The organism is Vibrio sp. 10N.261.46.A3, from assembly GCF_041472995.1.
GTDB classification, from domain to species: domain Bacteria; phylum Pseudomonadota; class Gammaproteobacteria; order Enterobacterales; family Vibrionaceae; genus Vibrio; species Vibrio coralliirubri.
In genome coordinates, this window is the sequence record NZ_JBFRRH010000003.1 from 1 (window position 1) to 179,708 (window position 179,708).

144 protein-coding genes, 1 tRNA gene, 1 other RNA gene, 1 pseudogene and 1 other annotated feature are annotated in these 179,708 nt (G+C 45.3%); of the genes and pseudogenes, 54 read left to right on the forward strand and 93 right to left on the reverse strand.

Annotation, left to right across the window (positions count from 1 at the left end; translation table 11 throughout):
• Positions 1–103 precede the first annotated feature (103 nt).
• Entirely contained in the window at positions 104–397 is a 294-nt protein-coding gene (locus AB4484_RS00345; RefSeq protein ID WP_004735028.1) for a metalloregulator ArsR/SmtB family transcription factor, read from the reverse strand.
• Between the two features lie 100 nt (positions 398–497).
• A complete protein-coding gene (gene nhaR, locus AB4484_RS00350; protein WP_017062869.1) occupies positions 498–1,388 on the reverse strand; it encodes a transcriptional activator NhaR in 891 nt (296 codons plus the stop codon).
• Between the two features lie 389 nt (positions 1,389–1,777).
• Between nhaR and AB4484_RS00355 the strand changes: the two genes are divergently transcribed.
• Positions 1,778–2,923, forward strand: a complete 1,146-nt coding sequence (locus AB4484_RS00355) for a Na/Pi symporter (RefSeq protein ID WP_048606795.1) — start codon at positions 1,778–1,780, stop codon at positions 2,921–2,923.
• 248 nt (positions 2,924–3,171) lie between these two features.
• Here the strand turns inward: AB4484_RS00355 and AB4484_RS00360 are convergent, their stop codons facing one another.
• From AB4484_RS00360 to rppH, 7 genes are all read right to left on the reverse strand, one after another.
• Complete coding sequence (locus AB4484_RS00360; protein ID WP_372076085.1) at positions 3,172–3,648, reverse strand: hypothetical protein; 477 nt, start codon at positions 3,646–3,648, stop codon at positions 3,172–3,174.
• 217 nt (positions 3,649–3,865) lie between these two features.
• Positions 3,866–5,266 (reverse strand): transcriptional regulator, encoded by a 1,401-nt coding sequence (locus tag AB4484_RS00365; protein ID WP_372075928.1) that lies wholly within the window; start codon positions 5,264–5,266, stop codon positions 3,866–3,868.
• 124 nt (positions 5,267–5,390) lie between these two features.
• Complete coding sequence (locus tag AB4484_RS00370) at positions 5,391–6,242, reverse strand: thymidylate synthase (protein WP_372075930.1); 852 nt, start codon at positions 6,240–6,242, stop codon at positions 5,391–5,393.
• A gap of 9 nt (positions 6,243–6,251) precedes the next feature.
• Positions 6,252–7,073, reverse strand: coding sequence for a prolipoprotein diacylglyceryl transferase (lgt, locus tag AB4484_RS00375; RefSeq protein ID WP_017059338.1), 822 nt, complete (start codon positions 7,071–7,073; stop codon positions 6,252–6,254).
• 57 nt (positions 7,074–7,130) lie between these two features.
• Positions 7,131–7,922: a sulfite exporter TauE/SafE family protein gene (locus AB4484_RS00380; protein ID WP_017059337.1), complete on the reverse strand. Its 792-nt coding sequence runs from the start codon at positions 7,920–7,922 to the stop codon at positions 7,131–7,133.
• An 8-nt stretch (positions 7,923–7,930) separates the two neighbouring features.
• A complete protein-coding gene (gene ptsP / locus AB4484_RS00385; protein ID WP_048615014.1) occupies positions 7,931–10,180 on the reverse strand; it encodes a phosphoenolpyruvate--protein phosphotransferase in 2,250 nt (749 codons plus the stop codon).
• 2 nt (positions 10,181–10,182) lie between these two features.
• Complete coding sequence (rppH, locus tag AB4484_RS00390; protein WP_017059335.1) at positions 10,183–10,701, reverse strand: RNA pyrophosphohydrolase; 519 nt, start codon at positions 10,699–10,701, stop codon at positions 10,183–10,185.
• Between the two features lie 616 nt (positions 10,702–11,317).
• Here rppH and mutH point away from each other — a divergent pair.
• Positions 11,318–11,983 carry a DNA mismatch repair endonuclease MutH gene (gene mutH / locus AB4484_RS00395; protein ID WP_048606845.1) on the forward strand — a complete coding sequence of 222 codons (666 nt, stop codon included), beginning with the start codon at positions 11,318–11,320 and terminating at the stop codon, positions 11,981–11,983.
• Positions 11,984–12,071: 88 nt separating this feature from the next.
• On the opposite strand, the gene AB4484_RS00400 is transcribed toward mutH, so the two are convergent.
• The 8 genes from AB4484_RS00400 to xerD form a co-directional block, all read right to left on the reverse strand.
• Positions 12,072–12,383, reverse strand: a complete 312-nt coding sequence (locus AB4484_RS00400) for a DUF6482 family protein (protein WP_004735016.1) — start codon at positions 12,381–12,383, stop codon at positions 12,072–12,074.
• A gap of 214 nt (positions 12,384–12,597) precedes the next feature.
• A complete protein-coding gene (locus tag AB4484_RS00405; protein ID WP_017059332.1) occupies positions 12,598–12,849 on the reverse strand; it encodes a hypothetical protein in 252 nt (83 codons plus the stop codon).
• 568 nt (positions 12,850–13,417) lie between these two features.
• Complete coding sequence (gene vpsR, locus AB4484_RS00410; protein ID WP_372075933.1) at positions 13,418–14,752, reverse strand: cyclic-di-GMP-binding transcriptional regulator VpsR; 1,335 nt, start codon at positions 14,750–14,752, stop codon at positions 13,418–13,420.
• 271 nt (positions 14,753–15,023) lie between these two features.
• Complete coding sequence (gene lysS / locus AB4484_RS00415; protein WP_017059330.1) at positions 15,024–16,556, reverse strand: lysine--tRNA ligase; 1,533 nt, start codon at positions 16,554–16,556, stop codon at positions 15,024–15,026.
• Between the two features lie 98 nt (positions 16,557–16,654).
• A protein-coding gene (prfB, locus tag AB4484_RS00420) for a peptide chain release factor 2 (RefSeq protein ID WP_100208942.1) occupies positions 16,655–17,753 on the reverse strand; the annotation gives its coding sequence in 2 pieces (ribosomal slippage) (positions 16,655–17,677 and positions 17,679–17,753; 1,098 coding nt in all).
• Positions 17,754–17,988: 235 nt separating this feature from the next.
• Positions 17,989–19,725: a single-stranded-DNA-specific exonuclease RecJ gene (gene recJ, locus AB4484_RS00425; protein ID WP_017059329.1), complete on the reverse strand. Its 1,737-nt coding sequence runs from the start codon at positions 19,723–19,725 to the stop codon at positions 17,989–17,991.
• A 79-nt stretch (positions 19,726–19,804) separates the two neighbouring features.
• The gene (locus AB4484_RS00430) at positions 19,805–20,584 is read right to left on the reverse strand and encodes a thioredoxin fold domain-containing protein (RefSeq protein WP_017062874.1); all 780 of its coding nucleotides are present in this window, start codon (positions 20,582–20,584) and stop codon (positions 19,805–19,807) included.
• A gap of 26 nt (positions 20,585–20,610) precedes the next feature.
• A complete protein-coding gene (xerD, locus tag AB4484_RS00435) occupies positions 20,611–21,525 on the reverse strand; it encodes a site-specific tyrosine recombinase XerD (protein WP_017059327.1) in 915 nt (304 codons plus the stop codon).
• A 150-nt stretch (positions 21,526–21,675) separates the two neighbouring features.
• Between xerD and fldB the strand changes: the two genes are divergently transcribed.
• Positions 21,676–22,197: a flavodoxin FldB gene (gene fldB / locus AB4484_RS00440; RefSeq protein ID WP_048606779.1), complete on the forward strand. Its 522-nt coding sequence runs from the start codon at positions 21,676–21,678 to the stop codon at positions 22,195–22,197.
• Positions 22,198–22,334: 137 nt separating this feature from the next.
• Here the strand turns inward: fldB and brnQ are convergent, their stop codons facing one another.
• The gene (gene brnQ / locus AB4484_RS00445; RefSeq protein ID WP_019820574.1) at positions 22,335–23,648 is read right to left on the reverse strand and encodes a branched-chain amino acid transport system II carrier protein; all 1,314 of its coding nucleotides are present in this window, start codon (positions 23,646–23,648) and stop codon (positions 22,335–22,337) included.
• Positions 23,649–23,962: 314 nt separating this feature from the next.
• Between brnQ and AB4484_RS00450 the strand changes: the two genes are divergently transcribed.
• The gene (locus AB4484_RS00450; protein WP_372075935.1) at positions 23,963–24,691 is read left to right on the forward strand and encodes a tRNA1(Val) (adenine(37)-N6)-methyltransferase; all 729 of its coding nucleotides are present in this window, start codon (positions 23,963–23,965) and stop codon (positions 24,689–24,691) included.
• Between the two features lie 107 nt (positions 24,692–24,798).
• Complete coding sequence (srmB, locus tag AB4484_RS00455) at positions 24,799–26,064, forward strand: ATP-dependent RNA helicase SrmB (RefSeq protein ID WP_017059323.1); 1,266 nt, start codon at positions 24,799–24,801, stop codon at positions 26,062–26,064.
• A 115-nt stretch (positions 26,065–26,179) separates the two neighbouring features.
• Here srmB and yaaA read toward each other — a convergent pair whose 3' ends face one another.
• Both yaaA and AB4484_RS00465 read right to left on the reverse strand, forming a co-directional pair.
• A complete protein-coding gene (gene yaaA, locus AB4484_RS00460) occupies positions 26,180–26,956 on the reverse strand; it encodes a peroxide stress protein YaaA (RefSeq protein WP_048606773.1) in 777 nt (258 codons plus the stop codon).
• A gap of 208 nt (positions 26,957–27,164) precedes the next feature.
• Positions 27,165–28,592 (reverse strand): sodium:alanine symporter family protein, encoded by a 1,428-nt coding sequence (locus AB4484_RS00465; protein WP_032545312.1) that lies wholly within the window; start codon positions 28,590–28,592, stop codon positions 27,165–27,167.
• Positions 28,593–29,300: 708 nt separating this feature from the next.
• Between AB4484_RS00465 and AB4484_RS00470 the strand changes: the two genes are divergently transcribed.
• On the forward strand, positions 29,301–29,489 hold the full coding sequence (locus AB4484_RS00470; protein ID WP_017059319.1) for a DUF3545 family protein: 189 nt from the start codon (positions 29,301–29,303) through the stop codon (positions 29,487–29,489).
• Between the two features lie 151 nt (positions 29,490–29,640).
• Here the strand turns inward: AB4484_RS00470 and AB4484_RS00475 are convergent, their stop codons facing one another.
• The 3 genes from AB4484_RS00475 to nfo all read right to left on the reverse strand — a co-directional run bounded on the left by AB4484_RS00475 (position 29,641) and on the right by nfo (position 32,265).
• Complete coding sequence (locus tag AB4484_RS00475; protein WP_081231013.1) at positions 29,641–30,192, reverse strand: hemerythrin domain-containing protein; 552 nt, start codon at positions 30,190–30,192, stop codon at positions 29,641–29,643.
• Positions 30,193–30,278: 86 nt separating this feature from the next.
• Positions 30,279–30,959: a uracil-DNA glycosylase gene (gene ung, locus AB4484_RS00480; RefSeq protein ID WP_050651914.1), complete on the reverse strand. Its 681-nt coding sequence runs from the start codon at positions 30,957–30,959 to the stop codon at positions 30,279–30,281.
• 397 nt (positions 30,960–31,356) lie between these two features.
• Complete coding sequence (gene nfo / locus AB4484_RS00485) at positions 31,357–32,265, reverse strand: deoxyribonuclease IV (RefSeq protein ID WP_372075938.1); 909 nt, start codon at positions 32,263–32,265, stop codon at positions 31,357–31,359.
• A gap of 326 nt (positions 32,266–32,591) precedes the next feature.
• Between nfo and grcA the strand changes: the two genes are divergently transcribed.
• On the forward strand, positions 32,592–32,969 hold the full coding sequence (gene grcA, locus AB4484_RS00490) for an autonomous glycyl radical cofactor GrcA (RefSeq protein WP_017059315.1): 378 nt from the start codon (positions 32,592–32,594) through the stop codon (positions 32,967–32,969).
• Positions 32,970–33,122: 153 nt separating this feature from the next.
• Here grcA and AB4484_RS00495 read toward each other — a convergent pair whose 3' ends face one another.
• The 4 genes from AB4484_RS00495 to thrA form a co-directional block, all read right to left on the reverse strand.
• A complete protein-coding gene (locus AB4484_RS00495) occupies positions 33,123–33,782 on the reverse strand; it encodes an NADPH-dependent FMN reductase (protein WP_372075940.1) in 660 nt (219 codons plus the stop codon).
• Positions 33,783–33,958: 176 nt separating this feature from the next.
• Entirely contained in the window at positions 33,959–35,245 is a 1,287-nt protein-coding gene (thrC, locus tag AB4484_RS00500) for a threonine synthase (RefSeq protein WP_372075942.1), read from the reverse strand.
• Positions 35,242–36,198: a homoserine kinase gene (gene thrB, locus AB4484_RS00505; RefSeq protein WP_032545653.1), complete on the reverse strand. Its 957-nt coding sequence runs from the start codon at positions 36,196–36,198 to the stop codon at positions 35,242–35,244. Before thrB ends, thrC begins: the two co-directional genes overlap by 4 nt.
• Before the next feature lie 17 nt (positions 36,199–36,215).
• Complete coding sequence (gene thrA, locus AB4484_RS00510) at positions 36,216–38,675, reverse strand: bifunctional aspartate kinase/homoserine dehydrogenase I (protein WP_372075943.1); 2,460 nt, start codon at positions 38,673–38,675, stop codon at positions 36,216–36,218.
• A 29-nt stretch (positions 38,676–38,704) separates the two neighbouring features.
• Positions 38,705–38,823: a sequence feature (Thr leader region), on the reverse strand.
• A gap of 317 nt (positions 38,824–39,140) precedes the next feature.
• On the opposite strand from thrA, the gene AB4484_RS00515 reads away from it, so the two are divergent.
• Positions 39,141–39,599, forward strand: coding sequence for a ribonuclease regulator (locus AB4484_RS00515; RefSeq protein WP_372075945.1), 459 nt, complete (start codon positions 39,141–39,143; stop codon positions 39,597–39,599).
• A 108-nt stretch (positions 39,600–39,707) separates the two neighbouring features.
• On the opposite strand, the gene AB4484_RS00520 is transcribed toward AB4484_RS00515, so the two are convergent.
• Positions 39,708–40,193: a putative 4-hydroxy-4-methyl-2-oxoglutarate aldolase gene (locus tag AB4484_RS00520; protein WP_017059310.1), complete on the reverse strand. Its 486-nt coding sequence runs from the start codon at positions 40,191–40,193 to the stop codon at positions 39,708–39,710.
• Positions 40,194–40,240: 47 nt separating this feature from the next.
• Here AB4484_RS00520 and AB4484_RS00525 point away from each other — a divergent pair.
• Positions 40,241–40,342: pseudogene (locus AB4484_RS00525) on the forward strand (ribonuclease activity regulator protein RraA); the annotation flags it as partial.
• Positions 40,343–40,771: 429 nt separating this feature from the next.
• Positions 40,772–41,488 carry a two-component system response regulator ArcA gene (arcA, locus tag AB4484_RS00530; RefSeq protein WP_004741534.1) on the forward strand — a complete coding sequence of 239 codons (717 nt, stop codon included), beginning with the start codon at positions 40,772–40,774 and terminating at the stop codon, positions 41,486–41,488.
• Between the two features lie 136 nt (positions 41,489–41,624).
• On the opposite strand, the gene AB4484_RS00535 is transcribed toward arcA, so the two are convergent.
• The 4 genes from AB4484_RS00535 to AB4484_RS00550 all read right to left on the reverse strand — a co-directional run bounded on the left by AB4484_RS00535 (position 41,625) and on the right by AB4484_RS00550 (position 47,416).
• A complete protein-coding gene (locus AB4484_RS00535) occupies positions 41,625–42,068 on the reverse strand; it encodes a hypothetical protein (protein ID WP_017062884.1) in 444 nt (147 codons plus the stop codon).
• Between the two features lie 7 nt (positions 42,069–42,075).
• The gene (gene arcB, locus AB4484_RS00540) at positions 42,076–44,445 is read right to left on the reverse strand and encodes an aerobic respiration two-component sensor histidine kinase ArcB (protein WP_050654356.1); all 2,370 of its coding nucleotides are present in this window, start codon (positions 44,443–44,445) and stop codon (positions 42,076–42,078) included.
• A gap of 174 nt (positions 44,446–44,619) precedes the next feature.
• A complete protein-coding gene (locus AB4484_RS00545) occupies positions 44,620–46,371 on the reverse strand; it encodes a diguanylate cyclase domain-containing protein (RefSeq protein ID WP_372075947.1) in 1,752 nt (583 codons plus the stop codon).
• A gap of 91 nt (positions 46,372–46,462) precedes the next feature.
• Positions 46,463–47,416 carry a TIGR01212 family radical SAM protein gene (locus AB4484_RS00550; protein ID WP_372075949.1) on the reverse strand — a complete coding sequence of 318 codons (954 nt, stop codon included), beginning with the start codon at positions 47,414–47,416 and terminating at the stop codon, positions 46,463–46,465.
• Between the two features lie 530 nt (positions 47,417–47,946).
• Here AB4484_RS00550 and gltB (AB4484_RS00555) point away from each other — a divergent pair.
• From gltB (AB4484_RS00555) to AB4484_RS00605, 11 genes are all read left to right on the forward strand, one after another.
• The gene (gene gltB, locus AB4484_RS00555) at positions 47,947–52,494 is read left to right on the forward strand and encodes a glutamate synthase large subunit (RefSeq protein ID WP_372075951.1); all 4,548 of its coding nucleotides are present in this window, start codon (positions 47,947–47,949) and stop codon (positions 52,492–52,494) included.
• Complete coding sequence (locus AB4484_RS00560; protein ID WP_048618248.1) at positions 52,494–53,963, forward strand: glutamate synthase subunit beta; 1,470 nt, start codon at positions 52,494–52,496, stop codon at positions 53,961–53,963. Before gltB (AB4484_RS00555) ends, AB4484_RS00560 begins: the two co-directional genes overlap by 1 nt.
• A gap of 428 nt (positions 53,964–54,391) precedes the next feature.
• Positions 54,392–58,855, forward strand: a complete 4,464-nt coding sequence (gene gltB, locus AB4484_RS00565; RefSeq protein ID WP_372075953.1) for a glutamate synthase large subunit — start codon at positions 54,392–54,394, stop codon at positions 58,853–58,855.
• A gap of 16 nt (positions 58,856–58,871) precedes the next feature.
• Positions 58,872–60,284 carry an FAD-dependent oxidoreductase gene (locus AB4484_RS00570; RefSeq protein ID WP_050053102.1) on the forward strand — a complete coding sequence of 471 codons (1,413 nt, stop codon included), beginning with the start codon at positions 58,872–58,874 and terminating at the stop codon, positions 60,282–60,284.
• Positions 60,285–60,463: 179 nt separating this feature from the next.
• Positions 60,464–60,892, forward strand: coding sequence for a DUF1499 domain-containing protein (locus AB4484_RS00575; RefSeq protein WP_017070085.1), 429 nt, complete (start codon positions 60,464–60,466; stop codon positions 60,890–60,892).
• 126 nt (positions 60,893–61,018) lie between these two features.
• Positions 61,019–61,714 carry a 5'-methylthioadenosine/S-adenosylhomocysteine nucleosidase gene (gene mtnN, locus AB4484_RS00580; protein WP_372075955.1) on the forward strand — a complete coding sequence of 232 codons (696 nt, stop codon included), beginning with the start codon at positions 61,019–61,021 and terminating at the stop codon, positions 61,712–61,714.
• A 10-nt stretch (positions 61,715–61,724) separates the two neighbouring features.
• Entirely contained in the window at positions 61,725–62,678 is a 954-nt protein-coding gene (locus AB4484_RS00585; RefSeq protein ID WP_372075957.1) for a cobalamin biosynthesis family protein, read from the forward strand.
• 1 nt (position 62,679) lies between these two features.
• Positions 62,680–63,549 carry a vitamin B12 ABC transporter substrate-binding protein BtuF gene (btuF, locus tag AB4484_RS00590; RefSeq protein ID WP_372075959.1) on the forward strand — a complete coding sequence of 290 codons (870 nt, stop codon included), beginning with the start codon at positions 62,680–62,682 and terminating at the stop codon, positions 63,547–63,549.
• Positions 63,550–63,623: 74 nt separating this feature from the next.
• Entirely contained in the window at positions 63,624–64,241 is a 618-nt protein-coding gene (locus AB4484_RS00595) for a TRIC cation channel family protein (protein ID WP_050649519.1), read from the forward strand.
• A 242-nt stretch (positions 64,242–64,483) separates the two neighbouring features.
• Complete coding sequence (locus tag AB4484_RS00600; RefSeq protein ID WP_372075961.1) at positions 64,484–65,065, forward strand: flavodoxin family protein; 582 nt, start codon at positions 64,484–64,486, stop codon at positions 65,063–65,065.
• A gap of 127 nt (positions 65,066–65,192) precedes the next feature.
• Entirely contained in the window at positions 65,193–66,038 is an 846-nt protein-coding gene (locus AB4484_RS00605; protein WP_372075963.1) for a LysR family transcriptional regulator, read from the forward strand.
• Here AB4484_RS00605 and AB4484_RS00610 read toward each other — a convergent pair.
• The 22 genes from AB4484_RS00610 to rsmI form a co-directional block, all read right to left on the reverse strand.
• Positions 65,989–66,768, reverse strand: coding sequence for a TSUP family transporter (locus tag AB4484_RS00610; protein ID WP_012603222.1), 780 nt, complete (start codon positions 66,766–66,768; stop codon positions 65,989–65,991). The two genes, AB4484_RS00605 and AB4484_RS00610, sit on opposite strands and share 50 nt — an antisense overlap.
• 195 nt (positions 66,769–66,963) lie before the next feature.
• Positions 66,964–70,194, reverse strand: coding sequence for a carbamoyl-phosphate synthase large subunit (gene carB, locus AB4484_RS00615; protein WP_017059294.1), 3,231 nt, complete (start codon positions 70,192–70,194; stop codon positions 66,964–66,966).
• 16 nt (positions 70,195–70,210) lie between these two features.
• Positions 70,211–71,350, reverse strand: a complete 1,140-nt coding sequence (carA, locus tag AB4484_RS00620) for a glutamine-hydrolyzing carbamoyl-phosphate synthase small subunit (RefSeq protein ID WP_372075965.1) — start codon at positions 71,348–71,350, stop codon at positions 70,211–70,213.
• 503 nt (positions 71,351–71,853) lie between these two features.
• Positions 71,854–72,678 (reverse strand): 4-hydroxy-tetrahydrodipicolinate reductase, encoded by an 825-nt coding sequence (dapB, locus tag AB4484_RS00625; protein ID WP_020628676.1) that lies wholly within the window; start codon positions 72,676–72,678, stop codon positions 71,854–71,856.
• Positions 72,679–72,770: 92 nt separating this feature from the next.
• A complete protein-coding gene (gene mutT / locus AB4484_RS00630; RefSeq protein ID WP_048618233.1) occupies positions 72,771–73,169 on the reverse strand; it encodes an 8-oxo-dGTP diphosphatase MutT in 399 nt (132 codons plus the stop codon).
• A gap of 307 nt (positions 73,170–73,476) precedes the next feature.
• Positions 73,477–76,203: a preprotein translocase subunit SecA gene (gene secA / locus AB4484_RS00635; RefSeq protein WP_372075967.1), complete on the reverse strand. Its 2,727-nt coding sequence runs from the start codon at positions 76,201–76,203 to the stop codon at positions 73,477–73,479.
• A 390-nt stretch (positions 76,204–76,593) separates the two neighbouring features.
• On the reverse strand, positions 76,594–77,511 hold the full coding sequence (gene lpxC, locus AB4484_RS00640; RefSeq protein ID WP_010434751.1) for a UDP-3-O-acyl-N-acetylglucosamine deacetylase: 918 nt from the start codon (positions 77,509–77,511) through the stop codon (positions 76,594–76,596).
• 96 nt (positions 77,512–77,607) lie between these two features.
• Positions 77,608–78,837 carry a cell division protein FtsZ gene (ftsZ, locus tag AB4484_RS00645; protein ID WP_017059291.1) on the reverse strand — a complete coding sequence of 410 codons (1,230 nt, stop codon included), beginning with the start codon at positions 78,835–78,837 and terminating at the stop codon, positions 77,608–77,610.
• Between the two features lie 31 nt (positions 78,838–78,868).
• Positions 78,869–80,137 (reverse strand): cell division protein FtsA, encoded by a 1,269-nt coding sequence (ftsA, locus tag AB4484_RS00650; RefSeq protein ID WP_010434747.1) that lies wholly within the window; start codon positions 80,135–80,137, stop codon positions 78,869–78,871.
• The gene (locus tag AB4484_RS00655) at positions 80,130–80,822 is read right to left on the reverse strand and encodes a cell division protein FtsQ/DivIB (RefSeq protein ID WP_017059290.1); all 693 of its coding nucleotides are present in this window, start codon (positions 80,820–80,822) and stop codon (positions 80,130–80,132) included. The genes ftsA and AB4484_RS00655 overlap by 8 nt, the downstream gene beginning before the upstream one ends.
• Before the next feature lie 278 nt (positions 80,823–81,100).
• Positions 81,101–82,561 carry a UDP-N-acetylmuramate--L-alanine ligase gene (gene murC / locus AB4484_RS00660; protein WP_017059288.1) on the reverse strand — a complete coding sequence of 487 codons (1,461 nt, stop codon included), beginning with the start codon at positions 82,559–82,561 and terminating at the stop codon, positions 81,101–81,103.
• 13 nt (positions 82,562–82,574) lie between these two features.
• Positions 82,575–83,636, reverse strand: coding sequence for an undecaprenyldiphospho-muramoylpentapeptide beta-N-acetylglucosaminyltransferase (gene murG / locus AB4484_RS00665; protein ID WP_372075969.1), 1,062 nt, complete (start codon positions 83,634–83,636; stop codon positions 82,575–82,577).
• A 12-nt stretch (positions 83,637–83,648) separates the two neighbouring features.
• Positions 83,649–84,845: a cell division protein FtsW gene (gene ftsW / locus AB4484_RS00670; RefSeq protein ID WP_048609688.1), complete on the reverse strand. Its 1,197-nt coding sequence runs from the start codon at positions 84,843–84,845 to the stop codon at positions 83,649–83,651.
• A 22-nt stretch (positions 84,846–84,867) separates the two neighbouring features.
• Complete coding sequence (gene murD / locus AB4484_RS00675; protein ID WP_372075971.1) at positions 84,868–86,184, reverse strand: UDP-N-acetylmuramoyl-L-alanine--D-glutamate ligase; 1,317 nt, start codon at positions 86,182–86,184, stop codon at positions 84,868–84,870.
• Between the two features lie 57 nt (positions 86,185–86,241).
• Complete coding sequence (gene mraY, locus AB4484_RS00680; RefSeq protein ID WP_019824581.1) at positions 86,242–87,324, reverse strand: phospho-N-acetylmuramoyl-pentapeptide-transferase; 1,083 nt, start codon at positions 87,322–87,324, stop codon at positions 86,242–86,244.
• Positions 87,321–88,694, reverse strand: coding sequence for a UDP-N-acetylmuramoyl-tripeptide--D-alanyl-D-alanine ligase (gene murF, locus AB4484_RS00685; RefSeq protein WP_372075973.1), 1,374 nt, complete (start codon positions 88,692–88,694; stop codon positions 87,321–87,323). Before murF ends, mraY begins: the two co-directional genes overlap by 4 nt.
• A complete protein-coding gene (gene murE / locus AB4484_RS00690) occupies positions 88,694–90,178 on the reverse strand; it encodes a UDP-N-acetylmuramoyl-L-alanyl-D-glutamate--2,6-diaminopimelate ligase (RefSeq protein ID WP_372075974.1) in 1,485 nt (494 codons plus the stop codon). The genes murF and murE overlap by 1 nt, the downstream gene beginning before the upstream one ends.
• A gap of 18 nt (positions 90,179–90,196) precedes the next feature.
• Positions 90,197–91,954 carry a penicillin-binding transpeptidase domain-containing protein gene (locus AB4484_RS00695; protein ID WP_132762223.1) on the reverse strand — a complete coding sequence of 586 codons (1,758 nt, stop codon included), beginning with the start codon at positions 91,952–91,954 and terminating at the stop codon, positions 90,197–90,199.
• Complete coding sequence (gene ftsL / locus AB4484_RS00700) at positions 91,951–92,268, reverse strand: cell division protein FtsL (protein WP_019824585.1); 318 nt, start codon at positions 92,266–92,268, stop codon at positions 91,951–91,953. The genes AB4484_RS00695 and ftsL overlap by 4 nt, the downstream gene beginning before the upstream one ends.
• Positions 92,269–92,271: 3 nt before the next feature.
• Entirely contained in the window at positions 92,272–93,222 is a 951-nt protein-coding gene (rsmH, locus tag AB4484_RS00705) for a 16S rRNA (cytosine(1402)-N(4))-methyltransferase RsmH (RefSeq protein WP_017066240.1), read from the reverse strand.
• 228 nt (positions 93,223–93,450) lie between these two features.
• Positions 93,451–93,890: RNase P RNA component class A (gene rnpB / locus AB4484_RS00710), an RNA gene on the reverse strand.
• 176 nt (positions 93,891–94,066) lie between these two features.
• Positions 94,067–94,933 (reverse strand): 16S rRNA (cytidine(1402)-2'-O)-methyltransferase, encoded by an 867-nt coding sequence (gene rsmI / locus AB4484_RS00715; protein ID WP_372075976.1) that lies wholly within the window; start codon positions 94,931–94,933, stop codon positions 94,067–94,069.
• 61 nt (positions 94,934–94,994) lie between these two features.
• Between rsmI and AB4484_RS00720 the strand changes: the two genes are divergently transcribed.
• The 4 genes from AB4484_RS00720 to AB4484_RS00735 are packed head-to-tail and all read left to right on the forward strand — an operon-like array spanning position 94,995 to position 98,412.
• Positions 94,995–96,812: a penicillin-binding protein activator gene (locus tag AB4484_RS00720; protein WP_372075978.1), complete on the forward strand. Its 1,818-nt coding sequence runs from the start codon at positions 94,995–94,997 to the stop codon at positions 96,810–96,812.
• Positions 96,799–97,197, forward strand: coding sequence for a YraN family protein (locus tag AB4484_RS00725; protein ID WP_050622288.1), 399 nt, complete (start codon positions 96,799–96,801; stop codon positions 97,195–97,197). Before AB4484_RS00720 ends, AB4484_RS00725 begins: the two co-directional genes overlap by 14 nt.
• Before the next feature lie 2 nt (positions 97,198–97,199).
• Positions 97,200–97,790: a phosphoheptose isomerase gene (locus AB4484_RS00730; RefSeq protein ID WP_004729817.1), complete on the forward strand. Its 591-nt coding sequence runs from the start codon at positions 97,200–97,202 to the stop codon at positions 97,788–97,790.
• Positions 97,791–97,806: 16 nt separating this feature from the next.
• Positions 97,807–98,412 (forward strand): BON domain-containing protein, encoded by a 606-nt coding sequence (locus AB4484_RS00735; protein ID WP_050649509.1) that lies wholly within the window; start codon positions 97,807–97,809, stop codon positions 98,410–98,412.
• Positions 98,413–98,503: 91 nt separating this feature from the next.
• Here AB4484_RS00735 and sspB read toward each other — a convergent pair whose 3' ends face one another.
• The 8 genes from sspB to zapE all read right to left on the reverse strand — a co-directional run bounded on the left by sspB (position 98,504) and on the right by zapE (position 104,844).
• Positions 98,504–98,998, reverse strand: coding sequence for a ClpXP protease specificity-enhancing factor (gene sspB / locus AB4484_RS00740; RefSeq protein ID WP_372075980.1), 495 nt, complete (start codon positions 98,996–98,998; stop codon positions 98,504–98,506).
• 6 nt (positions 98,999–99,004) lie between these two features.
• Positions 99,005–99,640 (reverse strand): stringent starvation protein SspA, encoded by a 636-nt coding sequence (gene sspA, locus AB4484_RS00745; RefSeq protein WP_009848943.1) that lies wholly within the window; start codon positions 99,638–99,640, stop codon positions 99,005–99,007.
• Positions 99,641–99,737: 97 nt separating this feature from the next.
• Positions 99,738–100,475, reverse strand: coding sequence for a cytochrome c1 (locus AB4484_RS00750; RefSeq protein WP_048614931.1), 738 nt, complete (start codon positions 100,473–100,475; stop codon positions 99,738–99,740).
• On the reverse strand, positions 100,472–101,737 hold the full coding sequence (locus tag AB4484_RS00755; RefSeq protein ID WP_017061435.1) for a cytochrome bc complex cytochrome b subunit: 1,266 nt from the start codon (positions 101,735–101,737) through the stop codon (positions 100,472–100,474). The genes AB4484_RS00750 and AB4484_RS00755 overlap by 4 nt, the downstream gene beginning before the upstream one ends.
• The gene (petA, locus tag AB4484_RS00760; protein WP_010434692.1) at positions 101,737–102,327 is read right to left on the reverse strand and encodes a ubiquinol-cytochrome c reductase iron-sulfur subunit; all 591 of its coding nucleotides are present in this window, start codon (positions 102,325–102,327) and stop codon (positions 101,737–101,739) included. The genes AB4484_RS00755 and petA overlap by 1 nt, the downstream gene beginning before the upstream one ends.
• Positions 102,328–102,658: 331 nt before the next feature.
• Entirely contained in the window at positions 102,659–103,051 is a 393-nt protein-coding gene (gene rpsI / locus AB4484_RS00765; protein WP_004740758.1) for a 30S ribosomal protein S9, read from the reverse strand.
• Positions 103,052–103,064: 13 nt separating this feature from the next.
• On the reverse strand, positions 103,065–103,493 hold the full coding sequence (gene rplM, locus AB4484_RS00770; protein ID WP_010434689.1) for a 50S ribosomal protein L13: 429 nt from the start codon (positions 103,491–103,493) through the stop codon (positions 103,065–103,067).
• A gap of 247 nt (positions 103,494–103,740) precedes the next feature.
• The gene (zapE, locus tag AB4484_RS00775; protein ID WP_050635033.1) at positions 103,741–104,844 is read right to left on the reverse strand and encodes a cell division protein ZapE; all 1,104 of its coding nucleotides are present in this window, start codon (positions 104,842–104,844) and stop codon (positions 103,741–103,743) included.
• A 219-nt stretch (positions 104,845–105,063) separates the two neighbouring features.
• Between zapE and zapG the strand changes: the two genes are divergently transcribed.
• The 3 genes from zapG (at position 105,064) to degS (ending at position 108,224) form a co-directional block, all read left to right on the forward strand.
• Entirely contained in the window at positions 105,064–105,519 is a 456-nt protein-coding gene (gene zapG / locus AB4484_RS00780) for a Z-ring associated protein ZapG (RefSeq protein ID WP_048618218.1), read from the forward strand.
• A gap of 126 nt (positions 105,520–105,645) precedes the next feature.
• Positions 105,646–107,001 carry a Do family serine endopeptidase gene (locus AB4484_RS00785; RefSeq protein ID WP_048609680.1) on the forward strand — a complete coding sequence of 452 codons (1,356 nt, stop codon included), beginning with the start codon at positions 105,646–105,648 and terminating at the stop codon, positions 106,999–107,001.
• A 158-nt stretch (positions 107,002–107,159) separates the two neighbouring features.
• Positions 107,160–108,224: an outer membrane-stress sensor serine endopeptidase DegS gene (degS, locus tag AB4484_RS00790; protein ID WP_081230859.1), complete on the forward strand. Its 1,065-nt coding sequence runs from the start codon at positions 107,160–107,162 to the stop codon at positions 108,222–108,224.
• 102 nt (positions 108,225–108,326) lie between these two features.
• Here degS and parC read toward each other — a convergent pair whose 3' ends face one another.
• The 6 genes from parC to nudF form a co-directional block, all read right to left on the reverse strand.
• Positions 108,327–110,585, reverse strand: coding sequence for a DNA topoisomerase IV subunit A (gene parC, locus AB4484_RS00795; RefSeq protein WP_017067236.1), 2,259 nt, complete (start codon positions 110,583–110,585; stop codon positions 108,327–108,329).
• Positions 110,586–110,588: 3 nt separating this feature from the next.
• The gene (gene parE, locus AB4484_RS00800; RefSeq protein WP_017061428.1) at positions 110,589–112,469 is read right to left on the reverse strand and encodes a DNA topoisomerase IV subunit B; all 1,881 of its coding nucleotides are present in this window, start codon (positions 112,467–112,469) and stop codon (positions 110,589–110,591) included.
• Positions 112,470–112,708: 239 nt separating this feature from the next.
• Positions 112,709–113,314, reverse strand: coding sequence for an esterase YqiA (yqiA, locus tag AB4484_RS00805; RefSeq protein ID WP_372075983.1), 606 nt, complete (start codon positions 113,312–113,314; stop codon positions 112,709–112,711).
• Between the two features lie 15 nt (positions 113,315–113,329).
• The gene (cpdA, locus tag AB4484_RS00810; RefSeq protein WP_372075985.1) at positions 113,330–114,154 is read right to left on the reverse strand and encodes a 3',5'-cyclic-AMP phosphodiesterase; all 825 of its coding nucleotides are present in this window, start codon (positions 114,152–114,154) and stop codon (positions 113,330–113,332) included.
• 59 nt (positions 114,155–114,213) lie between these two features.
• Complete coding sequence (locus tag AB4484_RS00815; RefSeq protein ID WP_008222561.1) at positions 114,214–114,654, reverse strand: DUF1249 family protein; 441 nt, start codon at positions 114,652–114,654, stop codon at positions 114,214–114,216.
• A gap of 4 nt (positions 114,655–114,658) precedes the next feature.
• Complete coding sequence (nudF, locus tag AB4484_RS00820; protein WP_017061425.1) at positions 114,659–115,288, reverse strand: ADP-ribose diphosphatase; 630 nt, start codon at positions 115,286–115,288, stop codon at positions 114,659–114,661.
• A gap of 227 nt (positions 115,289–115,515) precedes the next feature.
• Between nudF and tolC the strand changes: the two genes are divergently transcribed.
• Positions 115,516–116,835 carry an outer membrane channel protein TolC gene (gene tolC, locus AB4484_RS00825; protein ID WP_050635030.1) on the forward strand — a complete coding sequence of 440 codons (1,320 nt, stop codon included), beginning with the start codon at positions 115,516–115,518 and terminating at the stop codon, positions 116,833–116,835.
• 130 nt (positions 116,836–116,965) lie between these two features.
• On the opposite strand, the gene hldE is transcribed toward tolC, so the two are convergent.
• The 3 genes from hldE to AB4484_RS00840 all read right to left on the reverse strand — a co-directional run bounded on the left by hldE (position 116,966) and on the right by AB4484_RS00840 (position 122,849).
• A complete protein-coding gene (hldE, locus tag AB4484_RS00830) occupies positions 116,966–118,396 on the reverse strand; it encodes a bifunctional D-glycero-beta-D-manno-heptose-7-phosphate kinase/D-glycero-beta-D-manno-heptose 1-phosphate adenylyltransferase HldE (protein ID WP_372075987.1) in 1,431 nt (476 codons plus the stop codon).
• Positions 118,397–118,517: 121 nt separating this feature from the next.
• Positions 118,518–121,367 carry a bifunctional [glutamate--ammonia ligase]-adenylyl-L-tyrosine phosphorylase/[glutamate--ammonia-ligase] adenylyltransferase gene (gene glnE, locus AB4484_RS00835; RefSeq protein WP_372075989.1) on the reverse strand — a complete coding sequence of 950 codons (2,850 nt, stop codon included), beginning with the start codon at positions 121,365–121,367 and terminating at the stop codon, positions 118,518–118,520.
• A 225-nt stretch (positions 121,368–121,592) separates the two neighbouring features.
• Positions 121,593–122,849, reverse strand: a complete 1,257-nt coding sequence (locus AB4484_RS00840) for a methyl-accepting chemotaxis protein (protein WP_052880123.1) — start codon at positions 122,847–122,849, stop codon at positions 121,593–121,595.
• Positions 122,850–122,946: 97 nt separating this feature from the next.
• Here AB4484_RS00840 and AB4484_RS00845 point away from each other — a divergent pair, with 97 nt between their 5' ends.
• Positions 122,947–123,696, forward strand: coding sequence for an ion transporter (locus AB4484_RS00845; RefSeq protein ID WP_333007649.1), 750 nt, complete (start codon positions 122,947–122,949; stop codon positions 123,694–123,696).
• Between the two features lie 51 nt (positions 123,697–123,747).
• On the opposite strand, the gene AB4484_RS00850 is transcribed toward AB4484_RS00845, so the two are convergent.
• Entirely contained in the window at positions 123,748–125,265 is a 1,518-nt protein-coding gene (locus AB4484_RS00850; protein ID WP_248402368.1) for an inorganic triphosphatase, read from the reverse strand.
• 207 nt (positions 125,266–125,472) lie between these two features.
• Between AB4484_RS00850 and AB4484_RS00855 the strand changes: the two genes are divergently transcribed.
• The 3 genes from AB4484_RS00855 (at position 125,473) to AB4484_RS00865 (ending at position 128,361) form a co-directional block, all read left to right on the forward strand.
• Positions 125,473–126,153, forward strand: a complete 681-nt coding sequence (locus AB4484_RS00855; RefSeq protein WP_010434644.1) for a TIGR00153 family protein — start codon at positions 125,473–125,475, stop codon at positions 126,151–126,153.
• A 128-nt stretch (positions 126,154–126,281) separates the two neighbouring features.
• On the forward strand, positions 126,282–127,544 hold the full coding sequence (locus tag AB4484_RS00860; protein WP_017061418.1) for an inorganic phosphate transporter: 1,263 nt from the start codon (positions 126,282–126,284) through the stop codon (positions 127,542–127,544).
• 205 nt (positions 127,545–127,749) lie between these two features.
• Positions 127,750–128,361 carry a TIGR04211 family SH3 domain-containing protein gene (locus AB4484_RS00865; protein ID WP_017062917.1) on the forward strand — a complete coding sequence of 204 codons (612 nt, stop codon included), beginning with the start codon at positions 127,750–127,752 and terminating at the stop codon, positions 128,359–128,361.
• A gap of 105 nt (positions 128,362–128,466) precedes the next feature.
• Here AB4484_RS00865 and AB4484_RS00870 read toward each other — a convergent pair whose 3' ends face one another.
• Both AB4484_RS00870 and AB4484_RS00875 read right to left on the reverse strand, forming a co-directional pair.
• Positions 128,467–129,471, reverse strand: a complete 1,005-nt coding sequence (locus AB4484_RS00870; protein ID WP_372075992.1) for a general secretion pathway protein GspB — start codon at positions 129,469–129,471, stop codon at positions 128,467–128,469.
• Positions 129,471–131,141 carry an AAA family ATPase gene (locus AB4484_RS00875; protein WP_372075994.1) on the reverse strand — a complete coding sequence of 557 codons (1,671 nt, stop codon included), beginning with the start codon at positions 131,139–131,141 and terminating at the stop codon, positions 129,471–129,473. Before AB4484_RS00875 ends, AB4484_RS00870 begins: the two co-directional genes overlap by 1 nt.
• Positions 131,142–131,177: 36 nt before the next feature.
• Between AB4484_RS00875 and AB4484_RS00880 the strand changes: the two genes are divergently transcribed.
• Positions 131,178–132,494 carry a multifunctional CCA addition/repair protein gene (locus AB4484_RS00880; protein WP_372075996.1) on the forward strand — a complete coding sequence of 439 codons (1,317 nt, stop codon included), beginning with the start codon at positions 131,178–131,180 and terminating at the stop codon, positions 132,492–132,494.
• 92 nt (positions 132,495–132,586) lie between these two features.
• Here AB4484_RS00880 and AB4484_RS00885 read toward each other — a convergent pair whose 3' ends face one another.
• From AB4484_RS00885 to folB, 3 genes are read right to left on the reverse strand one after another with little or no spacing between them, the layout of a single operon-like run.
• On the reverse strand, positions 132,587–133,390 hold the full coding sequence (locus AB4484_RS00885; RefSeq protein WP_010434624.1) for an undecaprenyl-diphosphate phosphatase: 804 nt from the start codon (positions 133,388–133,390) through the stop codon (positions 132,587–132,589).
• Between the two features lie 15 nt (positions 133,391–133,405).
• Positions 133,406–133,888, reverse strand: a complete 483-nt coding sequence (folK, locus tag AB4484_RS00890; RefSeq protein ID WP_372075998.1) for a 2-amino-4-hydroxy-6-hydroxymethyldihydropteridine diphosphokinase — start codon at positions 133,886–133,888, stop codon at positions 133,406–133,408.
• Positions 133,885–134,244 (reverse strand): dihydroneopterin aldolase, encoded by a 360-nt coding sequence (folB, locus tag AB4484_RS00895; protein ID WP_004735969.1) that lies wholly within the window; start codon positions 134,242–134,244, stop codon positions 133,885–133,887. The genes folK and folB overlap by 4 nt, the downstream gene beginning before the upstream one ends.
• A gap of 138 nt (positions 134,245–134,382) precedes the next feature.
• Between folB and plsY the strand changes: the two genes are divergently transcribed.
• Positions 134,383–134,979, forward strand: a complete 597-nt coding sequence (gene plsY / locus AB4484_RS00900; protein WP_009847793.1) for a glycerol-3-phosphate 1-O-acyltransferase PlsY — start codon at positions 134,383–134,385, stop codon at positions 134,977–134,979.
• A 43-nt stretch (positions 134,980–135,022) separates the two neighbouring features.
• Here plsY and AB4484_RS00905 read toward each other — a convergent pair whose 3' ends face one another.
• Positions 135,023–135,838 (reverse strand): alpha/beta fold hydrolase, encoded by an 816-nt coding sequence (locus tag AB4484_RS00905; RefSeq protein ID WP_193840834.1) that lies wholly within the window; start codon positions 135,836–135,838, stop codon positions 135,023–135,025.
• A 106-nt stretch (positions 135,839–135,944) separates the two neighbouring features.
• Positions 135,945–136,961, reverse strand: a complete 1,017-nt coding sequence (gene tsaD, locus AB4484_RS00910) for a tRNA (adenosine(37)-N6)-threonylcarbamoyltransferase complex transferase subunit TsaD (protein WP_017061410.1) — start codon at positions 136,959–136,961, stop codon at positions 135,945–135,947.
• A gap of 258 nt (positions 136,962–137,219) precedes the next feature.
• Between tsaD and rpsU the strand changes: the two genes are divergently transcribed.
• From rpsU to AB4484_RS00940, 6 genes are all read left to right on the forward strand, one after another.
• Entirely contained in the window at positions 137,220–137,435 is a 216-nt protein-coding gene (gene rpsU / locus AB4484_RS00915; RefSeq protein WP_004396009.1) for a 30S ribosomal protein S21, read from the forward strand.
• 25 nt (positions 137,436–137,460) lie between these two features.
• Positions 137,461–137,904, forward strand: coding sequence for a GatB/YqeY domain-containing protein (locus AB4484_RS00920; RefSeq protein WP_017069475.1), 444 nt, complete (start codon positions 137,461–137,463; stop codon positions 137,902–137,904).
• Between the two features lie 119 nt (positions 137,905–138,023).
• Complete coding sequence (dnaG, locus tag AB4484_RS00925) at positions 138,024–139,775, forward strand: DNA primase (protein ID WP_017069474.1); 1,752 nt, start codon at positions 138,024–138,026, stop codon at positions 139,773–139,775.
• Between the two features lie 99 nt (positions 139,776–139,874).
• Positions 139,875–141,719, forward strand: coding sequence for an RNA polymerase sigma factor RpoD (rpoD, locus tag AB4484_RS00930; protein WP_048614894.1), 1,845 nt, complete (start codon positions 139,875–139,877; stop codon positions 141,717–141,719).
• A 163-nt stretch (positions 141,720–141,882) separates the two neighbouring features.
• A tRNA-Ile gene (locus AB4484_RS00935) sits at positions 141,883–141,958 on the forward strand.
• 204 nt (positions 141,959–142,162) lie between these two features.
• On the forward strand, positions 142,163–143,431 hold the full coding sequence (locus AB4484_RS00940) for an O-acetylhomoserine aminocarboxypropyltransferase/cysteine synthase family protein (RefSeq protein ID WP_372076000.1): 1,269 nt from the start codon (positions 142,163–142,165) through the stop codon (positions 143,429–143,431).
• Between the two features lie 102 nt (positions 143,432–143,533).
• Here AB4484_RS00940 and glmS read toward each other — a convergent pair whose 3' ends face one another.
• Positions 143,534–145,366 carry a glutamine--fructose-6-phosphate transaminase (isomerizing) gene (gene glmS, locus AB4484_RS00945; protein ID WP_050643142.1) on the reverse strand — a complete coding sequence of 611 codons (1,833 nt, stop codon included), beginning with the start codon at positions 145,364–145,366 and terminating at the stop codon, positions 143,534–143,536.
• Between the two features lie 107 nt (positions 145,367–145,473).
• The gene (locus tag AB4484_RS00950) at positions 145,474–146,244 is read right to left on the reverse strand and encodes a DeoR/GlpR family DNA-binding transcription regulator (RefSeq protein ID WP_372076002.1); all 771 of its coding nucleotides are present in this window, start codon (positions 146,242–146,244) and stop codon (positions 145,474–145,476) included.
• Between the two features lie 429 nt (positions 146,245–146,673).
• Between AB4484_RS00950 and pykF the strand changes: the two genes are divergently transcribed.
• Together pykF and AB4484_RS00960 are read left to right on the forward strand one after the other, a co-directional pair.
• Positions 146,674–148,086 carry a pyruvate kinase PykF gene (gene pykF / locus AB4484_RS00955; RefSeq protein WP_017061403.1) on the forward strand — a complete coding sequence of 471 codons (1,413 nt, stop codon included), beginning with the start codon at positions 146,674–146,676 and terminating at the stop codon, positions 148,084–148,086.
• A 176-nt stretch (positions 148,087–148,262) separates the two neighbouring features.
• Positions 148,263–148,934: a GntR family transcriptional regulator gene (locus tag AB4484_RS00960; protein ID WP_372076004.1), complete on the forward strand. Its 672-nt coding sequence runs from the start codon at positions 148,263–148,265 to the stop codon at positions 148,932–148,934.
• 583 nt (positions 148,935–149,517) lie between these two features.
• On the opposite strand, the gene AB4484_RS00965 is transcribed toward AB4484_RS00960, so the two are convergent.
• The 10 genes from AB4484_RS00965 to AB4484_RS01010 form a co-directional block, all read right to left on the reverse strand.
• Positions 149,518–151,401 carry a diguanylate cyclase gene (locus tag AB4484_RS00965; RefSeq protein WP_372076006.1) on the reverse strand — a complete coding sequence of 628 codons (1,884 nt, stop codon included), beginning with the start codon at positions 151,399–151,401 and terminating at the stop codon, positions 149,518–149,520.
• A 113-nt stretch (positions 151,402–151,514) separates the two neighbouring features.
• Entirely contained in the window at positions 151,515–152,009 is a 495-nt protein-coding gene (ilvN, locus tag AB4484_RS00970) for an acetolactate synthase small subunit (RefSeq protein WP_008219984.1), read from the reverse strand.
• A gap of 1 nt (position 152,010) precedes the next feature.
• Positions 152,011–153,750 carry an acetolactate synthase 3 large subunit gene (locus tag AB4484_RS00975; protein WP_372076008.1) on the reverse strand — a complete coding sequence of 580 codons (1,740 nt, stop codon included), beginning with the start codon at positions 153,748–153,750 and terminating at the stop codon, positions 152,011–152,013.
• 460 nt (positions 153,751–154,210) lie between these two features.
• The gene (locus tag AB4484_RS00980) at positions 154,211–156,019 is read right to left on the reverse strand and encodes a long-chain fatty acid--CoA ligase (protein WP_017062927.1); all 1,809 of its coding nucleotides are present in this window, start codon (positions 156,017–156,019) and stop codon (positions 154,211–154,213) included.
• Positions 156,020–156,220: 201 nt separating this feature from the next.
• Positions 156,221–157,180: a transcriptional regulator LeuO gene (gene leuO / locus AB4484_RS00985; protein WP_019826889.1), complete on the reverse strand. Its 960-nt coding sequence runs from the start codon at positions 157,178–157,180 to the stop codon at positions 156,221–156,223.
• A gap of 346 nt (positions 157,181–157,526) precedes the next feature.
• On the reverse strand, positions 157,527–158,582 hold the full coding sequence (locus tag AB4484_RS00990) for an MJ1255/VC2487 family glycosyltransferase (protein WP_372076010.1): 1,056 nt from the start codon (positions 158,580–158,582) through the stop codon (positions 157,527–157,529).
• Between the two features lie 58 nt (positions 158,583–158,640).
• A complete protein-coding gene (locus tag AB4484_RS00995) occupies positions 158,641–159,165 on the reverse strand; it encodes a phosphatase PAP2 family protein (protein ID WP_017068816.1) in 525 nt (174 codons plus the stop codon).
• A gap of 294 nt (positions 159,166–159,459) precedes the next feature.
• The gene (locus tag AB4484_RS01000) at positions 159,460–162,567 is read right to left on the reverse strand and encodes an efflux RND transporter permease subunit (RefSeq protein WP_372076012.1); all 3,108 of its coding nucleotides are present in this window, start codon (positions 162,565–162,567) and stop codon (positions 159,460–159,462) included.
• Positions 162,564–163,901, reverse strand: a complete 1,338-nt coding sequence (locus AB4484_RS01005) for an efflux RND transporter periplasmic adaptor subunit (protein WP_372076013.1) — start codon at positions 163,899–163,901, stop codon at positions 162,564–162,566. Before AB4484_RS01005 ends, AB4484_RS01000 begins: the two co-directional genes overlap by 4 nt.
• Positions 163,901–164,560 carry a TetR/AcrR family transcriptional regulator gene (locus tag AB4484_RS01010; RefSeq protein ID WP_372076015.1) on the reverse strand — a complete coding sequence of 220 codons (660 nt, stop codon included), beginning with the start codon at positions 164,558–164,560 and terminating at the stop codon, positions 163,901–163,903. Before AB4484_RS01010 ends, AB4484_RS01005 begins: the two co-directional genes overlap by 1 nt.
• 568 nt (positions 164,561–165,128) lie before the next feature.
• On the opposite strand from AB4484_RS01010, the gene leuA reads away from it, so the two are divergent.
• The 5 genes from leuA (at position 165,129) to AB4484_RS01035 (ending at position 170,951) form a co-directional block, all read left to right on the forward strand.
• Entirely contained in the window at positions 165,129–166,676 is a 1,548-nt protein-coding gene (gene leuA, locus AB4484_RS01015) for a 2-isopropylmalate synthase (RefSeq protein ID WP_019826902.1), read from the forward strand.
• A gap of 97 nt (positions 166,677–166,773) precedes the next feature.
• Positions 166,774–167,865 (forward strand): 3-isopropylmalate dehydrogenase, encoded by a 1,092-nt coding sequence (gene leuB / locus AB4484_RS01020; RefSeq protein ID WP_372076017.1) that lies wholly within the window; start codon positions 166,774–166,776, stop codon positions 167,863–167,865.
• 117 nt (positions 167,866–167,982) lie between these two features.
• Positions 167,983–169,395 carry a 3-isopropylmalate dehydratase large subunit gene (leuC, locus tag AB4484_RS01025; protein WP_372076019.1) on the forward strand — a complete coding sequence of 471 codons (1,413 nt, stop codon included), beginning with the start codon at positions 167,983–167,985 and terminating at the stop codon, positions 169,393–169,395.
• 14 nt (positions 169,396–169,409) lie between these two features.
• Positions 169,410–170,012, forward strand: coding sequence for a 3-isopropylmalate dehydratase small subunit (gene leuD, locus AB4484_RS01030; RefSeq protein WP_372076021.1), 603 nt, complete (start codon positions 169,410–169,412; stop codon positions 170,010–170,012).
• Positions 170,013–170,168: 156 nt separating this feature from the next.
• Positions 170,169–170,951 carry a DUF547 domain-containing protein gene (locus tag AB4484_RS01035; protein WP_372076023.1) on the forward strand — a complete coding sequence of 261 codons (783 nt, stop codon included), beginning with the start codon at positions 170,169–170,171 and terminating at the stop codon, positions 170,949–170,951.
• Between the two features lie 363 nt (positions 170,952–171,314).
• Here AB4484_RS01035 and AB4484_RS01040 read toward each other — a convergent pair whose 3' ends face one another.
• Both AB4484_RS01040 and djlA read right to left on the reverse strand, forming a co-directional pair.
• Positions 171,315–171,860 (reverse strand): DUF924 family protein, encoded by a 546-nt coding sequence (locus tag AB4484_RS01040; protein WP_372076025.1) that lies wholly within the window; start codon positions 171,858–171,860, stop codon positions 171,315–171,317.
• A gap of 57 nt (positions 171,861–171,917) precedes the next feature.
• Positions 171,918–172,772 carry a co-chaperone DjlA gene (djlA, locus tag AB4484_RS01045; protein WP_372076027.1) on the reverse strand — a complete coding sequence of 285 codons (855 nt, stop codon included), beginning with the start codon at positions 172,770–172,772 and terminating at the stop codon, positions 171,918–171,920.
• Positions 172,773–172,921: 149 nt separating this feature from the next.
• On the opposite strand from djlA, the gene lptD reads away from it, so the two are divergent.
• The 6 genes from lptD to AB4484_RS01075 all read left to right on the forward strand — a co-directional run bounded on the left by lptD (position 172,922) and on the right by AB4484_RS01075 (position 179,689).
• Positions 172,922–175,255, forward strand: a complete 2,334-nt coding sequence (lptD, locus tag AB4484_RS01050; RefSeq protein WP_372076029.1) for an LPS assembly protein LptD — start codon at positions 172,922–172,924, stop codon at positions 175,253–175,255.
• A 42-nt stretch (positions 175,256–175,297) separates the two neighbouring features.
• Entirely contained in the window at positions 175,298–176,596 is a 1,299-nt protein-coding gene (gene surA / locus AB4484_RS01055; RefSeq protein WP_048609649.1) for a peptidylprolyl isomerase SurA, read from the forward strand.
• Complete coding sequence (gene pdxA, locus AB4484_RS01060; protein ID WP_372076031.1) at positions 176,583–177,575, forward strand: 4-hydroxythreonine-4-phosphate dehydrogenase PdxA; 993 nt, start codon at positions 176,583–176,585, stop codon at positions 177,573–177,575. Before surA ends, pdxA begins: the two co-directional genes overlap by 14 nt.
• A complete protein-coding gene (rsmA, locus tag AB4484_RS01065) occupies positions 177,572–178,387 on the forward strand; it encodes a 16S rRNA (adenine(1518)-N(6)/adenine(1519)-N(6))-dimethyltransferase RsmA (protein ID WP_017062942.1) in 816 nt (271 codons plus the stop codon). The genes pdxA and rsmA overlap by 4 nt, the downstream gene beginning before the upstream one ends.
• Before the next feature lie 88 nt (positions 178,388–178,475).
• On the forward strand, positions 178,476–178,856 hold the full coding sequence (apaG, locus tag AB4484_RS01070; RefSeq protein WP_004735899.1) for a Co2+/Mg2+ efflux protein ApaG: 381 nt from the start codon (positions 178,476–178,478) through the stop codon (positions 178,854–178,856).
• A 29-nt stretch (positions 178,857–178,885) separates the two neighbouring features.
• Positions 178,886–179,689 carry a symmetrical bis(5'-nucleosyl)-tetraphosphatase gene (locus tag AB4484_RS01075; RefSeq protein WP_372076033.1) on the forward strand — a complete coding sequence of 268 codons (804 nt, stop codon included), beginning with the start codon at positions 178,886–178,888 and terminating at the stop codon, positions 179,687–179,689.
• Positions 179,690–179,708 lie beyond the last annotated feature (19 nt).

Sequence of the window (179,708 nt, forward strand, 5' to 3'; positions counted from 1 at the left end):
ATAAGTAGATAAGTAGATAAACATTAACGTTCAATGTGAAATGCTAACACTTCCTTGTGTCATTCTATCGCTGATAAGAAATCCCCCTCCCACCAGCAATAAGCTACTTGCAGTAAATACCATGCAGTAGGTTAATCATCGCTTTTACTTCTTCACTACTCAATGTGTAATACACAGTTTGAGCTTCTTTGCGAGTTTCGACCAAACCATCTCTTCTCAACCAAGCAAGATGTTGAGATAAAGCAGACTGACTCAGTTCCAACTTGCCACACAGCTCCCCAACCGACAGTTCAGTACCATGTAATAGGCACAAAATCTGTAAGCGACGCTCGTTTGCCATGGCTTTAAGTAGAATCACAGCTTGTGCTGAGTTCTTCTCCATCTCTTTTAAGTTCATAGTTTGGCTCCCTACAACCTTTACGCCAACTACGGGCTATCAGTATTTCCGGCATATGGTAGAGCTATGATAATCGATATCAATTCATTAACAAACTAACTCATTCGAACAATTTGCTAAAATCTGCGTCACATACGTTTTTTACTGCTGGATGTTGGATCATCCTCTCAGCAAATATGACGTAGTACTCCTCTTTTAACTCTTCAATACCACCTAATAGTTGCAGTGATGTGTCGTCTTCCACTTCAGACATATAAAGCGTCGGTGCCAAGAATATTGCGTCATGATGGTAACGAGCAAAAGCCTTCATCAATGCGGCATCATCAAACTCACCTAAAATATCTGGCTTAAGCCCTTGTCTATCAAACCATTGCAGCACTTTACGCCCCATTGAGGTTCGGCTACCAGGGATCAAAAGCTTTCTTTGCTCCAATACAGCAGGGAAATTAACACCTTCAACCTGACCTGAACTAAAAAAGCTCATTCCACTCTCACCCAACTTTTTACTAAACAGGCCCGGGCTTTGACTAGAGTCCACCGGACAGTCAGACAAAATCATATCAAGCTTATGTTGAGAGAGTTGCTCAAGTAGCATTTCATGGGTCGATTCAAAACAGCGTAAATGAATGCTGTTATCTGGAGGGATGGTCGACATCAGTATCTTACTGACGAGTCTTTTAGAGAGCGCATCCGCGACGCCAACATCAAACAGAATATTGGAGTGCTGGCTGTAATTCACGATATCCAGCATCTCGTAACTCAGGCCAAACATACGATCGGCATATTTAAAGACCAGCTGCCCAAGCTCTGTAGGCTCAACACTGCGGCCATTACGCTTGGTCAACTTGCCATCCATGCGCTCTTCCAAGGCTTTTATCTGCCCCGTTACCGTTTGTGGTGTTAGAAATAGGGCTTCTGCAGCTTTAGTAACAGAGCCTTGCTTGCAAACCATCCAGAAGTAATAAAGATGGTTGTAGTTGAGATGCGACATAGATGTGCCGTAATAAAAGAGTAGATACCCTTTTATATCAAATATGACACCGCCACTCAACAAACTCGGAAAAACCTAACTAAATGTAACTTTACTACCTATTTTTCCGAAGTGTTTGATTTCATAATGTAATATTTCATCGATTATTTTCAATTTTTTTCTAACTTTTAAGATCTATATCACCTATAGAACCACCATTAAAAATCAAATAAAAACAACAAGTTAAAATAACCACATTAGCTATGGGAATATTTAAATAGTAAATCATCACAAAAAAGTCCGACCTAAACCAAAATGTAATATTACTGAAATATTTCCCCTCTAACATCACGCTCAGATTAAACAAACAGACCAAACACAGACTTAAACGGTCCAATGGAGAAAACATTATGAACCAAGCTACTACTGCAGCAGCGCCTATCTCGAGCACTACTCGTTGGCTACGCTGGGCTAACTTGGCATTCATGCTTTACCTACTATTACTTTCAGTTTCAATGGTTGGTACAGGCTTCAAATGGGCAACAGGCGAGCAAGCAAAGGTTCTTTTCGAATTTGCTTCACACCCAGTTGCAGGCTTAATGATTGGTTTAGTAGCAACAGCGCTTATTCAATCATCAAGTACAGTTACTTCAATTATCGTTGGCCTTGTGGCAGGTGGTTTACCTGTTGAGCTAGCTATTCCTATGATCATGGGTGCTAACATTGGTACTACGGTAACCAATACGTTAGTTAGCCTTGGTCACGTTCGTTGTAAAGAAGAGTTCAAACGTGCATTCGCAAGTGCGACAATCCACGACTTCTTTAACCTATTAGCCGTTGCTATCTTCCTTCCACTAGAGATGGCGTTTGGTATTCTAGAGAAGATTTCTCACTGGTTGGTATCTCCGATGCTAGCAACAGGTGATATGAGCATGGGTGGTCTTAACTTCATCAAGCCAATCACTAAACCAGTAGTAAGTGCGATTAAAGAGCCTCTATCAACATTTGGCGACACTGTTGGCGGCATCATGCTTATCGCTCTAGGTATCGCAACTATCTTCGTAGCTATCACTGTAATGGGTAAGCTGATGAAGAGCCTAATGGTTGGTCGTGCTCGTGAGATTCTAAAGAACGCAATCGGTCGTGGTCCAATCCACGGTATCGCTTCTGGCTCTATCGTTACTATCCTTGTTCAGTCTTCTTCTACGACAACAAGCTTGATGGTTCCACTAGTAGGTTCAGGTGTTCTTAAAGTACGTGACGTTTACCCATTCACTCTGGGTGCAAACATCGGTACATGTATTACGGCTCTACTTGCAGCTACAGCAGTATCTGGTGAGTTCGCAGTATTCGCACTACAAATTGCTCTAGTACACTTGGTGTTCAACATCATGGCAACGGTATTCATCTTCGGTATCCCGTTCCTACGTGAACTACCTGTTAAAGCCGCTGACTTGATTTCAGACATGGCTGTGAAGAACAAAGCTGTAGTGGCTGGTTACCTTGTTGCGGTATTCCTTGTACTGCCTGGTAGCGTGTTAGCTCTTACTGCTTAATAGCAAAATAAACATCGCTTATAGCAAAGCCCGTAACCTCCTAGGTTGCGGGCTTTTTCTTTTTAAGAGCAGATACGGGATGCGAGTGAACGAGTAACGAAGAGCAAAAGCAGATACGAGATTCGGGTAAACGAGTAACGAAAAGAGACTTCCTCTCATTAGCTGCGTTTTGATATATCGTATCTTACTGACTCAAATCTAAAAACGCTCTTCGTATCTCGCATCTCGTGTACTCGCATCTAGCTACCCTACTTACCTTGCTCATTACGCAAGTACATTATGGCAACCATGCCAAAGCCGATAAATTGCCATAGATACTGGCCGTCGCTTGCGCCAGTGATGGTTTGAGTGAAAGCCATACAAGCGGTCACAAACAGAGAAGCGAATGCGGCATAGAGCAACCACGGACGCTCTTTACCCACCATGAACTCACCTGCAAGTACCGAACGAATAACCAATAAAAACGGCACACATTGCAAAGCAATCAGAATAGGGAACATAAAATCGAACGTTGGGCTCAGCAGAGCATGACCGATTTGGCTCTTATCCCAAGTGCCAACAATGTAGCCTTTCCAGCCAGTCCAAGTGTCTCCCGCATAAGCAGTATCGGGTGTAACGAAGCCAAGTAGCACGCCCATCACTTTATCGATAAAGCCATTTTTGAACCAAAAGACGAATAAGAAGATCTGAATTGGAATGATCTGAAAAGCAAACTTCTTCAACATGTGTGTACCCCAAATAATGAATGATTTGGTGATCAGTATGTGGAAGTCGGTATTTTTACGCTTGATGCAAGGCAATCGAGCCTGAGTCCAAACAATAATCAAACATGTTGAGAAGCCTGTTGGTACAAGGACACCTTGCAGAAGTGCCGTTGCCATCAGCCCTCACGAAACACCTTCGCTTGAAAACGCATTTCGTGGTTTAGGAAAGGTTTATTTTTTATAAAGATTCAATAAGATCAAACAGTTGACCGTCATTCTCTTTTTGCACTTCGGTATAGCGTTGATAGTTGTATTGCGAACCTTTTGGGTTGTCCGACAGCTTGTCAGCCACACTGAGCAGATAAAAACTGATTGGGCTCGGTGTACTTTCGGCCGCATAAAAAAGGTAAGGGAAAGCTTGATTGGCGTGTTGGTTGATTAACAGTGCAAGACCCAAGGTAAGGTTAGCGATGTCACAACGTGGGTTCATCTCGAAGGCTTGCTTTGCCAATTGCAGTGCATGTTCGCGATCTTCTTGCTCATGAGTTTGTAAATAAGCCAAAGATTCCGAATACGACAGTAACGCATTGACCAGATAATTATCTCGCCCTTGTTGTTGAATCGAATCCAACTGAAGTGCTATTTCCTCAAATGGCTGACCACCTTTACCTTGGTAGAACAACGATATCCCCTCAGAGATAACACTCCAATCATCGTAGTTATCAATAGAAGTCACTCGATGACTTGCCACGCCGTATTTGGAGCTCATTGGAGCAATAATAGCTTTGATCTCGAGAATCACATCCCCAATGGCATCGAAGAAATTACCTTGGCTAAAGGTCTTTTCCACTTTCTGACTTTGATTGGGTTGGCGGTTGTTTTGTACAAGCACGCTCAACACATAGTCACCACCCTTTTTCTTAAGCCAACCTTTGAGCTCGACACCATTGTTGGCCAATGATTGCTTGCCCTGTTTCGATAGCTGAGAAAAGTGGTAACCCGATAAGTTTTTTACCGAGTTCAGCCCGTAGAAAAGGTAGTTATAAACGCTTTCTGACATCTCATAATCGTTCGCAGAATCGAGTGTTATGTCATGGATATAAACAGGAATTACATCACTTTGATGAGCAGAAATAATAGCTGTGTCATTGGTTGGGACATCGGTTTGCCACGCCCAAGTTGCTATTAAGCCAACAGAGAATACTGCGGTTGTAATCAGGGCGATGGTTCTCTTTTTGGATTTAGCAACAAAAGGTTTAGGTTCAGATTCAGGCAGAGAGGTGTCATCAACGGAAGTTGGTTCGACGCTTGGCTGAGTCACCTCAACATCGAACAGGTAACCTTGCTTAGGAATGGTCTGAATAATCCGATACGGACGTGATTTATCCTGAAGCTGACTGCGCAGTAAGCTGATGACCTGTCTGACCAAGTTGTCAGACACTTGAGTTCTTTGCCACACATCCGCTGCTATCTGCTGAGTGCTTACCACTTGCCCGCGATTTTCGATGAAATAGCTGAGCAACTTTGCTTGCAGTGGCTCTAAATGAATCGCTTCGCTATCCACTACCAACTGATTTTTATCAGGGTAGAAAGCAATCGGAAAGTCGTGTTGCAATACAAAGCAATGCGAGCGAGTCATAGTAGTTCTGTAGTTAGAAAAGACCACTCAAGATTATTGGTTTTACAAATAGTAAGCAAGCCAAGCATAACAAATAAAAAAGGCTGCACAGAGGCAGCCTTTCAATCAAACAAAGCGAATGAGATTAAACCGAGAATGGGTACTTAATCGCTTCGTGGCATTCGTAACCTTCCACCCAGAAGTCATCCATCGTTACCCATGTTTCCAAATCTTCTAGAGACTTAATCTCAGGATTGATATGGAATGTTGGGCCAGCTAACGGCTCACGCTTTAACTGAATATCACGCATGGGTGCAAGTTGATCTTCGTAGATATGAGCATTCACAAGCTTATGGTAAGCCACGCCAGCTTTCTTACCCGTGATTTGCGCCATGATAGCTAGGAAGACATACACTTGAACCATGTTGAAGTTCAGGCCTAGTGGTACATCACAAGAGCGCTGAGTGCTGTTTAGGTACAGAGTATCACCAAGTAGAGAGAAGTGATGGCTGTACATACACGGACGCAAACAACCCATGTGGAACTCACCTGGGTTATAGAAGTTTAAGATCTCGCCACGGTCATCAATACCGTTCGTTAGATCATCAACAATCTTCTTCAGTTGGTCGATATGACCGCCGTCAGGTTTTGCCCATGCACGTCCTTGAACGCCATAAACACGGCCCATGTCATCTTCACCCTTGCGGTAAGGATTATTCAGCCATGCTTCGTTCAGGTTCGCGTTCGCATCCCAAGTCTTAGTCCCTAGCTTACGAAAATCTTCAGCATTGTCGTAACCACGGATATAGCCAAGCAGTTCAGCAACTGCGGCTTTCCAAAAGCTCTTACGCGTTGTTACCAGTGGGAATTGGTTATTACCAACATCATATTCAAGGTCAGCATTGATCACGGTTAGGCAGCGCTTGCCCGTGCGTTCATTTTCAATCCAAGTACCGTCATCAACGATACGCTGACAGAGATCTAAATACTGTTTCACACCAATTCCTTACTTCGTTTGTTGTGGTAATTCGTCTTTGTAGTGACCACGTTTGTATGCCCACACCATCATCAGCACACCGATGATAACCATTGGCAGTGACAAAATTTGTCCCATAGAGATAAATCCACCGAACAAACCTAGGTGAGCATCAGGTTCACGTACGTATTCTACTAAGAAGCGGAATGTACCATATCCAGCTAAGAATAACCCTGATACAGAACCAAGAGGACGCGGCTTTTTGATAAACCAGTTCAAGATGAAGAACAGCACAATACCTTCAAGCGCCATCTCGTAAAGTTGAGATGGGTGACGAGGAAGTGGACCACCGTTAGGGAACACAATCGCCCATGGCACATCAGTCACACGGCCCCAAAGCTCGCTGTTCATGAAGTTACCTAAGCGTCCCATGCCTAAACCAAATGGCACCAATGGTGCAATCATGTCTGCCACACCAAAGAAGGTTCGACCGTTCTTTTTGGCATACCAAAACATGGCAGTAATAACACCAAGCAAGCCACCGTGGAAAGACATACCGCCAGTCCATACCTTAAATAGGTACAGTGGGTCTGCTAGGAAAAGATCAAAGTTGTAGAAAAGTACGTAGCCAATACGACCACCCAGCACCACACCTAGAAAGCCAGCAAACAGTAAGTCTGATACTTGCTCTCGAGTCCAACCGCTACCCGGTTGATCAGCTCGGCGATTTGCTAACCAAAGAGCAAACATAAAACCGACAAGGTACATTAGGCCGTACCAACGAACTGAGATTGGTCCTAGTTCAATAAGAACAGGATCGATATTTGGGAATTCGATAAAACCCTGAGACATACTTGGCTCTCTATCTAAATTGATTAACAGTTAGCTCAATGGCTAACAGAAAAGACACTACAGCAGCATTGTGGCTGCTATAAACATTAAAAATACCGCAAAGAATTTCTTCAGCACAGGGGTTGGCAATTGAGTGGCCAGTTTCGCACCCACTCGAGTGGTCAAAACTGAGGTACAAGATATCGCGATCAAAGCCGGTAGATAAACATAACCCAAGCTATACGCAGGAAGATCATCGACTGAAGATCCATGCCAAATGAAACCTAGCATTCCCGAAATCGCGATAACACAACCGCATACCGAAGATGAGCCGACGGCTTTACGCATTTCCACACCGTGATGGTTAAGGAAAGGTACCGATAAAGACCCACCGCCAATGCCCGCTAAGCTTGATACCAAACCAATCCCGCCACCACACAGTACGGTTTTAGCTGAACCCGGCATCGATTTTTGGCTCTTAGAGCGAATCGACAACAGCATTTGCAACGCCAATACCAAGACAATCACACCAAAGACTTTTGGCAGGTATTGAGCTGGAATCACATCGGCCACGAAAGAGCCGAGGAAGCCACCTATCACCACACCAGGCATCAACCACTTAACGACAAACATCTCTACATTACCCAACTTTAGATGGTTAATCGCAGACGATCCTGACGTAACGATGATGGTTGATAGCGAAGTAGCCAATGCCATTTGCATCGCAAATTCTTGAGGGATACCCGCTTTAGGAAGCAAAAACAGTAAGGCAGGAACCACCAGCAAACCACCACCAATGCCTAGCAAGCCAGCTAAAACACCAACAATAGCACCAAGGCCTGCTAACAAGCCTATCAGTTCATATGACACGTTAAATCCTATTTTTTACCTGCTCGAATGAAGCCTGTAAATTCACGCTCTTCGAAATAGTTCAGCATCATACTATAGATGTCACTACCATACGGTTTTGAAAGTGCCTTATTTGCCAAATCCTGTAATTCAGCCAAGTTCGATTGACGAATCAAATATTTGGTTCTTGCGACATTCGAGGTATTCATACTTAACGTCTCATACCCCAATCCAATCAATAGCAGCGCGCCCATCGGGTCACCGGCTAACTCGCCACAAATACACACAGGTAATTGATATTGCTTACAAGTATCATGAATTTGTTTTAATGCCATGATCACCGCAGGGTGCATTGATTCATAGACATCGGATACTCGTGAATTGTTCCGATCAACCGCTAATAAATATTGGGTTAAATCGTTGGTACCCACTGAAACGAAGTCGACCTTATGCGCAATCAGCGGCAATATGTACAGCATAGATGGCACTTCAATCATGATACCAACGCGAGGCATGCGCACTCGGTTATCAAGCTCATGCACTTCGTCATACGCTTGTTCAATCAGCTGTAGCGCGTCATCCAATTCCTGAGCACCAGAGATCATCGGCAGCAAAATACTCAAGTTATGGCTTTCACAACTCGCACGTAGCATGGCACGTAACTGAATAATAAAGATGTCAGGATGATCGAGCGTAAAACGAATACCACGCCAACCAAGGAATGGATTGTCCTCTTCGATAGGAAAATACGGTAAGGCCTTATCACCACCGATATCGAGTGTACGCATCACCACTTGTTTCTCTGGGTAGCTTGCCAGCACAGAACGATACTGCTTGAATTGTTCGTCCTCTGACGGGAATCTTTGCTGCAACAAGAAGGAGATTTCAGTTCGATACAGCCCTACTCCATCAACACCCTGGTTGATAGCGATGTTAGTGTCTGCACTCAAGCCCGCATTAAGCAGGATCTCGACTTGCTTGTCGTCTTGGGTTTTTGCCGGAAGGTACAGCTCTCGATTGACCATAGATGAGAGCTCACTCTCTTCTAGAATCAGCCCTCGATACTCTTTGAGCAGGCTTTTAGTCGGCTCAATAAAGATCTCACCGCTATACCCATCAACAATCGCTCGCTTACCATTAGCTTGAGCTAAGTTAAGGTTTACCCCCATGACTGAAGGTATGCCAAGCGCTCGAGATAAAATAGCTGCGTGCGAGTTCGCTGCCCCTTCCAAAGAAATAACCGCCAAGAGCTTTTCTTTTGGAATAGACGCTAACACCGAAGCGGTTAACTCACGAACCACTAGGATAATCGGCTTATCTAACGTGCGAAGTTCATGTTCAGAGTTGTGGAGGAAATAGAGCAGCCTTTGTCCGAGCTCTCGGATGTCTTGTGCTCTCTCACGAAGATATACATCGGACATACGAGCAAAGCGGTTCGAATAGCTCTCAACCACTTGTCTTAATGCCCAATCGGCTTTATCGCCTTTCTGGATTTGGCTTTTTAGATCCTTACGCAACATAGGATCGTTGAGTAAGTGAGTAAACAGGTCAAAGATCGCCAACGCGTCTTTATTGATTTCGCTATCTAAGCGCTTTCGCATACGCTTAAAGTCATTGAGGGCGTTTTCAACCGCTACCGCCAACAACTCATGCTCTCTCTCTACATTGAGCGTCGAAGCAGGATAAACATCGGTGAGTTCAGGCTGAGTGTTGTCCCACCATAAGTCACCAATCGCCACGCCCGATGAAGCTGCAATACCTTTAGTCGCAGGTAGCTTCTGTTGCTCTAACAGCCAATGGCCTTGAGTTTGGGCGTGCGCCACAATAACGGCAAGTTGCGCTGATAGCGTGACAAGGAAGGATTCTTCCATCTCACTGAATAAACGCGGGGTCTTCTGTTGAATGACCAATACACCAAGCACTTGCTTGCGGTGGATAATCGGAGTACCGAGAAAAGAGTGATAGACGTTTTCTCCAAGCTCTGGAAAAAACTTATAAGCAGGGTGAGCAGACGCTTGTGCAAGGTTGATAGGTTCAGCACTTCTTTTAACAAGGCCAACCAGACCTTCGTCAAAACCAATGTGAATGCTATTGCCTTTAAAGATCAGGCCTTGAGTTGCCATCAACTCAAGGCGCTGCATATCATTATTTGCCAAATACACGGTGCAACATTCCGTCTGCATCGCACTGCATGTCTCTTTAACCAAAATATCAAGAGCCGTCGACACATCTTCAACTCTTGATACGTGTTCAACTATTTCCCTTAGTTGACTGAGCATGCTTAACCTCTACGCAATTTGCGCTTTCCTTTTATTTTTCGCTCTTTAAACGGCATTGCTAAAGATGCGAACTCTTTCATCGCTCGACGGTAAACATCTCGCTTGAAAGAAACAACTTGTCGAACTGGGTACCAGTAACTCACCCAACGCCAACCATCAAACTCAGGTGTACTTCCACGCTGCATATTGATATGCGATTCATCGCAATCTAAACGTAAAAGGAACCACTTCTGTTTTTGTCCAATACAGACAGGTTTAGAATCCCACCGAACCAGTCGTTTGGGTAGCTTGTAGCGTAACCAATGACGACTTGTCGCGACGATCTTTACATCCTTTTTAGTAAGGCCAACCTCTTCATACAACTCGCGGTACATTGCCTGTTCCGGAGTCTCACCTTCATCTATTCCCCCTTGAGGGAATTGCCATGAATGTTGCCCGTATCGTTTAGCCCAGAAGACCTGACCATGGTTGTTACAGATTACAATACCAACATTTAATCGGTAACCATCGCCATCTATCACTGGCCAACCTCTATCTAAATTTTTAATTACTCTGATTTTTCCACATATCCCCAATCGGAGCAAACTTAGTGACGTGATAAGCGCTATATTTATGAATAATAACTAGGAATATGGATAAGTTTTGCTCAAATTCTAGTTACCCACACAATAGTGAGACATAGACCACATTTATTCACCTTTTCTGTGAATAACTATGTGAAGAATTACCCGCAATCGTTTTTTTTAATCCATAGATTCATCAACACCAAAAACGACAAATCAATTAAAACTAATTTATCTTCATATAAATCAAATAATTAAAATAATATTTTGGTTTTAAAAAACATTAGAAATGTAAAAGATCTTTCAGAAATCTGACATGGTTAAAGATCAACCACTCCGATGTTTATCCACACTACCAAGTGAAAGATTCATTTTGAACCCCATTTGGCAAGCATTTTATCCACCATAAACCCCTGTTTATTTATCCACTAAATTAATATTTCAATTAATTACCTTTATGTCCTGTGGATAACCCTGAGTTTGATCCCTTTTATCGCAAGGAGATCATTTCTTAACCAGTCGGCATTTGGTGATAACTTCTGATAAAATCGTTTTTTTGATCATGCCTTTTATTATGAAACCAGAACCACAAACACAACAAGAGCTGTTAGAGCGCGCGTATGCCATCGCAGGAATGACCTTTAAAGAGCTCGCCGACGAAGCCGAGATGGTGATGCCAAACGACCTTAAGCGTGATAAAGGCTGGGTTGGGCAGCTATTGGAATGGCACTTGGGTGCGCCTGCAGGCAGTAAGCCAGAACAAGATTTTGCCAAGCTCGGGATAGAACTAAAAAGCATTCCGATTGGCTACTCTGGCAAGCCACTCGAAACCACCTTTGTGTGTGTTGCGCCTTTGATGGGCGTGCAAGGCATAACTTGGGAAACCAGCCACGTTCGAAACAAGCTGTCCAAGGTTTTGTGGATCCCTGTCGAGGGAGAAAGAGAGATCCCGCTAGCGGAGAGGCATGTAGGATCCCCATTATTATGGACACCTAGCCAAGCTGAAGACGAACTCTTGAAAAGAGATTGGGAAGAGCTGATGGAGTTGATCGTTTTAGGCAATGTTGAACAGATAACAGCAAGACACGGTGAAGCACTGCATTTACGTCCAAAAGCAGCCAACAGTCGCGTGTTAACGGAAGCTTACGGTGCAAGTGGAAAACCTATCAAAACTAAACCACGTGGTTTCTATCTGCGAACTCAATTCACCCATAAATTACTGACAACACATTACGCATAGTTCGTTTAATCGAGCCTCGATAGCCAAAACTATCAGTGCATTACAAACAGTCTGGAATTAGAATCAATATCTCGCTACCACCCCCCTCTTAATGAGGTTTGAGCGCCAGTTCAATATCACAGTAGCTTTGGCTTGGCTCATTACCAAACTCATCATAGGCGTTGTGTAGGCGAAGATACGCCTTTTCAAAGCCGAGCCGGAGTAACTCCTCTTTCACTTGATCCAAGGATCCAAAGTGAAGCGGCTCGCCGTCTTGCTTTACCGGTTCTAGCTTGTGTTTGTATTCCACCGCCAATAGATATTCTGAAATATCAGAACAACCAATAACGTACACTTTGGGTGTTTGATAAGAGTCTTTATGCTCTCCATGTAACCACATGTCTAATTGATGCTTTTGCATAGCCAGCCTCCCTTGCTCTATAAAGCTTAGTAGAACTCTTTTCCTTTACTAGATAACGACTTAAAAAAGCACAGATAACGGCTTAAAAAAGCAAAAAAGAGAAGCAAGCGCTTCTCTTTTTTGGCCAGTTCTAGTTCAAAAGTTTGCACTTTCGACGCCATAACTATCACTGTGAATTATCTTAGGGGTTGAAAGGTGCTATCAACCCCGCAGATTACGTCGGTATTCGCGCACTTAAGACACGACGAAGGTGACGTACTCGACGTTCAATAGTGACGACTTCTGGTTCAGAAAAACCAATCGGTCGACCGTCAGCTTCAAGACCAATATCTCTTAATAAGTGAGTATTGTTCCATGGCAGCTCATATGAACTACGACGAACTTTTCGTTGCCATTCACGCTCTTCACGACGAAGATCGGCACGGATAAGGACTGTTGCTAATTTTAAATATACTGAGTGACGCATAATAACTCTCCAGTTGTTGAATCAACTGAGGAAAAATAGCGTGTTAGATAGTATGAGGGCTTCTCACTTAGCTGCTATTTTTCCGCAGCCAAATAAGGGTACGGATCTATTAGTTAGGTTTATCTTGGGTGTTTCGATCGGCCATGGCTGATGAGAGTGACATATCAGTCACCATGTCAGTACACGGATCAAACGACGCGCAAATATGCTGTATAAAATCGAAATGTTTCATTTGCGCCTCCAAGCTAACTAAAAAATCCAAAAAGAAATGGGGAAATAAAAGCAGACAAGTCTTTGTTAAATCGTTGCTTTCACGGTTAAAGTCTAACCAAGTGAGTATATTATTCAACCGCTAATTGATTAACATTTTTAAAACAATGCATTCGCCTAAAATATCAGTTGCATATTCATTCACATATAACATATTCACTATGATTATATAAAATCACAGCATATCTCTCTTAGTGCTGAGCTAGAAAACAACGGACTATCCCTCAGAAACAAAAAAGCCACGTAGATACGTGGCGTTTAATTTACGGTGACTGAATAAATCTACTTAGAAAAGAGTCTAAACAACCCCTTCAGAGATTAGGCTGTGTTTATTCAGCAAGCGGTACATCGTCGCTCGTGATACACCGAGCTCCTTAGCTGCCAACGAAACCTGACCACCGTAAGATTCCAAAACAATTAACAACGCATCGCGCTCTGAGCGCTCTCGAATGCTCTTCAAGCTTCGGCGTTCATCATTCTGTTTCGGTAAATCCAGTTGGTGATCCTCAATGATCATGGCATCAGACATCAACACAACACGCTTAATCTGGTTCATCAACTCACGCACATTTCCAGGCCAATGGTAGCGATTCATCGAACGGATAGCATCGTCTGAGAAGCTCTTCGCTTGAGCATTAAACTCTTTCGAGTACTCACGCAGAAAATGATTCGCTAGCACAGAAATATCGCTCACACGTTCTTTTAAGCTCGGAACATGAATACGCAGAACATTGATGTAGTGATAAAGCTCTTCATTGAAATCGCCCTCGATCAACGCCTTCTCGATATCAGAGGAGTTCGCGGCCAGAATACGCACATCGACAGATTTCGGTCCATTCGCGGTTTCAATCTTACCTTCTTGCAGAAAGCGCAGCAGATTCAGTTGTTGATTGCGGGGCATCGCTAAAACATCATTAAGCAAGATGGTTCCGCCATCGGCTTCTTCCAACATACAAGGCGCAGTCGCTGTCTGTGCTGAGATACCAAACACCTCGGCCTCTATTCTCATTTCAGACAAGGCACGACAGTTAACCGTTAAAAATGGTTTCTGTGCTCGCGACGAGTTTTGGTGAATAGAGCGTGCAATCGTCTCTTTACCAGCCCCACTCTCGCCATAAATCAAGATACTGACATCAGTCGGCCCAATACGCTTCACTTGGTCTCTCAAGCGCTTCACGGCCACAGAATCGCCTAGCAGTCCCATGTTGTTATTGATGCCGTAGTTTGGCCATACCTTCTGCTCAAGCTTAAGCATACCCAGTTGGTGACCAATGGTACTCAGCAATTGAGCATCTGGGATTGGCGCCGTGAAAAAGTCGATACAGAAGTTGACGATAAACTGGCAGATCGTATCAGAGCTTAATTGAGACTCACGGATAAAGGCGAGCCATCTCACTTGCTTGTTATTGCTCACAAGGTTAGCAATACCGTTGAGACTGAACTCATCATGACTAAGATCGACAATGCCAATACATGGGCCAATATCAGCAATCAAGGCATCGGCTTTTCGTAAATCTGCACACTGGGTACACTGCCAACCCACTTGTTCTAACACTGATAACCAGGGTTCGTACGCACCACCAACGACGATAAGAGAACCTGGTAAGGAATCCATCTTAAATTGAGTTCCCATCCTTCTTCCTTATTCTATTTTTATTTAAATCAGACTAATACGAGTCACTGCTTCATCGTTCGACAAAATGCCGCGAGATCGTATTCATCGCAGAGACGTATAGTAGTGAGACTATCTTAGATTTTATGTCTCAATAGTAAGACTATGTCAGAAATAACGATTTTTCGAATCAAGAGTGCGGTACAGGCTAGGTTTTGAAGCCCAAAAACAGAAAAAGCCACCCGAAGGTGGCTCTTTAATTACATAGGCTGTTACGCCCTATAAGCGAGAATTACGCTTGTGGACGCATTGCCGGGAACAAGATCACGTCACGGATTGTGTGCGTGTTTGTAAATAGCATTGCTAGACGGTCGATACCGATACCTTGACCCGCTGTTGGCGGTAGGCCGTGCTCTAGTGCAGTAATATAGTCTGCATCGTAGTACATCGCTTCGTCATCACCCGCGTCTTTCGCGTTAACTTGCGCTTTGAAACGCTCGTCTTGGTCTTGTGCATCGTTAAGCTCAGAGAAACCATTCGCTACTTCACGGCCACCGATGAAGAACTCAAAACGGTCTGTGAAGAATGGGTTGTCATCGCTACGACGTGCTAGAGGAGAAATGTCCGCTGGGTAGCCAGTGATGAACGTTGGTTGAATTAGCTGAGGCTCAGCCGTTTCACCAAAGATCTCTTCTAGAAGCTGACCACATGTCCAGAACGTTTCTACGTCTACGTGTACAGATTTTGCGATAGCAACCATCTTCTCACGGTCTTGTAGATCTGCTTCTGTTAGCGCTTGAATCTCAGCGTGCTCAGGGTTGTAGTGTTTGATTGCATCGAACATGCTCATGCGAGCGTAAGTGCCACCGAACTCAACCGTTTCGTCACCGTAAGGCATAGAAGTAGAACCAAGAACGTCCATTGCTGCCGTGCTTAGCATCTCTTCTGTCAGATCCATAAGGTCTTTGTAATCAGAGTACGCTTGGTAGAATTCCATCATTGTGAATTCTGGGTTGTGACGTGGAGATAGACCTTCGTTACGGAAGTTACGGTTGATCTCGAATACACGATCAAAACCACCAACCACTAGACGCTTAAGGTAAAGCTCTGGTGCAACACGTAGGTACATGTCGATGTCTAGTGCATTGTGATGAGTGATGAATGGACGTGCAGTTGCGCCACCCGGGATCACATGCATCATTGGCGTTTCAACTTCTAGGTAGCCTTTCGCGCTCATGAAGTTACGGATTGAAGATACAAGCTTAGAACGCACGATGAATGCATTGCGAGAATCTTCGTTCACGATTAGGTCAACGTAACGCTGACGGTAACGCATCTCTTGGTCTGTTAGACCGTGGAACTTCTCTGGTAGAGGGCGAAGTGCTTTAGTCAGCAATTCAAACTCTTCCATGTTTACGTAAAGGTCGCCTTTACCTGATTTGTGAAGCGCACCTTTAACACCGATGATGTCACCGATATCTAGGCCTTGGTACTTCTCTTTCAGTACTTTTTGTACGTCTTTCGCTGCGTATGCTTGGATACGACCAGAAGTTTCTTGAATCGCAAGGAATGGACCACGCTTCGCCATAACACGACCAGCGATCGCAACGATGTGATTAAGCTCTTCTAGCTCTTCCTTAGTCTTCTCACCGAATTCCGCTTGAAGATCGCCAGCTAGGTGCTCACGACGGAAGTCATTTGGGTGACCGTTAGCTTTGCAGTTTTGGCGGATGTGATCCAGCTTGCTGCGGCGCTCAGCGATTAGTTTGTTCTCTTCAGGTGAAGAAGCTTCTTGTGCGTTTTCGTTTTGAACAGCATCAGTCATTAGAGATGTACCCTGCTTTTAAAATTTGGACCGCTATATTTTTGCAAATATAGGCATTTTTACCAATATTATTGGTAAAGCTTAATAGTTGATAAAGCTTACAGACCTGATTTCAGGCTAGCTTCAATAAACTTGTCTAAGTCACCGTCAAGAACCGCTTGAGTATTACGGTTTTCGATACCAGTGCGTAAATCTTTGATACGAGAATCATCCAGTACGTAAGAGCGGATCTGACTGCCCCAACCGATGTCTGATTTCGTTTCTTCGCTCGCTTGTTTTTCAGCATTTTGTTTTTGAATCTCAAGTTCAAAAAGCTTAGCACGTAGCTGCTTCATCGCTTGATCTTTGTTCTTATGCTGCGAACGGTCATTCTGACACTGAACCACGGTGTTAGTCGGAACGTGAGTAATACGTACCGCTGATTCCGTGGTGTTTACGTGTTGACCACCAGCGCCAGAGGCACGGTATACGTCAATACGTAAGTCAGAAGGATTAATGTCGATCGTAATGTTGTCATCAATCTCAGGATAGATAAACGCAGATGCAAATGAAGTATGACGACGACCACTTGAATCAAATGGTGACTTACGAACTAGACGGTGAACACCAGTCTCTGTGCGTAACCAACCGTAAGCATACTCACCAGAAATACGTACCGTTGCGCCTTTAAGGCCAGCAACATCGCCATCAGACACTTCGATAACTTCAGTCTTGAAGCCTTTCGAATCTGCCCAACGTAAGTACATACGCAACATCATTGAAGTCCAGTCTTGAGCTTCTGTACCGCCTGAGCCTGACTGTAAATCGATGTAGCAATCTGATGCATCGTGATCACCAGAGAACATACGACGGAATTCCAGCTTCTCTAGCTTAGCTTCAAGCTCGGCCAGTTCTGGTTCAATTTCATCGAACGTTTCTTGATCTTCTTCTTCAACCGCAAGCTCTAATAGGCCATCAACATCCTCAACACCTTGGTCAAGTTGGTCGATCGTTTCTACTACCGCTTCCAATGCAGAACGTTCTTTACCTAGCGCTTGAGCACGCTCAGGTTCGTTCCATACATCCGGTTGTTCTAATTCTGCGTTTACTTCTTCTAGACGCTCTTTCTTAGCGTCATAGTCAAAGATACCCCCTCAGGATATTTGTGCGCTCAGACACATCCTGCAGACGGTTTTTTATAGGATTGATTTCAAACATTTTAGCTCATCATTTATGAGTAGAATTTAACCGAAGAATTGTACTCAAAAGTGTGACGGAGATACAGAATTTTTTAGAGTGGTGAACCAAGATTCAACAACTTAATAGGATATAAAATTGACAGGCAGAAAAAACACGTAAAATTTGTAAGGGCAGGAAGGAAAACAAGCCCTGTTTTTGAACAGAGCTTGTTGAATTGGGCACTATATAATGAGCATTATTGAGCCCAAAATAACTATTTGGCTTCGATATGATCAATCATCAGCTGCAACGATTGGTTGCCGCGAAATTCGTTGATATCGAGCTTAAATGCAAGATGAACGGTTTTCACCGAGGCATCAGGCCAGCGACGTAGGTCGACGTTAAAGGCAATACCATCAATCATCACATTGGTAGGGTGACCTTTGTAGAGCGGCTCGAGCATCAGCTTAAGGTGTTTTTCACCCACCAGCTTTTGGTGCAGAACTTTAAACTCACCATCGAAGATTGGCTCGGGGAAAGCTTGTCCCCACGGGCCACCTGAACGCAGTGTTTCAGCGGTGTGCATCGAGAACTCTTCTGGTAATAGCTCACCATCAGACAAGATAATGCCCTTCAGTGCTGTTTCTCCAAGTTCATTCTTCACAACATCATTGAACAACTTGCTGAAGCGTTCAAAGTCCTTTTCCATGATGGTTAAGCCAGCCGCCATTGCGTGGCCACCAAACTTAAGAATCAAGCCTGGATTTTGTGTATCAATTCGGTCCAATGCATCACGCATGTGCAGACCCGGAATTGAACGACATGAACCTTTGATACTGCCTTCGCCGCCATCTGCAAACGCAATCACTGGGCGGTGGTATTTGTCTTTGATACGCGAAGCCAAGATACCAATCACACCTTGGTGCCAATCACGTTGGAACAGGGCTAAGCCAGAAGGTAGGTCGTCTTTACCAAATTCAAGGCGCTCACAAAAAGCCATCGCTTCTTGCTTCATTCCCTCTTCGATCTCTTTACGTGTTTGGTTCAAACCATCCAGTTCACTTGCCATTCGACGAGCCGCATGGATGTTGTTGCTCATTAGCAGCTCAACACCAAAAGACATGTCGTCTAATCGACCCGCAGCATTGATACGAGGGCCAAGAGCAAAGCCAAAGTCAGATGCCACCAAACGTTTAGCGTCTCGCTTAGCAATTTCGATCAAGGCTTGAATGCCCGGACGAGCTTTACCCGCACGAATGCGTTGCAAACCTTGATGGACCAAGATTCGATTGTTTTCATCGAGTGGAACCACGTCGGCAACCGTACCCAGCGCCACAAGGTCAATCAGTTCCATCAACTTAGGTTCTGTCATGCCGCGCTCTGCAAACCAACCCAACTTACGCATGTGAACACACAGTGCCATCATCAGATAGAAAGCCACACCTACACCCGCTAAGGCTTTCGAAGGAAAAGCACAACTCTCAAGGTTTGGGTTAACCATCGCATCGACCATTGGCAGTTCATTGCCCGGCAAGTGATGATCGGTAACCAGAACCTCTAGCCCCTTCTCTTTAGCAAAGCGAACACCTTCAATTGAAGATACACCGTTGTCGACCGTCATGATCACTTCAGCACCAAGCTCGATTGCCTGTTCGACAACCTCCGGGCTCAAGCCATAACCATCTTCAAAACGGTTTGGTACTAGATAATCGACGTTAGAGCTACCGAGCATACGTAACGCTAAAACAGACAGCGCCGAACTGGTCGCGCCATCGGCATCAAAATCACCAACAATGATGATGCGTTTTTGCTGCTGAATCGCTTTGAACAACAACTCAACCGCAGCATCAATGCCGCCCAATTTTTGATAAGAGTGCAAGCCTTTCGCTGCTGTCTCTAGTTGGTCGGCACTGTCGATTCCACGACTCACATAAATGCGCTTTAACAAGTCAGGTAAGTGGGCAGGTAAGACTGAAATGTCGACCTCAGGACGGCGTTGGATCTCTATCATATAAAAATGGGCCCGATATCAATCAGGCCACTCCTTAAATCAAAAACATGGGGGATAAATTGGCAATACAGAAACGAAATTATTGCTCTAAACGTTGAAGAAGTTGCGCTGGCGGTAAGTAACCACTCACCAACTCACCACTTGCTAGCACGATAGCCGGTGTGCCATTGATGCCAAGCTCACGACCCAATTGGTACTGTTTAGCAATGATCTGCTTTTGCTCTGCTAGGTCTTTACCAGACGCTGGCATTTGACGGTTTACTTTAGCGTCATGCATCGCTGTTTTTGGATCATCTGAAGCCCAGATTGCCGCCATTTGATCGGCAACTTGCCCTGTCGCACCTTGACGTGGGTAAGCCATGTAACGAACAGTGATACCCAGATCGTTGTAGCCTTGCATTTGGCTGTGCAGACGAACACAGTAGCCACACGTAATGTCAGTAAATACCGTCACAACATACTTTTCGTTATCGGCTTTGTATTCGATAACCGTATCCGACATCGCTGCGACTTTTTCAGCATTCAGCGGAGCTTGACGCTCAGCCAAAACATCACTGAACTTTCCGTTTTCATCCAAAGAGTAAAGTGTACCGGCTAGAAAGTGATCGCCCTCTGGGGAAGAAAAGATAATGCCGCTGTTGGTTTGAACTTCTAACAGACCATCGATATCCGAAGGAACAATCTTATCGACCTTAATACCGATTTTTTCAAAACGCTTAGTTAACGCAGCTGTATCAATAGCTTGAGCTGGAGCAGCTTCTACGGCTGTTGATGTTGTTTCTACTTTCGCTTCTGATGCATTACATGCAGTAATCATAAGAGGAAGCGCTAGTAGAGGAAGACGGCGTAATACGCTCATTAAGTTCACCTTAAAAATAAATGGATTTAAGCACGTGGGTGATGCTGCGCGTGAATTTGCTTCAGCCTTTCAGTCGCCACGTGAGTATAAATTTGGGTTGTCGATAAGTCACTATGCCCAAGTAACATCTGTACGACCCTGAGATCTGCGCCATAGTTCAGTAAATGCGTCGCAAAAGCGTGTCTCAATACGTGGGGTGACAACAATTCTGTGTCGATCCCAGCGACTACCGAGTAGTGCTTGATACGATACCAGAACGTCTGACGGGTCATTTGCTTGGCGCGTTTACTCGGGAAAACCACATCAGAACTGTTTTCGCCAAGTAAATGTGGACGACCTTGTTCAATAAAAGTCTCTATCCAATCCACTGCATTTTCGCCCATGGGTACTAAGCGCTCTTTGCCACCCTTACCAATAACACGCACCACGCCTTGTCTTAGGCTGATGTTTTCCATCGTCAAGCTAACCAGCTCTGTCACACGCAAACCGGTTGCATAGAGTAACTCAAGCATCGCCTTATCGCGAAGCTCAATCGGATCGTTCGGATCTGGCGCATCGAGCAAAGCATCAACCTGCTCTTCGCTCAAATCTTTCGGCAAGCGTTGTGGCAGCTTCGGGCTGATCAACAAGGCACTTGGATCATCGCCTCTGATTTTCTCGCGGTGTAAGTATTGGAACAAGCGACGAATCGCCGACAACATACGGGCACGAGAGGTCTGCTTAAAATCGGCGTCGGCTAACCAGCCTTGATAATCCTGTAAACCTGAAAGGCTAATGAAGTCGAGGCGGTAATTGTTCTTTTCCATCCACGCTAATAACTTGGATAAATCGGTACGGTACGAGACAAGCGTATTCTCCGATAATCCTCGCTCCATCCACATAGCATCTAAAAACTGCTCAACGAGACCGTGGTCTGCGCTCTGCCCTTGAGGCGACTGCATAGTGTTACTCACAATATTGGAAACTGTTTTGAGAGTATGCCAGAGCAAATATGAATGCCATAAAAATTACGACTTGAGCGGATAATCGCTGCAATCGAAGTCGATTTATGGTTAGAATTCGCCATCTGAAATTAAAATCGAACGTTTGCTATGAAAATTGGATTATTTTACGGCTCAACCACCTGCTACACAGAAATGGCAGCAGAGAAAATTCGCGGCATTATTGGTGAAGACCTAGTTGATATCCATAACGTGAAAGAAACCCCTCTTTCATTGATGGCGGACTACGACCTTTTATTGCTAGGCATCTCAACTTGGGACTTCGGTGAAATCCAAGAAGATTGGAATGAACTGTGGGAAGACATCGCAACCACGCCAATGAAAGGCAAGGTTGTGGCTCTGTTTGGTTTAGGTGACCAAGAAGGCTACGGCGAATGGTTCCTAGATGCGATGGGTCTATTGCATGATGAACTGAAAACCGCGGGTGCAGAGTTTGTTGGCTTCTGGCCAAACGATGATAGCTACGAGTTCGAAGCGTCTAAAGCGTTAACGGAAGACAAATCTCAATTCGTTGGTTTGGCGCTTGATGAAGATTCACAATACGAGCTTAGCGACGACCGTATCGCAAGCTGGGTTGAGCAAGTACTGGTTGAGTACAGCGAAAAGCTATAACCAAACAGAAATGCCCCGGCTGAGTAGCTAAGTAGCGGAATATAAAAAGACCACAGAATACAAAAAGGCCTCATTACTGCGAAGTAATGAGGCCTTTTCTATTTCATCTCGAAGGACAATCGAATCTCAACGGAAGATTAAACAGTCTCTTCAGCCATCTCTTGTTCTGTTGATTTACCAACGAAGAACATACAGATGATTGCAGCCGTTGTTGGAAGCAACCAACCCATACCGATCTCAAACAGTGGCAGCATCTTAAGTGCAGACACGTCTACACCCGCTACTTTAGCGCCATCAATAAGAGCAAACAGCAGTGACACTAATACCACTACGCGGTAAGCCGCTTTTGGATTAGGGAAACGGCTACGCAAGAATGTCAGAGCAACCAACGCGATAGCGACTGGGTACAGTGCAAACAGTACTGGAACAGACAGAGAAATCAGTTGAGAAAGGCCAACGTTCGCAACAGTTGCACAAGCCACACCGTTGATGATTACCCAAGTCTTGTAAGACAGAGGCGTTAGCGAGCTGAAGTAATCAGAACATGCTGATACAAGGCCAATCGCCGTAGTTAGACACGCTAATAGTACGATCACAGAAAGCACTAGCTGACCAGAAGGACCAAACAACGATTGAACGTATAGGCTTAAGATAGCGCCGCCATTGTCTGCACCCGCTGCGACTGTTGCACTTGTTGCGCCTAGGAAGAATAGAGAGATGTAAACAAACGCTAGACCCGCTGCGGCAATACAACCCGCGCTAATTAGGTACTTAGTCGTCGCTGCACGGTCAGTAATGCCCTTGCTACGAATCGCATCAACAATCAGCATACCAAACATCAAAGAAGCAAAAGTATCCATGGTGTTGTAGCCTTCAAGGAAACCTTTGGTCAGTGGTTGAGTGATGTACTCACCGTGAGCCGCAAGAATATCGCCTTGAGGGTTAACGAATACAGCAATCGCCAGCACAACCAAACCAACGAACAGTGCAGGTGTTAGCACCTTACCAATGACGTCAATAAGCTTACCTTGCGACCATGAGAAGAACATCGCTACTACAAAAAATGCAATCGAAAAGAGAGTTAGGTGAGCTTGAGAGGCATCGATGAAGAACGGTTTCACCGCCATCTCATAGGCAACAAGGCCGGTACGCGGTGCAGCAAATGCAGGACCGATAATGATAAAGATCAGCACAGCCATGATGGTTGCAGCTTTCTTAGGAAGATCTTTAGTTAAGTGACCCCAAGAGCCACCAGCCACTGCGACCGCGACGATAGTGATTAACGGCAGACCAACGGCAGTCAGCAGAAAACCAGACATCGCTGGAAGGAAGTGGTCACCGGCTAATTGGCCAGCTAGAGGTGGGAAGATGATGTTACCCGCACCCAAGAAAAACGCAAAAAGCATAAAGCCCAATGCCATTATATCTGTTAGTTTTAGACTCTGTTTCACAGATAATCCTTAATTATATTTATGAATTTATGTTGTGCTTACATGAATGTTACAGCTCAAAGCTGCCAATCAATCTATAAAATAGTCGCGCATAATGACGAAACAACTGGCTAGCTGCAAGTCACCACACAAAAACACCATATAAATTTGCATATGAGAACAAAAAGCAGTGGATTACACTAGCTATAGAAAAATAGCCACAATTATAAACTAACCATAATTCACAACAATAGTTCCTCAATCAGAACATTGATTCATACAAGCGATTAACATCAGAGCTAATCACTTAAAATATCTCGATACTCAGAACATTAATGAAAGACAAAACAGTGCAAACTAAAAGCTTCAATTTTAAGCAATTCTCAATTTACGGCGGGAAAAGCGGTATGCCAGTCAGTACCGATGGCGTATTACTTGGCGCGTGGGTAAGCCTGCCACAAAGATCATGTGTACTCGATATTGGAACCGGAACAGGTCTGCTGGCTTTGATGGCTGCGCAGCGTTTTGAAGATGCTTCAATCTCTGCGATAGATATTGATCAACACGCTATTGATGCTGCCACTGTCAATATTGAGCAGTCGCCTTGGCAAAATCGTATCTCCCTTGATCACGGCAGCGTGTTAACAGCCGACTTTCCACAAAGGTTTGATGCGATCATCTGTAACCCGCCCTACTTCAACTCTGGAGAACAGGCGCAGCAAAGCCAAAGAGCCACCGCCAGGCACACCGACAGCTTAGATCACCTAGCGCTTGCCCAGCGTTGTTTCGAGATAACAACCGACGCCGCGACTGCCAGTTTCATCCTACCGACGCCTGAGGGGGAAGGTTTTATCAAGCTTGCCGAGCAATGTGGTTGGTATCTAGCAAAACGCATTGATGTGAAAACAACAGATAAAAAGCCGGCTAGCCGAATTCTATTTGAGTTATCTAAAGATCCTGCTTGCGAGCAAGATTTGCAGCGCGAATCGCTTACAATTCACCATCAGGGTGGTTATAGCGAAGCATTTATTGCGCTCACTAAAGATTTTTATCTCAAGATGTAGCAAATACCATGTGATCCTAATCACTAATGCTTCTATAATGTCCGACTACTCTTTTTTATCGTCTGCTTTTTGAGGCAGAAACATTTATTGCTTGTGGAGAAACAACAGTGATCAGAACCTTTGCAGAACTCGATCTAAACCAAGAGCTGCTTAAAGCAATTGACGAAATGGGCTACGAACGTCCAACACAGATACAAGCTGAAGCAATCCCACAAGCGTTAGATGGAAGAGACGTTTTGGCTTCTGCGCCAACAGGTACTGGTAAAACAGCATCATTTGTATTGCCAGCACTGCAATACCTACTGGATTTCCCACGTAAGAAATCTGGCCCTGCGCGTATGCTTATTCTGACGCCAACGCGTGAGCTAGCAATGCAGATCACCGAACAAGCACGTGAGCTTGCTAAATACACCAGCCTAAATATCTTCACGATCACGGGCGGTGTGATGTACCAAGAGCACGCAGATATCTTAAGTACAACTCAAGATATCGTAGTAGCAACACCTGGCCGTTTGATGGAATACATTGAAGGCGAGCGTTTTGACTGTCGTGCGATTGAATGGCTGGTTCTAGATGAAGCCGACCGTATGCTAGACATGGGCTTTGGCCCTGTTGTTGACCGTCTGTCTGCAGAGTGTCGCTGGCGTAAACAAACTTTACTGTTCTCAGCAACGCTAGAAGGTAAAGGTATTGAAGGTTTCACTGAAGATCTACTGAAAAACCCAGCGGAGATCGATGCGAAATCATCACTTCGTGAGCGTAAGAAGATCACTCAGTGGTACCACCGTGCAGACACAGCAGAGCACAAGCTGAACATCCTAAAGCACGTCATCACAGAGCAAGCTGAGCGCAGCATCGTGTTCTTGAAGACGCGTGATCGTCTAGGTGATCTACGAGCTCAACTTGAAAGCGCGCAAATCCCATGTGCATGGATCCAAGGTGAAATGCCTCAAGATCGTCGTAACAACGCAATTGCTCGTTTCCGTGACGGTTCTGTAAACGTACTACTAGCGACTGACGTTGCTGCTCGTGGTATCGACCTTCCAGACGTAAGCCACGTAATCAACTACGACATGCCACGTACGGCTGACGTATACCTACACCGTATTGGCCGTACTGCTCGTGCTGGTAAAAAAGGTAACGCGGTTTCTATCATTGAAGCGCACGATCAACTAATGATTGAGCGTGTGGCTCGTTACACAGACGAACCAATCAAAGAACGCTTCATCGAAGGCATGCGCCCTACGCATAAGAAAGCGGCCGTGACTAAGAAGAAGAAGCCAAAGAAAGAAGATAAGAAAGCGGTAGAGAAACAAAAAATCGCGAAGAAGAAAAAAATCGCCAAGAAAAAGAAAGCAGCAAAGAAGAAGTAATCTAACAGCTTCAACGATTCAATAAAAAAGCCCCATGCAGTTCGCTGCATGGGGCTTTTCTCTATCTGGTCTGTTATCAGGCTAAAACCGAGAGTAACTCATTAGCCAAGGACTACTAGTTTTGCTCTTCGCGCTTAAAGACAAGCTCTTTCGCGTTCGACTCTTCTTCAACGAAGTAGTAACCCGCCGTATCAAACTGGGTCAGCGCCTCAACCGAGTCGATCTTGTTCTCGATGATGTAGCGAGCCATCATGCCACGCGCTTTCTTCGCGTAGAAACTGATCACCTTGTACTGACCGTTCTTGCAGTCTTTGAATACAGGGGTAATCACTTGGCCATCCAAGTTCTTCGGCTTCACGGCTTTAAAGTATTCGTTCGATGCTAGGTTGATCAACACGTTGTCGCCTTGAGCATTTAATGCTTCATTCAGCTTGTCTGTGATGATGTTGCCCCAGAATTGGTACAAGTTAGTACCACGAGCATTCGCCAAGCGTGTCCCCATCTCTAGGCGGTACGGCTGCATCAAATCTAATGGCTTAAGCAAGCCATATAACCCAGAAAGCATACGTAGGTGGTTTTGTGCGTAGTCAAAATCTTCATCCGATAGTGTTTCAGCGTCTAGACCTGTATATACATCGCCCTTAAAAGCTAGGATTGCTTGGCGTGCGTTGTCTTGGGTAAAGGTCTCGCTCCACTGCTCAAATCGCGCTACGTTCAACCCTGCGATCTTATCGCTGACTTTCATCAGTGCAGAAATATCTACTGGCGTCAGTTTGCGGCACTCTTCAATCAGCTCAGCAGAGTGTTCAACAAACTCAGGCTGACTAAAGCGTTCCGTCGCTAATGGTGATTCGTAATCAAGTGTTTTGGCTGGAGAAACGACAACTAACATAACTTTACCCTAATCGGTTATCTAACTGGATGCTGCTAGAGTATAGAAAAAACATCAACTTGTCTTTATGACTCTTCCTATTACTTCGATAGGGAGAATGAGCTTCAATAGACAGAATGAGACAAATGACAGGCAAAGAAAAAGGCTAAGGTCGAAACCTTAGCCTTTCTAATCACTTTAGGATGAGCCGTTTATCGCTCCAACAAGATTACTTCTTGTTGTTGTCCCAAATACCGTCTTCCAGCTGAGACTTAAGCTCTGGGAAGTCATTCGAATCGAATGTTGGTACTTTACCCGCGTCTAGTTGGCGGTTGTAATCTTTCGCTAGCTTAATCACGATGCCTGATAGCAGAATAATCGCCACCAAGTTAACAATCGCCATTAGGCCCATCGATACGTCAGCCAGTGCCCATACCGTTGGTAACGTCGCTAGAGAACCGAACATAACCATACCCAGTACAACAATACGGAACAGCACTAGGCCTTTCTTGTTGTTGTGCTCTAGGAAGATAAGGTTCGTTTCAGCGTACGAGTAGTTTGCAATGATTGAAGTGAAAGCGAAGAAGAAAATCGCTACCGCTACAAAGATGCCGCCCCATTCGCCAACTTGTGCTGTTAGTGCACGTTGCGTTAGTTCGATACCCGTTACTTCACCGTGTGGTACATACTCACCAGACATCAGGATGATTGCGACTGTTGCTGAACAGATAACAATGGTATCCATGAACACGCCTAGCATTTGCACGTAACCTTGCGATGCTGGGTGCGGTGGGTAAGGCGTAGCAGAAGCTGCTGCGTTTGGCGCAGAACCCATACCCGCTTCGTTCGAGAACAAACCACGTTTGATGCCGTTAATCATCGCTTGTGCGATTGCGTAACCTAGGCCACCCGCTGCTGCTTCTTGCAGACCGAATGCACTCTTGAAGATAAGAGCCAGTACTTCAGGCACTTTCTCGATGTTCGCGAACATTACGTACATAGCAATCGCTAGGTAAGCCAATGCCATGATTGGAACGATGATTTCTGCTGTACGTGCAATCTTACGGATACCACCGAAGATAACGAATGCAGAGATGATTACGATACCAACACCAACGTAGCTACGCTCAAGGTCGAATGCTGTGTTCATTGCGCTTGCAATCGCGTTCGCTTGAACCGCGTTGAATACAAGACCAAATGCAATGATTAGGAAGATAGAGAATAGAACCCCCATCCAACGCATGCCTAGGCCTTTCTCCATGTAGTATGCAGGGCCGCCGCGGTAGTTACCGTCGTTATCACGCGTTTTGTATAGCTGTGCCAGTGTGCTTTCTGCAAACGATGTTGCCATACCTAGCATTGCGATTAGCCACATCCAGAAGATAGCACCAGGGCCACCAGCGGTTAGTGCTACTGCAACACCTGCCATGTTACCCGTACCAACACGAGCAGCGAGACTAGTACAAAGAGCTTGGAAAGAAGAGATACCAGCACTGTCTGCTTTACGGCTGTTTCTAAGAACAGAGAACATGTGGCCGAAATGGCGGAATTGAATGAAGCCTAGTCGTACAGTGAAGTAGATACCCACACCAACCAGTAAGTAAACTAAGATAGATCCCCAAAGGAGATCGTTCATCAAATTGATTAAGTCTGTCACGTGAACCTCGTAATTGAGTTTAAGCACCGATCATGCTTCCTAGCCTTCCTCTTAATCGCCTATGCCTCTGTCAATGTTGTGTCGGCACTCTTGTTATATTCTTGCGGCGATTGAGACTGTAAATGTCGCTTCATGCATCCATTTTACGTATCAGTGTATTTTTTGACGGGCGGATAATGCAGCGAGACGGCCTAAAAATCAATATGCAAATGCACTTATATTAAAGTGACATTTCACTAATAACACACCTTTTGTTAACACAACTTTCAACAATGCAGCCTAATAAAAGTCACATTATCGGGACATAATATCAACAACAGCCACGGCACTACCCCAACAAGAACATCATCCTATAAAAATGACGTCAGCCTAGGTTTTACAAGGTATAGTGAAGATCTTCGTTTTTTTCTAGGCCAATGAGATCGCTATACCGCATGGCACCATGTGCACTTCAATGCATTGTAGCCAAAACGCTATTCCATTCGCACAATGAATTAACATTCAATAACCCCCAATTTAATCGTTTACTTAAGTTGTTTGCTTGTTTTTTATACATAATAATTCTCACAATGTGTGAGCATGCATAAGAAAATAGAACAAAAGCTTCATGGATTTGAAACAAATGAGAAACAAATCAAAGTTATTGTGAACCTAAATATGATATTTATTGGTTCGTAAGAACTAGTCCCACGGAAGGAGATATGGCTTATGGATAGCTTTCAATTCGATGAAGTATCAGAACTAGAAATGCCTCGTGTAACTCAAAAATCACGCTCGAAACCACTCAAGCGTAAGTGGCGTGAAATCGAAGCCATCAACGATCGTAGGCAGCTTGAGAAAGAGCTGAGAGAGATGAATCTAGGTCTTGATTTTAGCCTTGACGATATAAAGCTTTAATCAGCACGATAAGAAATCAGATAGCAAAAGGCACCTATATAGGTGCCTTTTTATTTTTCGAGGTAGTTAATCCGCTCAAAGCGCCATTTGGAAACCAACCCTCTAATATAGAGGACACCTAAAAATAGGGGCGTTTCAACATTAAAACAGACTAAACGCACTCTTGTTCATTTTGTCGAACCCGAGCCGCGAGTTGACGATATTGATCGGCGATGGTCTCTCCAAAGACAGGGTCATCTTCCGGTTGAAGCCATTGAGACTCCACTTCTTGCCAATCTTTCACCGTGAACGCCTCAACAATCATGGGTAACACATGCTTCTCTTCATATTCCATGTGTTTTCGCTGGGCCTTAACAAACGCTTCAAGTTGCTCAATAAAAACTTGTTGAGGGACCACCGCATCTTGAAGGATCATATCGAGCAAACCTAAAAAGTCTGCCGTTTTCTCAGAAAGCAATTGATGCTCTAGTTCCAAGTCTTCAATCGCTTGCTCGCTGCCATATTGCTTAAGATAGTAGCGATAAATGACGTCTTCTTTAGGGTGATGCACTTTGTCTGAATGGTTCATCAAGTAATGAACCACCTCTGCGATCAGGCTATAGTTTATTTCTCGCTCCTGTTTCAGAAACTCTAACTTACTGTTGAGTATCGCGAGTAAACGAGCCATATAGCCATGCTCTCGTCTTATCCTTTCAATCATCATAGTATTGCACTCCATTACACCTACTATTTATAAGTGTATACGAATATGCTGATTTATGATTTGACCCTGCTCAGAAAACCACCAACCTACACTTCTGTTGGTAAACGCCAGTCAATAGGTTGTTGATCCATAGAAGAAAGCAGCTTGTTGGTTGTAGAGAAGTGCTGACAACCGAAGAAGCCACGGCGTGCCGATAATGGCGATGGGTGAGGTGCAACCAACACATGATGCTTGTCGTCATCAATCGCTTGGCCTTTCTTCTGGGCGTGTGCGCCCCACAACAAAAAGATGATCGGTTCAGAGCGCTGATTGAGCTCAGCAATAATGGCATCGGTAAAGGTTTCCCAGCCACACTTAGCATGTGAGTGTGCTTTTGCCTCTTCTACTGTAAGGACTGTGTTCAACATCAACACCCCTTGCGATGCCCAAGAATCGAGATAACCATGACTAGGAATCTCAAAGCCCTCTATATCTTGTGCAAGCTCTTTGTACATATTGCGTAGAGAAGGTGGGATTTTCACACCAGGAAGCACTGAGAATGCTAAGCCGTGAGCTTGGTTAGCACCGTGATAAGGATCTTGCCCTAAGATAACCACTCGCACGGATTCGAAAGGCGTCATATCAAAGGCACTGAACACCTGATCTTGTGGCGGGTAGACGGTTTTGCCACTATCACGTTGCTGTTCAACAAACGCGAGGACACTCTGAAAGTACTCTTTATCACGTTCATCATTAATAATGGATTCCCAAGTCTTTGGTGCGCTCATCGTTTTACTTCCCAATCATCAAGGTTTCTAGCGGCTTTCGCCAGACAAAAAAATAGCTGTATCGGCTAACTGTCCTAAATAAGGCTCTAGTTATACCTCATACAGCTATCAATAAACATGATGTGTAGGGTTCACTTGTTGATGAATCATAATAATCAGTTCAAGTTGTGTTTATCTCGATTAACCACTTTTCTGCTGTGTACGATGGTGGCCGTGGTTATGCACGTGACGGTTTGGTGTAGGTAAACGGCGTGCGGCAGCAATAGTTGAAGTTTGGGTGATTGAATACATAAAGGCACCTCCTCTAAGACATCGTGAACTACATATTCACTTTAATACTATGAAAGAAAGGTGCCAATTTTTAGAAATAGACGGAAATAAATTTTCCCCTCTATTATTACGCTTCTTCGCTGACTACCGTTGCTGAGCGATGAAATATTCTAAGTTGTTGAATTTCCTCTTTCCAGATGGTCGAATCAATGGTTTCCAAGATAAGAGGGATACCATTAAAGCGAGAATCAGAGGCAATATACTCAAAACAATCCCAGCCAATTTCGCCTTTTCCTAAAGAATGGTGTCGGTCGACTCGGCTCGCGAACTCAGCTTTTGAATCATTGATGTGCATTGCTCTTAGATAGTGCATACCCACGATGCGGTCGAACTCAGCAAAAGTATGCTCACACGCCGCTTTTGTTCGTAAGTCATAGCCAGCAGTAAACGTATGGCAGGTGTCTAAGCACACACCAACACGTGACTTATCTTCTACCTGTTCGATAATCTCTGCTAGATGTTCAAACTTCCAACCCAGATTAGTGCCCTGCCCAGACGTATTCTCGATCACTGCGATTACTTCAGGTACCGCTTGATGAGCTAGGTTGATCGATTCAGCGATCTTCGCCAAACATTCGCTTTCTGAGATTTTCTTTAAATGACTCCCAGGATGAAAATTCAAGAGCGTTAATCCAAGTTGATTACAACGCTCCATTTCATCAATAAAAGCCGCACGTGATTTCTCTAGCTTCTCTTCTTCTGGCGCTCCTAGGTTAATCAGGTAGGAGTCATGAGGAAGAATGTGCTCAGCACCGAAGCCCAACATTTTGCAATTGGCTTTAAAGGCACTAATGGTTTTCGCTTCTAGCGGTTTTGCCGCCCACTGCCTCTGGTTCTTGGTAAACAGTGCAAATGCATTAGCACCGATTTCACGTGCACGCATAGGCGCTTGATCAACACCACCAGCAGCCGACACATGAGCGCCAATAAACTTAATATTTGTTTCCGGTTTTGAGGATGAATTATTGTTTGTCATTAAATCACTTTACACTTTCAGAATGCTTAATAAATAAAGGGTCGTATCGGTTGCAGTTCAATAAAAACACAACAAATGTAGTAAACTTACAACAAATACGACTGTTAAATATTTTTTATACTTTAAAATATTTTGTAATTACTTTGTTTTCAAAGGTTTTATTGATTTACCTCAATATAATCACCTTTGTAAAAATATGGTTTTTGGTTGTTTTTTGACTTAAATCAATGTTAACCTTACTAATATTAGGTATATATTACCCAGCTCAATAAAAATCGAAAGTTAACACCATAATCAAACCACATTCAGTGGACTAGGAGATAGTTATGATCCAAGGTATTCAAATTACTAAAGCAGCAAACGATGACCTACTAAACTCAATCTGGCTACTAGATAGCGAGAAGAATGAAGCTCGTTGTGTTGTTGCTACTGCAGGTTTCGAAGCTGACCAAGTTATCTCAGCTGCAGACCTAGGCGAGTACGAAAGCCGTGAAGTTGCAATCGAAGCAGCACCACGCATCGAAGGTGGCCAACACCTAAACGTTAACGTTCTTAAGCGTGAAACGCTAGAAGACGCAGTTGCTCACCCAGAGAACTACCCACAGCTAACTATCCGTGTATCGGGTTACGCTGTACGTTTCAACTCTCTAACAACTGAACAGCAACGTGACGTTATCGCACGTACGTTCACTGAGTCTCTATAATCTCAGTAAACTAGAGTGTTAAAGATTTAAAAAGCTTGGTCAGAAATGGCCAAGCTTTTTTAGTTTTTGTCCTAGCAACTTCTTATCGTTTATTGTTCCAACTCGAACCCACTCACCTAAAATCAAACAAGCACTGTCACCGTTCAAATCTGGTTATGGCGCGTTTCGTTGAGAAGGATCTTTAGTAAAGGCTTTCGCCAGAGCCGTAGGATCAACATTGTCTCTTTGCAACGCAGCACCTTGTGCCCACCACATCAACTGATGGAATGTTCGATTCATGTATTCATCCCATTGTGCTTGCTCAGACTCTTGAACAACACCGCCCTCTTCATCAAACACTTCTTGCGCTTTCGGCAGATGAATCATCGCAGAAACAGGCAAGCAACCTAGCTCTGACAAGAAGGTTCTCATTGAAACGGATGCTCTTGCCCCGCCCCACTGACCGGCAGAATAGGTCACAATCGCACTCGGTTTATATGAAAATAGCGAGCTACCAAAGTGATTGAGAATATTAGCTAGCGCTGGGCTCATCGAATGATTGTATTCCGGGCTAACCATCACATAGCCATCAGCCTTAGCGATCTTGTCGGCTAACTCCGCTAAATGCGCGGGTACTTTTGAACGATGATACGAAAACTCAGGCTTGAACACATCGCCAAAGTCATAATTCAATGGGTCGATAATCTCAACCGTATGCTCTGAATGTTGGTTCGCAAGCAGCTTTTCACACGCCTTGCTGACTCTCATCCCTAATCGCGCAGGTCTTGGCGGTGTGCTCTCACGTACAGAGCCAAGAAAAATCAAAAAATTCATATTATCCCTTTCCGTTTTGATCGGGTTAAAGCAATACACTTACTTAAAGCCATTTAAGCGTAAGAAAACCCTTAAATAAAGCTTACTTTAAAAACACTCAGACAATAAAAAAGGTGAATGATTGCTCATTCACCTTTTCTGATCGATCTAAGTTCTACGTTTACGTTTTTGAAAAATTACGCAGGTTGAACTCGACGAAGCACTGCTTTTAGCGCTTCAAAATCGTTATCAAGATCTTCAGACAACAATTCCATCGCCGCGTGTTTTGCTAGCGGACCAGGCAGTTCGATATCAGAACCTAGGATGTCATCAACCACTTCTTTGAATTTAGCTGGGTGTGCTGTACACAGGAACAAGCCAGTTTCGTTCTCTTGCAGTTGCTCTTCCAGTAGACGGTAAGCAATCGCACCATGTGGTTCACACAGGTAACCTTGCGCTTTTAGGTCGCGAACTGACTCAGCGCTCTGCTCGTCAGATACTTTACCTTTGCCTAGTGTATCTAAGCCCCAGCCTTTCAGTTGGCAAAGCTCTTCGATACGAGGCCAGTTATTTGGTTGGCTTACATCCATCGCGTTCGATGTTGTCGCAACGGTCGGTTTTGGAGCCCACTCGCCTGTTTCTAGGTAACGAGGAACCGTGTCATTTTCGTTGGTTGCTGCGATGAAACGCTTAACAGGTAGACCTAGCGCTTTAGCTAATAGACCAGCCGTTAGGTTACCAAAGTTACCACTTGGTACGGAGATAACAAGGTTTTCACGTTGCTCTTTAGTCAGCTGAGAAGCCGCCTCAAAGTAGTAACAGATCTGAGCCATTAAACGGCTGATGTTGATAGAGTTTGCTGAGTTCAAGCCAATCTCTTTACGCAGTTCGGCGTCATCAAATGAGTCTTTAACTAGAGCTTGACACGCGTCAAAGTCGCCATCAATCGCCACAGTGTGGATGTTCTTACCAAGCGTACAGAACAGCTTCTCTTGCAGTGGGCTGATCTTGCCTTTCGGGTAAAGAATCACAACATTGATGTCTTCCATACCGTAGAAAGCATGTGCAACTGCCGCACCTGTATCACCTGATGTTGCGGTTAAGATAGTGATTTGGCCACCATCAGAAACAGCAGCTAAAGATTGAGCCATAAAGCGGCCACCGAAATCTTTAAATGCCAGTGTTGGACCGTGGAAAAGCTCAAGCGCGTAAACGCCGTCTTTTACTTGGTTGATTGGTGCAGGGAATTGGAACGCTGCATCCACCATTTGGTCGATCTGCTCTTTTGGTAGTTCATCACCAATCAATGCTGACAGAATCTTTGAGCTACGAGGGACAAAGTCCTCTGCTAGCAGCGCATCGATATCATCAAACTTTGGCAGTTCAGATGGGAAAAATAGACCTTGATTACGGCCTAAACCTTGACGAACGGCTTGGCCAAAAGAGACTTGTTCATCATTTTCTTTGATGTTGTACAGTTTCATAACTCACTTCCTGTAACGATCGAACCTTGCTTATCTAGGCGACAAACGTGAACGAATCCTTCTTCATTTTGTACGTAATTTTGTTCTAACCAGCGTGCAACACGCTCGGCGACATCTTGTTCTTTGCAAATGCTAAATAGAGTTGGACCACTACCAGAAATACCAGTAGCCAGTGCCCCAGCCGACAGCGCGTATTTACGAGCATCAGCAAACCCTGGAAGCAGTTTCTCACGATATGGTTCAGCGATCACGTCTTTGATCATCTTCGCAGCCAGTTCAGGTTGACCTGAATGACACGCGTGGATAAAGCCCGCTAAGTGACGACCATGAGCAATGATATCCTGACGACGATATTGAGATGGTAGGATCTCTCTCGCTTCAGCCGTTGAAACCTTAATACCCGGATAAGCCATTACCCAGTACCAGTCGTCAAAACACGGTACTTCTTGGCTGATGATGCCTAGCTCTTCAAGCATGAGCTGCACGCCACCAAGGTAACATGGCGCAACGTTATCGTAGTGGATACCGCCTGAAATCTTGCCTTCCATTTCGCCCATCAGAGCAAGCAGTTCAGTTTCATTCAGTGGCTGACCGTGAAATCGGTTTAACGCATCAAGCGCCGCGACAATTGAACATGCACTAGAGCCCAAACCTGAACCGATAGGCATGTTCTTTTCTAGCGTCATTTCCAAAGGCTTTAGCGTAACGCCTTTTTTATCAAGCTCTCTCGAGAACACCACCCAGCAGTCGTAGACGATGTTTTCTTTTGCTTCAGTTGGCAGCTTAGAAACAAAGCTGCCTGCTGTTTTAAGTGAGAATGGTTCATCACCTGCTTTAACCATAACTCGGTCACCCAGCAGTGTGCCATCCACTGGAGACACAGCGGCCCCCAGCACATCAAACCCTACACTGACATTACCGATTGATGCAGGAGCATAAACGACAACATCCATATCACTTGAACTCATTCCTAAACTCCTAATTTCCAACCAAGAGTACGCATCACATCAGAGAATACGCCAGCTGCTGTTACTTCAGTACCCGCGCCGTAGCCACGCAGTACTAGAGGGATTGGTTGGTAATAACGGCTGTAGAATGCTAATGCGTTCTCGCCATCTTTAATCTTGAACATTGGGTCGTCGCCATCAACAGCTGCGATACGAACCTTACACTTACCTTCAGCGATTTCACCCACATAACGAAGTACTTTGCCTTCTTCTGCTGCGATAGCTGACTGCTCTTTGAAGTAAGCATCCGCTTCTGGCAAGCGAGTCATGAACTCTTCAACCGTACCTGAATCATCAAAACCCGGTGGCAGAGCTTGGTCTACTTCAACATCTTCCAGCTCAAGCGCCATGCCTGCTTCACGAGCAAGAATAAGCAGCTTACGCGCCACATCCATACCAGATAGATCATCACGAGGATCCGGTTCTGTGAAACCGTTATCTTTTGCAATGTTGGTTGCTTGGCTCAGTGTCATACCTTCATCAAGCTTGCCGAAGATGTAAGACAGTGAACCTGAAAGAATACCGTTGAATTTCTCAAGTTCATCACCTGCAGAGATTAGGTTCTGAAGGTTTTCGATGACCGGTAGGCCAGCCCCTACTGTTGTTTCGTACATCAACTTACGACGTGAGTTACGTGCAACTTCACGAAGCTGATGGTAGTAAGCCATGCTTGCTGTGTTTGCTTTCTTGTTTGGTGTTACCACGTGGAAACCAGCCGCTAGGAAATCAGCGTACTGCGCCGCAATACCTTCGCTAGACGTACAGTCAACCAATACTGGGTTGATGATGTGGTTACGTTGAACCAAAGCCGCTAAACGCGCTAGGCTGAACTCTTCAGTCGCACTCGACATACGGTCACGCCACTGCTCTAGCGGTAGACCATCGCTGTCTAGCAACAAGCCTTTACTGTTTGCTAAACCACATACGCGAATCACGATGCCTTTTTCAGCCAGTTTGCCTTGCTGACGCTGGATTTGGTCAACAAGCTCACCACCAACACCGCCAACACCCACAACGAATACGTCAAGGAAGTGCTTAGAGTTAAATAGGTTCTCGTGACACGCTTTGATGGCTTCAGAGATTTTATCTTCAGGGATAACCGCTGAGATAGCGCGCTCTGAAGAACCTTGAGCAATAGCAACAATGTTGACGTTCACTTCAGCTAAAGAAGAGAAGAACTGAGAAGCCACGCCACGTGAAGTGCGCATACCGTCACCCACCAGCGTTACAATCGCAACGTCATCCATGAACTCAACCGGCTCTAACAGGCCATCTTTAAGTTCAAGTTCAAACGCGTCTGACAACACTTGTTTCGCTTTCACCTTATCAGCCGATTCAATACAGAAGCTGATGCTGTACTCAGAAGAAGATTGAGTAATAAGGACAATAGAAACGCCAGCAGAAGACATCGCGCCGAATACACGACTCGCCATGCCTACCATACCCTTCATACCAGGACCTGATACGTTAACCATTGTTAGGTCGCTTAGCGTCGTAATACCTTTGATTGCTAGGTTATCTTCGCCAGTGTCTTGGCCAATCAAAGTACCTGCACCCTGTGGGTTAAAGCTGTTTTTGATCAGACAAGGAATATGGAATTGTGCGATAGGCGCGATAGTTTTCGGGTGTAGAACCGAAGCGCCAAAGTAAGAAAGCTCCATCGCTTCTTGGTAGCTTAATGACTTAAGAAGACGAGCATCATCCACTAAACGCGGGTCACAGTTGTAAACGCCGTCTACATCTGTCCAGATCTCACAGCAATCAGCACGTAGACACGCCGCTAGCACTGCTGCTGAGTAGTCAGATCCGTTACGGCCAAGTGTGACTAGCTCACCTTTATCGTTACCAGCCGTAAAGCCCGGCATGATATTTACGTGACCTTTAGGCAGTGGCGACTGACGGAAGTTCTGAGTTGAAACGTCCACATCGACCATAGCTTCAAGGTGATCACCTTTAGCGTATAGGTATTGAACTGGGTCAATCAGGCTTGCTGGTTGGCCTTTCGCTTCAAGCACCGCTTTCATCAACTGGATTGAGATTCGCTCACCTTTACTGATGATGCGAGCATTAACATGGTTCGGGCACATGCCCAGCAGGTTAATGCCGTTTACGAACTGTTTTAGTTGAGCAAGAGAAGTATCAACCTGCTCTTGGAACGCAGAACCATCAATAGAAGGAACAACGGCTTGAATATCTGCAAACAGTGCAGCGAATGAGGATTCGATCTCTGTAATCTGTGCGTCTGCTTCACCATTTTTAAGTGCAGCTTCAATTACAGCGACCAACTTATTGGTTGTTTTTCCTGGAGCCGATAGTACAACGGCTAGCTCTTCTTGCTGGGCATTATTAGCGATGATATCTGCCGCTCGTAAAAAACGATCTGCATCAGCTAATGATGAACCTCCAAACTTTAAAACGCGCATCCCTTTCTCCATAAGTCATAAAAATGGTACAAAAAAAGGCCTGTATCTTGTTGGATACAGGCCTTTTTTTTAAAATCCGTTACTTAGCAGCCTGCCCCAACAATGTTAATGTCGGTAATAATAATGGTTGTGGTCATTACTAGGTGGCTTACGTGCTGCATATCAAATTCTCTGCTTGTGCTTTACTCTACGTGTATCAATTTTTACCACTGGACGTCAATGAAAAGTTGCGTTTTTTTTACATTCGCACCGTTTTTCAGAGCAAACCGTCATTTAAGGGATAAAACGCCCTGTATAAACCTTCACTTAAGATACTGGATTTACTCATTGAACAGGCAAGAGTAATCAATTGCATATATAGTCATAACAAAATGCTATATCGATTGTGCAGCGAACGTACAAGTTCTGTGCTTTAATTGAACGATAACGTTCGAAGAACAATAATAATGACATCAGGAGTGGGAAATGAAGAGATTACTTATTCTTTTATCTTTTGCTATGCCTGTTGTTTGTTCAGCGAATAGCTTGCCTCTGCTACCCAGCCAGATCGATCGTTCTTCTCATAAATTCTTTATCTCCACACAAAACGCGTCGAGTGAAAGCTTCGATACTTGGAAGATAGACAGTGGCTACTCTTATAGCTTGTTTTCAGATGTGGATCTTTACGTCGGTACACGTATCAATAGTGCGGCACTGAAACAGGAAAGTGGATTCTTAAGCGGTGTCAGTTATCAGTTATCAGAAAGAGTCTCTTTCAACAGTTCTCTGCACACCTATAAAGACGAAACCGAAGACAATGAGAAATCGGTAGCCGCAGAGGTTTCCAGCCGAGTGCAACTGACAGATAACCTAGATTTGCATGCCACCCTTGATTATGAAGAGTGGCAGCAAGGTGTTGAAGTGGGATTAGGGTTTCGCTTTTAGTCTCTTTAGCTTGTTCTTTATTTACTAACTCGGATTGAACTACAAGCATTCAGCACATCACAAACCATTCCCCGCTCTAATCTATTAACGGCATTAAATTTGAGTCAGTTACGATTCAATTAACAACTCAGATGAAATTAACACACCATTCCAATCGGCATAAATATAGTCACCAGGCTGAATCAGTTGATTATGTATAGAGAGCGTCACATTCACTTGGCCGACACCGCGTTTCTCTGTTTTGAATGGCGATGCACCTAACGCCTGAACGCCAAGGTCCATTTGCGACATCATGCCTACATCACGCACCGCACCGTTTACAATCACGCCTTCCCAACCGTTTTCTATCGCGAGAATAGCGAGTTGATCGCCAAGCAGCGCCTTCTGGCATGAGCCATTTCCGTCAACGACAAGCACTTTGCCGCAGCCGTCGGTCTCTAAAACCTCGCGAACCTTGGAATTATCGTGATAACAACGAACTGTTACAATTTTTCCAAAGAACGCACCACGTTGACCGAAGTTCTGCAATGGCATGTTCAGTAGGGTGACTTCGCTTTCAAACTCATCACACAAGTCGGGTGTTATATCGTGCATATATCCTCCGTGAGTAAGGCGTTACCGGTTATGTCAGGCTAGCCTCTATGCTTTTATATGTTATTAAAATTAATCCTTTGTTTTCATTGTTCTATGCTCAATTTATTACTCAATAAAAGTTGATTGAGCATATTTATCTACTAGACTCTTAAGACAGCTTTCAGCTTCCTTGGTTCATAATCTGGTCTTTAGCAGGCAAGATGTGCGAAGCATCTCGAATAATCATTCTTGTTTTGGTGCTAAATAGTCACCATAACATTGGTTAAGTTGTAGCCATACTATTAAAGTTTGTTGCGATACGGCAATTGATGTAAATCAACAAAGTGAATGGAATTAACATTCTCGCGTTGTTAGCATGCTGTTAACATTATAGAATCCACTCCAATCACTAAAAGAATGATTGAAAGGCGTACTGGATCTACGTTATTGGGCAATACTTCAAGGAAGGCAGATAGCTGGAAGTAAGTGTTTTTTTGAAAACTTTAAGTTATCATCAAAAATACATTACCTGTATGTTATGTTTTTGCCTAGAATTTATTCTATTAGCACAGTTTCGTCACAAATTTAGGTACCGCCAAATGCAAACCCCGCAGATTCTTATCGTTGAAGATGAGCAAGTAACTCGTAACACTCTAAAGAGTATTTTTGAAGCAGAGGGATATGCTGTTTTTGAGGCTAGCGACGGTGAAGAGATGCACCAAGTGCTATCTGACAACCAAGTTAACCTTGTAATTATGGACATCAACCTTCCAGGTAAGAATGGCCTACTACTTGCGCGTGAACTACGTGAACAAGCAAACGTAGCGCTTATGTTCTTAACTGGTCGTGATAATGAAGTTGATAAGATCCTTGGCCTAGAGATCGGCGCTGATGACTACATCACTAAGCCTTTCAACCCTCGTGAATTGACTATCCGTGCACGCAACCTTCTGAACCGTTCAATGAGCACAAGCTCTGTTCAAGAAGAGAAGCGTAGCGTTGAGAAGTACGAGTTCAACGGTTGGGTACTAGATATCAACAGTCGTTCTCTGGTTAGCCCAGATGGCGAAGGCTACAAGCTACCTCGTTCAGAGTTCCGTGCTCTACTTCACTTCTGTGAGAACCCAGGTAAGATCCAAACACGTGCTGACCTTCTTAAGAAGATGACTGGCCGTGAGCTTAAGCCACACGATCGTACTGTAGACGTAACAATCCGTCGTATTCGTAAGCACTTTGAATCTGTTTCTGGTACGCCAGAAATCATTGCAACGATTCACGGTGAAGGCTACCGCTTTTGTGGTGACCTAGAAGACTAATTCGATTCGCGCTTCTTACCGTTAAGCACTGCTCACCAGTAAGTGTTATTAACAATAGAAGCGTCATCAATAGTTATTAAAAAGGGAGAATGCCAACGCATTCTCCCTTTTTTATTGTTCTTAATTGGATAAGGTTTTAGTAAACCGTATCTACCTTAACGTCTTTCTCTACTAGCCACTTCACGGTTTCGCCATCTTTAAGTTCCACCGCCACATCAACAGGCTTGTCACTGTCGATCTCTAGCTGCCATACAAACGCGACTTCCCATTGAGTTTCACTGTGTGTTCTTAAATCAAGATCGTCAGCCGTTACCAACAAGGTGTCTGCACCCTGTTTAACCGTAACACTCTCAACCGCAAGCGTTGCTGGCAGTTGTGAGTCTGACTCTAGGTAGATAGCACCATGTAGGGTCTTATCTTGAGTCTCGCCAATCGTTGGCATCTTGTTGTGCCAAAGGTTGCTTTTCATGGTAACTGTTGCTGCAGATACTTCGACTTGATTATCTTGTTGCCATTCTACTTGTGGCGCAGAACAACCCGCTAATGCCACTACACATGCGGCGAATGCTAATTTTTTCATTATTCTTCTACCTTTGATTTAACCAACTCTTTAAGACTTCAATGTCATTCTGGTATTCGTTATTTATCTCATCAACCCAATCTGAAATGTTCTCCCACCACGCAGGCAAATCTGGAGATTGGGCTTTCTGAGCAACTTGTTGGATGCGTTTCAGGCCAATAGAACCTGCAGCACCTTTAATCTTATGTGCTTCAGAAACGATACTGGCTTTATCTTTCGCGACCATGTTGGAGTTCAATATTTCCATATACTCCGGCATCATATCTTCGAACATCGCGATGCTATCCAAAACCGGTTTCGATCCAACAATATCAACATAAGACTCTAGCATATCAATATCAAGCAAAGTGGTATCAATTGCTGAAAGAACAGGCTTACTCGCGTCGACTTTATCAATGCTCTCAATCTTATCCGTGCCCGCTACCTTCTCAATTACCTCTGGTGCATCTTCGATAAGTTCACTGATGACATCTTGGATAGCTCGAACCGACAAAGGTTTACTGATCGCTTCGTCCATGCCTTTCTGGAAGTACTCTTGCTTGTTGTTTAGCACGTTCGCAGTTAATGCCACCAAAGGCGGTAGCTGGCTGTATTTCTCGCGGTAGTATTGCGCAATATCGAAACCCGTCATGTCTGGCAGTTGGATATCCAATAACACCAAATCATAGTCTTCAGGGTTGAAAGCAATTTGCGCCTCTTTACCCGTCATCACGACTGTCACTTCATGGCCAAGGCTTTCAAGTAGAGAGCGAGCCACTGTGATATTGAGTTCAATATCTTCGACCATAAAGATCTTAAGATTCGACTGCTTTCTTGGTGTTTTGATTAGTGCCTGAGTATCGTGATTCACTGGAACTCGAATCGAAACTGTAAAGGTACTACCAAAACCCTCTTCACTGGTGACTTCAATGTGGCCATCCATCATATTGATCAGCTGTTGAGAGACCGCAAGACCAATACCTGTGCCGACAGCGTGCAAGTTGTCCGTGCCCGATTTCACCTGATAGTACATCGCGAAGATCTTCTCGATTTCACTTTCAGGGATACCAATGCCAGTATCTTCCACTTCCATCGTAATGTTGGCAAAATCACCATCAATGTCGGCGCTGACAGTCATCACCACACCACCATCTTTGGTGAACTTCATCGCGTTACTAACAAGGTTCCACAGTACCTGTCTAAGACGAGTACCATCCACCTCAACAGCAGCAGGAAGATCAGACAACCTTTCTAGATCGAATCTCAATCCTTTCTGCTCGGCCATCAATGCCGAGATACTTTCGATCTCGACAACGAAATCTTCAAAGTTGATAGGCGTTGGGAAGAGCTCAAGCTTACGGCGGTCGAACTTATCCATGTCGATAATATCGTTAAAGATATTACCCAGTGTCACCGCGCTCACCTTGATGGTTTGCATCTGCTTGCGCTGTTCGGTGGTCAGTTGGCTATCGAGCAACATGCGACTCAAACCAATGATGCCGTTGAGCGGCGTTCTTAACTCGTGGCTAATGGTAGAGATAAAGGTGGTCTTATCACGGCTGGCTTTTTCTAGTGACTCTTGATGCTCTTTGCGCTCAGTGATATCGCGGCCAAAACCAACCAAGCCCAAGTGACGGCCATCTTTGCTGTAGAAAGGGACTTTACGCAGTTCGAAGTAACTCTTACGTCCGTCAGGGTATTCAAGCCATTGGTCATAAGTCAGTGCTTGGTTGTCAGCAAATACTTTCTTATCGGTTTCAACAACTTGCTGAGCGACCTCTTTACTGTAAACATCCCAAGGCGTTAAACCAACTAGCTCTTTTTCTGTTTTACCAGTGAGCTCTTCAACCGCACGGTTACAACCAGAGAACACACCATCTTCATTACGGTAGTAAATAAGGTCAGGCGAGGCATCGATAAACGAGCGTAACAGTGCAGTTCGTTCTGCGAGTTCAAGCTGAGTACGCTCGCGCTGGAACACCTCGTTTTCGAGATCTTGCATTGCTTCTGCGCGCGCTTCTTCCGCTTTTTCACGCTCTTCAATTTCTTGATTAAGCTTCTCGATATTGAGCTGCATTTTATTGTTGAGTTCTTGGTCTCGCTCACGCATGTCGCCAAGCTTAGAGACCAATTTCGCTAACCTTTGACGTGATTCTTCCAACTGGTCCACGACCACTGACAGAAAATAAACCGCCCAAGGCGTGATCACTAAACCGAAGAAAACTGAACGGACAATGTCGATGTCATCAACATTGCCTTTGAGTGCGAGGGTGATACCGACTTGCACAACAACAGCGAGGGCAACAAGCGCTAGGGCGAGTAAGATAGAAAAGCGGACAATCCCCAGTTTTACGAGTAGATCCACGTAATACTGGGCAAGATTTTTCATGGGTTTCATTTAGCGCTCCATGCGATAAGACTAGCAACATTCTACCCTGTTTGAAGATAGGAGGTAAGCTAGCTACATCACACACAGCAAGTGTTCAGCGGTAATTTCGAAGGTTAATTAACCAATACAAATACTAACTAAGCAAAAATAGCCGGGGATAATCAAATTGCCAATTTTATAGAGTTAGCGAATTGAGTATGGATGCACCATTGAACGGTTGCGACCGTCTGATTTCGCTTGATACAGCGCACTATCAGCCAAGGCAACAGCCGATTCCATTTCATCATCAGGTGTAGGAATGTAAGAGATAATACCAATACTCACCGTGATGAATTCAGAGACTGTCGACTTCTCATGCGCAAGTTCCAATTTTAGGACTTCGTCATGAATACGCTGCGCCACCAGCTGAGCACCTTCGGTTGTCGTGTTTGGCAGAATAAAGCCGAACTCTTCACCACCATAACGAGCCACACAATCAGATGAACGATTCAACACCAGCTTAAATGCTTGAGAAACCTGAATCAAAGCATCATCGCCTTGTTGGTGTCCGTAAAAATCGTTGTAGCCTTTAAAGAAGTCGATATCACACAACATGATCGTCAGTGGCAACTTCTCACGCACATGATAATGCCACAGTGTCGAGAGCTGTTCGTCGAAACGACGTCGGTTAGAAACCTGGGTCAGGCTGTCCATAAAGCTGAGACGTTCAAGCTCAAGGTTGGCTTCTTCAAGCTTCTGCTCTGCAAGGTAACGCTCGGTGATATCACGCGCCATGATCAACACACCATTAGTACTGGATGCTGGATCTCTAAACGGTGATTTCACGACATCGTACCAAGTGTATTCGCCATCACTGGAAACGACCTTATCGATATAGCGTAACGATTTACCATGATGAAGCACTTGATGATCAGTGTCTGAGATACGCATATACATACTATTAGGCACGACATCTTGCAGGCGCTTACCTACTAGGTCACTGACCTCAGAGATACCAAGCGCTGCTACAAATGGCTTATTACACGCTTGATAAACCATGTTTTCGTTGAAGATACCAATCGAGTCTGGGCTCGCTTCCAAGATGTTTTGCAAGATGGTGTCACGCTGCGCAAGTGCCACTTCGGTATCTTTACGCTTCTCCATTTCGCCACGCAGTTTCTGCTGCATGTCATGCCAATCAGTCACATCATGACTAATAGAGAGCGTGCCGATGGTTTCTCCATCTTGCGAGAGTAATACACTTTGATAGGTTTCGAGCAAACACCCTTTGCCGTCCTGATCGGTTGTCCACGAACGCTCACTAACACGGCCTTTCAATGCGCCACCAGAAACACTCAAGGTGCCCTCTTCCGGGCGACCGTGCCAAAATTTTTTAAACGAGCGATTACTCGCGACCAACTCACCCTTTTGATCTTTCACGTAGATCAGCTCAGACAAAGAATCCAACGCGGTACGAGCAACATTCAGTTCTCGAACTTCTTGGGACAGTTCTTCGTTAGTGTTTTTATAAGGTGAAGCGTGAATCATCCAAGCCTGCTTATTTCTAAAATGGGTCTTACGACCGACCAAGTTGATCTTGAACGACTCAAATTCAGAAAGCGCCCACAGGGAGACCTGCTCGAAGGCTCGAGAGTTAATGTGATTGGTTAAGTAGTGACGAAAGCTGTTCTCACTTTCCACAGTAGGAAAGCGAAAATTAACACCGATTTGGCGGATACCAAGCAACTGCATGGCTTGGCGATTGGCATAGAGTATTTCGCCACTTCGAACATCAACAAAGTAGAGTGGCGACGGGGTAGCAAGTAGAAGCGTTTCGATATGCGACTGATAACGAGAATAGAGATGCCAGCAGATGAGAGCAATCAGCAATACAACAACGATATAAATACCGTAGCCATACGCCCTGTCCCACAACCAAGTCATTACCAGTTCCATTTACTCTCAATCTATACCATAAAATCTGTGAGGGAAATGTTACCACTATTTATTGGTTTTATCTGCTGTTACCTACAGTCACCCATTTCTATTAATTGGCTGCGTTTAAAACAGGCAATGTGTACTCGAATGCAGAGCCCGTTTTGATGCCTTGAGCACCGGTTTTATCGAGCGAACGGCCTATTTCAGTCATCGCTAACCAGCGGTTCTCACACCATAAAGGAGAGAGTAACGTTGGGCGTCTCGCCGCTGAAGAAACACGGTGATAAACCACGTCCGCAGGCGTGCGTTGAATGATCTCACTCGCGATATCAATGTACTCTTCAAGGCTTGGTGCTTCTAGCTTTCCTGCCTTCCACGCCTTAGCCATGGTACTGCCCTCTACTATATGAAGGCCGTGCAGCTTAATACCATCGGTGCCAACGGCTAATACCTTGTCTAAGGTTTCAAGGGTATCCGCTTTAGTTTCTTTTGGTAGGCCAACAATCAGGTGAGTACACACCTTGATACCTAAAGCGCGTGCGCGTTGGGTGATCGTTTCATACACTGCAAAATCGTGGCCGCGGTTAATTCGCTTGAGGGTTTTATCATTGGCGGTTTGCAGGCCGAGCTCGAGCCAAATCTCATAGCCTTGTTTAACGTAGCCCGCTAACAGATCCAACACCGCTTCAGGCACGCAGTCTGGTCGCGTACCAACACAAAGACCAACGATCTCTGCACCGGGTGCTTTTAGCGCCTCTTCATACATATTCTTGAGCACTTGCACCTCAGCATAAGTGCTGGTGTACGCCTGAAAGTAAGCCAGATACTTCTTGGCACGAGCAATCTCACCCGCACGATCTTTTAGCTGGTCAGCAATACTTTGAATTTGAGTTTGTTCATCGGCAAAGGAAGCCACGTTACAAAACGTGCAACCTCCACGGCCAATTGTCCCGTCTCGGTTTGGGCAGCTGAAACCACCATGAAGCGTCAGCTTGTGAACCTTCTCGCCATAACGGCGTTGAAGGTCTTGGCCGATAGTATTGACCAACTCGTGTAATTGCATATTTTCAAAGCACTCAAGTAAATAAGAATGAATATCAGTCTTTTTTTGAAAAAAAATTACATCCCTGCAAAATTCGACCAATTAGTTTACTCAAGGCTTTTTGCGATCAACCTAACAAATATCAATAAACATGCAAAAAATCGGCTCTATTTGCCTAATGTTGCACATTTGTTAGGCATTAAATTCAAAATAAAACGAAAAAAATGGTCTACATGGGTCAACTTTCATTGCAATTCGCCTAGACAAAATTGTAGGATACTTACACATATTGGCTATTTTTGAGTATTTACTTACAACGAAAACTTGCTAATAAGTCGGTGATATCTAACTCCCACCTATATAAACCACTAGTTTGTGGTTAAAAATAAACAGGTATCACTAAGGATTGTTTTTCTCGCAATACTTTTCCTGCGAGATACGGAAAGGATTCAAACCGCCAGCATAGGCAGGTTTAGACCCATAAATATAAAAGGACAAGGCTGACTTTATACAAATAAGTTGCGCCTAGATTTAACTGGAAGGATGTATCTATGGTAGATCAAGAGCAGAACTCACAGGGTCTGTATACTCCTGAATTGGAGCATGACGCTTGTGGTATCGGTTTTGTTGCGCATCTAAAGAATCGCAAATCTCATGATGTAGTAACTCAAGCACTCGATATGCTTGCACGTATGGAACACCGTGGCGGCCAAGGCTGCGATCCGTGTTCTGGTGATGGTGCAGGTATCCTGCTACAGAAGCCGCACGAATTCTTATTAGAAGAAGCCGTAAAGCTTGGAATTAAGCTGCCATCTTTTGAAAAATATGGTGTTGGTGTTGTACTTTTCCCTAAAGATGAACACAAACGTGCACAGTGTCGCGACATTCTAGAACGCAATGCACAACGCCTTGAGTTAGAAGTTATCGGTTACCGTGAACTTCCAACTGACAATTCAATGATTGGTGCTGACCCACTAAGCACTGAACCTCAATTTGAACACGTATTTATTTCTGGCGGCCCTGGTATCACACCAGAAGAGCTTGAGCGTAAACTGTATGTTCTTCGTAACTACACGGTTCGTGTATGCCTAGAAAGCGTTTCAAATATCGGTGATGACTTCTACATCAACTCTATGTCTTACAAGACATTGGTGTACAAAGGTCAGCTAACAACTGAACAAGTTCCTCAGTACTTCCTAGACCTACAAAACCCAACCATGGTGACAGCTCTAGCACTGGTACACTCTCGCTTCTCTACCAATACATTCCCACGTTGGCGTCTAGCTCAGCCTTTCCGTTACATCGCGCATAATGGCGAAATCAATACGGTTCGCGGCAACCTGAACTGGATGAAAGCACGTGAAGCAATCCTAGAATCGGATCTGTTTACACAAGCTGAAATCGACATGCTACTGCCTATCTGTCAGGAAGGTAGTTCGGATTCATCAAACTTCGATATGGCACTTGAGCTACTTGTTCTTTCAGGTCGTACTCTGCCACACGCGTTGATGATGATGATCCCAGAAGCATGGCAAGAAAACAAAAACATGGATCCAACTCGTCGTGCGTTCTACCAGTACCACGCGAACGTAATGGAACCATGGGATGGTCCAGCATCAGTATGTTTCACCGATGGTGTTCAAGTAGGTGCAACACTTGACCGTAACGGTCTGCGTCCTTCTCGCTACACAGTAACTAAAGACGACTTCCTAGTAATGGCGTCTGAATCTGGTGTGGTTGAGATTGCACCTGAAAACGTTGAGTACCGTGGTCGTCTACAACCAGGTCGTATCTTTGTTGCTGACCTTGAGCAAGGCCGCATCATTTCTGATGAAGAAGTGAAAGACAGCATTGCTAAAGCACAACCTTACGAAAAGTGGGTTGAAGAGAACCTTCTGAGCTTGAAAAAGCTACCAGATGCGAGCAACGAATTTAGCCAACCTTCTCCAGAGAAACTACTACACAAACAACAATCGTTTGGCGTGAGCTCTGAAGAAGTAAACGAAATCATTCTACCTCTTGCGAAAACAGGCTACGAGCCACTTTCTGCAATGGGTGCTGACTGGCCGCTAGCGATTCTTTCTCACCAATCGCAGCACCTTTCAAACTACTTCAAACAGTTGTTTGCACAAGTAACCAACCCGCCGATCGACCCAATTCGTGAGCGTATGGTTATGTCTCTGAACACTTATCTAGGTAAAGATCAGAACCTACTTGCTGAAACACCTGAGCACTGTCAAAAAGTAGAACTTGAGTCACCAGTACTGTCTAACTCAGAGTTAGAAAAACTGCGTGCAATCGATAACGAGCACCTTCAAGCGAAGACGCTGGATATCGTATTCCAAGCAAATGGCGACCAAGGTAAGTTAGAGCGCGCACTTAAGCGTATCTGCCAATACGCAGAAGACGCAGTGATTGATGGCTACTCTATCATCCTACTGACAGACCGTGCGGTTAACTCTAACCATGCTGCTATTCCAGCAATGCTGGCGGTTGGCGCGGTTCACCACCACCTAATCCGTAAAGGTCTACGTGCTAAGTGTGACATCGTGGTTGAAACGGGCGACGCTCGTGAGACACACCACTTTGCAACGCTTATCGGTTACGGTGCGAACGCAGTTAACCCATACCTAGTTATTGAAACGATTGTTGAACTGCAACGTACGAAGAAGCTAGATTCAAACGTACACCCACGTGAGTTATTCGATAACTACCGTAAAGGTGTTAACGGCGGTCTACTTAAGATCTTCTCTAAGATGGGTATCTCTACGCTGCAGTCTTACCACGGTGCACAAATCTTTGAAGCACTTGGTGTTAGCAAATCAGTGGTTGAAAAATACTTCACAGGTACTGTTTCTCGTATTCAAGGTCTAACGATCGACGATATCGCGCGAGAAGTACTGGTTCGTCACCGTGTTGGCTACCCAGCTCGTGAAATCCCAGCTCAGATCCTTGATGTTGGTGGTGTTTACCAGTGGAAACAACGTGGCGAGAAGCACCTATTCAACCCTGAAACGATTTCTCTACTTCAAGAATCGACGCGTAACAAAGATTACGGTCAGTTCAAGAAGTACGCAAAAGCAGTTGATGACCAAGGCGACAACGCAGCAACGCTACGTAGCCAACTGGACTTAATCAAGAACCCTGCAGGCTCTATTCCTCTAGCAGAAGTAGAACCAATCGAGAACATCCTTAAGCGTTTCGCAACCGGCGCAATGAGCTTTGGTTCAATCTCGCATGAGGCTCACTCAACACTGGCTGTTGCGATGAACCGCATTGGCGCGAAATCAAACTCAGGTGAAGGTGGTGAAGATCCAGCACGTTTCGAACGTAAAGAAAACGGCGACTGGGAACGTTCAGCAATCAAACAGGTGGCTTCTGGTCGCTTTGGTGTAACGTCTTACTACCTATCTAACGCTGATGAGCTACAAATCAAGATGGCTCAAGGTGCGAAACCGGGCGAAGGTGGTCAACTACCTGGTGATAAGGTTGATGATTGGATCGGCGCAACGCGTCACTCGACTCCGGGCGTAGGTCTTATCTCTCCACCGCCACACCACGATATCTACTCAATCGAAGATTTGGCTCAGCTAATCTACGATCTGAAAAACGCGAACCGTAACGGCCGTGTCAACGTGAAGCTAGTATCAGAAGCTGGCGTAGGTACGATTGCATCGGGTGTAGCGAAAGCAAAAGCTGACGTAGTACTTATCGCAGGTTTTGATGGTGGTACGGGTGCATCTCCGATGTCTTCTATCCGTCACACAGGTCTGCCTTGGGAGCTGGGTCTAGCGGAAACGCACCAGACACTGCTGAAAAACGGCCTACGTAACCGTATCGTTGTTCAGTCTGATGGTCAGATGAAAACACCACGTGACCTTGCAGTCGCAACGTTACTTGGTGCTGAAGAATGGGGCGTAGCAACAGCAGCTCTAGTGGTTGAAGGCTGTATCATGATGCGTAAGTGTCACAAGAATACATGTCCTGTTGGTATCGCAACACAGAACAAGACTCTGCGTGAGCGTTTCGACGGCCGCGTAGAAGACGTAGTCACTTTCTTCCAATACATGGCTGAAGGTCTGCGTGAAGTAATGGCTGAACTTGGCTTCCGCTCTATCGATGAGATGGTGGGTCAATCGCACAAACTTAAAGTTCGTGATGACATCGGTCACTGGAAGTACAAGAACCTAGATCTAACACCTGTACTGCACATCGAGCAGGCGCGTGAAGAAGATGGTATCTACAACCAGACACAACAAAACCACAATCTAGAAGACGTTCTAGACCGCAAGTTGATTCAAGCTGCGATTCCAGCGCTTGAGAAAGGCGAAGCCGTGAATGCGAGCTTCCCTATCATCAACACGGACCGCTCTGCTGGTACCATGCTGTCGAACGAAATCTCGAAGGTTTACAAAGACCAAGGTTTACCACAACCAATGAACGTTAAGTTCCACGGTAGTGCTGGCCAATCTTTCGGTGCGTTCCTAGCGAAAGGCGTTAAGTTCGAAGTAGAAGGCGACGCGAACGATTACTGGGGTAAAGGTCTGTCTGGCGGTACTTTGGTACTGTACCCAGATGCGAAATCGACTATCGTTGCTGAAGACAACATCGTGGTAGGTAACGTATGTTTCTACGGCGCGACTTCAGGTGAATCTTTCATTCGCGGTATGGCTGGCGAACGTTTCTGTGTTCGTAACTCTGGTGCGAAGGTTGTTGTTGAAGGCGTTGGCGACCACGGTTGTGAATACATGACTGGCGGTGTCGCAATTATCCTTGGCTCAACAGGTCGTAACTTTGCTGCTGGTATGAGTGGCGGTGTGGCTTATGTTTGGGATAAAGCGGGTGATTTCGAAACCAGACTTAACTCTGAACTTGTAGACCTAGATCCAATTGAACAAGAAGATAAAGATCTTCTACTAGATATGCTAACGAAGCATGTTGAATTCACAGGAAGTGAAGTTGCTCAGTCTTTCCTAGACAACTTTGAAGCAAGTGTTGCATCGCTAGTTAAAGTAATGCCACGCGACTACAAAGCAGTTCTTGAAAAGCGTAAAGCTGAAGCACAACAGGCACAAACGGAAGAAGTGGAGGCAGTATAATGGGTAAGCCTACTGGATTTTTAGAACACGGTCGTGAGCTTCCAAAGAAGCTCGACCCGTCAGTTCGAATTGAAGACAACAAAGAGTTCGTACTTAACGAAGAGTTTGGTAAAAAGATCAATACTCAAGCCTCTCGTTGTATGGACTGTGGCGTACCTTTCTGTCACAACGGCTGTCCGATTGGTAACATCATCCCAGAATTCAATGATGCGGTTTACCGCGACAGCTGGGAAGAGGCTTGGAACATTCTTAGCTCTACCAATAACTTTCCTGAGTTTACAGGTCGTGTTTGTCCTGCTCCTTGTGAAAGTGCCTGTGTTCTTGGTATCAACCAAGACCCAATCACTATCTGTAATATCGAGAAAACGATTGTAGAAACTGCGTACCGTGAAGGGTACGCAAAGCCTAAAACACCACGCTCTCGCACAGGTAAAACTGTCGCAGTTATCGGTTCAGGCCCTGCTGGCCTAGCCGCAGCTGAGCAGCTAAACAGCGCTGGTCACTCGGTAACGGTATTTGAACGTGACGAGAAAGTCGGTGGTCTACTTCGCTTCGGTATCCCAGATTTCAAACTGGGTATGGACGTGATTGATCGTAAGATCAACCTAATGGCTGAAGCTGGCGTTGAGTTTAAAGTTAACCAGCACATCGGTGTTGATGTTAATGCTCAACAGCTACGCCAAGAGTTTGATGTAGTATTGCTAACGGGTGGTTCTACGGTTCCACGTGATTTACCAATCCCAGGTCGTGAGCTGGAAGGCGTTCACTTTGCCATGGAATTCCTAGGTCAAAACAACCGCCGTGCTAACGACTTAGACCTTAAGACAGAAGAGATTCACGCTAAAGATAAGCACATTGTGGTTATCGGTGGTGGTGATACTGGTTCTGACTGTGTGGGCACATCAAACCGTCATAAAGCAGCGAGCATTACTCAGGTTGAGATCATGCCAATCCCACCAGAGAAGCGCCCTGCAAATATGCCTTGGCCTCAATACCCAATGATCATGAAAACCACCACTTCTCACGAAGAAGGTTGTGAACGTCACTGGAACATCTTAACCAAAGAGTTCATCGGCAACGAGCAAGGTCAAGTGACGGGTCTACGTATTGCTGACATCGTTTGGCAAGATGCGAAACCAGGTGAGCGTCCAGGTTTTGATGAAGTCGCGAACTCTGAACGTGTTATTCCTTGTGACATGGCATTCCTAGCAATGGGCTTCTTACACCCAGAGCCAACCGGTGTGCTTGCTCAACTAGACATTAAACTGGACGAGCGCGGTAATGTTGCTTCTGAAGGTTTTGCAACGAACCAGAAAGGTGTTTTCGCTGCTGGCGATATGCGTACTGGTCAATCTCTAGTTGTACGTTGTATTAATGAAGGTCGTGAATGTGCAATTGCCATTGATGACTTCTTAATGGGTAACTCAAACTTAGAAGCGAAAGCTGATTCACTCATGCTTTCCGCATAATATTTCTCAGGCTAGCGTCGATGACGTTAGCCTAGAGGAAAAGCAACACCCTTCCTAACTTTTATATTTGGCTAGCACTCGATGCTAGCCTTTTTTCTATCTGGCATTTGTCGTTTTCAAAATCACCCTGTTGTATATGTTAAATCTCATTAACATCCACCTTGTATATCTCATTGATATCCATCGACTATTTTAGATTATTAAGTGGCTAATCGCGTTTATGCATGATAATTAACCATGAACTTGACCTTAAACACAATTAGCTATACGTTGTAAAGCTGATGAAAATAAAATCAATCGGTTTTGTTAACACAACCAATAACGTTTTAACTGGCTAAAGCGAACTATCAGTTTATAAAAAACAACAAGTATATGAATAGTTAGTCATTTACTGTCTGGATGACAGAGAAGCAAAAGGGAGAATTGCAATGGCTCTATATGATCCTAGTCTTGAAAAAGACAACTGTGGATTTGGTTTAATAGCGCAAATGGAAGGCCAACCGAGTCATAAGTTGGTACGAACTGCTATTTCAGCCCTCGATCGCATGACACACCGTGGCGGTATTGCTGCGGATGGTAAAACAGGAGATGGCTGTGGCTTATTGCTACAGAAGCCAGACTCTTATCTCAGAATTATTGCAGAAGAGAATAACTTCAAGCTCGGCAAGCAATACGCTGTTGGCATGATTTTCTTCAGCCAAGATCCAATCAAAGCGCAAACCGCGCAAGACATCGTCAATAAAGAGCTCGCTCAAGAGACCTTAACGGTTGCAGGTTGGCGTGTCGTGCCGACCAACACCGACGTATTAGGTCCGATTGCCAAAGATTCCGTTCCCAATATTCAGCAAGTCTTTATCTCAGCCCCTGCTGGTTGGCGTGAACGCGATATTGAACGACGCCTTTATATCGCTCGTCGTAGAATTGAAAAGCAGATCAGCGAAGACAAAGATTTCTATATTTGTAGCCTTTCGACACAAGTCATGGTTTACAAAGGTCTGTGTATGCCGGCCGATCTTCCGCGATTTTACCTCGATCTTGCTGACTTACGTATGGAATCGGCGATATGTCTGTTCCACCAGCGCTTTTCAACCAATACTCAGCCGCGTTGGCCACTGGCTCAACCATTCCGCTATTTAGCGCACAATGGTGAGATCAATACCATTGAAGGCAACCGTCAGTGGGCTAAGGCTCGTGCCTATAAATTCTCTTCGCCGTTGCTGCCAGACTTACAAACCGCAGCCCCCTTTGTGAATGAGACAGGCTCAGACTCTTCAAGCCTAGATAACATGCTTGACCTGTTCCTTGCTGGTGGTATGGATGTGTTCCGAGCGATGCGCATGCTTGTGCCGCCCGCTTGGCAAAATCACCCAGATATGGATCCCGATCTGCGTGCATTCTACGACTTCAACTCTAAGCACATGGAACCGTGGGATGGCCCTGCAGGTATCGTTCTTTCTGATGGTCGTTACGCTGCGTGTAACCTAGATAGAAATGGCCTGCGTCCTGCGCGTTATGTGATTACCAAAGACAACCTAATCACGCTAGCATCTGAGGTCGGTATCTGGAATTACGCGCCAGATGAAGTGGCAGAAAAAGGGCGTGTCGGCCCAGGTGAATTGCTCGTCATAGATACGCGCCGCGGTAAATTGTGGCAATCTAACGAGATCGACAATGACCTTAAAGGTCGCCACCCTTATAAAGAGTGGATGGAAAAGAACGTTCACAAACTCACACCGTTTTCCGATCTGCCCGATGAGCAAGTCGGTAAGCGCAGCTTTGATGATGACACGCTCAAGACCTACCAAAAACAGTTTGCGATGAGCAACGAAGAATCAGACCAAGTACTGCGTGTGCTTGGTGATATGGGACAAGAAGCGGTAGGCTCGATGGGCGATGATACGCCAATGGCCGTGCTCTCTTCTAAAGAGCGTCTCATCACTGATTATTTCCGTCAAAAATTTGCACAGGTCACCAACCCGCCGATCGATCCATTGCGTGAAAAACACGTGATGTCTTTAGCGACCAGTATCGGTAAAGAGATGAATGTGTTCTGCGAAACAGATGGTCACGCCTACCGTGTGACATTTAGCTCGCCCGTTCTTCTCTACTCTGACATGCAGCAACTTCTGCAGTTAAATCAAAAACACTATGGTCACGCAATTCTAAGCCTACACTACGATCCGACTCAGCAAGATCTCGAACAAGCCATCAATGACTTGTGTGATCGTGCGGTTCAACAAGTGCGTGATGGTGCTGTGCTGATTGTGCTTTCAGACAAAGGTTTAGAAAAAGGTAAACTGCCAGTACCAGCAGCGATGGCTGTCGGTGCGGTGCAAACCAGACTTGCTGACAACAACCTAAGATGTGATGCCAACATAGTGGTTGAAACCGCAACTGCGCGCGACCCACACCAATTTGCCGTGCTGCTTGGCTTCGGTGCTACCGCAGTTTACCCATACCTCGCTTATGAAGCGTTAGGTAAAATGCTGGATGATGGCTCTTTAGACAAAGACTATCGTACCGCAATGCAAAATTACCAAAACGGCATCAACAAAGGTCTGTACAAGATCATGTCGAAGATGGGCATTTCAACTATTGCCTCTTACCGCTGTTCACAGCTGTTCGAAGCTGTTGGCCTACATTCGGATATAGTTGAGCTCTGTTTCCGCGGAGTTACCACTCGAATCCAAGGTGCTAGCTTTAGCGATTTCCAGCAAGATATCTATAACCTATCTCGTAAAGCATGGACTAAGCGCAAGCCGATCGAACACGGTGGTTTACTTAAATACGTACACGGCGGCGAATATCACGCCTATAACCCTGATGTAGTTGGCACTCTGCAAACTGCAGTAAAAACAGGTGAAACATCGGATTATCTCTCTTTTGCTAAGCAAGTGAATGCTCGACCAGCCGCGATGTTACGCGACTTAATGAGCCTCAAAAAAGCCGATCAGCCTCTACCACTCGAGCAAGTGGAGCCTAACAGCGATCTGTTTAAACGCTTCGACTCTGCGGCGATGTCGATCGGTGCTTTGAGCCCAGAAGCTCATGAAGCATTAGCAATGGCGATGAACCGCTTGGGTGGTTACTCCAACTCTGGTGAAGGTGGTGAAGACCCACGACGCTTTGGGACTGACCGTAACTCTCGCATTAAGCAAATAGCTTCCGGTCGTTTTGGTGTGACGCCACATTACTTGACCAATGCGGATGTTTTACAAATCAAAGTCGCACAAGGTGCGAAGCCAGGAGAAGGTGGTCAACTGCCCGGTCATAAAGTTACCGCAGAAATCGCTAAGCTGAGATACTCAGTACAAGGGGTAACACTGATCTCCCCTCCTCCACATCACGATATTTATTCTATCGAGGATCTAGCGCAGCTTATTTTCGACCTTAAACAAGTGAACCCTAAAGCCTTGGTTTCAGTGAAGTTAGTATCGGAACCGGGTGTAGGCACGATTGCAACTGGTGTAGCGAAAGCCTACGCCGATTTGATCACCATTTCAGGCTACGACGGTGGTACCGCGGCAAGCCCTCTGACCTCTGTGAAATACGCAGGCTGCCCTTGGGAACTTGGCTTAGCGGAAACTCAACAAGCACTGGTAGCCAATGGCCTACGTCATAAGATCCGCCTGCAAGTCGATGGTGGTTTAAAAACTGGCCTTGATGTCATTAAAGGCGCGATTCTCGGTGCAGAAAGCTTTGGTTTTGGTACCGCGCCTATGGTCGCAATGGGTTGTAAGTTCTTACGAATTTGTCACCTAAACAACTGTGCAACGGGTGTTGCGACTCAAGATGAAACACTACGCCGCGAATACTTCAAAGGTCTGCCAGACATGGTGGTGAACTACTTTACCGGCTTAGCCGATGAAGTTCGCCAATACCTTGCAGAGCTTGGCGTAGAAAAACTTACAGACCTGATTGGTCGTACTGACTTGCTTGAAGCCGTTCAAGGTCTCACGGCGAAACAGAGCAAACTCGATCTATCTTCAATACTCGAAGCTCCAGTTTCTCCAGAAGGTCACCCACTGTTTTGGACCGAGCCAAACGCACCATTTGATAAGGCTCAGCTTAACCAGCAGATCCTTGATGATGCACTCGATGCAATTGAGAAACGACAATCCACCAGCCTTTACTACAACGTGATCAATACCGATCGCTCGATTGGCGCTCGTATCTCTGGCGAAATAGCGAAACGCTACGGTAACCAAGGCATGGCGGGCTCACCAATTAAGTTGTACCTCGATGGTACAGCTGGCCAATCCTTTGCGGTTTGGAACGCGGGTGGCGTCGAGCTATATCTGACAGGCGATGCCAATGACTATGTTGGCAAAGGCATGGCGGGCGGTAAGGTGGTTATCAAGCCTCACCAAGGCACTGCATTTGTTTGTAACGAAGCGACCATCATCGGTAACACCTGTTTGTATGGTGCGACCGGAGGCAAGCTATTTGCTGCAGGTACTGCCGGCGAGCGATTTGGCGTGCGTAATTCAGGCACCGTCGCTGTAATTGAAGGCGCAGGTGATAACGCTTGTGAGTATATGACGGGCGGTATTGTGGCAATCCTTGGCGCAACCGGAGTGAACTTCGGCGCCGGTATGACAGGTGGTTTTGCTTATGTGATGGATAAGAACGAAGACTTCCAAGGCCGTGTGAACAACGAATCGGTTGAGGCACTTTCTCTGTCTGACCTATACATCCACCAAGAACATCTGCGTGGTTTGATTGCAGAGCACTTAGAAGAGACAGGGTCAGTACACGCTGAAGCAATTCTGGCGAACTTTGATGAATGGATTCCGAAGTTCTACCTAGTGAAGCCAAAGACGGCGGATCTCAACACCCTGCTCGGCCACCAAAGCCGCAGCTCTGCTGAACTTCGTGTTCAAGCGCAATAATTGGAAGGAGCCAATAATGAGCCAGAATGTATACCAATTTATTGATGTGAATCGCGTAGATCCAGCGAAGAAACCAATCAAGATACGTAAGATTGAGTTTGTAGAGATCTATGAACCTTTCACTAAACAACAAGCCAAAGCTCAAGCTGATCGCTGCTTGGACTGCGGTAACCCCTACTGTGAATGGAAGTGCCCAGTCCACAACTACATCCCTCAATGGCTCAAGCTTGCCAATGAAGGGCGCATTATCGAAGCGGCTGAACTGTCTCACCAAACCAACAGCTTACCTGAGGTTTGCGGACGAGTTTGTCCTCAAGACCGTTTGTGTGAAGGCTCTTGTACCCTCAACGACGATTTCGGCGCAGTAACCATCGGCAACATTGAAAAATATATCAATGACAAAGCGTTCGAGATGGGTTGGAAGCCAGACATGTCACATGTCGAATGGACCGACAAAAAGGTCGCGATCATCGGTGCAGGCCCTGCCGGTCTTGCTGCTGCTGACATCTTAGTTCGAAACGGTGTGAAGGCCGTAGTATTTGACCGCTATCCGGAGATCGGTGGCCTGCTCACGTTTGGTATCCCATCGTTCAAACTAGAGAAAGGCATCATGGAAAACCGTCGCCGTATCTTTAGCGGAATGGGTGTCGAATTTAAGATGAATACCGAAGTCGGTAAAGACGTTCAACTACAACAACTGGTCGATGACTACGATGCTGTCTTCTTAGGTGTCGGCACCTACAAAAACATGCGTGCTGGCTTAGACAACGAAGACGCACCGGGCGTTTATGATGCCCTGCCATTCCTTGTTTCCAATACTTACAAGGTCATGGAACTGGATAACCCAACGCCGTTTATCGACATGAAGGGTAAGAAAGTGGTCGTGCTTGGTGGTGGTGATACCGCGATGGACTGTGTAAGAACCTCGATTCGCCAACATGCATCTAATGTTGTGTGTGCTTACCGTCGAGATGAAGCCAATATGCCGGGCTCTCGCCGTGAGGTGAAGAATGCGCGTGAAGAAGGTGTGAAGTTCAAGTTCAACCTCCAACCTATTGGCTTAGAGCTTAACAGCGCTGGTCATGTGGTTGGCGTTAAATTCGTGAAAACCGCTTTGGGTGAACCTGATGAAGCAGGCCGTCGTCGCCCGGAACCTGTAGAAGGCAGTGAGCATGTTCTTGAAGCAGATGCCGTTATCATGGCATTTGGTTTCCAACCTCATGCGATGGAATGGCTAGAACCTTTCGGTGTGGAACTCGATCAGTGGGGTCGCATCAAGGCTCCCGGTAAACAAGAGTTTCAATACCAAACCACCAACAGCAAGATATTTGCAGGTGGCGATGCGGTTCGAGGCTCTGACTTAGTGGTGACCGCTATCGATGAAGGCCGTAAAGCCGCAGAAGGGATCTTGGATTACCTAGAAGTGTGACCAATCTAAAGTTTCCGCTATTAATCAAGCCGTTACTATAAAAAGAGGATCCGTATATGGATCCTTTTTTAAGTTCGATACGTTTTACCAACGGCATAACAAAGAATACGTAAAACAATCGCAAAATAACGAATACCGAGAACTACAATTAAAATTAAAACAACGCCATAGGAAACACTATGAAAAAAGCCGCTCTCCTCTCGCTATCACTTTTAACGTTAACCGCTTGTAGCCAAGGAATCACGGACATGAAAGACAGAACTTCATCACCTTGTGGAGACAAACCAAACTGCGTATCAACTCAAGATGACCGTGAGCAACATGCATTGGCCGCGTTTGAGTTATCAGATTCAGCGAACTTAGATGCGATTGAGCAGGTTGCGCTAACCTTACCGGGATCGAAAACCGCAAGTAAAACAGAAGATTATCTGCGTGTTGAATGTACCTCTCGCATCATGCGCTTTGTCGATGACTTAGAGCTTAAGATCACGGATGGCAAACTGATCGTGCGTTCAGAGTCTCGTACTGGCCATTCTGATTTTGGCGTAAACCGAAAACGAGCTGAACAACTTCGTGCTAGCTTGAAAAGCGAAGGCCTAATCAAATAGATAGAAGAATACGCAGATAAATCGCTGCTATTCGGATGAGAAGTGCCTCTGGGCAGTCGCTCGACACTTCTTATCCATGCTACAATTTCGCTCTACTGTTTAAATATTTTTTATAAGAGACTACACATGAAAATCGGCATCATTGGCGCAATGGAGCAAGAAGTTGCGATCCTAAAAGCAGCAATTTCAGACATTACTGAAGTTAATAAAGGCGGTTGTACCTTTTTCTCTGGTCAGCTAAATGGTGTTGACGTTGTTTTGCTTCAATCTGGCATTGGTAAAGTAGCAGCGGCTGTTGGTACTTCAATCCTACTAAGCGAATACCAACCAGATGTCGTTCTTAACACGGGCTCTGCTGGCGGTTTTGATTCAACACTGAACCTTGGCGATGTGGTTATCTCAACTGAAGTTCGACACCACGATGCAGACGTTACAGCTTTCGGTTACGAAATCGGCCAAATGGCAGGTCAACCGGCAGCGTTCAAAGCTGACGACAAACTGATGGCTGTTGCTGAGCAAGCACTAGCACAAATGGAAGACAAGCATGCCGTTCGCGGTCTTATCTGTACTGGCGACGCATTTGTTTGCACGGCAGAACGCCAAGAGTTCATCCGCAATCACTTCCCATCTGTTGTTGCTGTAGAGATGGAAGCATCGGCTATCGCTCAAGCTTGTCACCAATTCCAAGTACCATTCGTGGTTGTTCGTGCAATCTCTGATGTTGCAGACAAAGAATCACCAATGAGCTTCGAAGAGTTCCTGCCACTAGCAGCACAAAGCTCTTCTGAAATGGTTATTAAGATGGTTGCCCTACTAAAGTAAGCGACTAGACATGCAAACACTGTTTGATCAGGTATTTGCAAATGGCGTGCTCCTTGTGATGTGGGGAGCACTGCTTTTTCATTTAATTTTACCTATCCCCCATGCCGCACACCCCACGACCTTATGGCATAAGTTTGCTGAGCTTTTAGCAAGCAAGGTTAATAACAACCACAACTATTCCCAAAGTTTAATCTCAGGCACATTAGCCTGGGGGTTAATGGTACTGCCAACTCTGGTTATTATCTTGGCACTGCAACCATTGGTTTGGCAATCTCAACTGTTTGAATTGGCACTGTTATTACTCGCGATTGATTGGCGCAATAATGAAAAGCTGGCTAACCAACTGATCAAAGCACTTGGCCGAGAAGATAAAGCGGCAGCTCGTCAGTTACTGGCTCCGATTGTCAATCGTCAAACCGAATCACTTTCGTCACTTGGCCTAGGCAAAGCCGCCACAGAAACCATCATCATGGGTTACGCTCGTAACGTAGTTTGTGTGTTGTTCTGGTACGCCATTGGTGGTGGAATGGCCGCGTTAATGTATCGCCTTTTGGTTGAGTTAGCTCGAGCTTGGTCGCCAAGTCGTAAGCAATTTTCTCCATTCGGCTCAACGGCGATCAAGATAGTCGCTATTCTCGAATTTATACCGATACGTTTTTTTGCTTTGATGATCGTATGTGGTGATAAAGCAACGCACACATTTAAGATGATGTTAGTCCAAAGTCGCTCTTGGCCACTGCCCGGCCCTGCCTGGTTGATCACGGCCGTTGGCAACAAGCTGGAACTATCATTGGGTGGCCCTGCGATTTACGACAACACCAAAGCCATTCGCGCAAAATTAGGCGGAAGAATCGCACCGTCAGCTCTGCATCTATCTCAGGTTCAGAAACTACTCTTTGGTCGCATCGCTATCTGGATTTTTTTACAAAGCCTAGCCTTACTATTTATTCACCAAGGGATTTAGAGTGAAATCTTCAACACTTGTTACAAGCCTTACTATTTTGTCTTCCAGCTTATGGCTGCCTTTATCATTTGCAGAAGAAGCACCACTGACTCCAGAAAAAGTTCAGCCGGCTCAACGCGTGGTCAGCCTTGCTCCTCATGCCACTGAGATCGCGTACAGCGCAGGTTTAGGTAACAACCTTGTAGCCGTAAGTGAACGAAGTGATTACCCACCGCAAGCCGACAAGCTTGAAAAAGTGGCAAACTATCAAGGCATCAAGGTTGAGAAGATCATCGCACTTCAGCCTGATTTGATTCTTGCGTGGCCAGCCGGAAACCCGCCCAGAGAGCTCGCGAAGCTAGCACAATTTGGTTTTAATATTTACTACTCCAAAACCAAAAGCCTAGACAGTATCGCAACCAATATTGAACAACTCAGCCAATACGCTAGCGATCCAAGTATTGGCGAAAATAACGCTCAGCAATACAGAGAGCAGCTCAACGCGTTGAGACTAAAATACAAAGATGCCGAGCCAGTAAACTACTTCTACCAACTCAGTGAAAAGCCGATCATCACTGTTGCTCAAGGACACTGGCCAAGTGAGGTGTTTGAGTTCTGTGGTGGTCACAATATTTTTGAAGACAGCGCCTCCCCATATCCGCAAGTTGGTATTGAACAAGTTGTATTAAGAAAACCGCAAGTGATCTTCACTTCTCAGCACGCGATTGAGAATGGAACCATGTGGCAAACATGGGAAGATGAGATCCCAGCTGTCGCTCAAAATCAGATTTGGTCCCTCAATTCTGACTGGATTAATCGCCCGACAACGAGAACTTTGAAAGCGATCCAACAAGTGTGCGATTTCTTCGATAGAGCTAGGCAAAATCACTAACTATTTGCTGCGTTTTTTCGTACAATTCGCCACCGACCTGTCCCTACAATTTTAACTATAAGAGCACCAGTATCATGGACTCCATGCTGCTTTATATTATCGATTTATTTGGCACTGCCATCTTTGCCGTCTCAGGCGTATTTGTCGCTGGCCGTCTTAAGATGGATCCCTTTGGCGTCGCCGTTCTAGGCAGTGTTACCGCAATTGGTGGCGGTACAATTCGTGACATGGCATTGGGCGCGACTCCCGTATTTTGGATAACCGATACCACCTACCTTTGGGTCATCATCATCACCTGTTTGCTGACCATGATTATTGTAAGACGCCCGAAACGTCTGGCTTGGTGGATATTGCCGGTATGTGATGCGATTGGCTTAGCGGTGTTTGTTGGCATTGGTGTAGAAAAGGCGCTTATCTATCAAGATTCAGCATTAGTGGCCATCATCATGGGTGTCATCACCGGTTGCGGTGGCGGTATTATCCGTGACGTACTTGCCCGTGAAGTGCCAATGATTCTAAGAAGTGAAGTCTACGCGACCGCTTGTATCATTGGAGGCGCTTTCCATACCATGGCGATCAGCATGGGGCACGACTCAGAAACTGCATTTCTGGCCGGCGTGTTCTCAACACTATTGATCAGACTTGGCGCTATTCGTTGGCATTTATCATTGCCGACCTTCGCCATCAAATAAGCTATCTTTACAAAGAGAAAGGCTCCGCAAAGGGGCCTTTTTTAATCCGGTTTCAAATCACTGATACCCTCGATTTCCACTCTTCAAAGATCCCTTCTTTTCCTAACACTCAATTTAGTTAGTCCATTAGCTCATTAGGTTAGTAATGTTTTTTGTTTACTTATCTAATTCACAGGCTATATTAATAAACAAATAACTTTATAAATTAATATATTTACTAACATTGTCAAAGGGAGTTCAAGATGAGTATTGGTAAAGTTGGCATTGTTTTCTTCTCTAAGAATGGAGCAACTAAACAAGTCGCTGAAACAATCGCTGAAGGCATTAACACTCAACAACCTAACTCAGTACTCCTTGTCGAAGTGCTATCTTCTGAAGTGGTCGAAGGAAGGTATGACAACGATGATAAGCTCAAGTCATTAGATAACTGTGACGCCATTATCTTTGGCTCTCCGACTTACATGGGTTCACCAGCCGCTCAGTTTAAGAGTTTTATGGATGCAAGCAGTGATAGCTACTGTAAGAAAGCATGGCGAAATAAACTCGCAGCGGGTTTTACCACAGGTGGCAGCCTTAACGGCGAGCAGCAACAAACCTTGTTGAGCTTTTTCACTCTGGCTTGTCAGCATGGCATGATTTGGGCAGGGCTTGATATCTCGAAGCACATTGATGACTTAGGTTTGAATCGCACAGGATCAAGCATAGGTTTGGTCGCCAGTGAAGATGAGACGGCAGATAACACCAGTAGTCACATCAACAGTAACGATCTTCAGACTGCTTTCTATTTTGGTCAGCGCATCGCAAGTCTAGTAAAAAGAACCTAACTAATTAACTGACGGGCTAGCTTCAAAACTCCTAGCTTGTTTGATATCTATGAGCCCAAGACTAGAGAATGAACGTTGTTTAAGGTAAGTTGAAACAATCATTCCCAACTTTCATGAATATAACCCAATGCTACTCGAAGGAATCGAAACTCTACTGGTATTGAGTAAAGCAAAGACCATGAGCCGCACAGGCAGTTTGCTTTATATCAGCCAATCAGCGGTCAGCAAACGGATTGCGAATTTAGAAAAGAAGCTAGGTAAAAAGCTCATTGAACCGAGTGGCCGACAGATAAAACTCACGCCAGATGCGATAGCATTAATAGAGAGTATTGGCCCTACATTCAATGAACTTCGCGGGCTTATTTATGAACAGCAAGAGTTGGAAGATACCACTCTCATCACCCTAGACAGCTCTAAATCTCTGATAGCCGGTTATTTAGGTGAGATGATGGGCCAATTTATCCAGCAAGATAAGTACATCACCATTACCACCAACCACACGCCGAGAATCATAGAGCGAGTGCAATCTGGCAAGGCGACCTTGGGGTTGTGTGCTGGCTTACTGCCACCACATCATGGGTTGATGGCCTTCCATCTATTTGATGAGCCGTTTTACATAGTGAGTAAGTCACCGCTAACGGAGCTTCCTCCAATGGTCATCACTAACGACATGACCAACCCTGCCAATTCTTATCAACTTTCTGTATTAGAGAAGTTTGGTATCAAACCCTTGATGGAGATGGATGCCTACACCGCAGCGGCTCAACTTGCATTGGGCGGGACTGGGCCAGCGTTAATACCGCTCTCTATCGTAAAAACACTCAATATTGAGCTTCAATATCTGTATAGCTTCACCGAATTAGCAGGCTTGATTCGGCCGATTCATATCTGTGTCAGACCAAATAGTTACCAGTCTCCACGAGTTAAAACACTGATAGAATCCATTGTTGATGCTGTTCCCAAAGCAGTTTAGACGCCATTAGCATCGACATCACGATCACAAGGGGGCGAATCCATTTCTGCCCTTTTGTCACCACTACTTTAGCGCCAAGCTGAGCGCCCATAAATCCACCGACCGCCATCACTAATCCCAACTCCCAAATAGGCAAACCAGCCAAAATAAAGAAAATTAAGGCAGCGATATTCGAGGTAAAGTTAAGTACTTTAGTACGCGCCGTAGCATCGACTAACGAGAAGTGACCAATAGCAACAAAGCAGACGGTGAAGATAGAACCTGTTCCTGGGCCAAAAAAGCCATCATAGAAACCCACGCCGCCACCAATACACAGAGCAAACATGGCCTCAGAGATCTTCTGTTTTCCTTCAGACGCTCTAGTTTGGGGTGCCAACAGGAAATAGAGAGAGATAGCGATAAGCAGCAGTGGGATAACACTGGTCAGTAGGCTCGCATCAATGTGCTGGACTAACTCAGCGCCAATTGCAGAGCCAATAAAGGTACAAAAGATAGCAAGGCGCATCTCTTTGATGCTGACGATACCGTTGCGCACGAAATACCAACTTGCGGAGAAGCTGCCAAATGAGCTTTGGAGTTTGTTAGTTGCCAATGCCTGCGTCGGTGGAACTCCAGCCGCTAGCAATGCAGGTAGAGTCAGTAACCCACCGCCGCCAGCCATTGCATCAATAAAGCCTGCTGCCGTTGCAACAACAAACAAGATAGCCAATATTTCTAGAGTGATTTCCATATACCCAACGCCTTAATGTCCTGTGTAGCGACAAGTTACCACTCACGGCAGACGAGCAATAACGAAACACAAGATTCTAACCTATTCCAAATATTCATCATTAAGTTACCGCGGAATAACAGACATAAAAAAGCCCACTCCGAAGAGTGGGCTTTGAGCATTTATATCCGCTTATCAGCGATACACTTTAGGCGATTAAGCTTGAGAAGCTTTAACCTGAGCGTGTAGCTCTTGAACTGAAGTTACTGACGTTTTCGCGTCTGCAGTGTGCGCCATACAAGTCGCGAATGCAGCGTTTAGCGTAGTCGTGTAGTTAACTTTCTCAGCAAGTGCACCACGACGAAGAACTTTAGAATCTTCAATCGCTTGACGGCCAGCTGCAGTGTTCACGATGTACGTGTACTCGTTGTTCTTGATACGGTCAAGAATGTGAGGACGACCTTCATGTACCTTGTTTACTAGACGTGGGTTGATGCCCGCTTCGCCAAGGATAACCGCAGTACCGTGCGTTGCGTCTAGCTGGTAACCAAGCTTAGATAGCTTAGATGCTAGGTCAACAACACGCTCTTTGTCGCCTTCGCGAACAGAAAGAAGTGCACGACCGCCTTCTGGGTAGATGTTGCCACAACCCAATTCAGCTTTAGAGTATGCTTCAGCAAACGTCGCACCAACACCCATAACTTCACCAGTAGAGCGCATTTCAGGGCCTAACAGTGGGTCAACACCAGGGAACTTGTTGAATGGAAGTACAACTTCTTTCACTGAGTAGTAAGGAGGGATGATTTCTTTCGTAAAGCCTTGAGACTCTAGAGATTGACCCGCCATTACACGAGCAGCAATCTTAGCGATTGGCGCGCCAGTTGCTTTAGATACAAATGGAACCGTACGTGCTGCACGAGGGTTAACCTCGATTAGGTACACTTCATTGTTCTTAACAGCAAACTGCGTGTTCATCAGACCACGAACACCCAACTCGAACGCTAGCTTTTCAACTTGCTCGCGCATTACGTCTTGGATTTCTTGGCTTAGCGTGTATGCAGGAAGAGAACATGCTGAGTCACCTGAGTGAACACCCGCTTGCTCGATGTGCTCCATGATACCGCCGATTACAACGCGCTCACCGTCACAAATCGCATCTACGTCAACTTCAACAGCGTCATCTAAGAAGCTATCAAGTAGTACTGGAGATTCGTTTGATACGCTTACTGCTTCGTTGAAGTAGCGACGTAGGTCTTGTTCGTCGTATACGATTTCCATCGCACGACCACCAAGTACGTAAGAAGGACGTACAACCAGTGGGAAGCCAATTTCACGAGATTTCTCTACCGCTTGCTCCATTGTTGTTACTGTCGCATTTTCTGGCTGAAGTAGGCCTAGACGGTCTACAGCAACTTGGAAACGCTCACGGTCTTCTGCACGGTCGATTGCGTCAGGGCTAGTACCGATGATTGGTACGCCAGCTGCTTCAAGAGCACGAGCCAGTTTAAGTGGCGTTTGACCACCGTACTGAACGATAACGCCTTTTGGCTTCTCAACGCGAGCGATTGCTAGTACATCTTCCAGAGTTACTGGTTCGAAGTACAGACGGTCAGACGTATCGTAGTCTGTAGAAACAGTCTCAGGGTTACAGTTAACCATGATAGTTTCGTAGCCATCTTCACGTAGCGCTAGTGATGCGTGTACACAACAGTAGTCAAATTCAATACCTTGGCCGATACGGTTTGGACCGCCGCCTAGAATCATGATTTTTTCTTTGTCTGTTGGGTTTGCTTCACACTCGTCATCGTAAGATGAGTACATGTAAGCCGTATCTGAAGAGAATTCAGCCGCACACGTATCTACACGCTTGTACACAGGGTGGATATCGTATTGGTCACGTAGACGACGGATTTCGCTTTCTGCAACACCTAGAATCTTAGATAGGCGCGCATCAGCAAAACCTTTACGCTTAAGCTTGTTTAGCTCGTCTTTGTTTAGACCAGCAAAGCCTTTCGCTTTAAGTTCTTGCTCTAGTTTAACGATGTCTTCGATTTGAACTAGGAACCAGCGGTCGATTTGCGTTAGGTTGAATACACCATCTACCGACATACCAGCACGGAATGCGTCAGCGATGTACCAAATACGCTCTGCGCCAGCTTCTTTAAGTTCGTGACGGATAGTCGTTAGAGCATCTGGTGCGTCTAGGTCTACCATTTCGTCAAAACCAGTCGCGCCAACTTCTAGGCCGCGAAGTGCTTTTTGTAGAGATTCTTGTTGGTTACGGCCGATAGCCATAACTTCACCAACCGACTTCATTTGCGTCGTTAGACGGTCGTTAGCACCTGCAAATTTCTCGAAGTTAAAACGAGGAATCTTAGTTACTACGTAGTCGATTGTTGGTTCGAATGATGCTGGAGTTGCGCCGCCAGTGATGTCATTCATTAGCTCGTCTAGCGTGAAGCCAACAGCCAGTTTCGCTGCAATCTTAGCGATTGGGAAACCTGTTGCTTTAGATGCTAGTGCAGAAGAGCGAGATACACGTGGGTTCATCTCGATGATAACCATACGGCCATCTTTCGGGTTGATACCAAACTGTACGTTTGAACCACCTGTTTCAACACCAATCTCGCGCAGTACTGCTAGAGATGCGTTACGCATTAGTTGGTATTCTTTGTCTGTCAGCGTTTGAGCTGGAGCCACAGTGATTGAGTCACCTGTGTGAATACCCATTGGGTCGAAGTTTTCAATCGCACATACGATGATGCAGTTGTCGTTTTTGTCACGAACCACTTCCATCTCGTACTCTTTCCAACCGATAAGTGATTCATCGATAAGAAGTTCGTTAGTTGGAGATAAATCCAAACCACGACGACAGATTTCTTCAAATTCTTCTTTGTTGTAAGCGATACCGCCACCAGTACCACCCATCGTGAACGATGGACGAATGATACAAGGGAAGCCAACCATGTCTAAAACTTTATAAGCTTCTTCCATCGTTTTCGCTGTATCAGCAGTTGGACACTCAAGGCCAATTGCTTTCATTGCTTTATCGAAGCGTGAACGGTCTTCTGCTTTATCGATAGCGTCAGCCGTTGCACCAATCATTTCAACACCGAACTCTTCAAGAACGCCGTGCTTTTCTAGGTCTAGAGCACAGTTCAATGCAGTTTGGCCACCCATAGTAGGTAGAACTGCATCAGGCTTCTCTTTAGCGATGATGTTACGCACAACTTCCCATTGGATAGGCTCGATGTAAGTTGCATCTGCCATGTCTGGGTCAGTCATGATTGTCGCTGGGTTCGAGTTTACAAGAATAACTCGGTAACCTTCTTCGCGAAGCGCTTTACAAGCTTGAGCACCAGAGTAATCGAACTCACATGCTTGGCCGATAACGATCGGGCCAGCACCTAGAATAAGAATACTTTTAATGTCAGTACGTTTTGGCATTGTCTACTACTCCGAATTACGCTGTGTGCTGTTTGATTAGTTCAATAAAGTGGTCGAATAACGGCGCTGCGTCTTCTGGACCAGGGCTCGCTTCAGGGTGACCTTGGAAGCTGAATGCTGGTTTGTCTGTACGATGAATACCTTGTAGAGAACCATCAAATAGTGATTTGTGCGTTGCACGTAGTGTCTCTGGAAGGGTTTCTTCGTCAGCAGCAAAGCCGTGGTTTTGCGAAGTAATCATCACAACATCACGATCTAAATCTTTAACCGGGTGGTTTGCACCGTGGTGACCAAACTTCATCTTCACTGTCTTAGCGCCTGACGCAAGAGCAAGAATCTGGTGACCTAGACAGATACCGAAGATTGGTAAGCCTTTTTCTAGGAACACTTTTGTCGCTTCAATTGCGTAAGTACATGGTTCTGGGTCACCAGGGCCATTTGAAAGGAAAACACCGTCTGGGTTCAGAGCAAGTACTTCTTCAGCTGAAGTTTCAGCAGGAACAACCGTTAGGCGGCAGCCGCGGTCAACAAGCATTCGTAGGATGTTTCGTTTTGCACCGAAGTCATAAGCAACAACGTGGTATGGCAATTCTGAGTCTGCTTTCGCTTCAGGAAGTCCACCCGTAAGCGTCCACGAACCTTGTTTCCATTGATACGCTTCTTTTGTTGTAACTTCTTTCGCAAGGTCCATACCTTTCAGGCCAGGGAATTCTTTTGCTTTAGCTAGAGCCAAAGCTTCGTCTAGGTTGTGACCCGCTACGATACAACCGTTCTGTGCACCTTTTTCACGAAGAATACGCGTCAGCTTACGAGTATCGATATCAGCGATACCAACAACGTTTTGCGACTTAAGGTAATCAGAAAGGGATTGTTCATTACGGAAGTTAGAAGCGATTAGAGGGAGATCGCGAATCACAAGGCCTTGAGCGTGGATTGAAGAAGATTCTTCGTCTTCGGAATTGGTTCCGGTATTGCCAATGTGAGGATAAGTAAGGGTAACGATTTGTTGAGAATAGGAAGGATCAGTGAGGATTTCTTGGTACCCCGTCATCGAGGTATTAAAAACGACTTCACCAACTGCAGAACCTACAGCGCCAATGGCTTCACCGTGAAATACTGTCCCATCTTCTAGGACGAGTAGTGCTGACTTCTTCAAGACAACCTCCAGAAATAAAAATGCATTAAAATTGATTTAATTTGCAAATCTACCTTCCTGCAACACCAAAAACTGCGTGTTTATGGAAATTAGACAAATTGGCGGTATTTTAGTGATCTGCGTGATACGTGTCAACATTTAACTCAAAAGAAATTAAACATTTGTAAGGACTAATTCAATTTACCCCCTCAAAGCTCCAAAAGTTCAACTTTCATACGCATTTAGCTCGAATATTACGATTTTCTAATTTTAACCCCTCATTTTAACCAATCATAGAGTGATAAAAATATCAGCAACAAAACGCAATCGATAAATACCAAGAGAAAACATGACAATTTAAAGAACTAAAGCAAAAAACACACTAAAGCCCACATAAACAACATAGAAATAGAGTCAAAAAGGCGATAATAAGAAAGTAGAAGGAAGATCGTAGAAGTGAGATTACTAAGGAAAAGGCACCAAATAAAGAAAGCGCCGGCAATTGCCAGCGCATAAATATCTATTTACAGGTCATTCAAACCAAGCACATCCGTCATGGTATAAAAGCCTGCTGGTTTATCATTTAGCCAAACCGCAGCCTTGATTGCGCCATTAGCAAAGGTCATTCGATCAGTGGCTTTATGGGTAATTTCCACTCGCTCACCGATATCAGCAAACATAGCGGTGTGTTCACCAATAATGTCACCGGCACGAATCGTCGCGAAACCAATCTCATCTTTAGTGCGCTCGCCAGTAATACCCTCGCGTGACCATACGGCTACATCGTTTAGCTCGTTGCCCATCGCACCCGCAATAGCTTCGCCCATACCAATCGCAGTACCTGACGGTGCATCGACTTTATGACGGTGATGAGCCTCAACGATCTCGACATCACAATAGTCGCCCATCACTTTAGCGGCCTTCTCTAGCAGCTTAAAGACCAAGTTCACACCAACGCTGTAGTTAGGTGCCATTACGATAGCCATCTCTTTTGAAGCAGCATCAATCACTTGCTTCTCTTCTTCAGAGAAACCCGTCGTACCGATGATCAGTTTTTTACCGTGACGTTTACAAAGTTCAATATTCGCTAATGTGCTAACAGGGGCAGTAAAATCGACAATCACATCAAACTCTTCGATGGCTTTAGACAAATCATCGACTAAAGCAACATCAAAACGACCTTCACCGCATAACTCGCCGACATCTACGCCGACCAAAGATGACTCTGGACGCTCTGATCCAGCTCCAACACTTGCTTCTGAATTATGATGAGCGGCTTTCACCAAGTTGCGACCCATGCGGCCCGCTGCTCCTGCAATTGCAATTCTTACCACTGCGAATATCTCCATTGTTTTGGTTACCGTTGCCACTTATCTCTTGCAGCAACGTTCAATCGATTAATCTCTTTAAACTAACAACAATCTCAAACTCAGGCTAGCAATTACGAAAACTCTTTTATTACTCGCTCTAAAATTGGCACATTTGCCTCTGGGAAGGCGTATTGATTCAATGATTCTAGGCTTACCCATTCACCTTGTTGACCTTCTTTGCCATAAGGCTGCTCTTCAAAATCGGTAACTAGGATGAAATCAAACTTAAGCGACTTATCGGTGTAATCAAATTCAAGGTGCTCAAACAGAGACTGTTCAGTCACCTTGATGCCAATCTCTTCATCAAGCTCACGAGTCATCGCTTGCTCAATGGTTTCACCCTCTTCAACCTTGCCACCAGGAAATTCCCAGAAACCGCCCTTGTGTTTGTCGTCTGGACGTTTAGTGATAAATACCTGCGACTTATCTTGGTTGAAGATAATGCCCGCAACAATGTGGATTCTTTTCATGTGTTGGTGTTCCTTCTATGTCCCTAGCGTCATTCCCTACAATGAGGAACGAATTAGATAGGGAATCTGCTCTTTTGTTAGTTCGAAAGATCCCCGACTCGCTCGTCCCTCACTCTCGAGGATGACGCTATCGAAACCTTATTATTTTCACATACAAAAAGAGCCGCCTAAGCGACTCTTTTTATCAATAAGTTTGTGTGAAGCTAAGCTGTGACGTGGTGAGTGCAAGGAGGAGGCACAGAGCTTACGTTAGTAAGTGAGTACCTCCGACACTGCAATCATCCGTTACAGCAACGATTCACCAAACTTAGTCAATTTTACCGTGACACTGTTTATATTTTTTGCCGCTTCCACATGGACATGGTTCATTACGACCCACTTTACGCTCATCACGTACTACCGTTTGTGGAGATGCCACTTCAGCTTCATCGTCAGCTAGCTGGTTTTCAGCTGTTGCATGTTGTGCTTGTGCACGACGCGCCGCTTCTTCAGCTTGAGCTTGACGTTGAGCTTCCATCTTTTCAACTTCTTCTTGTTGCTGAACGCGAACTTTAGAAAGGATGGTAACAACGTCTGTTTTCAGTACATCTAGTAGGCCTTCAAACAGTTCAAACGACTCGCGCTTGTACTCTTGTTTCGGGTTCTTCTGAGCGTAACCACGTAAGTGGATTCCTTGGCGAAGGTGATCCATCGCAGCCAAGTGCTCTTTCCAAAGACCATCTAGCGTTTGTAGCATCACAGATTTCTCGAAGTTACGCAGTACTTGAGCACCAACCACTTCTTCTTTCTGTTTGTACGAATCAACCGCCATAGCAAGAATACGCTCACGCAATGCTTCTTCATAAAGCTTGTCGTCTTCGTCTAACCAACTTTGAATATCAAAGTCTAGATCGAAGTCATTCTTCAGACGATCTTGCAGACCCGCGATATCCCACATGTCTTCAAGAGACTGAGGCGCGATGTATTCATCAATCACTGATGCTAGTACATCTTCACGGTTGTGTTCGATCATTTCGCTGATGTCGTCAGAACTCATCAGTTCGTCACGAAGCTCATAAACCACTTTACGTTGATCATTGGCTACATCATCGTACTCAAGAAGCTGCTTACGAATATCGAAGTTACGACCTTCAACTTTACGTTGTGCTTTTTCAATTGAGCGAGAAAGCATCTTAGATTCGATCGCTTCGCCTTCGTCCATACCACTTTGGATAAGACCAGCCATACGATCCGATGTGAAGATACGTAGCAGAGAATCTTCCATTGATAGGTAGAAACGAGAAGAACCCGCATCACCTTGACGACCAGAACGACCACGTAGTTGGTTATCGATACGGCGAGATTCATGACGCTCAGTACCAATGATGTGCAGACCACCTGACTCAAGCACTTTATCGTGGATTACTCTCCAGTCAGCTTTGATCTTCTCGATCTGCTCTTTGGTTGGATTATCTAGCTTCTCAACTTGTGCCTGCCAGCTACCACCTAACACGATATCGGTACCACGACCAGCCATGTTAGTTGCGATAGTTACCGCGCTCGGCATACCAGCTTGTGCAACGATCTCTGCTTCCATTTCGTGGAATTTAGCATTTAGAACGCTGTGCTTAATTTTTGCTTTTTTCAGTGCGTTAGACAGTAGCTCAGACTTCTCGATAGAAACCGTACCAACCAAAGATGGCTGCCCAGCTGCTACACGGTCTTTAATGTCTTCAATGATCGCATTGAACTTGTCTTCTTCAGTACGATAAACCACATCTGGCATATCGTTACGAACCATAGGTTTGTTGGTTGGGATAACCACCGTTTCTAGGCCGTAGATAGACTGGAATTCGAAAGCTTCTGTATCGGCTGTACCTGTCATACCTGACAGTTTTTCGTATAGACGGAAGAAGTTCTGGAATGTAATCGATGCTAGCGTCTGGTTTTCATTCTGAATCTTCACACCTTCTTTAGCTTCAACAGCTTGGTGTAAACCTTCAGACCAACGACGACCTGGCATAGTACGGCCAGTATGTTCATCAACGATAACCACTTCGCCTTCTTCAGTAACGATGTAGTCGACGTCTTTCTCAAACAGTACGTGTGCACGCAGCGCTGCATTAACATGGTGCAATAGGCTGATGTTTGTTGGAGAGTAAAGCGTGTCACCCTCTTCCATCAGGCCGTTTTTAACCATTAGCTCTTCTACAAATTCTTGACCATTTTCAGTCAGGTGAACCTGTTTCGATTTCTCGTCCATGGTGTAGTGACCTTCACCACGGTACTCTTCAGAATCTTCTTTATCTTGGCGCTCAAGGTTAGGGATCAACGTGTTAATACGCGTGTAAAGATCTGAACTATCTTCAGCTGGGCCAGAGATAATAAGTGGAGTACGAGCTTCATCGATTAAGATTGAGTCAACCTCATCGACAACAGCAAAGAAGCGCTCACGTTGAACACGATCTTCAGCACGGAAAGCCATGTTGTCACGTAGGTAATCGAAGCCAAACTCATTGTTTGTTCCGTATAGGATATCCGCTTGGTACGCTTCTTTCTTCTCTGGTGGAGCCATGTTTGGCACGTTCACGCCAACCGTCATACCAAGGAATTCAAATAATGGGCGGTTTGTTTCCGCATCACGCTTCGCTAGGTAGTCGTTCACCGTTACTACGTGAACACCTTTGCTAGGTAGGGCGTTAAGATAAGCTGGTAGGGTTGCTGTAAGAGTCTTACCTTCACCAGTACGCATTTCTGCAATTTGGCCAGCATTTAGAACCATGCCACCAATCATTTGCACGTCAAAATGACGCATGCCGTAAACACGTTTAGACGCTTCACGTACCGTAGCAAATGCTTCAGGTAGAAGTTGGTCTAGCGATTCACCTTTATCTAAGCGCTCACGAAACTCAACCGTTTTTGCTTTTAGCTCTTCGTCTGAAAGTGCTTCAAACGATGGTTCGAAGTTATTAATTTCTTTTACAATTTTTCTAAGGCGGCGCAGTGTTCTGTCATTGCGACTGCCAATTACCTTTGTCAGCAGCTTAGTAATCATGTGCTTGGAATCTCTTCGTTCTCAGATCGTCCGCGATCTATTTTAAATGCCGTCAGTGTCTCTACTAGCTATGAACTAGTCTTCAGTTACTAACCAAGGATACTGAGATAAATCTAGTATCTTTGATATTGTACTTGAGAGTAGAGTTTTCAAGGCTTGAGTTAAAATTAATGCCCTTTAGTGTAAGTAATTTTCACACCAACGACCATTTATAACCCCATTTGTTTGATGTGCTTGGAACTTTTCTTTCCAATTGCTGATGGATTAGCCAGACTGCAGCTCATTGGGAGACAACTTTCGGATGTTGACGACACTGTATCTGGAAAATAGATACAAAAAAACCAGGTCAATGACCTGGTTTTCGAAATCTTATATTGTTGTAAACAACAATTACGCTAGAACCATTCCTGGTTCAGCAAATGCAACAGGAGAGCCTACTTCTTCTTCGAATGTTGCCCATTCCCAAGCTTCTGCGTCAGCAAGTACTGCACGTAGTAGTTGGTTGTTTAGGCCGTGACCTGATTTGTATGCACGGAACTCACCAATAATAGCGTGTCCACACATGTACAAGTCACCAATCGCATCTAGTACTTTATGAGTTACGAACTCATTGTCAAAACGTAGACCTTCTTCATTAAGAATTCGGTATTCGTCAAGTACGATAGCATTATCAAAGCTACCACCAAGTACTAGGTTTTGAGATTGTAGATACTCAATGTCACGCATGAAGCCGAAAGTACGAGCGCGAGAAATTTCTTTCACAAAACCTTGTGAAGAGAAATCAAACAACAAACGTTGCTCATCAGATTCAATTGCTGGGTGGTTAAAGTCGATCTCAAAGTCCATACGGAAGCCGTTAAATGGAACAAACTCTGCCCACTTATCGCCATCTTCAAAACGGATAGGCTTTTTGATACGAATAAAACGCTTCGCTGCATTCAGTGTTTCTACACCCGCTTGCTGTAGCAAGTATACGAATGGGCTTGCGCTACCATCCATAATTGGGATCTCAGGTGCATCTACTTCAACAATAATGTTGTCGATGCCCATACCCGCTAAAGCTGCGTTAAGGTGTTCCACTGTAGAGATACGTACGCCTTCATCATTAACAAGAGCTGTACATAGCATAGTGTCACGAACTGACGCTGGATCAGCTGGGAAATCTACAGGTGGATTTACATCTGTACGACGATAAACAATACCTGTATTTGCAGCTGCCGGGCGAAGAGTAAGTGTGACTTTACGACCAGAGTGGAGACCCACACCAGTTGTTTTCACAATTTCTTTCAGAGTACGTTGTCTGATCATCTGCTTGCCTCGTTATCAGTGCTACAAATCACGGTCAGTATTTACCGACCGCGAATTTTACCATTAATTCGACGATAGTCAAATTTTGGGTATTTGTTAATCAGCCTGACGTCGTAAGAATGCTGGAATATCTAAGTATCCACTCTCTTTCTCAGCCTTAGGTGCTGCACTTTGGCTAGCGCCTGTACCTGAAGAAACAGGTGACGTTGTTGGCTGCGGCTTAACTTGAGGTTTAACCTCAGTTTTTTCTTGCAATGGTTGTGCCACTTTCTCTTCCACTTTTGGTGCAGTTTGAGCCGCTACCTGTGGTTGAGGAGTTGGTGCAACCTTAGCTTTACCACCAGCAACTAATGTAATGTCTGGTTTTTTCTCTGTGCCGATACCTGTTGCTACAACAGTTACACGGATTTCATCCGTCATATCAGGGTCTAGAGAAGTACCAATCACAACTGTTGCGTTATCAGATGCGAATGCCTTAACTGTATTACCTACTGTTTCGAATTCATCTAGACGCATATCTAGGCCTGCTGTGATGTTCACAAGAACGCCACGTGCGCCAGCTAGGTCGATGTCTTCTAGTAGTGGGCTAGAAATTGCCGTTTCAGCAGCTTCTTCAGCACGGTCTTCACCTTTTGCGATACCGCTACCCATCATTGCATGACCCATCTCAGACATTACGGTGCGAACATCCGCGAAATCGACGTTAATCATACCAGGGCGAGTAATTAGCTCAGCGATACCTTGTACAGCGTTTTTAAGTACATCATTAGCACTTGCGAAAGCTTCTAGCAGAGTTACGCCGCGGCCAAGTACTTTAAGTAGCTTCTCATTTGGAATCGTAATTAATGAATCCACATGTTTAGAAAGCTCTTCAATACCTTGCTCAGCAAACGCTAAACGCTTTTTGCCTTCAAAGCTAAATGGCTTAGTTACAACAGCAACCGTCAGCACACCCAACTCTTTCGCAACTTCAGCAATAACTGGAGCAGCACCTGTACCAGTACCACCGCCCATACCAGCTGCGATAAATACCATATCGGCGCCAGTTAGAACTTCTTTAATTCTTTCTCGATCTTCGAGAGCTGCATCACGGCCTACTTGTGGGTTTGCACCAGCGCCCAAACCTTTAGTGATATCACCACCAATTTGGATCACGCTGCTCACGCTTGTTTTACGAAGTGCTTGCGCATCAGTGTTAACACTGATGAATTCTACGCCTTCGATTGATTCACGTACCATGTGCTCAACAGCGTTACCGCCACCGCCACCAACTCCAACGACTTTAATTACTGCATCGTCAGACATTTCCATCATCGGTTCAAACATGTGTTATCTCCGTTTTTTCCTGCAACTCAGGTTAAAACTCTTTTTGTATCCAATTACGCAATTTACCAAATAAACCAGACATAGAAGGTGCTGAACGCTTAGGTTCGCTGTAATCACCTTCATCACTGATCTGACAATCTCTTGCGTAATGAAGTAAACCAACCGCCGTAGAATGATACGGCTCTTTAACATAGTCAGTTAAGCCACTAACTTCTAACGGCTTACCAACTCGAACTTGATTGCGGAAAACACGTTCCGCACACTCTACCAATCCGTCAATTTGTGCCGCTCCACCAGTGAGAACGACGCCTGCTGCAAGGTGGTGTTTAATACCTTCATCTCGTAGCTGTAATTGAACCGTATCAATAGTTTGGTTAACGAGACCCATAAGTTCAGTGTAACGTGGTTCAATCACTTCCGACAAAGTTTGTCGTTGCAAACTTCTCGATGGGCGACCACCAACACTTGGGACGTTAACAGAATCATCCTTGCTTACGAGTTCACTCAGAGCGCAACCATGGTTTACTTTTATCTCTTCAGCATCGCTCACTGGCGTGCCGAAAGCGAAGGCAATATCACTGGTTACTGCATTTCCTGCGTAGGAAAAGACTTCTGTGTGTCGAAGTGCGCCGCCAGTCCAAATGGAAATATCCATTGTACCCGCACCGATATCGACAACACACACTCCAAGCTCTCTCTCGTCTTCAGTAATTACCGCATTGCTTGAGGCAAGTCCTGAAAACACGATTTGTTCTACTGTGAGACCACATCGTTCAACAGCTTTAATAATGTTTCTCGCCATGTCGCTATGGCAAGAAATTAGGTGAACACTGACTTCCATTCGAACACCAGATAAGCCAAGTGGGTTCTTAATCCCTTCTTGATAATCAATGGTAAATTCTTGTGGGATCACGTGCAGAATTCTCTGCTCATCACCTATTTTAATTGATTTCGCGGTATGGATCGCTCGATCCATATCGTCTTGAGACACCTCTTCATCAGAGATAGTGCCCATGCCTTTTTCAATTCGGCTTGCGATATGTTTACCCGATAGCGAGATAAATACATTGCTGATTTGGCATTCCGCCATCAACTCTGCTTGATCAATAGCTCGCTGAACCGACTTAACTACCGACTCTAGGTCGTTTACACCACCTTTATCCATACCTCTGGATGGGCTTTGCCCAGAACCAATGATATTGATTTGACCATCAGGCAATATTTCACCAACCAGAGCTGATATGGTCGCAGTGCCTATATCAAGACCAACGATTATGTTGTCATCTGCGGTCTTAGTCATCTGTGCTCTCTTCTAACTCTTGCTCTGGAAACCAGCCTACAGCGGCTCCCGTATCATACCTGAGGTCGATGTAGCTCACTTGATTCGCTTTACTACCAAGTTCGTTGTAAAGCGAAATGAAGCGTTCAACACGCTCATCTAAAGAATCTTTACCTAGTTCTAAACGGATACCGTTATCTAGGATTATTTGCCAAGCGCGACGCTCATTGAGAACGAGAGAGGTAACGGTTAACCCTAGACTGTTAATCAAAGGGGTTATCTGTCGCCACTTTTCTATCACTTCTTGGCTGGTGCCGTCTGGGCCGTAAAGCTTAACTCTATCGCCCTTCAACAGGCCGATATCACCATTAAACACCTGACCATCGTCATTCAGCAGCATGTTACCGTTCCAGATTGCTGCTGCATGGTACTCAGTCAAAAATACTTTTATTGTGTCTGGCCACTGCTTACGAATGGAGACCACTGAGACCCAAGGTAACGCTTCTAAACTGTCTTGCAACACACCAATGTCTTGCGACATGAACGTTCCAATATGCTCTAGCTCGCTAAAGGCATGTTGAACATCACCAGCGGTTACGTAAGTTAAGTCGCCTTGAAGTACTATTTTGGAGAGAGGCAATCGCTGATCGTCCCACATCCAAGTCAGTGTGGTATAGAAAAGAAACCCAATGAATAGCAATACCATGACAAAAAAAGACCCGCCTAAGGCGTGTTTCTTGAGCGACGGTAAACTGAATAGGTGGCGGTTTTCGCTAAAAGTACTTTCTACCAAAGCCCGCACTCCCTGTCGTTGGTTCGCAATTCTATTCCCTATCTTCGTAATAGAGGTAAAAGCACTTACTTTAACCTATGAATTATACTGAGCAAAATCAAACTATCAAACGTTGATAATAAGATTTTTGGTCAATTTTAGGTCAATCGCAAGAAGTGAGCGATTGACCACAGTCTGTAGACAGTATTCTGTTACGCGTTCTGCATTTTATTAATGTCTAACTGTAACGATTCCAACTGCTTCGCTACTCGACCAACATCGCCTGCACCCTGCGTTAAAACAAGGTCACCGCCTTGAATTACATTGGCTAAAGCCGATGGCAGTGCGTTGATATCGGCAACAAAGATTGGATCTATCTTACCACGCCCGCGAATAGTTCGACTTAATGAACGTCCGTCTGCCCCTGCAATAGGTTTCTCACCTGCAGAATAAACATCTAACAGAATTAGGACATCAACTTGTTCAAGAACGTTCGCAAAATCATCATACAGATCGCGAGTACGGCTATAACGGTGCGGTTGGAAGATCATTACAAGACGTTTGTCAGTCCAGCCACTTCGTGCTGCTTGAATCGTCACATCAACTTCGGTTGGGTGATGACCGTAATCATCGACCAACATTGCTACGCCTTTACCTGTTTCGTACTCACCTAGGTGATCGAAACGGCGACCCGTGCCTTCGGTTCCTGCCATCGCTTTTAGAATCGCTTCATCGCTGATGTCATCTTCTGTTGCAACAGCAATCGCCGCAGATGCATTCAGTGCATTGTGACGACCCGGAATGTTTAACGTGATATCAAGGTTAGCTTTACCTTCACGTACTACCGTGAATTTGCCTTGCTGGCCTTCTTGTACGTAGTTCTCAATACGAATATCCGCATCTTCAGAGAAACCGTAAGTAATCACTTGGCGACTTACCTGAGGGATAAGCTCACGTACTACTGGATCATCAACACACATCACAGCCTGACCGTAGAATGGTAGGTTGTGTAAAAAATCAATAAACGTCTGCTTTAGCGTTTCAAAATCGCCGCCGTAGGTATCCATATGATCCGCTTCAATGTTAGTTACGATACTAACCATTGGTTGCAGATGTAAGAATGACGCATCACTCTCATCGGCTTCAGCGATAAGAATACGGCTTGAACCTAAACGTGCGTTAGTGCCTGCACTTTTCACCAAACCACCGTTTACGAAGGTTGGATCTAGACCTGCTTCCGAGTAAATCTGTGTCACTAGCGCAGTCGTGGTTGTCTTACCGTGCGTACCTGCCACAGCAATACCGTGACGAAAACGCATTAGTTCAGCCAGCATTTCTGCACGACGAACGATCGGTGTGCGCGCTTCACGAGCTGCAATAATTTCTGGGTTTTCTTCGTTGATAGCGGTTGAAACCACCACCACACTTGCGTCGGCAACGTTACTTGCTTGGTGGCCGATATAAACGGTCGCACCCTTGCTAACTAAACGATCAGTCACTGGATTTTGAGCAATATCAGAACCCGTGATCTGGTAGCCTTCATTTAGCAAGACTTCAGCAATCCCGCTCATTCCGGCACCACCAATACCAATGAAGTGGATAGATTTAACACGGCGCATCTCTGGCACCATTGCACGGATTTGCGCTAAGTCTTGGGTATGTTCAATCGTCATCAATTCAATCTCATTATTTTGCTAAAGCTTTAATCGCTTCAGCGACGGTCACATCAGCATCAAGCTTGGCGGCTTGACGAGCTTTTGTTGCCATCATTTTTAATTCATTTCTATCAAGCTGCGCGATAGTGTTCGCTAGCTTATCAGCCGTTAGTTGAGGCTGTTCAATCATTAACGCTGCGCCACATTCAACTAAATGGTCGGCATTCAACGCTTGTTGTCTGTCTTTGTGCATAAACGGAACGAAGATAGATCCGACACCTGCCGCAGACACTTCTGATACGGTTAATGCACCTGAGCGACACACTAATAGATCTGCCCACTCATAAGCTTGCGCCACATCATCAATAAATTCAGTCACTTGAACATTATCTACAGAATGTGATTTGTATTGCTCAATGACTTGCTGTTGATTGTTCTTACCCGCTTGGTGCATCACAGTGAAGCCTTCACCAAGCCGCGCCATTGTTACTGGCAAGGTATCGTTCAGGATTCTGGCGCCCTGACTGCCGCCCATAACCAAGATGCGGATATCACCATCACGCTCAGCCATGCGTTGCTCGGGTTCAGCTAAGGCAACCACATCTTCGCGTACTGGGTTACCCACCACTTCTGCGGTAGGGAAAGCACCAGGGAAAGCTTGGAAAACCTTTTTAGCAATCTTAGACAGCCATTGGTTGGTTAAACCTGCCACTGCATTTTGTTCATGCAGAACCACTGGAATGCCAGACAACCATGCCGCGATACCACCCGGGCCACTCACGTAACCACCCATGCCAAGCACCACATCAGGTTGCCATGCTTTGATGTGTTGTCTTGCTTGAAGTATGGCATTAATAATCTGGAACGGCGCTTTAATTAACTTGCTAATGCCTTGACCACGCAGGCCTTTCACCTTGATGAAGTCGATCTCAATACCATGTTTTGGTACCAAATCCGCTTCCATCCTGTCTGCCGTTCCTAACCAGCGAATTTCCCAACCTTGTTGCTGAAGCTTTTTAGCTACCGCTAACCCTGGGAAAACGTGACCGCCAGTACCACCAGCCATCACTAAAAGTTTTTTGTTTTGTTTCATAACGTTAGATTCTTATTCTACTAATTCGTTTTGATTATCGGCTTGTTCTTTTTGTTGCATTCGGCATTCGTGATCGATACGCAGCAGCATAGACACCGCCACCGACATCACGATAAGACTTGAACCACCATAACTGATCAACGGCAAGGTTAGACCTTTGGTTGGGACGATGCCTGAAGCTGCACCCACGTTAACAAGCGTCTGAAATGCAAACCAAATACCGATACCAAATGCTAGATAACCACTGAATACTTGGTCATTTTCAAAGGCCTTTTTACCAATAAAAATGGCTTTAAAAACCAAGCTAAAGATGAGTATCAACACTAAGGTCACGCCAACAAAACCCAATTCTTCTGCCAACACAGCAAATACAAAATCGGTGTGTGCTTCGGGTAGGTATTCGAGTTTCTGAATTGAGTTACCGAGCCCTTGTCCCATCCAATCACCACGGCCGAAAGCCATCAATGACTGAGTTAACTGGTAACCACTACCGAACGGGTCGTTCCAAGGTTCCCAGAATGAAGTAACACGTCGAACACGATAAGGCTCTATAACAATCAAACCGACGACCGCAGCAATACCTGCCACCATCAAGGCGATAAACTGTGAAAGCTTGGCACCCGCAATGAATAGCATGCCAAACAGAGTCACTAGCATTACGACCACGGTACCTAAATCGGGCTGGCCGAGCAGCAGCACGGCGAAAGCGCCGAACACCATGATCGGTTTACCAAAACCACCGAAGAAGGTTTTTCTCACTTCATCTTGTTTACGAACCAAGTAGCCCGCCATAAAGATAAACAGCGATAACTTGGCGACTTCAGCAGGTTGTAAGTTAAATAGTCCTAATGGGATCCAACGCGATGCGCCGTTAACCGACTTACCGACGGCTAGTACCACAATCAGCAAGAAGAAGGACAAGCCCAGTAGATACATACTGTATTGAAACCAACGCTGCATCGGGATTTGCAATATGACGCTGGAGACACCTAACGCCAACACAAGGAAGATGGCATGACGGAACATAAAGTGAAACGGCTGATCGGTTAAACGAGCACTGATAGGAAACGAAGCCGATGTTACCATCACTAAGCCCGTCAGCATCAGTCCAAGAGCAATCCATACCAATTGACGATCGTAAAGCGCCTCTGGTGTGGCACGGTTAAGCCATTGCCAAATAGATTGATTGATCTCTTTCACTCTTTGCACTGAATGTTAGTCCTTCAACACGTTAGGCATACTCATGAGCAAGTTCAGTGAACGCATCACCTCTTGCCATGAAGTTATTAAATTGATCGAAGCTGGCACACGCTGGGGACAACATCACCATATCACCGGCAACTAACTGCTTTGAGATACTCTCGATAATGTCACCCATAGTTTCAAACGTCTTAGACGATGAGTGTAACGGCATAAATTGCGCTGCATCTTCACCAAAACAACACAGTTGAACGCGCTCTAGTTGCGACAACACAGGCTTAAGCTCGCTAAAGTCGGCACCTTTACCAACCCCACCAACCAGAAGATACAAAGTACCTTGGTACTCTAAACCCGACAGAGCCGCCAATGTACTGGCTACGTTGGTTGCTTTCGAGTCGTTAACCCATTTGATTTCGCGTTTGTCAGCCACTACTTGGCAGCGATGCGTCAAACCATTGTAGGCCTTCAAGGCTTCAAGGCTTTTGCTGTAATCAATACCGACTTGTTTAAGCAGTGCTAGCGAGACTAACGCATTTGCCACATTGTGACGTCCAACCAATGTTAAATCTTGGGTAGCAAGTACAGGTTTACCGTTATCCATTAGCCATTCAATGCCGTCAACTGTCGCGACACCAAACTCTTGGTCGTCGAGTCCGAATGTGACTAATGACATGCTGTGGTCTGGATACGTCTCTTTATCGTCGCGGTTTACAATCGCATATTGAGCATTATTAAAGATTCTTAGCTTGGCATCGCGGTAATCGGCCATGCCTTGGTAGCGATCCATATGGTCTTCTGACAGATTCAGAAATGCTGCTGCTGCTAAGTTTAGGCTTGATGTTGTTTCTAACTGAAAGCTTGAAAGCTCCAGAACATATAAATCGGCATCAAGCTCTAGAAGGTCTAAGGCAGGAATACCGATGTTGCCACCGACACCGACATTCAAACCCGTAGCCTTAGCAAGCACACCAGTAAGGTCAGTCACGGTGCTCTTGCCGTTAGAACCCGTGATAGCTACAACGGGTTTGTCTACCGCCCAGCCAAACAGTTCAATATCACCAACAACCGGAGTACCCGTTTGAATAACATCTTGAATTTCAGGGGTCGCGAGTGCGATACCTGGGTTAGCAACCACCAAATCAGCTTCCGCTAACCATTGGCTATTCCAACTTCCAGAATGTAGCTCTACCGATTCAGGTAAAGATTCCTTTCCTGGTGGTAGCTCTCGCGTATCAATCACCTTCACATGCGTATGAGGTTGATATTTTACGAGATGTTTAACGACAGAGAGCCCGGTAATACCGAGCCCCACAACCACTACATTTTGAATATTTTGCCAACGTTCCATTTAAACAAGATGCTCTTAATAGTTTTAAAGAGCCCCTACTCAGAGGCTCACACAGGATTAACGAACTTTCAGTGTCGCTAGGCCAACCAGTACTAATACCATAGAGATGATCCAAAAACGCACGATTACACGCGGCTCTGGCCAACCTTTCAGTTCATAGTGGTGGTGAATCGGTGCCATGCGGAAAATACGCTGACCACGCAATTTGTAAGAGCCTACCTGCAGAATCACTGACAAAGTTTCCATTACAAACACACCGCCCATGATAACCAGTACCAACTCTTGGCGAACTAACACAGCAATCACACCCAATGCACCGCCCAGTGCTAGCGAGCCAACATCGCCCATGAATACTTGTGCTGGGTAGGTGTTGAACCATAGGAAACCTAGGCCTGCACCGACGATAGCAGTACATACAACCACAAGCTCAGATGTGTATGGGATGTATGGAATGTGTAGATATGCCGCGAAGTTAACGTTACCTGTCGCCCATGCAATCACAGCAAAACCAGCAGCAACCATCACCGTTGGCATAATCGCCAAACCATCTAGGCCATCTGTTAGGTTCACCGCGTTACTGGTACCCACAATAACAAAATAAGTCAGTACGATGTACAGTAAACCTAATTGTGGCATCACATCTTTAAAGAAAGGAACCACCAGTTGGGTTGCTGCAGTATCGTGTCCGTGAGCATATAGAGCAAACGCCACAACCAATGCAATAGCCGATTGCCAGAAGTACTTCCAACGCGCAATCAAGCCGTCTGTATTTTTACGAACCACTTTACGGTAGTCATCAACAAAGCCAACCGCACCGTAACCGCCAAGGACAACCAATACCGCCCAAACGTAAGGGTTAGAAAGATCAGCCCACATTAATACCGTAATAATGATCGCAGCTAGGATCATCACGCCGCCCATGGTTGGTGTACCACGTTTGCTAAAGTGAGATTCAGGACCGTCGTTACGAACAACTTGGCCAATTTGTAGCATTTGCAGACGCTCAATTAAACGAGGTCCCATCCACAGCGACAGACATAAAGCCGTCAAAATACTCGCGATTGCACGAAACGATAGGTATTCGAACAAACGGAAAAAAGAAAGGTGTGGCTGTAGTAGCTCTGCAAGCCAAATTATCATGAAAAGTTCTCCTTTAAAGCAGCGGCTATTTTACTCATTCCTGCACTATTCGCGCCTTTTACCAACAAGGTATGTGACGCGTTTTCTGGCAAGCATAAGTGCTGCTCTATGTGCGCGATCATCGCTTGATGCGTTGCGAAGTGGGTACCATTACAGACCTCACTAATCACCTTGGTATCATCACCGTAAGTGAGTACATGCTCAAAAGCGAATGGGGCAGCATATTCACCGACTTGACGGTGAAGTGCAAGGCTTTCGTCGCCTAATTCAGCCATATTGCCTAAAATCAGCCAACGTTGACCTTTGAAGCTCGACAGCAGTTTGGCTGCCGCCTTCATCGCGGGTACGCTGGCGTTATAACTGTCATCGATCAACTTGATATTCTGACTTAATTGTTGAACCTCAACTCGCCCTTTGACAGAGATAAGGTTCGCTAAGCCATTTTTTACTTCTTCAAGCGTGGCACCAAACTGAATGCTCAACGCTGCTGCGGCCAACGCATTCGCTACGTTATGCTGACCGATAATGCCAAGCTCAACCGGCATAGCGCCTTGCGGTGTTTGCATCTCAAAGCAAGCTTCGCCCTGCTCATTAATGCGAATATGCTTAGCAAAGTAATCTGCCGTGCTGTCGCTTTCTGAAAATGTCAGTACCGTTTTATCTGCGAGTACTTCATTCCAGAAGTTGCCACCATTGCTTTCTAGATTAACAATAGCAGTATCACCAGCAGCAAGCCCCTGAAAGATTTCACCTTTCGCTTGTTTAACACCATCAATTGAGCCAAAGCCCTCTAGATGCGCGGCTGCGACGTTATTCACCAACGCCACCTGTGGTTTCACAAGCTGCGTGGTATAGGCGATTTCACCAATGTGGTTCGCGCCCAGTTCTATCACGGCAAAGTCGTCATTGGGTTCACTGCGCAGCAAGGTTAGTGGTACACCAATATCATTATTGAAGTTACCCGCCGTAAACAGCACCTTGCCACGTTGTTGCAGAATGCTCGCCACCATCTCTTTGACGGTTGTTTTGCCACAGCTTCCTGTTATCGCCATGGTTGGCACGTCACATTGTTTGTGGATCCAAGCACTTAGCCGACCTAAAGCAAGTTTAGTGTCTTCAACAACAACTTGAGTAATATTTAGGTCAAGTTTTCGTTCGACTAACAACGCGCTCGCATTTGCCTCAACCGCTTGATGACAAAAGTCATGCGCATCGAAACGTTCTCCGAAGATAGCAACAAACAATGCGCCTTCTTCAACGGTGCGAGTGTCGGTAGAAACGGCATTAATTACAGCACTGTTTGAGTTACCAGCCTCAATCAACTCGCCGCTGACCGCTGAACAAATCTGTTCGAGTGATACATCAATCATTATGAAATACCTAAAAGTTGAAGCGCAGACTCTCGATCTGAGTAATGGATCGTTTCGTCTTTTAATACTTGGTAATCCTCATGGCCTTTACCAGCCAAAAGAATAATGTCATTGCTGTCTGCCTGTTCAAGCGCGAACTTAACCGCTTGATAGCGATCGTGTTCCACAAATGCAGATTCAGGTTTGCTTAAGCCTGCCAGCATGTCTTTGACAATCAAGGCAGGATCTTCGCTACGAGGGTTGTCATCTGAAATAATGATTTTATCGGCGAACTGCTCTGCGGTCGCTGCCATCATTGGACGCTTACCCGTGTCACGGTCACCGCCGCAGCCAAAGATAGCCCATAGTTTTCCAGAACAGTGAACTCGCAATGCTGCTAATGCTTTTTCTAAAGCGTCTGGCGTATGCGCGTAATCGACAACCACTTTTGCTTTGTTCGGCACTTGGAACAGTTCCATACGACCAATCACAGGTTGCAGCTGAGGCGCAGTGTCGACCAAGATTTGCTTATCGATACCTAATGACAGCAAGGTCGCAAAGGCAACCAGTACGTTTGATGCGTTGAACTGACCAATTAATTGAACAGAAAGATCGCCTTGTCCCCAACTACCATCGAAAGAGAGCTTAATCCCAGTTTCTGCATAGGCAACATCAGATGCCCATACCGACTGTTGGTAGCCCGTTAATGGAAGTAATGAAACAGCAATCGCATTCGATAAATCTTTCATCCAAGCTTTGCCCACTTCATCATCAACATTTATCACAGCGTGCTTGCATTTGTGCTCAGTAAACAGGCTCTTCTTAGCTAAAGCGTACTCTTCCATCGTGCCATGGTAATCAAGATGATCACGGCTCAAATTAGTGAATACACCGACTTCGAAGTCCAAGGCTTTAACGCGACCTTGCACCAAGCCATGAGAAGATATTTCCATAGCTGTGTAAGCCGCGTTTTCTTTCGCTAACTCACTCAGTGTGCGTTGTATTTCAATCGCACTACCTGTGGTATTCGCCGCGGTTTTTAGATGGTCTAAAAAGCCATTACCCGTGGTGCCCATTACCGCAGAGCGTTGACCAACAAGATCAAGCCATTGAACAATCAATTGAGTGATGGTGGTTTTGCCATTGGTGCCGGTAACACCAATCAACTTAGTCGCTTGAGAAGAGTAAACACGACCGGCCAACTCAGATAACACCAAGTTAAGGTCTTTAATGTAAACAACCGGAACAGCGTCCAACCACTCAATCAGACCATGGGCCTTTTCAGCACCAGCTTGTGCGATAACGGCATTGGCTCCCTGTGCGACCGCTTTGTCGATGAAACGACGGCCATCAACAGCATGCCCAACTACAGCAACAAAAATATCGCCGCCTTTGATGGCACGGCTATCCAACTCCAACTGTTCAACGGCAATCGCATCCAGCTCAGGTGAACTAAAGTCACCCCAAGGAGAAAGTAAAGATGACAGCGTGAGGCTATTACTCATATTGAATCCTGATTGGCTCTATTCTTGAAACTTGTTTTCATCAGCAGGGACATTCAGTATTTGCAGTGCACCCTTCATGATTTCAGAAAAAACGGGGGCAGCAACTGAACCGCCATAGTAAAGGTCACCTTGAGGCTCATTGACCACAACAACCAGCGCGACTCTTGGGTCACTAACCGGGGCAAAACCTGCGGTAATCGCAATGTATTCGTCACTGTATCCGCCCGCTTCAGCCTTACGAGAAGTACCCGTTTTTGCTGCAACTCGGTAACCAGGAACGGCCGCTCTTGTTGCTGTGCCGCCTTTTTGAGTCACCCCTTCGAGCATATTCAAAACCAGTTCAGCGTTCTCACGCTTGATGATCTGCTTAGAAAAGTCTTGGTCGTTACTCTTAATAATATGAATCGGTTCATACATACCTTTGTTGGCTAGCGTCGCATACGCATGGGCCAACTGCATCGGTGTCACAGACAAACCGTAACCGAATGATAATGTTGCAATTTCAAACTTAGACCAGCGACGACGATTCGGGAAAATACCGCTCGTTTCACCGATCAAGTTCAGCCCTGACATTTCGCCTAGACCAACAGAACTGTACATCCCAAGCAGGGCTTCTAAAGGCATGTTAAGTGCCAACTTCGCCACACCGATGTTACTCGACTTCTTGAGGATCAGCGCTAAATCAGCCTTACCGACTTTAGAAGAGTCTCGCACACGACTACCACCGATCTGCATGATGCCGTTGCCGGTATCAATAACGATATCTGGATCTGCCGTACCGTTCTCTAGCGCCGCCAAAACCACAAAAGGTTTCACGGTAGAACCGGGCTCCATCGCATCGGTAAGTACGCGGTTACGCATCTTAAAACTTTGTAAGTCAGCACGATTGTTCGGGTTATAAGAAGGCGCATTAACCATCGCCAACACAGCGCCGGTTTTTACATCCAACAAAATAGCAGAGCCAGAAGTCGCCTTGTGATCGGCCACCGCCTGTTTAATCGCTCGGTAGGCGATCGCTTGTAATCGTTGATCGATCGTTAGCTCGAGTGGTTTGCCTTCTTCACGCTCTTCTAAAGCAATGTTTTCAACAACGCGTCCGTAGCGGTCTTTACGAATCGTTCGCTTACCCGCCTCGCCTGTGAGCCATTTATCATAGCTGCGCTCAACGCCTTCTAGGCCATGTCCATCAATGCCGGTAACACCGATAAGGTGCGCACTGACTTCGCCTGCAGGATAGTAACGTCGAGATTCCGCTTTCAGACCAACACCCACCAGCTTAAGCTCACGGATATACTTAGCCATTGCAGGGCTAACTTGTCTTTGCAGGTAAATAAATCGGCGGGATTTGTTGCTAGAGATCTTGTCGATCATCGATTGTCGCTCTAAGCCGAGTACATCGGCTAACGCGTACCAACGATCAATTTGGGCCATGCCGTTTTTATCGAAAATGGTTTTTGGATCGGCCCATACCGCTTCAACTGGAACACTCACAGCAAGCGGCTCGCCATTGCGGTCTGAAATAATACCGCGAGCAGAAGGAATTGCCTTAACACGTACCGAGCGAAGGTCGCCCTGACGAATTAAGTTATCTGGCTCAATGATTTGGATGTAAGCCACACGACCAACCAGTGCAGCAAAGGCAAGAAACACGAAAGCAATAACGACGTTGAAACGCCATTTAATAAGAATTGGATCCGAGTCCTTTTCGCTCTTCACTCGCTCTTTCGTTGGTTTCTTAACGGTTTTTGCGGGTGCTTTTTCCTTTTTACCGGTCATTTCAGTGTGATCACAACTTCTTTTTCAGAGTCTGGACGTTTCATGTCTAGCTCTCGTTTTGCCGATGCTTGAACACGACTATGTTCAGCCAGAGCTGTCTCTTCAAGCATTAAATTTCGCCACTCATCATCAAGCTGTTCTCGCTCCACCAATGCCGTGTCTTTTTGCGTGATCGCCTGACGTGACATATGTGTCGTAAGAACGACCCCCATCGCACTCGCAAAGATACAGATCAGAAGCATCAATGGGACCTTGCCCACTGAGATCAAATCAAAAAATATTATCTTGGCTAAGTTAGGTTTGGAGGTCTTCATTGACTATAGCTTTTCTGCGATTCGTAGTACTGAACTGCGCGAACGAGTATTCTCATCCACTTCATCTTTAGAAGGCTTGATCGCTTTACCAACAGGCTTAAGATCAGCACTGCCTAGCGCTTTGATCTGCTCTTCTGTTAATGGCAGGCCATGTGGTACTTGCGGGCCTTGGCTCTCTTTACGGATAAAGCGCTTCACCATGCGGTCTTCAAGTGAGTGGAAGCTGATAACAGACAAACGGCCTTCAGGAGCAAGAATGCTTGCTGCGCCTTTCAGGGCTGTATCGATCTCTTCAAGTTCACTGTTGATGTAGATACGGAATGCTTGGAAGGCACGTGTTGCTGGGTGCTTTTTCTCTTTGAAGCTTTTTGGAGCTACATCCGAGATAAGCTTAGCCAACTGACCAGTACGCGTTAGTGGTTCGTTCTCTTCATTCTCTTGATAAGCAATGATGCCTTTCGCGATACGACGAGCGTGTTTGTCTTCACCGAACTCACGAATAACCCATGTGATGTCATCAAGATCGGCTTCAACTAACCACTGAGAGACAGGAATACCCGTTGTTGGATCCATACGCATATCAAGCGGGCCGTCTTTCATGAAGCTAAATCCACGCTCAGCGTCATCTAACTGTGGTGAAGAAACACCTAGATCCAGTAAAACGCCATCCACTTGACCGACTAAGTCATAACGCTCTGCATATTCAGCCATACCTGAGAAAGGGCCGTGAATAATCGTAAAACGAGGGTCATCAATCTTTTGTGCTTCTGCAATCGCTTGTGGATCGCGGTCGATACTAAAGAGTCGTCCATTCTCGCCCAGTTTAGACAGGATTGTACGGCTGTGACCACCACGGCCAAAGGTACCATCGATGTAGGTACCGTCAGGTTTGATCGCAAGCCCGTCAATAGATTCGTTAAGCAATACTGAAATATGTTTGAATGCTTCTGTCATAGTCTTCTCAGTGAGTGGATTGAGCCATTAGTTCGGCAATAATTTGTTCTATTAACGTTTTAGTGTACTGATTTCACGCCGTATCTCCACCATATTGTGTATAGGCTTTTGGAATTTTTGACCCCAGCTCATATCAGGGTGAAGGATTCTAAGGAAATCTAAATAATTTACGTCAATATAAAGCAAAAAACCCATCACTACTGTTAAGTAATGATGGGTTCTTTATATAGGTGGAGTTGACACATACGCCGGGTTCTGTTCCGCTTGCGCGGCGGTAACCATTCGTCTAGGCCTGCAATCGCTCACAGGCTCAAGCAATCTACCCGCCCCCATACGCGAGCAACGCAATGTGAGGGCCTATTTGATCTTGCTCCGGGTGGAGTTTACCTTGCTACGAACTGTTGCCAGTCGCACGGTGCGCTCTTACCGCACCCTTTCAGCCTTACCTGTGCCCCTTCCGAAGAAATGAGGCCATCGGCGGTCTTCTCTCTGCTGCACTTGTCGTGGGCTCGCGCCCCCCAGACGTTATCTGGCACCCTGCTCTATGGAGCCCGGACGTTCCTCCCCTCTACCAGTCTCCCGAAGGACTTCAACGTCAGTTTCCCGAAGGACCTCAACGTCAGTCTCCCGAAGGACATCAGCAAAGCAGCGATTACCCGTTCAACTCCGAGGGCGGATTGTATAGAGATTAGGGAGCAGTGTCTAGCGAGATCACAAATATGCTGCAAACCTCTAAGCAACTGCGTGATTTTTACACAATTCAGACAAAAAAAGAGGAATGACGGCAATACCATCACTCCTCACAAGCTTTTCAATACAGGTTAGCTACTCTATAAAGAGGTTTCTAGTTGTCTAGATGCTCTAGGCCCCATTTGTATAAAGCGTTCTTTTTCAGATTGTAGATTTCTGCCGTCATCGCCGCCGCTTTTTTAAGCGGCAGTTCTTTGGTTAGAATGCCTAGTGTGCGAGTCGCTTCGTCTGGCAGTTCTGTGCTCGCTTCTTCACGGTGGCCGTGAATCAGTAACACCATCTCACCGCGTTTACGGTTCGCGTCTTCTTCAATCCACTCAATAAGCTCACCAAGTGGCAGCCCTTGGATGGTTTCGAAGGTTTTGGTTAGCTCACGCGCCAATACAACCTCACGGTCAGGGCCAAGAATCTCGAACATATCTTGCAGAGAGTCTGAAATACGGTGGGGTGATTCATAGAAGATGCACGTGCGCTCTGCTTTTGCGATCTCTAAGAACTTGTCTTTACGACCTTTGCTCTTTGGCGGTAAGAAGCCTTCAAAGCTGAAACGATCTGACGGTAAACCAGAAGCACTTAACGCGGTAATCACAGCACAAGCACCAGGAAGTGGCACAACTCTCACACCCGCTTGACGACATTGTGAGACAAGATGGTAACCTGGGTCACTAATTAAAGGAGTACCCGCATCAGAGACTAATGCGATAGACTGACCTTCTAATAACCTTTCGACTAGAACTTGCGCTTTAGTTTGTTCATTATGATCATGTAAAGCGAACGTTCTGGTTGATATATTGAAGTGAGCAAGCAGCTTACCCGTGTGGCGTGTGTCTTCGGCTGCAATAACATCGACACTTGATAAAATTTCAATTGCTCTTTGAGTGATATCTCCCAAATTTCCGATTGGGGTTGGCACAATGTAGAGAGTTGGGCTCTCTGTGAGCAAGGTTTTGTTATCTGTCATTTGTTTACCATCACTTCAACGATTAATATAGATACAAATTTATACGGAATTTAAAGAACTCATGGCAACGATGAACCATAAGAGACTCAGTGTACCACGCTTACTAACTCCAATTGCATTAGCAATTACATTGGCGGCTTGTTCTTCAGGTCCTCAAGCACCAACGAGCGTTGATATTACACTAGATCCAGCGCAATCAACTGAAAGTTACATGATGCAGGCGGATAGTAGCAAAGGAAGTCTACAAAACGACTGGTTAATCATGGCGCTTAAGGCTTCTGTACAAGCTGGAAAAACCGATCAAGCAACTCTGCTTATTAAACGCTTAGCAAAACAAGAGCTGAGCGAAACGCAACAAGCGGAATGGCAATTAGCTCGCGCTCAACTGTTGGTGAATAACTCGCAGCCTGAACAAGCTTATAGCCAACTGAACTTCCAGCCTTGGTGGAAACTTCCGAACGAGCAGTGGAAAGATTATCACGAGATACGCGCGAACATTTCTGAAATGCAAAGCGAGTATTTTGAAGCAAGCCGTGAGTTAGTTCTTTATTCAGAGTATCTAGACGCTGACGACGAGCTCCAACAACAAGCTGCTGACCGTATTTGGCAGAACCTAAATAGCTACTCTCAATATGAGATTCTAGAGCTTAAGACGTCGCCTACAGAAGACGTTCTTGCAGGTTGGTTACAGCTGGCGATTTACATGAAGACGCTGAATTCAAACCTCCCAAACCTGCAGGAAACCCTGTCTGATTGGCTAGCAGAGAATCCTCAGCACCCAGCAGCGACATACACACCTCAGGCGATCACTGACATCTTGGCGCTAGAGATCAGCAAGCCAACCAGCACTGCACTATTACTGCCTCTAACCGGTAAGTACGGCAAGCAGGCACAACTTGTGCGTGACGGTTTCATCTTTGCGATGATGAATGACAAAGAGCGCGAAGAAGATGCAACGCTGACGGTAATGGATACCAACGTGCAAAGTGCCGCTGAGATTAAAGCGACACTGGAAGAGAATAACGTTGATTTCATCGTTGGCCCGCTGATCAAGAGCAACATCACTAAGCTTCAGCAAGCGCAGAAAAACCACGAGAACTCGATTCCAGCTTTAGCTCTGAACATTCCTACGCAACTAGAACCAGATACCAACATTTGTTATCTCGCTCTATCGCCAGAGCAAGAAGTCGCTCAGGCAGCGAAACACCTATTTGCTCAAGGCTACAAGTACCCGCTTATCCTTGCGCCAAGAGGACGTTTAGGTGAGCGTGTTGAGCAAGCGTTTAAAGAAGAGTGGAAAAAATACAGCAGCAACGATGTGGCTATCAGCTTGTTCTCTGACAAACGCCAACTGCAACGCAATGTGAATCAGGTATTCGGCTTGCAAGAGAGCCAACAGCGTATCGCTCAAATGGACGGGTTACTGAACCTAGACCTAGAAACCGAGCCACGCAGCCGTCGCGATATCGATTCTGTCTACATTGTGGCTAAGAACTCAGAGCTAACGCTAATCAAACCCTTCATTGAAGTTGCAATTAACCCAGATGCGAGCCAACCCGATCTGTTCTCAAACTCACGCAGCAACAGCGGTGATAAGCAGTATGAAGACCTAACCGGCGTGTTCTACAGCGACATCCCACTATTGGTTGAGAACAAAAACGAGCTTAATAAAGAGCTAAACGACCTATGGCCTGCACACTCAAACGGCCAAAAGCGTCTGCAAGCACTGGGAATGGATGCATACTACCTAATGGATGCACTGCCACAGATGAAAGCCGTACAGGGTTACAGCATTCCAGGTGAAACGGGTGTGCTAACCATCGATAACAACTGTGTCGTTCAACGTGAAATCAGCTGGGCAGAGCATGGGGCTTTTTAGCCGAAAGTTCCTATCCAAACCAAGTATCACCCACAAGCAAGTGGGTGATAAATACGAGACCGTGGCAAAATCTTATCTGATTAACCACGGTTTATCGTTAATAGAAGAAAACTTCATAGCAAAATGTGGCGAGATTGATCTTATAATGCGCCATAACAATACCGTTGTGTTTGCTGAGGTAAAATACCGCAAGCAAACCCGCTACGGACATGCCGCCGAAATGGTGACTGCCAAGAAGTCACAGAAACTGCTCAAAACAGCCAATGTTTGGCTTATGCAGCAAGGCTTGTCGGTGCACTCTACAGATTTCAGGTTTGATATTGTTGCCATTGAAGGGCCGAATGACACTATCGACTGGATTCAAAACGCGATTACCCAAGGATAAACATGCTAGACAGCATTAAAGAAAGTTTCACAGAAAGTATTCAAATCCAAATTGCGGCTGCAGAAGCTCTGCCTGACGCAATCACGCATGCCGCTCAAGCAATGGTTGCGACCTTGCTTAACGGAAACAAAATTCTTTGTTGTGGTAATGGTGGTTCGGCGTCGAATGCTCAGCAATTTGTATCGTGCCTACTCAACCGGTTTGAAACAGAGCGCCCTAGCCTCCCAGCAATGGCACTCACAGCAGACAACACCACGCTAACGGCTGTGGCTAACGACTACCACTATGAAGAGATCTTCTCTAAGCAGGTGCGTGCATTCGGTCAAACTGGCGATATTCTGTTGGCTATCTCGACTAGCGGTAACAGCAAGAACATCATCAAGGCAATGGAAGCGGCGGTAACTCGCGACATGACAATTATCGCCTTTACCGGTAAAGATGGTGGTGAGATGGCAGGTTTGCTTGGTGAACACGATGTAGAGATTCGTATCCCTTCACACCGTACAGCGCGCATTCATGAAGTACACATGGTGACACTACACTGCCTATGTGACCTAATCGATCAAGTACTCTTCCCTGCTCACGAAGAGTGATATACGGAGCATCACAATGAAATCATTAATCTCTATGAGGCTGTTTAAGCTGATTAGTGTTTCGCTACTTACACTGTCTCTGTCTGGTTGTGCTGGCATTTTCATTGCTGGTGCTGCAACCACTGCAAACCTAGTCACAGATACGCGAACAACCAAAGAGATTTGGAACGACAACAACATTGAATTTGAAGTTGCAGCGATTACCAATAAACAACCATTCCGTGGCAACGTACGTGTCACCGCAAGCTCATACCGAGGTTCGGTGGTACTGATGGGGCAAGCGACCACAGATTCAGAACGTCGCGCTTTTGAAAACCAAGCCAAAGAAGTGGCTGGCGTTGAGAGCATCCACAATCAGGTTCGAGTGAAAGAACCTTTATCTGTGAGCGCTATCAGTAAAGACAGCTGGATTACCACTAAGGTGAAATCAGCTCTGCTTGCGAATGCTGAGCTTAACGGCATCAAAGTAAAAGTAATTACTGAGGATTCTGAAGTATTCCTGCTTGGACTCGTGACTCGAGAGCATGCCGATATCGCGACAGAAGTGGCGCGTAATATCTCTGGCGTAAAACAGGTCATTCGAGCATTTGAATACGGTGAAGAAGAGACGGCTGTTAACTAGCCGTAAGCCAGTCAATTAAATGCTATATAGCAGAAAAGAAAAAGCAGCGACGAGTCGCTGCTTTTTTATTTGGTTCGTTATTTAACTAACGTTATTTGATAACACGAAGGCTTGGGCGACCTTTCGCTGGACGAGGTGGCTCAGGATCTGAGTCAGGCTCTTCAGCATCTACGTCTGCCGTTGCTACGCTCAAAGATGGGCCTTTTTCTTGTTCTTCAAAAGGACTTTCTTCAATCCCTTCTTCAAACGCTTCCATGTAAGCCTCTTCAGGTTCAAACATGGTACCAGCACCATTTTCACGAGCATAAATCGCTTGTACTGCGTAAAGCGGAACGATCACAGAGTGTGGACGACCACTAAAGCGAGCACTAAACGTCACAGCTTCATTACCCAGTTCAAGTTGTCCAACCGCACGAGGCGCGATGTTCAGAATAATCTGACCATCTTGAACAAACTCTTCTGGAACTCGCACGCCCGGTAATGTTGCTTCAACAACAAGGTGTGGAGTTAGTTCGTTATCAACCAGCCACTCATAAAATGCACGAAGCATGTATGGTCGGCGTGGAGTCATATTAGAAATATCCATAAACGCTTAGCGAACGAGTCGCATCTCACGCTCAGCTTCAGTTAAAGAAGCTAGGAATGAATCACGTTCGAATACGCGGTTCATGTAAATCTTAAGCTCTTTAGAACCAGGACCAATTAGTTCGATACCAAGCTCAGGTAAACGCCATAATAGCGGAGCTAGGTAACAATCAATTAGGCTAAACTCTTCGCTCATGAAGTATTCATACTCAGCGAAGATAGGAGCAAGAGTCAGTAGGTCGTTGCGCAGTTTAACGCGAGCTGCTTCAGATTCTTCAGCGTTGCCTTTAACGATCTTCTCTGCAACTGAATACCAGTTACGCTCAATGCGGTACATCATTAGACGGCTGTTACCACGAGCAACCGGGTATACAGGCATCAACGGTGGATGAGGGAAACGCTCATCTAGGTATTCCATGATGATCTTTGAGTCATATAGAGCAAGCTCACGATCAACAAGAGTAGGTACTGATTTGTACGGGTTCAGTTCAACAAGCTCTGCTGGTAGATTTTTTTCATCAACCAACTCAACTTCAACACTTACGCCTTTTTCAGCAAGAACGATGCGCACCTGATGGCTATACATATCAGAAGCACTTGAGAAAAGAGTCATTACAGAACGTTTATTGGCAGCTACAGCCATGGAGCCCTCCAGTACACTTTAAATAAAAACAATGGAGGCCTAAAGCCTCCATTGAACATTAACATAATTTGGGAATTAGCACGGTATTATAGCACAATTAGTGCACATCACGCCAATACTCTTTCTTCAGCAAAATCACGATGATAGTGAAGATTACTAAGAAGGCCATTACCCACCAACCCATAGCGTGACGCTCAAGTTGAACTGGGTCGCCCGAGTAAACCAAAAAGTTAACAAGGTCACGAACCGCTTCGTCGTATTCACCAGCACTTAATTCGCCAGAGCCGTCAGTCTCAGTGCCAACAACAACCGTCACTTCCTCGCCATCTACCATATGAGTATCGTAGATTGGTGTTGGGATACCTTGCAGTTCTTCAAGAACGTGCGGCATACCAACGCTTGGGAAGACAATGTTGTTCACGCCAAATGGACGAGACGGATCTTCATAGAAAGTACGAAGGTAAGTGTACAGCCAGTCTGCGCCACGAACACGAGCAACCAATGTTAGGTCTGGTGGCGGAGCACCAAACCAACTTGCCGCTTGATCAGAAGGCATAGCATTAACCATCAAGTCACCAATTTTCGCTTCAGGGTCAAAAATCAGATTTTCCTTCATAAGATCAACGGGGATCTCTAAATCATTCGCAACACGTTCATAGCGCTGGTACTGCGTTGAGTGACAAGCGAAACAGTAGTTCATGAACATCTTAGCGCCATTTTGCAATGAAGCTTTGTCTGTTAAATCATTGTTCGCTTTGTCTAATGGTACGTTTGCACCCGCTGCCATTGCCAGTGACGGCAACATAGCAAATAAAATTACAATCCACTTTTTCATTTGAATGTCACCCTTTCTGGTAATGGTTTCGTCGCTTCATTTTTACTGTAGAACCACAGTAGAACGAAGAACATGAAATAACCTAAGCTAAAGATTTGAGCAAGTAGCGTGTATGTTGGCGTTGCTGGAAGCGCACCAAGTACACCAAGCGCAATAAAGCTTATTGTGAATTGGATGATGTTAATCAAATGCAGTTTGCTACGGTAACGGTAAGAACGCACTTTACAACGGTCAAACCATGGTAGTAGGAATAGCACAACAATAGATGCGCCCATTGCTACAACACCTAGCAACTTATCAGGAACAGCACGCAGAATTGCGTAAAACGGCGTGAAGTACCATACCGGAGCAATGTGCTCTGGTGTTTTCAGTGGGTTAGCAGCTTCAAAGTTTGGCGGCTCAAGGAAGAACCCACCCATCTCTGGGTTAAAGAACAGCACATAACAGAAGAAGAATAGGAAACCAGCCACACCAACCATATCTTTCACGGTCCCATATGGGTGGAAAGGAATAGAGTCAATGATGTCGTATTTCTTAGTGTAATCCTTGTGGAATGGGAACTGCGTTTTGTAGTCGTCGCCCATTGTGCCTTTAGGAAGTTTCGTCTCGATACCGTCTGGGTTGTTCGAACCCACTTCGTGCAGTGCTAGTACGTGAAGTACGATAAGCAGCAGAAGTACGATTGGTAGAGCGATAACGTGCAGTGCGAAGAAACGGTTCAGCGTTGCACCAGAGATGATGTAGTCACCACGGATCCAAAGCGTTAGGTCATCACCGATAACAGGGATCGCACCAAACAGAGAAATGATTACCTGAGCACCCCAGTAAGACATTTGACCCCATGGTAGTAGGTACCCCATGAAAGCCTCAGCCATAAGCACTAAGAAGATCAACATACCGAAGATCCAAAGTAGCTCACGAGGTTTTTGGTAAGAGCCGTAGATTAGGCCACGGAACATATGCAGATAGATAACAACGAAGAATGCCGAAGCACCTGTTGAGTGCATGTAACGTAGTAACCAACCGTATTCCACATCACGCATGATGTATTCAACAGAAGCAAATGCACCCTCACCTGACGGTACGTAGTTCATTGTTAGCCAAATACCCGTAAGGATTTGGTTAACCAGTACCAACATTGCCAAAGAACCGAAAAGGTACCAAAAGTTAAAGTTCTTAGGCATTGGGTATTCAGATAAATGCTTTTTATAAGCATTCATCGCGGGTAGACGTTTCTCTACCCAATCAAGCAATCCTTGCATTACGCGTCTCCCTCGTCCACACCGATCATGATCTTAGTGTCACTCAAATACATATGCTTTGGTACAACAAGATTCAATGGAGCTGGTACGCCTTGGAATACTCGACCTGCCATATCAAACTTTGAACCATGACAAGGACAGAAGAAACCAGACTTAACACCCTGAACTTGTTCTGCAAAAGAATCCGGCAGGTAAGTTGGAGAACAACCTAAGTGCGTACAGAAACCAACAGCAACGAAGAATTCCGGCTTAATTGAACGGAACTCGTTCTGTGCGTATTCTGGTTGTTGTTCAGCTTCAGATTGAGGGTCACGAAGTTGACCACCGATCGCTTTTAGGTTTTCTAGTACCGACTCAGCACGGCGTACAACCCATACAGGTTTACCTTGCCACTCGACACGAACCATTTGTCCCGGTTCTAACTTACTGACTTCCACTTCCACCGGCGCGCCCGCAGCTTTCGCCTTGGCACTCGGATTCCATGATTTAATAAAAGGCACGGCTACAGCAGCTGCTCCTAAACCACCAACAACGGCTGTTGTTGCGGTTAAGAAACGCCTGCGACCGTTATTTAAAGGCGCGTTGCTCATCCAAACATTCTCCCATTTGCTCCTTGTGGATTGAAATAATTCCGATTAAAGAGCATGGCTAACAAAATATGTATTTAGTTCTATTTATTGACGGCAAATGATAAATAAAACCCTACTTTTTGACAAGATAAAGCTACCTTTTTGTAACAATCATGAGGCAAAGCGCACATTGGGTTACAAAAGCTTTCAAAATATAAGAATTTGGAAATAAAACGAGGGAGGGGAAGCGTTTAGAGGGGGGTATAAAAACAAAAAGCCCGGCATATAGCCGAGCTTTGAACCACAATTCCAGTCGTAAAACTGGGAGCGTGTACTTTTTCGTAAAGAAAAATTAACGCTTAGAGAATTGAGGTTTACGACGTGCTTTACGTAGACCAACTTTCTTACGTTCAACGCAACGAGCGTCACGAGTAACGTAGCCAGCTGCACGTAGAGCAGGACGTAGAGTTTCATCGTACTCCATAAGAGCGCGAGTGATACCGTGGCGGATTGCGCCAGCTTGACCAGAAATACCACCACCAGAAACAGTGATGTAAAGGTCAAGTTTCTCAGTTAGTTCAACTAGCTCAAGAGGTTGCTTAACAACCATACGAGAAGTTGGACGACCGAAGTAAACATCAAGGCTACGCTTGTTGATTACGATCTCACCAGAGCCTGGTTTGATGAAAACACGAGCTGCTGAGCTTTTGCGACGACCAGTGCCGTAGTATTGATTCTCTGCCATTTTCATAATCCCCTTAGATGTCTAGTACTTGTGGCTGTTGAGCAACATGGTTGTGCTCAGTACCAGCGTACACTTTAAGCTTACGGTACATCGCGCGGCCTAGAGGACCACGTGGAAGCATACCTTTAACTGCTAGTTCTAGAACCATTTCTGGTTTCTTAGCAATTAGCTTTTCAAAAGTGATAGTTTTAAGACCACCTGGGAACTCAGAGTGACGGTAGTAAACCTTACCCTTAGCTTTGTTACCAGTTACAGCAACTTTCTCAGCGTTAACAACGATGATGTAATCACCAGTGTCTACGTGAGGAGTGTATTCTGCTTTGTGCTTGCCGCGTAGGCGAGAAGCGATTTCACTTGCTAGACGGCCAAGAGTTTTGCCTTCAGCGTCTACAACATACCAGTCGCGTTTTACAGTTTCTGGTTTAGCAACGAAAGTTTTCATGCTAATAATTACCTATTTAAAAAATTTACACTTAAGGAATACTCGCGTATTCCCACTGTCTAAGAGTTACCATTCATCACCCCTTCGAGTGTTGGAAAACTCTTGGCATAACGTGATTTTACTCATCGCTAGAGGCCCGCAGTAACGGTAGGTCGCAGGATTATAGAGAAGAGCGAAGAAAAAATCACCTCTTTTTGAACAAAATCACGATTTTTTTAATTCTATTTCTTATTCGAGATAATCAAAGCTAACTTAAGTGTTCTTTTGCCAAATATTCATGGCTCTGCATTTCAATTAAACGCGACTGACAACGTTTAAATTCAAACTCTAGCTGACCATGGGTGTAGAGCTTTTCTAGCTCCACTTCCGCTGAAATAATCAGTTTCACATTGCGCTCGTAGAACTCATCAACTAATGCAATGAAGCGCCTCGCAGCGTCATCTGAAGTCGCGCCCATTTGCAACACATCCGCCAATAGAACTGTGTGATAAACCCGAGACAGCTCAATATAGTCGTTCTGGCTACGAGCCGACTGACAGAGCTGAGCAAAGGTACCGTGCAGTACGCCATCACTCGCTTCGACTACATCTAATTGACGGTGATTAACCTCTATCTGCTTAAGCTTCTCTTTATCTTCGCCAACCAGCTGAGCGTAATACTTTTCGAGATTGATATTCGCTTGGCTATCTAGCGGGTAATGGTAAATCTCAGCCTGTTCTAAGGTACGTAGACGATAATCAATGCCACTATCGACATTAAGGATATGACAGTTGTCTTGAATGAGCTTAATAGCCGGTAAGAAACGCGCTCGCTGTAACCCGTTGCGATACAGATCCGCAGGTGGAATATTAGAGGTAGCAACCAAGATAACGTTTCGAGCGAATAACTCTTGGAACAAGGTTCCTAGGATCATCGCATCGGTGATGTCTGAAACAAAGAATTCGTCGAAACAGATAATGTCCGCTTCTTCCTTCAACTTGTCTGCGACTAAAGGCAATGGATCACTCACATTACCTAGCGCCTTTAGCTCATCATGAACTCGATACATAAAACGGTGAAAGTGAACACGCATTTTTTTAGTGGTCGGCAAGGCATCGTAGAACGTATCCATTAGGTACGTTTTTCCTCGCCCTACTCCACCCCAAAAATAGAGACCTTTTGGTGGTTGTGGCAGTTCTGGCTTTTTGCCCAGTAATTTCTGGAAGCGAGTCAGTTGAGGAATGGGCGTATTCATGTAATCTTGAAATTGATGAAAGAGTTCATCTAAAGATTTTACGGCTTGCTCTTGTGCTGGATCTCTTTGAAATCCATGTTCTTTTATATCTTGTTCGTATTTTTTAATGGGATTCATGACGACATTTCCACAATGAAAGCAATATCAGACAACAACTAAAAATGAGCCCAAACAGTACGAGGAATAACGTGATGTGGTGAATAATGCAGCACTAAACTGCTAACTAGCGCACACGCATTTCTCTTTATACTGCGGCTTTCTCATAGTACCATGGAGCCGTATCACGTGTAACTAAGCAGTAACAAACATGTTAAAAAACAATAATAAGGAGCTGTTATGCCTTGGATGTATGCCGTTGCCGGTTTACTAGTCGGAGTTATTTTAGGGGTCGCTATTTCTCGTCTCATGACACCTGAATACAAAAAACAAAAGAACGTACAGAAAGAATTAGATAGCGCAAAGTTTGCCCTTGAGCAGCAGCGACAAGAGCTGGCTGATCACTTTGCGAAATCAGCAGAAATGTTGGACACATTAGGTAAAGACTACACAAAACTGTACCAACACATGGAAAAAACAAGCTCAGAGCTGATTCCTAACCTGCCAGAGCAAGATAACCCGTTTGTGAAAACAGCCGCTGCCCATTCGGACAAGCCACAAGAGAAGTCTTCAACAAAAGAGGCGACACTTGAGGAACAACCGAAAGATTACGCTAATGGCGCAACCGGTTTATTTACAGAGCAGAAGAAAGAAATCATGGATGCTCCCGATGTTGTAACAGCAAAAGCATCGTAAACATTTAACACTTCTGTGAACTTTACAAAGGTTTTTGAGTCATAACTTTCACTCAGGTCATTTGAAACTTCTCATACTTATTAAACGTATAAGAGGGTTAAGACCTTAACTAGAGAGGAGTTTATGATGAAAAAACCTTTGCTTGCTTTATCAGTACTGACTTTAAGCTTAAGTTCAATCATCACCCCCATTCAAGCAACAGCCGCACTGCCATTAAGTGTGGGTAATGAACAATTACCGAGCCTTGCTCCGATGCTTGAACAAGTGACCCCCGCTGTGGTTAGTATTGCCGTAGAAGGCAAACAGGTACAACGTCAGCAAATCCCTGAACAATTTCAATTCTTTTTTGGTCCAGAACAAACACGAGAGCGTCCATTCCGCGGATTAGGTTCTGGTGTCATCATCGACGCCAAGAAAGGTCATATCGTGACCAATTACCATGTCATTAATGGCGCGGACGATATAAAAGTAAAACTGCATGATGGTCGAGAGTACGATGCTGAGCTTATCGGCGGCGACCAGATGTCTGATATCGCACTGCTAAAATTAGAAGAAGCCAAGAACCTTACCCAGATAAAAGTCGCAGACTCAGACAAACTAAGAGTTGGTGATTTTAGTGTCGCGATCGGTAACCCATTCGGGCTAGGACAAACCGTGACATCCGGTATTGTTTCTGCACTTGGTCGTAGCGGCCTGAATCTAGAAAACTTTGAAAACTTCATTCAAACCGATGCAGCAATCAACAGCGGTAACTCTGGTGGCGCGCTAGTGAACCTTAACGGTGAGCTAATTGGTATCAACACCGCCATTCTTGGCCCTAACGGAGGTAATGTCGGTATCGGCTTTGCAATCCCTTCTAATATGATGACAAACCTGACAGAACAAATTCTCGATTTCGGTGAAGTAAAACGCGGCATGCTTGGCGTTCAAGGCGGAGAAGTAACCTCTGAATTGGCAGAAGCACTCGGTTATGAATCAAGTAAGGGCGCCTTTGTTAGCCAAATTGTCCCTGACAGCGCAGCAGATAAAGCAGGACTGAAAGCGGGCGATATTATTGTCTCTATTAATGGCAAACGCATTGATACCTTCAGCGAGTTAAGAGCTAAGGTCGCAACACTCGGCGCTGGTAAGCAGATTGAGCTGGGTGTGGTTCGTGACGGTAAGAGCAAAACCTTTGATGTGACGCTTGGTGAATCCACCAATAATAAAACACAGGCTGAGAAGCTCCATGAAGGACTGGCCGGTGCTGAGTTAACCAACACAACCGAGAGTGACTCGGCAACGGGCGTCAAGGTATCGAATGTTGCTCAAGGCTCACCAGCCGAAGCCTATCAACTTCTGAAAGATGACATCATCATCGGGGTAAACCGCCAAACGGTTAAGAACCTTGCTGAGTTTAGAGAGATTCTTGAAAAACAACCTGGTGTACTGGCGCTTAATATCCAGCGAGGCGACCGAACTATCTATCTTGTAATTCGATAGTCTTACGTCAGCGCAATTACAGGGAGGCCCAGTAAGTTTGCTTTAAACTTACTCAGTCTCCCTTTTCTTTAGATCAATCAAAATGCTATGCTTCACTTGTAATCAAGTCAGTCATCCATTGATGGAGGCTTCACACCTTACTTGTTGAAGAGGGAAACATGCTGTCCTTTCTATTTCGTTCTATTTCCCTTGGACTCGTTTCAGCGGCGCTTATTCTTCTCGCATTTCCGAGCTTAAGACCAGCGATTGTTGCTGACGTCACTAGCCCTAAAGTCGATAATATTGGCTCTCTTCAGATTTCATTTAACCAAGCAGTTCGCCGTGCGGCACCTGCAGTGGTTAACATTTATAGCCGTAAATACGCTGAAAGCGATCGCAACAAATTGCTCACTCAAGGTTTGGGTTCTGGGGTAATTGTCAGCGAGAAAGGCTACATCATTACTAACTTCCATGTTGTAGCTCAAGCAGACCAAATAGTTGTGGCACTTCAAGATGGCCGAGTAGCAGCTGCGCAATTGGTTGGCTCAGACAAGCGTACCGATATCGCGATACTTAGAGTCAGCGGTGATAACCTACCGGTGATCCCACTCAATCCTAATTACAAAGCCAACGTCGGTGATGTAGTACTGGCTATCGGTAATCCATACAACCTAGGTCAAACAACAACCTTTGGTATCATCTCTGCAACCGGCCGTTCTTCGATCAGTGCCGATGGCCATCAAGCCTTTATCCAGACCGATGCGGCAATCAATGAAGGTAACTCAGGTGGTGCGCTGGTGAACTCACAAGGTGAGCTAGTCGGTATCAATACCGCGTCTTTCCAGCAAGCTACCGACATGGAAACCTATGGGATCTCATTCGCTATCCCCTATCCGCTTGCTAATAAAATCATGGAGAAGATCATCGCCGATGGTCGTGTGATTCGTGGCTATATTGGTATCGATGGACAAGACATCAATTCGGTGACGTCACGTTTACTTGGTACTAAGAACATAGGCGGGATCGTTGTATTGGGCATAGACCCGAACGGGCCAGCAGCTGATGCAGGCTTTGAGGCACAAGATATTATTGTCAGTATCAATAACACCCAAGTTAATGGACGACAGAGTGTTATGGACATCGTTACCGACCTGAGACCGGGTACAGTTATCGATGTGGGTATATTGCGCCAAGGTGAAAACAAAACCTTAAAGGTGACCATCGCAGAAGATACTCGCCTGTAGAGCAAACGATGTGAGCAGTGATTCAAGCTGCTAATACACAAGTACAAAAAACCCAGCTCATAGGCTGGGTTTTCTTTTATCTAAAGATTGTTTCAAGTATCTCTACGATTCACTTTGCTCTTCGATATCAATGCGAGTCACTCGCTGCAGTCCTCTAGGCAGTAGGCCACCACGACGACCACGTTCACCACGGAAGTTTTCAAGATCCGCAGGTTTCAAGCCAAGCTTACGTTTACCGGCGTAGATAGTCAGCGTCGCATTCTCTGGGATAGCCATAAGATGCGAGACAAACTCTTCACGCTCTTTTGCTTTCGCAGAAGGGATGTTGATGATCTTGTTGCCTTTACCTTTGCTCAGCTGAGGTAGGTCTTTAATCGGGAACAACAACATACGGCCTTGGTTAGTAATCGCCAGAATCTGGTTACTGTCCAAGTCAGCAATAGGGCTTGGCATCATCACTTCAGAAGCTTGTGGCAAGTTAACCAAGGCTTTACCGCTCTTGTTCTTAGACAGCAGATCGCTACCCTTACAAACAAAGCCATAACCTGCATCAGAACCGACTAACCATAATTGTTCATTCTCTCCCATCACCACTTGGCGAATAGAGGTACCCGGGCTTACGTTCAAGCGGCCTGTAATGGGTTCACCTTGGCTTCGTGCCGACGGTAGTGAATGTGACTCAAGGGAGTAGCTTCGGCCATCACTGCCGAGGAACACCGCTTGCTGGTTACTCTTACCCTTAGCACTCGCTAAGAACTTATCACCCGATTTGTAGTTCAAGCCTTCAGCGTCCACTTCATGCCCTTTGGCATGACGAATCCAACCTTTCTCAGACAACACAACCGTGATTGGTTCGCTTGGTACTAAGTCGCGCTCTGTTAGCGCTTTCGCTTCAGCACGCTCAATCAGAGGTGAACGACGATCATCGCCGTATTTATCCGCATCTGCTTGGATTTCTTTCTTGATCAGCGTATTCAAGCGACGCTCTGAACCGAGTAGCTTTTCAAGCTTTTCACGTTCAGCTTCAAGCTCTTCTTGTTCCGCTCGGATTTTAAACTCTTCTAACTTAGCTAAGTTACGAAGTTTAATATCAAGAATCGCATTGGCTTGAATTTCAGAAATGTTGAAACGGCTCATAAGGACAGGACATGGTTCGTCTTCTGTACGAATGATCTCAATCACTTCATCGATATTAAGATAAGCAGCAAGCAAACCTTCTAAGATGTGCAAACGTGCTAGTACTTTATCTAAACGGTACTGCAAACGACGGCGAACCGTTGTACGACGGAACTCAATCCACTCTTTCAGGATTTGAACTAAGCCTTTAACTTGAGGACGGTTATCTAAACCAATCATGTTCAAGTTAACGCGGAAGTTTTTCTCTAGATCCGTCGACGCGAACAGGTGACTCATCAATTGGTCACAGTCGATACGATTAGAACGAGGAACAACAACGATACGCGTTGGGTTCTCGTGATCAGATTCATCACGCAAGTCGTCAACCATTGGCAGCTTCTTAGCGCGCATCTGGTTAGCGATTTGCTCAAGTAACTTCGCACCTGACACTTGATGAGGTAAAGCCGTGATAACAATATCAGAGCCTTCCTTGTGCCAAACCGCGCGCATCTTGATGCTGCCACGTCCAGTACGGTAGATCTTTTCGATGTCCGATTTCGGAGAGATAATCTCAGCTTCTGTCGGGTAGTCTGGACCTTGAATGAAACCCATCACGTCTGAAAGCTCAGACTTAGGCGTATCAATTAGGTGAATGGCTGCATTAGCGACTTCACGCACGTTGTGTGGTGGAATATCGGTCGCCATACCTACCGCGATACCAGTGATACCGTTAAGCAGGATATGAGGTAGACGGGCAGGCAACATTTGAGGCTCTTTCATGGTGCCATCAAAGTTTGGTTGCCAATCAACAGTGCCTTGACCTAGTTCACCTAGAAGAACCTCAGCAAACTTAGATAGTTTCGCTTCGGTATAACGCATCGCAGCGAACGATTTCGGGTCATCCGGAGCACCCCAGTTACCTTGACCATCGACCAATGGGTAGCGGTAAGAGAAAGGCTGCGCCATCAATACCATCGCTTCGTAACAAGCAGAGTCACCGTGTGGGTGATACTTACCTAATACGTCACCAACGGTACGTGCTGATTTTTTGTATTTCGATGCAGCCGATAAGCCCAGCTCAGACATCGCGTAGATAATACGACGCTGTACTGGCTTCAAGCCATCACCGATATACGGCAATGCACGATCCATGATCACGTACATTGAGTAATTTAAGTAGGCATCTTCGGTGAACTTGCGCATTGGCAGCTGTTCAACGCCATCATATGTAATTTCGTTAGACATCCATTATACCTCGGCCATATCACCGTTAGTCTGTAGCCATGTACGGCGATCATCTGCACGTTTCTTACCAAGCAGCATGTCCATCATCTCGTTGGTCGCTTCGCTGTCATCAATCGTTAACTGAACAAGGCGACGAGTGTTTGGATCCATGGTGGTTTCACGCAACTGAAGTGGGTTCATTTCACCCAGACCTTTGAATCGTTGCACGTTGATCTTGGCTTTCTTCTGCGATAGTCGCTCAAGCACACCGTCTTTCTCTGCGTCATCAAGTGCGTAGAACACTTCTTTACCGCAATCGATACGATACAGAGGAGGCATTGCCACATAGATATGACCCGCTTCAACCAAAGCATGGAAATGACGAGTAAACAATGCACATAGCAGTGTCGCAATATGAAGACCATCCGAGTCCGCATCGGCAAGGATACAGATCTTACCGTAACGCAGGCCGGATAAATCATCGTTGTCCGGGTCGATACCCAGAGCTACCGAGATGTCGTGCACTTCTTGTGAGGCCAATACTTGGTCTGCTGACACTTCCCATGTATTTAGGATCTTACCGCGAAGTGGCATCACCGCTTGAAACTCACGGTCACGTGCTTGTTTAGCAGAACCACCCGCCGAGTCCCCTTCCACGAAGAAGATTTCGGTACGGCTTAAATCTTGAACTGAACAGTCAGTTAGCTTACCCGGCAGTGCTGGGCCTGAAGCGATTTTCTTACGCACAACCTTTTTGCTTGCGCGCATACGGCGGTGTGCATTCGCAATACAAGCTTCTGCTAGCTGTTCTGCCAGTTGTGGCTTTTCGTTCAACCACAGGCTAAACGCATCTTTTACCACACCAGATACAAACGCAGCAGTTTGACGGGAAGACAAGCGCTCTTTTGTTTGACCAGCAAACTGCGGATCTTGCATCTTCACCGATAGTACGTACGAACAGCGATCGAAGATATCGTCGCCCGTTAGCTTAACGCCACGCGGCAGAAGGTTACGGAATTCACAGAACTCACGCATTGCATCAAGAAGACCTTGGCGAAGACCGTTTACGTGTGTACCACCTTGTTTAGTCGGTACTAAGTTCACGTAACTTTCGGTGATCATGTCGCCGCCTTCTGGCTGCCAGATGATCGCCCAGTTTGCCATTTCTGTTTCAGCAACAAATTCGCCAACATACGGTTCTTCAGGCAGCAAGGTGTAACCTTTCACGCCTTCGGCAAGGTAGTCTTTTAGACCATCTTCATAGAACCATTTATGCTCTTCACCACCGACTTTGTCTATAAAGGTAATTTCTAAACCTGGGCAAAGCACTGCTTTTGCACGTAGGTTGTTAATCAGACGAAGTGTCGAAAATTTAGGGCTATCGAAGTACTTAGGATCAGGCCAGAAATGTACTGATGTACCGCTGTTACGATGACCACAAGTGCCCGTTACAGTAAGTTCTGTTACGGCATGACCGCCTTCAAGTGCGATCTCGTGAACTTGACCTTCTCGGCGTACGGTCACTTCAACACGTTTTGACAGCGCGTTTACAACCGAGATACCTACACCGTGCAGACCACCAGAGAACTTATAGTTGTTATTCGAGAATTTACCGCCAGAGTGGAGCTTAGTTAAAATCAGCTCAACACCTGAGATCCCTTTTTCAGGGTGAATATCGACAGGCATACCACGGCCGTCATCGGTAACTTCTAACGATTGGTCTGCATGAAGTACCACTTTGATCTTCTTAGCGTGTCCCGCTAGTGCTTCATCGACCGAGTTATCAATGACTTCTTGGGCAAGGTGGTTAGGTCTTTCTGTCTCGGTATACATTCCCGGGCGGTGTCGCACAGGATCGAGACCTTCAAGTACCTCGAGGTCTTTTGCATTATATTGTTCAGTCATAATACGGAGTTTACTCAAAAAGTTTGCGTCAGTTCGCTGGCTCCAGTTTCACTAAAGCAGAATCATTACTATGAACCGTCATAGTAGAGCGAACGAGCGAAGTATTGGGGAATATAGTCTGGAAGCTGAGTAATGATGTCAAGCTAGTTCAAAAACTAAGACATCAAACTATGATATTTCACCATTGATAGATGAAATAACAGGCAAACAAGAGAAAATCACTTGGTTGGTGGAACAGATTAAAGATTTAGAAAGGTGATGATTTGTTGTGGGTAGCGTTCAAAATCAACAAAGCTATGATCCCCGCCCTCTTCTACTGTCTGTGTTGCACCTTGGTACTTCTCTACCGCTTGTCGGTAATCCAGAACTTCGTCTTCCGTTTGCTGAAGTAACCAGAAGTCGCTCGGCTTAGCGATAGCCGAAACCTCTAACGCCTTCAGTTCATCAATATGCTTTGTTTCCAGTACATATCGTTCATCTGTGTATGGGTTTACTTGTTCACCTAAATAGTCAGCAAGAAGCTCATAAGGCTTCACTGCAGGGTTTACAACCACCGCTTTAAAACCATAGTGGCTATTCAACCATGTTGAAAGATAGCCACCCAGCGAGCTACCGACCAACGCTATTTGATATTGCTCTTTGTATTGCTCCACCAGCTGCTGTAAATGAAGTGCCGCTTGCTGGGGGAAACTCGGCAGTTGAGGGGTTACAACTTTAATATCAGCGCGATGCTTCGCACAGTAATCTGCCATCACATTCGCTTTATGAGAACGTGATGAGCTGTTAAACCCATGAATATAGAGAAGTAGTGATGGCTTATTAGCTTGTTGATTAGAGCCTTGCATCAATAACCACCTTCATTAGTAACCAGCAGCCTTAAAATCAGGCAAGAACTGCCCATGAGGCAAACGAGAAACTTGCGTGCTAACGGTACCGTCTTGATGTAATTCAATCTCTCTCCAACCCGGAGACAAAGTATCAACCGCGAAGTCATCTGAGTTAGGTTTGAATTGCACACAAGTCGATGGGGTTGCCATGACTTGTACACCATGATGATCTCGGTTCATGTCTTGATGAACATGACCACAAAGTACCGCTTTAACATTGGTGTGCTGTTGAACCACATCCCAAAATTGATCGGCGTCTTTTAGGTTATGTTGATCCAACCATGCGCTGCCAACCAACAATGGATGGTGGTGCAATAGAACCAAGGTATTACGTTCAGGGAACTCCGTCAGCTTTTGTTCTAACAGATCAAGCTGTTGATCGCTGAGGCGACCATGAGGCACACCTACCACCTGCGAGTCTAGCATCACCATCTGCCAGTTATCGCCTAGCAAGACATGCTCAACACACTGTATTTGTGGTGATGGTAAAACACTGCCCATATTAGGCTTAAAGTCATGGTTCCCTGGCAGCCAATAACATGGCTTTTCCAAAGGTTGAATCCCTGACTCAAATTTCTGGTACGACTCAGCACTGTGATCTTGAGAGATATCACCGGTTGCTAAAATCGCTTGATAGTCAAAGCCCTGACTAACAATGCCATCGACTACAGCACGAAAGCTATCTTGAGTGTTGATGCTTAATAAGCTGCCATTGCTCGGCGCAAATAAATGCGTGTCCGTTAGCTGCACAAGCTTAATAGTGCTCTCATCAAATTTTGAAGTGTGTGATAATTCCAAAATAACAAATCCAGATACGTTACTGTTTAGACTTTAAAAGTGTTGATAAATAGGCTCAATTAAAAGGCAATTGGGGTTCGGCTGATACCAGTTTTTAAACAAAACGTTAACCATTCCCCAAGAAATTTATTCAATTGAAATTTCTCGTCCTTTTGCAGAAGCTTAGTGTTGGGATAGTCATATTTCGCTTTGACTCGCGAAAAATCCCCGCTAGCGCACACTTCTGCAACTCGAGCGTCGTGATATAGCCTGACAGACATTTTTGGCAAAGGAAACACTGGCATCGCGTCACTCTGACATATATCTATTAATGTGGTGTATTTTGTGACCTCATTCACTGTCAATTGATACACCATATTAACGGCTTGGTAACAGCGAACGTCACCAACCTCATGCCCAACCGGTAACAAAGCGTTCAGTTTGGCATAGTTAGTCTCGTAAACTCGCATCAATTCAGCAAGATCAACATGATACGGTTTTTTGACCGCGATATTTGGCATGACGTTAATCTATCCACTCTGACTGTAATTCTTGGTAGTTCAATTGTAGCCACTGTAGCGCAATGATTGTGGCTCCATTTTCAAATACACCATCTTTTACCAACTGATAAGCAGCTTCGCGACTCATCACTTGTACACGAATGTCTTCACCTTCGTAGTCCAACCCGTGTACCCCTTTGGCTGTCGTTGCATCAACACAGCCAACAAAGACGTCGAGCTTTTCAGAGCAACCACCAGATGAAGGGTAATACGAAGTAATAGGCAACACAGATCCGACTTCGACTCCGGCTTCTTCCATCGCCTCACGACGAGCGACATCTTGTGGTGATTCATCAGTATCAATGATCCCAGCAACAATTTCGTATTGCCATGGGTTCTCATGCTCTAGGGCACCGACACGGATCTGTTCAACGATCACAACTTCATCACGCACAGGATCATAAGGTAGCAAAGCGGCAGCATGTCCACGCTCAAACATCTCACGCTCTATTGGTTGGCTCCAGCCTCCCTCAAACAGTCTATGTTTAAATGTGTACTTAACCATTTTGAAAAAACCACGAAACAGCGTCTCTTTTGAGACTATTTCCACATCTTGCGGAGTAAACTCATGTCGTTGATTGTCATACTGTTGCATTTGGTACCTCACTAAGTGATCTTTATAGTTTACTCATTGTCCGAGTTAACTACCAAGGATAAGGTTCAACTTTTTATATAAAATTTATAATTAAAGTTAAGTTTTAAAAAATAAATATTGCACAAGTGGACAGTTAACTGTAAAAAAGTGCAAAGTTTCGAGTAAATTACCACCAAACTGGGTTAAACTCTTTTAAAGAAAATTCCATAAAAGGCAGGAATAGGAAAATGAAAAAACTGCTTCCACTATTTATCAGTGCAGCAATTGGCAGCCTGAGTTCGTCAGCTTTTGCTGATACGCTAGCTGAAGTTTACGACCAAGCAAAACAGAACGATCCACAACTTCTTCGTTCAGCAGCGCAGCGCGATGCCGCTTTTGAAGCAGTAACGTCAAGCCGTAGCTCTTTGTTACCGCAAATTAATCTAACAGCTAACTACGATATTAATCGTGGTGACCGAAGCGATATCAGCAATGATAACAACCAATGGGGTGTTGGCATTGGTTTCAGTCAGGAGCTTTACCAGCGTTCTTCTTGGATCACTCTAGACACGGCAGAGAAAACTGCTCGTCAATCTGATTCAGCTTACGCGGCAGAACAACAAGCCTTGATCCTTCGTGTTGCGACAGCATACTTCGAAGTGCTTCGAGCTCAAGATAACCTAGAGTTTGTTCGTGCAGAGAAAGCAGCAGTTGCTCGTCAACTAGAGCAAACTAAACAGCGTTTTGAAGTAGGTCTTTCAGCAATCACCGATGTGCACGATGCGCAAGCTCAGTACGATGGCGTTTTGGCTGATGAAGTTCTTGCAGAGAACGACCTAACGAATAGCTACGAAGGTCTACGCGAGATTACAGGTCAGGAACACTCTAACCTAAGCATCCTAGATACTGATCGTTTCTCAGCAAGCAAATCTTCTGAATCTGCAGTTGCACTTGTTGAACAAGCTGAACAAAAGAACCTTAGCTTATTGGCTGCACGTATCTCTCAAGATGTAGCGAAAGATAACATCTCTCTAGCAAGCTCTGGTCACCTACCAAGCTTAACGTTAGATGGTAGCTACGGTCTTGCAGAACAGACAGACAGCTCTAACAGCGTAAATGACTACGACTCTGACAACCTAAACATCGGTTTGAACTTAGTTGTACCTCTATACACAGGTGGTAGCACAACTTCTTTGACTAAACAGGCTGAATACAACTACGTTGCAGCAAGTGAAGATCTAGAAGCGACTTACCGTAGTGTTGTAAAAGACGTACGTGCATTCAACAACAACATCAGTGCTTCGATCGGTGCTCTACGCGCTTACGAACAATCTGTAGTTTCTGCTCAGTCTGCTTTAGAAGCAACAGAAGCTGGTTTTGATGTAGGTACTCGTACTATCGTTGACGTACTAGATTCGACTCGTCGTCTATACGATGCGAACAAAAATCTTTCAGATGCTCGTTACAACTACATCCTAAGTGTCCTTCAGCTTCGTCAAGCAGTTGGTACGCTAAGCGAACAAGACATTGTTGATGTAAACGCAGGTCTAAAAGTAGCAAGTAAGTAATTATTAATTACTTAAGTTACCCCTACAAAAATGCCGCTCATTGAGCGGCATTTTTATTATCTATTGATAAGCGAATTCTCAACCTAACTCAAAGTTAAGCCTTGAGACTAGAAAACGAGAAGGCTAAGAGTTAGCCTCGACCACCTTTAATCGCTTTAATGATTTCAGTGGTAGAGCAACCATCTTCAAAGTTAAGTACTTTCACTTCACCACCAGCTGCAATCACTTCCGCACCACCAGCGATCTCTTCAGGTTTGTAATCACCACCTTTCACAAGAATGCTTGGCAGTACCTCAGAGATTAAACGTTGAGGGGTATCTTCAGAGAATGGTACAACCCAATCAACTGCACCTAAGCCAGCCAATACCGCCATACGACGATCAGTTGGGTTCACAGGGCGACCTGGGCCTTTCAAGCGTTTCACTGATTCGTCTGTATTCACCGCAACGATCAAACGGTCACCAAGCTCAGCCGCGTGATTCATGTAAGAAACATGACCAGCATGCAGAATATCAAAGCAGCCATTGGTCATAACCACTTTCTCGCCTTTCGCACGAGCACGCTTCACCGCTTCAACCAGTGCCGCTTCAGAGATAACGCCGTAGTCTGTGTCTTGGCTACCGTGAATCGCTTCCGCTAACTCAATCGTAGACAGTGTAGATGTACCCAGCTTACCTACTACCACGCCCGCAGCAGCGTTCGCCAGTGCACACGCCTCGTCCAGTGGTTTACCAGCAGCAACAGAAGCCGCCAGTACCGAGATAACCGTATCGCCAGCACCCGTCACGTCGTACACTTCTTTCGCTTGAGTCGGCAAATGGAATGGTTCTAAACCTTTGCGAAGCAGCGTCATACCATGTTCACTACGAGTCACCAACAAAGCTTCGAAATCAAACTCTTCGATCAGTGCGAGTCCTTTTTCGATCATTTCTTCTTCAGATTTTACTTTGCCAGCAACCAACTCGAACTCAGCCATGTTTGGCGTCAGTAAAGTCGCACCACGGTAGCGTTCGAAGTCTGCACCTTTCGGGTCGATAAACACAGGAACTTTTGTTGCGCGTGCTTTTTGGATAAAGCTCTGCACGTGCTCCAACGCACCTTTTGCGTAATCAGATAGAATTACCGAGCGCACATTTGGCAGCGCTTGCTCCATACGAGATAAAACAAGCTCAGGATCCGTATTCTCGAATTTATCTTCAAAATCAAGGCGAATTAGCTGCTGACCACGGCTCATCACACGCAGTTTAGTAATGGTTGGGTAATCTTCTAACTCAACGAAATCACATTTAACCTTTAGTGCGCCTAAGGTATTTTTTAACACCTCAGCCGGCTCATCTTTACCGGTCAAACCAACGATATGAGCATGCCCACCAAGAGAAGCAATATTCATTGCTACGTTAGCTGCACCACCGGGACGCTCTTCGTTATTTTCTACTTTTACAACGGGTACAGGTGCTTCTGGTGAAATACGGCCAGTTGGACCATACCAGTAACGGTCAAGCATTACGTCACCGACAACAAGAACGCCTGATTGGCTGTAGTCAGGTAGAATTGGTTTCATTATGGATCTCCAAAAATCGAATCTGGCTAGAGTCTAGCACACTGATTACAGAGGCTAAACTATAGATAAATGAGTAAAAGCCTATCAAGATAGGTACATCCGTCACTACTGTATGACTGGGTTATGCTTCCATCCACTGCTTCCATGCTTGAACAACATGATCTCTTTCCATTTCAAACTTTTCAATCGCCACATCCGCATCAAGATTAAGTAGATTACGGTGGTGGATTTCATCTCTTAATGTTGTATAAGCATGGGTTAATGCCATGCCTTGCTGCTCGTCCATAATCCCTTGTGACAACAAGCTTTCGAAGATTCGTACATTGTCACACCAACGAGTAAGCTTTGGCTTCTCATTGCTGTATCTAAGCACTAAATATTGCGCTAAGAATTCAATATCGGTAATACCACCCGCATCTTGTTTGAGCATGAATCGATCAGCCTTTTTTCCCCCTAAATGGCCGCGCATTTTTTCACGCATATCCACAACGGACTTTTTGAGTGTTGCCTCATCACGCGCCAAGCACAAAACCTCATGACGCGTTTTGTTAAATGCCGAAGCCAATAAGTCATCACCATAAATCATACGAGCGCGAGTCAAGGCTTGGTGTTCCCAAGTCCACGCGTCATTGTGCTGATACTCGTCAAAAGCATCGGTTGGACTCACCAACAGGCCAGATGCACCCGAAGGGCGTAGGCGAGTATCAACTTCGTACAGAATGCCAGAAGCAGTTCTGGTCGAGAAAATATGAATAATACGCTGCGCCAATCTTAAGTAGAATTGGCGTCCATCAATCTCTTTCTTACCGTCAGTATAGATGTGTACCGGGCAGTCGTGCATGAACACAATATCGAGATCGGAGTTATAGCCAAGCTCCCAACCGCCGACTTTGCCATAGCCAACGACAGCAAAACCGCGACCTTCGCGATCTTTAACATGGGTCGGTTCACCAAACTTGGCGGATACTTGTAACCAAGCTTGATTGACCCCCGCCTCCACAATGGCTTCTGCTAAGTAGGTCAGGTGATCGCTGACCTTCATGACAGGTAGAGCACCCGCAATATCCGCGGCTGCAATTCTCAATATACAGGTCTGCTTAAACTGACGCAGACCTTCCATCTGTTGCTCCATATCATCTTCAGGAATACGAGCAAGATAATCACGCAACTCTGTTTTGTACGACTCTAATGGCACTGGATTGTAGAGTTGCTGAGGGTCGATAAGCTCATCTAACAGGATTGGATAACGACCTAACTGCTCCGAAATCATCGGGCTTGCCGTACATAAACGAACTAATTGAGTCAATGCTGCAGGGTGTTCATCGAGTAGCTCAAGGTAAGTGGTACGCGTAACGATTTTATGCAGCAGATGCAGTACTCGCGACAAACCAAACTCGGCATCCTTAGCGGTGTACAGTGCTTGAAACACTTTCGGCATCAATCGATTGAGGACTTCACGACCGCGTGGGCCAAGGGTCTTCTTAGCCAAATCGGCTTTAAATTGAATAATCGTTTTCGCGGCTTCCGGTGGGTTAGCAATCGCAATATCATGCTCCAGAACATGTTCAATCACATCTGGCTTATGGGCCATATCCCACAGTTCACTAAAGTGACTCGCGATCGGGTTGGCGTCATCTTCATCAACCCCAATCAGATCTTCGAACACGGTATGTACATTGGCCATATGAGCACGAGTTGCCTCAATCAAACTATCCCAATCAGTGAATTGCATTGCGACAGCGAGTTGCAACTGTTCGAATTCACCGTCAGGTAAGGTTTGAGTTTGCTTGTCGGCCATTGCTTGCAACAGGTTCTCAAGGCGACGCAAAAACAGATAAGCCTCACGTAAGTGCCCTACCTCTTCTGCCTCTAACAGATGAAGTGATTCAATCGCGCTTAAGGTTTCCAGTAACCCTCGACCACGAAGGCTCGGTTCACGGCCACCACGAATCAATTGGAATACTTGTGCAATGAATTCCACTTCGCGAATCCCACCAGACCCCAGCTTGATGTTGTTTGATAATCCACGACGACGTACTTCACTGCTTATCATCGACTTCATACGACGCAAAGATTGAATCGCACTGAAATCGATATAACGACGGAATACAAATGGGCGCAGCATCTGGCGGAGCTCTTGGTATTCAGGGTACATTTCGCTGCCCATCACTCGCGCTTTCACCATCGCGTAGCGTTCCCAATCGCGACCTTGCTCTTGGTAGTAATCTTCCAGTGCCGCATAGCTCATCACAAGTGGACCACTCTCACCGAATGGACGTAAACGCATGTCGACTCGATAGCAGAATCCATCGAAGGTTTGCTGATCAAGCGCCTTAATAATACGTTGCCCTAGACGGGTAAAGAACTGCGCATTGGCAATGCTGCGTCTTGCACCTTGGGTTTCGCCATTCTCTGGGTAGGTGAAGATCAGGTCGATGTCAGAAGAGAAGTTAAGCTCTCCGCCCCCTAGTTTGCCCATACCAATGATCAGCATCGGTTGTGCTTCACCTTGCTCATTACAAGGTGTGCCCCACTCTTTACAACAAATATCGTACTGCCATTGATAGGTCTCGAAAATCATTGCCTCAGCCAACATCGATAGATGATTTAGGCTCTGCTCTAGTTCCCACGAACCCATGAAATCACGCCAAGCAATGTAGGTCATTTCTCGATTGCGGAATTGACGCAGCACGCGCTGACCGCTCATTTCATCGGTGCAACCAGAAAGTAATTCAGCCAGTCGTTCTCGGTACTCTTCAGCGCGTTCTTCGCATGCCAAGATATCAGGTAAGTCACCACATAAAACCGTATCACGCTGCAGGCAATCACCAATAAAACAGCTTAAACCGAGTACACGTTTAAGATCTTCAGTCAGTGGCTCAGACCAAGTATTGATAGCTTCACTTTGATGCTCTAATAATTGCTCAAAAGCAGACTGGGAGTGAGTGATGAGTTGAGAAGGCAATGGCATGTTTCTTCCTTGTATAAGCTGCGCGCCGAACAATCGGTTTATCGATTCAGTTCTTCAATAACGAGTTTTCATAACTAAAGATAAGTTATACCAAAGTTACGCCAATAAAAAACGCCCACATTAGCAATGTGGGCGTTTTATCGATTAACTTATCTGGTTGAGCTTACAACTGAGAAACAGTCTCTAGGAATAAGCCTTTGACGGATGAAGACTAGGTGCTGAGGACTAAACCTTAAATTGCTTAATCTTACCGTCGAGTTCTTGCGCGTTGCTTTCCATAAGCTGAGAGGTCTCTAGCAGCTCACTAACAACAACCACTGAAGCTTCAACAAGCTCGCGTACATTGGTCAGGTTGACGCTCATCTCTTCAGCAACACTGCTCTGTTGGCCTGCAGCTGTCGCGATCTGGAAGTTCATATCATTGATTTGATTGACTTGGCTTACGATGCCGTCAAGCTCAGAACCAGCATTGGTTACCAGATCAACGCCTTCAGCCGCTTCTACAACACTCTTCTCCATCAGCTCTACCGCAGAGTTAGCGCTGCTTTGTAGATGACTGATCATGTCTTGAATCTCTACCGTCGCTTGCTGAGTACGCTGCGCAAGGTTACGAACCTCGTCGGCAACAACCGCAAAACCACGCCCCGCTTCACCGGCACGTGCCGCTTCAATCGCAGCGTTCAATGCTAATAGGTTTGTCTGTTCTGAAATGCCTTGGATAGTACCAACCACACTGCCAATTGAGTCAACGCGTTCTTCTACTTGGTTTACCGCGGCTGCAGATGCTGCGATATCTGAAGATAGCTCACTCATCTTAGACACTGACCCTTGAACGAACTTCTGACCAGTAAGAGCTTGGCCTGATGCCTGTTCAGTCAATGACGAAGCGCTTTGCGCATGCTCAGCGACAGTTTGCACCGTCGACGTCATCTCACTCATTGCTGTTGCCAGCTGATCGATCTCGTTGAACTCTTCTTGCGCTGACTCTTTGGTTTCAGACATGCTGATGGTCATCACTTCCGTCAGAGCAAACAGCTCATCAGAAGAGGCCACCTGAGTTTTGATCATGTCGTTCAGTTGAACGCGAGTTTTTTCAAGTTCGCGTGCCACATCGCCGTATTCATCTTTACAGTCCATTTGAATCGGCACTGATAAGTTCTTATCTGCCATGGTTTTAATGGCGTCATTAAGGTATTGAGTCTGGCGCAGCATAACGCGCGCCGCTGCTAACAGAAGAACCACAAACACAATGATCATCAAGGCTGTTTGCCAAGCCACTTGAACTAGGTAAGTCTCGTAATGCTGTTGTGCGACTTGCGCATTGTTCGTTACAGCAAGCAATGAATCGTAAAACGTACTTGCGTCCCATAGCTGCTTCGAAATGATCAAGATAGTGCTGAATATCATCAACATGACCATTTTTGGAACGAGACGAACGTCAGAGATTACCCTTTCCCACGGCTTGAATGACAGTTTAGTCATTGTCAGTTCTCCATTAATTCTTATATATTGATGGCTTCTATATCCGCGAGGTGGCTATGTCAGTCAAAGTTCGCGATTTATTTTGAGCCTCGTATGAATGTTGAATAATACCAAAGACGCCACCAAGCCGATGAGCTTATTGTCACTGATTCTCTCTTTCTTAGCGTTATTTGTGATCTCAGGCTTATTGTTCGTACCGATCGATAAAGAATCGAAACAAGTCCTTATCGGCCTCGATTTTATAATCTGTAGTGTTTTTCTTTTTCAGCTCACAATTGATCTATTCAGATCACAAAACAAAAAAGAATTTCTAAAAGTACACTGGATCGATTTCTTAGCAAGCATCCCAATGATCGAGCCTCTTCGTTTCGCTCGCATTTTTCAGATCCTGCGTGTGATTCTTGTGCTTCGCTCGGGTAAACGCGTTTTCAGAGAGCTATTCCGCAATCGCAAAGAAACCACCCTCGCCTCAATTATATTGTTGCTGGTCATTCTCCTGACCATTGGAGCTGGAACAATATTGCTGTTAGAGCACAAAGATCCCAATGCCAACATCACCACTGGCCAAGATGCTTTATGGTGGGCTTTCGTTACTATCAGCACGGTGGGATATGGCGATCATTATCCAGTCACGAGCTCAGGAAAATTAGTCGCGTCTATGGTGATCATTTGCGGTGTCGGTGTGTTTGGTATGATTTCAGGCTTGATTACTTCTTTGATCACCTCCCCAACTCATCATGAGAATCAACGAGCGGAAAACAAAGAGAAACACCTTGAGAAGATCATCGAGCAGCAACAAAAGATCTTAGAGCGACTCGAAAAACTTGAGCAACAAACAAAAAAATAGGGCCGTAGCCCTATTTTCAAATTCATACTTATATTGATACGGTTGTTGAGTTTAGTCTTGCCAGTATGGCTCAACCTCAACACTGATTTGGCGTGTCTGTTCCATCGCATGCAGAATAGACACTTCTTGACGAGCTAACCAACGCTCTAGCTGAACCTTCTCATCGCCTTCCAGCTTCTCAGTCAAAGGCTCTAATGTTTTAAGTGCCAACAAGTCATCAATGCCTTGCACCATATCGGCCCATGGCAAGCGGAAACTGTTTCGTTCAGCGTCATCATATAAACTCGCGAAACCAACACCAGAATACAGATTACGCATCAAACGGTATTGCTGCTCAATATACGCTTGGCTAGTCATCACTCGCTCTGGTGGGAAAGCTTCCATCAAGTCTGCCCATGTGCGATCGAGTTGCTGCACGGAAAACCATTCAATACCACGGCCCATTTGCTCACGCGCTTTCTCATCTAAGAAAGGCTGCCAGCCACGAGACAAGATCCAACGGCTCAAATCTAACAATAAACCGGTGTAACGAGCAGAGCTCAGCAAGGTAAGCAGATCTTCACGATCTGGCAGTTGCTCTTGCATCTCTTTAAGCTCAGCGACTAAGAACTTACGCGCATCGAGTTTACGTAGTACATGGCCTTTATCTTCCAGCAAGTCTTCGAAGTGATCATAGCTTTTCAGCCAGTCGAGCTCTTGCTCAAGCCACTTCAACTCTTGACGTAAAATAGCACTCGCGCGTCTTGGGACAATGCCACCATAGATAGTGAAGGTTTGACGAATAAAACTCAGCGAGTGGCTGATCTCATGTAGCGCTTCAATCGATTGGCGCTCAGTGAAAATCTGCTCGTGATAGTGCCAATGAGCGAGAGCATGCTCTAAAGATTGAATGAAACACGATTCAACGGTATCACTTTTGTCAGTATCAACTAAGGTCAAAGGAGTGGCTTCATCTCCTTGATAACCTTGAGCAAGGCGGTAACCCTTAGCTGCTTTGCTTAGGTTACCCAAACGCATGCCACCTTGTTCGCAGAATTGGCGAGACAATGTAAATAGCGCATCCGTTTGACCAGATTTAAGCTCCAGTTCGACTTCGCAAATCGGTTCTTGCAGGTCGCCTGATTCAACGAAGCCTTGATCGAATGCGACCTCGACTTGGCTACCATCAGGCATACCAATCAACCATTGCTCACGCGTAAAGTTGGTAGAGAACAGAGGAGTCAGCTCAGCTTGCAACGTTTCGATGTCTTTACCTGCTGGCCAGATATCCTCTGGGTGCAGGGCTAACTTAGGTTCGTTGCTGTCGTGTTCTGCATTGTATTCAGGCCTTTGATGCAGGCCAGCAACCACACGACCAGCAGTCTTTACGGTTTGTACAAATACGTCATCAAAGCGTCGAATGCGTAAGCCTGTATCGTGCTTACGTAGCCAGTTGTCAGCGGTGTCAAAGTAGATGTTACCTAGCTCACGACAACTGTGCTGAAGTACTTTAGTTTCAGCAATTTTATTGCGTAAAGTCTCTGAAAATTCAGGAGAAACAAAAAACTTCAGTTCTATCTCGGTTTCCATAGTTATACCTTTCTGTGAAGATAGGGACAGGATATTGCCAATTTGAAAAGTCGGCAAGTCAGAAATATCGCCCTTATGATGATCTAAAACAGTTTTAATGAGAGATTGATTAGGTTAACATGCGCGACTTTGTAGCCATCGCTTAACATTTCACCATGAATATGGTGTATGTTGTTTTAAGGTTATTATTTATTAGGTTGGATGACCATGCCAGTAAATACAATTATGGGGTTATTTGCAAAGTCCCCAATTAAACCTTTGCAGCGTCACGTAGTATGCGTGAACGAATGTTGTTCTCACCTAGTTAATTTCTTTGAAGTTTCTTCAAAAGGTGACTGGGAAAAAGCATCAGAAATTCGAGCTCAAATTTCTCACCTTGAGAAAGAAGCTGACGTACTAAAACGTGAAATTCGCCTTAAACTTCCTCGTGGTTTGTTTATGCCAGTTGATCGCACCGATATGTTGGAGCTATTAACGCAACAAGACAAACTCGCAAACCTAGCGAAAGACATTGCTGGCCGTGTATATGGTCGTCAACTTGTCATTCCTGCTCCTATGCAAGAAAACTTCATCGCTTACGTTAAACGTTGTCTAGATGCAGCGAACCAAGCGCAAAACGTAATCAATGAATTAGACGAATTACTTGAGACTGGCTTTAAAGGCCGTGAAGTAACACTCGTTGCCGAAATGATTCATCAATTAGATGTAATTGAAGATGACACGGATGCGATGCAGATCGAACTACGCCAACAACTAATGGCAATTGAAGGCGATCTGAATCCAGTTGATATCATGTTCTTATACAAAATTCTTGAATGGGTTGGTGGTATTGCAGATCAAGCACAGCGTGTAGGCGCTCGTCTTGAAGTAATGCTTTCTCGATCTTAAATCATACGTTAACCATATAACGAAGAGCATTTTTTGAACAAACCACTTATGCGCTGAGTATTTCTCTCGCTGAGCGGTTTTTTGCGTCTAAATTTGTTCCGCTTGTTATCAAACAACTAGGTATTACGATGGATATCCTTGCTAACTACGGCACTGTCCTGATTATTGTTGCAGCAGCTTTCGGTTTCTTGATGGCTATTGGTATTGGTGCAAATGACGTTGCGAACGCAATGGGCACCTCAGTAGGCTCTAAAGCTCTAACCGTTAAACAAGCGATCATTATCGCAATGATCTTTGAATTCGCAGGTGCTTACCTTGCGGGCGGCGAAGTAACAGACACGATCCGTAAAGGTGTTATCGAAACGTCTCTATTCGCTCATCAACCAGATGTACTTGTGTACGGCATGATGTCTGCACTTCTTGCTGCTGGTACATGGCTACTTCTCGCTTCTTACATGGGCTGGCCGGTTTCTACGACTCACTCAATCATCGGTGCAATCATCGGTTTTGCGTGTATTTCTGTAGGTACTGAAGCTGTAGACTGGAACAGTGTTCAAGGTATTGTGGGCAGTTGGATTATCACACCCGTTATTTCCGGCTTCTTCGCTTACGTCATATTTGTAAGTGCTCAACGACTGATTTTTGATACAGAGAACCCGCTATTTAACGCGAAACGCTTTGTACCGGTATACATGTTCATTACAACAATGGTAATTGCACTTGTAACCATCAAGAAAGGTCTTAAGCACGTTGGTCTGCACCTAAGCAACACTGAAGCATGGGTTTGGGCTGCTGGCGTTTCTGCGCTTGTTATGATCGGCGGTTACCTATACATCCAGAAGAAATTCGCTAATCGTGAAGAAGACCACGGCTTTGCTGGTGTTGAAGGCATATTCTCTGTACTAATGGTTATCACAGCTTGTGCGATGGCATTTGCACACGGTTCAAACGACGTTGCGAACGCGATTGGTCCACTGTCTGCTGTTGTATCAACCGTTGAGCACATGGGTGAAATCACAGGTAAGAGTACGATCGCATGGTGGATTCTTCCTCTAGGTGGTTTCGGTATCGTTGTTGGTCTTGCAACAATGGGTCATAAAGTAATGGCAACCGTTGGTACTGGTATTACAGAACTAACACCTAGCCGTGGCTTTGCTGCACAACTTGCAACTGCATGTACGGTTGTACTAGCTTCAGGTACTGGCCTTCCAATCTCTACTACACAAACACTCGTTGGTGCAGTATTAGGTGTTGGTTTTGCACGTGGTATCGCAGCACTAAACTTAGGCGTTGTACGTAATATCGTGGCTTCTTGGATTGTGACACTACCTGCAGGTGCTCTACTTGCTGTTGTGTTCTTCTACGGAATTCAAGCTGCGTTTACTATGTAATCGCGACTGCGTTAGTGAATACTAGCGTCAGAACAGTGTGAGCTTCAGTAACGATATGTAAATGCCATGTCATTATTGACTCAAACGCACAGAAAGGGAGGCTTTGCCTCCCTTCTTTGTTGCACCGCATAAAGAAACTAAATATTATTTGCTGATTGAGGCTGACTCATACGCCTACCCAATTTGAATCGTTAAGGGATTTACTGTGAAAAAACTGATTAGCTTAGTTTTGTTCGCAATGCTTGCGGCTCCAGCTGCCTTTGCACAAGACCGTTATATTGCTGACAAACTATTTACTTATATGCATTCTGGCCCAAACAACACATTCCGTATCATCGGTAGTGTTGATGCTGGTGAAAAGATTACATTCCTACAAACTAACAAGAGTACGGGTTACACCCAAATTCAAGACAACCGTGGCCGTAAAGGTTGGGTTGAAAGCAAGTTTGTAAGCACTCAAGAAAGCATGGCACTGCGTATGCCTAAGCTAGAGAAAGAGCTGACGGAAGTTAAAGGTAAGCTAGCGAATGCTCGTCAGAGTGCTGACAGCGAAAAAGCTGGCCTAGCAAGCTCTCTAGATTCTCGTAACAAGCAGATTGCTGAACTAGAACAGAACTACAGTGAAATTAGCCAACAGCTAACGAGCTCTCAAACAGAGAACCGTGAACTGCGCGCTAAGCTAGACACTCAAAAAGACGACCTGCTATTGAAGTACTTCATGTACGGTGGTGGTGTTGCGGGTATTGGTCTACTTCTAGGCCTTGTTCTGCCACACATCATGCCTCGTCGCAGAAAATCACCAAACGGTTGGGCGTAGACGTAACGCTTGTATCAGGTACAGTAAACTCAGTATCGAATATCAAAAAGGAGCACCTCGGTGCTCCTTTTTATTTGTCTGTTATCTAGATACCTTTAGAGCTCGCTAGCCTTTCCACTCGTACAGAGCTGGGATTTCTATCTTCTGCTGATTGAACTCTATGATCACCGATTGTGGCTTAATCTCCAGTAATTGAATGTCTTGTCCAATCCAATCTCCTTGCGCCACTTCTTGACCGTTCACTTTTACCCAACGCTTAGTTTCGCTACTCGAGTACATATGGGTTTGTAGGTCTAACTTAGGAAGGACTCCTGATAAGCTATTGGTGTGCGTTTCCAACTCAATAACCTGAGAGCCTCTTTGCCCTGCGGGTCTAGAGTCCATCGGCTCAGGAGCGCTTTGTTGCTCCCCCATAATGGATTCAAGCTTCAATGCTAAATCAGGTGGTAACTCACTGAGGTCTAGCCCTTGCAGCAGATCACTGTCCGATTGTAAGTCACTATTTGATTGCTGATCAGTGCTTGATTGCAGAGCAGTCGTTTCATCACTCGCGCCAGGCTGAACGGTTGGTTGAACAGGTGACGATTCAGAACTGGTTGTCATTTGAGTGTTGTTATCAGCATTCGCTAAGATCACAGCTGAGCCACCAGCGGTGTTTGCACTATTAGTACCAGAATCAATCTGTGCATACATCTCTTGCCTTGGCAGCGCTTTCAACGGTTGGCTCGCCGGTGCTGGACGAACAGCGAACAATGCATCTTCTTCCTCAGACACGGCATCCATGCTTGCTATATCAGCATCAGCAATTTCAGGCTCAATGTCTGATTCAGTTTTTAATTCTGGCAGAGCGACATTGGCAGCTTTGTTCACTGGTTCTTGTTGTTGGCTATACGATTGATAAGCCAGAACGCCACCCACCAACAAAGAAGGAACCAAGATTAAGAGTAGCCCCATCGCTAACGATGAACCTCGTTTGTTGCTCATCCCTTTTGCAGAATTAGGAACATGATGATTCTGGTAGCCTTTGAAGCTTGGTTTGCTAAGAGAGTGCTGATTAATAGACGACTGTTTTCCAGAGGAGTGTTTAAGTTCGTGCATAATACGTGACATTAGCTTTCGCCCCCTTCTAGTGACATCAACTTAGGCGAATCGAGTTGAGCTAATCTCTGCAATCTTGCCAAGGTGCGCTTACCAGCGATACCATCAACCGACATACCCTGCCAAGTTTGAAATGCTTCGATTTTCATTTTTAACTCATAATCAAATACATCACTACCGGAAACAACCTCTCCTAATACTTCAGAAAGCAGTAGATCAAGTAAAGCAACCGCTTCACCTTGATAGCCCTCTTTGAGGGTCTCTCGCAGCGGCTGTTTCCAAATAGCGACATAATCGCCTTGCCAGATTTGCTCTAAGGATTGCTTCGGCATCACCAACAGTTTTTCATTCACCAGTAACTCTACAGAATCCTCAGACACGCCATACAGCACAGCAAACACAGGCTTTTGGTCTATGTCGAGATTAAGTACCACAGGCACGCCGAGTTCTAACAATGTATCCAAATTGGCCTGCTGCTGCTCGCACACAAAAACACTTTGTGGCTCACTTAAGCACAATCCATCACGCAGTGAAGATTGATACCCCCACAGCATATACAAGTCCTTGATAGCAAGAGAACGATTGGTCCCCTGCATCAAATGTTGTTGAATGTGTTGCGGCAATTCAAACTTGGCAGGTTTTGGCTCGGCAAGCAACTTAGGAACATCGGCCACCAATGAACGCTGAGTATGTGCTAACACTTCAGTCTTCGCTTCATTTGAAGCATCCGTAGGCAACCAATCATTGATATAGCTTGGAGCGAAGTTAAAGGTCGCTATTGCAAGACCAACGCTTAACGTCGCAATCCCTGCGTATTGGAATAACTTGGGCGCAGCACGAGAAGTTCGAGGTTTCTCGACGTGATACACATCGGCCTGAAAGGACATAACCTGCTGACACGCTCGGTTAACCGTTTCATTGCTCGGTAGCTGCTCACCATCATGAAAAGCCAACTGCAGTGCTTTATCACACACCAAGTTAATGAGCCTTGGAATACCATGCGTATATTGAGCAATCAGCTTGATAGAACGGTTCGAAAACAACATCTGCTCGCCACCCGCCGTCTCCAAACGAAACGCGATGTACTTACCCGTTTCTTCAGTATTAAGAGGCAGTAAGTGATAACGACCAGTAATGCGCTGCGCTAGCTGACGCAGCTGCGTGGTTTGTAAGTGCTGTTGTAATTCAGGTTGGCCGACCAACAGTACTTTTAACAGCTTACGATTGTCGGTTTCCAAGTTTGTTAGCAGGCGTAACTGCTCCAACACATCGGCAGCGAGGTGTTGGGCTTCATCGATCACCAATAGGGTTTGAATGCCTTCGGCATGGCTATCAAGTAGAAAATAATGAATAGCCTGACTGAGCTGTTTCAACGATGCTTGTTCAGGGTACTCGACCTCAAACTCATCGCAGATTGCTTCAAGTAAATCCGTATTGGAAAACGTAGGGTTAAGTATAAGGCCAGCCTGAGTATGACTATCCAATGAAGACAACATCGCCTTAGCGACCGTTGTTTTCCCTGTACCAACCTCACCAGTAAGCATCGCAAAGCCCCCACCCTCGCCTAAACCGGCTTGTAGGTTCTGCATCGCTTCTTGATGGCGCTGACTCAAAAACAAGTAGCGAGAATTTGGTACAATCGAAAATGGCATCTCAACGAAGCCAAAATATTCCTTATACATGTGCTGCCCTATAATTACGATTAATGGAAAGTACCATTGCTTGCAGTAAAGTCCAGCAGTGATAAAACATTTCGAGGTGATAAGTTGCAAATTTACGATAGCCTACCAAAAGATAACGGGCTACAACGCTATCTAGTCGGTGGAGCAGTGCGCGATAAGCTGCTCAATATTGATAGTTATGATAGAGACTGGGTCGTGGTAGGGAGTACCCCTCAAGAGATGGAAAACCTTGGCTTTACTGCTGTGGGAAAAGATTTCCCCGTATTCTTGCACCCAAAAACCAAAGAAGAGCACGCACTGGCTCGCACTGAGAGAAAATCCGGTTCCGGTTACACAGGCTTTGAGTGTTACTTCGCTCCAGACGTGAGTTTGGAAGAAGATCTGATGCGTCGAGATCTGACCATCAACGCTATCGCTCAAGATGATAAAGGCCAACTTTACGATCCTTACCATGGTCAGAAAGATCTCTCAGATCGTGTTTTAAGACACGTTTCAGACGCTTTTGTTGAAGACCCTCTTCGTGTACTACGTGTGGCTCGCTTCGCCGCCAAGCTTCACCATCTTAACTTCACGGTTGCACCTGAAACCATGGATATGATGAGTGAGATCGTCCAATCTGGTGAGCTGGCACACCTTACTGCAGAACGAGTTTGGCAAGAGTGGCATAAGTCTCTTAGTACGCCGCACCCTGAAGTGTTCCTCTCTATATTGAAAGAGTGTGGTGCATTGGCAGTCGTATTACCTGAGATTGACGCTCTATTTGGCGTCCCTCAACCTGAAAAATGGCACCCTGAAATCGACACGGGCATTCACACTCTGATGGTTGCTCAGCAAGCCGCACTATTAAGCCCCTCATTACCGGTACGCTTTGCAGCTCAAGTGCATGACTTAGGTAAAGGCGTCACGCCAGAAAGCGAATGGCCAAGCCACAAAATGCATTGCCATACGGGCTTAAAAATCATTAAAAAGCTGTGTGAGCGTGTCAGAGTGCCCAATGAGTTCAGAGATCTTGCGCTGTTAGTGTGCGAGCAACATTCTAATATCCACCGTGCAGGCGAGCTCAAGCCAACCACCTTTCTCAAGGTTCTCAACAAGTTCGATGTTTGGCGTAAGCCAGATAGGCTCGACGATATACTGCTTTGCTGCCAGGCCGACCACGCAGGCCGAGAAGGATTAGAAGATCAACCTTATCCTCAAAAAGCGCGTTTTGAAGTGGCTTACCAAGCGGCGCTGCAAGTCGAAGTTAAGGCGATTATTGCCGATGGCTTTCAAGGTAAAGATATTCGAGAAGAACAAGAGAAACGCAGAGCCATCGCAATTGAAAACGCCCTATCAGAACTCGCTAGCAGTTAATCATCACCGCACTAACTAAAACGTATTAAAAAGCCCGCTGTTAAGCGGGCCTTTTGTTTCAATCTTTACAGCGAGACCGTTGTCCGCGTCTGTTACTGCATCATTAAGAAAGCAAACAGACCACAACCTAGAATCAGTCGGTAGATAACGAACGGTGTCATGCCCATACGAGAGATAAGCTTCAAGAAGAAGTGGATGCAGATGTAAGCACTGATGAAAGACACCGCAACGCCCGTTAGCAAAGTGCCAACATGGATTGGATCACCACTTGTCACCAACTTAAGACCTAAATAACCACCAGCCAGAGTGATGATTGGGATAGACATCAAGAAAGAGAATCGAGCCGCCGCTTCACGTGTGAAACCAAGGTAAAGCGCCGCGGTAATGGTTGCGCCAGAACGAGACGTGCCCGGAATGATCGCCATTGCTTGAGCAAGACCAATAAACAGCGCCTTTTTCCAACCCGCTTGGTATTCGTCATCGCGCAGGCTTGAGTTCTTGTCCACCCACCATAGCAATAGACCAAAGATAATCGTTGTCGTCGCGATCACCCACGCACTGCGTAAGTAAAGCTCAACAATATCTTTCATCAACAAGCCAAAGATACACGCAGGAATCGTCGCGAGAATGATCATCCACGCTAGCTTCGCTTCTTTACTGCGATCGCCTTTAAACACTGAACCAAAGAATGCGCTCAACAGAGAGACCACTTCTTTACGGAAATAGATAACCACGGCTGCCAAAGTACCGACATGGACAGCGACATCAAAAGCCAAACCTTGATCTTCCCAGCCTAAAACAGCAGAAGGAAGGATTAGATGTGCAGAACTGGAAATAGGTAAAAACTCAGTAAAGCCTTGCACCAACGCCAATATAAACGCTTCAAAATAACTCATTACTTACCTTAAAAATTATAGTTTTATATCTACGACAGAGAGCGAGTCTAATTGCTGCATCTTCTGCCATATTTCACTGACGGTTCTTCCGTCTTGCGGGATAACTCGCGCAGGACAAAGATCATAAAGCGGTTGTGTTACAAAAGGATATTTGTAGATATCACTGCGTGGCAGCTCTGGATCGCTATCAGAAATCTCCTCTCCAAACAGCACAATATCAAGATCGAGTTTTCGATCTTGTAGTTTGTGCGCATCTTGAGAGCGACCCCATTTAAACTCAATTTTACGCAGCTGCTGTAAAAATTCAGTCAATGAAAGTGATGTGTCGAGCTCTATCACAAAGTTATAAAACGGATGGCTATTAAAACCCACGGGCTCACAGTGATAGATTTTAGAACATTTAAGGTTAGTCCCTAACGATTGAAGCTCTGTCCATGCCACCCTTGCATGCTTGTCGCGGTCTATGTTCGTGCCAACACCAACATAGGCTACTGTCATGCTTGACCTCGTTCGATGATCACGCCAACGGCTTTTGCTTGTGGCACTGCGCCAGGTTTCGCTAAGCGGATTTTAATCCACGGCACAGAGAATTGAGTCATGATCAATTCAGCGACTTCTTCTGCGACACGTTCAACCAATAGAAATCGGCCATTCGCAATGTGGTCAAGCACGGCAGTACTCACAGTCGAGTAGTCCAAAGCATCAACCACATCATCACTCTTACCTGCTGGGCGGTTGTCATGAGCCATTTCAATATCAAGCACAAGTTTCTGTTTAATCTCTTGCTCCCAATCGTAAACACCGATCGTTGTAATTACTTCTAGCTGTTCAATGAAAACTTTATCCAGTGCCATGACTTGTCCTTTTAGAGGTCGGATACCCATATGGGGGAAAAAAACGTATTATTTGCGTAATTCGAGATATGATATCAATTACTCTTGGATTGAGCATTATTTTCCCATCGTTAGGCTTATAACCGTTTAAGGAAAGACATGACCCCATTGGCACTAATCATGATCATTGCAGCCTATTTGCTAGGTTCAATCTCTAGTGCGGTCTTGATATGCCGAGTCTTAAGACTTCCTGATCCAAGAACGGTAGGCTCTAATAACCCAGGAGCCACTAATGTACTGCGCGTTGGCGGTAAAGGCGCCGCTGCTGCCGTCCTCCTGTGTGACATGCTGAAAGGCACTATCCCTGTCTGGCTTGGCTACTACCTCAAGATCGACCCAATCATTCTTGGGGTTGTCGCAATTGCGGCGTGTCTAGGTCATATGTATCCGATCTTCTTCCACTTCAAAGGTGGTAAAGGCGTGGCAACCGCACTCGGCGCTATCGCCCCAATAGGATTCGATCTAACAGGAATGATCATGGCGACTTGGTTAGTGGTGGCGTTTTTGTTTCGTTACTCTTCTTTAGCGGCACTGGTTACTGTGCTACTTGCCCCTTTCTACGCTTGGTTAGTCAAACCTCAATACACATTACCAGTAGCCATGCTGTGCTGTTTGATCGTGTTACGTCACCACCAGAATATCCGCCGCCTACTCGATGGCAGCGAACCAAAACTCGGACAAAAAAAATCGGCTTAAACTGTCACGTCTAAGCCGAACCATAATATTCAGTATTTAAAGCTTACAGCAGATGTTTATCTAAAAACGTCTTCAGCATTGTGTTCACAAACTCTGGTTGCTCTAACGAGCTAATATGACCTGCGCCAGGAATCACCACTAATTCACTGCCCGTAATGCAATCGTGCATTAGGTATGACTCAAGTACCGGACGTGGTTTATCTTCTTGTCCTACAGCAATCAAAACAGGCAGAGCAAAGTTCTCTACCGATTCAATCATATCGCGACGTCCAAACACCATTCGACCAATTCGTGCCACTTCTTCAGCGCTGTCGCCCTCAAGAGCCGATAACTGCTGAGTAAAACCTTCAACTAAAGCTGGCGTGTTGGTTTGAGCGTCATTAGCGAAGAACAGAGGTACAACCGCTTCAACAATTGGCTGAGGAACCGTCTTGGTTTGAGTGATGGTATCTAACATGCTGAAGTACTTAGCGTGAGCAACTTCTGGTTCTAAACCCACAAAAGTATCCATTAGAACCAAAGACTTAATACGTGCAGGTGCAAGTTCCGCTAACTCAGTCCCCCACATACCGCCAACCGATAAGCCAACTACTGAGAATTCTTCGATCTCTAAATGATCAAGCAGAGCCAAAACGTGCTGAGCGTAATCTTTCAAGTTACGCATCGAAGTGGGTGCTGCTTGAGATTCACCATGAGACCAAAGCTCTGGAACAATACAGCGATACTGAGCCTTTAATGCTTCGATCTGCGGCTTCCACATTGCACTATCCCAAAGGTAACTGTGGCCGAGTACAACAACAGGGCCTTGACCTTCATCTAGGTACGCCATCGATTGATTGTCTACTGTGAACTTGTTCATTTTCTTCCCTAATCTCTATCAGCAATTATTTATCGACATACAGTCGGTAAGCTAGGATATAAAAACGGCCGCACAAGGCGACCGTTTATCGAAACACTATAGTCAATTACGCAATTGGCTCTAGTTGGTCAATTGGCCAACGCGGTGTGGCATGAACAGACAAATCAGCCGTTTCGCCATTCTTCAGGCGCTGCATGCCCGCATAAGCGATCATCGCACCATTATCTGTACAGAACTCAGTGCGTGGGTAGTACACCTCACCACCGACTTTCTTAGCAAGCGCCTCAAGCTCAACGCGCAGTTGCTTGTTGGCACTTACACCGCCAGCAATCACTATACGTTTCATGCCCGTTTCAACCAAGGCACGCTTACACTTGATTACTAAGGTTGCACAAACGGCTTCTTGGAACGCGTAAGCGATATCAGCGCGAGTTTGGTCATCATTATCGTTGTCACGAATGGTATTCGCTGCGAACGTCTTCAGACCAGAAAAGCTCATATCTAACCCCGGACGATCGGTCATTGGGCGCGGGAACTTAAAACGACCCGGAGTGCCTTTTTCTGCCAAGCGAGATAGCAGTGGACCACCAGGGTAATCTAAGCCCATCAGTTTCGCGGTTTTATCAAACGCTTCACCCGCTGCATCATCAATCGATTCACCAAGGATTCGGTATTCACCAATGCCTTTCACTTCTACCATCATGGTATGGCCGCCAGAAACCAGCAGAGCCACAAATGGGAATGGAGGTGGATTGTCTTCTAACATTGGCGCAAGAAGGTGACCTTCCATATGGTGAACAGGCACAGCAGGCACGCCCCACGCATAAGCAATACTGCGACCAATCGTTGCACCGACAAGCAGTGCACCCACTAAACCTGGACCAGCCGTGTAAGCCACACCATCAATGTCTTTCGACGTTAGGTTCGCTTCAGCTAATGCCGCTTTAATAAGAGGAATTGTTTTTTTCACGTGGTCACGCGAAGCTAGCTCAGGCACCACACCACCGTAATCGGCGTGCAGCTTTACTTGGCTATATAATTGATGAGAAAGCAGCCCTTGCTCATCATCATAAATCGCGATTCCTGTTTCATCACAAGAGGTTTCAATACCAATAATGCGCATAATTTTCTCGGCACGCTTTCGTCTAAAATGGGAAATTAGCGCAATATTACCCTGCCTAAGCTCTTCAAACAAATATTGTACAGACTATAATCGACAAAGTGCTTTACAAAGCCACTGTGATCGGATTAAAATTCCGCACCATTTTTGATCAAGCTGGTTAATGGCCAAACGCGAATAGAGAGTTAGCTCGATGGGTAACTTCTCTGATTTGGTACTGAGTGGCCAGCGATAATGAATAACCCCTGAGGTGAAAGGCATATGCCAATAGTTAAAGTACGTGAAAACGAACCGTTCGACGTTGCACTACGTCGTTTCAAGCGCTCTTGTGAAAAAGCAGGTATCCTTTCTGAAGTTCGCCGTCGCGAGCACTACGAAAAGCCAACTACAGTTCGCAAACGCGCTAAAGCAGCAGCTCAAAAGCGTCACGCTAAGAAGCTAGCTCGCGAAAACGCACGTCGCGTTCGCCTGTACTAATAACTTAATCCATAAGGACTGAGTTATGGCTCTTATTGAACAACTCAAAGAAGAGCAAAAATTAGCGATGAAAGCCAAGGACAAACCGCGCCTTGGCACTATCCGCTTAGCTCTTTCAGCAATTAAGCAACGTGAAGTTGACGAACGGATCACTCTGAACGACGACGACATTCTTGCTGTATTAGTTAAAATGGTTAAGCAACGTCGCGATTCTGTTGCTCAATATGAATCGGCAAATCGTCAAGATCTTGCTGACGTGGAAAAAGCAGAAATTACGGTACTTGAAGGCTTTATGCCTCAACCGCTAACTGATGAAGAAGTTATTGCACTACTTGATAGCGCAATCGCCGAAGCTCAACCAGCGGGCATGCAAGACATGGGTAAAGTAATGGCTATCTTGAAACCACAAATTCAAGGGCGTGCAGATATGGGTAAAGTTAGTGGTTTAGTTCGTTCTAAACTCGCTTAATCCCAAATCAAATTGCAACAAGCCGTGCAATCCTTCGGAACGCACGGCTTGTTTGTATCTGTAACCTATTCAAACTATTATTATCCACACTCTCAGTTAGTGCATTTTTCTAAGGTTTTATGGCAGGACACATCCCGCGTAGTTTCATCGATGATCTCCTAGCGCGTCTCGACATTGTCGACATTGTGGACGCACGCGTGAAACTTAAGAAAAAAGGCAAAAACTATGGTGCTTGTTGCCCATTCCACAACGAAAAGACCCCTTCTTTTAGCGTAAGCCAAGAAAAACAGTTTTATCACTGCTTTGGTTGTGGCGTACACGGTAATGCTATCGACTTCATTATGGAGTTCGAACGTCTCGATTTTGTTGAAGCTATTGAAGAGCTAGCCTCTTTCTTAGGCCTCGATGTTCCTAGAGAACAGCGCAGCGGCGAAATATCAACAGCACCAAGAGCCAACAGCGAACAAAAACGTAACCTCTACGATTTGATGGGCGGCATCAGTAATTTTTACCGCTCTCAACTGAAAATTTCAGCCAACAAACCTGCGATTGATTACTTAAAGAATCGTGGCCTTTCTGGCGAGATCGTCCAGAAGTTTGGTATTGGTTATGTGGCCGATGAGTGGGACTTAGTTCGTAAGAACTTTGGCCAACAGAAAGAAGCCCAAGACATGCTCGTGACTGGCGGCATGTTAATTGAGAACGATAAAGGTAACCGATACGACCGATTCCGTGGACGCGTAATGTTCCCGATTCGTGATCGTCGTGGCCGTGTGATTGGTTTTGGTGGTCGTGTATTAGAAGACGGCACACCAAAATACCTCAACTCACCAGAAACACCTATATTCCATAAAGGTAAAGAGCTTTACGGCCTTTATGAAGTGCTGCAAGCCTACCGTGAACCGCCGCAAATACTTGTGGTTGAAGGTTACATGGATGTCGTGGCACTCGCGCAATATGGTGTCGATTACTCAGTAGCATCACTGGGCACCTCAACAACTGGCGACCACGTTCAAATGTTGTTCCGTCAAACCAGCACTGTGGTTTGTTGTTACGATGGTGACCGAGCAGGTAAAGAGGCCGCATGGCGCGCACTAGAAAACGCACTTGAGTATCTGAAAACAGGTAACACGCTTAAGTTTCTGTTCTTGCCCGACGGTGAAGACCCAGACAGCTATATTAGAGAGCATGGCAAAGCCGCTTTTGAACAACTGGTCCACAATGCGACGCCGCTTTCGACCTATTTGTTCGATAACCTGATTGAAATACACAAGTTGAACTTGGGAACAACCGAAGGGAAATCAGCACTGCGTGCACACGCCAGCGCCTTGATTAACAAAATTCCTGACAGTTACTTCCAAGAATTGCTCGAAAAACTGCTCGATGAGCGAACTGGATTTGATAACCAATTGCGACGTGCGCGTGTTCATACACAGAACCCAACACCTCAGCCGCATAAAGAGCTCAAGCGCACTCCAATGCGTGAAGTTATCGCTTTGCTTATCCAAAATCCGAGCTATGCTGATATGGTACCGGATTTATCAAGTGTCAAAGGCTTACAGTTGCCTGGGCTAAGTTTATTCGTCGAAGTACTTGATAAATGCCACGCGCATCCCCATATCAACACAGGCCAATTATTAGAGCATTGGCGACACAATAAACATGAGGCTCTTCTGTCTCGTCTCGCGAGCTGGGAAATCCCCCTCGACGAAGACAATCAAGAAGACATATTTTTAGACTCATTGGACAACATACTTGCCCAGTGCGTTGAAAAACAAATTGAAAACCTGCAGGCCAAAGCAAGAAGCGTCGGTTTATCAGCCGAAGAAAAAAGGGAGCTACTAGCTTTAATGCTAGATCTAAAAGCGTAACCCTGTTTGATTAGTCAGCATTTAATAAATTTGTTAACATAATTGGTTTGCATTTGAGAATGCAACGTCCTTCACCAGACCTGAAGTTGGATATCATCTATGGATCAAAATCCGCAGTCACAGCTTAAATTACTTGTTATTAAAGGCAAGGAACAAGGCTATCTGACCTACGCCGAAGTAAACGACCACCTACCTGCAGAAATCGTGGATTCTGAACAGGTAGAAGACATCATTCAAATGATCAACGACATGGGTATCAAGGTAGTTGAAACTGCACCTGATGCTGATGATCTAGCACTTAATGATGACGATGCCAATATAGATGAAGATGCAGCCGAAGCTGCAGCTGCTGCGCTTTCAAGCGTAGAAAGCGAGATTGGCCGTACTACTGACCCAGTTCGTATGTACATGCGTGAAATGGGTACGGTTGAACTACTGACTCGTGAAGGCGAAATCGACATTGCGAAACGTATTGAAGATGGTATCAATACAGTTCAACTATCGGTTGCTGAGTACCCAGGCACTATTCCATACATCTTGGAACAGTTTGACCGCGTACAAGCAGAAGAGATTCGCTTAACAGACCTAATCAATGGCTTTGTTGACCCTGACGACGATGGCACAGCTGCGCCAACGGCGACTCACATCGGTTCAGAACTTGCTGAAACTGATCTGGAAGACGAAGACAAAGAAGACGCTGAAGACGACGAGGAAGAGGAAGAAGAAGATACAGGTATCGATCCTGAACTTGCTCTTGAGAAGTTCACAGCGCTTCGTACTAGCTACCAGAACCGTCAGCTAGCGATCAACGAGTACGGCCATGAAAGCCCGAAAGCAATGCTTGCAACAACAATGATGCAAGACGTATTCAAAGAGTTCCGTCTAACACCAAAACAGTTTGATTACCTAGTAAACGAACTGCGTAACTCAATGGATCGCGTACGTACTCAAGAACGCCTAATCATGCGTCAAACGGTTGAGTACGGCAAAATGCCGAAGAAATCTTTCATTGCTCTATTTACTGGCAACGAATCTAGCGAAGCATGGTTGGATGAAGTTCTTGCTTCAGACAAGCCATACGCAGAAAAGATCAAACGTAACGAGCACGACATCCGTCGCTCTATCCAAAAACTGGATATGATCGAACGTGAAACGTCTCTTACTGTTCAAAGCATCAAAGATATCAGCCGTCGTATGTCTATCGGTGAAGCGAAAGCTCGTCGTGCGAAGAAAGAGATGGTTGAAGCGAACTTACGTCTAGTAATCTCGATTGCTAAGAAGTACACAAACCGTGGTCTACAATTCCTGGATCTAATCCAAGAAGGTAACATCGGTCTGATGAAAGCGGTAGATAAGTTTGAATACCGTCGTGGTTACAAGTTCTCTACTTACGCTACGTGGTGGATCCGTCAAGCAATCACTCGTTCGATTGCCGATCAAGCTCGTACTATCCGTATTCCGGTTCACATGATCGAAACGATCAACAAACTAAACCGTATCTCTCGTCAAATGCTACAAGAGATGGGTCGTGAACCACTTCCGGAAGAGCTAGCTGAACGCATGCAAATGCCTGAAGACAAGATCCGTAAAGTACTGAAAATCGCTAAAGAGCCAATCTCAATGGAGACACCAATCGGTGACGACGAAGATTCGCACCTAGGTGATTTCATCGAGGATACAACGCTAGAACTACCTTTAGACTCTGCAACGGCAACAAGCCTACGCGGCGCAACTAAAGACGTTCTTGCTGGCCTAACACCTCGTGAAGCTAAAGTACTGCGTATGCGTTTCGGTATCGATATGAACACTGACCACACTCTTGAAGAAGTGGGCAAGCAGTTCGACGTAACTCGTGAACGTATCCGTCAGATCGAAGCAAAAGCACTGCGTAAACTTCGTCACCCAAGCCGCTCAGAAACTCTGCGTAGCTTCCTAGACGAGTAATCACACGCTTTAGTGCGGTTAGCTTTTAAGCATAAATAAGAAAAGGTGAGCGTTGGCTCACCTTTTTTTTATCCGTATGATTTAAGTGGCTAAGATGTAAGCGGAATTGCCCCTTATAGTGTCTAGACACCACTGAATGCTTCCCCTATAATCTATGCCCTACGGCCCCTTAGCTCAGTGGTTAGAGCGCACGACTCATAATCGTTCGGTCCCCAGTTCAAATCTGGGAGGGGCCACCAAATTAGAAAAGCCAGAACAGTTCACACTGCTCTGGCTTTTTGCTTTTCTAGTTCCGTACCAATCACGCCCTGTACTTCCTAACCAAAAACGAATCGTCCCGCACACAATTCCAATTGCCTCTCTGTGACTAAACATACTTTTCTTTTATAAAAAAATCGGCAATATGAGAGTACATAAATCGCTCAATAGTTCAGGGAAGACTCATGAAAGACGAAACACTCTCGATTCACTTCGGTTACGACACTGATCCAACAACCAAATCCGTTGCCACACCTATCTACCAAACCGTCGCTTACGAATTCGATAACGCACAACACGGCGCTGACCTCTTCAACCTTGCGGTGCCAGGGAATATCTACACTCGCATAATGAACCCAACCAATGATGTGCTAGAAAAGCGCATGGCAGCCTTAGAAGGAGGTATTGCAGGCTTAGTCGTGAGTGCAGGCAGTGCTGCAATTAACTATGCGATTCAGACGTTGGCGCAAATCGGTGACAACATTGTTTCAACGCCTCAGCTTTACGGTGGTACTTACACCCTATTTGCTCACATGTTGCCAAACCAAGGGATTGAAGTTCGCTTTGCTAAAGACGATAAACCAGAAAGCTTAGCGGCACTGATCGATGAAAAAACCAAGGCGGTTTACTGCGAAAGTATCGGTAACCCAGCAGGTAATATTATCGACTTAGAGCGTGTTGCTGAACTTGCTCACGCACAAGGTGTGCCTGTGATTGTTGATAACACGGTGGCGACGCCTGTGCTGTGTAAACCTATCGATTTTGGTGCTGACATCGTGGTGCACTCACTAACCAAATACGTGGGTGGTCACGGTACAACGTTAGGTGGCGTGATTGTCGACTCAGGTAAATTCCCATGGGCACAGCACAAGGACCGCTTCCCTGTGTTTAATCAGCCAGAGCCTTCTTATCATGGCGTGGTTTATACCGAGGCCTTTGGTGAGGCTGCGTTTATTGGTCGTGCTAGAACGGTTCCCCTACGTAATACAGGTGCAGCACTGTCACCAATGAATGCTTTCATGTTGATGCAAGGTTTGGAGACCTTGTCGCTACGCATGGAGCGACACACAGAGAATGCCTTGAAAGTAGCGGAATACCTCAAGCAACACGAGAAAGTCAGTTGGGTAAGTTACGCTGGCCTGCCTGATTCGGAATTCTACCCACTCGCTGAAAAGTACATGCAAGGTAAGCCATCGGCCATTCTATCTTTTGGCCTAAAAGACGGTTATGAAGCTGGTGTTCGTTTCTATGATGCCCTGCAAATCTTCAAACGTTTGGTTAACATTGGCGATGCGAAATCGCTCGCTTGTCACCCTGCTTCGACGACACACCGTCAACTAAGTGAAGCTGAACAAAAACAAGCCGGTGTATCACCAGAGATGATTCGCCTATCAGTAGGTATTGAACACATTGACGATATCTTGGCTGACCTAGAGCAAGCACTGAGCGCTTAATGACGCTACAGCTAGCTCTAACACTGATCGTTAACTAACAGACATAAAAAAGCCCATCACAAGATGGGCTTCTTATTATCTATTTCTTAGGTTAGGTGTCGATTACTCAACTGTTACCGCTTTCGCTAGGTTACGAGGTTGGTCAACGTCGGTACCTTTGATTAGCGCTACGTGGTAAGACAGCAGCTGCATCGGTACTGTGTAGTAGATAGGCGCTGTTACCTCACTTACGTGAGGCATCTTGATGATCTTCATGTTCTCATCGCTTTCAAAGCCAGCGTCTTGGTCAGCGAATACGTAAAGTAGACCGCCACGAGCACGTACTTCTTCAACGTTCGATTTTAGCTTCTCTAACAAGTCGTTGCTTGGTGCAATAACGACTACAGGCATATCTGCATCGATAAGAGCCAAAGGACCGTGCTTAAGCTCACCAGCCGCGTATGCTTCTGCGTGGATGTAAGAGATCTCTTTCAGTTTAAGAGACGCTTCCATCGCGATTGGGTAGAACTCACCACGACCCAAGAACAGTGTGTGATGCTTATCAGCAAAATCAGGTGCTAGCGCTTCAATTTCTTTATCAAACGCTAATGCTTTCTCGATATCAGCAGGCAGTTGGTGAAGAGCTTGAACGATTTCCGCTTCTTTCTCTTCATTGATACGACCCTGTAGGCGACCAATTGACGTTACCATCATCAGCATCGCTGCTAGTTGAGTTGTGAAAGCTTTAGTAGAAGCAACACCGATCTCTGTTCCTGCGCGAGTCATGAAGGCAAAATCAGATTCACGAACCAGTGAAGAACCCGCAACGTTACAGATAGTCATTGCTGACATGTACCCCTTCTCTTTTGCAAGACGAAGTGCAGCAAGCGTATCCGCCGTTTCACCAGACTGAGACAGAGTCACCAATAGGCTGTTCGGACGAACAACGAAATCACGGTAACGGAATTCAGAGGCGATCTCTACATCACAGCTTACGCCAGCTAGAGATTCAAACCAGTAACGCGCAGCCATACCTGAATTGTAAGACGTACCACATGCGATGATCTGCACGTGTTCAACCTTGCTTAGGATCTCTTCAGCTTTAACGCCGATCGCGTTAGTGATAACCGAAGTCTCAGAGATACGGCCTTCCATTGTGTTGATCAGCGCTGTTGGTTGTTCGAAGATCTCTTTCTGCATGAAGTGACGGTATTGACCTTTGTCACCAGCGTCATGTTCAGCGTTTGATTCAACGATTTCACGCTCAACACGCTCGCCCGCGACATCAAATACAGTAACATCACGACGAGTTACCTCAGCAACATCACCTTCTTCTAGGTACATGAAGCGACGAGTTACGCTCAGTAGCGCCAGTTGGTCAGAAGCAAGGAAGTTCTCGCCGACACCAAAACCGATAACGATCGGGCTACCAGAACGAGCCACAACAATACGGCTAGGATCTTTGCGATCAACCGCAACCGTGCCGTACGCACCGTCTAATTGTTTTGCTGTTTTCTGTAGTGCTTCAACCAAAGAAGCTGAAGTGCGAAGTTCCCACTCAACTAAGTGAGCAATAACTTCTGTATCTGTTTGTGAAGTAAACACGTAGCCACGCTCTTGCAGCATAGCGCGCAGTGCTTCGTGGTTTTCGATAATACCATTGTGTACAACGGCAATATCACCAGACATGTGTGGGTGTGCGTTCGCTTCAGATGGCTCACCGTGTGTCGCCCAACGTGTATGAGCGATACCTGTACCGCCAATCACTTGTTGCTCTTCTACCGCGTCGGCTAGCTCTTGTACTTTACCTAGGCGACGTACACGAGTTAGGTTAGATTCAGTATCGACGACAGCGACACCTGCTGAATCGTAGCCACGGTATTCCAGACGACGAAGGCCTTCTACTAAAATTTCAGCAACATCACGCTGTGCTACTGCACCAACAATTCCACACATAGTTTCACTCCATCAATTTTGTTTTATTCCTATTGGCAGCAAGCAAAGGCCAGATCTTTATTAAGATCAATTATAGGAAGGTAAATGCATAATATTTAAATTTGTTTTTACGCTGGATCGGTCAGGATCACTCGAACATCATGTGATTCGATACTTGCTTTGGATTCTTCGCCTAAGTCTGTATCGGTAATTAAGATGTCAATGTGTTCCCATGCCAGCTCTAAGTTCGGGATCTTTCGTCCCACTTTTTCCGACTCAACCATCACGATCACTTCTCGTGACACTTCAGCCATTACTTTGCTCAGGCCAACCAGTTCGTTAAACGTGGTTGTGCCTCTATCAAGGTCGATACCATCGGCCCCGATAAATAGTTGGTCAAAATCGTAAGCGCGAAGCACCGACTCTGCGACTTTGCCTTGGAAAGAGTCCGAATGGGTATCCCAAGTGCCGCCCGTCATTAATAACGTCGGCTCGCTTTCAAGCTCATTAAGCGCATTAGCGACGTGCAATGAGTTGGTCATCACAACCAAGCCACGCTTAGCATTAAGCTGCTGAATTAGAGCACCGGTCGTACTGCCACTATCGATCACGATGCGGTTATGGTCGCGAATTAAATCTGCAGCGGCTTTTGCCAATAAAACCTTTCGAGTCGAAACTTGTTGACCCAGTTCTTCGTTGACAACCTCTTTCGGTAACGAAATCGCACCACCATAACGGCGTAAAAGCTGACCGTTTTTCTCTAAAGACGCCAAGTCCTTTCTAATAGTGACCTCTGAGGTTTCAAACTTAGCGGATAATTCATCAACACTAACCTCCCCTTTTTCATTCACTAGGTTAGAAATTGCATGTCTTCTGAGCTGGGTATTTCGTTTCGACATTTAAAAAAGGCCATTAAGTTTCGATATGAAACATATTATAGTTACAACGAAACTATTTAGTCCATTTATTTTGATCCAAAAAATTAATAAATAGCGATAAAACCTTGTCCTAAGACAATTGTTAAGCAGTGATATTGAACTCATTAGGTGGTAGAATCCGCACCCGAAAAGAAAAAAAATTACAAAACTGACTGTTATTTTTTTGCAACCTACCCCCTATATAGTGGGGTAAGTCACAGAAAACCGATGTTGAATCAAAATCTTTTAGTCATAAAATGACTAAAATTGATGAAAGACTTACAACTCTGAAGGACATATTGGGAGTCCCGCGCTTTTACACAACAGGCACAAAATGTTGATGTAGCGGACCAATCTTCAGAACTTAAATAAATTTCAAATTGTAACAATACTTACCGGAGAGTACCTTCCATGAAAAAGACCAAAATCGTATGTACGATTGGCCCTAAAACTGAATCTGTAGAGAAGCTAACTGAACTAGTAGATGCTGGCATGAACGTTATGCGTCTTAACTTCTCTCACGGTGATTTCGCAGAGCACGGCACTCGTATCGCGAACTTCCGTAAAGTAATGGAAAACAAAGGTGAACAACTTGCTATCCTTCTAGATACTAAAGGTCCAGAAATCCGTACTATCAAACTTGAAGATGGTAACGACGTAGATCTAGTAGCTGGTCAAGAGTTCACTTTCACAACTGACGCAACAGTTGTTGGTAACAAAGACGTAGTAGCAGTAACTTACCTAGGTTTCGCTAAAGACCTAACAGCGGGTAACACTATCCTTGTTGATGACGGCCTAATCGAAATGGAAGTTATCGCAACAACAGAAACTGAAGTTAAGTGTAAAGTTCTTAACAACGGTGCTCTAGGCGAAAACAAAGGTGTTAACCTTCCTGGCGTTTCTGTTCAACTTCCTGCTCTTTCTGAGAAAGACAAAGCTGACCTTAAGTTTGGTTGTGAGCAAGGCGTAGATTTCGTTGCTGCTTCTTTCATCCGTAAAGAAGAAGACGTTAAAGAAATCCGTGAGCTTCTAAACGCTAACGGCGGCGAGAACATCCACATCATTTCTAAGATTGAAAACCAAGAAGGTGTAGATAACTTCGATTCAATCCTTGAAGCTTCTGACGGCATCATGGTTGCTCGTGGTGACCTAGGTGTTGAAATCCCAGCTGAAGAAGTAATCTTCGCTCAGAAGATGATGATCGAGAAGTGTAACCGTGCACGTAAGATGGTTATCACTGCAACTCAAATGCTTGACTCTATGATCAGCAACCCACGTCCAACTCGTGCTGAAGCGGGTGACGTTGCGAACGCAATCATGGATGGTACTGATGCAGTAATGCTTTCTGGTGAAACTGCTAAAGGTAAGTACCCAGTTGAAGCTGTTACTATCATGGCTCAAATCGCGAACCGTACTGATTCAGCTCTTAAAGCTGAGCTAGGTTCTCGTCTAGACAGCCCACGTCTACGCATCACTGAAGCAGTATGTAAAGGCGCTGTAGACACAGCAGAGAAGCTAGCTGCTCCTCTAATCGTTGTTGCTACTGAAGGCGGTAAGTCTGCACGTTCAGTACGTAAGTACTTCCCAACTGCAAACATCCTTGCTCTAACAACTAACGAAAAGACAGCTGCACAGCTAGTTCTTACTAAAGGTGTTAAGCCAGTTCTTGTTGACTCTATCGAGAACACAGACGCGTTCTACATCAACGGTAAAGAAATCGCTCTACAATCTGGCCTAGGTAACAAAGGCGACATCGTAGTTATGGTTTCTGGTGCTCTAGTAGCTTCTGGTACTACAAACACGGCATCTGTTCACGTTCTATAAGAATGAACCGATTCGCATAAAATATAAAAGAGGGCTTCGGCCCTCTTTTTTTATGAAACAAAATCTTGCCTAACTTTTCAGTACGCTGTATTATCAATCACAATAGAACTACGTACTGTTAACCTCCAATTGACTCTTTCTAAGAGACGGATTAGCAGACTAGAAATCATATATAGATGAGGTTTGTAATGTCTAGTCCTACGCTCACTGACAAAGTATCAAAGATGATTCGCCAAGATATTCTTAATGGTGAGTTAACCCCAGGCCAAAAGCTCGTTGTTGCTGATCTAAAAGCACGCTATAACGTTGGCGCATCCCCTATTCGCGAAGCCTTGGTACAGTTATCTTGGAGCAAATACGTAAAGCTAGAGCCACAAAAAGGCTGCTGGGTATCTCCTGTATCAAAGAAAGAGCTGAATGACCTATACGAAAGCCTTCGTGTTGTATCATCGGTTCTGCTTAAAAAAGCGATTTCAGCAGGTGATGAGAGCTGGGAACTGGATGTACTAACGTCTTACCATAAGCTATCGCGAATACAGTACGTATCTGAAGAGTTTGATTGTGTAGAATGGGAAGAGCGCCACCAGCAATTCCATGTCGCACTGCTTGAAGGGGCAGATTCAGAGAACATGTTTAAGTTCTTTGATGACCTAATTAACCAAGTGAAACGTTACCGCTTCCTCGCTATGTCTGCAGAAAGCGCATCTGATGATCTGTTCAATATTGATGAGCACGAAATGATCATGAAACTAGTACTCTCTAAGAATGTAGAACAAGCGACTGAATTGCTTGATCAACACTTACTAGGTTCAATGAAACGAATTGAAGAAGTTATCGAAGCGGCATGATGCCAAGATAGATTCTAACCAAATAAAAACGGAGCCCAACGGCTCCGTTTTTTTGTTTCCAGTACCACGACTGAACTACCACCCAAAAAACTCTTTGTGATGAGTATTGAGCAGCACAACCATAGGTAAAAAATACAATGCACTAAGCTGAAAGCCAAGAATGGCTAATGTGCCTATGGTTAACCTCACTAAAAAATCGACAAACATACCACGCCTCTTTTAACCAGACTGTATGATCCCCAAACTCTTGCTCCAGCTAACCTAATTCTACTGCTGCCTTCCAAGTTATTGATAAGGCTAGCTAACCAGCTGAATTAAGTTAACGGTGTCATCCTTTTACATCTGGTAAACACTCTATTTATTACATCGTTTAACACGATGTAATCTGAAGCAAAGTAGTTTACTTATTGTTCATTTTAGCTCAAATTTTCACCAGCATTAGACTTTAGTCTAACTGTATAGATTTTGTGACACAGGTCGCTCAAAAGTGAGATTCCTAATAAAAAGGGGGAAAGGAAAAAAGAGTCGGGGCGCGACTTGAAGAGGTGAAGCAAATAGACGACAGGACTAGATAGAAGCGAACCTAAGCGACATCATCATAGCTAGGACACATAGAGACCGTATTACGACCAGACGATTTAGATTCGTAAAGCGCAACATCAGCACACTTGTATGAGCGAGTACTGTTACTGGTTAAATCCGTAAAGCCAACACTCACCGTTACCTTAGTTCCGGCGGCTAGCTCAATCTCAATTCGCAAGCGATCCAATACGCGCTTTGCTTCTGGCAGTGAGGTGTGTGGCATCAAGAGTGCAAACTCTTCTCCTCCGACACGTGCAACAAAGTCCGTCCCACGAAGGCTATCTTGCAGAAGCTTAGCAACACCAGCAATCACACGGTCACCTTCGTCGTGGCCAAGTTCGTCATTGATTCGTTTGAAGTTATCGATGTCGACTAAGGCTAAGCAAGTGGTCGCTTCGTTCGGGTAACGCTCAACCAAGCGAGAATAGTAAGCCAGCTGCTCTTCGAATTTTCGTCGGTTCCAAAGATTACTCAAAGAGTCACGTTCACTTAAGATCCTCAAACGTACCTCAAGCTCCTTCCTTACGGAAATATCAACCAACGAGGTGATGTAGTAACTGACTTTGCCTGAATTGTTTTTGACCGCATGCACTCGCATGATCGCAGTAAAAGGAATACGCAGCTTGTTCTTACACTGAACCTCCCCTTCCCATACTTCTTCTTGCTCTAAATGACTCCAGATAGCTGAGCTTGAGAGTACTTGGTCGGTATTCTCAAGCAACAGTTGCAATGCATTTTGACCGATCACTTGTTTTTTGCAGTACCCAGTCATGTTCTCAAATTCGTTGTTGATCATCATTGTGCGGTGCTGCTTATCAGAGATCATCACTGCCGACATGCCATTCAATGCGGCGCGTGCCAATTTACTCTCCAGGCTTCGGCGTCGGTAGTGCGTCACCAGGTAAGCAAACGGGAAAGCGAAAATCAGCACCGTAATCAAAACAATGATCTCTTCATGGGCCAAATCATCTAGATCACGCTCAGCCCTATCCATCAATTGCTTCTGATTAAGTTGAATCAGCAAATGAACCTTTTGACTGTTCGCGAGCATAACCGTGTTAAAGGCAAACAAATTACCATCTTCAAAAACGTGCCCCACCTGATCATTGGAGATCGCATCCCACGTCTTCGGCGCGATATTTTTCAGGTTGTAGCCTTTTCTTTCAGGAATAGAGTCTCCGAACAATTTACCGCTATTGTTACTCGCGATGAAGTAGCCCGCGTCATTGAGAACTTCTGCTCTAAGATCGTTATCTGGTGAAAAACTAAGACGCGACGATAGGCCCCATACATCCAGATTGATGACAAGGTATCCGACTCTTTTGTTAGGGGTTTCTACTGGGGTAAAGACACGGATTACCGGCGAATACGGGAAGGTGACTTCACCATGCTCCGTTTCAAGCTCAATACCCCAACCGCCAATCTGTTCGGCTTCTAGTTTTTGAGCGTATTGGAAGTAGTTAGAATCCGATCTATCTTGCAGTTGTTGAGGAAACGTCACTCTACCAGTCTCAGAGGAGTAGTTAACGCGCACCAATTCTTTGCCAGTGACATCTAGCAGATGGATTTGTGTATACCACTTCTGATTCACCAGAACAGATTGCCAGACCTCTTCAAGTAGATGTTTAGTTTGGTCTGAGGGAGAGGAAGCAAAGTTAACCAAGCTCTGGCTATGACTGAGTAGCTCCATTACCGAGACTAACTGAGTCTTGAGAAGATCGTAATCTCGCTTGGCATACACTAACTGATGAACGGCTTGCTTAGCTGAGTAGTCAAAGCTCTGCTGTTTTACTTCTTTGTAACGCTGCAAATAATACAGACATACTGCAGAAGACAATATGATAGAGATAATCAGCAATGTAATTATTGATTTTTTATTTCGCATTGCTAACTCAGATGAATGGAAGTGCAGCGCGGGATTATAGCACTCTAAAAAATTAACAAAATAAAAGCCGCTTAAAAAAGCGGCTTTAAAGTTATTTTTTAAAGACTTATCGTCTAGGCTTTCAACGCACGTTCGCCTCGTGCGATGCCAACAACACCACTTCGAGCTACTTCAAGCACTTCCGTCACTTCAGACAGCGCCTGAATGAAGGCATCCAGTTTCTCGCTCGTACCCGCCATTTGAACCGTATATTGAGAGGCCGTGACATCAACAATCTGACCACGGAAGATATCCGCTGTGCGCTTCACTTCCGCACGAGCAAAGCCGCTCGCACGTACTTTTACCATCAACAGCTCACGTTCAATATGCTCAAGCTCAGACACTTCTTGTACTTTAAGTACGTCGATTAGCTTATGTAGCTGTTTCTGAATCTGCTCAAGCTGCATTTCGCTCGAGTTAGTAGTGACGTTCAAACGAGACAGCGTCGGATCATCGGTTGGAGATACGTTCAAAGACTCGATGTTGTAGCCACGCTGAGAAAACAAGCCAACCACACGAGAAAGCGCACCAGGTTGGTTTTCCATTAGTAGTGAAATAATGTGTCTCATATTATGTTCTCTCCGTTTTGCTTAGCCACATGTTATCCATACCCTCGCCTTTGATCTGCATTGGGTATACGTGCTCGGTGTCATCCACACTAATATCGACAAATACCAAACGGTCTTTCATCGCCAGTGCTTTTTCCAAACCTGATTCCAGTTCATCCGGAGATGAAATACGCATACCAATGTGGCCATAAGCCTCAGCGATAGCAGCAAAATCAGGAACAGAGTCCATATATGAGTTAGAGTAACGACCTTGATAAACAATGTCTTGCCACTGTTTTACCATGCCTAGGAAACGGTTGTTAAGGTTAATAATCTTAACCGGGATATTGTATTGCAGCGCTGTCGACAGCTCTTGGATATTCATTTGAATACTGCCGTCACCGGTAACCACAACCACTTCTTCATCTGGCTTAGCAAACTTAACGCCCATACCAGCAGGCAGGCCAAAGCCCATTGTGCCTAGACCACCAGAGTTAATCCAACGACGTGGTTTGTTAAATGGGTAGTACAAAGCAGCAAACATTTGGTGTTGACCTACATCAGAAGCAACATAGGCATCGCCATTGGTTACTTTATGCAGTATTTCAATTACTTGCTGTGGTTTGATGCGCTCAGACGATTTCTCGTAAGCTAGGCAGTCACGCTCTTGCCACTGCTTGATTTCACTCCACCAGCTTTCAATCGCTTCTGCATCATTAGTGCCGCCTTGCTCAACGAGCAAGTTCACCATGCTCTCCAGGACTTTTTCAGCAGAACCTACAATCGGCAGATCCACTTTTACGTTCTTAGAGATTGAAGATGGGTCGATATCAATATGCATGATCTTCGCATCAGGGCAGTACTTATCTAGGTTATTGGTGGTTCGATCATCGAAACGTACGCCAATACCAAAGATCAAATCCGCATTGTGCATCGCCATATTGGCTTCATACAAACCATGCATGCCTAACATACCCAAAGAGTTCTTATGAGTGCCAGGGAAAGCGCCAAGCCCCATTAGGGTGCTTACCACGGGTAAATTCAGTGCCTCAGCTAATTTTAACAGCGGCTTATCTGCCTCAGAAATAACCGCACCACCACCGACATAAAGTACCGGCTTCTTCGCTTCAAGAAGGGCTTTTAGCGCCTTTTTGATCTGACCTTTATGACCCGTAACCGTTGGGTTATACGAACGCATTTTGAGCGTTTCTGGGTATTCATAAGGAAGCTTGATTTGTGGGTTTAAGATGTCTTTCGGCAGATCAATAACCACAGGACCGGGGCGTCCTGTCGTTGAAATATAGAATGCTTTTTTAACGACTTCAGGGATATCTTCCGCTTTCTTAACTAAGAAGCTGTGTTTAACGATCGGGCGTGATACACCCACGATGTCACACTCTTGGAAGGCGTCGTTACCAATAAGGTTATTTGGTACGTTACCAGAAATAACAATCATTGGGATTGAGTCCATGTAGGCTGTTGCAATACCAGTAACGGTATTGGTCGCACCTGGACCAGAACACACAAGTACTACGCCCGGTTTGCCGGTAGAACGAGTATAGCCATCTGCCATGTGGGTAGCGGCTTGTTCGTGTCGTACTAATACGTGTTTAATTTCAGCAGTTTTAGCATGCAGCGCATCATAGATATCAAGTACAGAACCACCTGGGTAACCAAAGATTTGTTCTACACCCTCTTCAATTAGAGACTGCACCACCATCTCAGCGCCGGATAACATTGCTGTTTCAGGTTTTGTTGTCATATTGCTCTCCTCACCAGTTTCCAATCATATTTGGTGAACATGTTGGGCTGGTTTTTCATAGTCTAGGGCTTATTCGTAGCCTAATTCGAAATACTTCCACTTTTTCGGCTATGGCTGTCTGTCGTGATAACAACAAACAGTAATACGAAACAACTTTAACGCTTTATTATCATCTGGTCTAACACCTGTTATTCGGCAACTGTGCCAAAAAACCAACTATTAGCTCAAAGCATTAAATAAAACCCAACCCAGCCCCTAAAGCTAGGTTTAAAAACTAGTTACCGAACAAAAAAAAGCACTTAATATTTCAATAGATCGCTATTTATCGATAAACCGCGAGCTTGCTGGTGTGCGCTTTCGCACATTGTGCTGTGTCATTAGATACAAAAAATCCCCCTAAAAATGCAATCACATTCGTAGGGGGATTTTTAAACAACTGAAAATTTATCTAAGCAGAAAACTACTTATCTTTAGGCTTTTCGTTGTACATTTCTTCGATTTCGTCTTGATACTTATCGTTGATAACTTTACGACGCAATTTCTGAGTTGGTGTCAGCTCACCATCATCCATAGAAAATGCTTTTGGTAGCAGTTTGAATTTCTTCACTTGCTCAAACTTAGCCAGTTCTTGCTGTAGGTCATTCACACGCTTTTCTAGCATCTCGACGATTTGGTGATGCTTAACAAGTTCAACGCGATCGTGATACTTGATATTAAGCTCTTTGGCATACTCTTCTAGCGAGTCATAACAAGGAACAATCAGCGCAGAAACGAATTTGCGCGTATCAGCGATAACAGCAATCTGTTCGATAAAGTGATCTTTACCAATCGCGCCTTCAACCACTTGCGGCGCAATGTACTTACCGCCAGAGGTTTTCATCAGCTCTTTGATACGATCGGTAATGAACAGGTTACCATTTTCATCAAAATGACCCGCATCACCGGTTTTCAAGAAACCGTGCTCATCGAATGTCTTAGCCGTCTCTTCTGGCATCTTGTAGTAGCCACGCATCACCATTGGACCACGAACAAGAATCTCGTCCTTCGCCCCAATTTTTACTTCTGCGCCCGGCATCGACATACCAATCGAATCAGGGTTAAAACAGCGGTCATCCCAACAAGATACTGTTGCTGTAGTTTCTGTCATGCCGTAGCCAAGTTTTACGTTGATGCCAATAGCATGGAAGAAGCGACCAATCGTCTCATCAAGCTTCGCGCCACCACATGGCATGAAGTTGATGTTACCGCCGAGTAGAGCGCGCAGTTTAGATAGCACAAGCTTATCAGCTAGCGCATGGCTCTTCTTCAGCATCAACGATGGAGTGCGACCTTCTTGGTGACAAACTGAAAGCTTTGCTCCCATGTTCACTGCCCAAGTAAATAGCACTTTACGAATAAATGGCGCTTTAGATACCTTCTCGTGAATCGCAGAGAAGATCTTCTCGTAGAAGCGTGGAACCGCACACATTACGGTCGGTTTCACATCGCTTAGCGCATCACGCACTTGCATCGTATCTTGCAGGTAGCAGTTGGTTGCGCCTTTATAGAGAACGTAGAACGTCCAAGCACGCTCAAATACGTGTGATAACGGTAGGAAACACAATGAGACATCATCTTTGCTTAGGCTAAGGCGCTCATCGTGGCCTTCTAACTGGTAACCAATATTGGTGTAATCAAGCATTACGCCTTTTGGCTGACCTGTGGTACCAGAGGTATAGATAAGAGTTAGTAAGTCGTCCATGCTTGCATCAGCAAGACGCACGTCAAGTTCAGCTTGTTGTGCTTCAACGCCACGCGCCATGAAGTCATTCCAAGATACGGCAAAGCTGTGTCCTTGTAGGTCGATGTCATCAGACATAGCCACAACAACTTCTAGCTGCTCGCACTCTTCAAACAGGCTAACCGCCGCATCGAATTGAACTTGCTCACCAACGAATAAGATCTTCACATCTGCATTTTGGATGATGTAAGAAGACTGTGCTGCTGTGTTCGTTGGATAAATCGGCACAGTCACAAGGCGTGCTTGTAACGATGCAAAATCTGCCACGGTCCATTGAGGCATATTGTTCGAATAGATACCGATCTTATCCTGAACTCTCAGTCCTTGAGCCAACAGTGCTAATGAAAGCGTATCGATTTGTTGTCCAAACTGTTCCCAGCTAATGCCTTGCCATACATTGTCTACTTTGTGCTTCAAAGCTGTACGGTTGCCGCCTTGGGCAATTTGGTCACGAAGTCTTTTTACGATATGAAAATCTAAATTGGCCATCTCTTTACCTTTGGCTTACACCTGTAAGCTTTTTTGAGCGCACAAGTGTACCTCTGATCATGGAAAAGGCAACTGATGAAGCTCAAAGTTATCAGTAATAGTACGTCTAACGCTAAGTTTTCTACCCACTAAAATAGCGCGCATAAAAAAGCCCTAAGCCAGTCTCCTAGCTTAGGGCTTATAAATCATAGGGATTAGTGTCTAGTTAAGTGCCACTACTTCGCCACAAATCATCATTAACTGATCTCGTAACCAAATGTGTCCTTTATCCTTTTCACTTGATTCGTGCCAGCTTAGGAAGCCAGAAATCGCCGCATTATCGAATGGGAAATCTAGAATCTGAAGCTGCTCTTTGTTTGCTGCATGTTCAACCATCCAACGAGGAGCAATGGTTACTAGTTCAGATTGGCCTACAACGTAAAGAACGTTGCTTAAGCTCGTACCTTCGTAGAAAGGCGTGCAATCTAGATCACGGTAAGCTTGCTCAGAGAAGCTACGTTGACCATGGATGCGAGACAGTTTTGCGTGCTTTTCGTTAAGCAGCTCTGCCGCAGAAACTTCACCGTTGATACGTGGGTGAGAAGCAGAAGCAACCACAACTAATTCGTCTTGGAAGATTTCAGTGCTTGAGAAGCCTTGCTCATCAAAACGAGCGTAATCGATAACGAAGTCGATTTCTTGGTAGCGCATACGCTCAGAAAGTTGACGATCGAATTCAGCATCCATGTGCAGTTTAACGCTCGGTGCTTGGTCGTTGATTGTCGACATAATCTTAGGAGCAAAACGCATGTCACAAGGGCTGCAAATCGCAAGTTTGAACAGGCGAGAAGACGACTCTGGAGAGAACACAGAACTTGGTAGTTCGTTACGCACTAATTGTAGCGCTTGGCGGATTGGACCAAACAACTGACGAGCACGTTGAGTCGGTTGAATACCACGACCTTGACGCATGAATAGTTCGTCGTTAAACATCACTTTTAGACGAGCAACAGCGTTACTTACAGCAGGCTGAGACATACCCAGATTGTGAGCTGCACGTGTAATGTTTTGCTCTTGCATAACTGCATCAAATACAGTCAAAAGGTTTAAGTCGACTCCACGAAGTGTGCTTTCCATTCTGTAGCTTGCAATAGCACTCATTGCGTCTTTTTTATCTAACATTCAAGTTGCCTCTTGTCGGTTCGACAGCGTTAAATTGGTAATGGTATGAGAATAGATAACCACTAATTCTTATATTTATCAGACCGATGTTTTTCGGATTGACATTACTATTAACCAATACATCTCGAGCTACCAACAAGATTGATAAAGAATAATTTTATTTTATCTTAATGATTAAATAACATCTAAAAATCAGTAATTTATAGAGTTATAAAAAAATATAAAAAGCGTAACTTATGAGTTTGATTTCGACTTATTTAGCTGTTCTATCTTTTGGTTACAATTGTTACAATTTATTGAACCGATGAATTAGTTGACCAGTTGATTCAGAAATAACACTTATGAGTTAGGTGAGCGATGCATAACTTGGAAAGTCTACCTTGTCCCAAAGTTGCTTTCTTAAGTCATCTTGATTAGACCAATTCCCCGCTAATACCCACTCAACGAGTGCACTTGCCACGTCTGGATAGGTGACCACTTCAGCCTGTTTTTCACTGAGCCAAGCACGCAAGATAGCCGCATCCAAGAAGGTCATGGTTTGAGCTAATCCAAGAGCCTCTAGCGTCGCCACATTGCTCTGTTGTTCGAACTGCCCTTCGAGTGGTTTGAGAAGCAATTTCTTCCCCAAAGTGAGGGCTTCAGATGGCAATTCAAAGCCGCCATTTGCGACCACACCAGAGCACTGATTGAGGTCGAATTGGAAGCCAGCATGACTGAGTGGTTTGAACTCAATATTTTCGACTCGGCTGTGCTCAATCACATCCGGATGGTAACAGACAAAGTTGTGCGAAATGAACTTCATCAGCAGCTCTGAGATCGACTCAAGATCCTCAAATGGCAAATAGACCAACGTAAAGTCTTGTGCTGTTTTGGTTTGTTGCTCACCAACCAGCGTGTGAACGATAGGCGGCAAAATCGGCTGTTCAAAGTGATACCAATGCAAGCCAATTGAGTGCTCGGTTGGGGCGAAATGTTGAATCACTGAATGTTCAATCCAGTTACCCCCTTCTTTGGGTACATCATAACGAAACGCATTCTGGTGGCTTATCCCTATGCAAGGTACGCCCTGTCTTTTAGCTGCCCAAGCGGTCACGGGTTCAAAGTCGTTAAGCACTAAATCATATGGTGTCAGATCGATCTGGTTAATCTCACGGAGAAATCGCCAGATGTTGTTCTTCATGAATGTTTTGCCGTATTTAACCTGCCCCTGCTCGCTGTAAAAAGTTAAGCCGCTGCGGGTCTGATAGTTGCCAAACGCTTCCATCGAAAAGTATTTGCTCTCATCTCGCCCAGAGAACAGAAAATCGACATCAATATTTTGCTGACGAAAAGCGACGGCCATTGCTCTCGCTCGAGCGATGTGCCCATTTCCTGTGCCTTGTACGCCATATAAAATTTTCATGCATGTTCCTTTAAATTTACCACTTAAGCTCGGCTGTGGGTGGTTGCCAACAAAATAATTACAGGATGAAGCTGATAGCGAGGCTAGTACAAGCGATGCCCAAGGCTGCGCCAATCAGTACGTCCGTTAAAAAGTGCACACCGAGCAGGATTCGAGAGCCTGCAATCGCAGTTGCCCACACCAAGCTAAAGAGGTACAAGCTCGGATAGAAATGCCCGATTAGGGTCGCCATAACAAAAGCCGCAGCAGAATGCCCTGAAGGCAGGCTGTATTTATCGGATGGCACAATATGAGAGTGAAGTAGTGAAGAGAATTCAGCTGGTCGACGGCGCTTGAGGGTATTTTTAGCAAACCAGTAAATAGGCAGTTCGATTGCGAAGGCGGTTAAGCCCACCAAAAGAAAGTCTCGACCGGTGTTGCTATCGGCCAGCAGTGCAATCAAGGCAATCAAAACATAAAGGTGTCCATCTCCAGTATGAGACACCGCTTTACTGAGCGTTGCATGTTGCCCGCCATAGCGGTTGTTTAAACAGAAAACAGAAAATGCCACATCCCAGCGGACAATAGGTTCGATAGTACGCATACGATCTCCTTAACAATCCTTATTCAGTTAAGGCTCAAGTTATGCTCAACAAATGACAGTTAAGTGACGTTTTGAATGAACTAAAATGAAATTTCCCATGCTTGATAGACAGGTCAATGGATCAAGTCAGGATAACGATAGAAACGACCGATAAAAATAAAGCGACCCAAGGCCGCTTTATTCTTCTATGTTTTCACTTCTTTATATAAGCAAGCAAACGCTACTTCTATCGTGTTAATGGTTATAGCGTTCGCTAACGATAATAGAGCTCGCGGATGATAATAGTACTAAAGGCTATAGCGCTAATGGCTCGTGCTTTTTCACCAAACCGAAATCCGCCAATATCGCGTAGGCTGCTGGGATCATAAACAGCACTAGTAAGGTCGAGGCAAATATGCCGAATACGATCGAAATAACCAATGGCTGGATAACCTGTGCCTGTAAGCTGGTTTCTGTCAACAGCGGTAGCAAACCTGCCGCTGTGGTCATTGAGGTCAAGAATACCGCACGGAAACGCTCGCGACTGGCTTTCACTACCGAGTCGTGCACGCTATCTCCCTCATCGACATGGTGACGAATGTACTGCACCAACAAGATGGAATCATTAACCACAATACCGGCAAGCGACACAAAGCCCATCATGCTTGGCATACTCAAAGAGTGGCCAAGTATCCAGTGACCAACGACCACCCCAATAAAGGCGAGTGGAATCGCCAACATCACGACCACAGGTTCTAAGTAGCTTCTGAACTGATAGCTAAGAATCGCAAACACACCGAATAAGCCGAGCAAGAACCCTTTGCCCATCGAAGCGCCCGTCTTAGCCGCATCTTTGGCTTCCCCTTCGAAATCAAAGCGTAAACCCGGGTACTTCTGCATAAGTTTGGCGGCTTCATCTTTTTGGAACTGGGCCAAAATCGCGGATGAACTCGCTTTCTTATTATCAATATCACCAAAGATACTGATGGTTCTCAGCCCATCAATACGTTGAATTCGTACGTAGTTACGTTGGAAATCTAATGTCGCCAACGTTGCTAGCGGGATCTGACTACCATCTGCGGTAATGATTGGGAAGTTAGCTAGCTGCTGTATGTCGCCCGCTTGCTCCTTATCAAGACGCACTTCAATCGAGATATTCTCAACACCGATTTGAATCTCGTCCGCCGTTTGTCCAAAGAAAGCCGCTCGTAACTGAGATGCAATCATCTGCCCATTCACATTATAAGTTTCGGCTCCAGGGCGCAGCTTCACTAAGATCTCTTCTTTACCCATGCGCATATCATCAAGCACGCCATGCACCCCATCAAACTGATTAAGGTACTCCTGAATATCCAAAGAAGCAGATTTCAATGCGCTCAGGTCATCATGTTTGGCACGGATTTCAATAGCACGACCGCCCGGGCCCATAGTTGGCTGCTTGAACACCAATGAAATAGGGTCCGCTAAATCGCCAATATCTTCACGCCACGCATCAATGAAATCATCGATAACCGTATTACGACTCTCTGCTCCGCGTAAATCTAAACGCACTGTGGCTAAGTGCGGGCCGGATTCATTGGCATCGGCGTTGGCATTGAATTGGCTAGTGATATGCTCGACCAGTGTATTGCCTTCTTCAACCTCTTCGCTCCATTGCTTGTTTAAACGCTCAGCAGACGCGACAATTTTGTCGACCACTTTCTCGGTTTGAGACAGTGATGCGCCCGGCGGAAGAATAATACGCGCCTCGGCAATATCACCATCTAGCTCAGGGAAAGGTTGAAACTTAACAACGCCACCAGCAATCAAGGCGACCGAAAGCAACAACAGCGTAATCACTCCACCCATAAAGGCGTAGCGGAAGGTCACGACTTTCTCAACCATGTTCATCAAAGTGGTATTACGAAAGTTCTCGAACTTCTCAAGTAACACCACTTTAAAGCGCAGCGCTGGCTTGTCATTTTTTTCTTTGTGTAATGAATGAGATAGGTGATTAGGTAGAATCAAGAAGGCTTCAATCAAGCTCAACGACAGCACCAGAATCAAAACTTGAGGAACAGCCTTAAGCACCGCGCCCATCTCACCATCAAGAAACAGTAAGCTACCGAAAATACACACCGTGGTTAGGAAAGAAGACAGTACTCCGGGAAGCACTTTCTTAACGCCGTTGTACACCGCATCATCAACACTCTGCCCCCGGTCTAAATGGGACGCTATCGACTCGGCGATCACGATGGCGTCATCCATCATAATACCGATTGCCATTAATAAGCCGACTAGCGACATAATGTTGATCGACAAACCAAGATTGGCCATCAAGAACAAGCCACCAAGGAAGGCTACCGGTAACCCCGCCGCTACCCAAAACGAATAACGTAAGCTGAAGAACAGCCACATGGTGGCGAACACCAGCACAATACCTTGCCAGCCATTGCTCACCATCATGGTTAGACGATCCCAAAGTACAGAAGAGAGATCATTGGTCATTTGTAGTGTCACGCCATCAGGAGCAATCGCGCTTTGATCTTCAACGAATCGTGTTACGTTCTCTTTGATTCGCAGCGCATCGTCTTCTTTGTTCTTACTGATCTTAAGCAGCGCCGAAGGCTTGCCATCAAATAACACCTTCTGTTCATCAAGCTCAAAGCGGTCGGTTATTTTGGCGATGTCTCTCAAACGGATCACCGAGCCATTAGGCGCGGATCCAACCACGATGCTTTCCAGCTCAACAGGCGTAATTCGTCTCTCGTCGAAACGAATCAGAAAGTTTTTGTCTGGTGTTTCAACGTTACCGCTCGGCAGTTTTACATTCTGTCGACCAATTTGATCCGCGATATCACCGACACTCAAACCCAGCTGACGAATAGCTTGGGTATCTAGTTCCACTCGATATTGATGATCAGAAAAACCACTGACCTCGACCAAAGAGACATCGTAATCAAGCTTCATGGTACGCTTAAGATCTTCCGCATAAGCCTTAAGTTCTGGCCATGACGTTTCAGCTGTTATAGCGATATCAACAACCGGTTCATTCCAATCTAGCTCTTGAACAACAGGCGATTCAATCTCAGTTGGGAAGTCATTGATCGAGTTGATCTGAGTTTGCACGTCCACCAGCATTCGGCCGATGTCCGCTTTTTCATTTAACTTGAGAATTAAACGAGCGCTGCCTTCGATCGCTTCACACTGAGTCTCTTCAATGTTGGCTAAGCCGTCTACTGCATCTTCCATTCGCACACACAAGCTCTCTTCTACTTCTTGTGGAGAGGCGCCGGGATAAACAATCGCAGCCATAATGTAAGGCGGATCGTAAGCGGGGAAGGTTTCACGTTTGATGGTTGATAGTGAGCTTATACCTAAGATCAACAACCCAAGCATCAACAAGTTTGCTGCTGTTGGGTGCCGAGAGAAAAACTTGATCATGACGCACTCTCCTGAGTATCTGATTCAAGCTCAGCCTCTTCAGAGTTGGACTCTCTCAGTAACATGCCTTCGATTGCAGGCAGGACATCATTGAGAACCAGTTTATCTCCAGTTTGTAGCTCGCCACTCACAACCACTTGATTGTCTCTGCGATAAAGCACTTCAACATTGACCACTTGCAAACGCTGATTGTCATCCATCAGGTAAACCTTATCACCATGCAGTGCTCGCTCTGGAACCACCCAACTCAGATTGGCTACACCCTCAATCTCGGCTTTAACAAACATACCGTTAACCAAAGGCGTTGCACTGTCTGGTTGCAATTGCGAGTAATCTTGAGCGATCTCGAGAATAATCCCCGCCGTCGCTTGGTTTTCATCAACCGTTTCGCTGATTCTTGCCACCTTCGCTGGCCAGCTGAGGTTCAGGTTGCCGCTGTTAAGTTGAATGCTTGCTTTGATTGGCGCTTCATAAGGATTAGGGATTCCTGCAGCATCGCGAGGGAACTGGTTGAAACTAGAGGCTAAAGTTTGCATATCGTGAATAGAAAGTTGCGCCTCCACTTCCATGACATTAATCCCGTGAGCAATAAACATCTCCTGCTGAAGATTAACCACTTGATTTTTTTCGATATCAACCTGAGCAATTCGCATCGCTCTTGGCAAAGTGATCGTGGTCTTATCGAGAGAGCGTTGTGCCTCTTTCACTTTGGATACGTTGACCTTAATCACCGCTTCCGCGACGCGTTTTTCATCTGGCATTAACGCGATTTGGTTCGCGATATCTAATACCAACTTCTGCTGAGACAATGCACTTTGTTGTTGCAGGTCGACATCAGACTGAGAAGTCAGCCCTTTCTTACGCAGATCCTGTTTACGTTGTAGCTCTTTATTGCTGATCACCAAACGATTCTTTTCGATCTTAAGAGTCTGATTAAGGTTGTCTTCTTCTTGATTCAATTTCGCTAATGAGGTCTGGCTTGATTTTAGATCCGCCTCTGCCTGTATTAGCTTCAATTCATAATCCAATGGATCAACCTTGAGCACGACCGTTCCCGCGGGGATCACCTGACCTTTTTCAAGATCTGGATGTCGATACACTATTTGGCCTGTCACCTCTGCAATCGCTTTCCATTCGACTTTAGGCACCACTTTGCCAAAGCCAACCGCTAACGGTGCTATCAGTTGTTGCTCTAGGCTCACTGTATCAACTAAGCGGGCTCTATCACCCACAGGTTTGGTTGGAAGATCCGGCTTCAAGTTAATCGCGGCGACAAGGCCAATAACACCAACCGCAAGTGCTGGAAAGAAGAGTAGTTTTTTATTTATTTTCATTATCTTTGGTCCTGCACGGAAGAAGGGCTCGGTGCGTTAATAAAGCCTTCAGTCATCAATTGAATGTTGTGTTCGATTAAACGATTAAGAAATTCGTCATTAATCTCAATCCCATGGATTGCCAATAAAGGCGGCGGAGCGATGAAAGGAAACACCATCAAGCTTACATACGAAACACGGCACAATTTTGGATCCATGTTCTGTTTTAAGATGCCTTGTTCAACCAACTTTTCAAAAATGACATCTTGGGCTGGCTTTGCAACATCGAGGAAAACCTTTTCGAGCAACTCTCTTTGCACTTCAGAGGGAGGCATATTCATCACTTGAGCTATCAAGCGCGGAAACTTCGGTACCTTGACCATCTCTTTGTAGTAAGTCCTCATTAAATCAAGAAAGTTCTCATGACTGCTTTCTTCAACCAACCTTTGCATTTGCAATTGCATCGGTCGTAGCGTTTCACGCAGCATCGCTTCAAACAACCCGGCCTTACTGCCAAAGTAATAACGGATCATCGCAATGTTGACACCCGCACGCTCAGCAATCAGGCGCGTCGAGACCTTGTCGTATGGCTGAACGACAAACAGATCACGAGCATGCTCAATCAATAACTGCCGAACATCTAAATTCTTTTGAGGTCGCCCCGCTTTTCGTGCCGTCATGGCAAAAATCCATCTCTATAATTAATCATCTGATTAATTATAGAGATAAACAGGCGTAACAGTAGAAGATTAATTACTCACTATTTAATCAAGTGATTAATTAATTTGGTCACGCTTGTGATTTTTTTGGTGAATCGTTCCATCAAAAAGATTTACTACAAAGTTTTAACCTACACATAAGCCAAACGATAAACTAACCCCCCAATACAAAACCACCAATCAGATGATTTAGCCAATAACGCAACACAAAACAGCACAAACCAAACCAAAACGTCGCCAATGCACGCTGATATTGGATTTTCTTGTTTGACGCTCAGAATAAATTGCGGTAAATATGGTGTTAACAGTTTATTTACGGATATTTGTGTAATGATTTTTTCTTCTTCTCGACTGCTGAAACTTCTCCTTATCGTGAACCAATCGCGCGGGTAAGTTGTGGGTCAAGAACTACACAAATATTAAAACCCGCGCTGAGCGGGTTTTTTTGTAACTGGCACTTTTAAAAGAACATCATTCTTAATAATAATTTGGATAGCAATCGATTCATTATCGATATAAGGAAGCACCCATGAACGATCAAGTGATAATTTTTGACACGACCTTACGTGATGGCGAGCAAGCGTTGGCAGCAAGCCTTACGGTAAAAGAGAAATTACAGATCGCTTATGCACTTGAACGACTGGGTGTAGATGTTATTGAAGCGGGTTTCCCTGTGTCATCCCCAGGCGATTTCGAATCAGTACAAACCATCGCAAAGAATATTAAAGATAGCCGCATCTGTGCGCTTTCTCGTGCCGTTGCAAAAGATATCGATGCCGCTGCCGAAGCACTAAAAGTAGCTGATCAGTTCCGTATTCATACCTTTATTTCAACATCGACGGTTCACGTACAAGACAAATTACGCCGCAGCTACGACGATGTTGTCGAGATGGCAGTGAAAGCGGTAAAGCATGCGCGTAACTATACCGATGATGTTGAGTTCTCTTGTGAAGATGCCGGTCGTACACCTATCGACAACCTATGTCGCATGGTTGAAGCCGCGATTAACGCGGGCGCAAAAACCATCAACATTCCAGACACCGTAGGCTACACAGTACCGAATGAATTTGGTGGCATTATCCAAACGCTATTTGATCGCGTACCAAACATCGATCAAGCGATCATCTCTGTTCACTGTCACGATGACTTAGGCATGTCGGTTGCTAACTCAATTGCGGCTGTTCAAGCAGGTGCTCGACAAATTGAAGGCACAATCAATGGTATTGGTGAGCGTGCGGGTAACTGTTCTTTAGAAGAAATTGCAATGATCATCAAAACTCGTCAAGAGCTATTAGGTGTTCATACCGGTTTGGACCACAAAGAGATTCACCGTACCAGTAAGTTGGTTAGCCAGCTTTGCCATATGCCAATTCAAGACAACAAGGCAATCGTAGGTGCTAACGCATTCAGCCACTCTTCAGGTATCCACCAAGACGGCATGCTTAAGAACAAGAACACTTACGAGATCATGACACCTGAGTCTATTGGCTTGAAAAACAAAGCTTTGAATCTAACCAGCCGCAGTGGTCGTGCAGCCGTTAAGAGCCACATGGACGCAATGGGCTACAAAGACAATGAGTACAACCTAGATTCATTGTACGAAGACTTCTTGAAGCTTGCTGACCGTAAAGGCCAAGTGTTCGATTACGATCTAGAAGCACTAATGCACTTCGCAAATCTACGTGACGAAGATGACTTCTATAAACTTAACTACCTAAGCGTACAATCTGGTAGTGTTATGTCTACCACCAGCATTAAGCTGCAATGTGGTGACGAAGAGAAATGCGAAGCGGCTGTCGGTAACGGCCCGGTTGATGCTTTATACCAATGTATCTACCGCTTAACAGGTTACGAAATTGCATTGGATAAATTCGACCTTACCGCGAAAGGTGAAGGCGAAGATGGCTTAGGCCAAGCTGATATCATTGCTAACTATAAAGGCCGCAAGTACCACGGTACGGGCGTTTCAACGGATATCGTTGAGGCCTCTGGTCAGGCGCTACTGCACGTTATTAATAGCATTCAACGCGCAGACACCATCGCTGAAATGAAACAGCAAAGAATCGCGACAGTTTAAACACCCAATAACAGAGCCCTAGAGCCGATGTTGTTGGCTTTAGGGACAAAATTTAAAACGAGCGAAAGAGCTCAGTAACAAGAATTAAAGGATTAACATGACTGATAAATCATACAAGATTGCCGTACTACCTGGTGATGGCATTGGCCCAGAAGTAATGCAACAAGCACATAAAGTGCTAGACGCGATCGAAAAGAAGCACGCGATTAGCTTTTCTCGCGAAGAGTATGATGTTGGTGGTATTGCGATTGATAACCACGGCTGTCCACTTCCAGAAGCAACAGTAGCTGGCTGTGAAGAATCTGACGCAGTACTTTTTGGCTCGGTTGGCGGTCCTAAATGGGAACACCTTCCACCAAACGATCAACCAGAGCGTGGTGCCCTACTTCCTCTACGTAAACACTTCCAACTGTTCTGTAACCTACGCCCAGCACAAATCCATAAAGGTCTAGAGTCTTTCTCTCCTTTACGTGCTGACATCTCAGGTAACGGTTTCGACATCGTGGTTGTACGTGAGCTAACAGGCGGCATCTACTTCGGCCAACCTAAAGGTCGTGAAGGCGAAGGCGCAACTGAAAAAGCATTTGATACTGAGGTTTACCACCGCTACGAGATCGAACGTATTGCAAAGATTGCGTTTGAATCGGCACGCCTACGTAACAAAAACGTTTACTCAATCGATAAAGCGAACGTTCTACAGAGCTCTATCTTATGGCGTGAAGTGGTTGAAGAAATCGCAAAAAATTACCCAGATGTCACGCTAAACCACATGTACATCGACAACGCGACCATGCAGTTAATCAAAGACCCATCTCAGTTTGACGTAATGCTGTGTTCAAACATCTTTGGTGACATCATCTCTGATGAGTGCGCAATGATCACAGGCTCTATGGGTATGCTTCCTTCTGCTAGCTTGAACGAAAGCAACTTCGGCCTATACGAGCCAGCAGGCGGCAGCGCACCAGATATCGCAGGTAAGAACATCGCAAACCCAGTCGCGCAAATTCTTTCTGCAGCACTAATGCTTCGTTACAGCCTAGGCGAAGAAGCGGCAGCACAAGACATCGAAGCAGCGGTATCTAAAGCGCTTTCAGCAGGCGAGCTAACAGCAGACCTTGCAGGTAACAACCAAGCACTGACTACCTCTGAAATGGGTGACAAGATCGCTGAGTACATCTTAGCTTCATAAGCTAAATACTCCGATTAAAAGCAAGTACATAAGAATAATATCAAGCCAAGTCAGCGTAAACCGCATGACTTGGCTCGAAACAAACACTGGGACTGATGCTCCCAAGGAAGAAAAGCTATGTCGACAAACCAGCAAGCAAAAACCTTATACGAAAAAGTTTATGACGCTCACGTTGCGGTTGCAGCGAAGGGCGAAACACCAATTCTTTATATCGATCGCCACTTAGTCCATGAAGTAACCTCGCCACAAGCCTTTGATGGCCTGCGTGAAAAAGGCCGTAAAGTTCGCCAAGTAGGCAAAACTTTTGCGACCATGGATCACAACGTATCGACACAAACGAAAGACATCAACGCTTCTGGTGAGATGGCTCGTATCCAAATGGAAACGCTATCGAAAAACTGTGAAGAATTTGGTGTCACGCTTTACGATCTAAACCACAAATACCAAGGTATTGTGCACGTAATGGGCCCAGAGCTAGGTATTACTCTGCCGGGCATGACCATCGTATGTGGTGACTCACACACAGCAACACACGGTGCATTCGGTTCTTTAGCATTCGGTATCGGCACTTCAGAAGTTGAGCACGTTCTAGCTACTCAAACGCTAAAACAAGCTCGCGCAAAAACCATGAAAATCGAGGTAAAAGGCAAGGTTGCTCCAGGCATCACGGCAAAAGACATCGTGCTAGCGATCATCGGTAGAACAACGGCTGCTGGCGGTACAGGCTATGTGGTTGAATTCTGTGGTGAGGCAATTACCGACCTTACGATGGAAGGTCGTATGACAGTATGTAACATGGCAATCGAGCTTGGCGCTAAAGCAGGCTTAATCGCTCCAGATGCAACGACATACGAGTACATCAAAGGCCGTAAGTTCTCTCCAGAGGGCGAAGACTTAGAAGCGGCAATTGAATACTGGGACACATTGAAAACCGATGCAGACGCTGAATTCGATGCGGTTGTGACATTAGAAGCAGCAGACATCAAACCACAAGTCACTTGGGGTACTAACCCAGGTCAGGTTATCTCGGTAGACACACCAATCCCTGCGCCAGAAAGCTTCGCTGACCCTGTAGAAAAAGCATCTGCAGAAAAAGCGCTGGCTTACATGGGCCTTGAAGCCGGTAAATCTCTATCTGATTACAACGTAGATAAAGTGTTCGTAGGTTCTTGTACTAACTCTCGTATCGAAGACATGCGTGCAGCAGCAGCGGTAGCGAAAGGCCGCCAAGTAGCGAAACACGTTCAAGCGCTTATCGTTCCAGGTTCTGAGCAAGTAAAAGCACAAGCTGAAGCTGAAGGCCTGGATAAGATCTTCATCGAAGCCGGCTTTGAATGGCGCTTACCAGGCTGTTCTATGTGTCTTGCAATGAACAACGACCGTCTAGGTCCACAAGAGCGCTGTGCTTCTACATCAAACCGTAACTTTGAAGGTCGCCAAGGCCGTGATGGTCGTACGCACCTAGTTAGCCCAGCAATGGCAGCCGCAGCGGCAATCGCTGGTCACTTTGTCGATATTCGTGAACTTTAATTAGAGGATTTAACATGTCAGGTTTTCAACAACACACCGGATTAGTCGTTCCTCTAGATACGGCCAACATCGATACTGATGCGATCATTCCAAAGCAGTTTCTACAGAAAGTAAACCGCATCGGTTTTGGTAAACATTTGTTCCACGATTGGCGCTTCCTAGACGATGCAGGCCAACAACCAAACTCTGAGTTTGTAATGAATGAAGCACGCTACCAAGGCGCTTCAATTCTTCTAGCTCGTGAAAACTTCGGTTGTGGTTCATCTCGTGAACACGCACCTTGGGCGCTTGCCGATTATGGTATCCAAGTAATGATCGCACCAAGCTTTGCCGACATTTTCTACGGTAACTCGATCAATAACCAAATGGTGCCAGTTCGATTGACTGAGCAAGAAGTGGATGAGCTATTCCAATTCGTTGAAGCGAATGAAGGTGCAGAAATTACGGTTGATCTAGAAGCAATGAAAGTCAGCGCGAACGGCAAAGAGTACTCGTTTGAAATTGATGAGTTCCGTCGTCACTGCTTACTGAATGGTTTAGATAATATCGGCCTTACACTTCAACACGCCGATAAGATTTCAGAGTTTGAAGCTAAGATTCCTAGCTTCCTGAAATAATGAGACGTTTCTGAATAAATCTAAAGGTTGGCCTAGTGCCAACCTTTTTTATTTGGCTAAGCTTTTAACTTAACTTCATATGTTTATTTAAATGAAGAGCAATGAAAGAAAATGGTAAGCCTTAAGGTCTTAGTAGTCAGTCATCAGGAGAATGCCATGAAACAACTACTTTTTATTGTCAGCCTACTTTTCTCAACCTTAGCTTGGTCTGCGCCTAAATCCGATCTTTGGCCATACTGGAACCAAAGCGACGAAACCAACCTAGAACAGGTACCTCACCAAGATTGGCAGCAATTTCTCGATAACTACTTAGTTAAACAAGGGCAAAATACGTTAGTTCGCTATAAAGCGGTGAACACTGCCGATAAGACAAAACTTAAGCAATACATCAAGCAACTCGAACAAGTTAATCCGCTCGACTATTCAAAAGCGGAGCAGTATGCCTATTGGGTTAACCTATACAACGCCGTGACTGTCGATTTGATTCTTGATGCCTACCCGATCAAATCCATCACTAAACTTGGCGGACTATTTAGTTTCGGTCCGTGGGGAGATGATGTGGCAGTCGTTAACGGGAAATCACTGACACTCAATGACATTGAACACCGAATCCTAAGACCGATTTGGCAAGATCCTCGTACGCATTATGCAGTGAACTGTGCCAGCTTAGGTTGCCCTAACTTACAACCTGACGCTTTTACCTCTGACAATACTGAAGCCTTACTAGAGCAAGCTGCAACTGAGTTTGTAAGCAGTGATAAAGGCGTACTGGTTACAAATAATAAGCTTCAACTATCATCGATTTACGAATGGTTTGCTGTGGATTTTGGTACAGAGAAACAACTTATTCGTCACTTAGAACAATATCGAACTGAAGCAATAACCAATACTCAAAACATCAGTTATGAATACGATTGGTCGCTCAACCAAGCAAACTAGCTCTAAGGCTAAAGTTGATCACTAAAGCAAAAAAAAAGAGGCTAGAGGTTTTATTAACCGCTAGGGCGTGTTGACCTTTCGCGGTTAAATTTTGTTCGAGATAAAAGCGTTTTAATCGCGGCGAGGGGGAAGTAGCCTAGTCATTCTAAGCCAATCCCCCTCAACAAAGAGTAAAACGCTTTTAGCCGAACCCTTTGGGCAGCGTTTGCTGGCCATTTCTACTGCGTTATCGGCTTCTCATGTAGGCTAGCTACATATCAAAGCCTCTGTCTTGTATAAATACCCAGCAACTCGCTGCAAAAATCAGCTCGAAAGCTCAACACGCCCTTGCCTCTTTTTATCTATTGAACTGTGTTTCTACAATTAAAAGCTTGAGCCCGGTTGCTGCAAGAATTCAATTTCTTCGGGAGTCGAAGTTCGCCCTAACACCTCATTACGGTGCGGATAGCGCCCAAAACGCTCAATGATGACCTTATGCTTAAACTCAAAATCCAGATTATGTTCTAATCCCGTTTGAGAAAAGAGTTCCACGGCTTGTTCATGGACTAACAGAGATTCACTGTGCATATAAGGCATATACAGGAAGCTTTTCTGTTGCTCGTTAAGCTGGTGATCAAAACCACCCGATACCGCCTCTTGGGCTAGAGCCAACGCCATCGGATCAGCAGAAAATGCTGTCGGACTGTTTCTACCAATATTTCGAGAAAACTGATCAAGCACGATAATCTCAGCCAATCGTCCTTGCGCAGTTTGGCGCCACTCAAATAGCTCGCCTTGAATGGCTGCTTTATGCAATTCAGAAAATCGAGACTCTATCAAAGTGTCAATCTCGGCGCCCCCAGTAAACCAATCTTTAGGCGTCAACTCATCGAACCAAAACTCTAGAACATCCTGATACGTTACCGTCATATAATTCCCTTTGATAAAAAACCGAGTAACTTTGTTATTACTCGGTTTAGTGTTCGATTACTTAAAACCTTTGACCTTCTTTATCAGGTCATAAGCATTTTGAATTTCTTGCGATTTCTCTTTCGCAACATTCATCATCTCAGGCGGTAATCCCTTCGCCATCAGTTTATCTGGGTGATGCTCATTCATCAGCTTACGGTAGGCTTTCTTCACCTCTTTACCGTCAGCACTTTCACTCACACCAAGAACCTTATATGCATCGCCTAGCTGGTTCTGTTGTGAAGCCTGTTGCCAACCTGATGATTGCCCATGACCTTGATGGCCACCAAAGCTTCCACCTTGCTGTTGGAAACGGAACGCAGCTTCTTGCATCTGCAAGCGGCGTTCTAGTTGCTCTGCCGAAAACCCAAGGCCTTGCGCTATTTTATGCAGAACTTGGCGCTCACTCGGGTGCAAACTTCCATCCGCAAATGCGGCAGATACCTGAAGCTCTAGAAAGAACTGCAGAAGATCAAAACGACCACCCGATGAGATTTTCACTCGATCCAGTACATCGCTCAGAGGGAAGTCGCTCTCTTTGCCGTCACGGAATGCATCTTGCGCCGCTTTGCGTTGTTCGCCATGCAGGTTCATTCGCTCCATCATGGTAGAAGCGAGTTGAATCTCTTCTGGCGTTACCTGTCCTTTCGCTTTAGCAACGTGCCCCATAACCGCAAAAGCGGATTTAAAAAACTCGTTCTGTCTTTCTGCTTGGCTTGGACCTCGACCAAAACCAGAGCTATTGAAGCCCGATTGGTTCAATCGGCGAGCTTTATCGAATTGGTGTCCTAAAAACAGACCAAAAACTAAACCGAGTGGCCCTCCAAATAAAAAGCCAAAAAACGCGCCCAAAATTTTGCCAAATATTTGCATTATGTGTTCTCTATCTATGAATTTTATCTGAGTAATGCTGTCTGATGATGCTGAATGCTATTATTTCCTTTATCATAAGGAAAATGCTTTATTAATTGGATTGATACTAGATCAACCCTTCATCTAGTGACACAGGATAGTTCAACTTCATGCAATCTTTTTCCCGCACCTTGTTAGCCGCGTCTATAAGTACGGCGTTATACGTGTCGACAACTCAAGCTGAAACAATCACCGATAGTAGTGTGCAGGAAATGCCCTCTATAGATCAATGCTTGATCGAGCCCGCAGCAGAAAACGAGACACAGCTACCCGCTCACGTTGAGTCAGATCGCTTAGAAGCTATCAATGGTGACAAAGCAATATATTCCGGAGACGTAGTCGTTACGCAAGGGAACAAGACCATCCTTGCCGATAACGTAACCCTGCACCAACAAGAAAATATCGTTGTAGCTGAAGGCAACGTAAACTTTAGTGATGGTCAAATCAAATCTATCTCAGACAAAGCGACCAATAATCTAACTACAGATGAAATGACGCTTGAGAACACCGATTACGAATTCCTTTGCGAGCCCGGTCGAGGCGATGCTGTTTATATCGCAAAAACAGGTAAAGCGGTTTATGAGATTGAAGATGGCTCGATAACCTCTTGTCCGATTGGCGACAATGCTTGGCGCCTAAGAGCATCAAGTATTGACGTCGATCAAAATGAAGAACAAGCAACCTTCTATAACCCACGTTTTGAAATCCAGAGCGTACCTGTTTTCTACCTACCTTATTTAACTGTTCCGATTGGTGATACCCGTAAGACAGGTTTCCTTTACCCAACCGTGTCATACGGTTCAAGCGATGGCTTTGAAGCTGAAATCCCTGTTTATTGGAACTTGGCGCCAAACTACGACTTGGAAACCACCTTCAAGTACATGCAAGAGCGTGGTACTCAACTCAACAGTAAATTCAGATATTTGAGCGATTTTGGTTCGGGGAGTATCAAGTCAGAGTACCTGCCTGATGATAAAAAGTACGAAGAGAAAGGCGACCGTTGGGGGGCACAACTAGAGCACTCAGGTATATTCCAACAGTCTTGGTTATTCGAAGTCGACTATTCAAAAGTGAGTGATATTGATTACTTTACTGACGTTAGCTCAAGCAGTATCGGTAACCGTGAAGATGGCCAGTTATTACAAGAAGGCCAAGCGACATACCGTTCTCAAAATTGGGACGCATCGGTGCTTGTCCGAGATTTTCAGGTTTTGACTCCAAACAACCAACCTTATCGTCTAATGCCACAGCTAGAGTATAACTACTATGCTCCTGAAGTGATGAAGTACTTAGACTTCGACATGATCAGCCATGTTTCAGTATTCGATACTGATGCGTCAAACAAACCATCTGCGACTCGTATTCACGTGGAACCTGGCATTACTATTCCTGTAGGGAACACCTGGGGTACATGGACGACAGAAGCTAGAGTACTTGGTACTTACTACCAGCAGGACCTTGATGGTGTTGATACTGGTGAAGGCTCTGAATACGAGGGATTAAAAGAGTCTGTAAGCAGGGTCATTCCTGAGTTTCGCAGCCACGCAGGTATCATTCTGGAGCGGGATACCACTATTGTTGGCGGCTACACGCAAACCCTTGAGCCGCAAGTTCAGTATCTTTATGTACCTGAAGAGGAGCAATCTGACATTGGCCGTTATGATACTACTCTGTTACAAACGGATTACTATGGTCTGTTTAGAAGCCGTAAATACAGTGGTGTTGATTTCATTGCAGCAGCTAATCAAGTTAGCTATGGCGCATCATCTCGTTTCTTTGATGATGAATATAAAGAACGTCTCAACATTTCTTTTGGCCAAATTTTTTATATCGACAAAGATACCAAACAAAATTTAAACACCAACGAGGTTGATAAGAACTCAAACTACTCATCTTGGGCAGTAGAAGTTGACTTTAACTACGATGACTACCTGTTTTACCATGGTGGGGTGCAATACGACATTGACACTACAGCGATGCAGCTTGCAAACAGTACGTTAGAATACCGCTTCACTGGTGGTTACATACAAACTAACTATCGTTATGTCACAGAAGAATACATAAATGAAACTGTAGATTTTGACGTATCATCCATCACAAGAGATGGTATCTCTCAAGCAGGATTACTTGGTGCCTACCAAATTTCACCGAAGTGGAGCACAAGTGCTCAATATTTCTATGATTTAACCACACAAGAAGATCTAGAGTGGTTAGCTCGTTTAAACTACAGATCGGATTGTTGGTATATTGGCTTTACCTATAGTAACCGTTTGACGAACAACATTAGTGACCCAAATATCACACCTGAATATGAAAACAACTTTAGTGTGAACTTCGGTATTGTTGGCTTCGGTACCAATATCGGCTCTGACTCTGGCGCTGTTGGGGATAGCAGCTCTGATAACTCATTGAGCTACGGTCGACCATTCTTCTTAAACAACTAATTTTCTTTACTGATAAACGTCAGTAAATTTAAAGGATTACACATGACATTGTGGAAACGCACATTAATTGCTATCGCAGCGACTTGTACTTTATCAACAAGCTTTGCAGCGCCAGTCGAGCTAGACAGCGTAAAAGTTATCGTTAACGAAGGCGTTATCTTGCAAAGTGACATCGATGCCTCGATGAAGACGCTGCGCGCAAACGCTAAGAAAAGCGGTCAAACATTGCCATCGCAAGATGTGCTCAATGAGCAAGTACTAGAAAAATTAATCATCGATACTATTCAAACTCAAGAAGCGGAACGTATTGGCGTACGTATTGATGACGCGAGGCTTGATCAAGCAATCGAAGGCATCGCGAAAGACAACAACCAAACGGTTGAACAACTTACCGCATCGGTTGCGGAAGAAGGCCTTAGCTACAATGCATTTCGTGAGCAAGTAAGAAAAGAGATTGCAGCAAGTGAAGCTCGTAACGCCTTAGTTCGTCGCCGTATCAATATTCTTCCTGCAGAGGTCGATAACCTAGCGGATATCTTAGCGCAAGAGACTAACGCGACCGTTCAATATAAAATTGGCCACATTCAGCTACGCTTTAATGACGACCAAACCAAAGAAGAGTTAGAGGCTCAAGCTACTGAGCTGGTTGAAGAACTGAACTCAGGCAAAGATTTCAGCACCATGGCGTATACTTACTCTAAGGGTCCTAAAGCGCTGCAAGGTGGTGATTGGGGTTGGATGCGTAAAGAAGAGATGCCAACCATTTTTGCTGATCAAATCAAAATGCAAAATAAAGGCAGCATCATCGGTCCTTTCCGTAGCGGTGTAGGCTTCCACATTCTAAAAATTGAAGATGTGAAAGGCTTAGAAACCGTAGCAGTTACGGAAGTTAATGCTCGTCATATCTTGATTAAGCCAACTGTCATCTTGAGTGACGATGGCGCCAAGGAGCAACTTGAGGAGATCACGCGCCGCGTAAACGCAGGTGAAGCGAGCTTTGGTGACCTTGCACAGCAATACAGTCAAGATCCAGGTTCTGCAGTACAAGATGGTGAGCTAGGCTACCAAACACCAGATTTGTATGTACCAGAGTTCAAACACCAAGTAGAAACCCTGCCTGAAGGCAAGATCAGTGCACCATTCAAAACAGTCCACGGTTGGCACATTGTTGAAGTACTAGACCGTCGCGAAGTAGACCGCACCGATTCAGCTCTGAAAAACAAGGCTTACCAAATTCTATTTAACCGTAAATTCAACGAAGAAGCTGGTGCCTGGCTACAAGAAGTAAGAGCAAGTGCCTTTGTTGAAATGGTTGAGGACGACCAAGATGACAACAACTAAACGTATTGTCATAACTGCAGGTGAACCAGCAGGGATAGGTCCAGACTTGACTCTGGCTCTATCCCAAGAAAGTTGGCCTCATCAACTCGTAGTTTGTGCTGATAAAACACTGCTGTCCGAGCGAGCCAAAATTCTTGGTATCGACGTCGATCTGCTAGATTATGACGCAAACGCAGCTAAGCAACCGCAACGCGCTGGCACACTGGTAGTGAAGCACGTTCCACTTGCTGAAGCGGCAGTTGCAGGTCAACTCAATGAGGCTAATGGTCATTACGTATTAAATACTTTAGAAACCGCAGCAATTGGCTGTATGAATGATGAATTTGATGCTATTGTCACCGGCCCCGTTCACAAGGGTGTAATTAACCGAGCTGGCGTTGCTTTTAGCGGCCATACCGAGTTCTTTGCAGAGAAGTCCAATACGCCACTGGTGGTGATGATGTTGGCAACTGAAGGGCTGCGTGTTGCGCTAGTAACAACGCACATCCCACTAGCTTATGTATCTCAAGCTGTGACCGAAGACAGATTAGAGCAAATTATTGCTATTCTGAATAAAGATTTGGTTGAGAAATTTGCTATTGAGAAACCAACTATCTATGTATGTGGCTTGAATCCACATGCTGGTGAAGATGGTTGTTTAGGGCGTGAAGAGATTGAAACCATCACTCCGACGCTAGAAAAAATTCGCCAAAAAGATGGCATCAATTTAGTTGGCCCATTGCCAGCAGATACCATCTTTAATGAAAAATATTTGCAAGATGCAGATGCTGTTTTAGGTATGTATCACGACCAAGTACTCCCGGTATTGAAATACAAAGGGTTTGGTCGCTCAGTGAACATCACGCTTGGCTTACCGTTTATTCGCACATCAGTCGACCACGGTACCGCCTTAGACTTGGCAGGGAAAGGCCAAGCCGATACAGGGAGCTTTAGAACAGCGCTCACGCACGCCATTGAATTAGTAGAGAAAAAGCAATGAGAAATGATGTCCACTTAGGACACAAAGCGCGTAAACGTTTTGGTCAAAACTTCCTTAACGATCCATACATTATTGATGGCATCGTATCGAGCATTAACCCACTACCAGGTCAAAACTTGGTAGAGATCGGCCCTGGTCTAGGCGCAATTACTGAGCCTGTGGGTAAGCTTGTCGATAAATTTACCGTTATCGAATTGGATAGAGACCTTGCAGAACGTCTTCGTAACCATCCAGATCTTGCTGACAAGCTAACGATCCGTGAAGGCGATGCGATGAAGTTCGATTTCCAAGAACTGGTTAAGCCGAACAATAAACTACGTATCTTTGGTAACTTGCCATACAACATCTCTACACCATTGATGTTCCACCTTTTTGAATTCCATAAAGACGTGCAAGACATGCACTTTATGCTTCAAAAAGAAGTGGTTAACCGTCTAGCAGCTGGCCCTGGCAGTAAAGCTTACGGGCGCCTTACTGTAATGGCTCAATACTACTGTAAAGTGACGCCAGTGCTAGAAGTACCACCAACGGCCTTCGTTCCGCCACCGAAAGTAGACTCAGCAGTCGTTCGCCTACAGCCATACGAAGTACTGCCTTACCCGGCAAAAGATCTGAAATGGCTTGACCGCGTATGTCGTGAAGGCTTTAACCAGCGTCGTAAAACAGTTCGTAACTGCTACAAGAGCTTAATCGATAAGGAAGTGCTTGAAGAGCTAGGTATCAACCCAAGCATGCGTCCTGAAAACTTAACGCTCGAGCAGTTTGTCGACATGGCAAACTGGTTGTACGATAGCCACAACGCTGACAAATAAATAAAAAAGGCTCCTACACTTCGGTTAGGAGCCTTTTTTATGTAATACTTTAATTACATTAAGTATATCAACAACAAAAGGTGCGAATATGGATATATCTACGCCTTGTATCAAATGCCAGGTTCACTCTAAATACATAGAAGAACAATCTGAGCCAACGAAGAATCGTTATGTCTTCGCCTACATTATTACCATCAAAAATCTAAGTAAAACAACGGTGCAACTTATGTCTCGCCGCTGGTTAATTACCGACTCTAACGGCAAGCAACTCACCATTGAGGGTGATGGTGTGGTTGGGCAACAACCCGTGATTGAAGCTAACGACGAATACACTTACACGAGTGGTACTGTCATCGAAACCCCTGTTGGCGTTATGCAAGGTCACTATGTGATGACCGATAACAAGGGCATTGATTTTATTACCGAAGTTGACCCATTCAGACTCGCAATCCCTAATATTCTTAATTAGCCGTACATCTGTATCTACAGGAAATTATTGTGTCGAATTACATTGTCGGAGACATCCAAGGGTGCTTCGACGAACTTCAAGGACTACTTGAAAAAATTAACTTTGATAAACACCAAGATACTTTATGGGTCGCCGGAGACTTAGTTGCTCGAGGCCCTAAATCATTGGAGACGCTACGCTTTATTCGTAGACTTGGTGACGCAGCTAAGGTTGTATTAGGCAACCACGACTTACACCTTCTGGCGGTGTCTTTAGGGCTATTCACAGCGAAACCAAAAGATAAGACTCAAGCGATTCTTGATGCTGAAGATCGTGAACTGCTACTCGAATGGTTGAGACAACAGCCTTTGCTTCAGGAACATCCAGAGTTCGTGATGTGCCACGCAGGTATCTCACCGCAATGGGGCCTAGAAAGAGCACGTGTTGAAAATCGAGAGATCGAATCCTTGTTAAAGTCCGATAAATGGCAATGGCTAATCGAAAACATGTACAGCAACACGCCTGATTTATGGCATCAGGGTTTACATGATATTGAGCGCTATCGCTATGCGATCAATAGCCTGACAAGAATGCGCTTCTGCTTTGAAGATGGCCGACTCGACATGGCATGTAAGCTACCACCAAATGAAATAACCGATGAACCATTAGTACCGTGGTTTGACCTTCCTCAACGCATAAAGTTCGATAAAACCGTTGTTTTTGGGCATTGGGCTGCACTTGAAGGCTATAACGGAAAAGACGTGATTGGACTCGATACTGGGTGCGTCTGGGGAGGAGAGTTGACGATTCTTCGCTGGGAAGACAAACAGTTCTTTACCCAAAAAGCGCTATAGAGATACGAGATACGAGATA

Coding starts and splice junctions, on each gene's coding strand:
- leuC (WP_372076019.1), top strand. CDS start 167,983: ATGTCGACAAACCAGCAAGCAAAAACCTTATACGAAAAAGTTTATGAC.
- AB4484_RS00475 (WP_081231013.1), bottom strand. CDS start 30,192: ATGATGATTGAAAGGATAAGACGAGAGCATGGCTATATGGCTCGTTTA.
- AB4484_RS00755 (WP_017061435.1), bottom strand. CDS start 101,737: ATGCAAGGATTGCTTGATTGGGTAGAGAAACGTCTACCCGCGATGAAT.
- AB4484_RS00850 (WP_248402368.1), bottom strand. CDS start 125,265: ATGGAAACCGAGATAGAACTGAAGTTTTTTGTTTCTCCTGAATTTTCA.
- gltB (WP_372075953.1), top strand. CDS start 54,392: ATGGCTCTATATGATCCTAGTCTTGAAAAAGACAACTGTGGATTTGGT.
- AB4484_RS00695 (WP_132762223.1), bottom strand. CDS start 91,954: ATGACCGGTAAAAAGGAAAAAGCACCCGCAAAAACCGTTAAGAAACCA.
- secA (WP_372075967.1), bottom strand. CDS start 76,203: ATGATTACTAAGCTGCTGACAAAGGTAATTGGCAGTCGCAATGACAGA.
- AB4484_RS00655 (WP_017059290.1), bottom strand. CDS start 80,822: ATGGTATTGCTATTCATTGGGTTTCTTTTCTATACCACACTGACTTGG.
- sspB (WP_372075980.1), bottom strand. CDS start 98,998: ATGGATATTTCTAATATGACTCCACGCCGACCATACATGCTTCGTGCA.
- AB4484_RS00980 (WP_017062927.1), bottom strand. CDS start 156,019: ATGGCCAATTTAGATTTTCATATCGTAAAAAGACTTCGTGACCAAATT.
- tolC (WP_050635030.1), top strand. CDS start 115,516: ATGAAAAAACTGCTTCCACTATTTATCAGTGCAGCAATTGGCAGCCTG.
- parC (WP_017067236.1), bottom strand. CDS start 110,585: ATGTCTAACGAAATTACATATGATGGCGTTGAACAGCTGCCAATGCGC.
- hldE (WP_372075987.1), bottom strand. CDS start 118,396: ATGAAACCAATTCTACCTGACTACAGCCAATCAGGCGTTCTTGTTGTC.
- murG (WP_372075969.1), bottom strand. CDS start 83,636: ATGAAACAAAACAAAAAACTTTTAGTGATGGCTGGTGGTACTGGCGGT.
- AB4484_RS00470 (WP_017059319.1), top strand. CDS start 29,301: ATGGATAGCTTTCAATTCGATGAAGTATCAGAACTAGAAATGCCTCGT.
- AB4484_RS00965 (WP_372076006.1), bottom strand. CDS start 151,401: ATGCGAAATAAAAAATCAATAATTACATTGCTGATTATCTCTATCATA.
- leuO (WP_019826889.1), bottom strand. CDS start 157,180: ATGTTAGATAAAAAAGACGCAATGAGTGCTATTGCAAGCTACAGAATG.
- rplM (WP_010434689.1), bottom strand. CDS start 103,493: ATGAAAACTTTCGTTGCTAAACCAGAAACTGTAAAACGCGACTGGTAT.
- AB4484_RS00920 (WP_017069475.1), top strand. CDS start 137,461: ATGGCTCTTATTGAACAACTCAAAGAAGAGCAAAAATTAGCGATGAAA.
- AB4484_RS00960 (WP_372076004.1), top strand. CDS start 148,263: ATGAGGTTTGTAATGTCTAGTCCTACGCTCACTGACAAAGTATCAAAG.
- AB4484_RS00735 (WP_050649509.1), top strand. CDS start 97,807: ATGAAATCATTAATCTCTATGAGGCTGTTTAAGCTGATTAGTGTTTCG.
- rsmH (WP_017066240.1), bottom strand. CDS start 93,222: ATGACAGAAGCATTCAAACATATTTCAGTATTGCTTAACGAATCTATT.
- glnE (WP_372075989.1), bottom strand. CDS start 121,367: ATGCCATTGCCTTCTCAACTCATCACTCACTCCCAGTCTGCTTTTGAG.
- AB4484_RS00515 (WP_372075945.1), top strand. CDS start 39,141: ATGAAGAGATTACTTATTCTTTTATCTTTTGCTATGCCTGTTGTTTGT.
- parE (WP_017061428.1), bottom strand. CDS start 112,469: ATGACTGAACAATATAATGCAAAAGACCTCGAGGTACTTGAAGGTCTC.
- AB4484_RS00575 (WP_017070085.1), top strand. CDS start 60,464: ATGAAAAAAGCCGCTCTCCTCTCGCTATCACTTTTAACGTTAACCGCT.
- AB4484_RS00600 (WP_372075961.1), top strand. CDS start 64,484: ATGAGTATTGGTAAAGTTGGCATTGTTTTCTTCTCTAAGAATGGAGCA.
- AB4484_RS00535 (WP_017062884.1), bottom strand. CDS start 42,068: ATGAAAAAATTAGCATTCGCCGCATGTGTAGTGGCATTAGCGGGTTGT.
- AB4484_RS00550 (WP_372075949.1), bottom strand. CDS start 47,416: ATGCAATTACACGAGTTGGTCAATACTATCGGCCAAGACCTTCAACGC.
- mraY (WP_019824581.1), bottom strand. CDS start 87,324: ATGATAATTTGGCTTGCAGAGCTACTACAGCCACACCTTTCTTTTTTC.
- rpsU (WP_004396009.1), top strand. CDS start 137,220: ATGCCAATAGTTAAAGTACGTGAAAACGAACCGTTCGACGTTGCACTA.
- AB4484_RS00725 (WP_050622288.1), top strand. CDS start 96,799: ATGGGGCTTTTTAGCCGAAAGTTCCTATCCAAACCAAGTATCACCCAC.
- AB4484_RS00990 (WP_372076010.1), bottom strand. CDS start 158,582: ATGAAAATTTTATATGGCGTACAAGGCACAGGAAATGGGCACATCGCT.
- lpxC (WP_010434751.1), bottom strand. CDS start 77,511: ATGATCAGACAACGTACTCTGAAAGAAATTGTGAAAACAACTGGTGTG.
- AB4484_RS00585 (WP_372075957.1), top strand. CDS start 61,725: ATGCAAACACTGTTTGATCAGGTATTTGCAAATGGCGTGCTCCTTGTG.
- AB4484_RS00750 (WP_048614931.1), bottom strand. CDS start 100,475: ATGAAAAAGTGGATTGTAATTTTATTTGCTATGTTGCCGTCACTGGCA.
- folK (WP_372075998.1), bottom strand. CDS start 133,888: ATGACAGTAGCCTATGTTGGTGTTGGCACGAACATAGACCGCGACAAG.
- rpoD (WP_048614894.1), top strand. CDS start 139,875: ATGGATCAAAATCCGCAGTCACAGCTTAAATTACTTGTTATTAAAGGC.
- AB4484_RS00720 (WP_372075978.1), top strand. CDS start 94,995: ATGGCAACGATGAACCATAAGAGACTCAGTGTACCACGCTTACTAACT.
- AB4484_RS00355 (WP_048606795.1), top strand. CDS start 1,778: ATGAACCAAGCTACTACTGCAGCAGCGCCTATCTCGAGCACTACTCGT.
- rpsI (WP_004740758.1), bottom strand. CDS start 103,051: ATGGCAGAGAATCAATACTACGGCACTGGTCGTCGCAAAAGCTCAGCA.
- AB4484_RS00875 (WP_372075994.1), bottom strand. CDS start 131,141: ATGTATAAGGAATATTTTGGCTTCGTTGAGATGCCATTTTCGATTGTA.
- pdxA (WP_372076031.1), top strand. CDS start 176,583: ATGACAACAACTAAACGTATTGTCATAACTGCAGGTGAACCAGCAGGG.
- recJ (WP_017059329.1), bottom strand. CDS start 19,725: ATGATAGAGATCCAACGCCGTCCTGAGGTCGACATTTCAGTCTTACCT.
- petA (WP_010434692.1), bottom strand. CDS start 102,327: ATGAGCAACGCGCCTTTAAATAACGGTCGCAGGCGTTTCTTAACCGCA.
- mutH (WP_048606845.1), top strand. CDS start 11,318: ATGAAACCAGAACCACAAACACAACAAGAGCTGTTAGAGCGCGCGTAT.
- AB4484_RS00815 (WP_008222561.1), bottom strand. CDS start 114,654: ATGCCAAATATCGCGGTCAAAAAACCGTATCATGTTGATCTTGCTGAA.
- leuB (WP_372076017.1), top strand. CDS start 166,774: ATGACTGATAAATCATACAAGATTGCCGTACTACCTGGTGATGGCATT.
- glmS (WP_050643142.1), bottom strand. CDS start 145,366: ATGTGTGGAATTGTTGGTGCAGTAGCACAGCGTGATGTTGCTGAAATT.
- AB4484_RS00840 (WP_052880123.1), bottom strand. CDS start 122,849: ATGACTAAACTGTCATTCAAGCCGTGGGAAAGGGTAATCTCTGACGTT.
- AB4484_RS00570 (WP_050053102.1), top strand. CDS start 58,872: ATGAGCCAGAATGTATACCAATTTATTGATGTGAATCGCGTAGATCCA.
- apaG (WP_004735899.1), top strand. CDS start 178,476: ATGGATATATCTACGCCTTGTATCAAATGCCAGGTTCACTCTAAATAC.
- mtnN (WP_372075955.1), top strand. CDS start 61,019: ATGAAAATCGGCATCATTGGCGCAATGGAGCAAGAAGTTGCGATCCTA.
- zapE (WP_050635033.1), bottom strand. CDS start 104,844: ATGAATCCCATTAAAAAATACGAACAAGATATAAAAGAACATGGATTT.
- AB4484_RS00860 (WP_017061418.1), top strand. CDS start 126,282: ATGGATATCCTTGCTAACTACGGCACTGTCCTGATTATTGTTGCAGCA.
- AB4484_RS00545 (WP_372075947.1), bottom strand. CDS start 46,371: ATGGAACTGGTAATGACTTGGTTGTGGGACAGGGCGTATGGCTACGGT.
- ilvN (WP_008219984.1), bottom strand. CDS start 152,009: ATGAGACACATTATTTCACTACTAATGGAAAACCAACCTGGTGCGCTT.
- AB4484_RS00400 (WP_004735016.1), bottom strand. CDS start 12,383: ATGCAAAAGCATCAATTAGACATGTGGTTACATGGAGAGCATAAAGAC.
- plsY (WP_009847793.1), top strand. CDS start 134,383: ATGACCCCATTGGCACTAATCATGATCATTGCAGCCTATTTGCTAGGT.
- xerD (WP_017059327.1), bottom strand. CDS start 21,525: ATGCAGTCGCCTCAAGGGCAGAGCGCAGACCACGGTCTCGTTGAGCAG.
- AB4484_RS00405 (WP_017059332.1), bottom strand. CDS start 12,849: ATGCGTCACTCAGTATATTTAAAATTAGCAACAGTCCTTATCCGTGCC.
- AB4484_RS00785 (WP_048609680.1), top strand. CDS start 105,646: ATGAAAAAACCTTTGCTTGCTTTATCAGTACTGACTTTAAGCTTAAGT.
- AB4484_RS00560 (WP_048618248.1), top strand. CDS start 52,494: ATGGGTAAGCCTACTGGATTTTTAGAACACGGTCGTGAGCTTCCAAAG.
- pykF (WP_017061403.1), top strand. CDS start 146,674: ATGAAAAAGACCAAAATCGTATGTACGATTGGCCCTAAAACTGAATCT.
- AB4484_RS00430 (WP_017062874.1), bottom strand. CDS start 20,584: ATGAGCGTATTACGCCGTCTTCCTCTACTAGCGCTTCCTCTTATGATT.
- AB4484_RS01010 (WP_372076015.1), bottom strand. CDS start 164,560: ATGACGGCACGAAAAGCGGGGCGACCTCAAAAGAATTTAGATGTTCGG.
- arcA (WP_004741534.1), top strand. CDS start 40,772: ATGCAAACCCCGCAGATTCTTATCGTTGAAGATGAGCAAGTAACTCGT.
- rsmI (WP_372075976.1), bottom strand. CDS start 94,933: ATGACAGATAACAAAACCTTGCTCACAGAGAGCCCAACTCTCTACATT.
- leuA (WP_019826902.1), top strand. CDS start 165,129: ATGAACGATCAAGTGATAATTTTTGACACGACCTTACGTGATGGCGAG.
- murF (WP_372075973.1), bottom strand. CDS start 88,694: ATGATTGATGTATCACTCGAACAGATTTGTTCAGCGGTCAGCGGCGAG.
- folB (WP_004735969.1), bottom strand. CDS start 134,244: ATGGCACTGGATAAAGTTTTCATTGAACAGCTAGAAGTAATTACAACG.
- degS (WP_081230859.1), top strand. CDS start 107,160: ATGCTGTCCTTTCTATTTCGTTCTATTTCCCTTGGACTCGTTTCAGCG.
- AB4484_RS01000 (WP_372076012.1), bottom strand. CDS start 162,567: ATGATCAAGTTTTTCTCTCGGCACCCAACAGCAGCAAACTTGTTGATG.
- yqiA (WP_372075983.1), bottom strand. CDS start 113,314: ATGCAAGGCTCTAATCAACAAGCTAATAAGCCATCACTACTTCTCTAT.
- lysS (WP_017059330.1), bottom strand. CDS start 16,556: ATGACTGATGCTGTTCAAAACGAAAACGCACAAGAAGCTTCTTCACCT.
- AB4484_RS01035 (WP_372076023.1), top strand. CDS start 170,169: ATGAAACAACTACTTTTTATTGTCAGCCTACTTTTCTCAACCTTAGCT.
- carB (WP_017059294.1), bottom strand. CDS start 70,194: ATGCCAAAACGTACTGACATTAAAAGTATTCTTATTCTAGGTGCTGGC.
- thrC (WP_372075942.1), bottom strand. CDS start 35,245: ATGAAACTGTACAACATCAAAGAAAATGATGAACAAGTCTCTTTTGGC.
- AB4484_RS00365 (WP_372075928.1), bottom strand. CDS start 5,266: ATGACTCGCTCGCATTGCTTTGTATTGCAACACGACTTTCCGATTGCT.
- dnaG (WP_017069474.1), top strand. CDS start 138,024: ATGGCAGGACACATCCCGCGTAGTTTCATCGATGATCTCCTAGCGCGT.
- fldB (WP_048606779.1), top strand. CDS start 21,676: ATGAAAATTGGATTATTTTACGGCTCAACCACCTGCTACACAGAAATG.
- gltB (WP_372075951.1), top strand. CDS start 47,947: ATGGTAGATCAAGAGCAGAACTCACAGGGTCTGTATACTCCTGAATTG.
- AB4484_RS01005 (WP_372076013.1), bottom strand. CDS start 163,901: ATGAAAATAAATAAAAAACTACTCTTCTTTCCAGCACTTGCGGTTGGT.
- vpsR (WP_372075933.1), bottom strand. CDS start 14,752: ATGGGAACTCAATTTAAGATGGATTCCTTACCAGGTTCTCTTATCGTC.
- AB4484_RS00450 (WP_372075935.1), top strand. CDS start 23,963: ATGAAAGACAAAACAGTGCAAACTAAAAGCTTCAATTTTAAGCAATTC.
- ftsZ (WP_017059291.1), bottom strand. CDS start 78,837: ATGTTTGAACCGATGATGGAAATGTCTGACGATGCAGTAATTAAAGTC.
- rsmA (WP_017062942.1), top strand. CDS start 177,572: ATGAGAAATGATGTCCACTTAGGACACAAAGCGCGTAAACGTTTTGGT.
- AB4484_RS00605 (WP_372075963.1), top strand. CDS start 65,193: ATGCTACTCGAAGGAATCGAAACTCTACTGGTATTGAGTAAAGCAAAG.
- djlA (WP_372076027.1), bottom strand. CDS start 172,772: ATGCAAATATTTGGCAAAATTTTGGGCGCGTTTTTTGGCTTTTTATTT.
- dapB (WP_020628676.1), bottom strand. CDS start 72,678: ATGGAGATATTCGCAGTGGTAAGAATTGCAATTGCAGGAGCAGCGGGC.
- nudF (WP_017061425.1), bottom strand. CDS start 115,288: ATGCAACAGTATGACAATCAACGACATGAGTTTACTCCGCAAGATGTG.
- AB4484_RS00855 (WP_010434644.1), top strand. CDS start 125,473: ATGCCAGTAAATACAATTATGGGGTTATTTGCAAAGTCCCCAATTAAA.
- thrB (WP_032545653.1), bottom strand. CDS start 36,198: ATGGATGTTGTCGTTTATGCTCCTGCATCAATCGGTAATGTCAGTGTA.
- AB4484_RS00595 (WP_050649519.1), top strand. CDS start 63,624: ATGGACTCCATGCTGCTTTATATTATCGATTTATTTGGCACTGCCATC.
- lgt (WP_017059338.1), bottom strand. CDS start 7,073: ATGTCTCAGGGTTTTATCGAATTCCCAAATATCGATCCTGTTCTTATT.
- leuD (WP_372076021.1), top strand. CDS start 169,410: ATGTCAGGTTTTCAACAACACACCGGATTAGTCGTTCCTCTAGATACG.
- AB4484_RS00520 (WP_017059310.1), bottom strand. CDS start 40,193: ATGCACGATATAACACCCGACTTGTGTGATGAGTTTGAAAGCGAAGTC.
- ptsP (WP_048615014.1), bottom strand. CDS start 10,180: ATGCTCAGTCAACTAAGGGAAATAGTTGAACACGTATCAAGAGTTGAA.
- AB4484_RS01040 (WP_372076025.1), bottom strand. CDS start 171,860: ATGACGGTAACGTATCAGGATGTTCTAGAGTTTTGGTTCGATGAGTTG.
- surA (WP_048609649.1), top strand. CDS start 175,298: ATGACATTGTGGAAACGCACATTAATTGCTATCGCAGCGACTTGTACT.
- ftsL (WP_019824585.1), bottom strand. CDS start 92,268: ATGAAGACCTCCAAACCTAACTTAGCCAAGATAATATTTTTTGATTTG.
- AB4484_RS00975 (WP_372076008.1), bottom strand. CDS start 153,750: ATGACAACAAAACCTGAAACAGCAATGTTATCCGGCGCTGAGATGGTG.
- nhaR (WP_017062869.1), bottom strand. CDS start 1,388: ATGTCGCATCTCAACTACAACCATCTTTATTACTTCTGGATGGTTTGC.
- AB4484_RS00885 (WP_010434624.1), bottom strand. CDS start 133,390: ATGAGTTATTTTGAAGCGTTTATATTGGCGTTGGTGCAAGGCTTTACT.
- yaaA (WP_048606773.1), bottom strand. CDS start 26,956: ATGTTAGTTGTCGTTTCTCCAGCCAAAACACTTGATTACGAATCACCA.
- murD (WP_372075971.1), bottom strand. CDS start 86,184: ATGGAACGTTGGCAAAATATTCAAAATGTAGTGGTTGTGGGGCTCGGT.
- AB4484_RS00950 (WP_372076002.1), bottom strand. CDS start 146,244: ATGTCGAAACGAAATACCCAGCTCAGAAGACATGCAATTTCTAACCTA.
- thrA (WP_372075943.1), bottom strand. CDS start 38,675: ATGCGCGTTTTAAAGTTTGGAGGTTCATCATTAGCTGATGCAGATCGT.
- nfo (WP_372075938.1), bottom strand. CDS start 32,265: ATGACAAACAATAATTCATCCTCAAAACCGGAAACAAATATTAAGTTT.
- AB4484_RS00345 (WP_004735028.1), bottom strand. CDS start 397: ATGAACTTAAAAGAGATGGAGAAGAACTCAGCACAAGCTGTGATTCTA.
- sspA (WP_009848943.1), bottom strand. CDS start 99,640: ATGGCTGTAGCTGCCAATAAACGTTCTGTAATGACTCTTTTCTCAAGT.
- lptD (WP_372076029.1), top strand. CDS start 172,922: ATGCAATCTTTTTCCCGCACCTTGTTAGCCGCGTCTATAAGTACGGCG.
- AB4484_RS00360 (WP_372076085.1), bottom strand. CDS start 3,648: ATGTTGAAGAAGTTTGCTTTTCAGATCATTCCAATTCAGATCTTCTTA.
- grcA (WP_017059315.1), top strand. CDS start 32,592: ATGATCCAAGGTATTCAAATTACTAAAGCAGCAAACGATGACCTACTA.
- murE (WP_372075974.1), bottom strand. CDS start 90,178: ATGAGTAATAGCCTCACGCTGTCATCTTTACTTTCTCCTTGGGGTGAC.
- AB4484_RS00905 (WP_193840834.1), bottom strand. CDS start 135,838: ATGAACAAGTTCACAGTAGACAATCAATCGATGGCGTACCTAGATGAA.
- AB4484_RS00940 (WP_372076000.1), top strand. CDS start 142,163: ATGAAAGACGAAACACTCTCGATTCACTTCGGTTACGACACTGATCCA.
- AB4484_RS00845 (WP_333007649.1), top strand. CDS start 122,947: ATGTTGAATAATACCAAAGACGCCACCAAGCCGATGAGCTTATTGTCA.
- ung (WP_050651914.1), bottom strand. CDS start 30,959: ATGAGCGCACCAAAGACTTGGGAATCCATTATTAATGATGAACGTGAT.
- AB4484_RS00870 (WP_372075992.1), bottom strand. CDS start 129,471: ATGTCACGTATTATGCACGAACTTAAACACTCCTCTGGAAAACAGTCG.
- arcB (WP_050654356.1), bottom strand. CDS start 44,445: ATGAAACCCATGAAAAATCTTGCCCAGTATTACGTGGATCTACTCGTA.
- mutT (WP_048618233.1), bottom strand. CDS start 73,169: ATGAAAAGAATCCACATTGTTGCGGGCATTATCTTCAACCAAGATAAG.
- AB4484_RS00495 (WP_372075940.1), bottom strand. CDS start 33,782: ATGAATTTTTTGATTTTTCTTGGCTCTGTACGTGAGAGCACACCGCCA.
- tsaD (WP_017061410.1), bottom strand. CDS start 136,961: ATGCGCATTATTGGTATTGAAACCTCTTGTGATGAAACAGGAATCGCG.
- AB4484_RS00730 (WP_004729817.1), top strand. CDS start 97,200: ATGCTAGACAGCATTAAAGAAAGTTTCACAGAAAGTATTCAAATCCAA.
- AB4484_RS00610 (WP_012603222.1), bottom strand. CDS start 66,768: ATGGAAATCACTCTAGAAATATTGGCTATCTTGTTTGTTGTTGCAACG.
- AB4484_RS00995 (WP_017068816.1), bottom strand. CDS start 159,165: ATGCGTACTATCGAACCTATTGTCCGCTGGGATGTGGCATTTTCTGTT.
- murC (WP_017059288.1), bottom strand. CDS start 82,561: ATGACGATTGAACATACCCAAGACTTAGCGCAAATCCGTGCAATGGTG.
- ftsA (WP_010434747.1), bottom strand. CDS start 80,137: ATGACTAAGACCGCAGATGACAACATAATCGTTGGTCTTGATATAGGC.
- zapG (WP_048618218.1), top strand. CDS start 105,064: ATGCCTTGGATGTATGCCGTTGCCGGTTTACTAGTCGGAGTTATTTTA.